General features: G+C 56.1%; 226 protein-coding genes, 2 tRNA genes and 2 pseudogenes (2 of these 230 cut by a window edge). 113 read left to right on the top strand and 117 right to left on the bottom strand.

All coding sequences use genetic code 11. The features are described from left to right. Positions 1 to 1,424: the 5' portion of a DUF4965 domain-containing protein gene (locus GC165_07915; protein MBI1332791.1), read on the bottom strand. Its footprint begins 1,126 nt before the window's first position; 1,424 of the gene's 2,550 nt are visible here — the first part of the coding sequence; the start codon lies at positions 1,422 to 1,424; the stop codon falls past the left edge of the window. Positions 1,425 to 1,514: 90 nt separating this feature from the next. Then, positions 1,515 to 1,859 (bottom strand): hypothetical protein, encoded by a 345-nt coding sequence (locus GC165_07920; protein ID MBI1332792.1) that lies wholly within the window; start codon positions 1,857 to 1,859, stop codon positions 1,515 to 1,517. 93 nt (positions 1,860 to 1,952) lie between these two features. On the opposite strand from GC165_07920, the gene GC165_07925 reads away from it, so the two are divergent. Continuing rightward, a complete protein-coding gene (locus GC165_07925; protein MBI1332793.1) occupies positions 1,953 to 2,789 on the top strand; it encodes a glycosyltransferase in 837 nt (278 codons plus the stop codon). Here the strand turns inward: GC165_07925 and GC165_07930 are convergent. The 7 genes from GC165_07930 to GC165_07960 form a co-directional block, all read right to left on the bottom strand. Beyond that, positions 2,737 to 3,228, bottom strand: a complete 492-nt coding sequence (locus GC165_07930; protein ID MBI1332794.1) for a hypothetical protein — start codon at positions 3,226 to 3,228, stop codon at positions 2,737 to 2,739. The two genes, GC165_07925 and GC165_07930, sit on opposite strands and share 53 nt — an antisense overlap. Then, the gene (locus tag GC165_07935; GenBank protein MBI1332795.1) at positions 3,228 to 3,911 is read right to left on the bottom strand and encodes a transglycosylase SLT domain-containing protein; all 684 of its coding nucleotides are present in this window, start codon (positions 3,909 to 3,911) and stop codon (positions 3,228 to 3,230) included. The genes GC165_07930 and GC165_07935 overlap by 1 nt, the downstream gene beginning before the upstream one ends. After that, positions 3,908 to 4,330 carry a hypothetical protein gene (locus tag GC165_07940; GenBank protein ID MBI1332796.1) on the bottom strand — a complete coding sequence of 141 codons (423 nt, stop codon included), beginning with the start codon at positions 4,328 to 4,330 and terminating at the stop codon, positions 3,908 to 3,910. Before GC165_07940 ends, GC165_07935 begins: the two co-directional genes overlap by 4 nt. Before the next feature lie 91 nt (positions 4,331 to 4,421). Beyond that, complete coding sequence (gene lnt, locus GC165_07945) at positions 4,422 to 5,816, bottom strand: apolipoprotein N-acyltransferase (GenBank protein ID MBI1332797.1); 1,395 nt, start codon at positions 5,814 to 5,816, stop codon at positions 4,422 to 4,424. Further along, the gene (locus tag GC165_07950; protein MBI1332798.1) at positions 5,803 to 6,441 is read right to left on the bottom strand and encodes a histidine phosphatase family protein; all 639 of its coding nucleotides are present in this window, start codon (positions 6,439 to 6,441) and stop codon (positions 5,803 to 5,805) included. Before GC165_07950 ends, lnt begins: the two co-directional genes overlap by 14 nt. Positions 6,442 to 6,460: 19 nt before the next feature. Next, the gene (locus GC165_07955; GenBank protein MBI1332799.1) at positions 6,461 to 7,366 is read right to left on the bottom strand and encodes a hypothetical protein; all 906 of its coding nucleotides are present in this window, start codon (positions 7,364 to 7,366) and stop codon (positions 6,461 to 6,463) included. A gap of 13 nt (positions 7,367 to 7,379) precedes the next feature. Further along, a complete protein-coding gene (locus tag GC165_07960; GenBank protein ID MBI1332800.1) occupies positions 7,380 to 8,315 on the bottom strand; it encodes a hypothetical protein in 936 nt (311 codons plus the stop codon). 76 nt (positions 8,316 to 8,391) lie between these two features. Here GC165_07960 and prpB point away from each other — a divergent pair, with 76 nt between their 5' ends. Continuing rightward, positions 8,392 to 9,270, top strand: a complete 879-nt coding sequence (gene prpB, locus GC165_07965) for a methylisocitrate lyase (GenBank protein ID MBI1332801.1) — start codon at positions 8,392 to 8,394, stop codon at positions 9,268 to 9,270. Between the two features lie 70 nt (positions 9,271 to 9,340). Next, a complete protein-coding gene (locus GC165_07970; protein MBI1332802.1) occupies positions 9,341 to 9,775 on the top strand; it encodes a hypothetical protein in 435 nt (144 codons plus the stop codon). Here the strand turns inward: GC165_07970 and GC165_07975 are convergent. The 8 genes from GC165_07975 to GC165_08010 form a co-directional block, all read right to left on the bottom strand. Then, complete coding sequence (locus tag GC165_07975; GenBank protein MBI1332803.1) at positions 9,772 to 11,451, bottom strand: amidase; 1,680 nt, start codon at positions 11,449 to 11,451, stop codon at positions 9,772 to 9,774. The genes GC165_07970 and GC165_07975 overlap by 4 nt on opposite strands. 84 nt (positions 11,452 to 11,535) lie before the next feature. Beyond that, positions 11,536 to 13,146 (bottom strand): family 20 glycosylhydrolase, encoded by a 1,611-nt coding sequence (locus tag GC165_07980; protein MBI1332804.1) that lies wholly within the window; start codon positions 13,144 to 13,146, stop codon positions 11,536 to 11,538. Positions 13,147 to 13,169: 23 nt separating this feature from the next. Beyond that, positions 13,170 to 14,036 carry a hypothetical protein gene (locus GC165_07985; GenBank protein ID MBI1332805.1) on the bottom strand — a complete coding sequence of 289 codons (867 nt, stop codon included), beginning with the start codon at positions 14,034 to 14,036 and terminating at the stop codon, positions 13,170 to 13,172. Between the two features lie 162 nt (positions 14,037 to 14,198). Beyond that, positions 14,199 to 15,344 (bottom strand): radical SAM family heme chaperone HemW, encoded by a 1,146-nt coding sequence (hemW, locus tag GC165_07990; GenBank protein ID MBI1332806.1) that lies wholly within the window; start codon positions 15,342 to 15,344, stop codon positions 14,199 to 14,201. A 114-nt stretch (positions 15,345 to 15,458) separates the two neighbouring features. Next, positions 15,459 to 16,361, bottom strand: coding sequence for a M28 family peptidase (locus GC165_07995; GenBank protein ID MBI1332807.1), 903 nt, complete (start codon positions 16,359 to 16,361; stop codon positions 15,459 to 15,461). Next, a complete protein-coding gene (locus GC165_08000; GenBank protein MBI1332808.1) occupies positions 16,337 to 16,930 on the bottom strand; it encodes a hypothetical protein in 594 nt (197 codons plus the stop codon). The genes GC165_07995 and GC165_08000 overlap by 25 nt, the downstream gene beginning before the upstream one ends. Positions 16,931 to 17,051: 121 nt before the next feature. Beyond that, positions 17,052 to 17,477 (bottom strand): 50S ribosomal protein L11, encoded by a 426-nt coding sequence (gene rplK, locus GC165_08005; GenBank protein ID MBI1332809.1) that lies wholly within the window; start codon positions 17,475 to 17,477, stop codon positions 17,052 to 17,054. Between the two features lie 110 nt (positions 17,478 to 17,587). Next, positions 17,588 to 18,106: a hypothetical protein gene (locus GC165_08010; GenBank protein ID MBI1332810.1), complete on the bottom strand. Its 519-nt coding sequence runs from the start codon at positions 18,104 to 18,106 to the stop codon at positions 17,588 to 17,590. Between the two features lie 164 nt (positions 18,107 to 18,270). Between GC165_08010 and GC165_08015 the strand changes: the two genes are divergently transcribed. Genes GC165_08015 through GC165_08025 form a run of 3 tightly spaced genes read left to right on the top strand, consistent with a single transcriptional unit; the run spans position 18,271 to position 19,992 of the window. Next, positions 18,271 to 19,074 carry a hypothetical protein gene (locus GC165_08015; GenBank protein ID MBI1332811.1) on the top strand — a complete coding sequence of 268 codons (804 nt, stop codon included), beginning with the start codon at positions 18,271 to 18,273 and terminating at the stop codon, positions 19,072 to 19,074. 15 nt (positions 19,075 to 19,089) lie between these two features. Beyond that, positions 19,090 to 19,299: a hypothetical protein gene (locus GC165_08020; GenBank protein MBI1332812.1), complete on the top strand. Its 210-nt coding sequence runs from the start codon at positions 19,090 to 19,092 to the stop codon at positions 19,297 to 19,299. 33 nt (positions 19,300 to 19,332) lie between these two features. Further along, positions 19,333 to 19,992: a hypothetical protein gene (locus GC165_08025; GenBank protein ID MBI1332813.1), complete on the top strand. Its 660-nt coding sequence runs from the start codon at positions 19,333 to 19,335 to the stop codon at positions 19,990 to 19,992. A gap of 245 nt (positions 19,993 to 20,237) precedes the next feature. Here GC165_08025 and GC165_08030 read toward each other — a convergent pair whose 3' ends face one another. The 3 genes from GC165_08030 to GC165_08040 are packed head-to-tail and all read right to left on the bottom strand — an operon-like array spanning position 20,238 to position 22,486. Continuing rightward, on the bottom strand, positions 20,238 to 20,672 hold the full coding sequence (locus GC165_08030; protein ID MBI1332814.1) for a carboxymuconolactone decarboxylase family protein: 435 nt from the start codon (positions 20,670 to 20,672) through the stop codon (positions 20,238 to 20,240). Positions 20,673 to 20,702: 30 nt separating this feature from the next. Beyond that, complete coding sequence (locus GC165_08035; protein ID MBI1332815.1) at positions 20,703 to 21,614, bottom strand: EamA family transporter; 912 nt, start codon at positions 21,612 to 21,614, stop codon at positions 20,703 to 20,705. Positions 21,615 to 21,646: 32 nt separating this feature from the next. Continuing rightward, positions 21,647 to 22,486: a peptidoglycan DD-metalloendopeptidase family protein gene (locus GC165_08040; GenBank protein MBI1332816.1), complete on the bottom strand. Its 840-nt coding sequence runs from the start codon at positions 22,484 to 22,486 to the stop codon at positions 21,647 to 21,649. A 273-nt stretch (positions 22,487 to 22,759) separates the two neighbouring features. On the opposite strand from GC165_08040, the gene GC165_08045 reads away from it, so the two are divergent. Together GC165_08045 and GC165_08050 are read left to right on the top strand one after the other, a co-directional pair. After that, positions 22,760 to 23,914, top strand: a complete 1,155-nt coding sequence (locus tag GC165_08045) for a citrate synthase (protein MBI1332817.1) — start codon at positions 22,760 to 22,762, stop codon at positions 23,912 to 23,914. Positions 23,915 to 23,970: 56 nt separating this feature from the next. Then, positions 23,971 to 24,351, top strand: coding sequence for a hypothetical protein (locus GC165_08050; GenBank protein MBI1332818.1), 381 nt, complete (start codon positions 23,971 to 23,973; stop codon positions 24,349 to 24,351). A 30-nt stretch (positions 24,352 to 24,381) separates the two neighbouring features. Here the strand turns inward: GC165_08050 and GC165_08055 are convergent, their stop codons facing one another. Further along, the gene (locus GC165_08055) at positions 24,382 to 26,052 is read right to left on the bottom strand and encodes a hypothetical protein (GenBank protein MBI1332819.1); all 1,671 of its coding nucleotides are present in this window, start codon (positions 26,050 to 26,052) and stop codon (positions 24,382 to 24,384) included. Between the two features lie 283 nt (positions 26,053 to 26,335). Here GC165_08055 and purD point away from each other — a divergent pair, with 283 nt between their 5' ends. Genes purD through GC165_08075 form a run of 4 tightly spaced genes read left to right on the top strand, consistent with a single transcriptional unit; the run spans position 26,336 to position 30,179 of the window. Next, positions 26,336 to 27,571, top strand: coding sequence for a phosphoribosylamine--glycine ligase (gene purD / locus GC165_08060; protein MBI1332820.1), 1,236 nt, complete (start codon positions 26,336 to 26,338; stop codon positions 27,569 to 27,571). Positions 27,572 to 27,579: 8 nt separating this feature from the next. Continuing rightward, positions 27,580 to 28,245, top strand: coding sequence for a hypothetical protein (locus GC165_08065; protein ID MBI1332821.1), 666 nt, complete (start codon positions 27,580 to 27,582; stop codon positions 28,243 to 28,245). After that, positions 28,242 to 29,768, top strand: coding sequence for a DUF814 domain-containing protein (locus GC165_08070; GenBank protein MBI1332822.1), 1,527 nt, complete (start codon positions 28,242 to 28,244; stop codon positions 29,766 to 29,768). The genes GC165_08065 and GC165_08070 overlap by 4 nt, the downstream gene beginning before the upstream one ends. Before the next feature lie 48 nt (positions 29,769 to 29,816). After that, complete coding sequence (locus GC165_08075) at positions 29,817 to 30,179, top strand: hypothetical protein (protein MBI1332823.1); 363 nt, start codon at positions 29,817 to 29,819, stop codon at positions 30,177 to 30,179. Here the strand turns inward: GC165_08075 and GC165_08080 are convergent. The 4 genes from GC165_08080 to GC165_08095 all read right to left on the bottom strand — a co-directional run bounded on the left by GC165_08080 (position 30,176) and on the right by GC165_08095 (position 35,289). Next, positions 30,176 to 30,802, bottom strand: a complete 627-nt coding sequence (locus GC165_08080; protein ID MBI1332824.1) for a hypothetical protein — start codon at positions 30,800 to 30,802, stop codon at positions 30,176 to 30,178. The two genes, GC165_08075 and GC165_08080, sit on opposite strands and share 4 nt — an antisense overlap. 84 nt (positions 30,803 to 30,886) lie before the next feature. Then, a complete protein-coding gene (locus tag GC165_08085) occupies positions 30,887 to 32,827 on the bottom strand; it encodes a hypothetical protein (protein MBI1332825.1) in 1,941 nt (646 codons plus the stop codon). Further along, on the bottom strand, positions 32,824 to 33,864 hold the full coding sequence (locus GC165_08090; protein MBI1332826.1) for a c-type cytochrome: 1,041 nt from the start codon (positions 33,862 to 33,864) through the stop codon (positions 32,824 to 32,826). The genes GC165_08085 and GC165_08090 overlap by 4 nt, the downstream gene beginning before the upstream one ends. 126 nt (positions 33,865 to 33,990) lie before the next feature. Then, positions 33,991 to 35,289, bottom strand: coding sequence for an adenylosuccinate lyase (locus GC165_08095; GenBank protein ID MBI1332827.1), 1,299 nt, complete (start codon positions 35,287 to 35,289; stop codon positions 33,991 to 33,993). A gap of 87 nt (positions 35,290 to 35,376) precedes the next feature. Here GC165_08095 and GC165_08100 point away from each other — a divergent pair, with 87 nt between their 5' ends. Next, positions 35,377 to 36,270 carry a hypothetical protein gene (locus tag GC165_08100; protein ID MBI1332828.1) on the top strand — a complete coding sequence of 298 codons (894 nt, stop codon included), beginning with the start codon at positions 35,377 to 35,379 and terminating at the stop codon, positions 36,268 to 36,270. A 6-nt stretch (positions 36,271 to 36,276) separates the two neighbouring features. Here GC165_08100 and GC165_08105 read toward each other — a convergent pair whose 3' ends face one another. After that, complete coding sequence (locus tag GC165_08105) at positions 36,277 to 37,146, bottom strand: hypothetical protein (GenBank protein MBI1332829.1); 870 nt, start codon at positions 37,144 to 37,146, stop codon at positions 36,277 to 36,279. A 106-nt stretch (positions 37,147 to 37,252) separates the two neighbouring features. Here GC165_08105 and trpB point away from each other — a divergent pair, with 106 nt between their 5' ends. Next, positions 37,253 to 38,434 carry a tryptophan synthase subunit beta gene (trpB, locus tag GC165_08110; GenBank protein ID MBI1332830.1) on the top strand — a complete coding sequence of 394 codons (1,182 nt, stop codon included), beginning with the start codon at positions 37,253 to 37,255 and terminating at the stop codon, positions 38,432 to 38,434. 1 nt (position 38,435) lies between these two features. Here the strand turns inward: trpB and GC165_08115 are convergent, their stop codons facing one another. Genes GC165_08115 through GC165_08125 form a run of 3 tightly spaced genes read right to left on the bottom strand, consistent with a single transcriptional unit; the run spans position 38,436 to position 40,909 of the window. Next, entirely contained in the window at positions 38,436 to 39,029 is a 594-nt protein-coding gene (locus tag GC165_08115; protein MBI1332831.1) for a hypothetical protein, read from the bottom strand. 58 nt (positions 39,030 to 39,087) lie between these two features. Further along, positions 39,088 to 40,692: a DUF2961 domain-containing protein gene (locus tag GC165_08120; GenBank protein MBI1332832.1), complete on the bottom strand. Its 1,605-nt coding sequence runs from the start codon at positions 40,690 to 40,692 to the stop codon at positions 39,088 to 39,090. A gap of 7 nt (positions 40,693 to 40,699) precedes the next feature. After that, positions 40,700 to 40,909 (bottom strand): hypothetical protein, encoded by a 210-nt coding sequence (locus GC165_08125; protein MBI1332833.1) that lies wholly within the window; start codon positions 40,907 to 40,909, stop codon positions 40,700 to 40,702. Between the two features lie 79 nt (positions 40,910 to 40,988). Between GC165_08125 and GC165_08130 the strand changes: the two genes are divergently transcribed. The 8 genes from GC165_08130 (at position 40,989) to GC165_08165 (ending at position 48,924) form a co-directional block, all read left to right on the top strand. Further along, positions 40,989 to 41,639 carry a helix-turn-helix domain-containing protein gene (locus GC165_08130; GenBank protein MBI1332834.1) on the top strand — a complete coding sequence of 217 codons (651 nt, stop codon included), beginning with the start codon at positions 40,989 to 40,991 and terminating at the stop codon, positions 41,637 to 41,639. A 47-nt stretch (positions 41,640 to 41,686) separates the two neighbouring features. Continuing rightward, on the top strand, positions 41,687 to 42,028 hold the full coding sequence (locus tag GC165_08135; GenBank protein ID MBI1332835.1) for a hypothetical protein: 342 nt from the start codon (positions 41,687 to 41,689) through the stop codon (positions 42,026 to 42,028). A gap of 82 nt (positions 42,029 to 42,110) precedes the next feature. Beyond that, positions 42,111 to 43,805 (top strand): hypothetical protein, encoded by a 1,695-nt coding sequence (locus GC165_08140; protein MBI1332836.1) that lies wholly within the window; start codon positions 42,111 to 42,113, stop codon positions 43,803 to 43,805. Positions 43,806 to 43,841: 36 nt separating this feature from the next. Continuing rightward, the gene (locus tag GC165_08145; protein ID MBI1332837.1) at positions 43,842 to 44,810 is read left to right on the top strand and encodes a phytanoyl-CoA dioxygenase family protein; all 969 of its coding nucleotides are present in this window, start codon (positions 43,842 to 43,844) and stop codon (positions 44,808 to 44,810) included. A 55-nt stretch (positions 44,811 to 44,865) separates the two neighbouring features. Continuing rightward, the gene (locus tag GC165_08150) at positions 44,866 to 45,462 is read left to right on the top strand and encodes a TetR family transcriptional regulator (GenBank protein MBI1332838.1); all 597 of its coding nucleotides are present in this window, start codon (positions 44,866 to 44,868) and stop codon (positions 45,460 to 45,462) included. Beyond that, a complete protein-coding gene (locus tag GC165_08155) occupies positions 45,459 to 46,901 on the top strand; it encodes an HlyD family efflux transporter periplasmic adaptor subunit (protein ID MBI1332839.1) in 1,443 nt (480 codons plus the stop codon). The genes GC165_08150 and GC165_08155 overlap by 4 nt, the downstream gene beginning before the upstream one ends. Further along, a complete protein-coding gene (locus tag GC165_08160) occupies positions 46,892 to 47,836 on the top strand; it encodes an ATP-binding cassette domain-containing protein (protein MBI1332840.1) in 945 nt (314 codons plus the stop codon). Before GC165_08155 ends, GC165_08160 begins: the two co-directional genes overlap by 10 nt. Further along, the gene (locus GC165_08165) at positions 47,833 to 48,924 is read left to right on the top strand and encodes an ABC transporter permease subunit (protein ID MBI1332841.1); all 1,092 of its coding nucleotides are present in this window, start codon (positions 47,833 to 47,835) and stop codon (positions 48,922 to 48,924) included. The genes GC165_08160 and GC165_08165 overlap by 4 nt, the downstream gene beginning before the upstream one ends. On the opposite strand, the gene GC165_08170 is transcribed toward GC165_08165, so the two are convergent. Then, entirely contained in the window at positions 48,921 to 49,358 is a 438-nt protein-coding gene (locus GC165_08170) for a hypothetical protein (protein ID MBI1332842.1), read from the bottom strand. The genes GC165_08165 and GC165_08170 overlap by 4 nt on opposite strands. 88 nt (positions 49,359 to 49,446) lie before the next feature. Between GC165_08170 and GC165_08175 the strand changes: the two genes are divergently transcribed. Then, positions 49,447 to 49,534 (top strand) — tRNA-Ser (locus GC165_08175). A 123-nt stretch (positions 49,535 to 49,657) separates the two neighbouring features. On the opposite strand, the gene GC165_08180 is transcribed toward GC165_08175, so the two are convergent. Both GC165_08180 and GC165_08185 read right to left on the bottom strand, forming a co-directional pair. Beyond that, positions 49,658 to 50,641 (bottom strand): aldo/keto reductase, encoded by a 984-nt coding sequence (locus tag GC165_08180; GenBank protein ID MBI1332843.1) that lies wholly within the window; start codon positions 50,639 to 50,641, stop codon positions 49,658 to 49,660. Positions 50,642 to 50,703: 62 nt separating this feature from the next. After that, positions 50,704 to 51,342, bottom strand: coding sequence for a hypothetical protein (locus GC165_08185; GenBank protein MBI1332844.1), 639 nt, complete (start codon positions 51,340 to 51,342; stop codon positions 50,704 to 50,706). A 68-nt stretch (positions 51,343 to 51,410) separates the two neighbouring features. Between GC165_08185 and GC165_08190 the strand changes: the two genes are divergently transcribed. Then, a tRNA-Arg gene (locus GC165_08190) sits at positions 51,411 to 51,486 on the top strand. Then, the gene (locus GC165_08195; protein ID MBI1332845.1) at positions 51,450 to 51,926 is read left to right on the top strand and encodes a MerC family mercury resistance protein; all 477 of its coding nucleotides are present in this window, start codon (positions 51,450 to 51,452) and stop codon (positions 51,924 to 51,926) included. The genes GC165_08190 and GC165_08195 overlap by 37 nt, the downstream gene beginning before the upstream one ends. 2 nt (positions 51,927 to 51,928) lie before the next feature. Here the strand turns inward: GC165_08195 and GC165_08200 are convergent, their stop codons facing one another. Together GC165_08200 and dusB are read right to left on the bottom strand one after the other, a co-directional pair. Next, a complete protein-coding gene (locus tag GC165_08200; protein ID MBI1332846.1) occupies positions 51,929 to 52,882 on the bottom strand; it encodes a proline dehydrogenase in 954 nt (317 codons plus the stop codon). Between the two features lie 79 nt (positions 52,883 to 52,961). Continuing rightward, on the bottom strand, positions 52,962 to 53,984 hold the full coding sequence (gene dusB / locus GC165_08205) for a tRNA dihydrouridine synthase DusB (GenBank protein MBI1332847.1): 1,023 nt from the start codon (positions 53,982 to 53,984) through the stop codon (positions 52,962 to 52,964). 83 nt (positions 53,985 to 54,067) lie between these two features. Between dusB and GC165_08210 the strand changes: the two genes are divergently transcribed. Next, a complete protein-coding gene (locus GC165_08210; protein ID MBI1332848.1) occupies positions 54,068 to 54,856 on the top strand; it encodes a PEP-CTERM sorting domain-containing protein in 789 nt (262 codons plus the stop codon). 38 nt (positions 54,857 to 54,894) lie between these two features. Here the strand turns inward: GC165_08210 and GC165_08215 are convergent, their stop codons facing one another. The 3 genes from GC165_08215 to GC165_08225 are packed head-to-tail and all read right to left on the bottom strand — an operon-like array spanning position 54,895 to position 57,015. After that, on the bottom strand, positions 54,895 to 55,431 hold the full coding sequence (locus GC165_08215; protein MBI1332849.1) for a phosphatase PAP2 family protein: 537 nt from the start codon (positions 55,429 to 55,431) through the stop codon (positions 54,895 to 54,897). Position 55,432: 1 nt separating this feature from the next. Then, positions 55,433 to 56,284: an HAD-IA family hydrolase gene (locus GC165_08220; protein ID MBI1332850.1), complete on the bottom strand. Its 852-nt coding sequence runs from the start codon at positions 56,282 to 56,284 to the stop codon at positions 55,433 to 55,435. Beyond that, entirely contained in the window at positions 56,221 to 57,015 is a 795-nt protein-coding gene (locus tag GC165_08225; GenBank protein MBI1332851.1) for a hypothetical protein, read from the bottom strand. The genes GC165_08220 and GC165_08225 overlap by 64 nt, the downstream gene beginning before the upstream one ends. A 46-nt stretch (positions 57,016 to 57,061) precedes the next feature. On the opposite strand from GC165_08225, the gene GC165_08230 reads away from it, so the two are divergent. Continuing rightward, positions 57,062 to 57,865, top strand: a complete 804-nt coding sequence (locus GC165_08230) for a hypothetical protein (protein ID MBI1332852.1) — start codon at positions 57,062 to 57,064, stop codon at positions 57,863 to 57,865. Here the strand turns inward: GC165_08230 and GC165_08235 are convergent, their stop codons facing one another. Genes GC165_08235 through GC165_08255 form a run of 5 tightly spaced genes read right to left on the bottom strand, consistent with a single transcriptional unit; the run spans position 57,866 to position 61,585 of the window. Further along, positions 57,866 to 58,279 (bottom strand): hypothetical protein, encoded by a 414-nt coding sequence (locus GC165_08235; protein ID MBI1332853.1) that lies wholly within the window; start codon positions 58,277 to 58,279, stop codon positions 57,866 to 57,868. A gap of 18 nt (positions 58,280 to 58,297) precedes the next feature. Further along, positions 58,298 to 58,933, bottom strand: coding sequence for a hypothetical protein (locus GC165_08240; GenBank protein MBI1332854.1), 636 nt, complete (start codon positions 58,931 to 58,933; stop codon positions 58,298 to 58,300). A 29-nt stretch (positions 58,934 to 58,962) separates the two neighbouring features. Then, positions 58,963 to 59,835 (bottom strand): hypothetical protein, encoded by an 873-nt coding sequence (locus tag GC165_08245; GenBank protein ID MBI1332855.1) that lies wholly within the window; start codon positions 59,833 to 59,835, stop codon positions 58,963 to 58,965. Then, positions 59,832 to 61,073 carry a histidine--tRNA ligase gene (locus GC165_08250; protein MBI1332856.1) on the bottom strand — a complete coding sequence of 414 codons (1,242 nt, stop codon included), beginning with the start codon at positions 61,071 to 61,073 and terminating at the stop codon, positions 59,832 to 59,834. Before GC165_08250 ends, GC165_08245 begins: the two co-directional genes overlap by 4 nt. 20 nt (positions 61,074 to 61,093) lie before the next feature. Further along, positions 61,094 to 61,585 carry a hypothetical protein gene (locus GC165_08255; protein ID MBI1332857.1) on the bottom strand — a complete coding sequence of 164 codons (492 nt, stop codon included), beginning with the start codon at positions 61,583 to 61,585 and terminating at the stop codon, positions 61,094 to 61,096. A 39-nt stretch (positions 61,586 to 61,624) separates the two neighbouring features. Between GC165_08255 and GC165_08260 the strand changes: the two genes are divergently transcribed. Both GC165_08260 and GC165_08265 read left to right on the top strand, forming a co-directional pair. Then, positions 61,625 to 63,466, top strand: a complete 1,842-nt coding sequence (locus GC165_08260; GenBank protein MBI1332858.1) for a hypothetical protein — start codon at positions 61,625 to 61,627, stop codon at positions 63,464 to 63,466. A gap of 24 nt (positions 63,467 to 63,490) precedes the next feature. Then, positions 63,491 to 64,471: a hypothetical protein gene (locus GC165_08265; protein MBI1332859.1), complete on the top strand. Its 981-nt coding sequence runs from the start codon at positions 63,491 to 63,493 to the stop codon at positions 64,469 to 64,471. Here the strand turns inward: GC165_08265 and GC165_08270 are convergent. Continuing rightward, the gene (locus GC165_08270; protein MBI1332860.1) at positions 64,468 to 66,996 is read right to left on the bottom strand and encodes an EAL domain-containing protein; all 2,529 of its coding nucleotides are present in this window, start codon (positions 66,994 to 66,996) and stop codon (positions 64,468 to 64,470) included. The genes GC165_08265 and GC165_08270 overlap by 4 nt on opposite strands. Positions 66,997 to 67,161: 165 nt before the next feature. Between GC165_08270 and flhA the strand changes: the two genes are divergently transcribed. Then, a complete protein-coding gene (gene flhA, locus GC165_08275; GenBank protein MBI1332861.1) occupies positions 67,162 to 69,255 on the top strand; it encodes a flagellar biosynthesis protein FlhA in 2,094 nt (697 codons plus the stop codon). On the opposite strand, the gene GC165_08280 is transcribed toward flhA, so the two are convergent. Next, positions 69,252 to 71,438 (bottom strand): hypothetical protein, encoded by a 2,187-nt coding sequence (locus GC165_08280; GenBank protein MBI1332862.1) that lies wholly within the window; start codon positions 71,436 to 71,438, stop codon positions 69,252 to 69,254. The two genes, flhA and GC165_08280, sit on opposite strands and share 4 nt — an antisense overlap. Positions 71,439 to 71,534: 96 nt before the next feature. Between GC165_08280 and hrcA the strand changes: the two genes are divergently transcribed. Continuing rightward, positions 71,535 to 72,554: a heat-inducible transcription repressor HrcA gene (gene hrcA, locus GC165_08285; GenBank protein ID MBI1332863.1), complete on the top strand. Its 1,020-nt coding sequence runs from the start codon at positions 71,535 to 71,537 to the stop codon at positions 72,552 to 72,554. 13 nt (positions 72,555 to 72,567) lie between these two features. On the opposite strand, the gene GC165_08290 is transcribed toward hrcA, so the two are convergent. After that, on the bottom strand, positions 72,568 to 75,378 hold the full coding sequence (locus GC165_08290) for a tetratricopeptide repeat protein (GenBank protein ID MBI1332864.1): 2,811 nt from the start codon (positions 75,376 to 75,378) through the stop codon (positions 72,568 to 72,570). 195 nt (positions 75,379 to 75,573) lie between these two features. On the opposite strand from GC165_08290, the gene GC165_08295 reads away from it, so the two are divergent. Further along, positions 75,574 to 76,149: a PEP-CTERM sorting domain-containing protein gene (locus GC165_08295; GenBank protein ID MBI1332865.1), complete on the top strand. Its 576-nt coding sequence runs from the start codon at positions 75,574 to 75,576 to the stop codon at positions 76,147 to 76,149. 51 nt (positions 76,150 to 76,200) lie between these two features. On the opposite strand, the gene GC165_08300 is transcribed toward GC165_08295, so the two are convergent. The 3 genes from GC165_08300 to GC165_08310 form a co-directional block, all read right to left on the bottom strand. Continuing rightward, the gene (locus tag GC165_08300; GenBank protein ID MBI1332866.1) at positions 76,201 to 77,031 is read right to left on the bottom strand and encodes a pirin family protein; all 831 of its coding nucleotides are present in this window, start codon (positions 77,029 to 77,031) and stop codon (positions 76,201 to 76,203) included. A gap of 80 nt (positions 77,032 to 77,111) precedes the next feature. Then, positions 77,112 to 79,256, bottom strand: coding sequence for a hypothetical protein (locus GC165_08305; GenBank protein MBI1332867.1), 2,145 nt, complete (start codon positions 79,254 to 79,256; stop codon positions 77,112 to 77,114). A gap of 48 nt (positions 79,257 to 79,304) precedes the next feature. Next, positions 79,305 to 80,342: a 3-deoxy-7-phosphoheptulonate synthase gene (locus GC165_08310; protein ID MBI1332868.1), complete on the bottom strand. Its 1,038-nt coding sequence runs from the start codon at positions 80,340 to 80,342 to the stop codon at positions 79,305 to 79,307. Between the two features lie 202 nt (positions 80,343 to 80,544). Between GC165_08310 and nrdR the strand changes: the two genes are divergently transcribed. Further along, positions 80,545 to 81,042 (top strand): transcriptional repressor NrdR, encoded by a 498-nt coding sequence (gene nrdR, locus GC165_08315; protein ID MBI1332869.1) that lies wholly within the window; start codon positions 80,545 to 80,547, stop codon positions 81,040 to 81,042. A gap of 21 nt (positions 81,043 to 81,063) precedes the next feature. After that, positions 81,064 to 84,981, top strand: coding sequence for an adenosylcobalamin-dependent ribonucleoside-diphosphate reductase (locus GC165_08320; protein MBI1332870.1), 3,918 nt, complete (start codon positions 81,064 to 81,066; stop codon positions 84,979 to 84,981). A 194-nt stretch (positions 84,982 to 85,175) separates the two neighbouring features. Here the strand turns inward: GC165_08320 and GC165_08325 are convergent, their stop codons facing one another. Continuing rightward, positions 85,176 to 85,697 carry a hypothetical protein gene (locus GC165_08325; protein MBI1332871.1) on the bottom strand — a complete coding sequence of 174 codons (522 nt, stop codon included), beginning with the start codon at positions 85,695 to 85,697 and terminating at the stop codon, positions 85,176 to 85,178. A 147-nt stretch (positions 85,698 to 85,844) separates the two neighbouring features. After that, positions 85,845 to 86,573, bottom strand: a complete 729-nt coding sequence (locus GC165_08330) for a hypothetical protein (protein ID MBI1332872.1) — start codon at positions 86,571 to 86,573, stop codon at positions 85,845 to 85,847. A 164-nt stretch (positions 86,574 to 86,737) separates the two neighbouring features. On the opposite strand from GC165_08330, the gene GC165_08335 reads away from it, so the two are divergent. Next, positions 86,738 to 86,977, top strand: a complete 240-nt coding sequence (locus GC165_08335; GenBank protein ID MBI1332873.1) for a hypothetical protein — start codon at positions 86,738 to 86,740, stop codon at positions 86,975 to 86,977. Between the two features lie 67 nt (positions 86,978 to 87,044). After that, positions 87,045 to 87,470, top strand: a complete 426-nt coding sequence (locus tag GC165_08340) for a hypothetical protein (protein ID MBI1332874.1) — start codon at positions 87,045 to 87,047, stop codon at positions 87,468 to 87,470. 5 nt (positions 87,471 to 87,475) lie between these two features. On the opposite strand, the gene GC165_08345 is transcribed toward GC165_08340, so the two are convergent. Continuing rightward, the gene (locus tag GC165_08345; protein MBI1332875.1) at positions 87,476 to 87,883 is read right to left on the bottom strand and encodes a hypothetical protein; all 408 of its coding nucleotides are present in this window, start codon (positions 87,881 to 87,883) and stop codon (positions 87,476 to 87,478) included. Between the two features lie 95 nt (positions 87,884 to 87,978). Here GC165_08345 and GC165_08350 point away from each other — a divergent pair, with 95 nt between their 5' ends. Beyond that, on the top strand, positions 87,979 to 88,350 hold the full coding sequence (locus GC165_08350; protein MBI1332876.1) for a hypothetical protein: 372 nt from the start codon (positions 87,979 to 87,981) through the stop codon (positions 88,348 to 88,350). Here GC165_08350 and GC165_08355 read toward each other — a convergent pair. Together GC165_08355 and GC165_08360 are read right to left on the bottom strand one after the other, a co-directional pair. Then, positions 88,319 to 88,801, bottom strand: a complete 483-nt coding sequence (locus GC165_08355; protein ID MBI1332877.1) for a hypothetical protein — start codon at positions 88,799 to 88,801, stop codon at positions 88,319 to 88,321. The genes GC165_08350 and GC165_08355 overlap by 32 nt on opposite strands. A gap of 131 nt (positions 88,802 to 88,932) precedes the next feature. Further along, positions 88,933 to 89,154 carry a (4Fe-4S)-binding protein gene (locus GC165_08360; protein MBI1332878.1) on the bottom strand — a complete coding sequence of 74 codons (222 nt, stop codon included), beginning with the start codon at positions 89,152 to 89,154 and terminating at the stop codon, positions 88,933 to 88,935. A 44-nt stretch (positions 89,155 to 89,198) separates the two neighbouring features. Here GC165_08360 and GC165_08365 point away from each other — a divergent pair, with 44 nt between their 5' ends. Further along, on the top strand, positions 89,199 to 89,450 hold the full coding sequence (locus tag GC165_08365) for a hypothetical protein (GenBank protein ID MBI1332879.1): 252 nt from the start codon (positions 89,199 to 89,201) through the stop codon (positions 89,448 to 89,450). Between the two features lie 168 nt (positions 89,451 to 89,618). Next, entirely contained in the window at positions 89,619 to 90,884 is a 1,266-nt protein-coding gene (locus GC165_08370; protein MBI1332880.1) for a PQQ-binding-like beta-propeller repeat protein, read from the top strand. A 37-nt stretch (positions 90,885 to 90,921) separates the two neighbouring features. On the opposite strand, the gene GC165_08375 is transcribed toward GC165_08370, so the two are convergent. The 4 genes from GC165_08375 to GC165_08390 are packed head-to-tail and all read right to left on the bottom strand — an operon-like array spanning position 90,922 to position 94,205. Then, the gene (locus tag GC165_08375; GenBank protein ID MBI1332881.1) at positions 90,922 to 91,383 is read right to left on the bottom strand and encodes a hypothetical protein; all 462 of its coding nucleotides are present in this window, start codon (positions 91,381 to 91,383) and stop codon (positions 90,922 to 90,924) included. After that, a complete protein-coding gene (locus GC165_08380; GenBank protein ID MBI1332882.1) occupies positions 91,373 to 93,217 on the bottom strand; it encodes a hypothetical protein in 1,845 nt (614 codons plus the stop codon). The genes GC165_08375 and GC165_08380 overlap by 11 nt, the downstream gene beginning before the upstream one ends. Further along, on the bottom strand, positions 93,214 to 93,765 hold the full coding sequence (locus GC165_08385; protein MBI1332883.1) for a hypothetical protein: 552 nt from the start codon (positions 93,763 to 93,765) through the stop codon (positions 93,214 to 93,216). Before GC165_08385 ends, GC165_08380 begins: the two co-directional genes overlap by 4 nt. Further along, positions 93,762 to 94,205: a hypothetical protein gene (locus GC165_08390; protein MBI1332884.1), complete on the bottom strand. Its 444-nt coding sequence runs from the start codon at positions 94,203 to 94,205 to the stop codon at positions 93,762 to 93,764. The genes GC165_08385 and GC165_08390 overlap by 4 nt, the downstream gene beginning before the upstream one ends. A 104-nt stretch (positions 94,206 to 94,309) precedes the next feature. Between GC165_08390 and GC165_08395 the strand changes: the two genes are divergently transcribed. The 5 genes from GC165_08395 to GC165_08415 all read left to right on the top strand — a co-directional run bounded on the left by GC165_08395 (position 94,310) and on the right by GC165_08415 (position 98,133). Beyond that, on the top strand, positions 94,310 to 94,798 hold the full coding sequence (locus GC165_08395) for a hypothetical protein (GenBank protein MBI1332885.1): 489 nt from the start codon (positions 94,310 to 94,312) through the stop codon (positions 94,796 to 94,798). Between the two features lie 112 nt (positions 94,799 to 94,910). Next, positions 94,911 to 95,546, top strand: coding sequence for a hypothetical protein (locus GC165_08400; GenBank protein ID MBI1332886.1), 636 nt, complete (start codon positions 94,911 to 94,913; stop codon positions 95,544 to 95,546). 427 nt (positions 95,547 to 95,973) lie between these two features. Next, on the top strand, positions 95,974 to 96,753 hold the full coding sequence (locus GC165_08405; GenBank protein ID MBI1332887.1) for a FliA/WhiG family RNA polymerase sigma factor: 780 nt from the start codon (positions 95,974 to 95,976) through the stop codon (positions 96,751 to 96,753). Positions 96,754 to 96,757: 4 nt separating this feature from the next. Then, complete coding sequence (locus GC165_08410) at positions 96,758 to 96,985, top strand: hypothetical protein (GenBank protein MBI1332888.1); 228 nt, start codon at positions 96,758 to 96,760, stop codon at positions 96,983 to 96,985. Between the two features lie 50 nt (positions 96,986 to 97,035). After that, positions 97,036 to 98,133, top strand: a complete 1,098-nt coding sequence (locus GC165_08415) for a hypothetical protein (protein ID MBI1332889.1) — start codon at positions 97,036 to 97,038, stop codon at positions 98,131 to 98,133. 117 nt (positions 98,134 to 98,250) lie between these two features. On the opposite strand, the gene GC165_08420 is transcribed toward GC165_08415, so the two are convergent. Then, entirely contained in the window at positions 98,251 to 98,553 is a 303-nt protein-coding gene (locus GC165_08420) for a hypothetical protein (protein MBI1332890.1), read from the bottom strand. Between the two features lie 183 nt (positions 98,554 to 98,736). On the opposite strand from GC165_08420, the gene GC165_08425 reads away from it, so the two are divergent. From GC165_08425 to GC165_08515, 19 genes are all read left to right on the top strand, one after another. After that, complete coding sequence (locus GC165_08425; protein MBI1332891.1) at positions 98,737 to 99,393, top strand: aquaporin; 657 nt, start codon at positions 98,737 to 98,739, stop codon at positions 99,391 to 99,393. Then, complete coding sequence (gene tsaE, locus GC165_08430; protein ID MBI1332892.1) at positions 99,390 to 99,800, top strand: tRNA (adenosine(37)-N6)-threonylcarbamoyltransferase complex ATPase subunit type 1 TsaE; 411 nt, start codon at positions 99,390 to 99,392, stop codon at positions 99,798 to 99,800. Before GC165_08425 ends, tsaE begins: the two co-directional genes overlap by 4 nt. After that, positions 99,797 to 100,780, top strand: a complete 984-nt coding sequence (locus GC165_08435) for a gfo/Idh/MocA family oxidoreductase (GenBank protein MBI1332893.1) — start codon at positions 99,797 to 99,799, stop codon at positions 100,778 to 100,780. Before tsaE ends, GC165_08435 begins: the two co-directional genes overlap by 4 nt. 63 nt (positions 100,781 to 100,843) lie before the next feature. After that, positions 100,844 to 102,103: a thioredoxin domain-containing protein gene (locus GC165_08440; GenBank protein ID MBI1332894.1), complete on the top strand. Its 1,260-nt coding sequence runs from the start codon at positions 100,844 to 100,846 to the stop codon at positions 102,101 to 102,103. Between the two features lie 41 nt (positions 102,104 to 102,144). Beyond that, positions 102,145 to 102,642 (top strand): hypothetical protein, encoded by a 498-nt coding sequence (locus GC165_08445; GenBank protein MBI1332895.1) that lies wholly within the window; start codon positions 102,145 to 102,147, stop codon positions 102,640 to 102,642. A 33-nt stretch (positions 102,643 to 102,675) separates the two neighbouring features. Then, positions 102,676 to 103,827 carry an FtsX-like permease family protein gene (locus GC165_08450; GenBank protein ID MBI1332896.1) on the top strand — a complete coding sequence of 384 codons (1,152 nt, stop codon included), beginning with the start codon at positions 102,676 to 102,678 and terminating at the stop codon, positions 103,825 to 103,827. Continuing rightward, on the top strand, positions 103,827 to 104,468 hold the full coding sequence (locus GC165_08455) for an ATP-binding cassette domain-containing protein (GenBank protein ID MBI1332897.1): 642 nt from the start codon (positions 103,827 to 103,829) through the stop codon (positions 104,466 to 104,468). Before GC165_08450 ends, GC165_08455 begins: the two co-directional genes overlap by 1 nt. 303 nt (positions 104,469 to 104,771) lie before the next feature. Continuing rightward, entirely contained in the window at positions 104,772 to 105,353 is a 582-nt protein-coding gene (gene speD / locus GC165_08460; GenBank protein ID MBI1332898.1) for an adenosylmethionine decarboxylase, read from the top strand. Between the two features lie 617 nt (positions 105,354 to 105,970). Further along, the gene (locus GC165_08465; protein MBI1332899.1) at positions 105,971 to 108,607 is read left to right on the top strand and encodes a hypothetical protein; all 2,637 of its coding nucleotides are present in this window, start codon (positions 105,971 to 105,973) and stop codon (positions 108,605 to 108,607) included. 126 nt (positions 108,608 to 108,733) lie between these two features. Beyond that, positions 108,734 to 109,603 carry a prepilin-type N-terminal cleavage/methylation domain-containing protein gene (locus GC165_08470; GenBank protein ID MBI1332900.1) on the top strand — a complete coding sequence of 290 codons (870 nt, stop codon included), beginning with the start codon at positions 108,734 to 108,736 and terminating at the stop codon, positions 109,601 to 109,603. 11 nt (positions 109,604 to 109,614) lie between these two features. Further along, positions 109,615 to 109,821, top strand: coding sequence for a hypothetical protein (locus tag GC165_08475; protein ID MBI1332901.1), 207 nt, complete (start codon positions 109,615 to 109,617; stop codon positions 109,819 to 109,821). 53 nt (positions 109,822 to 109,874) lie between these two features. Next, a complete protein-coding gene (locus GC165_08480; protein ID MBI1332902.1) occupies positions 109,875 to 110,981 on the top strand; it encodes a serine hydrolase in 1,107 nt (368 codons plus the stop codon). A 4-nt stretch (positions 110,982 to 110,985) separates the two neighbouring features. Beyond that, entirely contained in the window at positions 110,986 to 111,939 is a 954-nt protein-coding gene (locus tag GC165_08485; protein ID MBI1332903.1) for a spermidine synthase, read from the top strand. 123 nt (positions 111,940 to 112,062) lie between these two features. Next, positions 112,063 to 113,481 carry a hypothetical protein gene (locus GC165_08490; GenBank protein ID MBI1332904.1) on the top strand — a complete coding sequence of 473 codons (1,419 nt, stop codon included), beginning with the start codon at positions 112,063 to 112,065 and terminating at the stop codon, positions 113,479 to 113,481. A 12-nt stretch (positions 113,482 to 113,493) separates the two neighbouring features. Continuing rightward, positions 113,494 to 115,248 carry a hypothetical protein gene (locus GC165_08495; protein MBI1332905.1) on the top strand — a complete coding sequence of 585 codons (1,755 nt, stop codon included), beginning with the start codon at positions 113,494 to 113,496 and terminating at the stop codon, positions 115,246 to 115,248. Between the two features lie 21 nt (positions 115,249 to 115,269). Next, positions 115,270 to 115,803: a hypothetical protein gene (locus GC165_08500; GenBank protein MBI1332906.1), complete on the top strand. Its 534-nt coding sequence runs from the start codon at positions 115,270 to 115,272 to the stop codon at positions 115,801 to 115,803. A 9-nt stretch (positions 115,804 to 115,812) separates the two neighbouring features. Next, complete coding sequence (locus GC165_08505; protein ID MBI1332907.1) at positions 115,813 to 117,114, top strand: sugar dehydrogenase; 1,302 nt, start codon at positions 115,813 to 115,815, stop codon at positions 117,112 to 117,114. 16 nt (positions 117,115 to 117,130) lie between these two features. Continuing rightward, the gene (locus tag GC165_08510; GenBank protein ID MBI1332908.1) at positions 117,131 to 117,367 is read left to right on the top strand and encodes a hypothetical protein; all 237 of its coding nucleotides are present in this window, start codon (positions 117,131 to 117,133) and stop codon (positions 117,365 to 117,367) included. Next, a complete protein-coding gene (locus GC165_08515; protein MBI1332909.1) occupies positions 117,340 to 117,912 on the top strand; it encodes a GNAT family N-acetyltransferase in 573 nt (190 codons plus the stop codon). The genes GC165_08510 and GC165_08515 overlap by 28 nt, the downstream gene beginning before the upstream one ends. On the opposite strand, the gene GC165_08520 is transcribed toward GC165_08515, so the two are convergent. Further along, positions 117,909 to 118,403, bottom strand: coding sequence for a hypothetical protein (locus GC165_08520; GenBank protein ID MBI1332910.1), 495 nt, complete (start codon positions 118,401 to 118,403; stop codon positions 117,909 to 117,911). The two genes, GC165_08515 and GC165_08520, sit on opposite strands and share 4 nt — an antisense overlap. 37 nt (positions 118,404 to 118,440) lie before the next feature. Beyond that, positions 118,441 to 120,060 carry an MATE family efflux transporter gene (locus GC165_08525; protein ID MBI1332911.1) on the bottom strand — a complete coding sequence of 540 codons (1,620 nt, stop codon included), beginning with the start codon at positions 120,058 to 120,060 and terminating at the stop codon, positions 118,441 to 118,443. Here GC165_08525 and GC165_08530 point away from each other — a divergent pair. Together GC165_08530 and GC165_08535 are read left to right on the top strand one after the other, a co-directional pair. After that, entirely contained in the window at positions 119,855 to 120,391 is a 537-nt protein-coding gene (locus GC165_08530; protein ID MBI1332912.1) for a redoxin family protein, read from the top strand. The two genes, GC165_08525 and GC165_08530, sit on opposite strands and share 206 nt — an antisense overlap. A 2-nt stretch (positions 120,392 to 120,393) precedes the next feature. Beyond that, complete coding sequence (locus tag GC165_08535; protein ID MBI1332913.1) at positions 120,394 to 120,840, top strand: hypothetical protein; 447 nt, start codon at positions 120,394 to 120,396, stop codon at positions 120,838 to 120,840. Here the strand turns inward: GC165_08535 and GC165_08540 are convergent. From GC165_08540 to GC165_08585, 10 genes are all read right to left on the bottom strand, one after another. Beyond that, positions 120,830 to 121,678: a hypothetical protein gene (locus tag GC165_08540; protein ID MBI1332914.1), complete on the bottom strand. Its 849-nt coding sequence runs from the start codon at positions 121,676 to 121,678 to the stop codon at positions 120,830 to 120,832. The genes GC165_08535 and GC165_08540 overlap by 11 nt on opposite strands. A gap of 58 nt (positions 121,679 to 121,736) precedes the next feature. Continuing rightward, positions 121,737 to 122,501, bottom strand: coding sequence for a hypothetical protein (locus tag GC165_08545; GenBank protein ID MBI1332915.1), 765 nt, complete (start codon positions 122,499 to 122,501; stop codon positions 121,737 to 121,739). A gap of 248 nt (positions 122,502 to 122,749) precedes the next feature. Beyond that, positions 122,750 to 124,096, bottom strand: coding sequence for a FliI/YscN family ATPase (locus GC165_08550; protein ID MBI1332916.1), 1,347 nt, complete (start codon positions 124,094 to 124,096; stop codon positions 122,750 to 122,752). Beyond that, entirely contained in the window at positions 124,096 to 124,776 is a 681-nt protein-coding gene (locus GC165_08555; protein ID MBI1332917.1) for a hypothetical protein, read from the bottom strand. The genes GC165_08550 and GC165_08555 overlap by 1 nt, the downstream gene beginning before the upstream one ends. Next, complete coding sequence (fliG, locus tag GC165_08560) at positions 124,769 to 125,782, bottom strand: flagellar motor switch protein FliG (GenBank protein ID MBI1332918.1); 1,014 nt, start codon at positions 125,780 to 125,782, stop codon at positions 124,769 to 124,771. The genes GC165_08555 and fliG overlap by 8 nt, the downstream gene beginning before the upstream one ends. Next, complete coding sequence (locus GC165_08565) at positions 125,779 to 127,479, bottom strand: hypothetical protein (GenBank protein MBI1332919.1); 1,701 nt, start codon at positions 127,477 to 127,479, stop codon at positions 125,779 to 125,781. Before GC165_08565 ends, fliG begins: the two co-directional genes overlap by 4 nt. A 30-nt stretch (positions 127,480 to 127,509) precedes the next feature. After that, complete coding sequence (gene fliE, locus GC165_08570; protein ID MBI1332920.1) at positions 127,510 to 127,815, bottom strand: flagellar hook-basal body complex protein FliE; 306 nt, start codon at positions 127,813 to 127,815, stop codon at positions 127,510 to 127,512. 19 nt (positions 127,816 to 127,834) lie between these two features. Beyond that, positions 127,835 to 128,239 (bottom strand): flagellar basal body rod protein FlgC, encoded by a 405-nt coding sequence (gene flgC, locus GC165_08575; GenBank protein ID MBI1332921.1) that lies wholly within the window; start codon positions 128,237 to 128,239, stop codon positions 127,835 to 127,837. A gap of 3 nt (positions 128,240 to 128,242) precedes the next feature. After that, a complete protein-coding gene (flgB, locus tag GC165_08580) occupies positions 128,243 to 128,656 on the bottom strand; it encodes a flagellar basal body rod protein FlgB (GenBank protein MBI1332922.1) in 414 nt (137 codons plus the stop codon). A gap of 69 nt (positions 128,657 to 128,725) precedes the next feature. Further along, a complete protein-coding gene (locus tag GC165_08585; GenBank protein MBI1332923.1) occupies positions 128,726 to 129,538 on the bottom strand; it encodes a hypothetical protein in 813 nt (270 codons plus the stop codon). A gap of 89 nt (positions 129,539 to 129,627) precedes the next feature. On the opposite strand from GC165_08585, the gene GC165_08590 reads away from it, so the two are divergent. Further along, positions 129,628 to 130,218 carry a sigma-70 family RNA polymerase sigma factor gene (locus GC165_08590; GenBank protein MBI1332924.1) on the top strand — a complete coding sequence of 197 codons (591 nt, stop codon included), beginning with the start codon at positions 129,628 to 129,630 and terminating at the stop codon, positions 130,216 to 130,218. Positions 130,219 to 130,338: 120 nt separating this feature from the next. Here the strand turns inward: GC165_08590 and gyrA are convergent, their stop codons facing one another. The 4 genes from gyrA to GC165_08610 all read right to left on the bottom strand — a co-directional run bounded on the left by gyrA (position 130,339) and on the right by GC165_08610 (position 136,825). Then, the gene (gene gyrA / locus GC165_08595; protein ID MBI1332925.1) at positions 130,339 to 132,858 is read right to left on the bottom strand and encodes a DNA gyrase subunit A; all 2,520 of its coding nucleotides are present in this window, start codon (positions 132,856 to 132,858) and stop codon (positions 130,339 to 130,341) included. Positions 132,859 to 132,983: 125 nt separating this feature from the next. Then, a complete protein-coding gene (locus tag GC165_08600) occupies positions 132,984 to 133,937 on the bottom strand; it encodes a hypothetical protein (GenBank protein ID MBI1332926.1) in 954 nt (317 codons plus the stop codon). A 6-nt stretch (positions 133,938 to 133,943) separates the two neighbouring features. Then, the gene (gene sucC, locus GC165_08605) at positions 133,944 to 135,095 is read right to left on the bottom strand and encodes an ADP-forming succinate--CoA ligase subunit beta (protein MBI1332927.1); all 1,152 of its coding nucleotides are present in this window, start codon (positions 135,093 to 135,095) and stop codon (positions 133,944 to 133,946) included. 77 nt (positions 135,096 to 135,172) lie between these two features. Then, a complete protein-coding gene (locus GC165_08610; GenBank protein ID MBI1332928.1) occupies positions 135,173 to 136,825 on the bottom strand; it encodes a S8 family serine peptidase in 1,653 nt (550 codons plus the stop codon). Between the two features lie 221 nt (positions 136,826 to 137,046). Here GC165_08610 and GC165_08615 point away from each other — a divergent pair, with 221 nt between their 5' ends. From GC165_08615 to GC165_08660, 10 genes are all read left to right on the top strand, one after another. Continuing rightward, positions 137,047 to 137,958, top strand: coding sequence for an ATP-binding cassette domain-containing protein (locus GC165_08615; GenBank protein MBI1332929.1), 912 nt, complete (start codon positions 137,047 to 137,049; stop codon positions 137,956 to 137,958). Continuing rightward, entirely contained in the window at positions 137,955 to 138,731 is a 777-nt protein-coding gene (locus tag GC165_08620) for an ABC transporter permease subunit (protein MBI1332930.1), read from the top strand. Before GC165_08615 ends, GC165_08620 begins: the two co-directional genes overlap by 4 nt. Continuing rightward, the gene (locus GC165_08625) at positions 138,701 to 139,681 is read left to right on the top strand and encodes a hypothetical protein (protein MBI1332931.1); all 981 of its coding nucleotides are present in this window, start codon (positions 138,701 to 138,703) and stop codon (positions 139,679 to 139,681) included. Before GC165_08620 ends, GC165_08625 begins: the two co-directional genes overlap by 31 nt. 44 nt (positions 139,682 to 139,725) lie before the next feature. Beyond that, positions 139,726 to 142,068, top strand: a complete 2,343-nt coding sequence (locus tag GC165_08630; GenBank protein ID MBI1332932.1) for a CocE/NonD family hydrolase — start codon at positions 139,726 to 139,728, stop codon at positions 142,066 to 142,068. Between the two features lie 224 nt (positions 142,069 to 142,292). Further along, positions 142,293 to 143,180 (top strand): choice-of-anchor A family protein, encoded by an 888-nt coding sequence (locus tag GC165_08635; GenBank protein MBI1332933.1) that lies wholly within the window; start codon positions 142,293 to 142,295, stop codon positions 143,178 to 143,180. 625 nt (positions 143,181 to 143,805) lie between these two features. Further along, complete coding sequence (locus tag GC165_08640; GenBank protein ID MBI1332934.1) at positions 143,806 to 145,011, top strand: MFS transporter; 1,206 nt, start codon at positions 143,806 to 143,808, stop codon at positions 145,009 to 145,011. A gap of 90 nt (positions 145,012 to 145,101) precedes the next feature. After that, positions 145,102 to 146,265, top strand: coding sequence for a tetratricopeptide repeat protein (locus GC165_08645; protein ID MBI1332935.1), 1,164 nt, complete (start codon positions 145,102 to 145,104; stop codon positions 146,263 to 146,265). Beyond that, the gene (locus GC165_08650; GenBank protein ID MBI1332936.1) at positions 146,265 to 147,785 is read left to right on the top strand and encodes a hypothetical protein; all 1,521 of its coding nucleotides are present in this window, start codon (positions 146,265 to 146,267) and stop codon (positions 147,783 to 147,785) included. Before GC165_08645 ends, GC165_08650 begins: the two co-directional genes overlap by 1 nt. Further along, positions 147,757 to 148,386 (top strand): hypothetical protein, encoded by a 630-nt coding sequence (locus GC165_08655; GenBank protein MBI1332937.1) that lies wholly within the window; start codon positions 147,757 to 147,759, stop codon positions 148,384 to 148,386. Before GC165_08650 ends, GC165_08655 begins: the two co-directional genes overlap by 29 nt. Positions 148,387 to 148,496: 110 nt before the next feature. Further along, positions 148,497 to 149,156 carry a hypothetical protein gene (locus tag GC165_08660; GenBank protein MBI1332938.1) on the top strand — a complete coding sequence of 220 codons (660 nt, stop codon included), beginning with the start codon at positions 148,497 to 148,499 and terminating at the stop codon, positions 149,154 to 149,156. Positions 149,157 to 149,465: 309 nt separating this feature from the next. Here the strand turns inward: GC165_08660 and GC165_08665 are convergent, their stop codons facing one another. From GC165_08665 to GC165_08675, 3 genes are all read right to left on the bottom strand, one after another. Then, complete coding sequence (locus GC165_08665) at positions 149,466 to 150,467, bottom strand: hypothetical protein (protein MBI1332939.1); 1,002 nt, start codon at positions 150,465 to 150,467, stop codon at positions 149,466 to 149,468. A gap of 100 nt (positions 150,468 to 150,567) precedes the next feature. Next, positions 150,568 to 151,158, bottom strand: a complete 591-nt coding sequence (locus GC165_08670) for a hypothetical protein (GenBank protein MBI1332940.1) — start codon at positions 151,156 to 151,158, stop codon at positions 150,568 to 150,570. Between the two features lie 104 nt (positions 151,159 to 151,262). Then, complete coding sequence (locus tag GC165_08675) at positions 151,263 to 151,871, bottom strand: hypothetical protein (GenBank protein ID MBI1332941.1); 609 nt, start codon at positions 151,869 to 151,871, stop codon at positions 151,263 to 151,265. A 559-nt stretch (positions 151,872 to 152,430) separates the two neighbouring features. Between GC165_08675 and GC165_08680 the strand changes: the two genes are divergently transcribed. Then, positions 152,431 to 153,039: a hypothetical protein gene (locus GC165_08680; protein ID MBI1332942.1), complete on the top strand. Its 609-nt coding sequence runs from the start codon at positions 152,431 to 152,433 to the stop codon at positions 153,037 to 153,039. A 60-nt stretch (positions 153,040 to 153,099) separates the two neighbouring features. Here GC165_08680 and GC165_08685 read toward each other — a convergent pair whose 3' ends face one another. Both GC165_08685 and GC165_08690 read right to left on the bottom strand, forming a co-directional pair. Continuing rightward, positions 153,100 to 155,772, bottom strand: a complete 2,673-nt coding sequence (locus GC165_08685; protein MBI1332943.1) for a pyruvate, phosphate dikinase — start codon at positions 155,770 to 155,772, stop codon at positions 153,100 to 153,102. A gap of 303 nt (positions 155,773 to 156,075) precedes the next feature. Next, on the bottom strand, positions 156,076 to 157,233 hold the full coding sequence (locus tag GC165_08690) for a PDZ domain-containing protein (protein ID MBI1332944.1): 1,158 nt from the start codon (positions 157,231 to 157,233) through the stop codon (positions 156,076 to 156,078). 284 nt (positions 157,234 to 157,517) lie between these two features. Between GC165_08690 and GC165_08695 the strand changes: the two genes are divergently transcribed. The 3 genes and pseudogenes from GC165_08695 to GC165_08705 all read left to right on the top strand — a co-directional run bounded on the left by GC165_08695 (position 157,518) and on the right by GC165_08705 (position 160,377). Continuing rightward, positions 157,518 to 157,847: a hypothetical protein gene (locus GC165_08695; GenBank protein ID MBI1332945.1), complete on the top strand. Its 330-nt coding sequence runs from the start codon at positions 157,518 to 157,520 to the stop codon at positions 157,845 to 157,847. A gap of 57 nt (positions 157,848 to 157,904) precedes the next feature. Next, positions 157,905 to 158,597 (top strand): annotated as a pseudogene (locus GC165_08700) (hypothetical protein). 667 nt (positions 158,598 to 159,264) lie between these two features. Further along, entirely contained in the window at positions 159,265 to 160,377 is a 1,113-nt protein-coding gene (locus GC165_08705; protein MBI1332946.1) for a hypothetical protein, read from the top strand. Here GC165_08705 and GC165_08710 read toward each other — a convergent pair. From GC165_08710 to GC165_08730, 5 genes are all read right to left on the bottom strand, one after another. Continuing rightward, on the bottom strand, positions 160,365 to 161,240 hold the full coding sequence (locus GC165_08710; GenBank protein MBI1332947.1) for an A/G-specific adenine glycosylase: 876 nt from the start codon (positions 161,238 to 161,240) through the stop codon (positions 160,365 to 160,367). The genes GC165_08705 and GC165_08710 overlap by 13 nt on opposite strands. 99 nt (positions 161,241 to 161,339) lie before the next feature. Then, entirely contained in the window at positions 161,340 to 162,395 is a 1,056-nt protein-coding gene (locus tag GC165_08715; GenBank protein MBI1332948.1) for a glycosyltransferase, read from the bottom strand. Between the two features lie 504 nt (positions 162,396 to 162,899). Next, the gene (locus tag GC165_08720; GenBank protein MBI1332949.1) at positions 162,900 to 164,012 is read right to left on the bottom strand and encodes a serine hydrolase; all 1,113 of its coding nucleotides are present in this window, start codon (positions 164,010 to 164,012) and stop codon (positions 162,900 to 162,902) included. A gap of 26 nt (positions 164,013 to 164,038) precedes the next feature. After that, a complete protein-coding gene (locus tag GC165_08725) occupies positions 164,039 to 165,094 on the bottom strand; it encodes a helix-turn-helix domain-containing protein (GenBank protein ID MBI1332950.1) in 1,056 nt (351 codons plus the stop codon). Between the two features lie 38 nt (positions 165,095 to 165,132). Further along, the gene (locus GC165_08730) at positions 165,133 to 165,843 is read right to left on the bottom strand and encodes a polysaccharide deacetylase family protein (GenBank protein ID MBI1332951.1); all 711 of its coding nucleotides are present in this window, start codon (positions 165,841 to 165,843) and stop codon (positions 165,133 to 165,135) included. A 72-nt stretch (positions 165,844 to 165,915) separates the two neighbouring features. Here GC165_08730 and GC165_08735 point away from each other — a divergent pair, with 72 nt between their 5' ends. Further along, a complete protein-coding gene (locus tag GC165_08735; protein MBI1332952.1) occupies positions 165,916 to 166,452 on the top strand; it encodes a sigma-70 family RNA polymerase sigma factor in 537 nt (178 codons plus the stop codon). Between the two features lie 118 nt (positions 166,453 to 166,570). Beyond that, positions 166,571 to 167,263 (top strand): hypothetical protein, encoded by a 693-nt coding sequence (locus GC165_08740; protein MBI1332953.1) that lies wholly within the window; start codon positions 166,571 to 166,573, stop codon positions 167,261 to 167,263. 22 nt (positions 167,264 to 167,285) lie between these two features. Here the strand turns inward: GC165_08740 and GC165_08745 are convergent, their stop codons facing one another. Next, positions 167,286 to 167,477: a hypothetical protein gene (locus tag GC165_08745; protein MBI1332954.1), complete on the bottom strand. Its 192-nt coding sequence runs from the start codon at positions 167,475 to 167,477 to the stop codon at positions 167,286 to 167,288. 40 nt (positions 167,478 to 167,517) lie between these two features. On the opposite strand from GC165_08745, the gene GC165_08750 reads away from it, so the two are divergent. Both GC165_08750 and GC165_08755 read left to right on the top strand, forming a co-directional pair. Further along, on the top strand, positions 167,518 to 168,051 hold the full coding sequence (locus tag GC165_08750; protein ID MBI1332955.1) for a tRNA methyltransferase: 534 nt from the start codon (positions 167,518 to 167,520) through the stop codon (positions 168,049 to 168,051). 21 nt (positions 168,052 to 168,072) lie between these two features. Then, the gene (locus tag GC165_08755; protein ID MBI1332956.1) at positions 168,073 to 169,392 is read left to right on the top strand and encodes a serine hydrolase; all 1,320 of its coding nucleotides are present in this window, start codon (positions 168,073 to 168,075) and stop codon (positions 169,390 to 169,392) included. A 2-nt stretch (positions 169,393 to 169,394) separates the two neighbouring features. On the opposite strand, the gene GC165_08760 is transcribed toward GC165_08755, so the two are convergent. After that, positions 169,395 to 170,513 (bottom strand): hypothetical protein, encoded by a 1,119-nt coding sequence (locus GC165_08760; protein ID MBI1332957.1) that lies wholly within the window; start codon positions 170,511 to 170,513, stop codon positions 169,395 to 169,397. Between the two features lie 165 nt (positions 170,514 to 170,678). On the opposite strand from GC165_08760, the gene GC165_08765 reads away from it, so the two are divergent. Next, positions 170,679 to 171,887 carry a hypothetical protein gene (locus GC165_08765; GenBank protein ID MBI1332958.1) on the top strand — a complete coding sequence of 403 codons (1,209 nt, stop codon included), beginning with the start codon at positions 170,679 to 170,681 and terminating at the stop codon, positions 171,885 to 171,887. 653 nt (positions 171,888 to 172,540) lie between these two features. Here the strand turns inward: GC165_08765 and GC165_08770 are convergent. From GC165_08770 to GC165_08815, 10 genes are all read right to left on the bottom strand, one after another. Further along, positions 172,541 to 173,173, bottom strand: coding sequence for a hypothetical protein (locus GC165_08770; protein MBI1332959.1), 633 nt, complete (start codon positions 173,171 to 173,173; stop codon positions 172,541 to 172,543). Between the two features lie 55 nt (positions 173,174 to 173,228). Beyond that, positions 173,229 to 173,921 carry a PEP-CTERM sorting domain-containing protein gene (locus GC165_08775; protein MBI1332960.1) on the bottom strand — a complete coding sequence of 231 codons (693 nt, stop codon included), beginning with the start codon at positions 173,919 to 173,921 and terminating at the stop codon, positions 173,229 to 173,231. Between the two features lie 84 nt (positions 173,922 to 174,005). Then, the gene (locus tag GC165_08780; GenBank protein ID MBI1332961.1) at positions 174,006 to 174,293 is read right to left on the bottom strand and encodes a hypothetical protein; all 288 of its coding nucleotides are present in this window, start codon (positions 174,291 to 174,293) and stop codon (positions 174,006 to 174,008) included. Further along, positions 174,290 to 174,619, bottom strand: a complete 330-nt coding sequence (locus GC165_08785; GenBank protein MBI1332962.1) for a zinc-ribbon domain-containing protein — start codon at positions 174,617 to 174,619, stop codon at positions 174,290 to 174,292. The genes GC165_08780 and GC165_08785 overlap by 4 nt, the downstream gene beginning before the upstream one ends. 279 nt (positions 174,620 to 174,898) lie before the next feature. After that, a complete protein-coding gene (locus tag GC165_08790; protein MBI1332963.1) occupies positions 174,899 to 175,192 on the bottom strand; it encodes a hypothetical protein in 294 nt (97 codons plus the stop codon). Positions 175,193 to 175,388: 196 nt separating this feature from the next. Continuing rightward, complete coding sequence (locus GC165_08795) at positions 175,389 to 175,676, bottom strand: hypothetical protein (GenBank protein ID MBI1332964.1); 288 nt, start codon at positions 175,674 to 175,676, stop codon at positions 175,389 to 175,391. A gap of 7 nt (positions 175,677 to 175,683) precedes the next feature. Further along, a complete protein-coding gene (locus tag GC165_08800) occupies positions 175,684 to 175,953 on the bottom strand; it encodes a hypothetical protein (protein ID MBI1332965.1) in 270 nt (89 codons plus the stop codon). Then, positions 175,925 to 176,629: a hypothetical protein gene (locus GC165_08805; protein MBI1332966.1), complete on the bottom strand. Its 705-nt coding sequence runs from the start codon at positions 176,627 to 176,629 to the stop codon at positions 175,925 to 175,927. Before GC165_08805 ends, GC165_08800 begins: the two co-directional genes overlap by 29 nt. Then, the gene (locus GC165_08810) at positions 176,626 to 178,149 is read right to left on the bottom strand and encodes a radical SAM protein (protein MBI1332967.1); all 1,524 of its coding nucleotides are present in this window, start codon (positions 178,147 to 178,149) and stop codon (positions 176,626 to 176,628) included. Before GC165_08810 ends, GC165_08805 begins: the two co-directional genes overlap by 4 nt. An 84-nt stretch (positions 178,150 to 178,233) precedes the next feature. Beyond that, positions 178,234 to 179,091, bottom strand: coding sequence for a hypothetical protein (locus tag GC165_08815; GenBank protein ID MBI1332968.1), 858 nt, complete (start codon positions 179,089 to 179,091; stop codon positions 178,234 to 178,236). A 230-nt stretch (positions 179,092 to 179,321) separates the two neighbouring features. On the opposite strand from GC165_08815, the gene GC165_08820 reads away from it, so the two are divergent. Genes GC165_08820 through GC165_08830 form a run of 3 tightly spaced genes read left to right on the top strand, consistent with a single transcriptional unit; the run spans position 179,322 to position 182,428 of the window. Then, a complete protein-coding gene (locus GC165_08820; GenBank protein MBI1332969.1) occupies positions 179,322 to 181,229 on the top strand; it encodes a flotillin family protein in 1,908 nt (635 codons plus the stop codon). Then, the gene (locus GC165_08825; GenBank protein MBI1332970.1) at positions 181,210 to 181,848 is read left to right on the top strand and encodes a GNAT family N-acetyltransferase; all 639 of its coding nucleotides are present in this window, start codon (positions 181,210 to 181,212) and stop codon (positions 181,846 to 181,848) included. Before GC165_08820 ends, GC165_08825 begins: the two co-directional genes overlap by 20 nt. Before the next feature lies 1 nt (position 181,849). Beyond that, positions 181,850 to 182,428, top strand: coding sequence for a GNAT family N-acetyltransferase (locus GC165_08830; GenBank protein ID MBI1332971.1), 579 nt, complete (start codon positions 181,850 to 181,852; stop codon positions 182,426 to 182,428). A gap of 39 nt (positions 182,429 to 182,467) precedes the next feature. Here the strand turns inward: GC165_08830 and GC165_08835 are convergent, their stop codons facing one another. Continuing rightward, complete coding sequence (locus GC165_08835) at positions 182,468 to 182,950, bottom strand: DUF255 domain-containing protein (GenBank protein ID MBI1332972.1); 483 nt, start codon at positions 182,948 to 182,950, stop codon at positions 182,468 to 182,470. Between the two features lie 70 nt (positions 182,951 to 183,020). Here GC165_08835 and GC165_08840 point away from each other — a divergent pair, with 70 nt between their 5' ends. After that, on the top strand, positions 183,021 to 183,917 hold the full coding sequence (locus GC165_08840; GenBank protein ID MBI1332973.1) for a TIM barrel protein: 897 nt from the start codon (positions 183,021 to 183,023) through the stop codon (positions 183,915 to 183,917). A 5-nt stretch (positions 183,918 to 183,922) separates the two neighbouring features. Here the strand turns inward: GC165_08840 and GC165_08845 are convergent, their stop codons facing one another. The 4 genes from GC165_08845 to GC165_08860 all read right to left on the bottom strand — a co-directional run bounded on the left by GC165_08845 (position 183,923) and on the right by GC165_08860 (position 187,395). Next, on the bottom strand, positions 183,923 to 184,279 hold the full coding sequence (locus GC165_08845; protein MBI1332974.1) for a hypothetical protein: 357 nt from the start codon (positions 184,277 to 184,279) through the stop codon (positions 183,923 to 183,925). Between the two features lie 33 nt (positions 184,280 to 184,312). Further along, a complete protein-coding gene (locus tag GC165_08850) occupies positions 184,313 to 185,650 on the bottom strand; it encodes a family 16 glycosylhydrolase (GenBank protein MBI1332975.1) in 1,338 nt (445 codons plus the stop codon). A 95-nt stretch (positions 185,651 to 185,745) separates the two neighbouring features. After that, entirely contained in the window at positions 185,746 to 185,946 is a 201-nt protein-coding gene (locus GC165_08855; protein MBI1332976.1) for a hypothetical protein, read from the bottom strand. A gap of 162 nt (positions 185,947 to 186,108) precedes the next feature. Further along, positions 186,109 to 187,395: an NADP-dependent isocitrate dehydrogenase gene (locus tag GC165_08860; protein ID MBI1332977.1), complete on the bottom strand. Its 1,287-nt coding sequence runs from the start codon at positions 187,393 to 187,395 to the stop codon at positions 186,109 to 186,111. 93 nt (positions 187,396 to 187,488) lie between these two features. Between GC165_08860 and GC165_08865 the strand changes: the two genes are divergently transcribed. Then, positions 187,489 to 187,944, top strand: coding sequence for a hypothetical protein (locus GC165_08865; protein MBI1332978.1), 456 nt, complete (start codon positions 187,489 to 187,491; stop codon positions 187,942 to 187,944). After that, entirely contained in the window at positions 187,941 to 188,486 is a 546-nt protein-coding gene (locus GC165_08870) for a DUF3267 domain-containing protein (protein ID MBI1332979.1), read from the top strand. Before GC165_08865 ends, GC165_08870 begins: the two co-directional genes overlap by 4 nt. 156 nt (positions 188,487 to 188,642) lie before the next feature. Here GC165_08870 and GC165_08875 read toward each other — a convergent pair whose 3' ends face one another. Next, positions 188,643 to 189,794, bottom strand: a complete 1,152-nt coding sequence (locus tag GC165_08875) for a hypothetical protein (GenBank protein MBI1332980.1) — start codon at positions 189,792 to 189,794, stop codon at positions 188,643 to 188,645. 21 nt (positions 189,795 to 189,815) lie between these two features. Next, entirely contained in the window at positions 189,816 to 191,027 is a 1,212-nt protein-coding gene (gene ilvA, locus GC165_08880; protein MBI1332981.1) for a threonine ammonia-lyase, read from the bottom strand. A gap of 36 nt (positions 191,028 to 191,063) precedes the next feature. Here ilvA and GC165_08885 point away from each other — a divergent pair, with 36 nt between their 5' ends. From GC165_08885 to GC165_08920, 8 genes are all read left to right on the top strand, one after another. Continuing rightward, positions 191,064 to 193,472, top strand: a complete 2,409-nt coding sequence (locus tag GC165_08885) for a Bacterial alpha-L-rhamnosidase (GenBank protein MBI1332982.1) — start codon at positions 191,064 to 191,066, stop codon at positions 193,470 to 193,472. A gap of 413 nt (positions 193,473 to 193,885) precedes the next feature. Continuing rightward, on the top strand, positions 193,886 to 194,293 hold the full coding sequence (locus tag GC165_08890; GenBank protein ID MBI1332983.1) for a hypothetical protein: 408 nt from the start codon (positions 193,886 to 193,888) through the stop codon (positions 194,291 to 194,293). After that, the gene (locus GC165_08895; protein ID MBI1332984.1) at positions 194,290 to 194,850 is read left to right on the top strand and encodes a prepilin-type N-terminal cleavage/methylation domain-containing protein; all 561 of its coding nucleotides are present in this window, start codon (positions 194,290 to 194,292) and stop codon (positions 194,848 to 194,850) included. The genes GC165_08890 and GC165_08895 overlap by 4 nt, the downstream gene beginning before the upstream one ends. 62 nt (positions 194,851 to 194,912) lie before the next feature. Further along, on the top strand, positions 194,913 to 195,230 hold the full coding sequence (locus GC165_08900) for a hypothetical protein (protein MBI1332985.1): 318 nt from the start codon (positions 194,913 to 194,915) through the stop codon (positions 195,228 to 195,230). A 5-nt stretch (positions 195,231 to 195,235) separates the two neighbouring features. After that, positions 195,236 to 195,874, top strand: coding sequence for a hypothetical protein (locus GC165_08905; GenBank protein MBI1332986.1), 639 nt, complete (start codon positions 195,236 to 195,238; stop codon positions 195,872 to 195,874). A gap of 78 nt (positions 195,875 to 195,952) precedes the next feature. Continuing rightward, complete coding sequence (locus GC165_08910; protein MBI1332987.1) at positions 195,953 to 197,419, top strand: ATP-binding cassette domain-containing protein; 1,467 nt, start codon at positions 195,953 to 195,955, stop codon at positions 197,417 to 197,419. Next, the gene (locus GC165_08915; GenBank protein MBI1332988.1) at positions 197,416 to 198,381 is read left to right on the top strand and encodes a ribose ABC transporter permease; all 966 of its coding nucleotides are present in this window, start codon (positions 197,416 to 197,418) and stop codon (positions 198,379 to 198,381) included. The genes GC165_08910 and GC165_08915 overlap by 4 nt, the downstream gene beginning before the upstream one ends. 16 nt (positions 198,382 to 198,397) lie before the next feature. Continuing rightward, positions 198,398 to 199,423, top strand: a complete 1,026-nt coding sequence (locus GC165_08920; GenBank protein ID MBI1332989.1) for a substrate-binding domain-containing protein — start codon at positions 198,398 to 198,400, stop codon at positions 199,421 to 199,423. A 30-nt stretch (positions 199,424 to 199,453) separates the two neighbouring features. On the opposite strand, the gene GC165_08925 is transcribed toward GC165_08920, so the two are convergent. The 5 genes from GC165_08925 to GC165_08945 form a co-directional block, all read right to left on the bottom strand. Further along, positions 199,454 to 200,686: a hypothetical protein gene (locus GC165_08925; protein MBI1332990.1), complete on the bottom strand. Its 1,233-nt coding sequence runs from the start codon at positions 200,684 to 200,686 to the stop codon at positions 199,454 to 199,456. A 136-nt stretch (positions 200,687 to 200,822) separates the two neighbouring features. Continuing rightward, a complete protein-coding gene (locus GC165_08930) occupies positions 200,823 to 202,049 on the bottom strand; it encodes a hypothetical protein (protein ID MBI1332991.1) in 1,227 nt (408 codons plus the stop codon). A gap of 140 nt (positions 202,050 to 202,189) precedes the next feature. Then, positions 202,190 to 202,822, bottom strand: coding sequence for a hypothetical protein (locus GC165_08935; protein MBI1332992.1), 633 nt, complete (start codon positions 202,820 to 202,822; stop codon positions 202,190 to 202,192). Positions 202,823 to 202,851: 29 nt separating this feature from the next. Then, positions 202,852 to 203,286 (bottom strand): low molecular weight phosphotyrosine protein phosphatase, encoded by a 435-nt coding sequence (locus tag GC165_08940; GenBank protein ID MBI1332993.1) that lies wholly within the window; start codon positions 203,284 to 203,286, stop codon positions 202,852 to 202,854. An 85-nt stretch (positions 203,287 to 203,371) separates the two neighbouring features. Further along, on the bottom strand, positions 203,372 to 203,737 hold the full coding sequence (locus tag GC165_08945; GenBank protein ID MBI1332994.1) for a nuclear transport factor 2 family protein: 366 nt from the start codon (positions 203,735 to 203,737) through the stop codon (positions 203,372 to 203,374). A 145-nt stretch (positions 203,738 to 203,882) separates the two neighbouring features. Between GC165_08945 and GC165_08950 the strand changes: the two genes are divergently transcribed. Next, entirely contained in the window at positions 203,883 to 204,605 is a 723-nt protein-coding gene (locus GC165_08950) for an SDR family NAD(P)-dependent oxidoreductase (GenBank protein ID MBI1332995.1), read from the top strand. A gap of 89 nt (positions 204,606 to 204,694) precedes the next feature. Here the strand turns inward: GC165_08950 and GC165_08955 are convergent, their stop codons facing one another. Both GC165_08955 and hslU read right to left on the bottom strand, forming a co-directional pair. Further along, on the bottom strand, positions 204,695 to 206,038 hold the full coding sequence (locus tag GC165_08955) for a hypothetical protein (GenBank protein MBI1332996.1): 1,344 nt from the start codon (positions 206,036 to 206,038) through the stop codon (positions 204,695 to 204,697). A 2-nt stretch (positions 206,039 to 206,040) separates the two neighbouring features. Further along, positions 206,041 to 207,390 (bottom strand): ATP-dependent protease ATPase subunit HslU, encoded by a 1,350-nt coding sequence (gene hslU, locus GC165_08960; GenBank protein MBI1332997.1) that lies wholly within the window; start codon positions 207,388 to 207,390, stop codon positions 206,041 to 206,043. Between the two features lie 135 nt (positions 207,391 to 207,525). Between hslU and GC165_08965 the strand changes: the two genes are divergently transcribed. Both GC165_08965 and GC165_08970 read left to right on the top strand, forming a co-directional pair. Next, a complete protein-coding gene (locus GC165_08965) occupies positions 207,526 to 208,578 on the top strand; it encodes a hypothetical protein (GenBank protein ID MBI1332998.1) in 1,053 nt (350 codons plus the stop codon). 52 nt (positions 208,579 to 208,630) lie between these two features. Next, a complete protein-coding gene (locus GC165_08970) occupies positions 208,631 to 210,250 on the top strand; it encodes an aldehyde dehydrogenase family protein (protein ID MBI1332999.1) in 1,620 nt (539 codons plus the stop codon). A 138-nt stretch (positions 210,251 to 210,388) separates the two neighbouring features. Here GC165_08970 and GC165_08975 read toward each other — a convergent pair whose 3' ends face one another. From GC165_08975 to mutL, 4 genes are all read right to left on the bottom strand, one after another. Beyond that, positions 210,389 to 211,213 carry a hypothetical protein gene (locus GC165_08975; GenBank protein MBI1333000.1) on the bottom strand — a complete coding sequence of 275 codons (825 nt, stop codon included), beginning with the start codon at positions 211,211 to 211,213 and terminating at the stop codon, positions 210,389 to 210,391. A gap of 4 nt (positions 211,214 to 211,217) precedes the next feature. Beyond that, positions 211,218 to 211,694 carry a crossover junction endodeoxyribonuclease RuvC gene (gene ruvC / locus GC165_08980; GenBank protein MBI1333001.1) on the bottom strand — a complete coding sequence of 159 codons (477 nt, stop codon included), beginning with the start codon at positions 211,692 to 211,694 and terminating at the stop codon, positions 211,218 to 211,220. 174 nt (positions 211,695 to 211,868) lie between these two features. Beyond that, positions 211,869 to 212,744, bottom strand: a complete 876-nt coding sequence (locus GC165_08985) for a hypothetical protein (protein MBI1333002.1) — start codon at positions 212,742 to 212,744, stop codon at positions 211,869 to 211,871. Positions 212,745 to 212,836: 92 nt separating this feature from the next. Beyond that, positions 212,837 to 214,879 carry a DNA mismatch repair endonuclease MutL gene (mutL, locus tag GC165_08990; protein ID MBI1333003.1) on the bottom strand — a complete coding sequence of 681 codons (2,043 nt, stop codon included), beginning with the start codon at positions 214,877 to 214,879 and terminating at the stop codon, positions 212,837 to 212,839. On the opposite strand from mutL, the gene GC165_08995 reads away from it, so the two are divergent. Beyond that, positions 214,758 to 215,852 carry a redoxin family protein gene (locus GC165_08995; protein MBI1333004.1) on the top strand — a complete coding sequence of 365 codons (1,095 nt, stop codon included), beginning with the start codon at positions 214,758 to 214,760 and terminating at the stop codon, positions 215,850 to 215,852. The two genes, mutL and GC165_08995, sit on opposite strands and share 122 nt — an antisense overlap. A gap of 183 nt (positions 215,853 to 216,035) precedes the next feature. Continuing rightward, positions 216,036 to 216,893 (top strand): flagellar motor stator protein MotA, encoded by an 858-nt coding sequence (motA, locus tag GC165_09000; GenBank protein MBI1333005.1) that lies wholly within the window; start codon positions 216,036 to 216,038, stop codon positions 216,891 to 216,893. Between the two features lie 44 nt (positions 216,894 to 216,937). Here motA and GC165_09005 read toward each other — a convergent pair. Further along, positions 216,938 to 217,315, bottom strand: a pseudogene (locus tag GC165_09005) (four helix bundle protein). A gap of 49 nt (positions 217,316 to 217,364) precedes the next feature. Here GC165_09005 and GC165_09010 point away from each other — a divergent pair. The 4 genes from GC165_09010 (at position 217,365) to GC165_09025 (ending at position 220,441) form a co-directional block, all read left to right on the top strand. Continuing rightward, entirely contained in the window at positions 217,365 to 218,255 is an 891-nt protein-coding gene (locus tag GC165_09010) for an OmpA family protein (GenBank protein MBI1333006.1), read from the top strand. 51 nt (positions 218,256 to 218,306) lie between these two features. Then, positions 218,307 to 218,603, top strand: a complete 297-nt coding sequence (locus GC165_09015; GenBank protein ID MBI1333007.1) for a hypothetical protein — start codon at positions 218,307 to 218,309, stop codon at positions 218,601 to 218,603. Positions 218,604 to 218,625: 22 nt separating this feature from the next. After that, positions 218,626 to 219,621 (top strand): PEP-CTERM sorting domain-containing protein, encoded by a 996-nt coding sequence (locus GC165_09020; protein MBI1333008.1) that lies wholly within the window; start codon positions 218,626 to 218,628, stop codon positions 219,619 to 219,621. 85 nt (positions 219,622 to 219,706) lie between these two features. After that, positions 219,707 to 220,441: a hypothetical protein gene (locus tag GC165_09025; GenBank protein MBI1333009.1), complete on the top strand. Its 735-nt coding sequence runs from the start codon at positions 219,707 to 219,709 to the stop codon at positions 220,439 to 220,441. Here GC165_09025 and GC165_09030 read toward each other — a convergent pair. Then, a complete protein-coding gene (locus tag GC165_09030; protein ID MBI1333010.1) occupies positions 220,438 to 221,715 on the bottom strand; it encodes a helix-turn-helix domain-containing protein in 1,278 nt (425 codons plus the stop codon). The genes GC165_09025 and GC165_09030 overlap by 4 nt on opposite strands. A 159-nt stretch (positions 221,716 to 221,874) precedes the next feature. On the opposite strand from GC165_09030, the gene GC165_09035 reads away from it, so the two are divergent. The 5 genes from GC165_09035 (at position 221,875) to GC165_09055 (ending at position 226,011) form a co-directional block, all read left to right on the top strand. Then, positions 221,875 to 222,453, top strand: a complete 579-nt coding sequence (locus GC165_09035) for a hypothetical protein (protein MBI1333011.1) — start codon at positions 221,875 to 221,877, stop codon at positions 222,451 to 222,453. A 93-nt stretch (positions 222,454 to 222,546) separates the two neighbouring features. Further along, positions 222,547 to 224,004, top strand: coding sequence for a hypothetical protein (locus GC165_09040; GenBank protein ID MBI1333012.1), 1,458 nt, complete (start codon positions 222,547 to 222,549; stop codon positions 224,002 to 224,004). Beyond that, on the top strand, positions 223,950 to 224,708 hold the full coding sequence (locus GC165_09045; protein ID MBI1333013.1) for a gamma-glutamyl-gamma-aminobutyrate hydrolase family protein: 759 nt from the start codon (positions 223,950 to 223,952) through the stop codon (positions 224,706 to 224,708). Before GC165_09040 ends, GC165_09045 begins: the two co-directional genes overlap by 55 nt. Then, positions 224,705 to 225,133: a hypothetical protein gene (locus tag GC165_09050; GenBank protein MBI1333014.1), complete on the top strand. Its 429-nt coding sequence runs from the start codon at positions 224,705 to 224,707 to the stop codon at positions 225,131 to 225,133. Before GC165_09045 ends, GC165_09050 begins: the two co-directional genes overlap by 4 nt. Then, positions 225,130 to 226,011 carry a hydroxymethylglutaryl-CoA lyase gene (locus GC165_09055; GenBank protein ID MBI1333015.1) on the top strand — a complete coding sequence of 294 codons (882 nt, stop codon included), beginning with the start codon at positions 225,130 to 225,132 and terminating at the stop codon, positions 226,009 to 226,011. The genes GC165_09050 and GC165_09055 overlap by 4 nt, the downstream gene beginning before the upstream one ends. 845 nt (positions 226,012 to 226,856) lie before the next feature. On the opposite strand, the gene GC165_09060 is transcribed toward GC165_09055, so the two are convergent. Beyond that, on the bottom strand, positions 226,857 to 227,207 hold the end of the coding sequence (locus tag GC165_09060; GenBank protein MBI1333016.1) for a glycosyltransferase. The gene runs 837 nt beyond the window's last position; only the last 351 of its 1,188 coding nucleotides appear in the window; its start codon lies off the right edge, out of view; the stop codon is at positions 226,857 to 226,859.

Genomic DNA, 227,207 nt, shown 5'->3' on the forward strand with positions numbered 1-227,207 from the left:
TACTTTTCGAGGTACGTCGCCCACTGCGTCAACTGGGGCCAGTAGAGGTTGGCGAACGACGGCGAACGCTCGATTTGAGCGATGGCATCCGTCATGAGGATCATGTTCGCGCTTTCCTCAACCGGCATACCTTCGCCGCCGTCATCGCGCCCGGTGACCTGCGGGTAGGTGCCGAGATCGTGTGGGGCGTTGGGGAATTTCCAGTGTGGCGAGCCTGCATACATGAAGTTCGAGACCAGCGACGCCTTCATGAGGGTCGGGCTAAGAAGGAGCCAGATCGGGGCCATCGGGTAGATGACGTCGACGGTGGCGATGTCGCCGTTGCTGGTGTTCTCCTTGGTGAAATAAAGCGGCTGCTTGTTGGCGTCGGCAGCGAGGCCGTTGGCGGCTACGCATTCGCGGTAGGAGAGGGCAAGGATCTTCGCGTACTTGTCGCCTCCAGCTTGTTCGGCGTCGGCTACGAGGTCAGAGTCGAACTTTTGACATCGGGCTCGGAGCGTGTCGTAATCCTTCTCCGCGGTCTTAAAGAGGTCGGCGGGCTCAGCGCCATTGCGTCGCCAGAAGGGGCGAAGCTTTTTGCCGTAATACTCGATGGCGTAGATTTCGTCGTAGCCGATCATCATGTGGCGACTGACGGTCTGCTTTCCGACCGAGCCTAGCGAGAAGGCGAAGCCGACCGCGGGTTGATCGTCGTCGGCCGAGCGTGGCATTCGCGAATCGAGGTTGCCGGAGAGCGTTCCGGTGTTGGTGAAGTCCGATTCCAATGACTGGTTGGCACCGATGGCCGACTTGGCTTGCGAGGTCTTGGCCACTCCATACAGATAGCCCCAATCGATGCGGGCGTCGTCTCCGGCGGGCCGGAGGTAAGTTTGGTCGGCGGCCCCGATGCGGAGGGCGGTCAGGTCGCCCATCGACTCGCGCTTCCATTCGATTTTGCGGTTGGGCTCGTTGACGGTCAGCAATCCGCTCGAACTCTCGAAGACCTGAACGTCGTGCTTTTGGCCATCGTTGGAGGTCACATCCCAGGTGAGATAGGTGACGGGTCGTGCGAAGACATCGAGGTCGTCGGGCAGGGAAGGTGTGAGGAAACTCATCACGACCGTGACCTTAGAATTCTCAAATACGTAAGTCGTGCGGGTGGGGAAGACCTTAAGATTGGTTTGGGGAAGGACTTGGGTGACGGATGCGCTTTTACCGAGGATGCGATAGGTGACGCCGTCGACTCGGATCAAGGAAACCAGGGGGTGGGGACGATGCGTCCAGTGTCGAGTGACGTCGTCGGTGGCGTTATCGGCTTCCGACCAAACGCTCAGGTAGGGGTCGCTGGTGAGGAGCGGAACTGCGGGCGGGCGTAGTGACTCTCGTGCCTGTTGACCCGTCGAGAAGTGGGGCATCGAGGCGAGCAAAAGGGGTACGAGCGACATGTCGGCAGTATATCAGCCCGTGCTTTTGGACATTAATTCTTGAGCATATTCTGGACATATGAACGCCGTCAGAAACGGCTATATGTCCAATCAGTACGACTTGCGATCGCCGAGAAGGGTCTGAATGTAGGCGATCTGGCCGGTGTGCCAAGTGGTGTTCCAGTACTGGTATAGGATCAGGTCTTTGTAAGTGGTTTCGTAGCCCCAGGGTTCGAGGACGGATTCTTCGAGCCTCTCGGTGGGGAAGGTTCGGATCGCCTTTAGCAACAGGTCGAGGTTAAATTCCAGCACGCGTTCGCACTCGGCCAGAGTGGTCCATTCCGCCTTTTCCTTCCTCATCTTTTTGAAGTAAGCCTCGGTTCCGGCACCCGCGACTTCCTCGCCTCGGAACAGCTTCGCCATGTCGCGTGGCTCCTGGGCTATTTCTTGCAACATACTCAGAACGGAACGCGAATCGGGACTAGGTTCCCAGGTGATTCGGTCCTCCGGTATCGCTTTTGCATATCTCAGAAACGTTTCGGTCGCGGAATGCGTTATATCCGCTACATGAGTCTGGAAATACATGATCAAGACGTTACCCGGCGGTACAGTAGGAGGATAGTTACACACACCGACGTTTCGATCATTATTCCTGCCCTCAATGAAGAGGCAACCATTAAGGCCGTCGTCGATCGATGCCTGGAATTGCCGCTCGAAGTCCAAGTCATTGTGGTGAACGACGGGTCGGGTGATCGGACCCTCGAAATTCTTCAAACCTACGGCGATCGCATTACGCTCTTAACGAATCCCGCGCCATCAGGCAAGGGGCACGCGATCGTGCAAGCCCTGCCTTATGCCCAAGGTGTGGCGACGATCGTGCAAGACGCCGATCTGGAATACTCGCCAGAACAGATTCCCAGCCTCGTTCAGCCGATCCTCGATGGCGCTGCAAACGTGGTGTACGGAACGCGGTTTGCCCACGGCTTCGCCAAAGACATGGCGTTGCCGAACAAGGTCGTCAATATTCTCTTGGCGTGGTCGGTTCGCATTCTCTTTGCTAAGAAGATCACCGATGAGGCGACCTGCTACAAGGCGTTTCGCACGAGCCTGCTCCAGAGCTTTAACCTGCAATGCGTTCGATTCGAATTTTGCCCCGAGGTAACCGCCAAGGCCCTGCGGAGTAAAGAGAAGATCATGGAACTGCCAATCGACTATGTTCCGCGGTCGAAGGATGCGGGCAAAAAGATTCGATGGTACGACGCACCGGAGGCGTTTTGGACGCTATTTCGTTACCGATTTTGGCGACCGAGCGCGCCGTCCGCGAAGGCGGCGATTACTGAGCCTCAATCGGAACCAGAGACGCCACCCGTTTCAATTCCTGACTGACTTTCGAAGCCTGATCGGGCTTCATCAGTACTAGAAGCTGAGCCACCTTTTCCGAGTCCATCTCGTTGAGAACGAGGGCCAAATCAGAGGGTTTCCACTTCTCGGTGACCTTGAGGAGTCCATCGGCGGGCATTTCGTTCCAGACTTCGGCGAGTTTCTGAGCGCCCTTCTTGTCGACGACTTTGGTGGTTGGCGCGGGTTCTTCGGGCGGTGGGGCCTCTTCCTTCTTGGGTTCGACCTTTGGCGCGGGCGCGTCTTCAGTTTTGGCCGCGGGGGCCAGTGGCGGAATCGGCTTCTTCTTCGGCGTAATACCGGGAATGTTGATTTTGCCGGTGAAGGCGAGGCCAGCGACGGCTCCGGCGGCAATGAGAAGCAATAAGACGACTAGGCCGATGATCAGCCCGATCTTGCTCTTCTTTTTGCCCGCCTTGCCTGCCATTATCGCTTACCAAGTTGCGTCATGATTCGATTGACGTAATTCTGAGTTTCGGGGATATTCGGAATTCCTTTAGCCTGATCGACCCGAGTTGGCCCCGCATTGTAGGCAGCGAGCGCCATTTCCGTATTGCCGTTGTATCGCTTCATCATTTGACTGAGGTACTTGGCCCCGCCGGTCAAATTCTCGTAGGGATTGAAAGGATCGACGACCCCGAGCGTCTTTGCCGTATCCGGCATCAACTGCATCAGGCCCATCGCGCCTGTCTTGGAAACTTCGTCCTGGTTATAGTCGCTTTCGGCTTCGACCACGGCTTTGAGGAGCGACTGATCGATGTTCTGCTCGCGGGCAACCTGGGCGATGAGTCCCTGGACATGCATCTTGTCTGCCTGCGGGTGGCTGGCCAAGTTGGCGATCGGTCCCCCACTGATGTTGAAGCCGCCGTCCATCGGACTAGCCGGGGGGAGGGGGCCAAGCTTCTCGTCTCCGGTGGAGCCGTTCATGCTGATGTTGCCGACGAGAGGGGCTGGGGTGCCATCTCCATCGATCTTTCGTTGTGTCTCGCGATCGAGTTGGTTTTGAAATTCCTGCCGTCGGCCGGCGGTCATGCGGGCTCTGATTTCATCCATTCGTGAGCGAATGGCATCGGGGCCCTTGGGTTGAAAATCGATTTCGGGAAAACTCATGCGGCTTTACGTTGCTGGACGGTCCACTCATCGAGGGCCGCCTGCTCAATGCGGTTCTGTTTGTACATCCATGCTTCGTATGCTTTGTCTCGGAGCTTTTCCAAAACTCCCTTGTCCTGTTTCTTCGTCATCCACTCGTCGCGAGCCTGCTCTTCTTCCTCCATCAACTGATGGATGAGGAGCTTGAGGGCGCGCTCGTGGTCGTCGAGTTTCTGGACTCTGATTTCGAGTTCTTGGCGAGCATTGAGGTCGTCGGCTCCGGCTGAGAGAAGGAAGCGGCGGTCGTCTTCGAGTTGGAATAGCTCATTTTCGGCCTCCATTCGGGCTACATATTTGGCCAAAAAGTTATCTTTGGCCCAGCCTTCCTCGAGGTCTCGGTATTCCAGTACCCTTTGTAGACGAAACGCAAAATTGCTCACAAGTTTTGTATCGGAAGCCTGAGAGTCTTCTTTAGGTTTTTTTTCGGTGAACCGTGAACCGTGAACCGTGAACCGCGAACCGCTTGGGCAATTATAAGTCGTAGATTAGCAGTTTGCGTTCGCCCTCGGGGATTTGGGCTCGGATTTGCCCGTGGGGATCGATGACCATCGTTCGGCCAAGACTGCCCACGCGAGTGATCCACTTTCCGGTTTCGACGGCTCGCCAACGGGCGGCGATGACCAGGCGCGGAATGGCGTTGGTGCCGATGTACCAATCGTCGAGCGACATGACGGCCAAAAAGCTCGCATCGAGGTTTTGAAATTCCTTGGCGGAACCGGGGAAGAGAGCTTCAAAGCAGATGAGCGGGCCGACCGTGATGCCCTTTTTGACCTCGAGCGTATGGCGCTCGCTTCCGGCGGCCAGATCGCCGGTCGGAAGTTGGAATCCGGCAGGGTAGGGAATGATGCCACGGAAGGGAACGTACTCGCCGAAAACCACGAGTCGCTTTTTGTCAGTGTAGCGGAAACCGTGACCGTCCCATAAGTAGGCACCCTGATAGCGTGGGCCGGTTCCGTGCTGAGTTCCGAATAGCACTTCCAGGTTCGGATACAGCGAGAACGGCGTCTCGGGGGTGGTGCGGAAGGAGGCGATCCCCTCGGGAAGGATGAGAAGGTCGGCTTGTTGGGCCATCGCCTGTTGGCTGAGGTCATCGACGGCCTCTCGCACTCGACTTGCTTCGGTATGTTGGTCACCATAGGCGAGGTCGGTGCCGAGTTGGCCAAGGGCCACGCGGAGGCCAAGTTTCTGCTCGGACTTTGGCGTGCCCAGGTTGGCAAGAAGCACGGCGGCGGCGAAGCAACAGGCGAAGATGATCAGGGGACGGCGGAGTCGGGCGAAGTCGGCGCGGAGTGATCGGATGAAGTCGAAACGAACGATCGTGAGGAATGAGTTGACGGCCAAGACCAGGAACATCGCGTACGAGGCCGTTTGGAGGCTCTTGGCCAGCACGGAGTAGGCAATGAGTGGTTCGCCGATTGGGCAGAACGGAAACTCTAGTTCAGGGATGTTCATCCGTGCCAGTTCGGTGACGGTTAGTAGAATGGCGAACGCAAGCGAGGACTGTAAGAAACCGATTCGGGCTCTCAGGACGCACGCAAGGCCATAGAAGGTGCCCCAGACGGTGCCGACGACGATGATGACAAAGATGCTAACGAGAAGCGAATTGGTCCAACGGCCAACGAACTGGGCGAGCCAGTAGGTGTTCATCAGCGCGTAGAAATAGCCGAACGTCAGGCCAGCCACGAACGGCCGCTTGGAGTATTCGCGGAGCCAGTAGAGGAACGGCGCATAACAGAAAAACGCCAGCCAGGCCGTCCATGGTGAGCCGTACCAAAACAGGTGGATGAAGCTGAGGCCGAAGCCGAGAGCGAGGATGCGCAGGCTCCGTGTTCGGTCAAGAGTTGGGACTTCCTTATCGGCTTCCATCGGCAACCCCGCTCACCACGTCGATGCCTGCCAGGTGTGATACGTCGTTGTAGCGGATCAGACGCAGACCTCCGTCGGGTCGAGGTTCGAGCTCGTTGATGCAAGCGTTGCTGAACCGGAAAGCGTTGGAAAGCGAGACATCTCCACTTAAGAACATCGCCAGAAGGAGCGAACAAGTTCCCCCGTGGGCGACGATTGCGGTGTCGATCTTGCGCTTTTGGACGTCATCGACAACCGACTTGACTCGGTTCCAGACGTCGACGAACGATTCGCCACCGGGAGGCGTGATCTCGTTTCGCGTGACGCCTTTGAAGTCGGCCTCGAAGCCGAAGCGGATGCCGATCTCGGCGAACGGCTGTCCCTCCCACTCACCAAATCCGCGCTCGCGGAGTTCGGGCAGAATCTCGACGGGAACCTTGGTGTTTCGGGCGATTTCGTCGGCGGTTTGAGAAGCTCGCTGAAGGTCAGAGGTCAGAAGACGCCGAATTGGCAAGTCGAGAAAAGCCTTGCCTGTGCGGATCGCCTGTTCGCGCCCAGTGGCGTCGAGAGGGATGTCGGTGTGGCCCTGCGCCCGCTTTTGAACATTCCAGTCGGTCTGCCCGTGGCGAACCAGAAAAAGGCGCATCTGTTTAGTGTACTCGGCTTCAGATTTGCCACGGCTTGAGTTCGCCGTGCTCGTTGCCTTGGGCGTCGATGCGGAGCGAGCCGATGCGGAGGACCGGAACTGGGACAGGAGGAATCGCGGTGCATCGAACGAACGCCTTCATCTTATCGAAATCGATGCGCTCGAGCATGCCGAAGCCGAAGTCCTCGCCACCTTTTTTGGCGAACGAACAGAGGGCGCCTTCGTAGAGGTCGGGGGCGGCGAGATGGACGCGGGAGGTGTGGGTAAAGTCCATCGCCCGCGAAATCTTCCACTCTTCGAATTCGTTTTCGGCAACGACGAACAAGGAGCTTCCGATGACCTCGACGTAGGCTTCTTCGAGGTTGAGCTTCGTGCGCTGTTGATGCGACAGCGTGTACCCACTGCCGAGGCGGCTACCTTCTAGACTGCATTCGGCGAGGTCGACGACATGGGCTTCGGATCTTTCCAAAAGGTCGAGCCAGCGGGCCTTTCGTTGAGCGATCTGCACAAGGTTGGGAAAGGATTTGTCGAGGCCGACGAGGACCTGGCCGTTCGGAATGGCGTCGCGAAGCGGCTCGGGGATCAGGACTTCATCGGGCTGAACGTGGTGGAGGACCAGTTGGAGAGTTTGGCGGAGGAGCGGCGTGACGCGATAGACGAAAAGCTGGATGAGCAGGTCTCGATCGGAGTGGGTGAGGGCTTCGACGAGGGCGGCGAACAGCACATGCGGCGCGCGGGTGGCATCGAGCGAGCCGTAGAAGCGTTGATAGGCGGGCTTGTCTCCTCGGAACAGCGAGACGAGCCCCGGTTGGGCAAAGGCGGCGTCGCTGGGGTCGAGACAGAGGAAGTCTCTATCCCCCCGATTTTCCTTGACCCACGTGCGCCAAGAAACGCTCGGATGGCCTACCAGCACCGTGCGTTTCATCTGAACGATTGTACTAGAGACCTTTGACCGGTTCCATTGCTATGTGACCGAGATAGGCGGCGATGTTCGAGGATCGAATCACGCTGATTTCGGTCCAGTACTTCAGGTCCTTATTGGCCGAGAGGTCGATATTGTACTCGGGAGTGTCGGCATCATCTGCACTGGTTTTGGTAGCCTTAGCTGAACTCGCGTAGTTTCGATTTTTGAGCTTCGGCTGGTCCTGTTCGATGCTCGTCCAATCCATCAGCGGGCGGAGGCTGAATCCGCCGATGTTGGGAATGCCGATCTGCTGTATGTCGAGGTGGGTGCGCTTGTCCTTCTCGTCGACGGAAGATTCGCCGACCTTATAGGTGACGCCTTCGACGGTGGCCGTCGTGCCTGGCTTGGCCGAGAAACTGCCCACATAGTCGATCACTCGAATATTGAGGCGGATGTTGGCGAACCTGCCGACCGGCTTTCCGATCAGTTGGATGGTGCGAAGTGTGTTGTTGACGACATAGGCTTGGGATCGCTTGGAGGTGCCGAGACTGAACTGCACGAGCGGCTTGTCGGACGTGCTCGATGGCGTATCACGCACAAGCGTGCCCTCCATCACCATTGCGACATCGCCCACTTCGAGAGTGTCGAGCAGCTTAGAATTGGCGGGAATGTCGTCGGCGGTGGTGGGTTTGCCGTTGGGGAGCCAAGCCGTGCATTGGCCCGACGCCTCTTTGCGAATGAGCTCGACGACCTGAATGCTCCCGGGGTTCTTGACCACGGCTTCGTACGCCTTATCGGAGACGCCGAAGTCGTTGAGGAGAAACAGACCATACGGGTCCGATCCAGATGACTCAAGAATCTGATCCTTCCGGTCCAGCGGCGACTGCGATGCCGGCACGATCTGGATCGGGATGGAGTCCGACTTGGTGGCATGAAGCGCAAAGGCGGCAAACACGGCGCACGTGAGCATGATACACATGGTACTACGATTTGTTGGGGTTGTGGTTCGTCGCGGATGCCAGGTTCACCAAAGGTATTATCCAGCTATGATTCAGCCTCCTCTTCGTTCGCCCGGACAAGCACTTCGGGACCAAATGAAGGAAGGAATCGTGGTCATGCCGGGGGCGTTTTCGGCGCTGACGGCACTAGCCGCGTACAAGCAGGGCGCGAAGGCGGTCTACCTGAGCGGAGGCGCTATTACCAACAATTTGTTAGGGGTTCCCGATATTGCGCTGACAACCCTGAATGAGATGTCGGGCGTGGCGGCGCAGGCTTGCCAGGTCGCGCCGGTGCCGATCATTTGCGATGCCGACACGGGGTTCGGGGAGACGTGGAACACGGTTCGAACCGTCATCGAAATGGAGCGAGCCGGACTGGCGGGCATCCATCTGGAGGACCAGGTGAGCCCCAAGCGGTGCGGGCACCTGGAAGGGAAGGAGGTGGTCCCCACCGACCATATGGAAACCAAGATTCGCGCGGCGGTTTCGGCCAAGCGCGACCCATCGTTTGTGATCATCGCGCGGACCGACGCCCGTGGGGTCGAGGGCATCGACGCGGCGATCGACCGGGCGAAAGCTTATGTGCAGGCGGGCGCCGATGCGATCTTTCCTGAGGGGCTTATTTCGGAAGCCGAGTTTGAAGCGTTTCGAAAGGGAGTCGAGGTTCCGTTGCTGGCGAATATGACCGAATTCGGCAAGACGCCATTAATTACCGCTTCCCGGTTTGGGGAATTGGGATACCAGATGGTGATCTTCCCGGTAACGGCTTTGCGGGTGATGCTGAAGGCGGTCGAAGAGTTTTACGCAGAACTGTTGGAGACCGGGACTCAGGCCGGATGGATGGACAAGATGCGCACCCGAGCCCAGTTGTACGAGACGATCGACTACGGCGACTACACGGCGCAGGATGCCGAGTGGAAGCACTGATCTTTTGAGCTAACTCACCGAGTTTGCTCGTTAACCTATTTTACGCCAATCGCCGTACAATAGTGTCAGGATGCGCAGGACCGAAAAGGCCGCTAAGTGGGTGATTCGAGCGCTTTTGGGTTCGCCACTTTTCCTCATTTTTGGGGCCTTTGGCTTTCTTGCCATCGATGGTGGACATCCTCTTTACTTGGTCCTAATTCTCGCCGCGGTGGTAGCAGTTTGCTTGGTCTTGCACCATGCGGAGGTGAACTACGGCATTGGCTGGCCCAGCCTTGTGCGCATTTTGCAGTCGGCTCTCGTTCTCTTTGTTGCCTACTCTGTTTGCCTCTTGCTCTTTCTGGGTTGGCGTGGCTTTGGGAGCCCAGAATATATAGATTGGGCAATCTATCTATTCAAGTTTCTTATGCCGATCCTTGCCTTGATTTTGCCCTCCCTCCTCTTCTTTGCCCCCGGTAAGAGTCTGTTTGGACGGTGGGCGCGTCCTGGCGAGTACGACGGAGACTAAGCCAGTTGCGACAAATCGGGTCGCTTGCGGTACACGCTCGTCGATTGCTGGATCATGTTTGCGACGGAGAGGATCGTGCCTTCGTCGTACAGGCGTCCGATGAGCGAGATGCCGGTCGGTCGGCCCTGATTGTCGAGACCCATCGGGACAAATAGCTGAGGGTGGCCGGTGAGGTTGGTCGTGACAAGGACGTCACCGGCGCGCTCTGGTCCGATGACGAGATCGAAGTCGCCAAACTCCTCCTCGAAGCGTTGCATCAGCTTAGTGCGGGCGCGCATAGCCTGGATGTAGTCCACGCCACTGAGCATCGATGACGCGCGGAAGATCGGTGGCCAAAGGGAGCCTTTCATCGAGTCCACGCGTCCATCGCGAGTGATCTCGTCGAATGCGGCGGCGGCCTCGATGGAAAGGACTTCGCTGACGCCATCCGTCGGAGGCGAGAATTTGACCGGGCTCAATTTCGCCCCAAATCCACGCAAGATTTCGCCCGCAACGCCGATTTCTTTGGACACGTCGTCCGAATCAAATCCTTCGGAGGTGACGACGCCAATCTTGAGGCGGCGGAAGTCAGCGGATGGCCGATAGGAAAACGGATAGTCCACGGACATCGGGTCACGGTGATCGGCGCCATGAATCGCGGCGAGCACGAGGGCACAGTCCTCGGCGGTGCGGCAAAGCGTGCCGACCTTGTCCATCGTCCAACTGAGGGCCATCGCACCCCAGCGACTTGTTCGTCCAAAGGTCGGACGCAGACCGGTGACACGGCACCGCTGGGAAGGCGAGATGACCGAGCCAAGCGTTTCGGTGCCAATCGAGAAGGCGAAGAGTCCGGCGGCGGTGCCCGCGGCCGAACCCGCGGATGAGCCAGACGATCCCTGCTTGGGATTCCAGGGGTTGAGGGTCTGACCGCCAAACCAGATGTCGCCGTAAGCCAATGCGCCGAGGCTGGTTTTAGCGACGAGGATCGCACCTGCAGCGGTCAGCTTTTCGACGACCGCGCTATTGTAGGTCAGGATCTGGTTTCGATACGGTTCTGCGCCCCAGGTCGTCGGATATTCCTTGGCGGCAAAGAGGTCCTTCAGGCCGTAGGGAATGCCGTGCAAAGGTCCGCGATACTTGCCCTTGGCGATTTCGGCGTCGGCATCGATGGCTTGCTGGCGGGCCAAGTCTTCGGTGAGGGTGATGACGTTGTGGAGCAGCGGCCCGTACCGCTTGAGGCGGGTCAGATAGACCTCGGTGAGTTCGGTTGATTTGAGCTTTTTGTTGCGAATCAGGTTGCTGAGTTCGACGACCGTCATGAAGGCGAGGTCTTCATCGCTGGAAGGTCGGGTTTCGCTTTTGGGCTTGGTGGTGCGGATGTCGCTTCGGTAGCCCGCCTTTGGTTTCTTGCCTTGGGGAACGAAGTTAAAGGCGGGAGCAACATCGTTGCTGAGTCCGGCCTTGCGAATCTTGTCGAGCCCTTCGCGCGAGCCTGCAAGCGTGCGCAGAACAACTTTGCGCTGGTCGTCGGTCAGGGTGATTCCAGCCAGTTTTTCCGCGCCCTTAATGTCATCAATGGTGTACGTGGCCCGGTCGGCATTCTGCGCCAGTACCTGAAACGGCGCAAAGGCCGCCACCAGCGACCCTGTCAGAAAATGCTTGCGAGAAATACCGGCATCGAACCCCATGGGGACCATTCTACTACCCAGTCAGGAGTTGGCAGTTTGGAGTTGCCAGAATTTGATTCCACACTGCCAACTATTGATCAACCGAACCGAGAACTACTCGTTCGCCCAAGAATTGATGAGCCACCAGTTGGCTTGGTCGTGAGGCATGAACTTGGGATGGGTTAGGGTCTCGAACGACGGCATATAGCCCAGGGAACCATCGCCGTAATGCTTGATGCGGAGAATGACTTCTTCGACGTGTCGGCGGGCGGCACGGCACCTGTACACATCGGCCATCGATCCGCACGAATTGATGTGGTTTGCCGAAGCGACCTTTTCCAAATCCTCGAAGATCTGGCGGCACGGCGAAAGGTGCGTGATGGCTTCGCCAGGTTTGCGGTCGGCATAGGCTTGATGGGCGAGTTCGGCGTAATGGACGAACTCAACCGACTTGCGGATGAGTTGGCAGACGCCGCGCTGGTCGGCTGAGGAGGCGAACGGTAGAGCGCGCTCGGAAAGCTCTAGAGCAGCTTTGCCCTTTGGGCCGTAGAGGTCGTCTCGATTTCGCAGCCAAAGCAGGAACGGGTTTCCGTAGAGGAAAAGGCGGCACTTGATGGACGAGCGGATGCCGGAAAAGCCCCAGATGCCCCCGAGGGCGGGCAGTTCGCACCCGATGAGGCGGGCCCACTCTTCGTGGTTTTCGCCATGTGTGAGGTATTGCCGAACAAAGCCGTCGGCCTCGATGATGGAAGCGTATTCCTGTATCGATTCCGCTAAGGTGGCATCTGGATTCACCTGCGCTTGGTCCTGGCCAGCAACGGCGTTCGCGAGGATATGACCGCTGGCTTCGATGGCGGGCAAGATGGTGTTGTAGTTGCCGAACAGTCCGCACTCCCACGTGGTGACGCAAACGCCTTCGGCATCCAGCCGAGCAGCGGCTTCGGCGTGCTCGCGAACGTTTCGCTCGCTCTGGGGAAGGTGGCACCAGATGGAATTATAAGTGTGGAGCGTGGGGCTGAAAACGGTGCGGAAGCCTTTGTCGCGGAAAAGCTTCGAGGTGTGTTCCGGCGAGGAGAAGTACTGCCAGTCGAAGATCATGGTCTCTTTTGGCAGGCAATCGAGCGCTTCGGGGTGGTCGAAGAACATGTCGCCCCACACTGCGGGTGTGCGACCAAGGCTGGAGACGTACTCTGCCAATGGTCCGAAATGGCGACCGTAGAGCTCGGCCTTCCCGTCCTTGATGCCGGACTTCTCATACTCCTCAACGCGAGCGAGGGAGTTTTGGCCCCGACCCAATTGTTGGGTTTCGTCGCCGCCGATATGGACGATTTCGGAATTGAAAACCTCTACCGTATCGTCGATTAGCTTACGACACAGGGACAGAAATTCTTCGTTGGTTGGGTCGGCTTGCATGCCCTTGAACCGCTCGCAAGCAAAGCGCTGACCTTCCTCGGTGTAAAGGAACCCTTCGAAGTGGCCAAGGAGGTTGATGAACGGAATAATCTGGAGATCAGGGAATTCGGATTGAAGGTCGCGAATGGTTTCGGGTCGAAGCGATTCCTTACCTGCGGCCCAGGGAGCCGATGGGTAAGCGAACCGGTGCTCTAGGTAGAGTCCGAGGGCGTTGTAACCGTTCTCGACGGAAAGCTTGCAAAGTTTGTGGAGGTAGGCGTGAGTGGGAGCTTGCTCGCGGGCAAGGTCGTAGGTCCACATGCGAAGGCGCATAGGGAAATAGGGTACCGCCGCGGCTAGCGAAAAGTGATGACCGCTTCGCCTTTGGTTTCGGCCGCGAGCAAATGCGACTTGAGCCAGCGCATCTGCCGCTGATCGTCTTTGGTGTACGCGTCAAAAAAGGCGAGGGTTGATTCCTGAACGATTCGGACGTGCAATGAGTTCGGACGACCGGCTCCTGGCCAACTGAAGTCGCCGGTTATTCCCCCGAAATTGTGGCTGGCGTCCTGAATCCACACCAGAAATTTGTCGCCAGCGGGCGACAGTTTGAACGGCTCCTGGCGGGCTTCGGGGTGGGCTTTGACCTCTTCGGTGTCAACCGGTGTGAAGTCTTTGGTGCCGCCAATGACCATCAAGGGACGGTGGAAGCTCTTCCAATCTTGGGCATCGCGCCCGCCCGCACCCTGGGGGGAGATACTGCAAAATGCCGTTGGAATCGGAGAGGAGAGGTTCTTCTTTTGCACCAGCATTCCCCCGAGCATTTGGGTGGTGTGGGCACCGAACGAGTGCCCGGCTTGGACGATGCGTTTGGCATCCAGCCTTCCGTTCAGTTCGGGAATCCACTTCTTGATTCCTCGGCAAACCTCGTATATGAATTCGCAGTCTCGCACCCGGGAGCGATAGTCGGGCATTTGGCGCTTCATCGGCGGAATGGGGCGCACGCCGGGCGGCAGGTTGTGGAACGAGTCGCGGTGACGGGGTTGGAAGACCGCATAGCCGTGGTCGGCCCAATAGTCGACCAGGGGGCTCATCGAGTCTTCGCTTCCGATGATATCGTGAGAGAGGACAATGATGGGAAGGTGGGTACCTTCGCGCGGGAACGTGACTCGCACAGCGACCGAGCGATCCTGCTTGGGATCACGCCATACGTACGACTTTTGCACCAGATTATTTGCCTGTAGCAAGAGCAAAGGCAGGGCAACCACACCCTACTTACGTGTGAGCCCCTTCGATTGTTCAAACTATTTCTGCTTTGAACTATCTTTATTCTCGTTTCATTCTCTGCTGAAATCTGGCTATGCCATATCAGTAAAAGAATCCGGGTCCTACAAATCTATCAGTTCCAGCGCAACTTCACTACAAAAATGTCGGCCTTCGGACGAAAGTTGGACGCGGTCATGGTCGGCAACGATCCAACCGAGGTTGAGCAATTTGGGCAAGCGTGCGTCGTCAACCTCAGTGATCGAGATGCCCTCGTTGAGTCGAAGACCGAGCATGACCTTCTCGATCTTGCGGGTTTCGGGGCTGAGGTCTTCAGACTCGAAGAAGATCGGCTGTCCATTCTCGACCGCCTCGCAGTAGCGGTCGGGGTGCTTGAGGTTGGTGTATCGGCGCGAAACTCCGTCGAGCGTGATGCAACCGACGGCGCCGGGTCCGTAGCCCGCGTAGTCCTCGCCGTACCAGTAGCAGAGGTTATGGCGGCACTCTCGTCCGGGTTTGGCAAAGTTCGAGATTTCATACTGCATGAGCCCGACTTCTTGGGTGCGCCGAAGGCATTCCTCATACATCTCGCGCTGGATTTCGTCGTCGGGCAAGTCTAGTTCGCCACGAAGGTTCTTCTTGTAGAAGGCGGTGTTAGGCTCGATAGTGAGGCAGTAAAGGCTTAAGTGATCGGGCTGGAGGGACAAGGCTTTGTCGAGGTTGCGATCCCATCCGATTCGACTTTGGGATGGGAGGGCAAACATCATGTCCAGGTTGAGATTATCGAACCCGGCGGAGCGGGCGGCTTGGACGGCGCGTTCGATTTCGCTCGCTTTGTGGATGCGGTCGAGACGGATGAGATCGTCGTCGAGAAAGCTTTGTGCGCCAAGCGAGAGGCGGTTGAAGCCAGCGGCGACCATGGCCTCGAATTTTTCGGCATCGACGGTGCCGGGGTTTGCCTCGCTGGTGATTTCGCATCCGTCGATGGGCGGATGCACCTCGCGTACAGCATCGAGGATGCGGATGAGCTGGCTCGACGAAAGGAATGTCGGGGTTCCGCCGCCGAAGAAGATGGTCTTGGCTGGAGTGCCGCGAAGAGGCGACCGCTGGATCTCGGCAACGATTGAGGCGACGGTTCGCTCGACGATGGGGCCATCCATCGCGTAGCTGTTGAAGTCGCAGTATCCACACTTGCTGGGGCAAAACGGGGTGTGGATGTAGACGGCGAGGGGCGTTATGAGTTGGGGGGCGGCAGTTTGCAGTTGACAGATAGTTTACTAGTTAGGGCGGGAAGCAGAAGAAGCGAGAGAAGAGGAAGAAGAGCGAACGCTAGTACGGTCTTCTTCCGAGACTTGTCACTTCGAAAAGCAGGCCCGTTGTATCTGCTAGTTCGGCTTCCACGGATCAGGTTGGTGGACCCACGAATTGAGGAACTTGCCAACTTTGCCCAGGGATTCGGCGCTGCACTTGTCCGGCGTGTCGCGGAGCGTGTGCCACGGGTCATAGGTGAAATCGATAAAGTCTACAGTCGGGATTCCGGCATCCAGGAATGACAAGTGGTCGTCGTAGATCTCGCCCTGCTGTTCCATCGGGAAAGTCTTGGACATGCCGATGTCCTTCGCATGTCGATACAGCGCGAGAGTGAGCTTGCGGGCGCGGTTGTAGCTGTTCGGCTCGACCGGAATCTGGAGGTCGGCGTCGCCGATCATGTCGATCAGGATTCCGTAGTCGGGCTTGTGCTTCGGCAAGTGCTGAGCGAAGTAGGTCGCGCCGAGGAACATCTCGTCGAGACCGGGGCCGAGGTCCTCGCCATCGACGAAGAGGTAGCAGATACCAAGTGACTTGGGCACATCGTGGGTGTGTCGCATCAACTCCAGCAGGACGGCGGTGCCCGAAGCACCATCGTTCGCGCCGGGGATCGGCTTTGCGCGGTTGGCTTCCTCAATCTCTTGGTCGGCGGTTGGACGAGTGTCCCAGTGGGTGAGGAGGACGACGCGCGTAGTAGCGTTCTCCCAGTTTTGGTAGCCGATCACGTTCCACATTTGGCGGCGAGAATTGTCGCGTGACCATACGTGGCCAAACGGCTGAAGCTCCGCGGAATCGCAATCCTTCTTGACTTCATCGAGGATTATATCGCGGCACTTGACGTGTGCGGAGGTGTTGGGCACTCGGGGGCCGAGGTCACATTGTTTCGTGAGCCACTTCCATGCGGCGGCTTGGTCGAAGGTAGTTTTGGGTTCCTGGCGGCCTAGGAGAAGAGCGGCTAAAGCGATTGATGTGAAAGCCATCTTAATGTAGAAGTTTGGACGCTTTTACCCTTAAGAAGTTTCTCAATCGAGGGGGAAATTACTTTTTCCGGCTTTGTGAAGTTCCACACAGAGTAGTAACAAAGTCCTCCTCTAGCCAAGCTGGCCGGCATAGAGACGGTGTACGTTTTGGCGGGATCGAGATTGGTCCCGGCGACGTTCGCGCTTAAGATTTTGGGCCGGCTGGCTCTGGCGGTTTGGAAGGTGACTTCGGTCCCGCTGAGGAACAGCATGTCTGGCGAAGACTCGGGATAGAACGAAATGCTTTTCTCAAATGCTTCGTTCAATTGCTTGCCGGTGAGGGTGACGAGCCACAACTCGTCGGTGGGAAATTGGAAGGAGGAGGCTAGGTCCTTGGTGTCCTTGGAGACCGAGAGGAAGCCGGATGCCACGAAGGCGATGTCTGCGCCGGAGGCGGAGCGGAAGATATCGGCGATCGATTGGCCGACCTGGGTTTCTTGGGCGGACGGGCCGTTGGCGGACGCAACCTGAGCCATCGCACTGACTGCGATTAAAATTCCGGTACCGAGGGATATGAATTTCGTAACCATCGAAGCGACCCAACCTTACGTTTCTTGGTTTATTTTTCTTATCGGCGAAGTTCGGGAAAAATAAAGAGATCAGGATGCTCGTCCACCCTGATCTCCTCCTTGAGGACTATATTATAAGCGATTATTCTTCGATTCGTACGCCCATCGAGCGTGCAGAGCCTGCGATAATTCGCATCGCCATTTCCTCGTCGTCGGTATTGAGGTCAGCCATTTTGGCCTTTGCGACCTCGCGAAGCTTATCCTTGGTGAGGACGCCAGCCTTGTCCGTTTTTGGGTTAGCTGCACCGGTGGTGATACCAGCGGCTCGCTTGATAAGGTCGGTAGCCAGAGGCTGCTTGACGACAAAGCTGTAAGATCGGTCCTCAAAAACGGTGATTTCAACCGGAAGGACGAAGCCCATCTGAGGGGCCGTCATTTCGTTGAACTTCTTGAGGAATTCCATCATGTTGATGCCGGCCTGACCAAGTGCAGGACCGACAGGGGGCGAGGGCGTGCCCTTGCCCGCTGGAATATTGAGTTTGATGTTTCCAGTGACTTTCTTTGGCATGGTTGTTAATCTCCAGTCAAATTCTTTTCACCCATGCACGAGAGGGAAGCATCGTTTGGGCGTAAACGAACAGTATACCTTGGCGAATTGCCCGGATTCGAGGGTGCAGATCAGGGCTTATCGAGGCCAAAAGGCATGTTTTTGACGCGGTTAATTTCTTGGAGCGGAAGCGCGCTGACGTGAAAGTCCATGAAAGCGACGTCTCGCCGGTCGCCGGCCAAGGGGATTGGCGAGATAAAGAGCCAAGTGTTGGCGGGATCTTGGAGCTTTTGCAGGGTGACACTCGAGACATTGTTGTTCCACTCCAATTCGCTCGATAAGTTGAAGAGCTTGTCTCCACTGAAGTACCCCTTGATCTTCTCGGTGACCTCGGTCGAGGTGGAGAATGGCGGCATCCGGTCGTTGGTGTCCGAAAGGTAGAGCGAGACGGCTTGGGCGATCAGCTTCGCGTCAGATTCGGACCGCATAGTGTCGACCTCGTGTCGAGCCTTGGAGAAGACGGGGATGAGCAAGGCGCCGATGCCGCAACCGCACAGCGCGAGGGTGCCGAATACGATGACGAACCATACGCCGATGGGAAGCTGTTTCCGGTCTTTCGGGGAATTCTGGGGGGGCGGCAGTTCGCTCACAGTCAATTAATGAATATGACAGAAACCCGGTGCGTCTTAGAGTCTGGCAGGTGCTGCACAGACTCAGTCAAAGGGACTTTTCGCAAAAATTTGTAAAAAGGGCCGAAATTTTGTAAGTTATTGAGAGGAACCCTTCGTCTACACCAAGTAGAGTGAGCGACCGCATGAAGTTCACGCCGCAGTTCATCCAGCCGGAAAAGGAACCGGTCGTCGATACCATCGACGGAAAGTTCGTGTCTCCCACGGACGAAGACGCGGCCGCGCGTGAGTTCTTCCCTGAAATGGTTCACGACTACCGGCAGACGGCCAAGCTGACGTACCCGCGAATCTTGGACAAAGAGGGCCACGAGTACTACGAAGACATCATTGCGACCTTCAACAAGAAGACGGATCGCGAGCCGTCGGCCGTGGTCGAGATGGAGCAAACGCTTCGGGCGCGATACGGACGCCATTTCCCAGCCGAAAACTTCAGCCTGATTGGACGATATCTGCGCAACGAGCCGTTGGACGCCCTCATCGCCGAGCGCGAAAAGCTAATCGAAGACTTTTCGATGTTCATCGCCGGCGAGCAACTGCCGAACATCTGCCCGTTGGACCGTCTTTTCCGACCTGGCGAGGCCAATTTCAGCCTTTCGATCTTCTGGTTCAACCTCGCCGAGTTGTATGGTTACGACCATAACGCGGAGAAGGGCCTTGAGGCCATCGGCCAGGCAATCCAAGAATTCACCGAATACGCCCAGCACCAATATCCCTATCAGGACGAACCGATGCGAGAATCGGACGTCATCATGCTGATTTCGCGGTTGGTGACTCGGGCAAGCTACCTCGACATGATGGGCGAGCCGAAAGCCGCCGACGAGTCGTTGGCTCACGCTGAGTCTATCGACCCAAAGATTTACGCCGAAGTTCTCGGCAGGCTGTCTAAACAGCCACATCTCGAAGCGTTCATCGAACGTATTCGTCAATAACACAGAAGGAAAACCATGAGAAAAATTGCATCGACTCTCTTCCTCAGCATCGCCTTTGCGATCGCCGTCATGGCGATGCCGGGCAAAGCTCAAACCTCGACCCATAACGGTCCAGTTATGCTCGCCGATTCCGAAGGACACGGCGGCGGACGCGCGGACTCGGAAGGGCACGGCGGCGGAACGGGACATCACCGGGTCGACCAGACCACGGTCTATTCAGCATAACGAACCAGAAGACGTTACGAAGAGGAGGCTTGTATGGACCAACTAACTAACTTTGATTTCGAGAGGATGATCGAAAAGGCGAAGAGTGGAGATATCGATGCTCTCTACTCCCTATTCGCCAAGGCTCACGTGGCCGCCCTCGCGATCGCGGTGAGCGTGGTGAAGAACCGCACCGAGGCCGAGGACGTCATTCAGGACGCCTTCCACAAGATTCTTCGAAATATCGACAGCGCCTCGACCATTTGGCCTAAGTTCCGAAGCTGGATGCTAATGATCGTGAAGAATGAAGCGATAGACCATTCGCGCAAGTTGAAGAGACTCGTTCCGATCGAAGAATGGGTTGAGATTCCGGACGGTGAACAGGCTCGACAAGAAGAGACCGACCGAGTTGACGAACAGGCCTTTGAACTGGTTCAACAGTACCGCTCGAAGCTGATGCCCCGCCTAAAGAGACAGCAGCCCATCATCCTGAGGGAGATCGCGGTGCGAGTGGACAAGGGCGTCGAATTCAAGGAAGCCTGCAACAGCGTTTCCAGACTGGTGGTCAACAACCGCAAGTCCTGCCTCTCGCCTGGCGCAGTGCAAGCCGAGTGGTTCCGGGTCTTCCGAATGCTGAAGCAGATTCTGGAGGAGGACAAGGTCCGACTCGAAGCCGCCAAGCCGCTGATGATCCTGATCGGTAAAGGACTCTAGTCCGTCTTCAGTGAAAAATCGCCTCAGCCATTTTGGTTGAGGCAATTTTTGTGGCCGAATAACGGAGTTTTTGCCACAGGTAGAGAAGGACGATCAGGGCTACGGCTACTGCTACTGCCATGATGTTCTCCCACGCCATTGCTTCACTTAGGCTAAAGTCTCTCCGGAGCATTGGCCGGCCGCACTTCGGGCAGGTTTTGGCGGGTTCGCCGCGGTAGTCGCAATATCGGCACGATGCCTTGCGGTCACTCCCGATAGATCGGCTTGAGGTCGAATCCTACTCCGATCCGGTTCCACGCGTTCATGGTCGCGACCACGAGCGTAATAGCGACGATTTCCTCTTCTGAGAAATATTTGGTCAGGTTCTCGTAAGCCTCAGCAGTGTCGTATCGGTCAGCGAGGCCGGTCAGCACTTCCGCCCATGCCAACGCTGCGCATTCGTCGTCGCTGAACAGTTCCGATTCTTCCCAAACTGGCAGACAGTCCAATCTTTGTTGGCTCTCGCCCGCTTCCCTCGATTCGTTTGCATGCTTGTCCACGCAGTATGCGCACCCATTGATTTGGGAGACGCGAAGCTCCAGCAAAGCTCGAAGGGAAGTATCGATAGCGTCGAGATGCTTACCAACCGAGGCCAGGCCCCGGATGGCATCTGGATTGATGGCGCGATAGTCGGCACGCATAGAATGATTCTACGGGATTAAGCGAATCATTTAGCCAGCCGGACCGGGAGGATCGAGACTTGGCTCTAGATGCGCCTTCTCACCAAGGAATCCTAACACCAGAGCGGCCAAAATAACGACGGCACCGATGACCGTATTTTGTGAAGGAATCTTGTGATCGACGGCCCAACTGAGCAGGGTGGCGATCGGCGGTTGAACCGCTATCGCGACCACTAACAAGGTCAACGGGGAAGTCTCGACGATGCGATACCAAATCGTGAAGGTCACGATTCCTGAGATCAGGATCAGGTAGAGCATCGGATAGAAGGTGCCGAATGAAAAGGCGGGCACGGTAAGCGGCAGGGAAGAGCCGAGAACTGCGGCGGCTAGCCAAAATGCGGCGGCACCGCCCCACATCTGACCTACGAGGACGGAAACGCCGGAGGTGCGACGCGAAATCCGCGCGGCGATGATCCCCATAAAGCACTCGATGATGACTCCCGAGCCGAACATCAGGTTGCCCTTCGTGTGCCCTAGCATGTCGGGAATCTTGAACCCGACAGCCACGATATAGGCGCCCACAAATGAGAGCAAAATGGCCGACCATCGTCGTGGCGACATTGCCTCGTCCTTCAACAGAAAGAACGACATGATAGCGGTCCAAAGCGGCGAGGTGGTGAGGAGCACGGTGCCTTCGACCTCGCTGGTCAGTCCCATCGAAGAGTAATACAGCAGGTGCGCCGGGCCAAAAAATAGAAAGCCGATCAGCAGTGACTTTGCCCAGTCCCTTTTCGGCATCGATTTGTATCCGCTGAACCGGCGAAAGTCGGGCGACAGAAGCAGAGCTGAAAGTAGGAGCGCAAGGGAGAGCCATCGCACGCAGCCGATGCCGAGCGGTGAGAAGCCGGTCTCACGAGCACGACCAATCATCAGGTTGACGGGCGCCCAGAGGACGTGCAGCACCAAAACGATGTCTAGTATTCGGCGAGAGTCCTTCAATTATCCGGTTGGACTATTTTGGTGACGACGGTTTGGTCGCCTTCTCGGCGAAAGTAGATCGACGCCGGTCGATCGGTGGGCCAAGAATCGACGTCGATTTGATCGACAAGGTCCTGGGGAAACTTGAACGTGACGAAGCTGGGGGACTTGGTGGTGATCACTCGTCCATTATCGTACTGCTTCGCGGTCAGCATTCCGTAGAAGGAGCCGGTCAAATGCACCCAATTTCGCTTGCAGACCTCGTAGCGTTCCTGCCCGCTTTCGGGAGCAGCTTCCAAGTTGCGGATGATACGAACCGGCCAGGCGGTTTTCATCGCGGCTTTGAGGGATGGATAAGGGTTGCGAATGCCTTTGGGCGAGAATAACTCGAAGTGCAGATGCGGGCCGGTGGCATCGCCCGAGTCGCCGACGTATCCGATCAGTTGTCCCGATTGGACGTGGTCGCCGAATCGCAAGTTCGGTGCAAACATAAAGTCGAAGTTATCTTTGCCGTCGTTGGTGCCGGGCGTATCGTCGTTAAGGTGGGTTCCCAGGACCTTCCATCCATCGGAGCCATAAATCCAAAACGTGTGAACTTTGAAACCGACCACGCCGGAAATGGGTGCGACGATCGGCGTCATTTTTCGGGCACGGATGTCGATGGCGGTGTGGTGGAAGCCGCTTCGCTGAGTGTTGTAATCGTCGTTGTATGAACACGATCCGATCAGCGGAAAGACCATCGGCAGGTGTACCCGTGCGAGCGGAAGATTGTGGTTCACGAACGGCGCGACGGGAGGCGGAAATTTTCCGTAAGCGGCCCACGTTTGGGCAGTAGCAAAGATAAAAGCGCCAATCATCCATCTCCTCCTTGAGTGGTTTGCTCAGGTGGGTTGATCCCCGCTTCCGCGAATCGAAAGCGGACCTCTTTTTAGAGCAAACCCCACTTTGAGCGGTTCGGTCGCAGGAATCGACCGAATACTCGTATTATCGGCTTCGAAACGAGCCGCCCTTATGATTTTACGACACTTTCATGCACGCGTGTTCCCTTGTTTGGACCCTTAAAGAAAGCTTCTCCCAAACCCTCGAGGCGATGGTGGGTAGACTGGGGTCTCATCGAGAGTGAATTTGGAATGAGTGACAGTGTTGCCGACAAATATCCTAACTACAGCCCGGGCCTAGAAGGCGTCATCGCCGGCATTAGCAGCATCTCCGATATCGATAGCGACCGAAGCAGTCTTCAGTACCGCGGATACGATGTCCACGACCTCGCGGAGAAGGGAAGTTATGAGGAAGTCGCTTTCCTGTTGCTGTACAAGAAGCTGCCGACCCAGGCCGAGCTCGATGGATTCAAGGGAGTGTTGGCCGCTGAGCGAGAGATTCCCGAATACATCTACGATATTCTCGCCAAGCTTCCCAAGAACACCCACCCCATGGACATGGTTCGCACCGCCTACTCGGCGCTTGCACCATCCGATCCGGACTACACCAAGCCGTCTACCGACCACGAAGCCAATGTCCGCAAGGCGGTTCGCATCATTGCAAAGGCTTCGACAATCGTGGGCAATGGCCACCGAATTCGTCAGGGTTTGAGCCCGCTGAAGCCGAATGCTTCGCACGGCATCGCCGAAAACTTTCTCCACCTGTTCAGCGGCGAGACCCCAGTTCCGAAGACGGTTGAAGTCATGGACGCATCGCTCTGTCTTTACGCCGAACACGGTTTCAACGCTTCGACGTTTGCCAATCGAGTCACCGTTTCGACGCTGAGCGACCTGTATTCCGGCGTCGTGACTGGCATCGGTACTCTCCGAGGTCCGCTGCATGGCGGCGCGAACGAGGAAGCCATGCACATGATTCTCGAAATTGGTGAGCCAAGCAAGGCTCAAGCTTGGATCGATGACGCTATCGCCAACAAGAAAAAGATTATGGGCTTTGGCCACCGCGAGTACAAGAATGGCGACAGCCGCGCATTCTACATGTCGAAGGTTGCCAAGGAACTCGGCGTCGAGAAGGGGAACACCAAGTTCAGCGAGATCGCCGATATTTTGGAAACGACGATGCGCGAGAAGAAGGGAATCTTCCCGAATGTGGACTTCCCTTCGGCTTACGCTTACTACCTTTTGGGGATTCCGATCGACCTTTATACGCCGCTCTTCGTGGTAGCACGGCTGGCCGGATACACGTCCCACGCGATCGAACAGCTCGATGGCAATCGCCTCATCCGTCCGAAGTGCATCTACGACGGCGCGAAGAATCTCGAGTACGTTCCTATTAGTCAGCGACAATAACAATGAGTCGATGCGGCGCGGGTCTGGTTCCTTCAAAATCACCAAACCCGCGCTGGATGCTAGCCATCGTGGGCCTCTCTTTGGTCGGGTGCCGGCCTACCTACTCAGTTCGAGATATTCACGGCGCATGGACCGGCGATAAGCAGGCTCCAGGCTACGATTCCATGCTCATCTTTGCAACCGACGGAACCTACTCCCTCAGTTACCACCAAGATAAAGATAACTATCGCTACATGGGCACTTTTCAGGTGAAGGGCGATCAGATTCAGCTTCAACAGCAACGCGTAGTGCATGGCAAAGACGACCATCAGGAGGCCAAATCCTGGTCCAGCCAGCTTGTCTGGCTATCGGACGACCATATCGAGCTTTACACAGACGGGCATTCGGAAAAGTACACCCGCTTCGTGCCCAAAAACGGCAAGAGCCCCACACTGTGAGGCTCTGTCGGTATGGTTGGGATGGTAGGTTTAGGATCGTCCCCAAAGAGCTTTGACTTCGCTGAGAGTCAATCGGTAGTCGCTCCACGGGAAGTATCCGTTCACGTTGTTGCTGTCGTCGGTGTATACGCCGGTCTCGGTTCGCGGATCAGTATAGTATCCGCCCCACCAGTAGATTCGTCCGAGGTGCGAAGACAAGGTGCCGGCCATGTCCTGGTTGTACAGTTCGGTTCGGATTGCGGCGAGGATGCTCTCTCGGCTAGCCGGAAGCTGGGTGAGCGGAGTGAGGTAGCCACCCTGCATCATGTAGCTGCGGGAAAAGCTTCGGAGCTGATCCATGGTCATGCCTTGGTAGTTCGGCAGGGAACCGTTTTCAAGAGTCGCCGTTGGATCGAGTTTGATTCCACCGCTTTGAGCTCCAGTGAAGTAACACTCCGTGACGTCGACGATGTTACTGTTGCCCGGCATCTGGAGGTTGGCCACCAACTCCACCTGCTTATTCAATTCGGCAACCCATCGCTTGGCGTATTCTTGAGGGGTTTCCCATCGGCCCATGGAGGCGTTGATCGGGCTGCTGGTCAACTGATCGTCAGCGTTAGGGCTGCTGTAGGGGTTGAGGGCCGTGAATCGCCAGCGATAGATGGGCGAGTTAAAGTGCAACGCTCGTCGACCGCAGTAGGTCGGCCAGTTCTTGCCCTGCATCTCTTTCGAATAGGATGAGATTTCGTTGAGAGCCGGCGCCAAGTTGCCGCCCCATTGGATGTTGCGAAGCTGTCCCTTGACGTAGTTGATGTGGTAGCTGTCTACGTTCTCCGAGAACATAGAGAAGGCGGGCATCGTGATCGGGTTGGTCCCGAAGGTGTCCGGCACACCGTAATTCGTCTTATATGACTTATAAGGTTGGTAGTCGATGCCAGCCATAGTGGCTTCGAGGACCGAACCAACGCCTTGCCATGAGCCAACGGCTCCGTCGATCGAACCGCCCGGGTGTCCACCAGCGGGTTCATTGCCCATCTGGAAGCCCATTCGAGCCACGAAATTCTCGGTCATGTCTCCTGTGCCGGTTCGAGCTCGAACCACCGTGGCCGCGTAGTCGTTGACGTCGTATACGAAGTTCTGAACGTGGTTGCGCAGATATGGATAGTACTGTGTGTAGGGTCGCCACCAGTCTCGCTTGGCTGGGTCTCCAGTTTGGATCGGCGTGCTCAACGTGCTTCCCCATGGATTGACGGTGATGTTGCTCCAGGAGTCGGCAGTGGCATTGGAAGGAGCGACGCCCGGAGTCACGTTCCACAGCAGATTGAGTCCGTTGCTGAGGTCCGTCCCACGGAACATAATTCGGCTGATGATTGCGCTGTAGTCTCTTGCGGCATTTCCGTGCCCCTTCGGATTGAAGGGATCGGGGAATCGGTTACTCAAGTTGGCAGTCACACGAACCCATGTATTCTTCGGCAGAAGGTCGGTCATCTCATACAAATCGGTCCACAAATGGTTTGCCGGGTCGCTCCATGTTCGTCCGGTCGTTACCTGAGCCACGCCGGTTCCAGTCATGACTGCGGTGGAGTTGTTCCAGCGGGCGCTGGCCTTGCCATCGTTGAACACGAAGTTCTTGTAGTCCGATGATGTCTGATAACCAAAGAGGTCGGGTGCCGGAGCATTGAATCCGAACCGTTGCGCATACCACGCTTCCGTTTGTGCCATTGCGACCCCACTGATTAAGAGCATCGCCGCTGCCGAGAGAGACTTCATGCCTGGGAAATGCCTTATCCCCGCAAACAACGAATCAAGAAGATTGCTAGGTCTGGCCTCTGGGGTTCCAAAACCGCTCCTTTTACGGGGTTCGTTGGCACAAGGGCTACGATTTGAGCCTGAGTCCTGGTGTTTCCTTTGTGTGGAAAACTTAAACACCTTGTGAGGTTTCCAGCTTAAATACTGTACAAAGCACCCCGGTTTTTTTGCGAATTCTGATCGGTAAACTGTTTTCGTGCGAATACTCGTAATCGGCAGCGGCGGACGGGAACATGCTCTTGCTTGGAAGCTAGCCGAAGAAGCCGAAGTGATCTGCGCCCCCGGGAATGCCGGTATCACCGAGGACGTAGAGTGTGCGAACGTCTCGACCATGGATTTCGCGTCGATCCTTGGGCTGGTGAGAGACCGCGCCGTCGACCTGGTGGTTGTCGGTCCAGAAGATCCCCTCGTGATGGGGCTAGCCGATGCCCTGCGAGACCAAGGGATTCCCACTTTTGGGCCTGGTCGAGCGGCAGCCCAGTTGGAGGGGTCGAAGGCATTTTCCAAAGCAATGATGATGCGCGCCGGAGTTCCGACGGCGGGCTACCAAACCTTTATCGATGGGACGGCGGCAAAAGAGTATTGCCGGCGGATGTTCGGCGAGGAGCGGCAAGTGGCACTGAAGGCCAGCGGTAACGCCCTGGGCAAAGGCGTCATCGTTTGTTCCATGCTAGAACAGGCACTGGAGGGTGTCGATCAATTGCGAGCCCTGGGCGAGGCGGGTCGAACGCTGGTCATCGAAGAACGTCTGATCGGTCGCGAGTTTAGTTTGCTGACGCTGGTTTCGGACGACGGCATCCACAGCCTGCCGATCGCCCAAGACTACAAGCGCGTGTTTGACGGCGACGAAGGGTCGAATACAGGCGGAATGGGCTCATACTCGCCGCTCGATTGGGTTGAGCCAGGGCTGGTCGAGCAGGTTGAGAAGGAAGTGGTTTTGCCCGTGGTGAAAGCTCTCCAGGAAGACAAAATTTCGTATCGTGGCGTGCTGTTCAGCGGTTTGATGGTGACAGCGGACGGTCCAAAGTGCATTGAATACAATGTGCGTTTTGGCGACCCGGAAACGCAAACCGTTTTGCGGCGTCTTGGGCCAGGATTATCCGAAGCTCTTTTTGCCTGCGCCCAGGGCGCGCCGATTCCGGCGATACCGGTCTTGCCAGACAAAGCCATCACCGTAGTCTTGGCTAGCGGTGGATATCCGGGTGAATACGCGAAGGGCAAACCAATCGAGATTGGCAAACTTGATCCGGCAGTCAAGGTTTTTCATGCAGGTACGGCGAAGAAGGATGGCCAACTGGTGACCAATGGAGGGCGTGTGCTAGGAGTTTCGGCTGTGGGGGCCACGGCCGAAGTGGCTCGGAGCCTGGCATACGAAGCCATCGGAAAAATATCCTTCGATGGAATGCACTTCCGAAAGGATATTGGAGCGTAGAAGGAATCATGCTTAACCCCTATGACTGGCAGGAGGCGATGAACAATCGCGTTTCCTACATCGTTAATCGCATCGAAAAGGGAGCGCCGGTCCTCGCCGTCAGCCTGGAAGCGGGCATCCTGCTCTTCACATATCGACGACAAAGCCCGAAGATTTTTGAAATCTACGATCGATTGGGCTTCGCCGGTTTGGGGCAGCAGTCGGATATCGAGTCGATCCGTGTGATGGCGGTTGAATTCGCCCATCGAGAGGGCTTCTCGCGCAGTGAGCAGGATGTGACTGTTCAACGCGTGGTGACGGCGGTGAGCGGGCCGGTTAAGAAGTCTTTCGCCGATTTCTCCTATTCGCCAACGCTTGCTATGTCGCTTTTTGCCGAACTTGGTTCGACTCCCGAACTAGATTCGTTTTACGTCGTCGACTTTGACGGCGACTACCATCTGCACAAACACTCGGTGGTGCTGAGTGGACGAAACCAACTAAAGAAGGCACTGCATGAACAGGTTCCCGTCAAAACAACAGTTGAAAAAGCGATCCCGAAGCTCCAGGAACTGTGGGGAGAAATTGCCAGCTTCGACGGTGAAGAGGAAGTCATTTTGGATGGAATGACGCCAGAGGTGCTGTTGATGGAGAGGAATTCGCTTCGGGAAAACGTTTTTCGAGAAATCCAGGTTTGAAGCGAATTCAGTTTGAGGCGATCACTCTTGCGGCAGTCTGTACGGACCTAGCAAAATGTCTGGGTTCCAAAGTTCAGGCCGTTCGACAGCCGAACGAAAATGAGATTGTCATCGAACTGTATGGAAGGGGTGAAGTTCGTCACCTGTTGATCTGTGGACACCCGGAGTTCTTTCGCGTCCATTTTGTTTCCCGTCGCCCCACCACCCTGCCATCTCCGCCGCAGTTCTGCACGGCATTGCGGACGAATCTCGTGGGTCTGCATTTAGAGTCGGTGACGATGGTGAAGAGTGACCGACTGCTTTGCCTCGACTTCGAGGGTTGGAAGTTGTACGCAGAACTCATGGGCAAGCACTCCAACGTCATCTTAGTCAACGAAAATAATACGGTGCTGGGAGCCATGAAGTGGGTGGGACGATCGAAGTCCAAACGTCCAATTCAGCCACAACAGAAGTATGAACTTCCGCCTGTACTTCGCGATCGGCCAGACCTGAGCGAATTCGCCGGACCTCCCACGGGAGTTGAGCCGCGCCAAGTGGTTGCGGAACCTTCTGCATGGAAACCAGGATTGTCCATGTCGGCCGGTGCCTACCCATTCGATCTCTCTGCTACCTATTCGGACTGGGTTCCGGCTGAGTCCATCAGTCGAGCCCTGGAAGATTTCTACCTAGTCGAGGTTCAGCGGCAGGAGATCGAAAGCAAGCGGAGTTGGCTTTCGTCGCAGGTCGAACGCGTTTTACTGGCTCGTGAGGTTGCGCTTGCTAGTCTGTTGGAGGCGAGAGAAGCGGGCGGCAAGGCGGCCAAATGGCAGCGTTACGGAGAACTATTGCTCGCCTACGCGGGCATGGTCGGAGAAGGATCGGAGACGACCGATCTCTTCGATTACGACGGTTCCCCACTGACCATCAAGCTCGATCCTGGACTCGACGCTAAAGACAACGCGCTTCGCTATTTCGAAAAGGCGAAGAAGGCAAAAGGGCGGCAAGGCTTGGTGAGCGAGCAAATCGAGCGAATCGAGGCGAGCGCAGCGGCTTTGCGGAAGACATTGGCTGAGATTGAAGAGGCTCATTCAGTCCAAATCCTTGAAGGAATCGAGGAGGAGGTGCGGAAGAATCGGTGGCTCCACGAACAACCGGTTGCAAAGGGCGGTACCGCCGAACGCCCCTATGAGGGGCACAAAATCCGTGAAATCCTGGGCCCAAGCAACTACCGAATCCTGTATGGTGATACCGCCGAAGCGAACGACTACCTGACTCTGAGGGTAGCCAAGAGCAATGACTATTGGCTCCACGTTCGGGGTCACACCTCGGCACATGTGGTAATCCAAACCCACAACCAGCCCGACAAGGTGGGTAGGGAAGTCCTTTTGGCGGCGGCCAAGATCGCAGTTCAGCACTCGAACCAAAAGCACGCGGGCTACGTTCCGGTGGACTATACGCTCAAGAAATATGTACGGAAACTGAAGGGTGCGCCGAAGGGCACGGCGCTTTATGTCAACGAGAAAACCCTTCATGTCGAAGGTTAGCGGAACCTTTTTGGAAGTATTATCCTATGGGCTCTCGCCGAGAAGCATATGAAATCCAAGACCATTCGATTTGTTGCCGCCGCCGCTTTGTTCGCCACGCTTGTCGCTTGCGGCGAAGGGCTATTGGGAACCTCTTTCACGCCGGCTATCGCGAGCCTTAATCCGACTTCCGGTGCGGTGGGAAGTTCGGTCTCCATTTTTGGAACGTTCCTCAGTACGGAAGAGCATGTGCCCTACAATGTGACTTTCAACGGCACGGCCGTGACGAGCGCAACCTATGTCAATGACACGGAAATCACGGTCGTGGTACCGACCGGCGCAACGACCGGTCCAGTTGTAGTTACGAATCCGAACGGCACGAATCCGCTGGCCTCAAACTCGATCACTTTCACGGTGACGACTTCGAACTAAACTCGCTCAACGTGAAAGCGGTCGGCATCGAGTCCTCTTAGCATCACATCGATCTCTGCGGCGTTTTCGATCGTGTGATCAAGCCAACGTTCGAGGTCGGCGGTTTGCATGATCGAAGGCATCCATGGCTTGTAGCGAAGGATCAATGGGTTGGGATACGTGGTGACAATCGCACACGAAGCGATCTCCGACCCGTTTGGGTCGATCCAATCATCCCAGATTCCGGCGAAGTAGAAGAGCGGCATGGACGGCACAGTGAAACGGTACTTTGCCCGTGTACTGACACCGAGGTATTGCGGATCAAGAGGATCGACTCCCACCGAATCCACTTCGTCGCGCCACTCGAAGAACGCCGTTGCGGGGAGCAGGCAACGACGCCGCCAGATGGACGTTTTGAATGCGCTCTGGTCAAACAGTCGCTCCCTTCGGGCGTGTAGCATGGAGCCGCCAAAATCTTCTTTGGCCCAGCTCGGCGTGAGTCCCCAACGCAGCAACTTCATTTCGCCGTGTTGGCAAATGGCGGGGACGAAGGTCGTGGGTGCGATTTCGTCGCCGAGGAAGCTCTTCTCCATTTCCTCGAAGATCGGTTTGCCCGATCCCTTCAGCGTGTATCGCGTGGGCACCCCACTAGGATACTGGGTACTTGGCCACAAACAAGAAAGTCCCCTTGATCGGCATTTGCGACCAAGGGGACCTTTTTTGTGAACCTATGCAGCGAGACGCACGGGCGGCTCTTGCTCTGTTGCGTTCGACGAAACGTGGGTGAGTTCCGACGCCTGTTGAAGCAGGCTCTCGGCGGCCTCTGAAATGAGGACCGTGACGTGGTTCTGATCCGCGACCTTGGTGAGAACGTCGGCGGCCTGTTGGCTCAGATCGCTGGACGCAAGGCTTAATGTTCGGCTCGCGGCAATGGCTCGCTCGGCCGAATCGCGAATCTGCTCGGTTGAGGCACCGAGCGAAGCAACGGACATACCGACGGCTTCGACCTGGCTCCGCACCGAACTTGCTTCGTTGGCTACCACTTCGGCTGACTTCTGAATGGTGACCAAGGCTTCCGATGCCTGGAGGCTCTCGCTTTCCGTTGCCGAAGCCTCAGCCTGCGCAACCTCGATCGCCTCTATGGCGACAGAAACCTCTTGGTTAATTGCCTTGACCAGGACCGAAATCTCACGACTGGAAGCCGAAGACGACTCGGCAAGCTTGCGAACCTCGTCTGCGACGACAGAGAATCCTCGTCCGTGTTCACCGGCTCGGGCGGCTTCGATGGCGGCGTTAAGCGCCAAAAGATTGGTCTGAGCCGCGATATTCTCGATCATATCGGTGATCTTGTCGATCGACTCGCTCTTCTTGCCCAGTTCCAGCACACGCTCAGCGGTGTCTTGAACCTGCTCTCGCAGAGCTGCAAGGCGCTTGATGGCGCGTTCCAATGTTTCGGAACCCGTTTCGGACTGCTTTTGAGCGATCTCGGCCGCCGCGTCTAGCTGTCGAGCCGACTCGCTAAGGCTGTCAAGCGCCGTGGCGGCAAGTCCAGACTCAACCTGGCCTTGCTCGGCTTGCTTAATCTGCTCTTCGCTAACTGCAGAGACGAGCATAGAGGCTTCATTGGAAGATTCGGAAACTTCTCGAACACGCTCGATGCTGGATGCAATCGAGTCGGAAAGTTCCTTTGATGCTCCGGCCGACTGGTGCAGGCTTTGGCCGGTGGCAGTCAGAAGGTGGGCACCCTGGTTGAGCTCGCGATTGATTCGCTGAGATTCTTCGAGGGCAAGTTCCTGCTCGATGGCGGCTTCTTCCAACTCGGCTTGTCGCTCGGCTCGGCGCTGTTCCATTTCTTTCTGCGCGAGTTTAGTCGCGGAGACGGACTTTCGCCATTTGAATCCAATCCAGATTCCGAACAGGATGGTCAGGAAGGTAAGGGCGGAAAGGCCCTTTCCATAAACCGCAGCGGCGTCTTTCGCCTGTTTGTCGGCTGTGCCGGTGTCCTTGTCCAATTTGCCGAGGATCGAAGGCACGTCGAGGTTGCGTTCGGACTTAAAGACGCCATCAAGCTCAGTTCGGGCTTGCAAGGCAGTTCGCGAGTGCATGACGATTAGTCGGATCGGGCTAAATGCGTCATCTTTCGTCGACATGACCTTTGCCTTTAGGCTCGGCATCAGCTTTTCGGCTTGAGCCTTGGCTACGTCGAGTCCGTTTGCCGAATAGTTCAGGATCGCAATGACCATCGATCGCGCTTCGGGATCGTTGGTATCGTTGCCGATGATCGGTAAATACTCCAACGAGTTGCGCAGGACCGAATTCTGCTGCTTGAAATCGTCGAGATTGTTGGCTCGCGGGTCAAGGATATTGCCATAGGCTTCGGCATCCTTGGACAGTTCGGGACTGAACTTGGTCTGAGCTTTGATTTTCTGAGCGGTTGCCTTGATGTCGTTGAACGTGGCAACGATCGGATCGTAGTTGGTGACCAATCCAAATCGGGCCGCCAACATTTCGCGTTGGAGCTTGGTTTCGAGGTTTTCGGCGTGCTTAATCGATTCGCCGATGGCGCGATAGTCAGCCTCGTGCGAGGGCTTAGCATGCTGGTAGGTGAGAGCGATGAGTCCAACGCCGCCAGCGATAGCGACGCCGATCAAAATCGGTTTGAGGTTCATTTCGCGGTCTCCGGCTGCTCTCCGGTGAGAGACTTCAGGAATTCGACGATGTCGCCAACGTCGTTCTTGTCCATCACCCGGCCAAGCTGGTAGTAGCCCATAAGCTGTACGGCCATGTCGAGCGAATCGACTGAGCCGTCATGAAAGTAAGGATGCGTGAGTTCGACATTGCGGAGCGTGGGTACCCGGAAAACGCCTTTGTCCTTTTCTCGCTTGGTGACGGCGAATCGGCCGGCATCGGCGTCCGTGATATCTTTGCGGGCGGCAAAGTAGTCGTCCATTTCGCCAAGCTTGGCAAACATGTTTCCGCCTACGTTTTCGCCTTGATGACACGATGAGCAGCCGATCTTCTTGAAGGTTTCGTAGCCGCGAATCGCTGCTGGGCTAAGGGCGGTCTTATCTCCCTTCAGGTATCGGTCGAAGGGGGCGTTAAGTGTCGTTAAGGATCGCTCGAAGTTTGCAATCGCAGTGCGAACCGCGTCCTCGGTGATGCCAGTCCCAAATGCCTTCTTGAACTCGTCCACCATGGCGGGGTCGCTGTTCAACTTGCCGATGATCTCCTTCCAATTGGAACCCATCTCCTTCGGGTGGTGTGTGGGACCGTTGACCTGAGCCTCAAGGCTAGGGGCGCGGCCATCCCAGAACTGGATGAAATTGTGGCCTGAATTGAGCACGGTCGGGGCATTGATACCTCCGATCGCACCATTGATGCCGGTTGAGTGCGACTTCTGGTCGCAACCTCCTGTGGAAAGGCCGTGGCAGGACGCACACGCAACGGTGTTGTCCTTCGAAAGACGCTTATCAAGAAATAGCTTTTTACCGAGCTCAACCTGATCTTTGTTGAGACCCTTAATTTCGCTGATCGGACGAATTGGCTGATCGCCAAAATCCTCATCGGAAGCCTGTGTTGTCGCCGTCGACACGCTTGGAACGGTGGAATCGAGGACGATTCCGCACCCAAAACATGCGAGCGCGACAATGAAGACTGCTCCCGACCGGACCGTCCGAGCAGACACATGTGACTTGTGAAAACTCATAGAACCGATACCCCTGGTCATTCGCGGATGACCACTATTCGTTATCGGAACCGACGAAAGTACTTCTTAGTAATTTCTAACACTATCCCAAATAAATGGGACAGACTGTTCGGAAATATAAGCGGCTTAGGTTGCGGCGGTGCGGACAGCTTCCAACGTGTACGCCGCGTTCCGAAGGTGATGGTCCAGTGAAAAGACATGCTCGATCTCTTCAGCGGATAGGTTGGCTTTCACGTCTTCATCATCGATGACTGACTGCTTGAAGTCATGGCCTTCCCATGCCTTTGCCGCATTGCGCTGAGCCACTTTATACGCCGCTGCACGGCTGAGACCCTTTCCTACTAGCGCAACCATCAGGTGCTCACTGAAGACGAGATCGCCCATCTTTCGCAGATTGGCGCTCATGGTATCCGGGAAGACGACGAGCCCGCTTAGAATTCGGGTGAGGCGGTTGAGCATGAAATCGGCCAGGTGGCAGGAATCGGGGAAGATGATGCGCTCCAAAGACGAGTTGGTGAGGTCTCGCTCGTGCCAAGTGGCCACGCTTTCTAGCATCGCATGGGCGTTGCCACGAAGCAGGCGCGCTAGGCCGCACACCGTCTCGCTGTTCCAAGGATTGCGCTTGTGGGGCATCGCGCTGCTGCCGGTCTGACCAGCGGCAAAGGCCTCTTGGACTTCTAGTATCTCGGTTCGCTGGAGGTTTCGAAGCTCGGTCGCGATTCGCTCCAATCCGGCCCCCATAAGGGCGAGCGTGTTGAGGAAATTGGCGTGCTTATCGCGGTTGATGATCTGGGTGGACGCCGGTTCAGGAAGCAAGTCCAGCTTCTCAAGGACGGACTTCTCCATCGGAGGATCGACGACGGCATGGATGCCCACCGCGCCGCTGATCTTTCCGTAACGTAGCTCTTCGCGGCAGGTTTTCAGGCGGCCGATGTTGCGGTCGAGCTCAGCCATCCAGTTCGAAACCTTGAACCCAAAAGTGATTGGCTCGGCGTGAATGCCGTGGGTTCGGCCAATTTCGGGCGTGGAAATGTGCTTTTCGGCGAGTTGATTGAGCACATCGCGAAGCTCGTGAGCCGAGGAGATGAGCACATCGCACGAGTCGCGGAGCATCATGCCAAGGGCGGTGTCGATCACGTCGTAGCTCGTGACGCCGTAGTGAATCCACCGTCCAGCAGGTCCAACGTTCTCTTCCAAACATCGAACGAAGGCCACGAGATCGTGTCGGGTTTCCTTCTCCAACTCGTCGCATCGGTCGAGTGTGAACGTCGATTTCGAGCAGATTTCTCCTAGGTCGGCTTCAGGAATGACCCCGGCCTCACCCCAACCCAGGCAGATGGCGATCTCGACCTGTTTCCACTGTTCGTACTTGGCTTGTCGCGACCAAATTTGGTCCATTGCGGCGGTGGAATACCGGTCAATCATCGTCCCCTATAGGGTACCAGAGGCCCCCGGCTTTTCATCGTTGACGGCGTTGTCGTGCTAAAGTGTGGGTAGGAGCGTGGTTTCGCATTGAGGAACATTGTTCTGCCGCTTGGGGCGATCATTATGGTCGGAGCCGTGTGTAGCGGCTTCTTCATGAGTGTGCGTAACGGCTCGGATAAAGATTCTGGCGGGACCTTGAGCCGCCGCATGGGACTCGGAACCGGCACCTGGCCGCCCTCTTATCCGGCGCTGATGTCCGATGGTACTTCACTTTCGATCGATGGCGTCCAAGCCCTCACAGTGGGTGAACAAGAGCGCAATAAGACCGGCATCGGACTCTATTCGATCTCGCGAGCCGACAAGAAAGACACGCTTTCTTTTGCGGTCGACGGCAACACAGTGACCCACACGGCTTACTCCATCCACGAGGTCACGTGGTGCCAGGCAAAGACTGCTTACTTCTTTGTCCAGAGCGAAAAGGATTCTGACGGCGGCGAGAAAGCGGCAATTTGGCAATGGAATCGAGAGAAAGGATTTCAGCAGATTTCGAAGCCGCACGGACCGCTGACCGATCTGACGGTTTCGCTCGACGGTGCGGTGGTCATGGCGCGAGCCGAGGGCGAAAGCTATATGGGCATGGCGATGTCCGAAGACTTTCTCCTGGTTTCGACGCGGAGCCGCCATGAGAAAGTCGTGACCTATCCCGATCAGAGCACGGGCGCGACGCCGCTATCCATGGACGAAGTGCTGATCGACGGGCACAACAAATACGGCAATCAGACTTACAGATGGAACCTTGGCGATGACGTCAAGCCGCTGGTTCATGATGCCAGTATTGTGAGCGTGGCGACAGCGGCAGGGAGGCTGTTTGGCATCCACAAGAAGGCGAAGGGATTCGAGATAGTGGAGATGAACGACAAGATGGACGGCTGGACCAACGTCTACAGTCTGCCAAAGAGCCTCGAGCCCAAGGCAAACTAAAGGGACCTAAATCGGCGGAGCTGGAGTCGTCTCCGGGACCAAGTCGTGATCCATCGGCTGCATGTGGTAGCCGCTGTCGCCAGTATGGTACTGCCACCAACTGTGGAGGTGGGCCGATTGTCCCTGCTTGGCCGCGGTGGCCGGAAACCACAGGTTCAGCACGGCATGCTGGCCGTGATCCACTCGAACTCCAGGTGGGACCTTATCGGCCTCGGTTTGGTTGAGCCAGGTCCGCTCGATGTCGAAATTAAGTGAATTGAATTTACTGGTGTTGTAGAAGGTGTATTGCACGATCCAGCCATCGGGAGCTGGGTATAGATCCACCGTATAGCGGTAAGACGTGCCACCCAACGAAGACATCAACAAGAATAGCGCTAGCCAGACTGCGCAAAAGATTCCGGCAGCTAGCAACTGCATTTTGGAACGAGCGCCTGAGGACGTGGTTCCCGTGGGCTCGACCGGCTTCCCTAAGTGATGGAAAATCTCGGCGCGAAGATCGTCCCATCCGGCAAAGTTGTCTCCCAGGATCATCGACTTGTCTTTAGCCTTCAGGGAATACCGATTGTAAGTTCCGCCACGGCCTGACGTCCTCCCGAGGAATACTAGATCTTCGACATCGCTCCAGGCGATTCCAACATTTAGTTTGCCGAAAGCAGTGAACTGCCTAACGCCTTGCTCACTTGTCTCCACGCGGGACAAATAGGTTATGACACAGAGGCCGATGCCACAAATCGCCATCCACGCGACGATCAGGGGCGAAATCGACTGGCTCGAACTAAAGGTTTTCGGAAATAGGGCGAGCAGGATACCGAGGATCACAAAGAGTCCTCCGAGCAGATAGCCGGTAGGTGACCCTGTTCGATACACCCGCTTCATAAGCTCCATTCTACGCTGAAGAGAGACATGTTGCCCTCGCACTCCTTCTGGTTCTCGGTCAGCAATTTCGCGAAACCAATAGCCACCTAGTAACATAGAAGAGACTATGATTCTTCGCCCCGATTCGCGCGGACGGTTCGGCAGCTTCGGCGGGCGCTATGTGCCCGAAACCCTGATGCCAGCCCTCGAACAGCTTGAGAAAGAGTTCGATGCCGCTTGGGCGGACGAGTCTTTCCGCGCCGAGTACATGCGGCTATTGACTGAATATGTCGGTCGCCCTTCAGCTCTGACGGAGGCGCGCAACCTCAGCGAAGACACCGGTTTCCACGTGACCATCAAGCGGGAAGACCTCAACCACACTGGCGCCCACAAGATCAACAACGCGATCGGCCAAGCTCTCTTGGCGGTTAGAATGGGCAAAAAACGCATCATCGCCGAGACCGGAGCTGGTCAGCATGGCGTCGCCTCGGCGACCGCCTGCGCTCTGCTCGGTTTGCAGTGCGAGGTGTACATGGGCGAGGAAGACATCAAGCGTCAGGAATTAAATGTCTTTCGCATGAAGCTGTTGGGTGCCAAGGTGCATTCGGTTTCGAGTGGCACCAAGACACTGAAGGATGCGCTGAACGAAGCGATGCGGGACTGGGTCACGAACGTCGAGTCGACCCACTATATCATCGGCACGGCGGCCGGGCCGCACCCCTATCCGTACATGGTTCGTGAGTTCCATCGGGTTATCGGCGAGGAGGCCCGTTCTCAGTATGTGGAGCGATACGGGGTAACACCTGACGCGATCATTGCGTGCGTGGGCGGTGGAAGCAACGCCATCGGGTTCTTCGTCGGCTTTTATGGAGATGACAATGTTCGCATGATTGGCGTCGAAGCCGGTGGACACGGCCTATCCAGCGGCGAGCACGCCGCGCCTCTGACCGCTGGTTCACCCGGCGTGCTTCATGGCAGCTATAGCTACCTAATGCAGGACGAAAATGGTCAGGTTATTGGCACGCACTCTGTGTCGGCGGGCTTGGACTACCCCGGCGTTGGGGCCGAACACTCGTACCTGAAGGATTTGGGCCGAGCCGAATACGTTGCGGTGACGGATGACGAAGCTCTCGACGCGCTTCAGTGGTGCGCAAGACGAGAGGGCCTGATTCCGGCGCTGGAGAGCGCACATGCGTTCGCGGCGCTGAAGATTCCCGGTCTGATCAAACCCGGCTCGCGGGTGATCGTGAACATGAGCGGCCGGGGCGACAAAGACATGGTCACCGTCGCCAACATCCTGAAGCTGTAGTCTAGGGCTTGTTTTTGGCTTCGTTTGAAGCGGGAGTTGCCGGAGCGACGCCGACCTTCTGCGACAAAAAGTCGGCGATCGACTGAAAGCCGGACTTCTTGGCATATTCCAGCAGTTTGGCTTCGTAGGTTTTGCCGATCGCTTCGTTTGCCGAAACGAGCTTATTGACCCTCGCCTCAATTTCCGCCGATTGGCTCTTTTGGTACTGGGCCATGCCGTCCAAAACCTGACCCTCGTTGTCGTGCTCCTGGGTTCGCCACTCGACCATCAGGTTTTGAAACTCTTTGAATTTGTCCGGCGGCTGGATCGCCTTGAGAGAATCCACATACTGGCTCTTCTTGTCGTATAGGTCTCGCATGGCCTTCAGCAGTTCGTCGGCTCCGCCGCTTTGGCCGATCTTTTGGATTTCAGCTTGCCCCTTCGATTCGATGTCTTCGTACTGCTTGGAAAGCTGCTCCATTTTCTGCAAGTACTGCTCGTCGTTCAACTGCTTAATATCGGTGATCTGGGTTCCGGCCTTGCACCCGGCGGCGATGATCAGTAGGCCGACGCATCGGTAGATCGTCTGTCGGACGGTCGGATTATCGATATTCAAAGGGCGGCCTCTCCATTCATCTCTTTCAGGATAGATTCTTTTCGACGCGAATTGAAAGTCATCCTTTTCCCCCTCGGATGGCATCAGACATCTTTTGCAGTTCGGGAATGTTCATGATCGGCTTCGCGGCGGCGCTTGGATTGGGTGGACGATTGTGAGTTGCCCCCGGACGAGCGTAGAAGAAAGTCACGGCCGAATAGCCGAGAAGATTCCACTTCTCTCGCATATCCACGCCGAAGCTGGACTCCATGTCGAAGCGGAGACGCGAGTTGAAAGGAATGGCATCGAGGCTCCGCTCACGGGTGAGCACGTTGTATCCGAGGGTGTGCCCATCCAACCCCCCGACCTTCACATTGTTGAGGAATGGATGCCAGAAATGATCGTCCAGGGTTGGCAGCACGCCGCCGGCCCAGCCGTAATAGTCTTCGGTTCCAGTTCCAAAGAGGGTGGGAAAGCCTTTATCGTAGGCGTCATCCACATACACCTTTTCGTCCCCTTCACCCCACCACGAATCCTTGCGAATATTCAGCACCGTGAAGGCATCGCCAACGTAAACGCCCTTGCCGTGGATATCGACGAAGTTCCAATCCTGAAAAGGAGTCCCAGGGACGATGTCGTCGGGCCGCCATCGAGCGCAAAAGTGCATGCTCGAATCGTTCCATGTCCACTTCTTGGTCTTCCATTCGACGCCGACACTCTGAGGTTCTTTTCCGAAGTTGTAGATCCGCAGGGTTGCCGACTTGTGATAGGGCATCACCCAGTCGGCCTCCATGATCGTGCCCATGCCGACTCCACGGTTCATGGTTCCAAGTGGGTTGAACGCATCCGCTGAACAGAAAAAGTCGCCGAGAGGGCACCATACCGTTTCCTCTCCATCGAACGAGATGGATAGCACGAGTGGCCGCTGGCCCCTTGCGTCGAATGGGTTCCGAAAATCGAGCGAGTGAATGTCAAAGCCCAAATGACTGATCGCATTGGAGCCCGCTGGAAGGTCAATCTGCTTGAATTGCCCTGCTGCGATGGGGTTGCCTCCGTCAATACTTCTGACCGAAGAGATCGAATAGATGTGCTTATCCGCAAATTTGAGGCGGTCGTAAGACTTTGGCGGGACAAATGACTCGACCTTGGTTCCCGGCGGATACGCTCGGTAGCTGACGATGTTGTAGAACGGCTTGTCCGTCATCGTCACCTTCACACTTTTGGCGAAAGGGATCGGAAGATAGCAATCGCCTGCGCGGGCGGTGGGTTGGGCGAAGGGACGGGGAATACTTCCTTTGCCCTGGACCAACTTGATGAATGACTCATCGATGACCGGCTTCGTGTTGCCATCCAGGTAGATGCGCACGTTCGGTCCCACGTGGTTGTTGAAGTCGTAGTAGAAGAACGGGGTCCACATCTTGGTGATGCACCCCGGACCCTGGCGCTCCATCACGACATATTCGTCGCCCTCCTTGCGGATGTAGCCAGTTCCGTCGCTGTCAGCAAACCAGCCCGGTTCGCCCCTTTTCACCGAAGCGCGGTTGTAGCTTGACGCCTGCAGGCTCTCGTACGGCGGGTTGGGAAAGCGGGCCAGACGGTCGCGATCGACCATCTCGGCGAGCAGACTCTGAAGCGTGATCGTCGGAGCCCCGAGGGCGGTGAAGGCGAACAGAAGTCCTATCACGACTCCATTATTTCACGTTCCCGTTATCTCCTTCCGATCCGTTGAGCATCTGGCAGAGAGACTGAGCTTCGGACATGCTCAGACCATCGATCCAGGTCGAGAATTGATCGTCCTGGTCGATGATCCGGTAGCCGCAAAACACGCTGTAGGCAACGTAGAACCGCATCTGTTTGAGAGTACGGGCGGCAGGAGGTCGGTGGCGGGCGCGTGATGACATATCAGATTTCTGATTATAACATTTTTGTTACAAATGTGTTACCTTGAAAACAAAATTGTGTATCCTATGATTTGTAGGAATGAATTCGCGACCAACTGCCGGTGAACTGAAAGCGATCCGCAAGCGCCTGCATCTCACGCAGGAGGAGCTGGCGGTGCGGCTGGGCATTTCGCGAAATCGTTGGTCGCGGTACGAGTACGGCCATAGTCGTATTCCGCTCGATTTGGCCGAAAAGCTAGCGGCTCTTCATAGTGAAGAGCAGACCACGCCTAGCGATATGACCCATGCGTCCCTTCTCTTCGGATTTATGTCCCAAGTGCCGGTGGTCGGGCGAGCCTCGGCTGGGGTGGGTGAGACCAACGTCGATTCTGACCTCGAACCAGTATGGGTTCCACAATCGCTCGCTCGCCTAGGTGGAATCGGATTTCGCATCGACGGTGACTCGATGATGCCCGCCCTTCAACCGGGCGATGTGGCTGTCTTTCGGGCCAGTAGTACGCCCAGGCGTGGCTTTACCTTTCTTGTCCGCAATCCAAGCCACGAATTTCGGTGCAAGAACCTCGAATGGCGTAACAACGAATGGACGTTGGTATCCCTCAACCAGTCGTATCCCGACGAGGGGCTTGGCGCGTCCCAGGTCCTCGGTATCCTCGTGGGGTGGTATCGGTCGGTTGGCACCTACGAGAAGCTCGAAGCCGACCCGCACGGATTAAGACTTGAACCTTTTTAGGGCCAAACGCCACCAAAAGGCCCATTACATTCGTACACTGTAATGTTATGGCTTTCGGATTTCCTGCGCGATACGAGTCCACATTCTCCAACGTTCCGCCAGGAACAGACATCCGGCGAGCCGTCGGAAGCGCCCTTGCCAAGATGGGCTGGAAGCCGACGAGCGAAGGCAACGGCTACCGTGCCTCGACCACCTTTAGCATGGCCTCCTGGGGTGAGAGAATCACGGTTCAGTTCCTTCCAGGCGACCGATCGTTCAAGATCCGTAGCCAGTGCTCGTTCTTTTTGGCTGTGCTTGATTGGGGCAAGAACCAGAAGAACGTCGAGAAATTCTTGGACGAGCTTCCCCGGCATTACATCTCCCTCCCGGCTACGGCTTCGTTGGCGTAACGGAACCAAATCTTTCCACATCGCCGTTACCTAGTTGACGGTTCTCCGTCCTATAGATGAGCTTCCCAAGCTCGGGTTGGTTATGACTTCGCTTCTCGTACTCTTGTCTGGCCTGCAAGGGCAAACCGCTTCGATTACGAATTCGACCCTTCTCGCGTCGCCGCTTTTGGCTGCCGTTTCCTACCTCGAAACCGGTGAACTCAGCGCTAAGGTCGTGATCGTCGATGAACTGAAGCAGGTTCCCGTCGCCTTTACCGACTTCTCGGTCATCGGTCCTGATCCAGGAACGATCCGCGCCGTCCGGACGGACGGCAATGGTGAGATCGATGTGAAACTCGAACCCGGCCTCTACGCTTTCGAATCCAGGGATCCGATCGACTTCAAGGGACAGAAATACACGTGGTCTACGTCGTTCGAAATCTCGGCCAATGAGCGAACCAAACTGACCCTCACTCACACCGATGCAATCATCGAAAAGCCGAAGGTCGAACCCAAACCGAAGGTCGATAAGTCGACCGCCGAGACGAAACTCTACCAGCGCTACCGCAGTTCGGTGGTGACGGTCGAATGCGACAGCGGAAGCGGATCGGGATTCGTTATCGACGCCGACCGAGGGTTGATCATGACGACCTACCACGTGGCCGGTGGCAGTAGCTTTCTTAGTGTCCGCTTCTCTCGCCAAAACCATTACGAAGCCCGCTTCGTGGCCGCCGACCCGAGTGCCGACGTCGCGATTATTCGCGTGAACCCGGAGGTTCTCAACTATATTCCCGCCGTTCCGTTAGTCCAGGGCCGACATGTCGGCATCGAAGGCCAGCGCATCGTGGCGATGGGGAGTCCGGTGTTCCAACAAACTACCATCACGCAGGGCATCATCTCGAAGGTCGAGGACGACGCGTTGCTTTCGGATGTGAAGCTAAGCCGAGGTAACTCAGGTGGGCCGATCCTCAATTTGGAAGGTGAAGCCATTGGCGTGGCGACCTACGGCGATGCGGCGAAGCCGGGCGATGCGGGCGTGTCGGGAATCGTCTCTATCCGCAAAGCCGACCATCTGCTGAGCACGATTCAGAACCTTACGTCCGCGACACTTCCGCCAGCCGACAAGCTACCGGATAACTCTCCGGTGACCATCCCAGCCGACATGTTGGAGCGGATATCGCAGTCGATCAAGGGCGGAGAGCCTTTCCTCAAGTCGCCGAAGAACTTTAGGACCTACATCAAGACTCCGTTCGACGCCAACCTGAACGCGGTGCGATACAAGAATTTCCTCAAACAAAAGATTGCGCGACGATATGGCGGTAAGGTTCCTGCCGACCAGGACTTAGAGATGGGGCCGTTGTACTTTTGGAACAAGTACGTTGGCAATCAGTTCGAGCCGGTCGTGTCGATCGAGGTGATTCCGTGGCCGCAGGAAACGAGCGCGAGCTTTCTGACGCGGGTGGCGGCGTTCGCCCTCGGTACCCACTCGAAGACGCAAAAGGAGATGCGGGATGACTTCACCAAGATGGTTCTGTATCGCAACGGCGTCGAAGTCACACCCATTCTGCGCAAGCGCATCCGCGATACGGAGATTTACGATACGCAGGACATGGTCATGCGCGACACGGCTCTTTCCGGCTTTTACACATACCAGCCGCAGGTGTTTACACCCGGCTCAAAGCTGGAACTGCACGTTTGGAAGAACGCGGACAAGAAGCCGACGGTCATCCGAATTCCCAGTAGCTACCAGGACCGAATCTGGAATCAATTCCGGGATTGGTCGAGATTGGGTGGCTAGTCGCCCACCTTCGGCTATAGTAGAAAAGTACCGATGATGACGTCGCCGAGCCTGAATTCCCTGGCCGAAGCAAAGCAACTCCCCGCCTGGAGTTCTTGGAAAGATGGCACTCCCGCCGGATACTTTGGCTTGGAAGACGCCGACAGCGCGGCCACCTTCTTTCGCGAAAACGGCTTTGTGGTGATCGAGGGTGGATTTTCGCCCTCCGAAATCGAAGCTTTGCGCGAAGAGGCGACGAGCATCTGCCGCGGGGATCGCGGCGAAGTTCGCGGCATGCCTCCGCTGACTGGCGACGAAACCGACGAAGAAATTCTGCGCCAAGTCCTTTGTATCCACTTTCCACACAAGATCAGTGACCTCATGTTTGAGACGCTGAAGGCGAAGGCATTTGTAGAGGTATTAACAAGAATTATTGGTCCAAACGTCAAGTGCATGCAATCGATGCTCTTCATCAAGGCCGCAGGGAAACCCGGACAAGCGTGGCACCAAGATGAGGTGTACATTCCCACTCGCGACCGAACCTTGACCGGCGGTTGGATTGCGATGGACGATGCGACCGTGGAGAATGGGTGCCTGTGGGTGATCCCCGGCTCGCACCAGACGGGCACGATGTACTTCCAGGAGTGGCATGGGGACGACCGCTTCGACTGCTCGCACGAGGCGCAGGGCTTTCCCTATACCAATGACGACGCGGTCCCGGTCGAAGTGAAGGCGGGCTCGGTCGTGTTCTTCAACGGCTACCTCCTCCATCGATCCTTGCCGAATTACGCGTCGACCGGGTTCCGCCGGAGCCTGGTGAACCACTACATGAGTGCCGAATCACTGTTGCCGTGGCACTGGGGCGGCGAGATGGATGGGCCTGTTTCCCAACTCGATAGCCGCGACATTGTGATGATCGCAGGCGAGGACCCGTACCGCTTCCGAGGCTATAAGAACATCCACGGCGTGCACATCCGACCCGATGGTCAGGGCGGGTGCGGGAGCTATCAGTACAACAAGAAATAGCCGATTGGCCTAGTCTTCCGATCCTGATTGTGATATAGTTTGAACAAGTGTTCAAATGATTGAACAATCGGTCAATAAGTCGGCCCGTCGAACCAATGACCCGGTTGCGACGAGGGCGAAGATACTGGAGACGAGCATTCGGCTCTTTAACGAGTATGGGTACCACTCGGTGTCGTTTGCGCAGATCGCGAAAGCGACGGGATTCCCCAAGAGCTTGGTGGCGTACCACTTCGGCACGAAGGAGGAGCTTTGGGGGGCGGTGACGGCGCACATGATGAAGCCTGCGGCTGAGGCAATGGATCTCTTTCTCGCCGGAAAGCTGACGGTCGGCGAACTGCTGACCATGCGTTTGCAGATGCTGGCGGCTTCTCCTCAGCGCGCAAGATTCGTCGCCTGGACCAGTCTTTCCAACATCGATATTCCACTGCCTCTTCGCGAACGCCGGGACCTCATGCGCAAGCGCATCGTAGACATCGACGCCGAAACGGTCCGGCGATGCCTGATGGCGCTCGCCCTGATGGATGGCTGGTTCCTCAATCGTTCCAGCTACGCCCTCTTGATTGGGGAAGAGGCTGTCGACTCGGTCACGACCGAAAGGTTAAAGATTGAGATCGAAAAATTGATCGGATTGCCATTGGAGTCTGAAGCATGAAGAAATTTGCTCCGCTTATCATCATCGCCGTCGTGACCATCGGCGGGTACTTCATCGACCAAAGCCGTCGAGCGCGCGACAGTCAGGTTTCTGGCTTTTTTGAAACCCAGCCAATTAGGGTGGCTTCGCGAGTCGGCGGACGAGTGGCGAAGATTCTGGTGAAGGAAGGGGATGAGGCGAAGACGGGCCAAACCTTGATCGAGTTAGAAGCCGACCCTAACGTGGCCAGTAAAGACGCCCTGGCCGCCAACGCTCAGCAACTGGAGGAGCAGTACCAGAAGATCGCGGCGGGGAGCCGACCAGAAGAGATCGAGCGACAGGCGGCGGCGGTGGACCAGGCGAGAGCGGCGCTGGAGAAGCTTAAGAACGGCGCGCTGCCTGAGGAAAAGCAGCAGGCGAGAGACCGAGCGGCGCAAGCCAAGAGCCAATACGACAAGGCTCTGCATGGCAGTCGTCCCGAAGAGGTTCGGCAGGCGCGGGCCGTCATGAATCAGGCTCTGGCCAAGTACCAGCAGGCCCAGCGTGGACTGACACAAGAGGAACGAGCCCAGCTTCAGGCGAGACTCGACGCGGCCAGAACGGCGGAGAGCCTTGCGAAGAAGGAACTCGATCGGTACACGAAACTCCAATCGGAGGGGGCAGCTTCGGTGCAGGTTTTGCAGGCCAAGCAAGCGGCACACGATCAGGCGGTTAGCCAGCGTCGGGATGCGGAAGAGGCGGTGCGGCGTGCCAATCTAGGCACTCCGAAAGAGGAGCTTGAGCAAGCGCATCAGGCCTATCTGCAAGCCAAGGCGCAGTTCGACATGGTGCAAGCCGGGCCGAGGGCCGAGGACATCGCGGCAGCCAAGAAGGAATATGACGCGGCGCAGTCGCAACTGGACCTGGTCCTCCGAGGAGCAAGAGTCGAGGACATCGCGGCGGCCAAGGCAAGACTGGATGCCGAGTCGGCGACGCTGGCTCTGCTGAAGGCGGGTAACCGGAAGGAAGACATCGCGGCGGCAAAGGCGGCTTGGCAAGCGGCTCAAGCTCAGTTGGTCAGTAGCGAGGCGGTTGTGGGCGAGCGGAAGATCATCGCACCGAAAGGCGGATTGATCGAGCGAATCGACATTGCCGACGGCGATTTGGTCGCGGCGGGAGCTCCGGTCGTTGAGATGAGTGACCCCGACGACATCTGGATCCGCGTGTACCTGCCCGAAGCTCAATTGGCCAAAGTCAAAGTTGGCGACGATGCAACGCTCTTGATCGATGGCATCGCCGATCCGCTTGAAGCGACAGTGGACGCCATCTCGCACCAAGGCGAGTTCACACCCGCCAATCTTCAGACTCCAAACGAGCGTGGCAAGCAGGTCTTTGGTATTCGTCTTCGGCTGAAGAAAGCCGATCCACGAGTGCGAGCCGGCATGTACGCCACCGCGAAAAGGATCGGGCAATGGCCATAGAAACGGTCGTCAAGACCGATAAACTCACCCGAAAGTTTGGTGACTTTACCGCCGTCGACGAGGTCAGTATCGAGGTCACGAAGGGAAGCATTTTTGGCTTCCTCGGCCCGAACGGAAGCGGCAAAACCACCCTCATCCGTATGCTGTGCGGGGTTTTGGAACCGACCTCTGGCGATGCAACCGTCAATGGCTTCGACGTGCTGACCCAACCCGAGGAAGTCAAGCGCTCGATCGGCTACATGAGCCAGTCGTTCAGCCTCTACCGCGACCTTGACGTGGAAGAAAACCTCGAATTCTTCGGCGGAATTTATGGCCTCGACCGTAAGCGGTTGGCCAAAAGAAAGCAGGAGGTCATCGACTTGACCGGGCTGGGGCCATACAAAGACCGTCCAAGCGGACAGCTTTCGGGCGGCTGGAAGCAACGCCTCGCCCTTGCGGCGGCATTAATCCATGAGCCTCAGCTTGTCTTCCTCGACGAACCGACGGCGGGCATCGACCCGGTCGCACGGCGGTCTCTGTGGGACCTGCTCTTCGTTCTCGCCAGCCAAGGGATCACCTTCTTTGTAACCACCCACTACATGGATGAAGCGGAGCGATGCGGGCAGATCGGCTACATCTACCTTAGCCGCCTGATGGTGATGGGGAGCCCCGAGGAACTGAAAGTCCTGCCTGCGGTAACTCCAAAAGGAACGCGAAGAATCTCGATCTCAGTGGACCATGCTCCGCAGGCGATGGTGGCTTTGCGATCGATGCCGGGAATTCTGGATTCGACGTTGGTGGAAGCAGAAATCCATGTCGTCCTGAAAGAGGATGTGCCGGATTCGGCCGTGAAGAAGTGCATCGAAGCCGCCGGGTTCGCTGTCAAGCAGATTCGGCCCGTCGAGCCCTCACTTGAAGACGTTTTCGTCACCTTAACAAGGAGCCTTTCCTCGTGAAGAAGCCGGGGGCATTCTATGGACTGAAGAGCATCGTGGTCAAGGAATGGATGCATCTCAAGCGTGATCGAACGACTCTGGTTATCGCCCTGCTCATGCCGATGCTCCAGCTCACCATTTTTGGTTATGCGATCGATTTCGACGTACGCCATATTCCTACCGCCGTGGTTGATCTCGACCGAAGTCGCGAGTCACGAACCTATCTGTCAAAACTAGCGGCGACCGGCTATCTCGACATCGTGAGCCGACCAAATTCGGCGGATCAGGCGGCGGACATGGTTCGAGCTGGCGACGTAAAAGTTGTCGTCACTATTCTGTCGGGCTTCAGCCGGGAGACTTTGGCGGGCCGACCCGGACCAGTGGGAGTGATGGTCGATGGTTCCGACAGTCAGGTGGCTATTCGGGCGCGATCGGCGTTCATGTCAGGTTCTCCTGCGGCGACGAGTGGTGTCGATCCACGATTGACGGTTTTGTATAATCCCACGAGCCGAACCGCAACATTTATGATCCCAGGGTTGATGGCGGTCATCCTTCAAATGGTCAGCGTCACTCTGACCGCGTTTAGCATTGTGCGCGAGAAGGAAAACGGAACGCTCGAACAACTGATGGTCACTCCGGTCAGCCGTCTTGGGCTGATGGTAGGGAAGATTCTGCCCTATCTGGGCTTGGCCATGGTCGAGCTTGGAGTGGTGCTCGTGGCGGCGAACATCGTCTTCGATGTGCCGTCAAAGGGGAGCCTGATCGCTCTCACGGTCATGACGCTGCCGTTTGTTTTTGCGTCGCTGGCCATCGGCCTCCTCATCAGCACCGTGAGCAAGACCCAGGCCCAAGCCCTTCAGCTTGTCCAGCTCACTCTGCTCCCGAGCATTTTGTTGTCGGGCTACGTCGCACCCCGAGACACGATGCCGGGTTGGCTCTACTTCGTCAGCGCGTTCTTTCCCGCCACCCACTATGTGCAAATCACGCGGGGAATCATGGTTCGCGGTGCGTACTTCATGGACCTTCTGACGCCCTTTTTCGCCCTGATTTTGTTGGCGATGGTGCTGGTGCTGATCTCGGCCCGGCAGTTCCGAAAGAGCCTGAACTAGAAGAAGTCACGCAACCCGTGGGTTTGTTGCCACACCAATACGTCCACGCCCATTCGGGCGACGTCTTCCTTATACCGGCCCATCTTCGCATATTCGAGATAGGTGACGATCCACAGCGGCCAAAGGCAGAAAAGCCCGACCCAAAACGTGATGACGCAGAGCTTTCGAGATTCGGCAAACCGCCTCGCCAATTCGTTGAGGTCTGGGGTGGGCATATATCCAGGTCCCATTCTCGGTTGCGGCTGAGTGTAGAACGCCTGGGTAGGGTTCGGCATTGGCGTCGGCTGCTGCGGGGGCATTGACGGTTGTTGGCTGAAAGTCTGCCGAAATTGGTGGCCGCACCCTGGACAGGCAACGGCGTTCAGCTCGTTCTGCCGACGGCATTCGGGACAAACTTTGTAGCCTTGCGGCTGAAACCCCCCACCAGGATTCATTGGGTCAGTTTAGCATCGGAATGGATCAAATTCAATCCCGCTCGAATAAAGGCACTCGGGCCGATTCGAGTATCATTTACGTTGCACTGGAGAGATGGCAGAGTGGTCGATTGCACCTGTCTTGAAAACAGGCAAACCGCAAGGTTTCAGGAGTTCGAATCTCCTTCTCTCCTCCATTAAATTCAAAATGCCACCTTCTTGGTTGTATTTAAGGTTGTAAGGGTAAAAATCACGGCTAGCGAACCCTTTCTCGTGGCCTTCCGCCTCCCGAACGACCATCCGGGAGGCGATATTGAAAATTACCAGGCGTAGTGCTCAGGCGAGGTCTTGAACGCCGGGAAGATCGCGTCGATCTTCTCGTTCAACTCGGACGTGATCTCGATTTCGAGCGCTCGGAGAGAACCGTCGAGTTGTTCGATGGTTCGCGGACCGATGATCGGCGCCGTGACGAACGACTTCGAGAGGGTCCAAGCCAGGGCGACATCCGCCGGCTTCTCGCCGATCGATTCGCACAGGTCCTCCCACTTGGTCAGGGCGTCGCGATGCTTTTCGATGGTGGCTTTGGCGTGGTCGTTGTGTCGTCGAGCTCCGTCGGTGGTCTTGATGACGCCGCCCAGGATTCCTCCGGCCAGCGGTGACCACGGAATGACGCCCACACCATAGGCTTCGGCGGCGGGACCGACTTCCATCTCGATTTCGCGCTGAAGGAGCGAGTACTTCGACTGCTCGGTGACGAGACCGAGGGTGTTGCGCTTGGCGGCAGCTTCATTCGCCTGGACGATGTGCCATCCCGCAAAGTTGGACGAGCCGACATACAGAATCTTGCCCTGAGTCTTGAGTATTTCAAAGGCTTCCCAAATCTCTTCCCACGGCGCAGCGCGGTAGATGTGGTGCATCTGGTAGACGTCGATGTAGTCCGTCTTCATGCGCTTCAGCGAGCCTTCGCAAGCTCGGCGGATATGCAGGGCCGTCACCCGATTGGTGTTGGGCCAGTCCGTCAGTTCGTCCTTGCCCATGTCGCCGTAGAGCTTGGTGGCGATGACCACGCGCTCGCGGCGGTTGCCGCCCTGGGCGAACCAGTCACCGATGATCTGCTCAGTGATGCCCTCGCCGCGTTGCCAACCGTAGACGTCGGCGGTGTCGAAGAAATTGATGCGGTGCTCGAGCGCTCGATCCATGATGGCAAAGCTCTCTTCCTTGGTGGCATGAGGGCCAAAGTTCATGGTGCCGAGGCAGAGTCGAGAAACCTGAAGGCCGGTTCGGCCGAGGGAGGCGTACTTCATGGGTGTGTTCTACCCGTTCTACGAGCCAAAGGGCAAAATGATTCGATTAAGATGAGCCGGTCTCAGGTCTTACGCTTGACGGTGAACTTGACCTTGAACTGTCCTTGAGCGATATATCCCTCCGAAGACTTCAGCGAGAAATCCTTGGTCGAGTAAACGCTCGTCACCTTCATCGTTCCGCTGGGGTCGCTCATCGGGGTCAATGTCAAATTCCAATCCACTGTGACCGTGCCGGCCTTCTCGTCGGAACTGGTTAATCGCCCGGTTCCGTCGAACACGATGTCTTTCTTCTCGTTCTGCCAATGCACTTTTACAACCTGATCCTTGGCGATGTCCTCGCTGGTGGTCATTCCTGCCGCGCCGAGGAAGATGAAGAACTCCTCGCCGTTGGTGATCGTGGCTTTGTCAGGCATCCCGCTTTTGCCAACCGGCGTCGTTAGCGTTGGCAGGCCATCGGTCGGCGGATTGCCGTTGGCGGTCATGGTTAAGGCTTTGTAGAGTACGGTCGCGCCCGACTCGGTGACTTCCTGAACCGTCGTTTCGATGTCGGATGCGAACGACCCGCCCGAGTTGGGAAGTTCGAGTTCGCAATGGTAGCTAGCGACATCTTTCGCGGTGTACTTTCGCTGGAACTTCCAGCCGTCGAGAGAGGGCGAAGGTTGGGCCGCAAGGGCGGCGAGAATGAAAGGGGCAAAAACCATGTGGACGCCTTTGACCCATTATATGCGAAGTCGGAGGGCCGTGCAGTTCGGTATAATACTTTCTTCACGCGCTCGTAGCTCAGTGGATAGAGCATCAGCTTGCGGAGCTGGGGGTCGGAGGTTCGAGTCCTCTCGAGCGCGCCAAATTTTCTACCTATTTTGTACCCTCTACGGGTATAAAGTATATATTGAAAACGAATTCCCTCGATCCTGATCGGTTGGGAACGATAGCGAGCACAATCTGCGCTATCCATTGCGCGATTACCGGCATCGCAGTTAGCGTCCTGTCCATAATTGGCTTTACCATGCTCCAGTCGCCTTACTTGGAGTGGGGCTTTTTGGGCATGGCGTTAGTCTTCGGTTGCTGGGCGGCGTGGCGAGGCTTTGCGAAGCACCATTCTTGGATGCCAGTCTTCATTTTCTTGGTAGGGTTTGTTCTGCTGGGTGGCTCGCACTTGGTCGTCGCCCATCGAGCGGATGGCACGCCAAGCGGCTACGCCGAGCTATTTTCGGTGCTCGGTGGTGTTTGCCTCGTAAGTTTCCACTACATCAACCGCCTGCACATGAAGTCGTGCGAGCGATAACATTACTTCTTCAGTAGGTTCTTCAAAATGAAGAAGGCATTCGCTGGTCGTTCGGCCAGGCGGCGTGTAAAGTACGGGTACCACTGGTCGCCATAGGGAACATAGATACGCACGTTGTAGCCCTCAGCCACGAGGCTGGACTGCAGATCTCGGCGGATGCCGAGAAGCATCTGGAATTCGAAGCCCGACTTGTCGATATTGTTCGATTCGACGTACTGCTTGAGCTCTAAGATGATCTTTTCATCCTGAGTGGCAATAGCAGGATAGGTGCCCTTGTCGAGGAATCGCTTGGCCTGGGCTACATATTGTTCGTCGACTTTCGCCTTGTCTTGGTAGGCCACTGCCGCTGGCTCCAGGTACGCGCCCTTCACCAATCGGGTGCGAATCTTTTTCTCGATCATAAGATCGACGTCGTCGTCATTGCGATGCAGATAGCTCTGGAGAACGGTGCCGGTGTTGGGCAACTCCTGGTGCACGCGAGTGACGATGTCCACCGTTCGCTCGGTATAGTCCGACGACTCCATGTCGATACGGACAAAGTTGTCCAGCTCAACTGCTCGCTCCACCACCTTTCGGTAGTTGGCCTCGGCAAAGTCGCTGCCCTGATCGAGTCCACATTGCGTGAGTTTGATCGAAATGTTCATCGGCTCTGTGCCGGAGTGGTTGGTGCGCCACGCGCGAACCTTGTCCGACTGGTCGATGCGGTCGAGCATCTGGGCGTACATTTGGCAGGATGCCAACGCTTCCGACTCCGAATGGGCGTTCTCTCCCAGGTAGTCGAGCGTAATCCTAGGGCCGGCCGAGAGAATCTGCTCCGTCTCGGTGATGGCTTGTTCGAGGGTATCTCCGGCGATGAAACGGCTGACGAGAGGACGGAAAAGAAACGACTTCTTAACCAGAGACTCGACCGGCTTGAGGCTAGAGGTCTTGAGAACGAAATTTCGAGCAAGCGACATCGCGTGCGGAGAGTTTACTTTTTTGAGAGCGCCCTTTGGGAGGGAGATTCCCCCATCCCGATAACAATGCCAGCGAGCATTAGGCGGGAACGGCTTGTAGGCCTTCGAAGATTCGGATAAGGTCCTCGACTTTATTCGCTTGGTAAAGCTCCGACCGGATTTGTGCGGCCCCCGGAATGCCCTTGATGTACATCGGCAATTGCCCGCGCAACGAGCGAATCGCTCGCCCCTCATTCAGCAAGAAATCAGGATGCTCTTTGGCCTCTTCATAGCTCGAAAGCTCGCATTCGTAGGCAACCTGCAGGCGAGCGTGGAGCAGCGCCGTGTCGATTCGCTCTTGGAGCGTCGGCTCTTTCGGCTCCGGTAGGCCTTGCATCGCCGCGGAAATCTTGCCGAGCGCCCATGGATTTGAGATCGCCGCACGGCCCACCATGACGCCGTCGCATCCGGTCTCGCGCATCATCGTGAGTGCGTCTTCCGCCGTTTTGACATCGCCATTGCCGACGAGCGGCACCGAAACCGACTCGCGAAGGCGCTTGATCAGGTCCCAGTCAGCTTGGCCATCGAACCCCTGCTTGGCAAAACGAGCATGAAGCGTCAGCATCTGGGCGCCGGCATCCTGAAACCGACGGGCAAGATCGGGCGCGGCAAATAGGGAATAGTCCCACCCGGCGCGGACCTTGACTGTCACCGGTACCTTCACGGCCTGCACAACGGCCTTCACGATCGACTCGGCGGTGTCGGGGTCCTTCAGGAGTGCGGCTCCTGAGCCGGTTTTGCAAACCTTCGGCACCCAACATCCCATGTTGATGTCCACCAAGTCGGCTCCCATATCCTCGGCAATACGGGCGGTATCGGCCATGACGTCGGGCTCCGCCCCGAAAATCTGGATGCCCAGCGGACGTTCGTCGGGGTGGATCTGCATCTTCTTGAACGTTTTCACCGCCCCGTAGCGGATGGCCATCGCGCTTACGAACTCGGTGAAAACCAGTCCCGGATTGCCGATTCGCTTGGCGATGATGCGCATCGGCAGGGAAGTGACGTCCTCCATCGGCGCTAGGATGAGCGGCGGATCGATCTTGATGGAGCCTACGGAGAACACCCTAATAGGATACTTGGACTATTTGCAAAAGCCGGTGATCATTGACAGGTACAGGTCCATTACGAAAGGACTATAATGCCCGTATGCGTTTGCTTACTGTTCTCGGCGGTGTTCTATTGCCGCTTTCCGTGTTGGCGGTTGTCCCCGGTACCTCGTCGGATACCAACACTTCAGATTTTCAGTCCGTTGGCCGAATCGGTGGCGCTTCTGGTGTGCTCGTCGGCGCTGACCTCGTTCTGACAGCCAAACATGTTGGCTCGGGGGCGTTTACGCTTCCTGGCTACGGCACGTTCAATGTCATCGCTAACTCGACGGTAAACGATCCGAATGCGGACTTGACTCTTTTTCGAATCGACACCGGGGGCATGTCGCTTCCGTACACGACGATCGACGTGAGCGCGATGAATTTTGGCGACGCGGTTACGATGGTTGGCTACGGCAGTTCTGGCATGACCAATGGCGCAGGCACTGGGTACGACATCAACCTCAGCAGTGGAATCCGCCGCAAAGCCGTCGGCAACTACGAGTTCACGGATTACATCGATGAGCCGGGCTACCAGGCCGGATACTCGTTAATCGCGCCGCTTCGCCACGATGGGCAGGCCGCATTGGCTGGTGGCGACTCTGGCGGCGGTTGGTTCCGCAATGGTTATCTTGTTGGCACCAACGCGTTCATCGGCACGTACGGAAACTGGAGCAATTACATCTTCAGCACCAGCAACACCGACTTCTTTGTGTCGGGTGCGATTTCTCTGTCGGACAACGTGCAGTTCCTGCGTGACAATAACGTCACGTTTGTTCCCGAGCCTGCTTCGTTCGCCGCGATGGCGCTCGGTTTGGCTGGCTTGGCGATTCGCCGCAAGCGAGCCTAAGGTCGATTCATGAAAAAGGGGCCAACATGGCCCCTTTTTCATGCCTTCTTGGAAGGACCGCCCTTGGTGACCAGATCAATAATGATGGTCGCCAAACAGCCGCCGATGATGCCTGCACAGATGCCACCGGCGACATCGGTTGGCCAGTGCACCCCGCGATAAATTCGGCTAAGTCCAACCCCAAACGCCCAAACATAGGCGAGAATAACACCCCACCACCTGCCTTGCCGACTGGCGAGAATGGCGAGGGCGGTTGCCACGGCAAAGGCCGTGGCTGTATGCGCCGACGGAAAAGACGAATGGTAGATCGGCTCCTGCACGACGGCGAACGGCAGGTTGCTTGGCCTTTCGCGAGGCATCAATCCTTTGAAGGTGTGAGCGATAGCCGTCCCGCCGAGGATCGCCGCCAGGCCCATCGAAAAGGCATAGATTCGCGCCTCCTTCTTCAATAAAAGCACGATCGCGACAATGGCGACGCAGGAACCGAGTCCCGAGTAGCTGAGGGCGGCGAAGAAAACGTCGCACAAGGGGTTCCGCCATCCGAGATTGATTGAGCGGAAGAGGTCGAGATCCACGCTAACCTTCCAGAAGGGGCAGAAGCTCGGTCAGTTCGGAGATGATCAGATTGGGCATCGGGCCTTCGGTTGGAATCGCTTCCGGTTTGCCGGTTTTCGAGCTCGGAGGAACATCCGAATCGCGGCGGATCCACGCCGTCGCCCAGCCATAGTCGATAGCCGGTTTGATATCGTGTCCGAAGGAGTTGCCCACCATCAGGAGTTGGTCCGGCGTGCAGTCCACCGCCTTGGCCGCCAACTCAAAGACGTTGCGATGGGGCTTGCCGAGACGCATTTCTCCTTCGATGAAAATGTTCGAGAAATATGGCCGAATCCCTAACGTATCGATCTCCATGTTTTGAATGTCGGCTGGCCCATTGGTGATCAGGCCGAGGGGATATTTGCCATATAGGTGGTCGATGATGACATAGCTGTCTTCAAACAAATGAAGGTTTCGATCGCGTTCGATCATGTAGGCCTGGCTGAGAGATTTGGCCAATTCCATGTCATCGACTCCTATCGAAAGCAACGTCAATTGCATCTGATGAGTTCGCGTCACCGTGCCAGACGTCAAATATTCGTGATAGAGCTTGGTCTGCTCCTTCAGTTCGGGGCTGAATTGCCGAAAGGTCTCGCCCCACGCGAGCACCATTTCTTCCGGCGATTTACCCGGAACTGGATTCTGCTCAAAAGCGGACTTCAGGCCGGCTTTGCTGGCATTCCAGTAACCGCATAGGGTGTCGTCGAGATCGAAGTAAACCGCTTTGACTTGAGAAAATCGATCCTTGAGCGCCTGATCCACTTCCTTTATTATGGCTTGAATCGGTCGAGGGCTGGAGTCGTTCCGTTCTTTGCGAAGGCACCGACCAGCCATCCAGCTTGCGGATGCAGGGCCGAGCGGGTGACGGTACCGACCTTATTACCATCGGTATCGACGAGGTCTGATCCCTTCGCCATCTCCTCCAGCGATTGATAAACCGCCCACGTTTTGTTGGTGTGGCCCCGGCTGTGAATGCGGTGATTGACCTCCTGGCCCGTATAGCAACCCTTCGTGTAGCTCATCACCATTTGCTCGAATTTGGGACCCATTTCGGCCGGAAAGTTGGACTCATCGATGTCGAGCCCCCAAAGCGGCAGGCTCGCCTCTAGCGACGCGAGTTCCAAAACTTCGAGGCTCATCGTGCGGCCCTGGCAAGGACCGACCACATCGTGCCCTGGCCAAAGGGTGCGTTTGGCCGGAAGACCTTTTCCGCCGAGGAGTACGTGAAAGAGCGGTTCATCCAGAACTCTAGCGGTGCAGTCTTCGAGGATGACCATCTGCTCGACTCGTTGGAGGATTGCTGGTACGCAAGGGGCGGGGACGATCATCCAACCTTTGCCGTCTACAAGATGCAAGTCGCCGGTAGCCAAGATTTGGCCGGTTGGTTTGCACAGACAAAAGGAGATAGGGCGATTTTCGGCTAACTCCCGCATATCGTTAGTGATCTGCCCTTGGAGCCATTCGCGCCATTCGGTCCCGTCGAACTCGACGAGCGCGCAGTTCTCCAGCCTAAAGACTCCCCCCTCATGACGAAGCAGTTCATAATCGGAGGAGGTCTGGTTCATACCAAGACGGTTCTACGTCGAAACAGAACGAGGCGTTGGTGAGCACATGGCAAATCCCTGGCTTTTGGGCGGAATCGCGGTCCTTTTTGGGATCGGAGCCTCAATGGTGCGTGAGTTCGAGGGAGCGGCGGCACGGGAGATCGCGGGCAAATTGGAAGGCGACCATAAAAAGGTCTCGCTTCATGTGACCTACCCCGGTTTACTGAGCCCGGCGCTAGGCGAAGTTGGCACGGCTACGATTCGTGCCTCACAATTCCGATGTGAAGGGCTGCCACTGTTCACAGAGCCGACGAGGAGCCGCAAGGGGTCGATCAAGCATCTGCAGTTGGATTTATCCGACTTCTACCTGCGCGACCTTCGGTGCAACCGGTTTACTGCCGACATTCCCGGATGCCGGTTCGACTTTGCCTTGGCCGCCTCGCAGAAAAAGATCCGACTTAGTAAAAGTGGTTTAGGGATTGGAACAGTGGAGCTTTTGGTGGAGGACCTCGCTCCGTACATCCTCAAGAAGTATCGCGAGATCAAGGCGGTCGAAGTCTCGACGGACGGAAAATGGGTGAGGGTGAAAGGTTCAGGTGACTTCCTCGTTCTCAAAGCTGACTTTGACGTGAAGGCGCACTTGACGACGAACGGGGGTCAGCTATTGCTCAGTGACGCAATCATTCGGATCGACAATAAGTCGACTGATGCGGATAGTGAAGCCGCTCTCATGAACACACTTAACCCTGTGATCGACTTTGCGAAAGACCTTGACCTTTACGACGCGGTGTTTGCCCGAAAGGTTGAAATTCAGGGCAATAAGATTCTAGTGACCGGCGACGTAAAAATTCCCGACTTGCCCAAGGAATAGCTACTCGATTTCGAGTGACCCAAAGCGCTTTTCGGTGGAATCCGACTTTGCGGACAGCAAACTGAACGCCTTTTCGATTCTTTTTCGCTCGCGGTCGGCGACTTCCTTTTTACTGGGCTCTTTCTGGGAAAAATCGTCTACATGACTTAGTAGCAGTTGATACTGAGTCTTTAGCTGAGCGTAGGAAGCGTTGCTAGAAATACCCAAGACTGTCACCGCTTCGGCCTCGGTCATTGCGGCGATTTGGTCGGTTGCCACCTGTTGCTCGGATTTCTTGAGCGTAATACCTTCTTCTAAGGCTTGGTCGAGTTCTTTGACTGCCTTTTCCTCGACTGATTCTTTGCCGAAAACAGCGTCGTGGGCCTTCGTTGCGTAGGCTCTTCCCAGGTTAATGACTCGATCCAACTCGGACATGAATATCTCTAAATTACCCTACGTATGCAAAACGTCCTGGGCTTCCAAAACCGAGGACTGAATCGCGTCGAGCGCTCCCAGCGACGAACGAAGATCGGACGCCCGGTCCGTGGCGTTAGCGGATGCATTGCTGACGGCCAACTTGGCCTTCAACTCACTTAGTGAAGCCTTAGTGACTTCGATTTCGTTTTCAATTTTCTTGATGATCGTCCGAGCCTTTTGATATTCCTGGAGCTCACCTTGCTTGGACTCCATCGCTTTTGCATAGCTCAGCTTTTCTTGAGGCGACTCTGCCTCATCGTGAAGTCGCTGTAAGCGGTCCATCTCGGACTGAATATTTGCATGACTATCGATCGCCTTGCGTAGGCCGTCGCGGGTTTGCAAAGCCAGCACCACGCGCTCGTGGGTTGCATCGAGTTCATCGTTAACGGAACTAGACATCGCGTGTACGGCGGGATCATCGGACGCCGTCACGATATTTCTAATCTCCCGGCGGAGCGAACGGATCGGACGGTAGAACGCCTGTGAGTCGAAGGACAGGGTAGGGAAGTCATCTTGACTGTTCGCTTCCCGAACGGATTTCGACGACGTGACGAACGCAACAACCAGGCCGATCATGAGGATAAGCATTACCACCAGGAGGAGCATTACCATGAGTGTCCTTATCAGTGTACGTTCCGGGCTCAGAATCGGACATGCAAAAAGATGGAAAAGTCGCGGAAATTTCGATCGGTGAGCCGGTAGGTTCCTTCCAGTTGGATTCCTTTTGCTGCGTTGTACACGCATCCTAATCGAGTAAAGGTTTCTCGGTCACCAAATACCTTCGAAACACCTGCAAAGGCAGAGTGCCGATGCCCCAGATCATAGGTGACCAAGAAGTCGCCGGCTTCCTTGTCTTTTGATGTTCCTTCGGGCTGCCGAAGTACAATGGCTTCTGTTCGGTATACGAACTTTTGAGAGCGGCGATAGATGTCAACGCCAACCGCCTGTTTCCAGCCGTTACCGAGTCCCTCGGGTTTCTGCAGGGACTGGGTGAGCGCCATCGACGAACTATTGACGCCCCAATGTCGGCCAACGGCGAAACTAAGTCCGAGCCCTCGGCCACCAATTCGTCCGACGACGCCATACTGCCGACCGTTTCCACCGTCAGCGATGGCGATCGCTAACGGAACGCCGCCAAGCGCGAGGTTAGAATCGATCCGCGCCGCCTGGACGGACTGGTGGAAGAACGCTCCCCCGCCAAAAGGGACATATTGCTTTCCTACTCTCCAAGATCCCGGATCCTCGACGTAGTATTCGTCGAAGGCGTCGTCGTCCGGGTCGTTCTTAATGGGTTGAACGCGCTCGGCAAAGACTACCCGCAGGCCGACGGGAAGGTACGTTTGGAGGGTGATGACCGAATGCCGCCCCAGCGGTGTATAGGTTCGACCGCCTAGCGAATATTCCTTCGACGAAGCCATTCCTAGGCTCAGGTCCCCTCGGATTCGCACGTCGGGAGCCTGAGCCAAGGCGACGGAGGTGGTCAGACAGGCGAATCCGAGAGCGAGCGACTTCACAGTAATCCTAGGACGTTTTCGACCGGCACTTCGGTTTGCTCGCCGGTCTCCATGTTCTTTAACGACACCGTTCTCTTTGCAAGTTCCGAATCGCCGATGATCGCGCAGAAGCGCGATTGGGAAGAATCGGCCTGCCGCATCTGGGATTTCATGCTTCGACTGTCGAGGTCAAGCAAAACGGTTTTGCCATTTGAACGCAGGTTTCGCGTCAGTTCACGGACCATACTGCTAGCTTCATTCGTAGCTCGAACTACGAAGATGTCCGGCTTGTTGATCGGCACCTGAACTTGCTTTTCTTGAACCGCGAGAATAACACGCTCAACACCAATTCCGAATCCAACGCAGGGCGTCTGCGGACCGCCGATTTCCTTCACGAGATTGTCATAACGACCACCCCCAAAGATCGAAAGACCCGGCAGATATTGAGAGACAAACTCGAACACCGTCTCTGTGTAGTAGTCCAGTCCGCGAACCGTCCCCGGAGAGACTTCGTAGGGAACTTCGGCTTCGTCGAGAAGCTGTTTCAGCGCTTCGAACCGCTCTCGGGAATCTGGCTCCAGGAATTCCAGGATTGGCCGTAGACCTTCCAGAGCCTTCTGCTGATCGGGATCCTTGGAGTCCAACATTCCCAAGGGATTCTTCCGAATTCGTTCGGAGACCTCCGTTGAAGCGTCTTTCAGATAACCATCAACGAACTCCAAAATATGTTCGGAAAATTTGCTTCGACACTCGGTCCGACCAATAGAGTTAATGTAAATCGGTTCGTTTCCCAAACCAATGGCGCAAAGGAATCGATAGGCGAGCTCGAGGATTTCCGCATCGGCTTCCGCACTATTTGCGCCGAGGAGTTCGGCTCCAAACTGGTGCAGTTCACGCAGGCGTCCTTTTTGGCTTCGGTTGTACCGGTAGCAGGGGGTCAAATAGTAAAAACGTGCGTGCGTTCCTTGCGGACAAAGGTTGTGTTCGACGACTGCTCGCATGACCGGAGCGGTGCCCTCGGGCTTCAGGGCAACATCCCGGCCACCCTTGTCTTGAAACTCGTACATCTCCTTCGAAACGATGTCGCTTTGCTCGCCGGCGGTGCGCTTGAACAACGCCACGTCCTCGAAGACTGGTGTCCGAATTTCTCCGTAGCCGAAATGATGGGCAAGCTCTCGATAGATCGACTCGAGCCACTGCCAGGTAACGGCCTGGCCGGGCAAAACGTCTTCGGTTCCGCGAGGAGCTTGAATTCGCATAGAACCTTTATTGTGACATCTCAGAGCTTGGGGCCAACCGCGCCGAGAATGCGGAGGAGGCAGTACACGGCAACAATGATGGGAAGACCCGAACCGAACCGAATGCCTTCAGTCCCATAGAGCACGACAAAGACAGCAGATGGGAGGCTGAGGAGGAAGTGAAGCCAGATCGCCCACTTCCGGCCCTGGCAGGTCGCGATGGCGAAGAAGAAGGTGAATATGAAATAGGCGACCGCCAAGACAATAAGAGCTATACCAGTCGGTTGCGTCATGGTGTCGATCGTATGGCGAACCGACGGATCGGAGACCTTTTTGTACATCTCCTTCTTGATGTCGGGCGCAAGGCCGTAAACGATGGCACCGAGCAGGGCAACGGCAGCAGTCGAGCAACATCCCCCGAAAACTTGCCAGATGCCAAGGATGATGTCGCCGGCGAAGGCGCGATTGCCGGAGCTTCGCCGAGAAACTGATCTGGAACTCGACCTCCTCCGCTTCGCCTTCTTTTTCGCCACATAGAAAATACGGGCAAGAGGTACCTATCGGATCGGGAATTGCCTGAAAATCCGTTCGTTCCTTTACCAATGTCAAAACCGGGTTCTCCTCTCGTCGGAGCTAAGAAACAGGCCGCAAAACAATCCAGGTTTGGATTCGTTCTCCATTTAGTGGTGTTGATTGGTACATTGGTGGCGGGATTAGCCGTGGCGAATCCGATGCAGGAGCTTTCTCCACAAGATGTCTTTGACCGCATGGAGAGGAACGCAAAGATCGCGCCAACCATTGCAAAGTATCTACCTGGTTGGTCTGCCTTCGTCCAACAAACCAAGTTGTACGTCGAGGCACATCGAGCGGAATTCTTCGACTTTGTCTCCAATGAGGAGAAGGAAATCGAGGCCGGAAAAGTTGGTCCGGCCAAACCCGTCAAGCCTCAACAGAAAGCTGGAATACCACAGAATCCCTTCTCTGCAAATGGATACCCCGCTGCGCTAAGTTCTACCAATTTTGTAAGAGCGATCGCTTTGGCGGGACAAGATGATTGCCCTGAAGACGGCCAAGTTCCGTTTCCTTCCTGTCCTGGCGAGCGAACAACCACAAAGGAACCGAGACTTTCGCCATTGACCCGGCTCTGCGCCCATGAACATCTGGGCCTTTTTGATGGGCAAATTGCGCTGGTTGCCAAGGCAATCGCTCTGTTGATTTCGGGAAAGCCCTCCGTTGTGGCCCACCCTTTCATGATGACTTTGAGCAAGATATCACCGGACGAGAAACTCGCATGGGCACAATGGGCGAATCCATTCAGTTGGAGGTCCTCGTCGTCAAGTGGATTGTCATTCAACCTAATTGAAGCCTTGCAGAAGATTGACGAAGTTGTCGCAAGCGAACCAAAGTTGAAAGCCAAGCTTGATGAAGTCATCCGTATCCAAAAGGAGAGTGACGAAAAACGGAAACCTGGAAAAGGTTACGACCTTCACTATGCGCATCGTGCTCCGTTAGGCAACCAAATCATCGTTGCTGAAGCCCCCTTCGATCAAGGTGTTCTGGTTGGCTACTGCGATGGCGATGAAACACAGCGCAACCTCTTTAGGAAGTATTTTCCATGGAAGGCGGGGCAGATAGATCGACTGCTTTCAGCCGGAACGCTCATGGTGAAGCACGTTGAGTCTTTGGCAAATTCCTCGAGCGAGATTGAGTCTTATGTGCCAGGTTATGGAGCTCTTGTCAGGTCTGTTCTTGGGCAAGTGCAAGCAGATCAAGTCGAATTTAACAGCTATGTGTCGAGAATTCAGAGCGGCCTCATACACTTCCACGTGAAGGGGAATCCAAGTAGTGAACTAGGGCTTGTACGCTCTTACAATCATTACTTTCGAGCGCCAAGGTCGTGGGCTGGGCACTGGTTTCCGCTGGCAATGCTTTTGGCAAACCTTGATCTTCCTGAGATCGACTTTTACACCATCCCAACATGGAAAGAGGCCTTCCTGTATCCCGACTCCACGATCGATTTGATCATCATGGCGAGAATGTTGTTCGAAATCCGCGACTATGGAACAAAGCTGACGGACGTCGAAAAAAAGGAATCACTGACTAACTTCCTTCAATACTTTCGCGATCTGATGAGAGGACAAGAGACGGATCCAGAAGGAACGGCAGACAGGGTGATTCAGTTCATTCGCAGCGCCGAGGAATTCGCCTCCAAATGTCCACGCGTTCTTCGCGACAAGGCGACGAAGAGGCCAGCTGCACTTCAGGTGGTTACAAAGATTTGGATTAATCCTCCCTTGGCCAAGGTTCTCCGAAAGCGATATCTATCTGGGGACAAGGCCAACCGTAAACTTCTGACCAACTACTTCACCCGCAAGGAATTCGATCCCGGAAAGCCCTATCCCGGTATCGGTTAGCTAGGTCTACAGTAAACTCCGGCCATGCAGTATCGCGAGCTCGGCAAGACCGGCGTGAAAGTTTCCGAAGTGAGTTTGGGTTGTTGGACGATGGGTGGCCTCAACTGGGTCAATGGCAATCCGAACGGATGGGCAAACGTCGATGAAGACGAGATCACGGTTGCCATCAAGAAGGGTATCGATGCCGGCGTCAACCATTTCGACAACGCCGATGTCTACGGCAACGGCCGCGCCGAGCGTATGCTCCGACGCGTCCTCGACAAGCTCGGCGTTCCCAGCCACGACTTTGTCATCGCGACCAAAGTCGGCCACTTTCCCGGAACCGCTGAGAATGCCTACGAAGCCCTCCATGTGCGCCATCAGTGCGAGCAGTCGCTAAAGAACCTAAATCGCGAATACATCGATGTGTACTACTTCCACCACGGTTACTTTGGTGAATCGGACATGTACTTGGATGACGCCGTCGCCATGATGAACAAGCTGGTGGAGGAAGGGAAGGTCCGGATCAAGGGGCAATCTGCCTACAGTGCTGACGACTTTGAGCGAGTGACGCCAAAGGTCCAGCCCGCCGTTTTGCAAAGCTGGGCGCATGCCATGGACGACCAGTTTGTCCGCCCAGGCTCACGAGTGAGCGAACTGATGAAGAAGCACGACATGACGTTCGTGGCGTTCAGCCCGCTAGCCCAGGGGCTTCTTCTCGACAAGTTCGACCCAAAGAATCCTCCGCAGTTCGACGAAGGCGACCACCGCCGTGGAAGCAAGAATTTCAGCTCTGAGCGACTGGAGGCCCTCAAGCCGAAGATGGCAAAGCTGAAGGAGCGATTTGGCGACTCGATCGAAGACCTCAGCGCCGTTGCCCAGCGGTACATCCTCAACATGCCGAACGTGGCGTGCACGATCCCGGGCTTCCGAAACGAGCGGCAGGTCGTGTGCAACCTCTCGGCGGATGGCCGCGAGCTTAGTCAGGCGGATATGGACTTCATCCGAGAAACGCTGGACGCTTAAGCGGCCTTCTGGGCCTCGCCAACGGCGCGTGCAACCAGGTCTTCGAACGGCAACGGCCGAGCAAAGTAGAAGCCCTGGCTGTACTCCACGCCAAGGTTGGCGAGGAATACGTATTGGGCTTCGCTCTCGATGCCTTCTGCCACAATCTGCAGGTTCAACGCACGGGCAAGCCGGACGATGGTGCCTAGCACCTCTTCTTGCTTGCGGTCGACGCCGATGCCATCCACAAACTTCTTATCGATCTTGAGGCAGTTGAACGGCAGGCTGGCCAAGGTCGCGAGCGACGAGTAGCCGGTTCCAAAGTCATCGATGGCGAGCGAGAAGCCACGCTCCTGAAGCTGAGTCAGCATCGAGACGCACTCGCCCGAGTCGTGCATGATCGACGATTCGGTGATCTCGATCAGCATGTTCTTCTGGCTGATGCCCCACTTGTCGAGGGCCGAATGGAAAACGTTCAGGGTCGACTGGTTCTTGAGTTGCCGCAGCGACATGTTGAGGCTGATCACGATCTTCGAATCTCTCGTTTGCTGGGCGAAACTTGCGATGGCGCGGGCGGCCTCATCGATGACGAAGTTTCCAAGGTCGTTGATGAAGTCGGACTCTTCGGCGATCGGGATAAACGTTCCTGGCGATACCGGACCGAATCGACTGGAGTTCCAGCGAAGCAGTGCTTCTGCCTTAACCAGCTTCTTCGTCTTGTTGCAGTAGATCGGCTGGAACATCAGATAGAATTCGCGGTCGATCAGTGCCTGGCGCATCGCCGTTTCGAGTTCCACTCGCATCTTGGCCTTGAAGCTCATCTCCGGCTTGTAAGCCACCGGGTAGTTGGTGAGGTTCTTTCGGGCATTCTCGAGGGCGAGGTTGATCTTTCGAAGTAGGGTGGCGGCATTGTCACCATCAACCGAACTGACAAAGCCCATGCGACAAACCTTCGCGATTTCGACGCCGTCGATGTAGGTTGGCTTCTGGCAGATTTCGTCCACCCTTCCAACCAGCCAAGACATCGTCGAATCCTCGGGCACGATCACAACAAAGTCGTCTCCCGCAAGGTGGCCCACAATTCCGTTCGTGCCTACGCCTTCGCTCAACTGCTGGCCGAATTCGTGCAGGAGCTTGTCGGCCACTTCGGCGCCCCACGACTCGTTCACGTTTCGGAAATTGCCAATCTCGATGCCGATCACGCTGATCTGATGACTCTTTTCAAGCAGTTCATTCATGACGTCGTGGATTCGGGTTCGGTTGATCAGCCCAGTGATGGTGTCATAGTAGGCCAGCCGACGAATCTCATCGTTGCGCCGCTTCGGCTCGGTGACGTCGCGTACAAATCCGTGGATCGACACGCTGCCATCTGGCTCATAGTCAAAATCTAATTGCTCTTCGAACCAAAGCTCTTCTGTATCAGTATTGAGTCGATACTCGCTGGTGAGCGAAGAGAGTTTGCCGTCGAATGCGAAGCCGAGGAGTTTCTCCCAAACCAATCGGTCCTCAGGATTTCGCCGTTTGTCCCAAGCTTGCTCGAAAGACACGCCGTCCTTAGCCAAGTCGTTGGCAAGCCAATCGAAGTGCGGTTCGTATTTCAGGCCAGCTTTCCAGATCATGCCTTCATTCGTCTTCCACGCTTTTCCGTTCCAGACCAAACATCCGGCGTTCGAAAGGGTGCTGATGAGCGAACCGCTGATTTCCTCGCTGGCATTCATGGCCTCGAGCAGTTCGGCTTCGGTCTTCGAGAGCTTCTTCCTCTGCTCGATCATTTCGGCCGTCAGCACGAGGTTATCGCGATGCGAAGCCCACAGGAAGGCGACCGAGAACAGGGCAAGCAAGACGGCCACGATTGCGGTGGCGTAGATTCCATACTCTAGTGCGCCAAACAGGGCATCTCGGTCGGCCTGAAATCCGCCAAACTGCATGTCGACAGCCAAAATGGCTTTGACCTTTCCGTCCTTGCCAACCAGGGGTCGGTACCCGGTAACGTACATGCCCATTGGGCCAGTTTTTGTCACCCGTTCGACGGTCGGAACGACCTTCTTGTTGGACTTGAATAGCTCCGCCGGATGCGTCTTTAAAATCTGATTGACGTCTTGCGTCGGTTGGAGCGGCACTGACTTACGATATTGGGTCGCATCCACCAAGTAGTAGGCGCTGTTCCCTCGAATTTCCAGCGTGTAAGCCCGCAAGGCGTTGGGATAGCTGTGCAGGAAGTTCTTGATCGTCTTTTGGGTCGATAGATACGCTTTTGACTTCTTCGATCCTGCCTTTGCGATTTCCTGCTGGGCGTCAGCGTCGAGGATGCGGGCGAGATAGGCAGATGCGTTGCGAACGTGCTCGACGCGGGTGTCGAACACTTGGTCGAGCGACTTCCGGTACATGATGTACGTGGAAATACTGCCGCCGACAAAGGAAACCAAAAGCACGAAAATCGCGACATTGAAGACCTGGCGACCCGAGGCGTCGTTCCGCCACAGGCTGAAGCCTTTCTTTTTCCCGTATGTGAATCGCTTTTGTTTCTTGCGCCAAGGTGCCTGCATAACCCTGAAGAAGCGGCGTTCCCAAACCGGCTTCCACAGACTCTTGTTCCACAGTCCAGCCCTGTTTATTGGGTACAAAGCACTCCTTAGCCGACTTTTGGGAGGAACCCGAGGAAATTGCCGGATTTGGCCTGAAGTTCTAGAGGTTTGGTGCCAAACATTCCAATGAGCGCTCTTTGCGTCTCTGGGTTTATGCAAACGTTCGCCAAGATTCTTAAGCACACCGACGTCCTCCTCGGAGTCGGCCTCCTCTTGGTGGTTTCGATGCTCATTTTGCCGCTCCCACACTGGGCGGTGGACCTTGGTCTTGTCATGGCGATCGGGTCGTCGGTCATGATCCTTTTGACCTCAGTCAACGTCTCCGATCCGCTTCAATTTTCCGTCTTCCCGTCGATGCTTGTCATCACGACGCTGTTCCGACTGGCGCTCAGTATCGCCGCCACCAAACTCATTCTTGGCACCGGTCAGGCTGGCCATGTCATCGAGACGTTCGGTAACTTCGTCATGGGTGGCGACTTCGTGGTCGGCTTTGTCGCGTTCCTTATCTTGGTCGTCGTCCAGTTCGTCGTCATCACGAACGGTGCCGGACGCGTGTCAGAAGTCGTCGCGCGGTTCACCTTGGATGCGATGCCAGGTAAGCAGATGGCGATCGACGCCGATCTCGCCGCGGGCCTCATCGACGAAGAAATGGCCAAAGAGCGCCGCAAAAAGATCAAGCAGGAAGCGGACTTCTACGGTGCGATGGACGGTGCCTCGAAGTTCGTGAAGGGCGATGCTATCGCCTCGATCCTCATCATCATTATCAACATCATCGGCGGCTTCGCGGTCGGCTTCTTCAAGGGCCAAAGCGATCCGTTGACGATCCTCAAAACGTATTCGCTACTCAGCGTGGGCGAAGGTCTGACCTCGCAGTTGCCCGCACTGCTCATCAGCTCTGCTAGCGGTCTTTTGGTCACTCGTGCCGGCCAGGATCGAACGATGGCGGGCGAAGTCGCTTCTCAGATTTTCAACCAGCCCAAGGCGCTCTTGGTTGGATCTGGCTCCATCGCGGCATTTGGTTTAGTGCCTGGCTTCCCGGCGACTCTGTTCTTCGGTGCCGGTGCCATCATGTTCGGTTTGTACCGCTTTGCCATCAGCAATCCAGGCGTCTCAAAGATGTTTGATCCCGCTCCCGAGAAGCCGAAGCAGGAAGCGGCTCCCGCTCCGGCACCGACTGGACCGGAAGCGGTTCTGCCTTTGCTGGCCGTCGATCCCATCGAGATCGAAATAGGTTACGGCCTGACCAAACTGGCTGACCCCAAGGTCGGTGGTGACCTGTCCGATCGGATTGCCTCGACCCGACGTCAGATCGCGACCGAACTCGGTTTCGTCATGCCGACGGTACGCATCCGCGACTCCATCCAGCTCACCAATACGGAGTACATCATCAAGATTCGTGGCGAGGAAGTCGCCCGTGCCGAGATGATGCCCGACCGCATGCTGGCCGTCAACAGCGGTGACGCAGTGGATTCGATTCCTGGTATCAAGACTATCGACCCCGTCTTCAAGATGGAAGCGCTGTGGATTTCGTCGGACCAGCAGGAACTAGCCGAGCGCGTCGGCTACACCGTCATCGAGCCGTCGGCGGTCATCTCGACCCACCTTTCCGAACTCGTCAAGGGCCACGCACCGGAACTGCTCAGCCGCCAAGACGTCCAGACCCTCATCGACGAAGTCCGAAAGACCAACGATGCGGCCGTCAACGAGATCATTCCCGATGTCGTCAGCCTTTCCGATGTCCAGAAGGTCCTTCAGCACCTGCTCCGCGAGCGCATTCCGATTCGCGACATGGTGACCATCGTCGAAACCCTTGCCGATTTCGCCGGTCGAACCAAGGATGTCGAGCAGTTGGGAGAAATCGTCCGATCCGCCATTGCGCGCACCGTCACCCGCCAGTATTTGGATTTCGAAGACAAGCTCCGCTGTATCACGCTGGAGCCGCCGCTTGAGCGAGAACTCGCCGACAAGGTGAGCCTGACTTCGGCCGGAACCGCCATGGTGCTCGACCCCATGACCCAGACCAAGCTGGTTCAGCAACTGAAGACCGAGTACGACCGCCTCACCATGCAGGGCTACCAGCCGGTGCTGTTGTGCGGAGCCCAACTCCGACTCTCCATGCGCCGATTCCTCGACCGACACCTGCCCAACCTTGCGGTCCTGGCGTACAGCGAGATTTCCGCCAAGGCCGACGTCGAATTTGTTGGTCAGGTTGCGGCTTAGTTGGCTTCCAACAGCACGTAAAGTGCGTTTTCCGGGAAGCCGATTCGAATGCCGTCCGACGATGGCGTGACATCCAACTTCCCGCTGGGAACCAGGTTGGAATCCAACACCGAACCCTTCACCAGGTTCTTGTTTTTGATAGCGAGAACGAGGTTGGCCTTCTCGCACACCCACGGTGCGTGTCCGATGTCCGTGATCTCAAAGCCGGGGACCTCCTTTCCGCCATCGAGCTTGATAGTCGTCGGACGTTCTTTCCATCCGCTCGGGCGAGCCTCGGTGTTGAACTGCACCAGCACCTTCTTTGAAGTTGCGATCGGCTGGTTGTCCAGCGAGACGACCACCAGGGAACCAAACGACGATTGCATCACGGCGGTCATGCTTGAGGTTTGAACTCGGATCGCGCCCGGACCCTTGGCCACGAAGCCTTGCGCCATCGGAGCATCGAGCTTACAGACTCCCTTGCCGTAGTCGAAGGTCAGTTCGCCGGTATTGGAGGTGACGGTCTTATTGGCCTTATCCCAGCCTTTTGTCGAGGCGTACGATTCGCCTTTGCCTCCATAGTTCACCTGCACCGGACCGATGAAGTACGCCATCGGGTCGACGCCGGTTTTGATGTTCGAGGACGGGGCGATATCGCCCGAGTCTCGATTCGGATCGTAGCCCGACTCCTCCGAGATGATCGGCACGTTTCGGTTCCAAATGTCCTGCAGTTGGCGATTCTCGATGACGGCGGGTTTCCCGCGCTGAATCAGTCCTTTGCGGTACATGTAGGCGGTGGCAGGGAAGGCGCCGAGGACGTCGGGCGAGCCAAAGAACCACTTCATTTGCCCTTCGTTGTAGCCGTTCGCACTTTGCGGCGGAGTCCATTGCTCATCGCCGGTAGCGAACCAGCAGTAAGCATCGACCCCATTGAGTGATGAATAGGCCGAGACAAGGAAGGGAGCCTCCACCATATTGCGGCACGGCATCACCCACATGCTCTCGGTGACCACCATCGGTCGTCCCACGGTTTGCTTGATGTTCAACGGAAATTCCTTCGGATCGTCCAGGATCGACGTCGACGCGTATTTGTCTCCGCGGTCGACTGACCATCCTTCGTTCGGTCCTTTGTGGATGCCACCTGTGTAGCGATTGACGGCGTCAACCTCGTTGGCCGTGTAGCTCCATCGCTCGGCGTCGTTGAGTCGAACCGTGTCCGCCGTGCGCCAATTCCCAGCGTTCACCAGCGCTTTACATCCGAGGGTATCGCGCAAATACTTCTCGATGTCGGCGTTGAAATCATACATGGTTTTGCTCATGAACTCTAACTGATCGGCAAGTCTCGCCTCGACGCCTCCGGTCCGATGCTGGGTCATCTCCCAGATGTTCATGAGGTCGTAATGACCAGTCGCATCTGCTGGTTGGCTCGCCCCCTGCCAGGCGCGACGGATCGCGGCGTCGTTGCCATATTTCTTCATGAGGAATTGGTTGAAGAGCCGGATCAGATTGTCTCGTTGCCGACCTTTGATGTTATTGAAGGTCCAAAACAGGAGTGAGTCTTCATTCTGAATCTCGAAGATGGCCATGGCCGGATCCTTCGCCAAAGAAATCCCAGTGTACGGATTCTTCGGTTCGAGTAGCTTTCGAAGCCAAATCTTGTACGCATTGCGCATCGTGGGGTCGAAGAAGAGGAGCCCATCTGCACCCTGCGCGCCACCCGGAACACCCCAGCTCTCGGGAATCTTGGTCGGCACCATCCAGTAAGGTGAGACCACCGAGTACACGCCTGCCTTCTTCATCGCCGCGACGCCGCGCCACACCCAATCGATCTCGCTCTGATTGACGTCGTCGATTCGCTGCTTGTCTGTTGGCGCGATCTGGGCATGGAACCGAACGAGGTTGATCCCCCGCTTGGCCATGAAGTTCGCATGCGTCTTGAGGTCCGGTTCTTGCTGGGTCCAGCGTGGCCGGGCATGCCAAGGCTTTTCTCGGCCGACGACGGTATCCATCGCCCAAAATCGAATCGGCTCCCCATCGCCTCGCACAAAATCGCCGTTCTTATCGACCGAGATGTAGCCATGCTCGCCCGCCTCTTTCTCGTTGAGCGACCGCATGTCGAGCACTGCCGATGGACTGAACGTATCCGGCCTCGGATTGAATTCAAACCCGTTCGACTGGAAAAAGAGCAGGGCGGCGATGACCATAGGCACATTATAGAGGGGGCATCGCCGGTGGGCAAGATGAGCCAATGACGGACAAGCGAGCAAACTCGTAAACATCGTCGTAAAATAGAAGTGTCCATGCACGAACTCGATCCGAGAAAACAGCGGCTTCTGCGCGCCATCGTGATCGAATATGTGACCGGTGCGGAGCCGATTGCCTCCGAAATGCTCGTTCAGAAATACGATCTCGGCGTCAAGTCGGCGACCGTTCGCAACGAGCTTGCCGAGATGTCGGAACTGGGATATCTTGAACAGCCCCACACATCTGCAGGGCGAATCCCCAGCGACTCCGGCTATCGCTTCTATGTTGACCGACTGATCGTCGAGAAGGTCATCGACGAGGGGCAGCAGAGGGTTCTCCGCGACGCGACCGAAGACACCGAAGCCTTGCAGGACCTCCTTCGCGATACGGTCAAGGTCCTCAGTCGCGCTACCGCTCAACTCGGCGTCGCGACGACCACCAAAGACTCAAGCGTGACGGTGAGGACCGCCATCGTGTCCGCCCTTGGGCCGACTCAGGCACTTCTCGTGGTCGCTCTCAGCAATGGGCACATCGAGAACCGCATGATCGAGTGTCCGAAGAATTTGACTCTCGAAGACATCGGCGCGACCAACGAAGCTCTGCGGCTCCAGATCGTCGGCAACGACCTGAAGACCCTGACGAAGTCCAAGCCGCTTCCGGTCGAGAGCCCTGTCATCGAGAAGCTTCTCGCCTTGGTCTGGACTCAGCTTCGGGCGATGGCCAAACAACTGACGCGCGGCAAACTGATCACCGAAGGCGAAGAATTCCTCTTCTCCAAACCCGAATTTCAGCGCGACGCCACCGCGCTGGCCGAGCTTTTCCGCCAGCTAGACGAAACCGACGTCCTGTACGACGCCGTCTCGCCCAAGACCGACGTGGTCACGATCGGTAAGGAGAACCGCTCTGAGCAGCTCCACCGCTTCAGCGTTGTCCGCAAAGGCTACTACATCGGCGATCAAGAGGTCGGCGTAGTCGCAATCGTCGGACCTACAAGAATGGATTACGACGGTAGTATCCCGCTCGTCAATTTCACCGCCGATGCCTTAAGCCGTAGCCTCACCCGATTCTTCGGGTGAGGCTACGTGCAAGCTAACGAATCCAAGTGCCTTCTTCGGGGCCATAGGCCGACTGAAGAATCGTTTGGATCGGCTCAAACTTGGCGATTTGACTGCCGGGAGTGGTGCGGTTGCTGAAGGATGTCAGTACCTGGTTCATTTCGACAAAACCTTGACGTGTGGCGGCCTGTGAGGCCCTGAGTGGATACACCGATTCAGTGGACGGCACCCTTGGCGTAGTCTTTTGAAAAGCCAAGTAAATCTGAGCAAAGTCGCTCACGGGCATGCTGTTTGAATAACCGTAACCATGTCGCTGTCGAGGGTCCAGTCGGATAAGATTCAACATGATCCTTTGCCCCTCGGCCGAACTCACACCTGCGCCATCGGCCACGACCGAGTACTGTTTCCAAGCGTTGAGATAGTCGGGATCAAGCTCCACCGCCTTTTTGAAGTACTGGGCCGCTTCGGGATAGCGGTCCTCTTCCATTCGCAGATAACCCAATAGATACTGAGACTGTGGCTTGGTCGGATTCTTCTTCGCCGCCTCGGTCAGCACCGTCTCGGCCACGCCTTCGGCGGGACCAGTTGTGAAGACACCTTCACAGCCAAAGCAGTGAGTCTCGACCCGGCCAAAGCTATCCGGCATCAGTTCGAACGCCTTTCGGAAATGCTCGATCGCCTCGGCCGTCTTTCCTTCGTTGGCCAGGTTGACCGCCATTCGCGACTGAATGCAGTAGGCATCGGAAAAGATTTTTAGCGAGTCGCTGTACATCGAAATCGCTTCCTTCATCAATCCCGCCTGCAGGAAGTCGTCGCCTCGCTCGCTCAGCCGGATCGCATCGACGACCGACTTATACGTCTTGCTTCCTTCCGCGTCGCCCTTCTTGGCCAATACTTCGGATAGCACTTTGTAGCCTAACATGCGCTTGCCATGTCCCATATCTCCGTCGGAGGGATCGATTGAAATAGCCTCTCGAGCGGTTTTCTCGGCGTCGTACAGTTTGCCTTGACGCTCAAAAATGATTGCTTTCCAAATGAGTGGCCGTTCTTCAAACATGTCACTTGCAAACATCTGGTCGAGTTGGCTGAGGGCGTCTTCTGGCTTTAGATTGTCAACTAATAACTGGTAGGCGTCGTCGTCTTTATTGTTCTGGTCAAGCTGAACTTGAACGAGTTTCATGCCCGTATCGACTTTGCCGAGCCTGATAAATGACTTCGCGATGACATCGAGAAGAGGTGTCTCCGACTCATCGTTGGAGTATCCATACCCGTTGTAGGAATCGGCAAATTGGCGCAAATCGGGAACTCCCCATTCTGGAGACTGGTCGAGCAAGTCGACAACATCTTGATCACGCCCGACTTTGGCGTAGAGGCGGATGAGGTCGCGATTGAGCATCCCCGCACCCTGGTAGTAACGATCAGGTCCCCCCGCAACAGCTAATTGTTCTGCTTCGCCGTACTTTCCTTGGTCGATGAGCCAGCGCATCGCGACTTCGGGCTCGTCCTTCTTGGTCACTTTTAGTCCGGCATCAGAAAGATCCTTGCGATTCATCAGGTCGCCCAGAACCAGGGCTTTTGAACCCGGAATCTTTCCCGCCTTGACTCCATTGAGGACAACGTTCGCGACATCCTCCGACGTCCCGGAGACGCTGACGGCCTGGATCAGGAGGTACGGCACGGAGCCTGAGCGCCCTCCGCCATCCTCTTCGGACGACGCCTTTGCCATGGCGTTTTCGAGGATCGGAACCATTTCCTTGGCTCGATTGGCGCTAAAGGCGGCCGGACCATAGTAGGACCATAGGTCGAGCTTCGGGTTCTGAGTCAGAGCCTTTTCGAAGAAACCCACGGCGATCTTTGCGATCTTTGGCGAGGCAAGCATCGTGGCGATCTTTGCGGTTGAGTTGTAGCCGATTATCGTCAAAATGGAAGCCTCTTTGAGATACGGGTCTCCCTGGCCGACCATGATTTTCGAGAAAATGAACAGGGCGCGAGCGGCAACCTTGGTTGGCCCCGTACTCTTGGGAAACCACTTGTTGAAGAGGGGATAGAGGTCGGCATCCTCCAGGTCCTGGATTAGTTCGCAATGGTGGGTGGGGAAGGTCGAGCCGCTTTGGCGGCACAGAGCAATTGCTATCTTTCGGTCGGTTTCGCTCGAAAACTCGATGGGCAGCTTGACCATCTTGAGGGCATCGAGGATCATGGCTTTGGCTTTGTCCTTCCCAAAGTTGCGGGTTAAGTCGGGAATCAATGCCATGCTTCCCTGCACCTCAGACGACCCCTGAGCCTTTGCGCTTTCGGCATTGCCAAGGCTGATGGTGTGATAGATCGCCTTCTTCATGAGCGCTTCATCGCGCCATATAGACGCGAACTGAAGCACAATGTCCCAATCGCTTCTCTTCGAGGTGGGTGAGTCGGCGATGGCGTCGATGATCGCTCTTTGCTTGGTCTTATCCTGGTTCAGGACTGCGGCAACAAGTCGAAATTCTTTCTTGGCCTTCTTGGCATCAAGTTCAGCGGCAATCGATGGCCAACTGGTCGGTGGCGGCAAATAGGTCATCGCATACTGCGAAGCGTAATTGCCGTAGCCGTTGAGTTGCGGATTGTTCGCAGTCCCCAGCAAATCCGCCCACCGTCGCCCAGCTTCTTGTGGGCTCAGCTTTGGCAGGTCGTTCGAAAAGTCGACAAATGCTTGAAGAGCCCCCAACTCTGGATTCTTCGAACTCGCCATTTGACGACGAACGACCTCCTTTGCTCCCATCAGGTCTTGGGCATCGGCTACGGCGCCCGCAATAACGATTATCGAGAGCGCCAGCGCTCTCGTGCTCTTTGAGCCGAATATTCTCATACTAAAACCCCAGTACTTCTACAGTATAAGACTGAATTTGGTCGGTGTTTAAAAGGTGTGAGATCGTTCTGCTACTGAATGGACCTAGTACTTTTGATAGTTCTATGGCTGCAAGACTATTATTGGATTGTTGGAAAGCTGTAAGATTCTTGTGTTTCGTGCGCCGCGTGGGCACGAACATCTTTGGGGCTAAAAATGAAAGCATTCTATATGCTGCTAGTCGTGGGTGCCGCTGTTAGCGCGCACGCACAAGTTATCGACACTTACCCTTTCTGGGACGGAAGCATCACCGCTGGATGGACCGCGATCGGACAATCGTTCGACGCTCCGGGATCCACTCTGACCGACTACCAATTTGCGATCGAAGGCAACGCCAACGGCGGAACCCTTAACGTCTCGGTATTCAATTGGATTGCGGGCACAGGACCCACGGGTGCTTCCCTCTATTCCACCTCGGTTGCTTGGCCGACCTCCACTGGAGACGTCGTCCTGAGTGGTCTCAACATTCCGATGACGGTCGGCGGCCATTACGGCGTTGTGGTTGACCTGAGCGGATCGACGAGCCAATCGGTCCATTATATGGGCAACACGACGGGTAACCCTTCCGGAAACGGATACTGGAGCGGAGACGATGGAGCCACCTGGAATGACTTCCCGGGCCTGAGCACTGAGTTCAAAGCGACCTTCTCCTCGGTTCCCGAACCGGCTTCGATGGCCGTTCTCGGATTGGGTGCGCTTGCGCTTCTGCGCCGCCGACGCCAAACCAACTAATTCGTCCTCGACCAAAACGAGGGACTTCATGAAAATGAAGTCCCTTTTTGTTTACCGAGCGAACGTGCCCGCGTGGATCATTTCCAGCGTTTCGTCGATGTCATCGACGGAATTCATCACGAACGAGCGGTACTGCAGGATCGGCTCGTCGAGTGGCACCGCCGAAACAAAGAAGAGCCGCGCGCCGTTCGGACCGGCTTGGATCACGACCTTTTCGCCACTGCTAAACACGACGACTTTCGGAGCCGATGCGGCCTTTCCGTCCGTCGTGACCGAACCGCGGATGACATAGGCAAGGGTGGCTGCATTGACCTCGGTCGGAATTTCAAACTCGGTATTAGGCTCCAACTGGACGTCCAAAATCGTCGGCTTGGCCGCGATTCCGTCAAACATTCCGCTTGTGTTGGCATAGCTTCCGGCGACGATTCGAACCGTTTTTCCGCCCTCAACGATCTGGGGAACCGAGGCGGCTGGTCCGCCGTGGTAGGCGGGCGGAATGCGCTTCTGGTCGCGAGGAAGACTAAACCAAAGCTGAAGCATTTCGGCACCCTCGTTCCCTGGCTTCATCATCTCTTCGTGGTAGATGCCGTTGCCTGCCGTCATCCACTGGGTGCCACCCGGGCCGACAATGCCCTCATTACCAATACTATCCTTGTGACCGACCTCCCCTGTGATCACATAGCTGACGGTCTCGATGCCGCGGTGGGGATGGCGAGGAAAGCCGACGACATCCGACTCTGGTCCGATGCTGGCATGATCGAGAAGCATGATGGGATCGAGAATCGCCATCCGCTCCCCACCGATGACTCGGTTGATCGTCACCCCTTTGGCCTCATCGATGGACGTTGGAGAGAAGAGAATAGCGGCTCGGCGTTGGCTCATACGGTGAATATACGCTGACGATCGTTAAGCAAGATGTATGGCCGCATACAACTTGGAAAAAGGCTCTGGAACGTAGGTAGCTATCCCGCCCCGTCGGCCAAGGATAATTCTTTGTTCACCAAAGTGAGCGCGTCATTTAGAGCATTCACCGGACCCTGTGCTTCCTTGGGGTCGATATTGGCACTATTCATGTTCGCAAGCATCGATTCGAAACTGGCCTTGAACTTCTTCAGTTGATCGACTGAAATGAGGCCCGCATTTCTCTCGATCAGTTCTCTTGTGGCTGGGGAAAGTTCTCGATACCCATATAACCGCGAATCTGGAAATTGGCTCGGTTCCAGAAAGTCGGCTGCGTACCAGTGGGTCGGCGAAAAGTAGAACCGAAGCGTCCATCGCCTCTGGTGACCGATTTGGAATAGGTCGCTACGATAAATCTCACTACCAGACCGCACACAACTGTTGCGTTGGTCCACGACTTCAGGACGATCGGTGACTCCGATTTCGATTTTGGCCCGATCCGTCTTCGCCGGATCGCACGTTCCGCAGACGACGTCATCGCTCGTGATCAGGCCGATTCCAGGTGCGCCGTAGATTCCGTTTTTCAACTCAAATGTGGGATCGTCCTCTGACCAGAGGTCTGGTGAAGATCCTCCAACTGACTTCCAATCGGGCGGCGAAAGAAGATATCTCTTGGCCATTTCCAACTGGGCTGGTGTTAGGGAACGGTAGGAGAGGATCTCTCCATTCATCAACTTGGAAAGTTGCACTTCCGTCAGGGATGCGAACAAGTGCCGGACGCACGGCTCTTCGGGCAATTTGCAGTGGCTTCCCGTGGAGGAATATCCGTAGAATCGGTCGACAATGGTCTTGGAAAGAGCATCTGCATCGTAACCTAACTGACCACAAGTGAGCCCAACATAGGTGCGCATATCAAATGTGCTCGTGGCTGGCCCAATCAGCTTGCGGTCGCACTTCGATTGCCAATGCTCGGTGTAGTTGTAGGGATACAATTCAAGCCAGTCTTGAGACGAGCAATGAGCCCAAGTCATATCATCCGGATCCAAGTAGGACTTAAATCCGTAACTGGACTTTTGTGTCACCATGGCCCAGTCTGGAACGCAAGCAACAATATTCTTGTGAAGCTGTTGTCCCAGGGATGCAAGCAATTCCTGGTTGCCCAGCGCAAGTCCATCGTGGAGGAACGATCGATGCACGAGGTCATCCAGGCACTTCGGATCGTCGGTGAATCGTCCACTTCCCCAAAAGGCAACTAAAGTGGCGGACGGAGGAGGCACAACCAGCTTCTTGCTCCAGCTTGGAATCTCCAACTCGCTGTCATCGTCTTCAAGACTTAATTCGAGGCCAGTGCTTCCAATATCGTGCCCATCCCGATCGTAGGCGTTCAGATCCACGTAGCGCTCACCGTAGGTCTTGTAAACGATCGTCATGGTGACCACATAGGGTTCAGGGTCTGCTCTTTCGGATTCAGTGTAGGATTGGTAGCTCAGGGTTGTCTCATCCAGCAAGTTTTTGAGGCATTTGCCGTTTGGCCCCTCGACCGGCATCGATGCTAATTCGGATTTCCAAAGTCGGTTTTCCGACTCCAGCTTGCTGGCAATCATGGGATCCAGCCCTCGCTGGCTTGCCGTCGGGCAAGTAGAAAAGACAATCCGTTCGTCCGGTTGTAGCTGGGCAAGAGTGGCCGCGTCGAGATGACTGAGACCGCGCGAAAGGGCCCGCTCAAGAGGCTTCCACGACCTCATCTCTGTCGACTGACCCAAGTCAACCGATCGCAAATAGGCGCGGCCACCGCTTCGAACGAACTTTGCGTCATAGGTCTCTGGGAAGTCGCGAGTCGCGCTGTCTAGTTGGTGCCGGTAGGTTTGGGTGAGTTTCCCAAATTCTTGATCCTCTTCTTTCTTACGCATCTCATTGGTGCGAATAAGAGCCCAGGCGTGATCGCGACTTTCGTGCCATTCGCCCTTCGTCACCGATGCGATCTTGTCCATGATCTCTCGAATGGGGCGACTCTCAGCATGGACGAAAAGTATCTCGTCGCCAACTGGCCCGACTGCGTTCATGGGAATGCCGGTCACCGCGGAGAGTCTATCGACGACGAGAGTAGCCCGAGAGACCGGCGCATCGAGGGTGATCTGGCGCGCTAAGTCCTGTTGGCCCAGAGCTAGCCGGGCAAAACCCACCAACGCGACAAGACTCACCGCCATGCTATCCGCATTATAACGTGAGAGCGACGTGCAGGTGATTTGAGAAAGCTACCGAACCGCCGAAGCCAGCTTCTCCAGCAACGCGACCGTATCCTCAAACGAGGTACAGGCGTCCGTCACGCTCTGCCCATAGATCATGTGGTCCGAGATGTCCTGCCGTCCTTCGACGAGGTGGCTCTCGATCATCACGCCCATGATCCCATGGTCCGGCGACGCCAGTTGCTCGCAGATGCTCTCCACGACCTTGCCCTGGTTACGGTGGTCCTTGTTGCTGTTTCCGTGGCTCGCGTCGATCATAACCTTCGCCGGAAGGTCGTGCTTGTTCAGAAGCTTCACCGCGTTCTGCACATGCTCCTTCGAGAAGTTCGGCCCGGTTTGGGTTCCGCCGCGCAGGATCACATGGCAATCTTCATTGCCGCGCGTTTGAAACAGCGACGACACGCCCTGCTTGGTGATCGAAGGGAACCAATGCGACTGCTTCGCCGCCATGACCGCCTCGACCGCACGCTGGACGTTGCCCTCGGTGGTGTTTTTGAATCCGACCGGCATCGACACGCCGCTGGCGAGTTCACGATGGACTTGGCTCTCTGTGGTTCGCGCACCGATGGCCACCCACGCGGTGATGTCGGCGACGTGCTGAGGAATCTGAAGGTCGAGGAACTCGGAGCCGGTCGGCAGGCCCATCTCGTTGATGTCGAGCAGGAGCTTTCGCGCCGCTCGCAGGCCCTTATTAATATGGTACGACTCGTTCAGGTCGGGGTCGTTGATATAGCCCTTCCAGCCAACCGTCGTTCGCGGCTTCTCAAAGTAGGCGCGAACGACCATGACCAACTTGTCCGAAAGCTTTTCGGCAACCGGTGCCAGGCGCGACGCATACTCGAAAACGCTCGCTGGGTCGTGGACGCTACACGGACCGACGACCACCACCAATCGGTTATCCCCACCGTGCAAAACCTCGACGATCGACTGGCGCGCCTTATCCACCGTTTCGGAAACCTCGTCGGAGACCGGCAGTTCTTCGTGCAGGATCGCCGGCGGGATCATGGGTCTCGCGTCAGTTATTCGTAAGTCGTCCGTAGGTCGCATAGGGGTGTCGGCGGACGTCTTTGTTCGCCTCCCTAGTATATCTAGTTCAAGATTCGGGCCGAAGCAAAACGAGACGAATAACGTGGGGAAAACGATGCGCAAAAAATGTGACAAAACGTTGGCGAAAAAAACTCTTCCCATCTAGGGGTAGTGGTGACATAATGGTAGGGCCCCTATATCTAGTGGTTGAAGAGTTGCCCCCATGCACTGCCCTTTTTGCGGAAACGATGATTTGAAGGTCCTGGATTCTCGTCCGGGAGCCGATGGCGAGTCGATCCGGCGTAGAAGGGAATGTGCCGGTTGCGCCAAGCGCTTCACCACCTGGGAGCGGTTCGAGAGGGCTCGCCTGTTCGTCATCAAACGCGACGGCAGTCGGTGCGATTTCAACCGCGAAAAAGTGTTCGATTCCATGCGACTCGCCTGCGGCAAGCGCCCGGTCTCAGTTGAGACAATGCGACAGGCGGCCATCCGCATCGAAGACGAACTCTATCGCAAATTCGAGGACGAGGTCAGTACGAAGGAAATCGGGTCGTGTGTCATGCGCGAACTCGCGACGATCGACACGGTTGCCTACGTCCGGTTCGCATCGGTCTATCGAGAATTCGAAACCGTTGCCGACTTCGCCGAAATGATCGAGCGAGTGCAGACCGAAGAGGCGCTCTCGCCGTTCAAACACCTTCAAAAAGAACTTATATCATAGGAGAACTCAGGAAGAGAAATCATGAAAATTCGACGCTACTTTACGCAATCTGGTAAGGACCCATACGCCGGTATCGACTTCGAGCCGCGCAAGAGCGAAATCCGCAACCCGGACGGTTCAACCGTTTTCCTTATGGAGAACGTCATGGTCCCGTCGCCGTGGAGCCAAGTCGCCACCGACATCCTCGCCCAGAAGTATTTTCGTAAAGCCGGACTGACACCAGGGAAGGTATATGGCGTCGAATACAGTCCGATGAACGAGTCGTCCATCAACCCGGCCGAGGCTCGCGAGACCGACTCGCGCCAGGTCTTCCACCGCCTCGCCGGCTGCTGGCGGCACTGGGGCGAGGAGTATGGCTACTTCGACTCCAAAGAGGATGCCCAAGCGTTCTATGACGAGCTTGTGCACATGCTGGCCCGGCAGATCGCCGCGCCCAACTCGCCGCAGTGGTTCAACACCGGCCTGCACTTCGCCTACGGCATCACCGGGACCCCGCAGGGCCACTACTATGTGGACCCCAAGACGACCCAGCTTTCGCTTTCCAAGAACGCCTACGAGCGCCCGCAACCCCACGCGTGCTTCATCCTAAGTGTGCGAGACGACCTGGTCAACGAAGGCGGCATCATGGACCTGTGGACCCGCGAGGCCCGCATCTTCAAGTACGGTTCCGGCGTCGGCACCAACTTCTCTCAGATTCGCGGCGAGAACGAAAAGCTCAGCGGCGGCGGCAAATCCAGCGGTCTCATGAGCTTCCTTCGCGTTGGCGACCGATCGGCGGGCGCCATCAAGTCCGGCGGCACCACTCGCCGTGCGGCCAAGATGGTTTGTCTTGACATCGACCACCCGGATATCGAAGAGTTCATCCACTGGAAGGTCAAGGAGGAACAGAAAGTCGCCTCTCTCGTGACTGGCTCCAAGCTCAACCAGCGGCACATCAACGCCATCATGAAGGCGTGTTATGTGGACGGCGTCGTCAACGCCAATCCGCGAACCAACTCCGCCCTCTGGACGGCTGTCGCCGAAGCCAAGCTCGACGAAATCCCGACGAACTACATCCAGCGCGCCATCCAGTTTGCCGAGCAAGGCTACACCAGCATCGAGTTCCCGACCTACGACACCGGTTACGAATCCGAAGCATATATGACGGTTTCGGGTCAGAACTCTAACAATTCGATCCGCGTTTCCAACGAATTCTTCCAAGCCGTCGAGGCCGATTCCGACTGGAACCTCACCACCCGGACCACCAAGAAGGTCGCCAAGACCCTATCGGCCAAGGACCTGTGGGAGGACCTCTGCGAGGCCGCATGGAACTGCGCCGACCCCGGACTCCAGTACGACAGCACCATCAACGAGTGGCACACCTGCCCAGCCCACGGGCGCATCAACGCCAGCAATCCGTGCTCGGAATACATGTTCCTGGACGACACCGCGTGCAACCTGGCATCGATCAACCTCGCCACGCTGTACGATCGCGAGACCGGAATTTTCGACGTCGAAGGCTATGTCCATGCCATCAACGTCTGGACTGTGGTCCTGGAAATCTCGGTGCTGATGGCCCAGTTCCCCAGCAAGGAGATCGCCCAGCTCAGCTACGACTTCCGCACCCTCGGCCTCGGCTATGCAAACCTTGGCGCATTGCTCATGCAGATGGGCATCCCCTACGACAGCAAGGACGGCTTTGCCATCGCTGGCGCGCTGACCTCTATCCTCGGCGGCGAAAGCTACGCTACCAGCGCCGAGATGGCCAAACAGCACGGCCCGTTCCCCAAGTTCCACCCGAACCGGGACCACATGCTCCGCGTCATCCGCAACCACCGACGCGCCGCCTACGACGCACCGACCGAAGAGTACGAAGAGCTTTCGATCCTGCCTGTCGGCATCGACCAGCAGGTCTGCCCGTCGCTGTTGCTGAAGGCGGCTCACAAGGCGTGGGACCGTGCCGTCGAGATCGGCGAACGAAACGGTTTCCGCAACGCTCAGGTGACCGTCCTTGCCCCCACCGGCACCATCGGCCTCATCATGGACTGCGACACTACCGGCATCGAGCCCGACTTCGCCTTGGTGAAGTTCAAGAAGCTCTCCGGCGGTGGCTACTTCAAGATCATCAACCAGAGCATTCCGCCAGCGCTGAAGAAGCTCGGCTACTCGCAAGAGCAGATCGAAGACATCGTCGGCTACGCTACCGGCTACAAAACGCTGAAAAACGCGCCGTCGATCAACCACGAAACGCTGAAGGCAAAGGGCTTTACCGACGAGGTCCTGACTCAGTTGGAGAAGGGGCTGGAGTCGGCTTTCGAACTCAAGTTCGTTTTCAATAAGTTCAATCTTGGTGAAGAATTCTGTACCAAAACGCTCGGAATCTCCGAAGAGGATCTGAACGATTGGACGTTCGACATGCTCGCCTATCTTGGCTTCACTCGTGACCAGATTGAAGCCGCCAACGAGTACGTGTGCGGCTCGATGACGATCGAAGGCGCTCCGCACCTTAAGGAAGAGCACCTGCCAATCTTTGACTGCGCCAACAAGTGCGGCAAGAAAGGCAAGCGGTTCATCTCCGCCGAAGGACACATCCGCATGATGGCGGCGGCCCAGCCGTTCCTCTCGGGTGCGATCTCCAAGACGATTAACCTTCCGGCCGAAGCGCGAGTGCAGGACGTGCATGACGCTTACTGGCTTTCGTGGAAGCTCGGCCTCAAAGCCAACGCGCTGTACCGAGACGGCTCGAAGCTCAGCCAACCGCTGAACTCGTCGACCAGCGACTCCGCCGCCGCAATTCTGGAAGCAACCCTGGATGGGGACCAAATCGGTGAGCATCGCGAACTGGTGGGTGCCTCGGCTAGCGGACCGACGAAGGATGCTTCTCCGGATGGAGAAGCCGGTGAGCTTGCGAACCGGATGAGGGGAACCGATCTCATCGGTCAGGACCTCTCCCAACACGAACAAATCGAAAAGATCGCCACGAAACTGGTCTACCGCTACATCAGCAAGCGACGCCTGATGCCTGGCCGACGCCGAGGCTACACCCAAAAGGCCCGAGTTGGCGGTCACAAGGTCTATCTGCGAACTGGTGAATTCGAAGACGGGACCCTGGGCGAAATCTTTGTCGACATGCACCGGGAAGGAGCCGCCTTCCGGTCGTTGATGAACTGCTTCGCCATCGCCGTCTCGCTCGGCCTGCAGTACGGCGTCCCGCTCGAAGAGTTCGTCGAGGCGTTCGTCTTCACCCGCTTCGAGCCGAACGGCATGGTCAGCGGCCACGACAACATCAAGATGTCCACCTCGGTCATCGACTACATCTTCCGCGAACTCGCGATGTCGTACCTCGGCCGCAACGAGCTGGTCCAGGTGAAGCCGGAAGACCTGCGCAACGACACCGTTGGCCAGCCGACCGACTACCCGGACTACGACGATGAAGAGGAAATCGCTGAACTGGAGGACTCCGAAATCCCGCCGGGATTCGCGGCCTCCGACCACTCCTCGCGTGGCTACCTCGCCAACCGCGACCAGAGCCCGCTCCCTTTTGACGGCAACCCAGAGGCCCTGGGCTCACCGACCGAATCGCTCACCCGCAACCAGCAGGGAACCGAGCCGAAGTTCGAAGAGCGAATGGTCAGTGGCCACGGTGCGAACGGCGTCGGCCTGTTCGAGGTGTCCGACAATGCCCCCACAATCGTGAAGAAGGCTTATCTCGCGGGCGAAGCTCCGGCTGTATCTAGCCCCTCCCCTAATGGGGAGGTGTCCGGCGGCATAGTCGCAGGACGGAGGGGTGAGGTTGCGAAAGCAACACCTAAACTTTCCGAAGTCTCCGAGAAGATCCGAATGGCCCGCCTGCAAGGCTACGAAGGCGACCCCTGCGGTAACTGCGGCGCGTTCACGCTGGTGAGGAACGGCGTGTGCCTGAAGTGCCAGAGTTGCGGAGAAACCAGCGGCTGTAGCTAGTATTCAGAGTTCGCGAACACTGGTTTAGAGGAAAGACTCGGGTGGCACGTATAGATGCATCCGAGTCTTTGCTTTCAGTGGAGTTCCTTTCCATCTATGCGTGCAATTGTCCAACATGGACAGAGGTGTCTCTCACTTTTTGAAGACAAAGACTCTACTACCTCTGTCCATGCCACCCACAAACATCTCAAACCTCAGAAAGCTTCCAAATCCGATAAGTGAATACAAGGAATCGCACCAACCTTGCCTGTTTCGCACCAATTCGCGGACGACCACCGATAGTCCAATGCTTCCTCGACTAATTCTGCCTGAACCGGATTTTGATGGATATAGTTGACCACAAACCGGCGCGTTCGGTCTCTTGAGACATTTCTGTCATAGCCTCCTCCAGTCTCCCAAAGATAGGTGTCGATCCAGCCATTGTTTCGAGCCTTGGCCGAGACACCTTGCTTAATGGACTTCAAGAACTCAGAGATGTCGTATTCGTCTTCCAAAGGATGCACCAACAAGTGCACATGGTCGGGCATCAGCGCGTACGCCAAGATGGCATAGTTGTAGGTTCGAATCTCGCGAGCGACCGTTCCTGCAAAGAGCCGACAAATCCGATTATCCAATAGGTAGGGTCTTCGATCGAGAGTCGAAAAGGTTAGGTAGTGGCTGTCATCAGGTCGGTTGTAGACTTTTCGAGTCTTGTACTTGATCGGCCCCTGGCCCATCGATAGGTTTTACCTCTCTTCCAATGCCTGACGATCCAATCACGTAAGCCTCGGGTGGCACGTATAGATGCATCCGAGTCTTTGCTTTCGGTGGAGTTCTTTTCCATCTTTGCGTGCAATGGGCCAAATCGCATGATCTGAAATGTCCTAATTTGCGCCTAGCCGCGTCCGAAGCTCAGACATATCGAGAACCTCGACGCTCCCTCGACCACTTTCGTATATCGTATTGATCCTCAGCACACTGTGATTTCGAACCTCCTCGGGAATGCCCACCAGCGTATGGTTGATGTGCGAACCATTGGTGCCGTCGTACCGGGACAGATTCTTCTGAACGCCATAGGCAAACGCCGATGGACCTTTGACTTCGACTCCCAAAAGGTCTTTGACCGAAAAGCGTCCGAGGTCTAAGAAGACTGGTTTTCGTGCGTACCGCCACGAAGGACGCATGTGCTTCCACTTGAACGCAAATATCTGGGGCGCCATCCGCTTCATGAGGAATAGTCGATCGGCAAACAGCTCCGCATTGACGACCCAAACCATGTTGCCGTAAAATCGTTCCCGTTCCAGGATTTCGGCCGGTGAAATGCTGGAATTTTGGAGTTCGACGACCAATCCGCTTTCATTTTGGATATCGGCCCGATGCGGCCCCATCGGCACCTCCACAAAGCATGGGTCGAAGATCGTCTTCCACGCTCGGTGCCACTCCGTCTCCGGCTCCGTCCAGGAGTCGCAGTCCAAGTCCGCCACATGCGCCCAATGGTGAATCTTGATCCGTCCGCAACGGGCGAGCACGGGCTCAAGGCAAATGGGGCAGAAGGCTTCCACATCCTTCACCGCCTCGATCTTCTCCCCATCTCGCGTGACCGCGTACTGCACGGATTCAGATTACACGAGAAGGATTGGCCCTGTGTCTTTAGCCGTTTTGCTTCTCACGCTTGAGGTTGCGAACGAGTCAGGCCCGCCTGATTGAGAAGTCTCTGTATGAACTTGATCCGTGACCAGAAATCGGTTGTCGCAAGTCCTATAATTGACAATAGCGAATGAAACAGAAGCAGTCCCGGGCCTCGAGGTTTTTCAAGAGCATGGCGTGCTCCCTCACGGAGGCGTGGCTCTTGCCGATGATGCTGATTCCGCTGTTCAAAATCGGAAGTCCTATGGCTCAAGGTTTGGTCGCTGGGACTATTTGCGTTAGCCTCTTAGCTCTGCATGTACTTTTTGAGTACGTCTTGCTTTGGCCCGACGGCCCGAAGACGACGAAGCCCGCTAACGAAAACGTCTAAGAACGTTGTCGGCATATTCAATCCTTACTCGGGCTCAAACTTCTTCCATAAATTGTTCAGAACGAATATGAAACCCTACGCCGATCTGACGGAGAGTACGGTTATATTCACCTTGATCGGAGTGTTCTTGGCGGCCGAGTTGCTGATCGACACCACCGTTCTTTCGATCTCGTCGCTCACTTATGGCACGATTTACGTGTTCATTCTCGATGGCGCAAAGATCGCGACAGCGGCCTGGGTGCTGGTGAGCTCGCGAAAGTTCGAATTGGACCGGACCGGGCCAGGATTGGCTTTGCTCCTTACGTCCATTGCCAACTTTATGTGCCTGACTCCGCTCATGATGGGCGATTATTTCGGTCCCGGCAACGACGCTCATCGAACGCTCTTGGCCATCGAAACCCTGCACATGGGTCTCACATTGATCGCCTCTTCAGTCACGGGAATTCTGGGGCTAACGTTGTTGCTCTCGCCCCACCCATCCGAGCGCAAATAGCCAATTCACATTGGCGAAGACACCGCACGATATTGGATGTCGCCATAATGCCAGAAAGCGAATGCTCCGTTTTCAATATGGAGGGTCGGCTCAAAGCTAGTTGTTGCAAACTGTTGGGCGGCTTCTTGTGGATCATTTACGTTCGAAAAGGTCAATAAGAATCTTTGCACCGTGATGTCGCCATAATGCCTTGCATCGCTAGCATCCATTCTTTCGACCATCTGATCGATTGTATCGACCCGAAAAACCCGTATGTCGCGATCAAATGCATGCGTGTGAATCATAAATGTATCGACGGGACCGATCCACGCCTGAATCGTGTCTGCATCCGACAAGCCTTTGGCTTCATAGGCGACTTCGTCCTTATAGCTGCTACAAGTCGATAGAATTCGGATGAGTAAGGTCCCTGTCATAGTCGTCGAATGTTTTACCAGCAGTAGCCGAGGCACGCCTCTTCAATGCCGTTAGTAACATTGATTTAAGTATTGCCTTATAATGCCGTAAAGCTATGGCCAATCAACCGTTGTCCGTCGAGCCTCCACCAACCGCCCAGGGCGTTTGGATCGGCTACGAGCGAAATGGTAAGCGGGTCGGTTGGCGATTCACCCGCACCAAGCGACCGCATCGAATCCTTTTGTACGAGTTCGGTCTTGCTCTCGTGGTCCTCGCGATTTTCTATACGCTTCTCTCGCGGCCAGGAGTCGCCTACACCGGACCTTATCCCGCCGAAGCGGAAGCATACTCCTGGGTTAAATCCGTCCAACACTTCATGATTGTTGGACCGCCTTTCTTCGTCGGGCTCCTCTGCATGTTCGTCGCCCGATGTCGGCAATGGAAGGCACGCCGCGCTACCAACCGTGCAAAACTTTCTTCACCTTAAACCAGTTAATCGACGTATCCGTACCCGGGCCATTCTTGACTAGAATACACGACCAGGGCCCTGGTGAAGGCCCGGTAGTGCTCGGCTTTGGCTTCATCAGTTTGGACCCACCCAAAGTTCGGTTGACTCCGAACTCATGGTGGTTGCACACCACGACCGACACATTCCCCTTATTGAACTCGTACCAGGGCTTGGCCGAGGGGTCTTCGACAAATCCTTCCGGACCCAACTCCGCTCGCACCTTGGCCGCCAAGTCCTTGGTTTCCCCCGGCCCCATCGAATAATACGCCCACTTGTCCTTGCCATCCTGCCACATGTCCACCGGGTGGTCGACCGTTACAAAGCTGTAGGATTTTGGCGCGGGAGTCAGCGACTTCCATCCCGCCAACACCAGCGTGAGGATGACGATGCCGACAAGAACCTGCATGGGTGTGAGCTTCGTGCGCTTCATGAGTTGAGTTTATTGTACGAAGAAACAGATACGATTACGAACGAATCTAGCGCTAGGTAACAAATATCAAACCGAAGTGATCCATTCGACGAAGACGATCCGCTTCCTCGTCGGAAGGAACTCGGAAGACGCTAGCGCTTCCGAGTAAACGACAGCGCCCCGGACGGGCACTTCTCAATCTGGGCAACGATCTCATCCGACGTCGCCCCTTCCATGTCGATCCACGGATGGCGTTGCAGATCGAACACCGTGGATAGTCCACGCACGCAGTTTCCGCAATGCACACACTTGGCGCTACGCCAATGCACTGTCAGATCATCCGACTCGTAATCCCGCTCAACGTGGCGATCCATGAAGGAATTTTGGCCGATGGCGGAAGCCATAATGATAGAAAAGTATGTCCAGCACGAAGAACCCCTACACCAGCGACCGTGTCGGTCGCAGCGTCACCGCCAATTTCGTCATTGTGCTGGGAGTTCTCTTCGGGCTTTGTGGTGGCGGGGGCTCGCTGTTTGGCGGGCTTGGCGGGTCAGAGAAGTTTATCGGCTTAGTCGTGTCGCTGGTCCTCTGTCTGGCTTGCGTTGGCTATGGCGTACGCACCCTCCGCACTTTGGCTCGCGAGAAGCGGGAATCCGAAGAATCTCAGTAAGGGACCACGAGTACCCTGGTCCGTTATCTCGGGCCACTCATTCCGTTTACTTTGGAACGGAAGGTCCCAGTGTTTTGATAATTTTCATTAACGTGGGATAAGACTTGAGATTCTCTTGTACCATGATTTAGGTACTAAGCAAATTTGCGAGGTGCCAGGTTGATTCTCATGAAGAAACTCACTCTTATTTCAATTTCGGCTGTAGCAATCACCGGCATGAGCGTTGCCGCTATGCGGTTTCTTCCCGGAAACGTGACCCCTTGGCGGGCCTTCCACGCCTTTGCCGAGCGAAACGGTATCGGCGCAAATACGCTTGCGAGCTACAACACCAGCTCAATTGGCAGCATTGGTACGACTTATGGGTCACCTGTGCTGACGTCGGGTCCATCGGCAAATTTCAGCTATGGGTATCGCGGTGCACTCGTGGTTTGCAACACGTCGGGTGATGTCTGCTGTCTGCCGATCTCCGGCGGTGGCACCCAAAGCTGGACCTACACGACTGGGGGTGCCATTTACGGTACGCCGTGGATTGGCAATCTCCTCGACCTAGACGATGTTTTTGTCGGGTCGGACGACAATTATTTTTATCGGATCAGTAACGACCCCAATTCCACGAATCAGGGTTCGGTCAAAGCAGCCTATCAGACCGGTGGGGCAATTCGGTCTTCGCCGTGTGGAGACGAATCGCCGGCCTCGGCCCCGGGGGGTCCCAATGATGGCTACATTTACTTTGGTTGCGACGACTACAAGATTTATAGCCTGCGCGCCCAAACCCCGACCAATGGTGATGGCCTTTCCTTCGAATGGAGCTACACAACGGGTGGAGTCGTAGAATCCTCGCCGACCTTTGACAGTGTTAACGTCTACGTTGGATCGGACGACGGGTACATGTATGCCATTCGGCGAAAGGACAACGGCTCGCTCTGGTCGAAAGGTGATCTTTGCTTCCGCTATCAAACCGGCGATGCAATCCGTTCGACGCCGTGCATCTACGGAGGAAAGATTTTCTTTGGTTCGCGAGACGACTATATCTACGCCATCGATGTCACTACCCAGTCGCTCAGTTGGAGCTACCAGACGGGGGGAAATGTTGATTCGTCGCCCGCGGTCTCGAAGAGCGGCTCAAACATCTACGTTGGGTCTGATGATGGGTATCTGTACTGTATCTCGACCGGTGGAACTTACCAGTGGAGTCTCAACCTCGGATCGCCAATCAAGTCGTCGCCAGCGGTTGCGAACGACGGCACGATCTTCGTCGGCACTGACTCGGACGGCGTGTACCACGTTTCAACCAGCGGTTCGGTTCTCCACCATTTCAGCAGTGGTGTGAACGTGTATCCCTCGGTTGCGATCGGCAAGACCGATGCTACTTCTGGTGCTACGGGGCGAGCCTTCTACGTCACGACGGCTGGCAACATCTACGACATCAAGTAGGTGGCCAAGATTCCTTCGGACAACTGTCCGAAGGAATCTACCGCGTCTGGTTCATCCCAGGAGGCAAAGGCATTCGTTGCAGAAAGAACCGAATTCCCGCCGCAATCAACAGGCCGACAAGCAGGAAGATGCCGCCCACCAGCACGACGCTAGGACCATGCTTCTCTGGTGCGACGACTGCCGTTCCGGCTACCCCGAACTCGTCTTTCACGAGCCGCTCAGACTGATCGCCGACCGCTTTTGTTGCGCCATTGTCCATTTGCATCGCGCCACCCGACTTGTCGCCGGATGAAGCAACTGGATCGCCATTCTCGTCCAAAACCGAGGGGTCATCACCGACCGGTGCCACGGCTCCGTTGAACTTCATCTCTTGGGTTACCTGCGCCTGCGTTTGCTCAGGTCGCTTCAGATGCCATTCTTTGGCTCGGTTGATATCCTGCCCAAAACCAAGGGCCGAACCGGCGCAAAAAGCGACGAGAAATAGAATTCTAAAGCGCATACTTCACCCCTTTGCTTTGCCAAGTTCCGAAGACCAACGCCGGGCTTCGCGGCAGCACGATATCGATCAGCGGCTTCTGCGTGGATGACCGCTCTTTAATCCTCGGATCGTAGTTGCGGTACGACGGGCCACTAAAGTGCGAGTGAGCGCTGTCTTTGCAGATAACCGATCCGTTCAGGATGACGCCGTTTCCGCCCTTGCCCAACTCGCCGCCACTCAGGTTGTTTGTATATACGATGGCGTCAACTTGGTTGACATCCTCCGCGACCTTCTTGAGCGCGGCATCGCCCAGCACGCTCTTGTACCGCATCGTGCCGGTGTAATCGACCGACGTGGCATCGTAGGCTGGAATCGTATTGCCGTTGTCGTCAAGCCGCGGCTTTGTAAATGGTGGCGTCATGTACTTTAGCGTGTTAGCGTTGAACTGAGAGGGATCACCGAAGATCACCGAACCTCGTGCGGCAAGACCCAATACATCCGCCTGCTCGTTCTGGTCGTCGATATCGGTCGGAGACGTCCCGCGAAAGTCCGGCGGCGTGGTATAGCGGAGCGATCCGACCACATGGACATTCCGCCCGGTATAGATCGTGCCTTGGCCCGAAACGTAGCCTTTGATAACCGCATCCTGGCTGATCGTCACGGGACCATGAATCTTGATCGGGTGCGCAGAAGTTCCGACCATGATAGCCGAGCCGACTACGTTCCCGTTGGTCGTGATCCTTTGATAGGCGTTCGTGGTCGAATTCCAAACGTCGATGTAGGCTCCCTGGTTGTAGTTCGGATTGGCGGTCCCGTCCAGATAACTTGCCTTGTCGTCCTTGTAGGTGGAACTCAGCGTTTGATACGACGAAATATCGCTGAGGTCGGGCATGACCGTCTCCTGGGCCGACTCGGCATCCAACAAAGTCGTCGACAGCGGATCGCCGATTTTCTCCAGGCTCCAAGCCTTCGAGCCATTCTTATCCTTTAGGACTGCCCCGTCAACTTCACCAGAAACGACGCTGGCGTCGGAGTCGAAGATGATGTCCTTCCAAAGCTGATACTGCGGACTGTTGCGCGTACCGTGCTTGAGCGGATCATAAGCCTGACGCCATCGCGCCTCGTTGTCGGCGGTTGCTTTCTTGTTGGCCTGGTTCGTTTCGTAGGTCGTCGAGGACCATTTGACGGGGATTCCCGAAATGAGCCCTGTGACTCCCGAGTCGAGCTTAGCGTTCGGACATGCCACCAGCGAGCCATTGTTGGTAAACGTGCCGCTCAGCATCGTATGGTCACCATTCGACTTGATGTCGCCGTTGATGATCAGTGTCTGAGGCGAAAATCCGGTGGCGTAGCCGTAGTTGTTGGTGAACTTCACGTAGTCGAAAACTGAACTGCGCATCAGCTTGAATTCAACTTTTACGTCAACGACCTTTACGGGCTCGTCGCTGTCCAACACACCATTCGAATTCGTATCGAGCCACCCGAGCGTGCGAACCGTTACATCGCGAGTATAAGTGTCGGTTCCTGGCTGAGCGCAATGGATGATCGCGGCGGTGTAGCGTCCAACGCCGTCGATCGCATCTGAAACGGCACCTTTTGGCACGACGGCCGAGGCTGACCCGCACACGGTGTCTAGGTTGCTAAACGACTGAGTCGTCTTAAAAGTCTTCCAAAAGCCTTTGAGGCAATCCTGTGCGCCAGCATCGCAAAGGTGCGACATCGCGTTGTCCTGTCCGCGCCGTCGCGCGTCCCGCAGTTCCTTGGTCGAGGCATCGACGTAGCTCAGAGCGGCGATCGCAATGAGCGACGCCAGAGCCATCGTGATAATGTAGGCGCTTCCGCATCGCGTTCTCATTGTTTCTTCCTCGGGATGTTGCGCAGATAGACGGTCTCGGAAACACAGGACGAGCGCTTGTTATTGACTTGGCCGTCCTTTTGGGTGGCCAGCGTGATCTCAACTCGGCGAGTCAAGACCGTGCCATCGCCACGAAAGGGAAGGAAGGCTTGCTTGGTCAGTGGATCAGCGAGTACTACGTTGGTGGCGATGGGTCGTGGGACTCCGCCCACGACGTTGTCCAGCTCGCCGCCACTGATAATGTACGAGCGGTTAATATTGTCTGAAACGGCCGGGCTGACATAGCTTCCGCTAAGGTCTTTTTTCGGCATCTGGTAGCTGACCGACATCCCATCTTTGGCGACCTTTACAGAAATGGCCTCCTGGAGATCTTTAGAAATCTTGGCAACGGCCACCTGGCTCGAGGCCATGGCGTCCATGTCGCCTCGCCCCTTGGCCCAGGAACCCATGCCCGAAAAATAGATGAAGGTCGCGACTGCGATGGCCCCGACCGAGATTGACGCCGCCACGAGAGCCTCGATGAGCGAAATGCCGCGACGCCGCCTCATAGATCGGCCACCACGGTTCCCAGATCGAACGACCGCGTTTGGGATCGTTCTAGCCACTCCACATGGACCGTGACACGCTTGCTATCCATAGTCACGTCCTGGATTCGAACAGTGGCTTTGCCGTTCGGCAGTTTGCTCGAAATCAATTCGTTTGCGCCAAACGAAACGTTGGTACAGGGGTACGTATCGGTGCCGGCAACAGGCGTCTTACTGTCGATCAGCCCTGCGGTCTTTAGGTCGTCGGCGTTGAGTTTGGCAAAGCCACGGTACTGGAGTTCTTCGATCTGCCGCGTCGCATAGTTGACGGCAAAGTTGTAATACTTGGCTTTAGTTTTGCTGGCGGTGCTGGCGGGCATGGATACGACCGCGATCGCTGCCGCGCAGCCGACAAACATGATTGAGAACAACGTCTCGATGAGCGTAAAGCCCGACTTCCCCATGACCAACTTTTCCCCAACGGACTTGATCCCACACTTTTGCTGGGTCCCACCCGGTGAAAGTGCGAGGTTTAGGCTCGAATCTTGAACCGATATACTGAAAGACGATGTCGCCAGAAGCCCGTTTGAAACGAATTCGCCTCCTCGTCGTTGGCTTCATTATTGGGCTCGCCCTCTCGGGAATCACGGCGTTCCCCCTCACGTGGGAGCTGGACGTCCTCGTTCGAAATTTCGGGCAGGGCGACACCGGCACGGCCATCTGGCTGCGCACTGTTCAAGCTGCCCTACACGAAAACGACGTCAAATATCCGTTCATCGCGTACGGAACGGATTGGCTGGCTTTCGGGCATTTGGTCATCGCGACAGCGTTCTTTGGACCGCTTAAAGACCCTGTCCGAAACAAATGGATTATCGATTGGGGGATCATCGCATGCCTCGCGGTTCCGTTTTTGGCCCTCATCGCGGGACCTATACGAGGAATCCCGGTTACGTGGCGACTTATCGACTGCTCGTTTGGCGTAGTGGGCATCGTCCCGCTGCTTATCGTTCGAAAGGATATACAGATTCTCGAAGTGGCCGCCGAGCCAGGATCATAAATACAAACTATGGGATTCTCATAGACTAGTTGTTAGGGCAAATAAAGAGAGATACCGAAGCCATTCTGGGAACAATGGATTCCCGAAATCGTCCAGAAAATCAAGGTGTCTCATGGGAATCCTGCTGGCTAGCTTGGCATTGGCTCACACGCGATCGACGGCCCTCGATTACGACTTTTCGTCCACGTGCGATGCTCCCACCTACATGATGCTGCTCAGCAGCTTGGCGGACGATCCCGATCGGGTCGAGTACGCGGGCAAATCGGGCCCGACTGCCTCAGGCAACCCCGGCAGCTTCTGGACCATGAAAGGCGTTTGGACCAAGAGCAAGGTCAATCTCCTTGGCGGCATGGGCGACCCGTGGGGCTTCACACTCCCATCCGACGCTCATATCGATTCGATCGACTTCACCACCGACATCCGAGTCGAGAACTCTCACCGCCCGGCGATCATCCTTATCCTGCAGAATGGCAAGACTTACTATGGGGAAGTAAAGGCGGCGCAGCACCACGAGAATGCCTGGCAAACCGTGACTCGCACCTTCCGCGACAAGGACTTTACGCAGCTTCCCAACTACGGCGAAAAACCGCCTCTCCACCTTGGCCATCCCGACTTCGGCCATGGTTCATCGATGCAGTTCCTGGTCGGATTCCGGCAAGACGGCGTGCAGTCATCGGCTGGAAACGAGAAGATCGATTACGACAATATCCACATACATGTCGCGGTCAACTCAGAACAAGCTCATTAACTAGCTCTCAAAAGGTTGGCCTAAACGCCGACAATAGTCGGTAGGGAAGTGAATTTCAGTCATTACTTCAGCTTTTTTCCCTACAAAACCTGACATTAATGCCAGGTTTGCCCTAAAGAGAATGTGGAAACCTGGTCAATATTACAGTGAGCGTGTAGTCTCATGGAGTGGTCTTGAATGCCAAAACTGATTGGATGTGTCGCCGGCCTAGTGGCGCTCGCAGCCGGGATTTTTGGCAATGTCGAACCAGCCCTGTGTCTACAACGCGGCTTTATAGCCTTGATCATTGGGTGGTGCTTGGGAGCAATTTTGCAAGCTCTCGGTGGAAATCCGGTACAACTACAGTTGGTGCAGTCGGAGATCAGGGAACCATCGAATGAGGGAGACAAAGCTGACGCTGCTTAAGAATTGAACCAGGATTAAAAAAATGCCACTCAGCGCAGACCAGCTTCAGAAAGCGTGGAAGGACTTCAAGGTCTTTAAGGACCCCGATGCCCGCGCCGAAATCATCAACCATTTTTCGTATCTCGTAAAGATCACAGCCGGTCGTCTCGTGACCAGTCTGCCTGGTGGCTTGGACAGGGAAGACCTCGTCGGCTCTGGCGTCATCGGTCTCATCAAAGCGGTCGATCAATTCGATCCCACTCGAGATGTTAAGTTTGAGACGTATGCGATCGCCCTTATCCGCGGCGCAATCCTCGAAATGCTTCGCGACGAGGACTGGGTGCCCCGCTCGATCCGCGAGAAGCTGAAGGCGCTTGATCGCACCATGATGTCGCTCGAAACCGAGCTTGGCCGACCCGCCACCGACCACGAAATCGCCGAGACGATGCAGGTTTCGAAGGAAGAGGTCAGCGAACTGATGGTTCGCATGGGTCGCACCAACATCTACAGCCTTGACGACATTCTCGGAACCAGCGACGGCGAAGAGCATGTCTCGTTCCTCGAACTTTTAGCCGACGATGACAGCAACACGTCGGGCGAAGTCGAAGGCAAAGAGATTCGACGAATCCTCACTTCTGGCGTCGACAATCTCCCAGAGCGAGAGCGGCTCGTTATTGCGCTTTACTACTTCGAAGGTCTGACTTTCAAAGAAATCGGACGCGTCTTGGGCGTTAGCGAGAGCCGAGTGTATCAGCTCCACACCCAAGCCATGAATCGCCTCCGCAACCACATGCGGGGAGAAGGCGGGATTCACATTCGGTGATGCCGTGGGCGAAGTCGAACGCGTTAACGCCAGCTATGGAGCTTCTTTTGGAAGCTATGGCCGACGCATAAACGAAGCCGCCCACCGTCAACCGAAGAAAGACGATCACCATCAGGAGCATCATCCCAAGGATGACGCCCTCGAACTTCATGAAGATGGCACCGAGGAAGCCAAACCTCGCGTTCACCAAATTCAACCTGAATCCGACGAACATCTCGATTTGTCGGCATAAGGTCCCTTCTTTGGCACGAATCCTGTATCCTCCTTGTTCTATCTAACGGAATGTCTGATGTTCGCCCGACGGGTACCATGAGCATAGGTATTTTTACTAGGAGAATGGATTCTTTAATGCACAAATCTCTGATCTCGACAATTTCGATTCTCGGTCTAGCTTTTGCCCTCGTGGGATGTAAAGGCGGCAGTTCCAGCGGTGAAAACATGGCGATCGTCAACGGCGTGCCAATTTCTAAGGATGAGTACATCTCGCACCTGGAACGAAAGGTTCAGGTGTTGGTCCAAAGTCAGCAAGGTCCAGTCCAGGCCACCGTTGCCCAACCGCTGAACTTCCAGGCGCTGAACGACCTCGTCAACCAGAAATTGCTCCTCCAAATGGCCAAGAAGGAAAACGTCCTTCCGACCGACGAGGACATCAACAAGGAACTGGAGTTCCAGTCCACCAAGCGATCCGACTTTGTTTCATCTCTGACGGCTCAGGGAATGACCCTTTCTGAAATCAAGAACGAGCTGATGATCTCGCTCTGCCGACACAACCTGCTCAGCAAGGGAATCCACATCAGCGACGCGCAGGTCGACGCCTATATCAAGGACAACCCCAAGCAGTTCGAGACTCCTCCGATGGTCGATCTGACGTGGATCACCCTGAAGAACGCCGACGACAAGCCCAAGGTCGATGCCGACCTCAAATCCGGCCAAACCTTTAGCGTCGTTTCCAAGCAGTACTCCACCCAGACCTCACCGCAGTACCCAACCCGCGACTACACTCGATTCCCGGATCGTCTGAAGCAGGTCGTTGATAAGCTCAACGAGAACGGCACCAGTGAATGGCTGCAAGATGGCGCGACTTGGGTTAAGTTCCACGTCGAGAAGAAGACTCCGGCCGGCAAGATTGAAGTTAAGCCGTGGATGAAGACCGAAATTCAGCGAAGCTTGGCCGAGCAGAAAGGCGCCGCTGCGGTCGACCTCGACAAGCGACTCCTCGACATGCGCAAGCAGGCCGAAATCAATATCACGAAGCCAGGCCTGAAGGAGCGATTTGACCAGCTCTCGCGAACCCTGAAGGAAGCCGATATGAAGAACGGCACCGGCAGTGCAAACAAGGGCGAAGCTCCCGCCGACAACAACGCCGAAGCCAAGAACTAAGGCGAACAAAGAATCCAAACCATTAGCCCCCGACACCGGGGGCTTTTTTCATGCCTTCATAAAGACAAAGCGGCCATCCTGTTCAGGATGACCGCTTGCCTGCGTGACTGGATTACCTTAGGCTGCCACGTTGGTTCCCACGAGGCTCGTGATTAAGAGCCGGACATGCTCGCTCGAGAACTCTTCTGTCTTCAGATACGGCATCATTGCCGCTTCGAGACCCTCGAAATTCGGCGAAAGCCAGCAACCGAGAGGTTCCTTGTTTGAGTCGAGCTTGGTGAGCGTGAGCCGAAGTTGGCCCTGCTCGGGAAATCGGAGTCCGTAATGGACGAGATCGGGGATGGAAGTATATACGCCGTTAACGGAAGAAGTGCCGTCTGAATAGACCTGCTCACTTACCCAGTAGAGTCTTCGAAACATCGTTGTTTTCTGCTCCTAGTGGCATCTGCGCCGAACGGAAGTATACGCGATTCGGATCATCAAAATGCCTAGCCTAAGTTTTCGGACGCCGAATAACTGTCATTGTTGCCAGTATATGAACGTTCATATAGATTTTCGGCACGAAGGCGGCAATATAGAGGCCTATTTCGTCCTTTTATCATCATGAACAAAAAGGCACTCATCGCTGAGTTTATTGGCCCGTTCGCTCTCTGTTATGGAGGAATCCTTTCAATTCACAATTCAGGGGGGAATCTTGTCGTCCCCGCTCTTTGTCATGGTCTTATCATCGCCGTTTTTGTCACTGCCTTTGCTGCCATCAGTGGCGGGCACCTTAATCCTGCCGTTACCTGCGCCTTCATCGCGACCGGCAAGATCAAAATGACCGACGGCATTGCCTACATCGTGTCTCAATGCATTGGGGCCGTGTGCGGTTCACTCGCCGTCCTGGGCTCAGGGCTTGGCAAAGACGTGGTTTCGGGCGGGACTCCCGTTCTTGCGCCCAACCTGACCATGGTGAACGGTATCGTGCTCGAAGCCATCGCGACATTCTTCTTTCTACTGGTCATCTTTGGCACCGCCGTTGACAAGCGCGCACCGAAGATGGGCGGTCTTCTGATCGGGCTGACTATTTCCCTCGACATCCTCGCCATCGGTCCGCTGACTGGCGGCGCGATGAATCCGTCGCGCTGGCTCGGCCCCGCTTTGGTAACGCAGGAGAATCTCGGCAATGTCGTCATCTATTTCGTCGGTCCAATCCTCGGCGCCGTGCTGGGGGCGGTGCTTTACGATAAGGTTCTGGCCCCACAATCAACTGAATGACGGAAATTTTCGTCGGATCTGAAAGAGAAATGCTCGAGCTAGGCGAACGCCTAGCTCGAATGTTTGTGGAAGCCGATCTGGTTCTCTTCGAGGGAGAACTTGGGGCAGGCAAGACGACGCTGATTCGAGGCATCCTGCACGGATTGGGGTGGAAGGATGCGGTGCGCTCACCCACCTACAATCTCTTCTCGGTTTACGACACGGTGCCGCCGGTCCTGCACGCTGATCTGTATCGCGTGGCCAATACTGCGGGAACCGGCATCGAGGACTATCTCGAATCGCATGTATGCCTGGTGGAGTGGCCAAAGGCGCTGGAGGGCGTCGTTGATCTGGACGACGCGAAGCGGATTTCCATCGTCTTCGAGGGCGACGGGCGACGGGTCCGACTGAGTAACATCAATCTATGAGTCTTCGCATCGGGTTGGTGAGCGCCGCCCACGTCCACACGCCGAGCTATGCGCACCAGTTTGCCAACCACGAGCGAACGACGGTCAGCGGCGTCTGGGACGACGATGCGGCGCGAGGAAAGAAGTTTGCCGCCGATCGCGGACTTCGATTTTTCGCCAAGTTGGAAGACCTGCTCGACGAATGCGATGCCGTGGCGATTTCGAGCGAGAACAACAAGCACGCCACCCACATTCAGGCGTGCGCTAACGCCAAGAAACCGATTATCTGCGAAAAGCCGGTTGTCGCGAAACGCGAGGAGTTCGACGTCGTTCGGCGGGCGGTCAGTGACAATGGCGTCAAATTCATGACCGCTTTCCCATGCCGTTTCTCGCCGGCTTACCAAGCTCTGCGGGCGCGCGTTCAGAGCGGCGAAGTGGGAGAGATCCGCGCCATCAACGCTACCAACCGAGGTACCTGCCCAGGACGTTGGTTCACGGATCCGTCGCTGAGCGGCGGCGGTGCGATGATCGACCACGTTGTCCATGTGGCCGATCTTCTGCGCGACCTCCTTGGTCAGGAGCCGAGTTCGGTCTACGCTCAGATCGGGAATAACATGTACGGCCAGGTGTGGGACGACACCGCGATGGTCTCGCTTGAGTACCCGAGCGGCGTTTTTGCCACCCTGGATTCGTCCTGGTCTCGCCCGCCGTCGTTTAAGACTTGGGGCGACGTGACGATGAAGATCGTGGGCGACGACGGGGTGCTCAACCTCGATATGTTCGGGCAGGGAATCGACCTTTATCGCAATGACGCCAAGGTCAGCCACGGCCTCGCCGGTTATGGGAGCGACCTGGACGGCGCGATGGTGGAAGCGTTCATCCGAAGCGTTCTCGACGACGAGCCGATCGCCGTCACCCTGGAGGACGGGCTGGCGGCTGTGTCGGTTTCCCTGCGGGCCTACGAGGCGACGAAGCGAAAGGAAACCGTTGGCGTTTCCTAACTTCGTTAGGTCTGGGCACTATGAATTGATTTCCGCCCGTCTCGCGTAGGAAACAATTCAGATATGGCGATCAAGATTCCTGTTGCTCACGACTTTATTTGCCCCTGGTGTTGGGTCGCCATCGAGCAGATTCGGAAGCTCCGACAGGAATTCGACATCGAGATCGAATGGCGCGGTTACGAGCTACTGCCAGAGTGGATGGAGGATTTGCCATCTGAGTCCAAAACCGAGCCACCCAACAAGCCGCCGCTTCTGTCCCGCTTTCGCTTTCTCCTTGCCGCTGATGGCCTAGAACTGCCGTTGGTGCCCAAGCCGCCGAAGATGCGGTCGTTCAATGCCCATCAGGCGGCTGAATACGCCAAGACCGAGGGCGTGCAGGATGCCTTCATCGAACGCCTGTACGACGCCTTCTGGAAGGAAGGGCGTGAGATCAACCGGCCGCGCGTGATATTGCAACTAGCGGAGGGCATCATCAAGGACTTGGATGCGCTGGCTAATGCGATCGAAACCAAGCAGTTCAAGGCGAACATCGTCGATTTCGACGACGATGCGCATGCGAACGGCGTCTACAACGTCCCGACCTTTTACATTGGCGAACAACGCCTTGCCGAACAGCCTTATTCGGTCCTGAGAAAGGCCATCGCCGAGCTGGCGGGCGAGGAGCCGGTGACGAGCGTCTACGCGGACATCCGCTACGAGAACCCTCATCAGAACCGCCCCTACACCTTCATCAACATGGTGACGACCATCGATGGCAAGATCATCACCGGTGAGCGGAACGAGCCGGTGGGCGACCTTGGAACCAAGACCGACCACTTCCTGATGCACCGCCTGGAGCGCAAGGCCGACTCAATCCTGATGGGAGCCAACAGTCTGCGGGCTACCGGCGGAAACTGGGACCCCAAGACCCCCAAACGAGTCGTGGTGACGGGGAGCGGCAATGTGCCGTGGGACTCGCAGTTCCTCACCAAAGGTGAGCCATTCGTGCTGACGTCTGGCCATGCCAAGATCGATGATCGTCCTGGTGTGACCATCATCCGGGCGGGCGAAGAGCAGATCGATTGGGTCGACGCCCTGCGCCAGTTGAAGGAGCATGGCATCGAGGTTCTCAACGTCCTCGGCGGCAGTGAGATCAACGCCCAACTGCTGGAGCTTGAACTCATCGACGAGCTTTTCCTCACTCTTGCTCCCAAGATTAAGCTGGGTGACGACACCCCAACCTATGCCGGCGGCACGCCGCTCCCGAGGGAGAGGGTGCAAAAGTACACGCTGGTTAGTTGCCAGCCGATCGGCAACGAGGTCTTTCTCCGCTACCGGAAATAAAGTCGCGACACCTGCAACCGCGTATAATCGTCAATTAGATCATGAGGATTTTCGGATATGCTGTTGCGGCCGTCTTGGGCTTGACGGTCGGCGTCAACATGGGGCAACAATTGGAGCCCAAGCAGGGAGCGCCAGCCGATAAGCTCACCGCCCTGACCCTTCGCAACATGGCCCAGGGCCTCGGCTATGAAGTCAAAGTTTTGAATGAAACCGAGGGCAAAGAAAAGTACGAGATCAAGACGAAGACGGCGAACCTCGATGTGCCAATTGGATTGGAGATCAGCCCTAGCACCAACTACATATGGCTGACCGTGTTTCTGGGCGAGAATAATCCGAGCAAGAAGCATGAGGACTTGTTAAAGGAAAACGCCAATCTGCAGCCCACATTCTTTTATATAACGTCGAAAAACAATCTGATGGCGGCCGAGGCGATCGACAACCGAGACGTCTCGTCGGCGATTCTGAAGCGATGCCTGGAAAAGCTTTCGGCCGATATCGACAAGACGTCGAAGGTCTGGGGCGACTCGGGCGCGAAATAGGTTCGGCGGAATTCGCGTAGTAGCATTGTATCGATGATCCGCATCACCCGTCCGTTGGCGCCGATGACCTTTCTGCGCCGCAATACGGGGAAAACGGTCCCCCTGCTTGCGGTCATCTCGCTGGCGGTGATGCTGGTCCAGAGCATCATCGCCCTCATCAACTCGATCCCGCTAAGCATCCGCACGATCTATCGCTATACGGATACGTTCCTGGGCGTGTCGCCTCGGCTCGATCCGACCTTGACGCCGGTCTTTGTCAAGGAACTGACGACCAATCCGCCGGTTCCGATCGATCGCGTCATCCTTTGCCGAGGTAGCGGAGCTCAGGTTAAGAGCATCGTTGGCAAGTGGCCGTTCGCGGTGATGGGTTTCGATTCTGACGACCTGGACTACTATCTTAAGCGCCAACATGTTCAGGGCATCGAGGGGCGGAAGCCAATCGACGGCAAGCCGGAGATGATGGTGAGTGAGCCGGTCGCCAAGAACCTTGGGGCTCACCTTGGGAGCATCATTCTGAAGCCGGACGACTCCGACAACTTTTCTCGCCAACCCGTGAAGCTCGTCGGCATACTGAAGACCGACCGCTGGCTGATGGTCTCCAATAAGAAGTATTTCGCCGATACTCAGCCGATTCCCATCGACTTCGCGCTTATCTTTACCAAGGACCCCGCCCAGCAGAAGACCTACGACCAGTGGGCGGTGAAGAAGATGAAAGGGAAGTTTGCCCAGCTCTTTGCCTATCACGAAATTGAGAAACAAAGCCAGGAAATGTTTGAGGTTTTGTACAGCATTATTGACGCAGTCATTGGCATATTGGTCCTCGTCATCTCGATCATGATGGGCATGCTGATGAACATCTACCAGACCCAGCGCCTGGTGGAGTTCGGCCTGCTCCAGGCCATCGGATTGACTAAACGGCAGCTATTTTGGCGCGTCTTGTCGGAGTCGGTTATCGTCATCATGGGAGGGTGGGTTCTCGGCCTCATCGTGAGTCGAGTCCTCCTAATGGTCCTTAAGCACCAACTGATGGACCCTCACGCGTTCGCCCTCGACGTCTCGGATCCGATGGCCCTCGGTTACACCATTCCCGTTCCGTTCGCCATCCTCATCATCGCTCTCGCGACGATCTGGCTCCGTTTCCGAAAGTTCGATCCGGTGGCGGTCGTCGAAAGGAGGATCGTCTGATGATCGCCGCCGAAGGCGTCTCGCTGATCTACCACGACCACGACCGGGAGGTATTTGCCTGTCGAGACATCGATCTTGCTATCCAACCGAGCGAGTTTGTGGGGATCCTTGGACCTAGTGGCTCGGGGAAAAGTTCGCTCCTTTATTTGCTGAGCGGCCTCAAGAATCCGACCCGGGGAACCGTTACTTTTAGTGGTCAAGACCTCCAGGCGATGGACGACGACGAGCGCGCCTATCTCCGGCTTCGGAAGTTTGGATTCGTGTTCCAGCAACCCTATCTCCTGGGGTACCTGACCGCCCTCGAAAACGTACTCACCACCGCGCCGAAATCGATCGACCGAGCCCGGGGCCTTCTGAGGGACCTAGGACTCGAAGAGAAGATGAACCGCTTCCCTCATGAGCTAAGCGGAGGCGAAAGGCAGCGGGTTTGCGTGGCCCGAGCGCTCATCAATGAACCCGAGGTTATCTTTGCCGATGAACCGACGGCAGCCCTCGACCATCACAACGGTGAACTCGTCGTTCAGATGCTCGACCGGCACCGCCAGGGCGGCTCGCTGGTGATGGTGACCCACGACCCGGCGATGCTCAACGGATCGGATCGGGTGCTCGTAATTAATGACGGAACAATTACGAGAAACTAAGTTGTTGAGTTGACAGAGGCCCCCGACGTGGTATATTTTTGAATTGCGTCACACGGGTAACCGAGTGGCTTCTGTGGAGTCAAATCCACAAAAGGCGAAAACTTAGACGAAGAGATGAGACTGACGGATGGCAACCGGGGAGGCTCAACGAGGTGCTAGAACCAATCGCACAAGGTCGCTCGATTCAAATCGTCCCAATCTCGTCTGGTTTTCCGCGCAAGAGCAATCTTGTGTCTGCGCACGGTCAAGAAAAAGAGGAAAGTGTGATTGTCGAACCTACCGATCATTTTCGTTAGCAGTCTAATGACTGCCGCTCTCGCTGCTGATCCCGAGAAGCTCGGCTTCATGGGATGGCTTCGCCGTCTTGTGGAAGGCAAGCCTAAATTTGAGCCGATGCAGGTGTCCGCACCGCCGCGCATCATCAACGAAGAAGGCTGGACCATGATCCAGTGCGACGACGAAGAGGCCTTCAACGAGTGGCTGGATAAGGACACTGAAGGACTTCCGTTCCGCTTAGGCGAAGAACCGTCGCTGGGCTCCCATTTGCTGATCGAGCTGTTCGGCTGCAATGGCGCGACGCTTGAGAAGGACGACACCGTTGGCGAGGCCATGGTCGACGCCGCGCGCGTCTCCGAGGCGACCATCGTCGCCGAATGCTTCAAGGAATTCAAGCCGTACGGCGTCAGCGGCGCGGTGATCATCCAGGAGTCGCACTACACCATCCACACGTGGCCAGAGCATGGCTACGCGGCTGTGGACCTGTTCTACTGCGGCGGCACCGTCAAGGTCCGACGCGCGGTCGAACTCCTGAAAGAGCGATTCCAGCCCGAGCGAATCAAGTTCCTCGTCGTGCGACGCGGAACCCGAAGCGAAGTCGAGCGCTAAGCGAACTCGAACCGCGAAGCCCCTTCAAGCGACTTGAAGGGGCTTTTTTGTTGCGCGGCGGTGACTGCTCTTCGCGAGAATTTGGTCTTAGCTTGTGAATTGGGCCCGCACGCTTGGACGGTTCAAAACAACGAGTGACATAATCCCTAGGATCAAGCCCAGAGGTTGAAAGAGCAGGAATAGGATGGACACTCCGAAACAAAGCGACCACCTTCGTCGCTGATCCATCGATCGGGCCGTAGAAAAGCTTAGGGTTGCTAGGGCGATTGAGCAAAGAATGAACAGAATTCCAAATCCTAGCGCAAACGCACTCGTTGCCAGTGGAGGGCCGGAAAAGCCTGGATCAGCCGTGCCCGCCGAAAGTCGTGCCGATTCTGCTTGAAGGCTCATAAGCCAAGGAAAAAGTAGAAAGCTAAGGGCTCCGATCAGAATTCCCAAGGCATACAAAGTGCCAATTACTTTGAATCCAATCGCCAAGCTTCGTAGATTGGCAGAATCCTGGTTGACTGCGGGAAGTGACATGTTCACTAATTGTACGACTTGGCGAGCATTAAGGTTTGGTCATTAATGATTTGCCCATGCAGGTGAAGACCACCCCGAGGCATTAATCTATTCCCGTGCTGAGTTTGCTCGCCGCCATCTCGTTGGCTCAAGGCCCCTACTTCGAAGCCCCCGCCGGCTCCCGCTTTGCCAAAATCGTCTACGGTGGCGAGACGGTTCTGCCCAACGGACGCTTGCTGACTCCGATGGGGCGGCGCATGTACACCCAGGAAAACCTTTGGCGGGTCGAACTCTCGCCCGACGAAAAGACGGCGGTCGGTATCCACGACAGCGGCCTCAGCATTCTGGACCTCACGCAAGAAAAGCCAAAGCAGAAGATCGTCGGCTACAAGGATGGATCGATCTGCGGCTGCTTCACCAAGGACGGAACCAAATTTGTGATGGGCGGTGGCGAGTCGGGTGACGTGGTGGTTTACGATCCAAAGACCTGGGAGATCACAAAGCGGATCTCTATCAAGGATGAGAAGCACGATGTGCCCTTCATCGTCGATCTCGCCATTACCAAGAACGGAAAAGTCGTTTATGCGCTCGATATCGCCTATCAGCGGGTCGTCACCATCGACCTCGAAAAGGGAACCGTTACCAGCGACGCGAAGGCTGGTCGCCAGCCGTATGCGATTGTCCTGAGCCCCGACGAGCAGCATCTTTACATCGCCAATATCGGTCTCTTTGACTATTCGCTGGTTGGAAAGCCGAAAGACGGGGAAGGCAATCCGAGGGGACTCAAGTTCCCGCCGTTCGGCTTTCCGAGCAAGGAGTCCGAAAAGGGGGTCCACACCGAAGGTCAAGACGTCGACGGGCTAGGTAGTCCGCAAGTTCCCGATGCACAATCCATTTGGCGTTACGACCTGGGAAATTCAAGGAAGCCAGTGGCCGATAAGAAGGTCAAGACTGGCATTCTCATCCACGCTCAGGCCGATCGAGGAAAGTCGGTCGGCGGAAGCGCTCCGAACGCGCTCACATTTGCTGGGTCTAAGCTGTTAGTCACGAATGCTAATAATGATACGCTTCAGGTCTTCGATCAGTCGTGTCGTTTGCTACGAACGGTCAAGTTTACGCCCCAGCCTTTGCTGAAGCAGTACCGAGGCGTGATGCCGACCGGCATTGCCTACAGCCCTTCCAAAAAGCAGATTTACGTCTGCGCCACCGGGCTCAACGCGGTGGCGGTAATTGACGCCAAAACGTTTGCCGTCGCCGGCTACCTCCCGGCCGGCGACTGGCCGATTGCCGTCACCCCGTCGGAAAAGCGCGGCACTTTGCTGGTCGCTAGCAGTTACGGTGTTGGCATCGGGCCCCGAGGTCCGAAGGAATTTCGTCAGCCGGACGATGAGCGGTTCGCCATGCCGCTCCCTGGTCCTGTGATGGAGGACTTCCTGCCCGGGCTCGTTACCGAATTCAAAGTGCCGACCGCTTTTGCCGCCCCGACCCAGACCGTTCTTCGCAACAACGGATTGATGCCAATTCGCCGCAAACCGGCCTTTCCGAAGGAGATCACGCATGTCGTTTTCATCACCAAGGAGAACCACACGTTCGATGGCATCTTTGGCGAGCTTAAGGGGGCGAATGGCGAACCAGACTACGCCGAGCATGGGCTCCATGGTTGGCTAAATCGCAAGAAGGGCGACGAAACCTACCAAGTGATGCCCAACCATATCAAACTTGCCGAGCAATTTGGCGTCTCCGATAACTTCTACATGGAGGTCGGCGCGTCCGGTGCGGGACACCGCTGGCTGGTGGGCGACTACGCTAGTCTATGGACTTCGCGCATCTACTATTCGGGTTGGAACTTCAAAGCCGAAAACGATGCGAAAGGCCGTTTAATCAGTTTCGGATCGAACGGAAGTCAAATTCCCGAGGACTACTTAGAGAACGGATCGATGTGGGAGCACTTGGGTCGAAACAATATTAGCTTTCGCAACTACGGCGAGGGGTTTGAGTTTGCCGATACCGACGAGGGTGAGCCATTTTCACGATCCGGGGCGGCCGAAAAAGTGAATTTCCCCATGCCGAAAGTTCTCTTCGACAACACTTGCCGAGAGTTTCCAATCTTCAACATGAATATCCCTGACATCGCTCGCGTGGATTGGTTCAAGGAGGACATCGACAAGACATACCGGCAGAAAGGGAAGCCGTTGCCTCAATTCCTTAACGTCGCGCTTTGCAACGACCATGGCACGCGACCCAAGCCAGAGTTTGGCTATCCTTATTCGAGCAGCTTCCTCGCCGATAACGACCTCGCCCTTGGCGAGATCGTCGAGTACCTCTCGCACACGCCAGAGTGGAAGCACATGGCGATTTTCGTTACCCAGGACGATGCTGGCGGCGACTATGACCATGTGGATCGACAGCGAAGCTATGTTCTCTGCATCAGTCCCTACGCCAAGCACAGTTACGTCTCGCATGTTCATGGGAGCATCATGAGCATCATCAAGTCGATCTACTCGATCTTCAACCTGGGACCGAACAATATGTTCGACGCCGTGGCTACGCCCCTCGACGACATGTTTACCGATAAGCCCGACTTCACGCCGTATACCCACGTCGACTCTGACCGGCGCATTTTTAAGCCGGAAGCAACCCTCGATCCTGACGACCCCGAGTTCAAGAAACGGCGCTCGATGCCTAGCGAAAAGATGGACAGCAAGGAGTGGTTCGAGTGGCTTGATCGCCAACGGAAGAACAGAAGCGGTTAAGGCCAAGCTTTGACGACAGACTTAGGCATATAGTTCGAGTCTTAACAATATTAACAACAGAAGGATAACGCAAAACTAACGGAGTTTTAATACGGCATCAGTAACATGATGCCTTGGAGGAACCAAATGCGAAAAGCATTTACACTAATTGAGCTACTTGTAGTTATTGCAATTATCGCCATCCTTGCTGCGATCCTATTCCCGGTTTTTGCCCAGGCAAAGGCTGCGGCTAAAAAGACTGCGTGCCTTAGCAACGCCAAGAATATTGGTACTGCGTCTATGCTGTACTCGTCCGACAACGACGACCTTTTCCCCTCGGTCTACGACGGCGGCGATGGTGTCAACCATGGCGGCGACCCGATCGCCACGATGCAGCCTTACATCAAGAATATGCAGATCTGGATTGGCTATCGCCCGAACTTCGATAAGGCGACGAACAACTCGGACGGCACTTATAGCTACAACCGGAACGACTTCGGCTACAACTGGGGCTACGAAATCCGCGGCGCTGAGGCCATGCTGAATGAAGAGCGATGCACTGACGGAGGCCTCGTTCAGGGTTGCGGCGGTCGCGGCGGCCGACGCTACAATACCGGAAAGTCCAACTCGCAGATGGCCAACCCCGCCAAGCTGTTCGCATTTGGCAACTCGTACGATACGCCTCGCCAAACGATGGGCGGCATCGACTGGTTCTTCGATAGCTACCCGGGTGGCGCTCGAAACAACGACATTTACTTCACCGGTAATATCGTTTCTTCCTTCGCCGATGGCCACGCAAAGAGCGTTGCTTATAAGGGTGGGTATATCGGCGGAGCCTCCGGCACTTGGATCGCTTCTCCAAAGAATTTCGATGACCGAGTAAATGGTTACTGTGCCGATCCAGACGCGCTGATTAACCCGTTCCCGCGAGATGGATTCCCGCTTGGAAAAGGTTGGTTGTGCCGCGACTTCCTGGCCTACCCAGAAGCGGCGGGAGTCGTTTGGTGGCCAAACTAAGCCTGGCATTGATGATCGTTGCTTCCGCCCTCCTCATCGGGTGCGGAAGCAACGAACCTTCTCCCGAGCCAACGGCGGCCGAGAAGCAGACCATTTCCCAGTCGACTACCACTTGGACTCCTGGCAAGATCGACGCCTTTAAGAAGGCCCACGAACGCGCCCGCTCGGGTGCAGACAACGACGGACCGCCCACTTCGAGCGGCCAAAAGTCGAAGTAATCGAACATCCCCATCCGGCATCTGGATGGGGATATCGACGGTAAATTAGAGTCGTGAGCGCGCTACTTCTTTGCTTGCTGGCTTCGTTGCAGACTGGCCCAGGTCCAACCATTTCTAAGGACAAGCGCACCTCACCCGAAGAAATCGGTCGATTTTCATGGGGTGACGCCTCTATTCCCATTCAGGGCGAGGGGCAGGACTTTGCCGCACCCTACGACAAGATCATGACCAATTATCTGCGGAAAGTTGGTGCGCCCGGCGGTGCGCTGGTGGTGTATTACCGAGGAAAGCAAGTCTATTCGAAGGGGTTTGGCTACGCGGATGTCGACACACAAAGTCCCTTCGAACCCAGCATGGCGAGCCGCATCTCCAGCGTCTCCAAATTCCTGACCCAAAGCGCCATTAAAATCCTCATCGAAGACGGTCGCCTCGACAAGGACGAAAAGATCATGCCGATCCTCAAAAAGGGCGGGATTGTTCCCCTGACCCAACCCGACCCGCGGCTAAAAGACGTTACGATTCAACAACTACTCGACCATAAGTCGGGGCTTGAAGCCGGCCTCAATATCGGCGACTATACGTCTGCCGACACCATCAAACAGATGGGCCTGACCCAGCCCCTCGACACCAAGCAGGTCCTAGGTGTCATCCTCAGCCGAAAGCTCGAAGCCGACCCCGGCAAGACTGAGATCTATTCCAACTGCGGCTACGCCTTGTTGGGGCAGATCATTGAAATCGTCTCCGGCCAGTCGTATGAGACGTTTGTGAAGGAAAATGTCATCGCTCCGGTCGTCAAGCCGGACCATTGGTTCGTCACGACCGCCAGCCGGACGGACAAGCGTCCGACCGAGCCGGACTACTATTCGACCCGCTCCTTGGCCACCTGGGACGCCTTCCATTGGAACATCTTTCAGGGCGCCGGTGGCTGGGTTGTCCCTACTAACGAGCTGGCCGACTTTTTCCAGCGCGTGTTCCCGGGCGAAGGGTGGGACTACACGCTTTTCGGCAGCTACATCGGCGCCGTCACCGTCATGAAGGTCCATGAAAACAGCCTGACTTACGCCGCGTCCGTCAACTATCGTCGGGGCAACGGGCCCAACGACAACGAAGTTCTCTACAACATGCTGGAGGAGGCCACCAAGAGCCTAACCCTGCCATGAATCTATGTCACAATATCCGAGGTTAAAAATGTCCAGCGACGCAACAGGAATTTTCATCAACGAGACCCACACTTCGGCCGCCATTTGGCAGTACCGAGTCGAGCGAATGATCCTCGAGGGAAAGACGCAGTACCAGACCTACCAAATCTGCGACATCCCGCGCTTCGGCAAGTCCCTGTTCCTGGACTACAACATCCAAACGTCCATTCTGGACGAGTACGTTTTTCATGAGTGTATGAGCCAGCCGGCCATGACGCTTCACCCCAACCCCAAGTCCGTCGTTGTTTGTGGCGGTGGCGAGGGCGCGACCCTGCGCGAGGCGCTGAAGCACAACACGGTCGAGAAGGCCATCATGGTCGATATCGACGAAGAATTGGTCGATATGGTGAAGGAGCACATGCCGGAGTGGCATCAGGGCGCGTTCGAGGACCCTCGCACCACCCTCCTCCACACCGACGCACGGCAATGGCTGGTTGACCACAAGGGCGCAGGATTCGACGTGATCCTGAGCGACCTGCCCAACCCCCATGAGGATGGCCCGGGCCAATTCCTGTTTACGAAGGAATATTTCCAAATCGCGGCCGACGCGATGAGCGAGGATGGCGTGTTCGCCATGCAGGCGGGCTCGGCCAACGAGAACTACCCCGAATGCATGGTCTCCTGCATTGAGACGCTGGAGAGTATGAAAGACGTTTTCCCCTATGTATACGGCTATTACGGTATCGTGTCCACCTTCTTCCAGCCGTGGGGCTTCGTGCTCGCGTCGAAGAAGCACGACCCAATGGCCCTGACGGTTGCCGAGATCGAAGATCGCTTTGCCAAGCGCGGCGTCAAGAATCGTTACTACACCGGTCGCTTCCACCACGCCTGCTTCACCTTGCCGGAATATCTGGTTGAAGCTCAGAAGACCAGCGGTCGAATCCTCACCGATGCCGAGCCGTTTGTTTGGACGGCATAACCCCAGGAAATTAGGGACTTCTTAAAAAGTCGTTATATCGAAATACTTCCACCTTTTATCAAAAGGTGGTATGGTTAGCCGTTGACGGCTGACAATCGTGGTCGTCGACCATTGGTTGTTGAAATGAAACAGTGGGGAAGATACTCTTGGAGTCTCTTTGTTATAAGCGCCGGGCTCTTAGTCGCCAGTTGTAACAATTCGGATGCGACGTCGAGCGCGGTTCTGACGACCAATGCGCCGCCCCCCACGGCCACTGGCCCGATCGTTCCCAAACTTTCCGGCAACGTACCGACCGAAGTGACCGGTGCGAGCCCGACCAAGACGCCGGAAGAAAACCGACCATTCTTTGACCAGTTCAGTTGGCAGTCTTTTATCGCCCTCTGCTGGCCGACCAATACCTCGAAGCGTGGCGTTCCGGCCAATCCGAACGACCCGGCGATGCTCCTGACAATGAAGAACACGACCCCGATCGTGTGGGTTAGCTATAAGAATCAGTGGGACCTTTTCGCCCAGGGTAATAACCGTCCAAGTCCGTGGAACTCCTTTGACGACCCTATCAACCCGTGCCCGTCTGCCCATTCCATGACCCACGTCTTCGGTTTGGCGAAGGGCGCGACACTTCCCAACGGCAAGGGCCTAACCGGCGACATCGACGAGGCTTTCTCGGTGCCCCTGGTCGATCAGCAGAAGAACTACGCGCTGTACGAGATTCGCTATAACCAGCCTCAGTACGACTTTATTCGGGGCAGCGACTCCGATCCAACAACTTGGATTTACCTGAAGAAGAACCTGATGACCCAGGAAATGAAGGGCGGCGGGACCGTGACGATGCCCATCAGCAATACGACGACTCCCGGAGCGATGCTGATCAAAGCGGCATGGAAGGTGATCACCGCCGTCGATGATCCTAGCCGCTATTACATCATCGACGAGCCGGTCTTCGATCCGGTTTCTGGCAAGTGCATCAAGATGAAGCTCGGCCTGGTCGGCCTGCATATCGCGCAAAAGGTCGATGGCTTCTCCGAGTGGATTTGGTCGTCGTTCGAGCAGGTGGACAACGTTCCCGGTGCGCCGAACGCCCGCGCCCCGTACTCGTTCAACAACGGAACGAGTACGCCAAAGACTGATCGCGGCTATGCCAACAAGCCGACTGGCACTGGCGCTTTGCCGGTCTCCCAACGCGTTCCTGTCCAGGTCACTCGGTTCAACCCGATCCCCACCACGCCGAAGGGTCTCAGCACCGTCGATCTCAACGCTCTTTACCAAAAGGCGGTCGGCAATGCTTGGCTGAAATACTACGAACTGGTCATCACCCAATGGCCAACCGACGATACCAGCTTCAAGTTGTATGGCTCTGGCGGAGGCATTTACCCCAAGGATTGTGGGGTCGCATTCCCCGTCGATGGTTGCGCCAACACGTCGATGGAGACCTACTTCCAGAGCAAGCTCGACGCTTCTACCTTCGGAAACTCCTGCATGAGTTGCCACTACCAGGCACCGGGCACCGACTTTAGCTGGTCACTCCAGAACCGATCTCACTAATCAAGAATCACCATGTCTTCCGCTCCCTCGCCTCCGGCCCCGCAGAATTGGTTCATGTATCACGGCGGATACGATCATGCCGGCTACATTCCGCCCACGAGCACCAGCCTCAGCAGCTCCAACGTCAACTCCAGCACCTTTGGGCTCCTGAATTCGATCAACGTCTCGGGGCCGATCCTTTCGGTGCCCGCCGTCGTGGACGGATTCATTTACGTTGGAGTGGCCAATAGCCACAAAGCGCCTGGCTCAATCGGTGGCTCCATCCTAAAGATCAATATTCTGACGGGCGAGCAGATGGCCTCGTTCACCTGGCCCATCGAGATCGACGAACGCGACGCTCACGGCTTTACGGGCATGGGTTGTACGCCGACCGTCATCAACAATTTCGTCTACTTCGTGGGCTTCAATGCCAAGTTGTATTGCCTCAATCAACTCGATCTTTCGCTGGTTTGGGTGACGGACCTACGCAATGCCGATCCGACGCATAACCAACCGATCACGAATACCGCGGGCACGCCGGACAATCCGGTTGCCGCCGGCTGGTCTAGCCCGCTGGTGGTGACTCTCAATATCAGTGGGGTCCAAACTCCCTGCGTGATACTTGGCATTGGGGAGGGTGAAAATCCATACCTTTACAGCTTCATTTACTGCCTGAATGCCAAGACCGGAAACGTCATTTGGATCTACTGCACCTGTCAATTCATCACCGGTAAGCCGAATCCGGTTAATCAGCTTCCGGCGAGCGTGGTGACCGGCACTCCGCCCGCTCCCTTCACGGTCTTCAATGGGACCGAGGTGACGCGCGGTTGCTCAGTTTGGTCCGCCATCGCTTACGATCCCACCACTGGGTATTTGTATGCCACCACCGGTCAGCCAGCCTCGCCGACAAACCCGAATATCGACCAGGGTTTGCCATCGGTCGGCTGGTCGTCGGGCATCATGGCGCTTAATGCCGCGAATGGCAACTTCGTCGCCTTTTCCCAGATGCCCTCATCGACGGCCTATCGTCCGACGGATTTGGACGTTGACATCGGCTCAGCGCCGACCCTCTACACATTGCCAAGCGGACAACGAGTCGTGGCCGTCGGGTGTAAGAACGGCGGATTCATGGTCTGCGACGCCAAGACGCTCAAGGTCCTCAACGTCACTTCGCTCTTGCCAAGGATGGCGAACGGCGACCAAATCCCGAGGATCGACCCTCACCCACCAGTGAGCGAGCAAAACACAGTCGCTCCGCTTGTGCCGAACAACGTCTCTAACCAGAATTGGGGCGAAAACTACTTCGGGCCGTTCAACACCGCCGCTGTGCATCCGCCTAGCGGAACTCTCTTCATAGGTATTGGCGGCCCGAATTACCATCTTCAAGGTCCTGGCATCGACAGCGAAACGACCCCGTTCATGAAAGTGATTGACTGGGCCACGCTCAAAGATAAGTGGGCGCTGGACTCGCAAGATCCGCCCCACTATGCGAACGTGGGCGCGACGATGTACCAAAACCCGGGTGAAAGCGGTCTCAGTTCGCCCGCGGTGGTCAACGACGTCGTGTTCGTCACTACGTCTTGGGTTTCGATCTACGCGTATAAGGTTTCCGACGGGACGCCGTTGTGGTCCGACCAGATTGGCCAGCAAACCGGCGGCCTAAATGGTGGCTACGGCTACTGCCTCGGCCCCGCCATTTGGGGGAACTATGTCGTCGCTGGAGCGCTGATCCTTGGTTCGAATACGTCTCCTGGAGGAGTTCTCAATATCTATGGTCTACTATCGTAATCTCGGTTGGAGGGACGCGGCATGCTGAGCGTCTTCCTTTTCGGCATCCTCACTGGGCTCGATAACTTTCAGTTGTCCTCGGCCCTCGGGCTATCCGGCATTCCCTGGCGTCGGAAATGGCTCGTCGTGAGCATCTTTGCCTTTTTCGAAATGGTCATGCCCGTCGTCGGTGTTCTCTTGGGCAATGGAATGAAGTTGGCTGTAGACAAAGTCGCGCCGTGGCTTGCCGCCAGTTTGCTCTTGGTCGTTGGACTGAGTCTCTTGGTACGTTCGCTTCGAAACAAGCGCGAGATGGACTTCCTTTCAAAAGGCTGGCTCGTGGTGCCGCTTGCGTTTCTGATGAGCCTGGATAACCTGGCCGCAGGTGTTGGCTTGGGTGCGAATGCCGCATCGGTCGTCATGTCGGCGTTAGCAATGGGCCTTAGCGCCGTGTCGCTCTGCATCCTTGGATTGTTCGTGGGCGACAAGGTCCGACGCTTTGTCCCGACTCGAATCGAAATGGTAACTGGGTGCTGGCTGATCGGTCTGGCTATCTGCAAAATCGTCCTCGAATAGCTTCTCGCCATGAACTCCCCAACCGTCCAAAAAGTCTCCAAATCGGTCGTCGCTGAGAGGCTCTCGTTTCCCACCAGCCTGTGCTTCGACCCGGATGGGAATGCGTGGGTAGCGGAATCCGGCCTGCCTTGGGATGGCGCGCCCATCGGAGGCCGGGTGTCGCGAATCCACCCAAATGGTGTGTGTGAGGTCATCGCCTCCGACCTGCGCCACCCGGTCAACGGGCTCTGCTGGCTGGATGGCGCGTTGATCGTATCGGAAGGGGGCTACCCTGGGCGGATCAGCCGTCTGACGCCCGAAGGCGAGCGAACCACGATCCTCGATAACCTGCCTGGCCTGGGGAACTATCACACGAACATGGTCGCGCCTGGGCCGGATGGAAAGCTCTACTTCAGTCAGGGGGCGCTCACGAACCTCGGCGTCATCGGACTCGATGCGTATCAGTTGGGATGGCTGGGGCATTTGCCGCACAACTGCGATGTTCCGGGCCTGGACGTGACGCTCGTCGGTCAAGGTTTCGAGACCCCCGATCCGCTTTCCTCGGTGCCCGACGCCCGAACCCAGACCGGCGCTTTTTCGCCCTTTGGAAGCAAGCACGAGCCGGGAGCTCGCCTTTCGGCCAGCCTGCCATGCACCGCCGCGATCATGCGATGCAACCCCGATGGAAGCGAATTGGAGTTGGTCGCGTGGGGCGTTCGTAACGCCTACGGACTTGGATTTCTGCCCGATGGACGGCTGATCGCCACAGACCAGGGTTCAGATGACCGCGGCAGTCGCTCGATCGGACATGCGCCAGAACTACTTTTCGAAATCAAAGAGGGTGCTTGGTATGGTTGGCCGGACTTCGTCGGCGGCGTGCCAGTAACCGACCCTCAATTCAAACCGACGCGGGGAGCCGATCTGGAATTCGTCCTCGCCAACCACGACGAATTGCCCTCGCCCGAAGCGCCGCTAATGCGTCTACCGGTCAACTCGGCCGCGACAAAGTTCGACCGAATCCCTTCGACCGACCCGTCCTACCCAGGACAGTTGCTCATCTGCCTCTTCGGTGACGAGAAGCCGATGACGGCGCCCGCCGGATTCCGGGTTGGCCGCAACATCTCCCGAATAGACCCGAGCGATTGGTCGCTTCATCCGTTGCCCGATCTCGAACTCTCCCGCCCGATCGATGTTCGCGTGAACCCGGTCGATGGAAGCATCTGGATTGTGGATTTTGGCGAATTCGAAATGGTCCCGCGCGGCGTCGATGCCCGAAGTGGCTCCGGCAAGGTTTGGCGCGTCGAGCCAGATGAACTCTTTTCTTCAACTTAGAACAAGGTCAACCAGCATGAGTGTTTCCTTCCAAAACGACATTTTGCCTTTCCTCTACCCATGGCGGGAGCAGATGATGTGGCGTCTCGACCTCACCAGCTATCAGGATGTGAAGATGAACGCACCGGCGATATGGGAGCAGATCGACCCCGCTAACGGCCCTGCGCAGATGCCGCCACCGCCGCTCCAGCCGCTCACGCCGGACGAGGTGTCGTTGTTCCAGCAGTGGATGAATTCCGGCTTTCCTCCCTAGTCGATCCCGCGATTCGTTGTGACACAATTTCGAGTATTGTGGTCATTCGAAAATTGGTTCCTGGCGATGCGAGAGCGTATCGTGAAGTGCGCTTGAATGCCCTGAAAAATGACCCAGGAAACTATGGCTCTACCTATGAGGAAGAGTCTAAAAGGGATAAGTTGGCCTTTGAAACTTATATTGAAACGCAATGCCCCGACCACGTGGTATTTGGTGCGTTCCAAGGTAGCGATTTAGTTGGTATTACGTCTTGGTTTCGCGATGAGCGCTCGCGGCTACGGCATCGAGGAAAAATCACGCAGGTGTACCTCGCATCAGAATTCCGAGGGCGGGGGTTTTCAAAGCTTCTCGTCGGGGCGACGATTGAAGACGCTTTCTCCAATCTGGAGATTGAATTACTGACCTTAGAAGTCGTTACGACCAATCTCCCGGCGGTTCGTCTCTATGAAAGCCTTGGATTCAAAACATACGGAGTCTTTGAAAGGTATTTCAAAACTGGTGCAGAGTATCTTGACCAAAGATTCATGGTTCTGGCGAGGCCCTAAGCCAGCTCGACTTCCTTATTGCATCGCGCCGCCAACTCTTCGATGATCAGATGGTACGGCGTCTCCAGTCCGTTGCGCTCCCAGCCAATCGGGACCTTCAGCGGCCCCGACACGATGTAAGCGAAGGGCTTGATCGTAAACGTCCCTTTATCCAAAATCAACTGAGCCTTGTCGCCCTTCAGCGTGATCTTCTTTACCGACGAGTAGGGAACCGCCTTGATCGACGTTCCTGACACGATGTCCATGCGGTCGTCGAGCAACACAAACTCGCTCGCGTTGGCCCGAATATGCGCCATCTCGGCGTAGGCGCTTCGCCCTAAATTGAATACAGCGCTCGCCGCATTTTTCACCGTCTCCGAGATGCCCTGCATGTCCACGGACTGCGGCTCGGTCGCCGCACGGCCACTCGCCTTGGCGTCCGACTTGAGTCGTCCCGCCTCGGTCTGAAACCATCTGATTGCTTCGCCTGGCTTGTACCGCACGATTTCCACTGGACTATTTTACGGAATCCTCCAAATGGCGGTTGCATTACACCCGCACGGTTTTCCATTTGCCGATTTTCCAGGCTACAGCGGCAAAGATGCCTTGCACGCCCTGGGTCCCGGCCATCGCCATCCAGGCTCCGTGCGCGCCCAGGCTGAATCCGATCGGCAACGCCAATCCAAACACCACTGCCGCACCGGCCGGCAACGCTAACACGAGGGCCAGCGGCACGCGCATGAACCATAGCGCGACCACGCCGATCCACAGAGGCCGCTTGGTGTCACCCGCACCCTGCATTCCCCCGATCAGCACCATGGCTAGGCAGAACAGCGGCTCGGTCAGGCACAAGAGCCGTACCAACTGCACGATCTCGTGCACCACCGCGTCCTTATGTCCTGCCAGGGCGGGGGCAAAGCTCGGCACCAACATGTACACCGGCACCGCGATGACCACAGTCGAGAGGAGCGACACAACGGCCGCGAGCCACCCGATATGCTCGGCCCTTTCGGGCCGTTTTGCGCCGAGGTTTTGCCCTACGAGAGCGCTCGTGGCCGCGCTGAGGCCAAACGCCTGCGCAAACATCAGCGATTCGATGGCGAAGCCAGTTCCCATGGCCGCGATCGCCGCTTCGTGGTCGGGAACGCTACTCAAGATTAAGGTAAATGCCGTCAGCGACGCAGTTCGGAGCCCGGCCTGAACCGCCGACGGAACTGCGATTTTCAGAATCCTAGAGACCCAAATCCTTTGCGGGAATTTCAGCGAAAACCTCACCGCCAAATTCGTCGAGCGGACATGCCATATGTACAACCCTGCCGCGATCCATGCGCTGGTCGAAAGTGCGAGTCCCGCTCCCAACAGGCCGAGGTTCAGACCAGGAATCCACCCCCGTGGCGGGAAAATGAAGATGAAATTCAGGGTGATGTGGAGCAAAATCTGAATCCCAGAAAGCACCATCGGGCTCTTGGTATCGCCGATGCTTCGCAGGCAAGCCGCGATCACTTGGATCACGCAAATCGCGGGAACGCCGAGCGAATAAGCGCGAAGGAACTGCACCAGATACTTGATGTCCTCAACGTCCTTGTCGTTGAAGACCGTGTGCGCCGCTACCGGCGCAAGCAGGAAAGAAAGGATTCCCAGCACGATTCCGCCGTAGATCGAGACTTGGAGCGCCTGTTGCGATCCCGCCCGAAATTCGTGCTCATGTTTTGCCCCGAACGCCCGCGCCACGATGGCGCCTGCACCAATGGAAATTGCGATGGCGAGGGAAAAAAGGAGGAAGATGAAGCTCATCGAAGCGCCATGCCCGCTCATCGCGGCCTCTGGCAAACTGCCGATGAACGAGCGGTCTAATAAACCGTTCACAACCTGAAGCAGATTCAGCGCGACCACCGGCCAAGCCATCTGCCACAGCTCGGAAACGAGCGAAATATCTGGCTCCGATATCTCGGCCGCAGAGTCCATGAACCATAAAGCTACCTCGAAAACCACCAAAATGGCGGTACAACTAAGATATATGAAAACGCGGGTTGCAATCTTAGCCGCTCTTGCCGGTGTCGTGCTGGTTGCGTGTAAGGGCAACACCAACGACCCGATCGACTTCATCGTTAAGCCGATCAAACCGGGCGGCGACATCAAGATCTCCACCGAGGACAAAGGCAAGCCCATGGTGGTCTATATGTGGGCGACTTGGTGCGGCCCCTGCAAGCAGTTTGCCCCCATTCTGAACGGAATCGCCGACAAGTATCGGCCAAAGGGAATCGAGTTTCTTGCCATCTCTCCCGAAACCCAAAAGGTTGTCGAGCAATCTGAACTCCTAGAACCGCACCGTATGACGGTCGCCATCGACGCCTATGGTTCCGCCACTCAGGTCCTCCAAGCAAACGCCTTGCCCACCATCGTGATCTTGGACAAAGAGCACCGACCGGTTTGGGCAAGCCAGGGCTACAACAGCGGGACCGAGGACGAGATCATCGCGGCCCTCGATAACCTGCAGTAGGCATGCTCTGGCGCAAGCACTACGAAACCCGCATTTTGCGGGACCTTCCGTGCCCCGTTACCCAACTTGTCGCCCTCGACGGCGACTCGAAAATCTACGAATCCGAAGTCTGGATCGGGGGTATCGGCTTTACCGCTCTCGCCGAGCAGGAAGTTTGGTGGCGACTCTTTCAATCCGACTTTCCTAACGACGAACGGGTGCGACGGGTCTTCGTGGTCGAAAGCGCCGATGCGAGGACCGTAGAAACAGCCCTCAGCCTGATCCCGCCGAGTCAAACGAGTCGAACCCTTCTTGCACTGGATCTCAATCAGGCCTGGCAGAGGGCACTCGAAACCGACCAGGGTTTCACCGCCTTGATCGAAGGTGGTCGAATCCCCTTAGCCATGACCGGACCGCCCACCGAAGACGCATGGGAGCTATTCCACGATGAGTGGAAACTTAGAACTTGATGGTTCTCGGACTTGCCAAAACCTTGGATCGGGCCGGTGGCACAAATGTAAAATCGGTGCTGGTCTTGGTATAGCTGAGAGGGAAGCCGTTCGAATCCTTCGCCAGGGTCAGATAGGTATCCAGTACCCGCGTCGACGTGCCAATCTTGTCTTCTTTATGGATTTGGACCGAATTCAGGGTCCAAGTCAAGCCCGTATCGTACGTCTCGGTGTTGAACTGAACAAATCGCGAGTTGTCCGGCAATTTCTGCCAAATCAGGTTCGTGATGTGGGTCGGATCGTTGGCGTCGATGACCTGCTGGCCGGTAAACGAGAGTCCGCCAAGCCAGTCCTTCACTCGGGCTGCGCCGGTGATGCTCGCCTGATCCATCAGGGCCATCAGGTTCTGCGGAGTCCCCATCGCCGTCTCTTTGAAAAGGTTGATGAAACCGCCCCGGTAGTTGACCACGTTCGGGCCGGATTCGACATTGTAGGCGTTGACGCTGTAGGCGTTACCAATCGGGTCGTACGACCACACCTTAACGCCGTCAGCGACGGTTCGCTGGATCAACGTCGCTCCCTCATACACCGTCAGTTCGGCTTTAATCGACTCGTCGGTTGGGTTGGCATCATCGAAAAGCTTCAGCCAGCCAGTGTAGTTGGTGGTCCGCGAGCCGATGCTCTGCGTCGTATCTAGCCGCAAGCAGTAGGAATAAGCCGACGGGTAGGAAGAGTCGATCACGCGAAGATTGCCGAACGCGTTAGTGAGCGTGACCCGACAGTCGTTGTCCGTGAGGGTGGTTTGCCCCATCGCGGCTCCCCCGAGCGCGATGGTCAGAATCGTCAGAACTGATCGCACGCCTAATTGGACCCCCGAAGTCCCGCCAATGTTTCCGCGACTAGGACTTTTGCCATGCCTAGCCGAACACCATGTTCCCGCCGAAGTGTCCCGCCGCTAGCACCAGTAAGCCCGAAACCAGGATCAAAGGCAGATACGAAGGTTTCTCCCGCTGGGTGTACGCCCCGATGCCAACCAAGATGCTTCCCGATGCCAAGAGGACGTGGATGAGCAGATCGCCGTGAAGCAGGTCGTAGCCCAATCGTAGCCATGCCGCGACGCCGGTTGCGATCGCGGCTGTCGAGCAGATCAGGCCAATGGCCAAGTTGATGACCGAGGCAGCGTGGTATCCCGACTCGGGTTTGCGCCGGGCAAAGACCTCCAGCACCGCCGCGATCGCCAGCAGGGCGATAGGGAAGTGGACCAGCGCCGGATGGAACGAATGCTTGGGAATGAGTTCGCTCTTCTCGGCCCCACCTGGTTGACTGCCGCCGGTCGATGGCGCGGAATTGGTGGCTCTTGCCGCCGGTTTCGAGTTCGGATCGCCCGGCAAGGTACCCGCGTTGATTTCGTCGATGTTCGACACGCCGTCGCCGTCGGAGTCCTGCTGTTCCAGCGGCTTCATCACCTCTTTGGTCAGCATTCCATCTTGGGTTTGGTCGAGGGCGTCCTTCACCGCTTTGCCAAAAGCGTTCCGCTTTGGCGGCTTGGTGTGGCACTCTTCGCAGGTTGTGGCAGGCTTGTTGTAGATCGCCTTAAACTCTTTGAGAATATCTGGGGTCGCAAAGGCGGAAACGCCGAGACACGCTAGGACCAGCACGAAGACAGCTCGCAGATTTCTCATTTTCGTCACGAGTTTTACCTGAACGTCCCCCTTGAAGCGGGATTCGCTCAGAATTACCCACTTTTACGAGTGTCATAAAAGCAAAAGTGCCCCGTTTTTGGGGGCACTCTCCAAACCCATCGGGCCCTTAACAAGGTTCCGTATGGTCAATTGAATAATTAAAGTATGTTGCGAGGTTTTCCTTTCGGAACACTGTGATGTTACAACGGCTTTGTGCCGTTTGCGATTTGCGGGGCCCTGAACTGGGATTATTGCGGGCCGGAATCCGGCGTAATTGCCTGCAATACGCCCGTTTGAGCGTCGGGCAGACTCGTAAACTCGGCCTTATCCTGTCGTAAGAACCCGTTGATCGAGTCGATTCGGTCAATTGCCCGGTCGCTGATCGCCTTCGAACCCTTCTTGTAGGCACCGATCGAAACTAGGTCTTCGACGTCGTTGTACGCGGCCATCAATTCGCGCAGTTCGTTCGCCTTCAGCATCTGCTCGGGCGAAACCACAAAAGGCATGGTTCGGCTTAGACTCTGCAGAATGTCAATCGGAGGATAGTGGCCTCTGCTCGTCAGCCGTCGGTTCAAAACCAGGTGGCCGTCCAAGATACCACGCGCCGCGTCGGCGATCGGGTCGTTGGTATCGTCGCCTTCGACCAAAACCGTATAGAGAGCCGTGATCGCGCCCTTCGGTCCCATGCCTGCGCGCTCCATCAGTCTCGGAAGCAGAGCAAATACGCTCGGCGTGTAGCCCTTTGTGCTCGGTGGCTCGCCGACGGCAAGCCCAAGCTCGCGTTGGGCCATCGCAAATCGAGTAACACTGTCCATCATCAGTAGGACCGATTTGCCCATGTCCCGAAATCCTTCGGCAATCGCAGTCGCGGTAAACGCCGCCTTGATGCGCATCAGCGCCGGCGTGTCGCCGGTGGCACAAACGATGACGCTCTTCTTGAGGCCCTCGGGCCCTAAATCGTTCTCGATGAACTCGCGCACTTCACGGCCTCGTTCACCAACCAGACAGATCACGTTGACATCCGCTTCCGCATTCCGGGCAATCATGCCCAGCAGGGTGCTCTTACCCACGCCGGAGCCGGCGAAGATGCCCATTCGCTGACCCTCACAAAGGGTGATCAAGCCGTCGATCGCCCGAACGCCAGTCTCCATCGGGCGCGAGATCATGCGTCGGTCCAACGCGTTCGGCGGATTCGCCATCGTCGGATATTGTTGTTCGCACATCGGAGCGGGCTTACCGTCGAGGGGTTGTCCCAGGCCATCCAAAATACGTCCAAGCAGGTTCATTCCGATGGGGACGCTCAAGAATTCGCCGGTGCCATGTACCAGGTCGCCCGCCCGAATTCCGTCGAGGTCGCCCAGCGGCATCAATAGGGTTCGCGGGCCGCGGAAGCCAACGACTTCGACCGGCACCTCGCGCATGTTCCCGTCGCTGTCGCGAGTCGACACAAAACACAAGTGACCAATGCTCGCCACCGGACCGCTGGATTCAACCACCAGGCCGACGACCTGCTCCACGCGGCCGTAAAGTCGAAACTTCGGCGCATTTTGCATCGCCGTTCGCAGCCGTTCAAATTTTGGTTCAGCGAGGGTCATTAGGCCGCCTGGTCAAACTCTTCTTGGATGAGGCTCAGACGCGTATCGACGGTTGCGTCGATGATGCCCGCCTCGGTCTCGACCATTACACCGCTCATAATCGTGTGGTCCTGCACAATCTCGATCCCCTTCAGGTCACGCGAAAGCATCGCCAACTCGTCGCGGTGGCTTTCAAACAGCGCGTAGTCGCTCGGATTGATCAAGATTCTTGCTTGCTTTGCGTGCGTTACCAGTTGAAGAACGTCTTTACAGATCGAAAGCGCAACCATGTGGTTGGTCTCGAGTTCCGTCGCGAGAATTCGTCGCACGACTTCCATCGACATGTGAGTCAGCGTTTCCTCGGCCTGGGCAAACCAGCCCTCGATCGCCTTGTCGAGGTCTGCCCGCAGGTGCTCCCAATCCTCGAAGAACTGAGCCGCTTCCTTGTTGCGCTGGCTCCGCGCATCGCTAAGGGCCATCTCCAATCCGGCCTTCCGCCCTTCGGCGATGCCGGTCCTCATTCCGTTGTCCATTCCGGCCTTGTAGCCATCCTGGTACGCCTTTTCCTTGATGAGGCCGATCTGGTCGGTCAGGCGCTGAGGCTTGTTCTGCACTCCTTTGAGGGTCGGAATTTCACCGAAAAGAAGCTTGCCTTGGAGCGTCTCGGCCGTCTTTGCCGCTTTGGCGTCGACCCTAGACAAGCATCTCCTCCTCGCCACCTCGGCTGAGGACGATCTCGCCCGATTCTTCCAGTCGACGGATGATGGCCACGATCTTTTGCTGGGCCTCTTCCACCGCCTTCAGTCGAACCGGCCCCATAAACTCCATGTCCTCCTTCAACATCGCCATTGCGCGTTCGGACATGTTTGTGTAGATCTTGTTTTGAACTTCGACCTTGACACCCTTCAGCGCAACGCCCAGTTCCTTCATATCGACTTCGCGCAGGATCGCTTGGATGGCGCGGTCGTCGAGCAGGATGATGTCTTCGAAGATGAACATCATTCCCTTGATCGTGTCCGCCAGTTCCGGCTCGTTGTCCTCCAAGTGCTCGATGATCAGCTTTTCCGTCGTCCGGTCGCATCGGTTCAAAAGATCGACCAGCGCCTTCGGGCCACCCGCCTGGGTCAACTCTTGCGAGAGAACCGACGAAATCTTCTTCTCCAAAATCGCCTCGACTTTCTTGATGACTTCCGGAGGCGTCTGCTCCATCATTGCGATTCTCGCCGCGACGTCCGCGCGGAGGTCGCCTTCCAATTTGCCGAGGATCATCGCCGCGCTGGAGATCGGCATATAGGAAAGGATGAGGGCGATCGTCTGCGGATGCTCGTCCTGGATAAAGCTAAGAACCTGTTGTGGGTCGGCCTTTTTGAGGAACTCGAATGGCACGATCTGCATCGCCGTTAAAATCTTGCTGAGGATTTCGTTCGCTCGGTCCGAACCGAACGCCGATTCCAAAACTGCACGTGCGTTGCCGACGCCACCTTCGGCGATGTACTCCTGCGCGATCGCCAGTTCGTAGAATTCGTCGATGATCTGCTCGCGGACTTCAGGGAACACCTTGTCCAAACGCGCGACTTCCAGCGCCAGCGTCTCAATGTCCGAGTCGCTGAGGTGCTTGACGATTTCTCCCGAAGTCTCCGGGCCGAGCACCATCATGAGGACGGCGGCTTTTGTCTTATTCGGCAATTCTTTTTGCTTGGGTGTCATCGCGTTGGGGTCTCCGCAAGCCAGGTCTTAATGAGCATGGCAGTCGGCTCGGGTCGATCCTTGGCCATTTGCTTGATGGCGGCCAAGTGAACCGATTTCTTCTCTCGAATCTTTTCGACCTCGACGATCTCGCCGTTGTCGCGGTAGATCACGCCGTCTTCGGTCATTTGCGCCAATTCCTCTTCGCTGAAGCGGGCAATGTGCTTGTTCAGCGAGTCGCCGTGCGATGCGTCTGCGGCTGCATCGTGCGAGCTAACCATCGCATATTGCTGGGGAACCTGGCCGTTCACAAGCGGAACCTGGACCATTTGGCCGTCCGGCATTGCAAGCGTGGTGTACGAAGGCTTGCCAATCTTGCTGATCTGTTTGACCACCATGATTCCGACGATCAGCAGGGCAAAGATGGGAAGCATCGACATGATCTGCTGGAGTCGAGCCGAACTGGCGGCCTCGCCCTGAGCCTGCATCACCTGGTTCTTTGCCGAGTTGTCGAAGGAGGTTGCCGTGACGCTAGCCACGAAGCTCTTCTTGTCCTTGTTGGCGATCTCGGCATTGATGTAATCCTTCAGGGACTGGAGTCGGCCCGCATCGGCAAACGGCTTGTCTTTGCCGCTGTCGGCCAAGATGTTGATGGTCATGGACTTGATGACGCCAACGGCGGGATTGCTCTCCGTTTCGGTCAGGGTCGAGTTCGGCGCCAACTCTTGTACGCTGTTCTCATAGTGGTCCTTGTCTCCACCTGAAGTCCCCGCTGGTTGTTGCGTCAAGTTAGCAGCCGCTCCTGCGGCGACGGGCGCACCGCCGCCCTGACCGTTCATCTTTTCGGTCATGGACTTGGTGGCCGCGCCTTTCTTGAATTCCTGCGAAGTCGTCTTCACATGCTTCTGGTCCATGTCGACCTCGCACGTGACGCTGACGCTGGTAGATCCGGTTCCAAATACCGCGTCGAGTTTGCTCTGGAGTCGGGTCTCTTCCTTTCGGGCTAAAGACTGCTCCATGTCGAGCTTGCTGGTAGCCATGGTATCGCTACCGTCCAATTCGTTACCGTTATAAAGGGCTTGGGATCGTTCGTCGAGAACCACGACATGCTTCAAATCGAGTCCGTCAACCGAGTTTGCAACCAGCATGGCGATTCCTTTGGCCGATTCGTGGGAAATGGAACCATTGCCTGAGGTAACGAGGTTGATGGCGGCGGTGGGCGGTCGCTGCTGCTCGGCAAAGGGCGATGGGTCGCCGAGCGTAATATGAACCTGGGCCATCCGAACGCCGGGATTAGTTTCGATCGAAGCGGAAAGTTCACCTTCGGCGATTGCTTTCAACCGCTGTCGCTCGACCGCAGGCGTGGTGGTGAGGTTCATGTCACCGAGGTTTTCGACTCCGAGGTGAGCGCCTTTAGGAATCTTGCCACTCGAAGCGAGTTGCATGCGCAGCTCGTTGACCCTGTCGGCAGGGACCTCGACCTGACCGGGCAGATCGTACTTGACCGGAACGCCGCGCGTCTGTAGCTCGGCTACGATTTGCCCCTGGCTGGCGTCGTCCAGACCGCCGTAGAGCAAGGCGTACCGAGGCCGCGAGGCCACGGAGTAGATCCCGACGAGCAGCAGCAACGTAACTGCGATGCCGCCCAGCGTCGTGTATCGTTGGGCCGGACTGCTGTCCGCCCACCAATTCTTTATTCGTTCGATGATTCCGCCCATGGTTTTAGTCCCGAGGGGCAGAAGCTAGGACTAGATTTGCATTCTCGAAAGCTCCTGATACGCCTCAAGCAGCTTGTTTCGCACCGCAAGGGTGAGCTGCATAGACGTGGAAGCTTTTTCCATTGCAATCATGACGTCGTGAACTTCTACCGGTCGTCGACCCGTCATAAAGTCCGTTTGAATCTCAGAAGCTTTATTCTGAGAGTTGTTTACTTCCTTCATGACGTCCATCAACATTTCGGCGAAATCGCCTTTTTTACCAGCGGACTGAGTCGCAGTACCAAGCTGACCCTGTTCAAGGGCTTGCTGAACCGCTGGATTGATAGAAATGTTCATCTACTTTGTTAGGTTTCGGCTAGATCTTGCCGATCTGGAGGGCGGAATTGATCATTCCTTTCGCCGTGTTGAAAGCGGCGATGTTTGCCTCGTATGCGCGGCTTGCACCGATCATGTCCACCATTTCCATCGTGGGGTCCACGTTGGTCATCGTGACTTCGCCGGTTGCGGGATCGTGGAACGGGCTGGACCAGTCCACCTTCTTCAGGCAGGGGCGATCCATATCCTGGATAACGGACGTGATCTTCACGCCCTGATCCGTCGAATCGAGGACGACTTCGCGCCGCCGATAGCCGTCTTGGCCCGGTCGGGCGACGGTGTTGGCGTTTGCGATGTTGCCAGAAATCACGTCCATGCGGAACCGCTCGGCGGCAAGACCGCTAGAGCTGTACTGCAAGGCGTTGGCGAGGGATCCAATTCTCATCTATTAATGTCCTTCTCGAATCACGTTCTTCAAGCCGGAGAAATACCGACTCGTCAGCTCGGTGAGCGTGTTGTATCGGGTCTCGGTGTTGGCAATCGACATGACTTCGTACTCCATATCGACGTTATTGCCGTCGGTGCGGAGAGAAGACTTTTCGCTGCGCATTCCCGCGATGCTTCGATTTGCGACGAGCTGGTCGAAGTTGTCCATGCTGTCTTCCAGCATGATGTTGAAATCGCAGTCTTGGCGCTTGTAGCCGGGCGTGTTGACGTTGGCCAGATTCTTCATCAAGAGCGACTGGCGCTCGGATGTGCGATCCAGCGACCGATTTAAGCGGTCGGAAGTCGGCCCAAATAGATTATCCAAATAAGACACGGTCGTTTTCCTACGATCCGCGCATCCTTGTGCTGGCTCGATCCGATCCTTGGACCGAGAGGCGTTCGACGCCTACCTTGGTTATCGGAGCAAATTTGAAAAAATGGAGCGTTAGCCGCCGTTCAGTACCGACGGCGCGACTTTGCGGTCGAACCCAAAGAAGCGATTAGCCGCGATGTGCTTGGGGTTGGACGTCAGGAAGAACGCATAGTTGTTGTCGTCCACCTTCGCCATCTCTTCACCGTATCGCGACGCGTACTGAGCCTTCAGTCGGCGCGCGACCTCGCTCAGTTCCTCCGTCTTATCGTCGCGAGTCTGCGTATTCTCGACGGCGGCCAGGCGAACCTTTTGCGACTCGCTCAGTTTGCCGATGCCACGGTTGAGAACCTTGAACGGTCGGCGCAGGTAGGAACCGGCAGTAAAAAGCGTTTCGAAGTTGCCGAATCGAACGATATTGATGAGCTCGAGCGCACGAATCGCATCTTCATTTGCTTGGGGATTGCCCTTCTCGACCTCATGCTCGGCCAGTTCGGAAAGTCGGTTGGCCAACGATGCACAGGAGTTGAAGATGTCGCCCTTCGGACCTTCGATCAGTGACTCGCCGCAGTAGCCGGGATAGATTTGCTGGAGTCGACCGGATTTTGATCCCTCCACCCAACTTTCGGCAAGGTGACGAATTACAGCGTCGTCGGTATTGAGGTGTTCGACCGCGGACTTTGTCTCGCCCACGATCTCCGTATAGGCGTCAGCCCTCGCATCGATCTTTTCATCGATGACGACCGGAAAGAAAGAGTCATGGCAGCGGATGCTGTCGACGGCACCAACCGTTCCTCCAAATACTATAACCAGGACTCCCGCTTTGGGCAGGAGCGCGAATACACCCCGCATAAATACAATCATCGGCACGCGTTTGCCGGGTTCCATAGGGTTTTTACAAATAGGGGAAAAGTCCCGGTAATTTTCAGAAAATCTAAAAGACGCTTTAAGTTTTCTGATATAATGATTGCAGGGTAATGAAGATTACTCAAGGGAAATACGGAGAATCCGAAATGAATACATATTGTCAGAGCTGGGAGTCCAACCTTGTCGAAGAAATTCGAAAAGGAGACGAGGTCGCCTTCGATCTCTTCATGGACACATACCGACCGATGCTAACGGGCCTCGCTCTGCGCAAGCTGCATAACACCGAGGACGCCAATGATGTTGTCCAAGAGACGTTCGTCAAAGCGTTTCGAAGCCTGAAAGACTTCGACACCACTCGACCGCTGCGGCCCTGGCTCACACGAATCTGCCTTAACTGCATCGTGGATCTTGCCCGACAGCGCCGAACCAATATCGAATCGATCGAAAACGTGGAGTACTCGCTCTCCGATGGAGGAGCAGCGTCAGAATCCGCGGACGGAGCGCTCATTCGCGGCCAGGTGATGGAAGCGATCAAGCGATTGCCGTGGCGATACCGACAGATCATCATGATGCGACACTTCGACCATCTCGACGTAAGCGAGATTGCGACGCAGTTGCACAAGCCGGAAGGCACGATCAAGAGCTGGCTGTTCCGAGCGAGAGCCATGCTCCAGCGCGACCTTTCGCCGATCTTCGGCTAATCGCCGATCTAGACGTCGAAGTGCCCCCAAGTACTTGGGGGCACTTAAATTTTTTTGGGTTAGAAAAATGAGAACGCCCGCTTTTAAAAGCGGGCGTTCTTGTTTTCGAAAGGCGAGAGCCTATTCTTCCGAATCTGCCGAATCGGTTTCGACTTCCGGCGCATCCAAATCGTCGCCTTCGCCGTCGTCCGTACCCTTCACTATTCGTGCGATCGACGCCACTGCGTCTCCGCCAGACAAGTTGACGAGCTTCACACCTTGTGCCACGCGACCCGTCGCTCGGATTTCCTTGATCCGCATGCGGATGCCCTTGCCCTTGGTCGTCATGAGGAGGAGTTTGTCGTCTTCTTCGACTACTTCGGCGCCGACCACCAAGCCGGTCTTTTCCGTGCAGTTCATGGTCAAAATGCCCGAGCCGCCCCGGCTCTGCACGCGGTACTCGTCGAGCTTCGTGCGCTTGCCGTAGCCGTTTTCGGATACGACCAGCAGAGAAAGCTCGTCGTCCACCACCGCCGCCGTCACGACTTGGTCGTCCGGGTTGCCTTCCTTGAACTGGATGGCCCGCACACCGCCTGCTGCTCGGCTTCGCGAGGTCGCCTGAGTCTCGCTGAAGCGGATCGACTGACCCTCTCGCGTGACCAGAATCACGTCGTCCTTGCCCTTGGTGCGGAGCGCCCAACCGAGTTCGTCGCCCTCTTCGATGTCGAAGGCGATGAGGCCGTTGTTGCGGATGTTGGCAAACGCGGAAAGCGGCGTTCGCTTGATCTCCGCACTGTCCTTGGCGCCGGTACCCCGCGTGATCATCGTCAAGAAGCCTTCGCTGTTGAGGTCCTTCACGCTGACCGTCGCCGTGACGCGCTCGCCGCCAACGATGTTGATGTAGTTGATGACCGGCATGCCCTTGGCGTAGCGGCCAGTTTCGGGAATCTCGTAGCCCTTCAGCTTGTACACGCGGCCCCGGTCGGTAAAGAACAGGATCGTGTGATGCGTGCTCACCTGGAACAGGTGCGCTGGCTCGTCGTCTGCCTTCAGGGTGTTGTTCACGCCCTTGCCGCCGCGCTTCTGCTGTCGATAGGCGTCGATGCTCACGCGCTTGATGTAGCCGTCTCGCGAAATCGAGATGATCGCTTCCTCGTCGGGGATCAGGTCTTCTTCGGTAAATTCGCCCGCTTCGCGCTGTTGGATTCTGGTTCGTCGCTCGTCGCCGTGCTTGTCGCGCAGCACCGTAATTTCGTCCTTCAGAACCTCGCGCTTGCGGTCCTCGTTGTTCAGGATGTCCAGCAAGTCCTGCGTCTTGCGCAGAGCCGCCTTGTAAGTCTCTTCCAACTCCTGCTGAGCAAGCTGAGTCAACTGGCGAAGGGGCATGTTCAAAATTGCGTTGGCCTGCAGAGCCGACATATCGAACTCGCGCACCAACTCGGCTCGCGCCACACCGGCGTCGGGAGATCGTCGGATCAAGGCGATGACCTCGTCCAGGAACCGTCGGGCAATCTGGAAGCCTTCCGAAAGGTGAACTTCTTCCAGCGCTCGATAGAGTTCGTAACGGGTGCGTCGCTCAATGACCTCGCGTCGATGCTTCAGATACTGGTCGAGCATCAACAGCAACGGTGCCGTACGCGGCGCGCCTTCCACCAGCGACAGCATGATGACGCCGAACGACGTTCGCAGGTTCGTGTGCTTCAGCAGGTAGTTCAGCGCCTTGTTCGGGTTGACGTCGCGTCGAACCTCGATCTCGATGCGCATGCCGCGCTTGTCCGAGTAGTCCTGAACGTTGAGAATGCCGTCAAACTTGCGCTCCTTGGCCACCCGCGCAATGCTCTCGATCAGCGTTCGCTTGTTGACCTGGTACGGAATCTCCGTCACGACGATCACGGACTTGCCCGCATCGCCCGGCTCGATCATCGTCTTGGCTTGCATTACGATCGATCCGCGGCCGGTCTCATAAGCCTGGCGGATGCCCTTCGTGCCCATGATGATGCCGTAAGTGGGGAAGTCGGGACCCGGAAGGTACTCCATCACCTCTTCCAGCGAGGAGGTGGGGTTGTCGATGCGGTATAACGCCGCGTTGCAAACTTCGGTCAGGTTGTGGGGCGGCAGGTTCGTGGCCATACCGACCGCGATGCCCTGCGAGCCGTTGCAAAGCAGGTTCGGGAACTTACCGGGCAGAACCGTCGGTTCGTTGTCCGACTGCAGGTAGTTCAGCATGAAGTCGACCGTCTCACGGTCGAGGTCTTCCAGAAGCTCCATCGCCACCGGCGTCAGTCGGCATTCCGTATATCGCATGGCCGCCGCGCCGTCGCCGTCGATCGAACCAAAGTTCCCCTGTCCGTCGATCAGCGGATATCGCAGAGCCCACGGCTGAGCCATTCGAACCATCGTGGGATACACGACTTCGTTACCGTGCGGGTGGTAGTTCGCCGTCGTCTCGCCCGTCACCTTCGCACACTTCGTATGCGGGTTGCTCGGCGTGAGGTTCAGCCCTCGCATTGCGAACAAAATTCGACGCTGAACGGGCTTTAATCCGTCACGAACGTCCGGCAATGCGCGGGAGATAATGACGGACATTGCGTAGTTGACGTAACTACGACCCAGTTCCTCATCGACGTTAACAATGGAAAGGTTCGGATTGTCTTCTGCCACGGGTGGAATTCCAGACGTTTAAGCGGACCTTTTAGCCTCACTTGAACCTAGATAGGATACCCGTTTGACTCTGAAGAATGCTGGGAAACGGGGCGACCCACACGAATAGTCCAAGATCAAAAGAACTAGCTCAATAGCATCTTCCGCAGGCCATCGGCACGTTTGCCGTCGGCGTGCTCCTCAGTCTCGATTGAAAGCAGATTGACCGTCGCCAAAGCGCGATCCAGCTTGTCTACGCCGCCCGGAAAGCCCGGCAAGCCCGCGCTCGCCGCCCACCGGAGCGAACCCAACACCCGAAACGCATCCAGAAGCGAAATCTTGGGTGAACCGGTCAAAAACTGCAAAGCCTGCCGAGCCTTGTCTTCCAAGACCGTCTGTCCCAATTCCCGCCGCGCCTTTCGCTCGCGCTCGATCAGGTACTCGCAAGTCCCTACGAACTTCGCCAGCGAAGCGCTTGTCGTCGAAACCTGGGCGTAAGCCCCGACTGGACGCGACCCCTCGCCATATAGACCCCGAATCGTGATGCCATCGTCCACCAGCGCTTGCAGAATTTCCGGCAGTTTATTGTCGTAGCCCAGGGCCACCAGGTGGAGCATCACCGAATGCCGGGTCCCCCGTCCGGTATTGAACAAACTGCTCGCAAGGTAGCCGAAGTCCTTTCGAAAGGCGAACCGCAAATGCTCCGAAAGCTCGTGCAGAAAGCTCGATAACTTCCGCGCCATCTGATCCGAGCAGAACCCCGCACCGATCACTTGGACTCGAAGATGATCCTCTTCGTTGATCATTACGCTAAGGCCCTCATCCTTTGAGATGGTTACCGCCCGGCCCGGAAGCGTCCAGTGGTAGTTGGTCGAAATCAGCCGCTTCGCCACCAACTGCTCGCGCTCGCGGAGCGTCATGCTCTTGTAGATTTCCGCCGTCGGCTCGACCTGCTGAACTGCACCAATCACCTCGTTCATGATCTCCAACAGTTCGTTGGTGGAGCAGAGATGAGGAAACTTCCGACCATCCAGATTGCGCATCGCTCTCGCCCGTGTCGAGATCGCGACATCGCTCAGTTCGGTTGTGGTCGGCATCATGGCTGCTTAAGCGTAAGCGAGTTCAACGATTTTCTTTGCGGCTTCTTCAACCGTCGCCGCCGGAATGATTCGCGAACCCTCGAGAATCTTTCGGCCTTCCTCGACGGCGGTGCCTTCGATGCGCGCCACAACGGGAATCTTCACGTCCAACTGGTCAAATGCTTCCAGCACACCCTTCGCGACTTCGTCTACGCGGGTGATGCCGCCAAAGATGTTGATCAGCAGGCCCTTCACGTTCGGGTCCATCATGATCAGCTCGACACAGCTCTTCACACGCTCGGCCTTTGCACCACCGCCTACGTCCAAGAAGTTTGCCGGCTTACCGCCCGCCGCATTCACTTCGTCCAGCGACTGCATGGTCAGGCCCGCGCCGTTGGCCATGATGCCAACTTCGCCGCCGAGATTCACATAGGCGATGCCTCGCCGCATGGCTTCGGCCTCGATGGGATCGTCCGCCGAATCCGAGGAAGTCTCTTCGTACTCCTTCTTTCGGAACAGCGCATTCTCGTCGATGGAAACCTTCGCATCTGCCGCGATCAGCTTGCCGTCCGGCGTGAGTGCGACCGGGTTGATTTCGATCAGGTCGGCGTCTTCTTCGATGTAAGCCTTCACCAGCTTCTTGATCATCGAAACCATCTGTCCTGCAGCTTCCTTGGGAATGTTCGCCTGCTTCACGGCATCGCGAATCTCAAAATCGCAAAGGCCCCATGCCGGATCTACGACCAGCTTGATGATCGCTTCCGGCTTCTCTTCCGCAACCTGCTCGATCTCCATCCCGCCTTCCTTCGAAATCATCACGATGTTCTTCTGAAGGTTTCGATCCAGCAGAACGGAAAGGTAGTACTCCTGGGCGATGTCGATGGTCTTACCGACCAAGATCTTCTCGACGATCATGCCCGCCGGGTTCTGGATACTCACCAGCCGTTTGCCGATGAGCTCCTTCGCAAAGGTCGCCGCGTCGTTCGCATTTTCGAACAGTTTCACGCCTCCGGCCTTACCACGCCCGCCCATCAGAACCTGAGCCTTGACGACGACATGGCCTCCCAGCTTCTCGGCGATCGCTCGGGCCCCTTCCGGGTTGTCGGTGACTTCGCCTTCGGGAACAGGAACGCCGTATTTGGCGAGAAGGTCTTTGGATTGGTACTCGTGAAGCTTCATCAGCTAGCAAAAAGGGTACCCAAAAACAAAGCCCCTCGCGGTGACGCAAGGGGCTTTGTTTTGCCGGTCAGAGCCGACTAGATCGAGGACTTGCTGGTGCCCGAAACGTTCAGTTGGTCGATGGACAGGGTGTACGCCTGCGTTCCCATTCGAACCGATAGGACATTTCGAACCATGATGCGAATCATGTTGCTGCCGTTGAGGTAGTGCGGAAGCGCGCTCAACGGAATCGAGAAGCTCGATGCCTTCAGTTGTGAGGACATCGACATCGAACCGAACTGATCCCACGAACCGGTCGAGTTGTTGTACAAGAAGACGAGGGCGCTGGAGCGGTCCGCCGACTTGGCCGAAATGTTGATCGTGGCCGTCAAGAGGTCCGCCGCATCGGGAGCAACGTAAACGTAGGTGTCTACGCCCGCGGTCGCGCCGAGACGATTTCGGCTCACCGACTTGACGTTGTACATCATGCCGTCCACCGACTTGACCGCCGCACCGGCCGCTGCCAGCGAGCCATAGCTGCCAAGCTGAGTACCTTCAGAGACGCCTCCGACCACTGCAACCTGGGCCGAAACCGGCGTTCCGTCGTAGGGAAGTGGCTGGCTGACCTGCTGGATGCAGCTATACGCGTTGACTCGGCCATGGATGACGAAGTCGCCGACGTAGTCGCAGGTCGAGAAGATGATATCGCGTACTTCCTGGTTCGTCAGCGACGGATTTCGACCGATCATCAGACCGGCGACGCTAGCCGCAAACGGACAGGCCATCGAGGTACCGCTCTCATACACATAGTCGGTCGAGCTGCCAAAGAACGTCGAAAGAATGTTTTCGCCTGGTGCCGCGATGTGAACCCAGTCGCCATAGGTCGAGAAGTCAGCTCGCTGGTCGGCAGAGTTAGTCGCCGCGACGGCGATGACGTTATCCAGAGCCGCCGGATAGTGCTTCACCGTGTCGCCGTTATTGCCCGCCGCGGCAAAAAGGATGACTCCTTTGCCCCATGCGTAGTTGACCGCGTCCTGCTCCACCTGACTTGGGGCGCTGGAACCGTAAGACATCGAAATGACTCGGGCTCCCTTGTTGGCCGCGTCGATCATGGCGCTTGCCGAGGTCGAAGCGTACGCGTTCGGGAAAATCTTCATGTGGAGAAGCTGGCCATTGAAGCACACGCTCGCCACACCTTTGCCGTTGTCTGTCGCCGCGACTGCGATACCCGAAGTGTGAGTGCCGTGGCCGCTGCCCGTATCGTCGGTGACATCGCCGTCATTATCCGACCAGTCGTAGCATCCGGGAGCGATCCGACCAACGAATTCTTCGTGGTCCAAGCGAACGCCCGTGTCGATGACGCACATGATCGTCGAGCTACTGCCCTTCGAAATGTCCCATGCCGCTCGGGCTTGAACTCGGTCCATGCCGTATTGCTCGCCGAGGCGCGGATCATTCGGAACATAGTCCAACTGGCGGAGCGGGTTGCGCTCTGCATAAACGACGTTGTGGTCGGCTCGGAAAACCTGGATCGCTCTTTCCGGCGTCATGCCCGAAACGCGAATTCGTTCCACTTTGATTTCCTTCATCGTGGAGACGGTGGTTCCTCCCGTCACGATCTTCCTCATCAGAGGAACGCCGCCCGTCTTGTATTTCACAAGGATTTCATTGGGGGCGTACTGGGTGCCCGATGCGTAGCCGCATACGGGTAGAGCCGCCAAAATGAGTGCAATCGTACGTAGTTTCACCATTGGCTAGATAAGACCTCGCCCCAACTATACATCAAAATTGAATCTAAGCGGACCAAAACGGACCAGAAAATGCCAAACCTGGCTGGATTTTAGGGGGATCCGGTTCATCTTCGAACCGGAAAAGATAATCTCAAAAAGAGGTCATCCCATCGCCTTTATACCCTCATCTTTGGCCGAATTCCTCTAAAGAAAAAACCTGAAGTGCCGAATCAGATATTGGAATGCAGTCTGCGATTGCGGTTGATGGGTTGTTCGTCCAGTATCGAACGAAACGGGGTGAAATGGTAGATGCCGTCAAGGACCTGACTTTTCAGGTTCAAGAAGGCGAGATTGTGGGATTCCTGGGCCCGAACGGAGCCGGGAAGTCTTCGACCCTCAAAGTCTTAATGGGATTTGTCACGCCCAAAAGTGGCCGTGCGACGATTTTCGGCGAACAGGCGGGAACGCCCGACTCGCGAAAGAACATCGGATACCTCCCCGAGGTCGCGATGTACTATCCCTTTCTCACTCCGCTCGAAACCCTCACCATGTACGGTGAACTCCAAGGCCTCGGCGGACCGTCCCTCAACAAAGAGATTTTAGAATTACTGGAGATGCTGGGCATCGCCGGCGCGGCGAAAAAGCTGAATCGAAGCATGAGCAAAGGCATGCTCCAGCGTGTGGGTATTGCCCAAGCGCTCCTTGGCAAGCCTCGATTGCTCGTCCTCGATGAAGTCACCAGCGGCCTGGACCCTGTCGGTCGTAAGGAGCTTCGCAACCTCCTCATCCAACGCCAAAAGGAAGGCGCAACCCTCTTTTTCAGTAGTCACGAACTCGCCGAAGTCGACATGCTCTGCGATCGCATCCTTCTCATCAACAAAGGTGAATTCGTCGAAGAGCGAATCGTGTCCCAACTAAAGGACGAACTCCGCAATTTCGCTCTGGTCTTCCAAGGTGCAACCTCGATGGTCGGCCTAAGCCAAGATATTCAGGAGCGAGGCAATGAAACCTTCGAAGCCAAATTCCACACCAAACCCGACTTGATCAAGGCGATCGAGAGGGTCCAACTAGGCGGCGGAGAAATCCTCGATGTCGTCTCCCAAGAGGGTTCCCTCGAAGAGTACTTCGTTGAGAAAGTGCAGGTGGCGGCATGAATTTCGCCTGCTATCGAGCCCTCGCCCGCTCGGTCATCCTCGAATCTTTGCGTCGCAAAGACCTTTGGGTGGTGGCCATTCTCGGTTTCCTCATCATTCTCGCCGCCGGTACCCTCGGCTTCTTTGGTTTCGACGGCCTCGAAATCTTCGCCAAGGACCTCGCGGTAACCGTCCTCGGACTCTTTTCGACGATCATCGCCGTGCTCACGTCCTGCCGTCTGATCCCCGACGAAGTCAAAAACCGAACGCTTTATCCGCTGCTCTCGCGCCCCATCAGCCGCTTTGACCTCTTGGTCGGCAAGCTCATCGGTGCGGTGATCGTGACCTGGATCTCCTTCTTCATTCTGTGCCTCCTTACGTCGGTCGCCCTGTCGATCTTCCATGTGCAGTTCACCGCCATCATGCTCCAGTACGTCTTCGCCAAGATGCTGGGCCTCATGGTCGTTTGCGCGTTTTCGATGGCGCTCAGCGTCTATCTGACCCCGAGCGCCGCCGCAACCATGGCGTTCATTCTCGCCTTTGGTTCGCCGATGCTCACCCGTGGACTCACGATGTCGGCGGGTACCGTCAGCCCGGCCACCAAATCGCTTTACGCCGTCATCACCAGCGTCATGCCCCAAGTTCAGCTTTTCGATCTCGGTGGCCGCACCGTCTATCCGAACTGGACCACCGTTCCGATGTGGGTGCTGGCCTTCTTGCTCGGTTATGGCCTCTTCTACTCGTTCGCCATGCTCGGCATCGGGTGGCTGAAGTTCAGGAAGCAGGCGGTCTAACCATGAAGGCCTGGATCATCGCGGGTTCCATGGCGGGAGCCGTGGCGTTTGGAACCCAAACCAACCAAATTCGCTCGATCGTCAATCCGTCGGTGCGCGCCACCGGCCTCGAAGTGCAGGACAGCCACGCCGCCGCCTCGCTCCTCGGCCAGTTTCGAACCAACATTTCCTCCTTCCTCTACGTTCGTACCGACCTCTATCTGCATGGTGGCGTCGAGATGCGGCCCCTGACCAATGCGGAAGAAAAGGAAGGGAAGAAGGGCGTCGGCCACGCCGCCGACGAAACCGAACAGATTGCCGATGACGATCATATCGTCACCGTCATTCCGTCGGCAAAGGAAGACTTTCGGGGCATTCTCGGCGACATCGAACGTGCCACCGCCAGCTATAAGGATATGACGGGTCACCACCACCAGTCACCAGGTCAAACCCTCCCACTCTTTCGGGTCATGACGTGGCTCGATCCTCAGTTTGTCGATGGCTGGACCACCGCTGGCTATATTATCCTGTGGGATAAGAAGCCGGGTTGCGTCGAGAAATCGCTGGCTTTTCTTGAGTCAGGACTAGAGGAAAATCCCAACAGCGTCGATATCCTCGGGCAGATCGCCTATTGCTACCTTCGCGAAATTAAAGAGATCGGCTACGAGGGCCGTAACTACAAGCAAGCGTTGCCTTACCTCGAAAAGGCCCGCAAGATCGGCCTCGAAAACCGCGAGACCCTTTCGGATACGGAAAAGGAAGCCCTCGAAGAGAATTACCGACGCCTCTCGGTCTGTTATCGCGAACTCGGCGATTACCAAAAGATGGCTGAAGTCGCCGCCGAAGGTCTCCAGATGTTCGGGCAGGACGGTTCGCTCCGGCTCCACTTTAACGAGGCGCAGGCACTGATGAAGGGCAAGAAGGTTGATAAGTCCGCCCTCAATCTTCCTGATCCCGAAGTTGGGAAGTAACTCACCGCATCCTTCGCCTTCGCTAGACCGTATGCTAAGGCAATATGCTGCTGGCTTCGTCGTTCGTCTTTGCTTGGGTCGCCCAAGCCCAGTCCGTCGATACCGACATTTATTTTGCCGACGCCAAGGCGGGTTCGAACCACTACGAAGTCCATGCCGATCACTCGATCGATTCGACTTCGTCGCTGACCCTGCAAGGGCTCTTCATCGAGTCCCATCTGAAAATCAGCTTCGACAAAGATAAGCCAGTCACGCTCGACTTCCAGGAGTCGATGAAGCAGGGCGATAAGGTCCTGCGCTCCGGCAAGGAAATTGTCAAAGACGGCAAAGCGAGCGTTAGCACCAATACCGACACCGAACCCCGTCAGGTCGATGTCGAGCTAAGTTGGCCGATGTTTGCCAACTTCCATCCTCAAGTCAGCCAGGACCTCTTCAAGTCCATCAAGTGGGACCAGCGCGTCAAGCAGAAAATCTCCGGCTTCATCGTCGAAGCCCTTCGGCCGTTCGACCTTGAAATCACCCCCACCGATACGTCGAAAATCGTCACCGCAGACGGTACGGTCGTCGTAAAGAAGGCCGATGTCGCGATCGGCACCACCAAGCTGATCATGGCTTTCACCGACAAGGGCGACTATATCGGCATGGACGTCCCGTCCCAAAAGCTGCGCATGGTGCGTCGAGGCTACGAAGCCGCCTTTGCCGATCCGCTCGCGAAATTCACCGAACTCAGCCCTGCTAAATACGAGCCCAAGTCCGTCGTCATCGACATACCCATGCGTGATGGTGTCGTCACCAAAGCAACCGCCATCGAGCCGACCGAAGCAGGGAAGTACCCGGTCATCCTGTCGCGAACCCCCTACAACCGAAAGATGTCCCTCGACGAAGGCTCCCACTACGCCAAGCGTGGCTATATCTATATCGTGCAGGACGTCCGCGGAACTGGCGAAAGTAAAGGCAAGTTTGACCCGATGGTGAACGAATGCAAAGACGGCTACGATACCATCGACTGGATCAGCAAGCAGGACTGGTGCGATGGCAATATCGGCATGATCGGTGCAAGCTACGGCGGTTTTGTTCAGTGGGCGGCTGCTGTTGAACAGCATCCTGCTCTCAAGTGCATCGTTCCCCAGGTCTCGCCGCCGTCCAGCGCCATGTGGAACCTGCCGTACGAGAACGGTGTCTTTACCCTCCTTTCCGATCTCTGGTGGCTCCGTCTGGTCGATAATCCCGAAGGGCAGAATCTCCTGGGTGCCATGTCCGACATCACCAACATGAAGGCGCTCGAAACCTTGCCGCTCGACAAAGCTGACGACAAGCTGCTGGGCTTCAACTCGCCGATCTTCAGTACCTGGCTCCAGCGCGATACCTCGACCAAATGGTCTGGGTGGAATTTTGACAACCTGATGCCCAAGGTCACCATCCCGGCCCTCCACATCTCGGGCTGGTACGATGGCGATGAAATCGGCACGCAGCGCAACTGGCGCTTCGTAGTCGATGGCGGTAACAAAAACCAATGGCTGATCTATGGCCCGTGGACCCACTTCTTCAACACCACCAGCAAGCTCGGCGACATGGACTTCGGCCCCGATGCCATCATCGAACTCGACTCGCTCTACCTCCGCTGGTTCGATACCTGGCTCAAGCACAAGGACGTCAGTCTGAATAAAGTTCCGAGGGTGCGCTACTTCGTTACGAATGAAAATAAGTGGCGAACGTCGAGCGCTTGGCCCCCCGCCGAGTCGAAGCCCGAAACGCTGGCTTTCCAATTCGGCAAGGTCAACACGGGACCTAAATCCGAAGCGAAGCTCGTTACTAAGGTCAAAAAGACGACGATGGCAAACTCGACCTACGATCCCGCCAAGGACAAAATCAAGATCGAATCCTTGGAGGTGAACCCAACGGGCGGCGACGTCTACATCAAAGATTCCAAAATTACGAAAGACCAAATCTTCCTCCGCAGCGAGCCCTTCAAGGAAGACCGGGTCATCACCGGACCCGCGACCGTCGAATTTGACTTCAAGTCCTCCGCACCCGACACCAGCTTCTTCGCCATCGCCTTTGATGATGACCCTGCCAAAGGAAATTTCTTCGTCTTCCGACCGGGCAAAATCAAAGCGTCCTATATCGGTGGCCTGGACAAACAGCGCTTCCTAACTCCCGGCAAGGTCTATCACGCCAAACTCCAGCTCTGGGACGGCGCAAACCTGTTCCGCAAGGGGCATCGCCTCACGGTCATGATCCTTCAATCCGAGTTCCCCGGCGTAGCCCGGAACCTCGGTACAAAGGAACCCATCGCGACCGGAACCAAGATGTCCGTTCAAAAGAACGTCATTATCTCCGATGCGAAACATCCAGCTTTTATCCGCTTCTATTCCGCTAAAGCGTGAAAGAATGACGATAAAGAGAGGACGACGAAGGACAATTTCGTGGTTGGACCCTGGCATTATTGCCAGTTTCAGGTACGAAAGTGGCGTTTCTTAACATCGAACCCTTAGACTGGAAGTGGGCCGATTATTTTGGTTTAGACATCCTTTCTCCTCCCATTTGGAGGAATCGGCCCGCTTAATTACTTTCGAACAAGGGCGATCGAGAGTTGGAGGATATCTCTGTTATGAAATTGATCACTACTTTGGCTATTGGGGCACTTTCGGCCTCCTTTGCTTTCGCAAATCCGGTATTTCTCGATGCATCGGACTACAACGTCTTCGTGCGCGAAGGCTTCTCTGGTCAAAACTCGGACGTTCAGGGCCGAGTCGCGGTCGGAGGCACATTCAACGTCCAGAACTACAGCATCGGTTCTGGTCTCTCCGCCTTCAATGGCGTCTCGCTGATGTCGGGCGGTGACTTTACCTACAACAACGGTCAGGTCTTCCACGGCAACGTCACCACGAGCGATACCACGCCGACCACGCCGGGCATGAACGTTGTCGAGGGCTCGCTTTACAGCAATACGGCTCCGACGATCGTGATCCCCGAACTCATGACCGAACTGGTTGCCCGCTCCGGATACATCGGTTCGCAGGCCGCGACCGGTACCACGGACTACAGCTTTGGCTCGCTGACACTGTCCGGTGGCTCGGGCGACACTCGCTACTTCGACGTCACGGCCTCTCAACTCGCGTCCACGACAAACTTTGTGATCAACGCTCCGTCGAACGCCACCGTCGTCGTGAATGTGAACGGTGCCAATGCCTCGTTCCAAAACGCGGGCTACAGTCTCACCGGCGGCATCGACGCCAGCCACGTGTTGCTAAACTTCTGGAACGCGACTAGCCTCTCGATGTCGGGTGTCGGCGTCTCGGGTAGCGTTTTCGCTCCCCAGGCCGATGTCACGTTCAACAACGGGCAGCTCAACGGTCAATTGGTCGCTCATAGCTTCAATGGCACCGGCGAAATGCACATCGCTGATTTCACCGGAATCGTGCCGGTTCCCGAGCCCGCCGCACTCAGCGTCGTCGCCGTTGGACTCATCGGCCTCTTCCTTCGCCGACGAAAGTAGTCTTTCGCCGACCTGGACTCTGTGCCCCGCTCAGCCGAGCGGGGCATTTTTGTGTTTCTTATCGCTCCCTTAGCGTCTCGTTCACGCCCCGTTAACCAAGCCCTGGTTCAATGACAAACGGAAACGGATATCCCTCCTTTTGCCAACGCCATCACCCTTTATTGCCATCACTTATCCTGCAATGCCCCGTCGCTCATCCGACGGGGCATTTTTTTCACTGGGAGCCGCGAGCGTCTCGCTGTTTTGTTGGATTAGACGACCACGCGTCCAGATTGCAGGATTGGATATGGCCCTAATCGGCGGCAATACCAATAGTTGTAACGCCCTCCTCCCTGCCTTATTCCAATTTGAAGGCTGACCACGGAGTGGTCACAGACAATAGCCGGGTGGTCGGAGCGAGGTACGAGCGTAGACCCCGGACGATCTGGTTTCCGCAACAGTCCGAGGAGCGAAGTCGAAGACCCCGGCGAGCAGCGCGAGGGAAATGGAGCAAAGCGGAATCGGGGCGACCCCGCCATTATGGCGGCAACTTACGACGGACCTTATCTTCAGGAGAAGTGCGCGATGGTGACCAGGCAAAAGTCCCCAACGCATTTTTAACCCAAATAAGGGTTCAATTACTTCTGTGCGCCCCCGCTCGACCGACCTAGCCCTGCTAGCTGCCGTCTTCCTAGACATGGTCGGGTTCACCATGCTCATTCCCGACATCCAGCTTCGGGCTGAAGCCATGCTCGGCGGAATCGCCTTCAAGGGCCCCATTATCGGTGCGCTTCTCCAATCCACGTTCATCGTTCAGCTTTTCGCGTCCCCTCGTTGGGGACGTTGGGCCGACTCGACCGGACGTCGAAAAGTCTTCGTCTTCTGCCAGTGGATATCCTCCCTCGCGATGCTCGTCTATGGGGCAGCCGGGTCCGTTGCCCTCCTCTTCCTTAGTCGAATCCTCGCCGGATTCGGCGGGGCGAACGTCTCGGTCGCCCAAGCCATGGCCGCCGTCGCCGCCGGCGACAACCGCAAAAAGATCCTCGGCTGGGTCAGCGCCACTCTCTCCGCCGGAATGATCTTTGGCCCGGCGGTCGGCGGGTTTGCCGCCGAAAAGTTCGGCTCCCACGCCATCGGCTATGTCGGCGCCATTATTTCTTTCGCCGGTGGGCTTGTCGTCCTCCTCTTCGTCCCTAAAGACCAAGGAAGTCATGAGGAACAGGAGCCTTCAAACCCCATCTTCGACCTCTCGATCTTCCGTTCCTATCCCCGCCTCTTGCCGTTTTTCTGGATCGCCGTCACCGCCTCGTTTGCCCTTGCCACGCTCGAAGGCACCTTCGGGCGACTCATCCACGCCATGCTTGGCTACGGTCAAAAGGAGTTCGGCCTCATCTTTAGCTATGAAGCCATCCTCGGCATCTTTGTCTCTGTCGTAGCCCTCAACTGGCTTGCCAAGAGGATGTGCGACACGACCCTCCTTCGCACCGGCTACGTCGTGCAAGGGATCGGCCTCGGACTCAATCCGCTTGCCGGTTACCTCAGCCAGTACGCCTCGGGAATGGTCTGGCTTCTGGTTGCGTCCACCCTCTACTCATTCGGCTCCGGTGTCGTTGGTCCAACCCTCAGCACCCTCGCCAGCAACACCGTCCCCGAGAAGATTCAGGGCGAGCTTTTCGGCACGATGCAGTCGGCCCGCACCGTTGGCTTCATCGTCGGACCCATCTTGGGCGGCTTCCTCTTCGATATTTGGCATCCCGGTCCGTACGTCTTTGCCGCGATCGTTTGCTTGGTCGTCGCCATCGCGCTTCCCGCCATTTGCGCCTGCCATGGCCGCCCGGTTACTGCCGAGTGAGCAAGCCAATTACCAGGTCATATTCCCGAAATCTTGCTGTAAACTGAATGCAGGAGTTCCCGTTTCCGTTAGGGGGAGACACACAGACTTATGGTTGCATGTCCCAAGTGCGTGACAAATAACACGCTCGATAGCACGTTTTGCAAAAAGTGCGGCGCAATTCTGCCGGTGGCCGTCATCGAGGAAGAGCAGGAAAAGCTGAAGGAAATCGTCGGCAAAGGAATGGAGAGCTATCAGGCCGGAAACTTGGACGAAGCGCTGTCCATCGCCGATCACTCCATTCTCACGAATCCGAGCTACGGCGAAGCCTACGCCCTGAAGGGCCTGATCCACGAGCGACGCGGCGAATACGCTGAAGCGCTTGACTCCTACGAGACCGTCGTAGCCCTCAACCCCGACTCCACCATCGACAAGATCAAGCTGAACCAGCTTCGAAACGCGTTCGCCCAGCGCCAAGCGGGCGAGCCTAAAGTCGATAAGAAAGGTGCGCTGGCCATCGCGGCATCCGCCACCCTCTTCTTCATCGCCATCGGCTTCATCGCCAACGGCATTATCCAGAATTCGAATACCACCAAGCAGGCCCAGGCGACCAACCAACCGGTTCAGAATCAGCCGCTAACGAACGCGGCGAACCAGACCAACGTGCAGCCGAACCAATCGACGGCGAATCAGCCGCTGACCAATCCACAGCAGAACCAGCAGCGTGGACCTCAGCCCGGCGACGTGCCCAACCTTGGCAATCCGGACAACAATCCAACTGCGGACCGCAACCCGCATATGACCACCCGCTTCAAGCCGGATCGCAATAGCGGTTTTGACGATGGCGGCGTAACGCCGATCATCATCGACAATCCGAATGGCAGCGGCCTTCCGACTGCCGATGGAGAGATCGGTGGACCGGCTACTAGGCCGAAGAACCCTGACCCAGGCATTGACCCGAAACCAGATCCAGTCAACGCTTCAAACAAGACGACCCCAGAACCGCCCAAGGAAGCACCAGGCACCTACGACATCTCGGTCTCGACAAAGGCTGGCGCAGGCGGCGGGTCGACTGCCAAATCGAGCTCGGGTCGAAGCTACTACCAACAGGCCACTACCTTTGCCCGATCCGGCAAAACCGCCCAGGCGCGAGAGGCCTATCAGCGGGCGATCGACGCCTACCAAAAGGATATCAACAGTGGCACTGGCGATAAGGAAGCCGCCCAAGCAGGCATCAACACCTGCAAGCAGGCTCTGAAAAACCTGAAAGATTAATGCGAATCGTCCTCACGTTTGGGCTCCTCTTCGGAGCGGCAATGGCGCGCGCCCAAGCTCCCCTCTGTTTGGTGGGCCAGCCGCCCGCAGTCAATGGATCGGCGATTCTCGACCTCGCCAACCCGATGGCGAACGAGATCGACGCCGTCGGTCAGCTTCACTGCTTAACCTATTCGGTTGAGGACCCGACCATTCGTGATGCTTTCCTTGCTGGCAAGATCACCAAGCCCGAAAAGTTCTATAAGCTGGACGACCTTCTCTCGGCCGCTCGCACGCTCAACGTTCCCTACGTCATCTGGATCGAAGGTCAAAACTCGTCCATGAAGGTCGGTAACGCGAGCCAAAAAGTGCTGTCTTGCCACGCAACGCTGTACCGTGGCGGACGAAAGATTTGGGACGAAACCGACAGCCAGTCGGTTTCGATTTCCGGCGATACCGTGACCGACGCCACTATCCGGGCCTGCGCCAGTTCGCTTACTGTCAAGATGCAAAACGGGCCGCTAAAGGGCTTCGATAAGTTTCCCAAGGGAACGGTCCCGACCGACAACATCGGCAAGGGCCAAGCGCCCATCATTCCCGAGTCGAGCGATGATGACCCGATCCTCAACGATTGGACCGTCATCAAAGAGAGCGTCAAGAACCTCATCTCCGACGGCAAACTCACCGCCGCCGAAATGCTCCTTCGTGACGCCGTTGACGCTGCGCCAAACGACGTCGAACGTCGAAAAGCCCTCATTGACTTTTTGCAAGGTCACCAGCAGGTCGATGCCGCCGTCAAGGCGACCGTCGATGCCGCCGAAGCCCTTGGCGATCCTTCGATGATGGCTCAAGCCGCCAAGATTCTCATAGAAAGCGGCCAGGTTGACCGCGCCAGCGAGATCATCAAGGACTCTATCGCGAGCGATCCCAACAACGCCGCCATGCAGATCATGGAGGCCGAATTGAGGATGCGGGCTGCCATGCCCGACCAGGCGATCACCCACCTCGAAGCTGCTCTCAAGGTCAAACCAACTGTCGAAGGCTATTACCTCCGTGCTATCTGCCGCGCCCTCCTCGGTTCCGAGGACGGCGTCCGCCTCGATCTCGAAAGGGTCGTCAAAGACGACGCGCGTATGCAGATCGACCAGTATGGTCGAATGGCCGCAATTTTGGATTCAGCGTGGACCTACGAAGCCCCGGACTTACGCACTCTAGCCCAAAAGACTGAACTCAAACCCAAGGCTGAAGAGGTCGCCGACGGCATCGACGCCCAGGAAAGAATGGCCAGAGCTTGCATCGCTTTGCTCGGTGAAACGTGCCCCAATCCCACGTTTGAAAAATCCCACGGTATCCGCCTTTTGGCACTGAATTTGCTCATCCAGTCCCTTACAGAACTCCGCCATTACATCTCGTCGGGAGACAAACAGTCCCTCAACGACGCGAATTTCGACATCGGAGAAACCGTTCGAAATCTCGCAGACGCAAAGGCTCAGTTCGAAAAGGAAAGCAAGGATGCAGCAACTTCTCCTCCTCCTCGGTAGCTTCGCGGTCGTCTTCTTCGCCGGATTCTACGCGTCGAAGATCTTCATCGGATCCAAATTCTCTTTCCGCAATCGGAAGTGGAAGCCGGTCGAAAATGCCCGAACAAAGATGAAGACCGGCTCCGCCCTGTACCGATGCCGTCTGCTCTCGTACAACGACACGGAGTGGGTTTTCTCTGCACCGATCCAGCGAGATGTCCACGTCCCCGTTCCCATCGGCGCCGATGTTACCTGCGAGGTCGTTGCCGAAGGTGGACTCCTCATTTTTCAGTCCCAGGTCATCGCCCGCCGGGCCGACCAAAAGGTGATTGTCGTTGCCGCGCCGATGAACGCCAGCCTCGAAGAGCGCCGTCAAGCCGACCGCCGTGACGATGTCCCGATGGAAGTTGTGGTTGGTGGCAAGAGCGGTTCGGTGATGGATCTTTCCCCCGGTGGTGCCCGAGTGCGAATCAAGGGATTCGAGCGAGAAGGCAACATTGTCCGCATCGATCTCCCGTCTGGCGAGTCTCGCGGCGCTACCGTCGTCGATTCTCAAAACGATGGACTGGGAAGCACGATTCGACTCCGATTCGACGAGCAGATCACCATTCCTTCCGAATAAACTGGGCAATCCGAACAAAGTCCCACCGACGGACGCATCCTTGCGGTGGGGCGTAGAAACGGAAAGATGGCCGGATCGTCAGATTCGGTGTTTTGTAAAAGGAGAGAAATATGAAGTTGCTGAGTTCGATCGTAATTTCGAGTCTGGCGTTGGCCGGAATCGCCAACGCCCAACAGGAAGTCCCCACTGCGAAGCAGGAACGAAACAGCCTTGGAGTCCTCGGAAAACTGGTTCGCACCAACCCCGAAGGCAATTATAAATTTGACGGCGCAACGACGTTCAGCCACAACGGAACCCGTGGCTATGTCACCCATTTCGCGCGCTTGCTTTCGTCTAAGCCGGGCGATGTCGCTTTGTACGAAGACGTCATGATGCAGGGCATCAAGTCGTGGGAAGATTTGAACCGGAGCAAAGGGTTTGTCGGGGACATCGCTGGGGCCTTCGCCCACTTCACGGTGATCAATCTGGGCATTGCCAAGCACACCGATTATAAGGATTACCTGGAACCCAACCTGGTGAGCCAGTACCGCAAGTCCCTTGCCTCGCGCGAACTTGGAACCATGTCCAACGCCAAGAAACAGAGCATTTACGACTATTTGCTCGCCGAGTCCGTTTACGCCCAAACTCTCGCCTCGATTGGTCGGGACATGGACGCGGCGAAGGCAGCCAAATTGCTCGGCGATGCTACAACCGGCCACCTTACGGCCACTTTCGGAACCAACCCATCCAACCTATCGATTTCCGAAACCGGCCTCCGCATTTCGATGTAAAGGCTCTGTGAGCGCCCTTCAAAAATGGGTGCCGATGATCCTTTCTCCAAATTCTCCGTAAGGAAATTTTTGGAGAAAGGAAAATCCGCTAGAGGGGCTGCAAAGCTCAAGTTTGCCAGCCGTATTTCCCTCTGGGAAGGTGGGCTTCCAGCCCACCAGGCGAAGCTGGGATTTACCAGCACTCTTGCTCGCGGGAAACCAATGGCCCTTCCTCCCGAGGGAGGAAGGGTGCAGGGATGGAGGGGAATGAGGAAATCGCGGTGACTCGTAGCCCGCGTGGCGTAGAAGGCTGACTAACGACGGAAAGCGCTACTGGTTCGGGTGCGACTTCGACCACTCGTCGTAAGCCGCAATACCTTCCTTCCAAGGTCCTAACTCGTCACGCGGATGAAAATCACCAGCCATAAACGACTTCACGTTTTGCCACACGATGATGTTGTTCTCTTTGTTGTGACCCTTGTCTTCCAGACCCTTGAGGAGAATCGGGATCGCCTCGGGTTTCCGTTGCCACGCTACCATCCGATAGCCCTGAATCCGAACCATCGGGTCCGAATTCTTCGCTAAAATCAGCCCATCTTCCAGGAGCTTGGGGGCATCGACTCCCACCAAAACCGAACTCACGTCGATCAAAGTTTGGGATGAGTGGGACTTCAGCTTTGGTTCGACGAACGGGATTGCCTTTGCTCCAAATCTTGACATCGCCTGAACAACATGATCGTCACCACCGATCTCGATGGGCACCGGACCTCGCGTCCAGTCCCCAAGGAAGGGAGCTAGTGCCGGCAGCGCTTCGGGTGCATGAAGGTAGCCAAGCGATAGCCCCGCCTGGAGGCGGACCATCTTTTGGGGGTCCTTGACCATCGATACGAGGAGGGGCCTCGCGTTGGGCACACCCCAGCGCAGAGCCTTTGCCACGACCGCTCGCACGAGAGGAGACCGGTCCGATCGCATCGAGATAAGGAGCGGATTTCGTTTGTTGGGTCCTCTTCCGACGATGATCTGGCCCAGAATCGTTGCCGCCATCACCCGCAGGTCTTCGGCCTTTTCCTTGGCCGCCAAGGGCAGGAGGTCCGAATAACTGCCCGGACTGCGATGCACCGCCGCCAAAATCCGCGACCGCACGCTCCCATTGGCATGCCGGTAGTCATAGATCACCCTTGGCATGTTCTTCCAGGCGATCGTACTGAGGGTCTCAATTTCCAACGGGTCTTTCGCCAAGCGCCGAACCACCGCGTCGATATCCTGGTCGACTACTTTCTGCTCCGGCTGTTGCAGAACGGCCGCCGTAGCCATCATCGCCCAGATTCCCATATTGTCAGTAACGATACAGGTAGCAGAGCGGTTCCGACCAGCAGAAGTTCAATTTTTGAACGGCAAATCGAAACTTAACTGCCGGTTGAGGAGCGATTGGCTACCAACGTTGAGCCCAAACTGGCGTTGGTATTCCTTCAAAGTACTCAAAGGAAAACTCAAGGATTACCGCCTCATCACCACCACCGTCGCGGACAACGATCTTTTTTCCAATGCCAATTAGGCTTCGTTCATGAACAAAATCGTAGGCTTCATAACTGGTTAGACTGGTCAAAGCCGAATCTCTGTTAATGGTAAGCGGGCAGTCCGGGCAAATGAAATCGTCGATAGTTGGCGACCCAGCTGCCTGGACAACAATGGTATGTTCGCTCGAAAAGTTGATCCCCGTCATTGACTCGGCGTCCGTGGGAAAGAATGCAAGAGCCGTAAAGTAGGGCGGCCTAGCGATGCAAGCGTAGCGCTGTGGTCGCTTATGAACTTCTCCCTGCGAACAGTACGCAGGTCGATAATAATTGAAAGCTATATAGCTGAAGTAGCGCCCGTCGTCGGAAATATCCTGAAGCGTAGCGTCCCCCTTAAGAAACTGTCCAGGCATGATTGCGTTCGTCTCAATGTCCCAAAAGAACAGTCGGCTCAGACCCTTCTTCATCACCACTGATACCACTCCGATCGGAGCATTCTTGGCGATCACCAAGGACGTTCGAAGAGGGGTTGGTACCTGTGAAGCCAAGAGGGCTCACAGTCTACCGATTCAAAAGTTGCTCCGTAGTCTTGAGATAGATTAGATCCGGCAAACTACTTTTGAACCACGAGAAACCGCTCATCGTGACTGGTTTGTCGCTGAGTCCACACGGTGTGATAATCCGCCTCGACGACGATTCCATCCGAAGCATCGATCGTAATCCTATCTAGCTCATGAATGTCCATCACGTAGTGGTCATTCACGGGCCAAGCAAATCCCTTTAGTTTCTTATCCACCTTCCGTTCGACATCGACCAAGGTCCGCCTTCCCACTCGGCGAATATCCAACACCCGAAAGTGATAGTCCACCGTTTGATGGTCTTCGGTTTCAATCATTTCTCCGTTCGGCACATAGCTTTGGCCAGCGACAGTGACGATCCAACTGGAGATTTTGACCAATGGTATGGAGGGATAGTTCATTCCCATAAAGTCAATGCGATTCAACGGGTCATCGTAAAGCCCAGCAAATCCGCTGTTCGGTTCACCGGCTACCTTGACATTGAGGTCTCCAACTCGCTTGCCGTTTGCCAGATACTTGGCCCCAAAGACGACGTCCTGGAGTGGATCAGTCGCTGGTGATGTGCTCTCAAAAGTTTGAGTGGATCGATTGCCGCCGCTTCGTCCATGGAGGGTGAATCCTGACTTATTCTTCCCAAATCTCAAGGATGTGACGGTTTTTGTTGTGGTCGTCTCAGTACGCAAGGGTTTGTCCGAGTCGTTGACGCTTGAGTGGGGCGCCGCAAAAGACTCTCTTGTGCTCTTGATCTCAAATGTGTATACATGGGAAAGATTTGGTTTGAAGCTGATCCTGACATTTTGAATGCCCACAAGACAAAGAACGGATAGGATCATTGTCAAGTACAAGACATTCTTGGGCTCAAAGAGTTCCAAGTCGCAATGGCTCACCAGGTATTTGCCCAGTTGGGGGAGGCAATAGAGATAAAGGGTTCTCGCAAGAATTCGGCGAGGAGCTTTTGCTCTCGAGGTGAAAATGTGTCGGTTGAAAGGTCCCACCTATAAGTCCGACTCAAGCGAGAATTGAATGCAGCAATAACGACTCCGACCGGCCCGTTCTTTGAAAATGTCACGGTGGTGTTCTTCCCAGAGTCGACTTGAGTCATCTCAAATTGCTGAGATCAGGGGCTTTAGGACCCTGCCCGCAGACACCCAATTGAAGAGCGAGCGAACTGAAGGAGTTAAACTTCGAACACTGCTGACTAAAATGGCACAGGAATCCCTCCGAGAGCTTCTCGAATTCTATCGAGATCATGTTCATCAAGTTCGTCAGGACTGGTACCTTGCGTGCTCGCGATGGGCGGACAAACTTGGGCACGGAGCATTGGATGAGGCGAGGAAGAGAGCGTCAGACGATATCGCTCAACTGCATCCCGAATACCTTCGAAAAGCCGATCTTTTAGACTCCAAGACGCCAAATTTACTGGAGCTTCGCAACGGTGCTCCAAGAGATATTGATCGAGCCCTCGACCTCTGCGAAATCGACATCGTGGCTTTTCGAATCGGCTACAAAAAGGCCGCAATCTACCAAATCCTGAAGACGCTTGACCTTTCCGAATCGCAGAAGAGGCGAATTCAAATGTTGGGGATTTCCTATGTGACTTGGCCGGGTCAGAGGCGAGAAATGCGGGAACTCGGGAGATTGCTCATCGTCGTAGCAGACCAAGAATTTGTCCTTAGACTTGTAGACATCTCCGAGAATCCATTGGATTTGAACCAGCGAAGAAAGGCCGACATCCTGCTCTATAAAATACTGAATTCAAGAACGGACTTGAGGAACCGTTTTGAGCTTCCCAAACTGCCAAAGAGATACTAAAAAAGCCCCGGTCTTTAGACCGAGGCTGTTTCTAGAAGCTAGTAGCTCGAAGCTAATTGCTTACTTGTCGCGCTCGGCGCCGCCCTTGGACGCCATAATCGCCGCCTGAGCCGCCGCCAATCGAGCGATTGGCACGCGGAACGGCGAACACGAAACGTAGTTCAGACCGATCTTGTTGCAGAACGCAATCGATCGAGGCTCGCCACCGTGCTCGCCACAGATGCCGAGCTTCAGTTTCGGCTTGACACTTCGGCCCTTCTCAACTGCGATTTCCATGAGCATGCCGACGCCAGTCTGGTCAATCGACTCGAATGGATCGCCCGGCAGAATCTTGTTCGCCACGTACGGCTTCAGGAACTTGTCGGAGTCGTCTCGCGAGAAACCAAAGGTCATCTGCGTGAGGTCGTTGGTACCGAAGCTGAAGAAGCTCGTTTCGGCGGCAATTTCGTCAGCCGTGAGCGCACCTCGCGGGACTTCGATCATCGTGCCGAACTCGTACGGAATCTCGATCCCCTGTTCAGCAACAACCTTCTTCGCGGTTGCTTCCAGTCGGTCGCGGACGAACTTGAGTTCGTTAACATGGCCGACGAGCGGAATCATGATTTCCGGCTTAGCTTGGCCGCCAGACTTGATAACCTTGGCTGCACCTTCGAGAATTGCACGGGTCTGCATTTCCACGATTTGCGGGAACACGATCGAGAGTCGGCAGCCGCGGAGGCCCATCATCGGGTTGATCTCGTGCATCGACTCAACCGTCTTGAGGAGCTCTTCTTTGGCGGGATCAGACTCGCCCTTCGAGCGGCTAACGGCCACTTCTTCGATCAACGTGTTGAGGGAAGGAAGGAACTCGTGAAGCGGCGGGTCGATCAATCGGATCGTCGCCGGTAGACCCTTGAGAGCCGTAAAGATTCCGACGAAGTCCTCGCGTTGGAAGACGAGAAGTTCGTCGAGAGCGGCTTGTCGCTCGGCATCGTCATCCGAAAGAATCATTCGCTGAACGACCGGTCGTCGCTCACCCTCAAAGAACATGTGCTCGGTTCGGCAGAGGCCGATTCCTTCGGCGCCAAACTTGATGGCAAGCTCGGTGTCGTCAGGCGTGTCCGCATTGGTGCGAATTCCAAGGGTTCGAGCTTCGTCAGCCCAGCCAAGGAACGTACCAAACTCGCCGGTCATTTGCGGTTCTTCAACCGGAACGCCACCTTCGATAACTTCACCCAAAGTTCCGTTTAGGGAGATGAGATCGCCTTCCTTAATGACTCCACCCGCATAAGTGAATTGCTTACCGTGGCCATCGACCGAGATATCCGAACAACCTGCGACCGTCGGGATACCGAAGCCGCGTGCAACGAGAGCGGCGTGAGAGGTCATTCCACCCTTTTCGGTCAGAACGCCTTGCGCGGCCAACATACCCTTGAGGTCATCCGGCGAGGTTTCGGCTCGGACAAGAATCACGTTTTGGTTCTTTCCACCCTTTCCAAGTTCGGCTGCCTTTTCGGAATCGAAGATTGCGATACCGGTCGCAGCACCAGGTCCAGCAGGAAGGCCCTTAGCAATCGTTTTGTACTTGGTGCCCGGAGCGATAACCGGAAGCAGGCAGTGGTTCAGGAGCTCAGGATCGACTCGAAGAAGAGCCTGATCCGTCGTGATGAGACCTTCGTTCACCTGGTCAACCGCAATCTTAATGGCGGCTTGTCCGGTTCGCTTACCATTTCGGCATTGCAGGATAAACAGTTTGCCGTGTTCGATGGTGAACTCGATGTCCTGCATGTCCTTGTAGTGCGCTTCCAGTTTCTTACAGGTGTCATCGAACTCCTTGTAGATTGCCGGGTTCTGCTGTTCAAGTTCGGAAATCGGGACCGGAGTTCGCACACCAGCAACGACGTCCTCACCCTGAGCGTTCATCAGGTACTCGCCAAAAACGTGGTTTTCGCCCGTCGAGGCGTTTCGCGTGAAGGCCACGCCAGTTCCGCAGTCGTCGCCTCGGTTACCAAAGACCATCGACTGAACGTTGACGGCGGTTCCAATCTCATCAGGAATCTTCTCGCGTCGTCGGTAAACGATCGCGCGGTCGTTATTCCAAGATCGGAAAACGGCTTCGATGGCCGCCTTCAGCTGATCGACCGGATCTTGCGGGAATTCTTTCCCAGTCTGAGCAATCACGTGAGCCTTGTATCTTTCGCAAAGATCCTTCAGGCCAGCGGCATCGACCTCAAGGTCCTCCGTGACGCCAAGTTCCTTCTTCAGGTGAGCAAAGATGTGCTCGAAGTCATGCTTGGAAATGTTGTCAAATTTGTCGGAGAAAGCAACGTCCGACAGCATCATGATGAAGCGGCGGTAGCTGTCGTAAACAAATCGCGGATCAACGACTTTGACGAGGTCTTCGACGATGGCATCGTTCAGGCCGAGGTTGAGAACCGTGTCCATCATTCCTGGCATCGAGAACTTTGCACCAGATCGGACAGAAAGAAGCAGCGGGTTATTGGGGTCGCCAAACTTCTTGCCCAGGGCGCTTTCAACGTGCGCAAGGGCGGTCATAACTTCGTCAAGAAGACCGTCGGGGAGCTTTTGTCCTCCCTCGTTGTAAGCGGTACAGACTTCGGTAGTGATGGTAAAGCCGGGAGGGACAGGGAGGCCGATGTTGGTCATTTCGGCGAGGTTCGCACCCTTTCCGCCGAGAAGGTCACGCATGGTAGCGTTACCCTCATGAAACAGCCAAACGCGTTTGTTGCTCATAAGGTGAATGTTTTTCTCCGTAATGTTCACAACCAGGCGACGTCGTTGGCGTCTGGACAGATCAATTTCGAAACGACAGTTTACCCGTGAGAACTATAACGATAGCTCCCTTATCCTTGCCTTAACCACCGGCCGGTCAGACGTCGTCGATATGGTCAAAGTCATGCTGGCAAATCCAACATACTTTGTCGAACGAGGTTCGCGAAAATTGATGCTACGCACTCCAAGATGCCAATTTGGCTAGAGAAGCCGGTGAGCAAGCTTGTGAGCGAACCGGGTGAGTCGCAAAACAGAAGCAGACTCTTACTTCACCATGTCTTCCAACGTGAACGTAAAGTCCATCACCTGCCCGCCGCGATCGACCTTCACCGTCACTTTGGAGCCCGCCGCTTGACGCAGGTCCAGCGTAAACACGAGAGGCTCGACCTCCGACGACTTCTTTCCATTGATCTCCAAGACCACGTCGCCCGTCTTCACCCCCGCCTTGCCGCCCGGAGCATCGGCGACTACTCCAACGACGGTCTCTTTGCCGTCTACCGAATCGATTCGCAGACCGGATCGGTCCACCACCAGCGGAGAGTCGAACGCTTTCGATTTCCCAAAGAACGCCTTGCCCGCCTCGTAGTCCAGGGTCATTCGCAGTCGACGAAGATGCTCCGCCCCCACGTTGGCCAGAATCTCAGGGTCGGCAAACGCCTCGACACCGCTCGCGTCCAAGGTGATCTGCCCCTTCGGCATCGAGACGCCCGAAACGTCGAACCCGGGCGAAATCGCCACGTATCCCTTCACTTCGCCGCCGACGCCCTTGCCAACTACCCGCTCGCTCGAGGTTGGCCAGTTCTTCACCAGGTTCTCCTTCGTCACCAGCCACTTGTAAACATTGGTCGTGCCGTTGTTGCCGGTGTCGATCACCATCCAACCCTGCTCACCGGCAATGCGTCCCTGCACCGTCGGATGATTGGCCCGAACCTTCATGTCACCCGACACCTCGTCCTTCGCCGGCTTGTACGAGCCGCTTTTTCGAACGGTCAAAGTGTTCGCGTCGTAGTCAAACGTCGTCGCGAAATGCTTCAAGAACGAGTAGCCAACCAGTCCGTCACAGTGGAGAACTTCAGGAAGCGTCAGCACGACCGCTGCCTCGCCTTTCACCACCGCGTCGCCGACCTGAAATTCCTTCACCGTTACGATCTTCGCTGGGGTCTTGTTCGCTCCGGCGCCGCCCGCCTGGGTGTCGAATCCGCCTTCGATGCCCGCCGCCTTGGCCGCATCCCAGGTCAACACGTTCAGTCCCGCGCCGGTATCGACAATCAGATGCATCGGCTTTCCGTTGACGGTGGCGGTGACGCGCAGATAGTTACCCATTCGCTCTGCGGGAATCACAACCTGGTCTTTGCCCGACAGCGACACCTGAACCTGGGGTGGGGCAAATGCCAAAAGCGCAAAAAGAGAAGCTGGAATCATTTCGCTAGCATACGCGAGATTCCGGCCACAGGTTCCAGTCGAAAAAGACACAGGAACGGTATGGCTAAGGGACGAATACTTTCAATTAAGGCTAAATAATCTCTGTCCAGCCAAGGGCTGAAAGCCCGTTGTAGCCTAGCCCGGGTCGTAGTCTCGAGGAGACGAAGGCCCGGGTAGGCAATCGAGACAAAAACAGTCCAAGGAGTCCCGAGAATCGGGATGACCCGGCGCTTAGCGCCGCCTTTCAGCAAGCGAATAACGCGCGCAACCAGTAAAATAACCCCATGCTGACTTGGGAAAACACCGACCAATTCGGAAATCTCAAGGTCGCCCAATCCAAGGCGACAAGCCTCGACGATCTCGACCCCGATCTGCGCGACCTCGTCCAGGCGGTCCTCACCGATCATCCCGATAACCCAACGTTCAGCGTCGACGTCGCCTACGCCGAAATTGCCGCCCCGCGCGGCGACCAGGTGTCGCACATTCTTAATCTGCCATTCGTTTCGCAGTTGCTCACGTCTGGAGTAGCCAAAAACGATCTCCAACAAGCGATCATCGACAAACTCAAAGACACCGTCGGCGACAAGGCAACCGTCATCGGCCCATGGGACTGAGATATTCGATTGGAAGCAGGTTTGCGTCCGCCACCCCATTCCGGCTAAAGTAACGCTATGCTCTGTTTGCTGGCCGCCGCCGCAATGCCGACCGCGTGGGTCATTCCCAATCCGCACGTCCTGGTTTTCACCAAGACCACCGGCTTCCGGCATGACAACATTCCGTCTGCCATTGCCGCGATCAAGAAGATGGGCCAGGAGCACGATTTCCAGGTTGACGCCACCGAAGACGCTTCCGTATTCAACGACGAAAATCTCAAAAAGTACGACCTCGTCTGCTTCGCCTCCACCACCGGCGACATTCTCGACGACAACCAGCAAAAAGCCCTCGAACGCTTTGTCGAAGGAGGAAAAGGCTGGATGGGAATCCACTCTGCCTCCGACACGGAATACGACTGGCCGTGGTACGGCCAACTCGTGGGAGCCTACTTCCGCACTCACCCGCCCGGAGGCCAGCACGTCTTCGTCCAAATCGAGAACCGCGGCAACCCCAGCACCAACGAGATGCCCCGTTTCTGGGTTCGTCCCGACGAGTGGTACGAGTGGCGAGAAAATCCGCGCGGAAAGGTCATCGTCCTGGCTTCTCTCGACGAAAGTTTCTATAAGCCAAACCCCCAGGATCACCCGATCGCCTGGTGCCACTGGCAAGGAAAGGGGAGGGCTTGGTACACCGAGATGGGCCACTTCAAAGAAGCGTACGAAGAACCGACTTACTTGAAGCACCTCTATGGTGGCCTCATGTGGGCCGCCCAAGGGAGCCGACGCCTAACCGGATCGGAAGACGTCGTTTTCAAGGGTGAAGACAACCCCGACAAGCAGTTCAAGGCCATCTCGACCGGAAACTACACCTTGCTTAGCTTGGTTTCCACCAAGTCTTTCGGCGACTGCCATCTGCACATCGAATTCAAAGCTGGAAAAGGCGCTAGCGCCGGGCTCCAACTTCAAGGGCGCTATGAACTCGAAGTCAAAGACTCAGTCGGTGCGGCCTGGAACCATATGGCGGCAACCGATTGTGGAAGCATCCTCCCATCCCAGGGCACATCAGGTGCACCCGCGTCCACCAACGCCTACGACGGCACGGATAATTGGAACTCTTACGACATCGTGTTTCGCGCCCCCCGCTTCCGCGATGGCCATAAGGTCGAAAACGCCCGCTTTGTCGAAGTTCGCCTCAATGGCGTCGTGGTCCAAAAGAACCAAGAGGTCTCGGGCTCGACCGAGAAGGCTCTCTATACCAATGAGTCCGGCCAAGGGCCTTTCGTCATTCACTTCGGTGGCGGCCAGGTCGACTTCCGTGACGTTTGGATGAAGAAGCTATCGCTCTAGAAACAACTGACCCCCCAAGACGTCCTATAAGAATATGATTCCGCTTACTTTAGCCTTTGTTCTCGCGAGTCCAGACCCGGCCACAAAATCCATGAGTGACCTGGCAAAAACTGTATCGACTCTATCCAAGCGCTCTGCGATCGCGATCTTTCCCACCTACGCCGCGGTCCCGATTCCCGAAGACGCCAAAGAGGTTGACGATATCGTCGATCCGATCAAAAAGCAGGGTTACAATGCGCTCATCTCCGATGTTGCCGTCGTGTATCAGCAAGGCATCCCTCAGTCGCACTGGGGCATCCTGCGCGGCCTGGTCGATGCCCCCGCGGCCGACAAATCGACTTTCAAACCCGTCACGATTCCTGCTTCGGCTGTGAAGGACAACACGATCACCTTCGAGACCAAAGACGACGAGATCGTCAAAATTGGCACCCTGATGAGCTTGGACATGCCACGCCGGATTATGGTCTCGCCCTACTTCAACTTCAATAACTCGAACGACTTTCCCCTAGCGCTCTCGGCGAAGGACATGAACGGTGGCGATTTCGCCCGTGCCTTGGCGAAAGGCCTGGGTGGCAAACTCCAGATCGACAGTAAGACCTACACCATCGCCTTCGATGCCGCCAGCTTCCGAACCAACGTCAGCAAGCTGATCACCAAGGCCATCGATGGTGTGAAGTCTGGCAAGCATCCGTCTCAAGGAGGCGGTGAGTACAACGGAGGCTCTTACCAGGATTATCAGCAGTATCAGGAAGCCAGCCAACCCGCCCAGTCGAACACCAAAGAAGGTCTGACGGCGGCGCTTAATCTCCTCGGTCAAACCATCAATCAGATGAGCGATCAACTGCTAGAGCAGACTTTCGCCTATCGTGGGACCTCGACCCGACTGAACCTGGCCACATTCACGAATCTGCAGAATCCTGCAATCCAGTACCTGCGAGCCGCTAGCTCAGTGGCGACCAACAATGAAGCGGGCGCCGACGTTCACCGTGGCCAGCAACCCGGTCAAAACGCCCTTGACCTCAATAATGTCATCCGCCGGGTCGACCCGAGAAGTCCAGGTCATCTGATCATCACAACCGATTTCCGACTCTCCCTGGAACTGAACATGGCCCAGAACAACCGCCGACAACGCGGAGCCGGACAATTTAATGGTCCGCCTCAGTCGGCCAACGAAGAGACCACCGTCACGATTCAGATCTTGTAATAAAGATTCAACGCCTTTCGATGGGGCGCCGGTAGCGGCGTCTCATTGAGTTCTTCTCGGCTGAGCCATGTTAGCCCATCGACGAACTCTTCGACGCGAAAAAAGCTGACCAAGGCCGTAATCTGGTGGTTAGTCACCGTATAGCGAATCTCGCCCAAACTCTCCTTCCAACTCGCGTCCCCGAGGTTTGGAAAAGTAGAGGATAATGGCAATAGACTCATACCTTTCCACCAAGCCAGATGGTGCTCGGCCTGGACGCCGATCTTCTCTCCCCACACGGCAATAAAGATTTCTTCCTCGTACCGAACTGTCTTTGGCTTGGTCTTCGGAACAGGAAATTCTCCCGTGCGATTGGTCTGGTACGCCACGCATTCACGCGAGATCGGGCATTGGTGGCAAAGTGGTTGGGCTGGTCGGCAAACGGTCGCGCCAAGCTCCATCACCGCCTGGTTCCATTCCCCGGGTTCGGCCCGATAGAGATGTCTTTCCGCCCACTCCCACGCTCGTGACTTCAACTGAGATCCGTTGTTCGGGTCGCATGTCAGGCGAGCAAAGACACGTTCCACATTTCCGTCCACCACCGCGCAAGTCTCGCCATAGCAAATGCTGGAAATGGCGGATGCCGTGTACGCCCCGACACCCGGAATTGCCAGCCATTCCGCCTTGCCAGAAGGGAATCCATGCTCGACTACGTACCGTGCTCCCTCCTGGAGCATCCGGCACCGACGGTAGTAACCCAAGCCCTGCCAGAACGAAAGCGCCTGCTGCTCGGCAGCCTCGGCCAGTGCGTAAACGTCGGGAAACCTTGCCATCCATCGCTCGTAGTAGGGAAGCGCCGTGGCGATCTGTGTCTGCTGAAGCATGACCTCGCTGACCCAAATCGCGTAGGGGTCTCGAGTGCGCCGCCAAGGCAGGTCGCGCTTGTTTCGCTGGTACCAGTCGAGCAGTTCGTGTTGGATGGATTATTGTAGCCGCAGGAGCCGACGATACACGTCGTTCGTGTTTCGGTACATGCTCTCCACGCTGAAGGTCGCCTTCGCCCGTTGCCGAGCATTACGCGAGTAAGCCTCGCGGTCGCCGGTAGCGATTCGAATCGCCTCCCGCGCCATCGCTTCCGCATCGTTGGGCGGGACCAAGGCTCCGACCTCCGACGTAATGACCTCCGGCAATCCGCCCACGTTGGTCGAGACCACCGGCAGACCAACCGCCAGCGCCTCCGCAACCGAAATTCCCATCGCTTCCTTCAGGCTGGGGAATAAGAACATATCCATCGCCGAAAGTGGCTCAAAAACGTTGCTGTGGTACCCAAGGAATCGCACGCGATCTCCCAGTCCCAGACTCTCGGTCAGGGCCCGATATTCGTTGGCCGAATCCCCGTCTCCAACCAAAAGGTAGATCGAATTTGGGATCGATTTCTGGATGAGATCAAACGCGCGGATCGACGTCTCAATACCCTTTTGCGGAGTCAGCCGGGCCACGGTTCCAAAGACCGTTGCATCGAGCGGCACATCAAAAGTCGCCCTCGCTTCCTCTTTGCTGGGCAGGTCCTTGGGCAGGTCCACGCCGTTATAAACCGCAGTAATTCGGTCGGCTCGCACACCCTGCTGGATCAGGTGCTGACGCACACCTTCGGAGACTCCGATGAGGTGATCGGCGAAGACGAAGCTCAGCTTCCCGCTCATCCCGTGGACGGTGGCAACGCTTGGAATTCGTGCAAGTTTTGCGGCAAAACATCCATTGATCGAAGATGTCGAAAGATGCGCATGAACGACATCGATCTTCTCCTGTCGAAAGTATCGCGCCATTCGCAGGCAGGCAAAGGGGTCCAACTTGGCTCGCACACGGAATGGCCGGTTCTTCCAACCAAGGCGGTTCAGGTCCTCGATGAACGGCTTACCCTCGAAGGGGACAAACTGAACCTCATGGCCCGCCTCTCGCTGGGCTTTGGCCAAAGTTAGCATGCTGTGGACCGCGCCGTACACGTTGTTCGTTGCGCTCGTCACATGAACAATTCTCACGTGATTTCTTCCACCACAAATATTCTACTTACCCAGCCATTCCCAGTACTATCGTCTCCGATCAGACCTTTCTTCCACGGCTCGATTCCGAAGGATGGTACTCCTTGCATCAAGGGATGTAACTGGCTTTCTCCAAATTCTCCGACAGGAAACTTGGAGAGAGTGTCGTTCTGTGCGGAATCTAACGGAACGACGAGAGAGGGAAATCCGCTAGAGGAGCCTAGGATGAACTTCCAGTTAAGTTCGGTGTGGAGAGGACACTCTATACGATAGAGCCTGATTCGCAGACCCTGGGAAGGTGGGCATCTTGCCCACCAAACTAAACGAGATCGCGTGACTTCAGGCACACCATACGCGAACCGAAGCCGAAGATTCAGGCTCTAGAAGAGTCCAACTGTGGCACTGGTAAAAGTCCAAGCTGGGATTTGCCGGCGCTCTCATCAAACAATGGCTTGAGCCAATTCTCAAATACATGAGGAGCTAACAGGTCGGGATCTAAGGAACTCATTCGTAAACCAATAGCCGAGAATCGATCGCCTGCAATACCCGCGCGGCAAATACAGACAAGTGCGGATGATCTTTCGACATCCTCCGATTGCTCAAAAGCACGATTCCAATCCGTTCTTCCGGGCAGAAAGCAATGTAACTGCTAAACCCCGGCAAGTTTCCATCCTGAAAAATGAACCGCTGCCCTTTGTTCGAAAAGACCTGCCAGTTTAGCCCAACGTAAAACGTGTCGTTGGCAGACCACTGGGTCGTTCCAGCCTTGCGATGGGCCAGCCGAACAGCAGCGGAGGATTCAGCGAGATTCCACTTCAGGTAGCGAAGCATGTCCTGGCACGAAGCCTGAAGCGACCCCGCAGCAGCAAGCTCCCTGGGAATTGCAGGCAGAAAGTCTTCCGTACGACAGTGAGCCCTTGGCACAAGGGCGGAATCACGCTGGAGAACCCCTGTCCTGGTCATCCCCAGGGGTTCGGTAATTCGGTCCTTCACTAGAACCAAGTAGGATTTCCCATAGACCTTCTCTAGAATAAGGCCCATCAGTTGGGCCCCCGCATTGGAGTAGCTGAACTTCGTCCCTGGCTTTCGATCAAGGGTAACTTTCTTCAAATCGGCAAAGAAGTCTTGCCGGGAATAGCCGTCGAATAAGCTCTGCTCTCGCCTAGCACCGGCCGCATAGTCCGCGGTCGGATCTCGATCTGGTTCGAAACTAAGTGGCAAATTCTGGGGCAGCGCCGAGGTGTGATTGAGCAACTCCCAAAGACGTATGGGTTCTCTATCAAACTGCAGATTGGCGTAGTCGCCAGGGAGATACTTGCGAACATCGTCGTCCAGCTTGACCTTCTTTTCGAGAACGGCTTGTGCGAGAAGAAGTCCTGTGAAAGTCTTCGTGATCGAAGCGATAGGATAAGGTGTTCGTCCGGTCGCACTTGTTTTTTTGTTTAAGATCAGCGCTCCAAAATTGTATTGATAAGTATGACCGCGAAGGCATATGCCGACCGACAAACCAATGGTATTCCCGTCGTCCAGACTCCGATGAAATTCCTTGTGAACAATCTGCCAGATGTCAGGTTTGCCGAGAAGAGCGCTCATGGCGAGACTAGCCAAAATCATCATTCCTAAAGCATAAAGTCCTCGCAAACTCAAGCGATAGGACGATATTGCAAAGCCACATAAGCGCCAGGTGTCAACCCGATGTGATTCGAAAAGAGACGCCCCATATGGGCCTGATCGAAGAATCCACACTCGACTGCGGTCTCCCCAATTGCTGTCCCTTCCCGCAAAAGTTCTTTAGCCCGGTCGAGACGATACAGAACTTGGTATTCGTGGGGCGAGAGACCAAAAACGGAGCGAAAGGTTCTGAGAACTCCGAAGCGACTAAGGCCCACGTGATGTCCCATCGTTTCAAGATCGATCGTCTCGAACCAGCGTTCATCGATGTACTTGCGCACGGCCTCTGCCAGTGGTCGCTTCGATAGGTGAGGATGAACCTCTGAATCAGACGTCCACGGATATCCTTTCATGGTGTGCCACTGACGTTCACGTACAACCGAATGATTGACGCCGCTAACCGAGCCCAGAAGCGGCCAGTCATTCGGCCCTACCGGCACCCGGAGGACTGGATGAATGGGCTTTGACGCCACGATAGTCCTGTGTTCAAAGTCGTCAGGCAAGTCCGACCGACGAAAAACGTAAACGCTTCCTTTCGTCCAGGGTGCGCTTGGCAAAGCCTGATAGTCGAGACCAAAATAGAATCGGTTGGGAGTCGTTCCCCCTTGGTCGGACATTGCAATCGTCGATTGCCCACCGCGTCCAAGTTGACTGAGCTTCGCTACGTCGAGGATAGCTCGGTAAATTGCCTCAGCACTAGTCGAAAAGGCGAAGTGCCGACGCTCAGTCCATCCACGAAGGTTGGCCGACAATTTGACGGTTGGCAGGAAATCGATGGCACATGAGTCGTTGGCTCCGAACAGAACACAGCCCTCATAGCAAACCAGATACTCCAGAAACACCCATTTGGGCAGGTCGCAAAATTCAGCATGCGGCACCGCGCCCTTGGACCGCTCGAACAGGTGACGGCATTTGGCTAGGAGCGACGTACTCCACACGGGCCGAGCATACAGATTCAAACTTTCGCGATCAAAATCGTGTTCGACCTCACCAGGCTCAAATACACGAAACGGAACTGGTTGCAACATCGTTGACTACCGAATCGGAAATCAAAAGGTTCCGACCGCTACCGCCCGAAACGAAACGCCCGCCACAGCTTATAGATAAAAACCGGAAGCGAAGTGTCGTTCCGAATCGCGATCCGCTTCAAGAGAAGCGGGTCCTCGCTCCCATCGTTCAATCCCTTCTCGCAGCTTGTCGCAAATTTGTAACCCGCCTCGCGCGCCCAGGCGACGCTCGACTCGTTATAGCCCCCATATGGGTAGCAGAATGTGTCGATAGAAAGTCCCAAGTCCAACTCCAGCAAGCGTCGACTCCCCACAATCTCGTCTTCCTGCTCTTGCCCCGATATCTCTGTTAGTCGCCGATGCCGACGCGTGTGCGAACCAAACTCGACTCCTTGCCCAGCCAGTTTCCGAATCGAGTCGGCTGACATCAGCGGATATCCGACGTCGCCGATTGCGACGTCCCATCCGTTGTCCTTGCCGATGAAGTCCGAAACCAAAAACACCGTTCCATTCATGCCGAACTTCTGCATCAGCGGAAATGCTGCGTCCTCAAAGTCCTGAAAGCCGTCGTCGAATGTCAGAACAATCGGTTGAGAAGGCATGGAAACCGAAAAAAGGGAATCCAAGCGGATGGTCTGATAACCCTTGCGAGACAAATAACGCAGGTGCTTTTCGAACAACGCTGGCGGAACGAACGTGCCCGGGTAGATCGATTTCGAATTGACCGGCGAAATCTTATGATAGGTTAAGATGGGAACCTTCGCGGCCACAAGAAATAGTGTATTCGATTTACATCCGCCAACTTTTCGCCGCCCTCGACACACTCACTCTTTCAAACAGCGATGAACAGTCCCCGATCGTCACCGTTCCAATTTGAGGAGCTCTTTGCCGAGTACGGCACGACGCTTTACCGGTTCTGTTATCGCCTCACCGGTAACCGGACCGAGGCAGAGGACCTGACCCAGGATGTCTTCGTTGTCGCCCTACGGGATGCGCATCGCTTTCGAGGCGAGGCTAACGTCCGCACGTGGCTGTACCAAATTGCCGTCTACCAAGCTCGCTCGTGGCGGGCCAAACGACGACGGGAACAGACGATCAGACGGGAGCAGGTCGCCCGACCCGACACGGCTGAAGAGCGGTTGGATATCGAGCAAGCGATCAATGCCTTGCCCGCCAAACTCCGACACGCTTTCCTCCTCGTTAAGGTCGAAGGTTTTACTTCCCAGGAAGCGGCCGAAATCCTCGGCTTGCCCGACGGAACCGTCAAGTTCCATGTGTACGAAGCCATCAAGCGAATGAAAGCCCAACTCGAATCCGGCGCCTATCCCGCCACCAAGGCTCAAACCGAAACCGAGCCGGGAGTCAACCATGCAGTGTGAACAAATCCAAATCGAAATGAGCTCCGCCAAAACCCTATCCCCATCCGTGAAACAACACATCGAGACCTGCACCGACTGTCAAGAATTCAGTCGATTCAATCAAGAAATAGCACAAAAAATGCAACAGATCAACATTCCGAATCCGTCCGCCGAACTCTTTGATCGCATCCGTTCTGCCCGTCCAAATCGACGCCTGACCCTACGCGCTTCGACCAAATTGGTAGCTGGCTTTGCCGCCGCAACCGCCCTCACGGTTGCGGCCTTTACCCTCTCCGGCGGCTCGGCCGAAGCCGCTTATCGGCAGATGGCAAACAGCCTGACCCGTGCCAAAACGGTTCATTTTTCGCTCTTTTCCAAGGACGCCAAGAAGGTCTACGAACTGTGGTGGCGACCCGGTGCATGGCGCGAATCCGCCGCACCCGATCTCGGTGGCGAGCGACTCAAACTCACCGCCAATGGTGGAGTCGAGTTCTATCGCTACCAAGACGGCGCGGTCCAGAAGATGAAGGAAATGGCTCCTCAGCCCACCGAATTCACGCTCGAAGCCATCGCTGATCGCCTCATGGACCCGCCCGCCAAGTTCGAATCGCAAGTGGTCGACGCTCAGACTGAAACCATCACCGCTACGAACAAAGGTGGCTGGAGCCGGATCATCTTCCGGGTTGACCGAGTAACTCACATGCCGCTTCACGGCCAGCATCAGAGCCTTGGAAATGGAGTCTGGACTAACGACGGGTCGTTCGATTTCGAGTTCGATAAACCAATCTCGGACGACAAATTCGATCCGAAATCCCTCGTCCCTCGACCATAAACAGGGCCCCGAAAGGGGCCAATCAACTTGGCCGATTCGTAGATTCGGGGTGATCCTCGCGGTACTGCTTCCGCGCCGCCGAATCCTTATCCATGATCCGCTTCGCGTATAGCGACCCCACGACCATAAGCGCCACAAACAAAAAGATCAGCGCACTGACCAGCAGGTAGCCGAGGAATTTGTTTTGGAAGATGACGTCGTAGCCACGAACCATGTGTTGAGTGTACTATCACTCTGGATTTAAGGCGGCGGCGTTGAAACAGATTCGTACAAAAGTGGGTATCCGAAAGGTCTTCAAGGAATTCGCCGACCAGCGCAACCCCATTCAACTCGCGATCCTCATGCAGGATTGGTCGGATGCCTACAATGTCGGCGGGATGTTTCGAGTCGCCGACGCTTGCGGAGTCTCCGAGCTCATCATGACCGGCAAAACGCCCGTCGTCGGCGATTCACCTCAAATCGCCGTCACCTCGATGGGAGCCCATCGCCGCATGCCCTGGCGGCACTTCGACCGTCATGACGACGCCTGCGCTGCCCTCAAAGCCGAAGGATATTCGCTGGTCGCGATCGAAGTGGCGGAGGGCGCTTGCCACTACATGCACTACGAATATCCCTCCAAGTGCTGTCTGGTCCTTGGCAACGAAGGCGCCGGGGTCTACGGAAACGTGATGAAGCAGTGTGATGGGGCCGTTTTTATACCCATGGCTGGCAAGGGGCGGTCCATGAACGTCCACGTCGCCGGAGCGATCGTTGCGTTCGAGGCGATTTTGCGAACCCCCGAACCTTAGAAAGTAAGTAATCTTTCTTGGATGCGATCGCAAGGGCAAACTCAAATAGTTGAACACGCTACCGCCCTATTGCGACGATTGGTGAAACACGATGGCCCTGGAGTTGCCGTTCTGATCAGATGCGGTAGCGAAGTGCTTTTTCGAGAATCGTATGGTCGAGCCGATATTGAACTCGACGTTCCGTTGTCGCCGAATCACGTTTTTCGAATCGCCTCCATCACCAAGATGATGACGGCAGCAGAGATTCTCAAGTTGAGCGAGGAAGGCAAGCTAACACTTGACGATCATGCAGACAAGTACCTTCCGGAGATTCCAGTGGCAAAATTCGTGACCGTTCGTGAGTTGCTTTCGCATACGGCTGGGATTTCTGATCAACCCACATTCGTCTCGCCTGACTTTGGAAAGAATGACCGCACGACGGAGGAGCTTCTCAAGGACATTGCTCTGCGGCCATCGGACTTTGACCCCGGAACCCGATGGTCCTACTCCAACGCGGGCTACGTTCTGCTGGGAGCGATTATTGAAAGGGTGACCGGAGCATCATGGAAGGACGCTTTTCACGAAGACATTTTTCTGCCGCTCGGTATGGCAAGAACCGGATGTTTTGGTAACGAGGTTATCATTCCAGGGCGGGTCCGGGGGTACACGACCGAGACACCGGATCGTTCTCCAAAGAATGCCGAGGAGTTTAGCCTTTCGGTTCCCATGGCATCGGGGGGCCTGCTCTCGACCCTCGACGACTTAGCCATTTGGGCCCAATCGTTGGCTTCGGGGAAGTTGATCAGCCTAGAGAGTTTCCGGCAAATGATCGAGCCGACAAAGACCTTACCGGGAATGCCAACGCGGCATGGGTATGGCTTCGGCACCATCCTGACTCGAGTGCGTGGCGAGTCAGCGATCGGTCATACGGGACAAATCCCAGGCTACACTTCGTGCCTAACCCACTTTCCAAGCCTTGATGTTACGGTTGTCGTCCTCAGCAATGACCACTACTTCGACGCCCGAGGAGCGGGGCGACGCTTTTCGGCTATTGCTCTCGGGCAACCCTATACCGAACCGGAGTTGTCAACGTGGAGCAAAGTCGAAGTGGAATCTGTTTTGGGCACGTATCAGGTGGATACGGAAACCACATGGACCCTATCGCAAGAAGACGGAAGACTCTTTTGTCAGCGGTCAAATCGAAATCGGGTCCCGATCCAATCTTGCGTCAATAGTGAACTCCATCTAGCTTTCGAACTAGACTTTTGGGTTCCGGTCAAAAATTCTGAAGGTGAGGTCGTCGGCATGAATCATTTCGAAGACGGAGAGGCACCGCCGCGATTTGTTTCAAGGATCGAATAGGCTTACTTCAGACGAACCAGGATAACGGCTTTGCCGCTCATATCGCCTGACAATCGAGTCGCCGCAACCGCTCTTGTCTCAAAGTCGATCGCTTCATTGATCTGCTTGACTGGCTGAGCATCTTCGAGGAACTGAACTAAGAGGTCCTTCCGTCGATCCTGAAGCTTACTAAGCCGAGTCGAAAATGCCGACTGGAGTTCCGATTGCCGATCGGTCGCCGGACCGTTGTAAACGCTGTCGATCGACGCGCCGCCTAGGGCTTCGATTCTCTTCTGAGCTTCCGCGAACTTCGCTGCCGGAACGATCACTAGCACGCCCTGAGCTTCGACGGTTGAGTCGAGTTTCATGTGCGTAAAGGTCCGCGCGGTTCCGCCAAGGGAGGACGCGATGCCGCTAATCTGCTCCTGTCCCTTCACGGGCTCAGGACCGTTCATCGAAATCGAAAGGTAGTGCTCGTTACCTGTGGCCGTGGGCTTCGCATTGGCGTCGGGCTGACCACCCGGAACCGGATCTGAAGGCAAATCGATTGCGTCGTGCCTACCGACCTCTGGCAATGGCCCGATGTCGCCCGGATCGAGCGGGACGATGTGTCCGCCAATCGATGGTGGAGCCGGTGAGAAATTCGGTTTTGCGTTCGTAGCCGGCGCGGTCGAAGCCACGACGGTGGATCGCTCGATGACCTTCGCCTGCGTTTCCTTTGGCGGAAGTGGGAGACCTTTATCGAGCGGTTGCCACGGGTCGAAATCGTTCAAGTTGTCAATGGCATGAAAAGTCGCATCGACCGACTTGGGTGCTTCCGTGGGGGTTGTGGGCGAGCTGTTCGCCACCACCGGTGCTGGTTGAGGCACTACTTTGGTCTCAGTCTTGGGTGACGACGTTGCTATTCGTCCTGCGAGTGCGCCGCCGATCAGGCAGATGGCCGCAATGAAAGCTCGGTTCTTATAGACCGGAATCTCTGGTTCAACTGACTTGGCGGGTTTTCCTTGTTGTGCCATCACGGAATCGAACGCACTAGGCTCGGCTTCGACGATATCCACCGGTTCCTGGGCATCGCCCTCGACGACCTGCAAGATCGGCTCAGACGCCTCATGCTCGTGGCTAATTTCGCGATCAGATTCCATCAGACGTATTGTCCCCTTCATTTTATCGGGAAAAACCGCGCAGTTCTCCAACTCTTTCCGGTTCGATAACCTTGGAGCCTATAGGTGAGGACCAGTCTAACACCTGTAGAGTTCCCAAGACGGCATTGGACCCAATTTGACAAAGAGAACGGAACCAGTGGTACCATGACGGTGCGCGAGGGGCGCACCCGGATCCGCGGAAAGGGCAGAGTCCACCCATCGAAAACGTGCTTCAAATACAAACCGAAGCGCCGCCAGTTTGCGGATCACTGGCTACGGCACCGAGGTTATATGACAAATCAAGCAGATCCGCACCCCTATTTGGTGCAGCTTCGCAAGCAGGCGAAGGAACTCAAATCGTCCCGTGGTTTAGCCAAGCTAACCGACGCTCAATTCGAACTTGCGAAGTCACTCGGCCATCCCAGTTGGCCGAAGCTCGTTCGATCCATCCAGCAAAAGGACCTCCAGGCGTCCATTCGTGATGGCGACCAAGCTCGCTTCGAACGAATCCTCGATGCGACCCCACGACTAGCGACTGCGCCGTTCGATGACGGCGGGACGCCGCTCATCATGGCCATCGAGTTCGATGACCCCAATATGATTTCGATCATCAAGAGTAAGGGCGCATCGATGAAGGATCATTACGAGGGATCGGCTCATTCGCCGCTCTCGTGGGCCCTCACGTACGGTTCGATGCATGCGGCGGTTCGCCTCGTCGAACTGGGCGAGATACCCGACCTATTTTGCGCCGGAGGTTTGGGGAGCGTCGATCTACTGAGCCGATTCTGGCCCAATGGTGAACTCATTCCCAACGCCAGCCGAACAGGCTCGTCGCGCTACGATGCGGAAGGGAAACGATTGCCTTGCCCACCACCCGATCCCAAAGATCAAGTGTCCGACGCCCTCTATCTCGCCTGTCGATGCGGTCGGCTCGACGCTTCCCGATGGCTTTTGGACCATGGCGCTGACCCCAACTGGTCTGCCTTTGCGGGAGGAACACCGCTCCATTGGGCGGAATTTTCGAACGCGCCCGGCTTGCCCGAACTGCTGGTCTCAAAGGGTGGGGATGAATCACGGATAGACCCTACTTTTCTGGCGACGCCGCACGTTTTTGGCTTTTTCGTCCTGATCGGCTGGGGCTTCCCGGCATGGCGGATCAAGGTTCGGCTGGATCAAGAACCGACGCTTGCCAATGCTCGCGGTGGACACGGAACCGCCCTACATGTGGCGATCTTCAACGATCGAAAGGACGTGGTCGAACTCCTCTTGGCGGCTGGAGCCGACAAAGAGGCTTTGAATGCCGAAGGAAAAACTCCATACGAACAAGCGCAGATTCTGGGTAAGACCGACTTGGCGGAGTTGGTACATCCTTAAGCTGTAGTTCGGCGAATCGCTAGCAATCTCGAATAATGGTCTCAGACTCCCCGGAAACACATTTGGAACCCGGGGACACCCCTTGCCGTTCATTTTCATATCGAAGACCGCTCTTCTCAGTTTCATGTCCGGTATCGAAAATGGCCCTGGAGGGCCCTACTGATAGTCCTTGTTCTTTGCGCAGGGTGCCATCGCGGCTGTTCGGAGCTTTCAGCGTGGGACGGTATCGAAGATATTTTCTATGACCTTGGTGAAAGCGATCCAGAAAGGAGCTTTAACCTCCTTCATGCCGAATGGACGTCGGCGCATCCGATTCTTTTTCCCAACACACATAGTATGCGAACACAGCGGACTCTAAGCGGGTGTTGTCTATTGCTTCGCTTCTATGATCGCTTGTCGGGAAGCGATCGAAACCAGATAGTGGACGAATCCCGCGCAGAAGTGAATGACGATGACTACGTCACTGAGTTGAAAGCACTTATGCGTATCAAGATTCAAATTCAATCCAAGGGTGCTTTATCGCTTACATCTAAACAGAAGAAGCTTTGGGATGAGGAAAGCATCCATTTTGGGAACAAACAGTAAAGGCACATCAGCTGATGTGCCTTTACTGTAAAGAACCTCATTGGGAAACTGGAAGTTAAACAGTTGGATTAGTCGCTCAGCGTCGCTTTCCACTGGTCGTTCAGTTCATCGAGCGTGCTGCCGGTGTAGTCCTTCCAAAGGCTTTCCTTATAGAAGTCATCGTGCAGAGCCTTGTTCAGTTGAACCACGATGTCCTTGTCCTTGTTGCGAACGACCCAATCCAGGAACGCGCCCGTGGTTCGGTAGCTGGCGCGAGCATCGGCTTTGGACTTTTTCACAATCGGTCGCTTATTGACCGGCTCAAACGCAAACCAGCGGACATAGTCGGCGATACCCTCGACGAGCCAGACCGGATCGTATTTGGGATAGTGCTGGGCCACGTGGCAAAGCTCGTGGACGACGAGACCGGTGTCGTCGGGGTGCTGAGAGGCGTACTTGGCGGCGACGTGGATCGTCAGACCGTCCGCATAAGCAACGCCGTCGGCGTTGAAGTCGATGATGATTTTGACGTCAGCGAGGCTGCTTCGCGGGATGCCGAGCACATCGGCAGTCTTCGGATACTCCTTCTTGGCAAGCGCTTCAGCGTCTTTGGTGAACTTAGCCAGGTTTTCGAGTTGCTTCGTGTCGAAGTCGATCTTAGGGCCGTCGGTCTTCGGACCCTGCAGAGCCAGCGCACAGATGAGAGTGAGGCCAGGGAGCATAACCGGAGTATATCAACTCCACTCCCTGGCCCGCCATTAGCTCACCGTAGGAAAGTTACTTCTTCCGCCGTCGAGCCAGCGCCAGGACGCCAATGCCCAGAACCGCCAGCGAGGCCGGCTCCGGAACCGGAGCGAACGTGGAATAGAGGCCGCTGATCTCGGTTTGTCCAACGTTCGTCAGGTCGTACTCGGCGACGCGGGCGTAAGACGTTGCGTCGGTATCCAGGTAGAAGAACTTCGACGAGGTGCGAGGATCGAGACCACCACCACCGGCATCGTCGAGGAAGTTGAAGTTGACGAATCCTCCCGGAGTATTGAAGAGGAGAGCCTTGGTCGGACTCGTGTCCCCAAGGCTGGTCGGATCCCAATCACCATCGTAAGTCGAGGTGATGAAATTGCCGAGCCGAAGGTCGGAGATTTTCCCCGCCGAGTTGGCATCGTTAAACACTCGCCAAGCGAAGAAGTACGTGCCGTCGGCCTTCAGAACCACCCGATTCTGAACTTGACCAGAAACCGTGCCGCCGTACGCCGAGAACGAGAAGGGAACCAGGTCGTCTTCGACGACGGTTCCGCCAGGTGTCTGGGTTCCAGGAAGTGGCGTCCATACGCCAGGTGTGAGAATGACAGCGTTTGCCGAAGCAGCCGCGACGAGCACGAGGCCCGCCAATAACATGCGATTTGTTTTCATGTGTTTGTCCCCAAATGTATTTGAAGCGGAGGCGGTCAATCGACCGACCAATCCAGGCATTATTATCCACAGGAAGTCCTTGTAAATCTGCAGGGGAATCGCTTATGCAGGTCCTTAGTCCGTCGTACTTTTGGCCGACAAGGGCTATGGATGAAGCCAAGTCCAGCCCGGAAGCAGGTTTGGATTGAGCTTCATCACGACCCAAAACGTCAGCACCAAGATCCAGAACCCGGCGGCAATAAGTGGGTAGCGAAGGTAGCACTTCGTGTCTCGCTTGCCCCGAACATAACCCACGATGAACAGGGTGGCAGATAAGAGCGCGGCCAGCGGCAAGGCGAATTTGCCGGCGATCAATGAGAACGTGGCGATCTTGCAATAGGCGAAGGCAAGTCGTCCGGCCTTATCCTTCGTGGCTTCTTGTTCAGTACTCATTGCTTCCTCATGTAGGCAACGTTTAGAACGTACAGAACGATGCCGACCAGGATGGACGCTGGGCAGCCAAGTGAGGCAACCAGAAACCAGACATTCGAGGCCGTCGTTGGAGAATCTAGAGAGAAGTTCAGCCAGCAACCGCCGAAAGCGACAAGGGGCAAAATCAGGATGAACATCGCAATGATCCAGGGCGAGAACCGATGGGAAGACACCTTTCCATACGGATGTCTTTCGTTGATCAGCGACGCTCCGCAATAGGGGCACCATTGTGCGCCGTGCAGAATCGGCTTCGAGCAATGGGGACATTTCTGTTCGGGAATAGACATATCAAGGTGGTCCGGTGAGAAAGTGAATCAGGCTAAGAACGGCAGTACAGACGCCGCCAAAGAAGGCGATGGAAAGAAGGTTGGGGGATTCTAATGAGAGGTACCCCGTAGCGCCGGTGAAGAGGAAGCAGGCGGTGACGACCCAGCCCGATACCAACGGCTTAGTGCGAGGGACGGGTTTCTTTCGTCGAGTGCGACAATGCGGGCAGTAATCACGGCCTATCAGGATTGGGTGCTCGCAGGTTGGACACGGCTCCATGAGTTGATCGACACCTTCCTTCACTTTTTCTGCCTTGGCATAAAAGCCAGAATGAGGAACACAACGAGGCCAACGGCGGGCAACGTTAGGTAAATCCATCCGTTCGGATTAGTGATGGCGATCGGGCAAGCACCGCAGCATTCCAGAGGACACATCAGCAAAGCGAGAAGAATCCAGAGGAACTGGAAGTTTGATTTGGGCTTCGCATCGGGCGGTTTTGCCGCCCACCCACAGCTCGCACAGTAGTCGTTCCCAGACGGGATCTCTTTGCCGCAGTTCGGGCAAGGAACGGTGTTCGGCTTGTGCTGACTCATCCCCACACCTTCATTAAGAATATGATCAGAATCGCTCCGAGAGCAATGGAGAAGATCATCGCTAGGGCGGTCGGAGCCACGGCGTCATTGGGCAATTTAGAACCACAAGCCGGATAGCATCTGGCTCCTTTTGAGATGATATCTCGGCAGTCGGGGCACCTCATGATCTCGACCAATGGCGGTGCCTTTGGTTGGATCATTTAGGCTTTCTCTTCCAAAACGCTAAACCAACTAGGAGCACAAACAGGATCCCAGTCACCGACCAAATTCGCCAGGGTTTCCCGAAAAGGAACAGTCCCAACAAAAAGCCAATCGCGAGGATAAAGAGGCTAAGAATGCCCAAAATCGCTTGTCGGATTTTGAATGCCTGTTCACGTTTGCGTTCCTCAGAAGCCCAGCCGCAATATGGGCAGTAGTCGTTCCCGGCGGGAATATCTTGGCCACAGTTCGGGCAAGGAACGGTATTCGGCTTTTGCTGGCTCATGATTGTTCTACGGTTTTGCCTGAGTCGGAGCCGGTGGCTGTCCGTTCGACGTCATGGCGTTGTTAATGTAGAGGAATGCAAAGCACCCTCCACAGCAAATGAATGGCAAAACGAGGAGGACGATCAGCACGATCGCCCAAATCGGCATTCTTCGCGAGCCCTTCGCGCTGTTGTAGCCAGGTGCTCCGGCACCACAGCGGGAGCAGTATCCGCCTCCATTGGGAAGCTGGGCTCCGCAGTTGGGGCAGTTATGAGTGATTGGTGGCTCGTTGTTCATGGCTGGCCTCCTTTGCATAAAGATATACACCCAGGGCAAGAATGGCTAGGCATCCTTTTTGGGCGAGCGACAAGCCGACGTGCGGCTCGACAGGTTGACGAAAGAATTCGATAATGAATCGACCAAGCGACCACAGCACCAAATAAATGGGGAAGATCGGTGCACGGTCGCGCAGTTTCCAGACTACGGCGAAGATCGCTAGGGCCGCTACAGCCATGTAGATCTGGGTCGGATGCCGAAGCGCTCCGTGCTGGTAGATCGCCCACGGCAAATCGCACTCTTTCCCAAAGCAACAACCATTGAAGTAGCATCCGATGCGGCCGAAGAATTCTCCCGCCGGGAGCGCGAGAGCCCACAGCGGCCCGGTCGAGGTGCGAATCCCCATCCGGCGTTTGGCGACCTCGACCGCCAGCCAGCCGCCAACGACTCCGCCCAGGATTGTGCGTCCGCCCGAGGTCGGATCGAACGTGCCAACCAGGTTGGCCCCTTCGACCAAACGTTCGATGAGCCTGGCAATCAGAACGCCTCCAATGGCCCCAAAAAGAAGGATTCGGGTCATCCCTTCGGTAGCGAGATTTCGGCGTCGGGCTTCGAGCCAATACACGATGACACCGACCACGAACCCGAGACCCGTAAACGCCGGTCCAACAAGGCTTTGCGGGTCGAGAAGATTCATAGGACTCTCAGCGTCGACACCCGATCGGGGAAGTCTTGGGCGTCGGCAAAGAGCCACCGCCAGCAGAACGAATACCGACGCGGATCCTCCTCGAAGGTGCCCACGTGGACGCAACACTGGCGAATCCGCGCTTCATGGAACGTGTGCGCATCCATGAACATTTTGACCGTCACGCGGAACGTTCGCATCGCCATCCGTTCAAGGAGTCTATCTTCGCCGCCGAAGGCTTTCCAAATTCCACCCATCAGGTCGGTCAGGCCGGGCACGCAATCGCACATCCGAAACAGGTCGCTAGCTACCTGAAGCGACGATGCCCGTTGCTGTTCGCTGAGCAGACGCTGAAGCGTGCCGTCCTGAATCATGAGGCGAAGCGAGTCTCGCACGTTCTCGAAGGAGATGGAATTGCTTGCCAAGTGAACCCATTTCTTCAGCTCGTCTCGACCAACGAGCGACACCAGGGAGTTCCATTCGCCCTTCTCGTTCTGCACAAAGTAGGCGATGTCGCAACAGTCCTTGTGCGAGCAGGGAAGCGGAATGAAGTCGGTCGCCCGATCCAGAGCTCGGAGCACACCGGTCGGCGTCGTCCGCTTCATCGGGTCGATGCCGCTGTTCCGCCCCGAACCGAACACAGGCTGGATTGCCAACCCGGAGCAGTAGGGCGTATTCAGACCAAGCTCCAGCAAGGCTTGCATTTCGCTCTCATTAACGCCTCGTTTGACCGTCGCTACCAGAGTCGTAAAGATTCGTTCTTGGTTCAAGAGTTCGAGGGTCTTTCGCTTTTCGTCGGCAAGCGCCTCGCCGCGGAGGTCCAGATAGACCCGATCGGAGAGCCCGTCGAACTGGAGATACACCTCGACGCGGTCGCGATGCGATGCCAGGAAGCGAAGAAACGCCTTGTCTTTCAGGATTCGCCGTCCGTTGGTGTTAACCAGAATTCGGGTGATCTTGCGTTCTAGAAGCTCTTCGACTAAGGTTTCGAAATCGCGTCGTAGGGTTGGCTCGCCGCCACTGAGCATCACCACGCTCAGCTTTCCACCTTCCCGCTCGATAACCGTATCGACGGTATGAAGAAGCTCGCTGAGGGTCGGTTTTTCCTCGGCTAACGCGGGTGTTCCAGGCTCCAGTGCGGTGGCGTAACAAGTAGGGCACTTGTAGTTGCAATGCTCGGTTAGGTTCAAAAGCAGGATGCACGAATGCTGTCCGTGCCCGGCGGGCAACCCGTCTCGATAACCGGCAGGGAATCCCCGAAAGTTGTCGGCCCGGTCTGGAACCACCGACAGCGTCGGTGTCTGCCACCCGGCGCGCGACCGCCAGAGGTTGGCGTCTTCCTCGTACAGGCTCTCCGTTTCACCATGTTCTCGGCAGAACCGCCGCATCCAAATAGAACCCGAATGCGAAACGAGCATGGCGTCGACGAACACGTCGGGATCATCCGAGCGGACGCCGCCACGAGCGAGGCAATGCGGGCACACAGATCGCGTGTATTCCTCGATTGTGTAAGGGCGGGAAGCGACGGCCATCTGTAAGCATGTTAACCCGGACGAAGGCGAGCGAAATCCAAAGAGAGCAAGAACACGGTCTCAATTTTCTTGGACCGCATTGGGTTAGTGCGGTAAATGCTCATCGTATTCCACGACTTTATCGCCTCGAAAATCCACCTCGCAGAAGTATGGCCAGTCCCAGTTATTTTCCTTTAGGATTTCTGCCAATGGCTTCTTCTCAATCGGCCATCCGTACACCCAGGCCACATCGAGATGGGTCATTCCTGGCACCGGATGCCAAAGATTCTTCTTCAGCCACTTTTGCGCCGATGCCGGAGGAGGCGTCAGCGAGAAAACCTGCTCTAGCTTCCATTCTCCAACGTAGACGGCAAAAGGCGGACCGTAGTGCGATGCGACGGATTGCGATGAAAAACTTAGCTGTCTGAGTTTGTCGGAATCCTGAAAAACAACGAGGATGGGAAAGTCTGCCCCGTAGTTCTTGGCTTCACGGAACCCAGAGTCCACAAGGTTGCCGTGTTGGGAATGATGCTCGCCGACCTCAATGTCTTGCTTGGCGAGTTGGTAAATGCCCGTGATCACGATCGGCTGGCCAGCAAAGAGAGTTAGATCGCGAGAATTCGACTGACCCAGTCCCTCCGAAAGCAGAGTCTGCCTTCCATAGGCCCAAACCGTCTTGCCCGCATAACGTTGCCAAAGGGCTCGCTGGTGAGCATCGTTGATCACTGGAATCAGTCCGTCGCGTCGGTAGATGTTGGTCGATGTGGTGTGAACTGCTAGCTTTCCATCGAGCAAAAAGTCGGTTCGGCTCTCTGGGTTTTGCTGGACAAACGTCAGTTCGTGAAACATGACTTTCAGTCGATCCACAACCTGGCCGCTGTCGTCGACAAACCAGGTCGAACTGGGCATGGCAATAAAGGTTTGCGCAGTCGTGCTCGAAAGGGCCACAAAGATTGCCAGCATATGGTGAGAAACAGTTCGGACCAACGATCAGTGCCAAATCTGCTAGATGTTGGCGACCAGCTAGCTCCAACCCTGGCGATTCTCGCAACCCCGGCGATATTCCATAAGTACTTATTATCGTGGATGCAAGAAGCAGACACACCCTCAATGCAATGGTGCATGAAGTGGAGTCCAAGGGCTTCTTGCACTGAAGCATGTTTTACCTACAACTGAATAATCCGTCGGATCAGATGATCCGATTTTGGTGGGTGCTCATTCCCATCCTCTGCGTCGTGTTCTTCAAACCGATCCTCCGCCTCTTCCTGGGAATGGTTATCGTTCCCGAAAACCGAATCGGTTTGGTCACGAAGAAATTCGTCATCTTCGGCGCACACCGCCAGTTGCCGGACGGACGCATTCTTGCGACTCATGGCGAAGCTGGAATCCAGGCCGAAACCCTAGCCCCTGGCCTTTACTGGACCATGTGGCCGTGGCAATACGCCGTCACCATGGCGCCGTTTACGGTCGTGCCGGAAGGCAAGGTCGGCCTCGTGCTGTCCAACGACGGTTTCGAACTCCCGGCGGGCAACATCTTGGCCCGCAAGGTCGAGTGCGACAACTTCCAGGACGCCGTGGCGTTCTTGCATAACCAAGGTCAAAAGGGCCGACAGACGCACGTGCTGACCTCCGGTACTTACCGAATCAACACGCTGGCGTTTGCCATCAGCCTGACTGACATCACGATCATCCATGAGAACATGGTGGGCATTGTCACCGCGCTCGACGGCAAGCCGATCAAGCAGGGACAGATCGCGGGTGAGACGGTGGAAGGTCATAACAACTTCCAGAACGTCGACCGATTCCTGGAGAATGGCGGCAACCGAGGTCTGCAACCGCAGGTCATCCTGGCCGGTAGCTACTTCATCAATCCGTGGGCGATCCAGATCGAGGAGACCCCGATGACGGAGGTGCCGATCGGCCATGTGGGCGTCGTCATTTCGTTCATCGGCGAGGACGGCAAGGACCTGACCGGCGAGTCGTTCAAGCACGGCAACATCGTGTCGATGGGCTACCGAGGCGTCTGGATGGAGCCGTTGGGACCGGGTAAATACCCGATCAACAAGTACACCATGAAGGTGGAGCTGGTGCCGACGACCAACCTGGTGCTGAACTGGGCCAACGCCCGGTCCGAAGCGCACGCGCTGGATAAGAACCTCTGCACAATCACGGTTCGTAGTAAGGACGGATTCCCGTTCAACCTCGACGTGTCGCAGATCATTCACATTCCGGCGACCGAGGCTCCGAAGGTCATCGCCCGTTTTGGCAGTATGACGAACCTGGTTTCGCAGGTGCTGGAGCCGACGATCGGCAACTACTTCCGCAATAGCGCGCAGGATAGCGACGTCATCAGCTTCCTCAGCACCCGAAAGGAGCGCCAGGCTTCGGCCAAGGAGCATATCAAGGAAGTGCTGGACGAGTACAACGTGAACGCGGTTGATACGCTGATCGGCGACATCGTTCCGCCCGAAGCGCTGATGAAGACGCTGACGGATCGAAAGATCGCCGAAGAGGCTGAGAAGACGTACGAAACCCAGCGCATGGCGCAGGAGAAGCGACAAACCCTCGAAAAGGAAACCGCGATTGCCGACATGCAGGGCGAGATCGTCAAGGCTCAGCAGAGCGTTGAAATCGCCCAGCGAACCGCCGATGCGACGGTCAAGAAGGCCGAAGGTGACGCCGCAAGCCTGAAACTGCAAGTGAACGCCGAAGCCGAAGCGACCAAGATGCGCGCTAGCGCCGAGGCGGAAGCCACCAAGGCCAAGGGTGCGGCTCAGGCCGAATTCACCAAGCTGAACGCGGTCGCCGACGCCGAGCGCATCGCCAAGACCGGTGTGGCCGAGGCCGAGAAGATCATGGCGATCGGTAAGTCGCAGGCGGAATCCTACGAACTCCAGGTCAAGGCCATGGGTGAAGAGAACTTCACCCGGTTCAAGATCACCGAGGAGATCGCCAAGGGCAACATCAAGATCATTCCGGACCTGATCGTGAGCGGAAATGGAAGCTCGAGTGACGGAAGCCTGAGTGGCCTGATGGGACTCCAGCTCTTGCAGATGCTGAAGGAGAAAGAAGCCGTTGGCGGTGGCAACAAGGCCAAGTAGCGGCACGATTCCCGGCTCAGAAATGGGCCGGGAACCGGTCTCCCTGCTATCATGGATTATGGGACCGATCCTCAAAACCGAAAGGCTGGTGTTGCGACCGTTGTGTCGCGACGACGGGCCGCGAATCCAGGCGGTTTTTCCCAACATTGAGGTCACCCGCTATCTCGCCGCCGCCGTCCCTTGGCCCTATCCCGAGACCGGCGCGGAAGACTTTTTGAATTTCGTTCTGCCCGAGGTGGAAGCAGGCAAACGGTTCCTCTGGGCCATCACCGAAAAGGACGGAAACGGCGAGCTGATCGGCCTCATCGACCTCGCGCTCGAAGGGCCGTTCCATCGCGGTTTTTGGCTGATTCCCGAACACCATCGCAAGGGATACATGACCGAGGCCGTGGCCGCCGTCAACGACTTTGCGTTCGAAGTTGTGGGCCTGCCAAAGCTACGCCTCAGCAACGCCGAACCCAACATCGGATCGAGCAAACTGAAATCGAACTCGGGGGCCGAAAGGGTGGAAGTCATCGAGGACGTCGCGTTCGTGGGCGGACGGTTCCGGGAGGAAGTGTGGGAACTCACGGCTGACCAGTGGCGTCGAAATCGCATCCGATTCTTGAACCGAAACTGACATGAGCCAGATACCGACCCTCGAAACCGAACGACTGATTCTGCGCCCTTTGCGTCGCGAGGATGCCCCGCGCATCCAAGAGCTGTTCCCGGATTTCGAGGTCGTTCGATACCTGTATTCGTTTGTTCCGTGGCCGTATCCCGACAACGGAGCCAATGAATTCCTCGATATGTGCCTGCCGCAGATCGAAAGGGGTGAGCGGATCATCTGGGCGATGACGCTTCGCGAGGCGGCCGACGACCTGCTGATCGGCGTGGTTTACATGAATCCCGGTGGGCCGCACCATCGGTCCTTTTGGCTTGCGCCACGATACCACCGACTCGGGCTGATGACGGAAGCGGTCGCCGCCTTCAACGACTACTTCTTCGATGTCCTGGGCAACCCGGTGATCCGAAGCGGTAACGCCGTTCCCAACCTCGGTTCTCGGCGGATCAAGGAGAAGACCGGGGCGAAGTTAGTTGATGTAAAGCCCGACGCATCGTTCGTCGAAGGGGTTTTTGACGAGGAGATTTGGGAGTTAACGGCTGAGGATTGGCGGGCGAATCGGACGCGATTTGTGGCCAAAAGAGAAGGGGCTTGACCATCGTCAAGCCTCTTCAAACCGAATCCTGAAGCCTATTTAGATCGCCCAGGTCTTGAGGAACCTCATGACCTTCGCCGGATCGTGATGGTCGCCGTTTTCGAGCAGTCCCGTGTTCTGCGAGTGCAGAAGTTTGCCGTTCTTCTCCAGCACAAAGATGTGCGGGTATCCGGGAATCTTCGGGTATTGCGAAAGCAGTTCCTTGTTCTCGTTTTCCTTGCTGAAGTTCACCTTCACTACGATGTAGTGCTCTTTCAACTCGCTGGCGATGTCCTGATTCGACTTGAAAAGGTTATCCAGCAGGTGGCACCACGGGCACCAGTTTCCGCCCACGTCCAGCAGGATTCGCTTGTTCTGCTTCATCGCCAGCTTGACGGCATCGGAGATGTCCTTGGCGCTGTTGCGGCTCGGATCGAAAATCTTCTCCGACATGTCGATCGGCTTGGCTTCGGTTTGGGCGAGGGCGCTCGCACCGGCCATCGTCATGGCCGCGAGGATGAAAACAAGGGAGAAACGCTTCATGATCCTATGTTACTATTCGAACGCGCCGGAGGTCTGCCGCGGTTTCGGAATTCTCGGCTAAACTAGCCGAATGTCCGCCCACGACCCTTCGAAGCTGAATCGTCGCGACTTCCTTGTCGGAACGATGGCCGCCGGTGCCACCCTTGCCGCTGGACGCGTAGCCGCCCTCGAGCCCGACAAGCCGTGGTTCCAAATTTCCTTGGCCGAATGGTCCCTTCACCGATCCATCTCCGGCGGGCAGATGACCAATCTCGATTTTCCGAAGGTCGCGCGCCGAACCTACGGCATCGATGCCGTCGAGTACGTGAACCAGTTTTGGAAGGACAAAGCCACCGACGACAAATACCTCGCCGAGTTGAAAAGCATCTGTGAGGGCGAGGGGGTCAAGAGCGTCCTCATCATGTGCGACGGCGAGGGCTCGATGGGCGACCCGGACGCCGCCGCCCGGTACAAAACCGTCGAAAACCATTACCGCTGGCTTTGGGCCGCGAAGTACCTGGGTTGCCATAGTATCCGCGTGAACGCCTACTCGAAGGGCACGCCCGAGGAGCAAGCAAAGCTCTGTGCCGATGGCCTCGCCCAGCTTGGACAATACGCGGCGACGCTGAAGTTGGGTGTCATCGTCGAGAATCACGGCGGCATCAGCAGTCATGGCGATTGGCTTGCGGGCGTGATGCGAAAGGTGGGAATGAAGAACGTCGGCACCTTGCCTGACCTCGGCAATTTCTACGAGTACGACCGCTACCAAGGGGTCACCGACATGATGCCGTTCGCAAAAGGCGTGAGCGCGAAGTCACACGACTTCGATGCGCAAGGGAACGAGACCGGAATCGACTACAAACGAATGCTGGACATCATCAAAAAGGCTGGATATCGCGGTCGGCTTGGCATCGAATACGAAGGAGACCGCATGAGCGAGCCGGACGGGATTCGCGCCACCAAAGCTTTGCTGGAACGCCTTCGTTAGGCGTCCTACTGGACGGTAATGTCGATGGTCTTGAGGTGCGTGTGTTCGGCGTCTTCGACGAAGCCCGCTTCCACATGGTAGGTGCCGGGCGTCGAGGGAGCGGTGTAGTAAGCGCGGTTCGGATAGAGCGGATTGACGTTGAGATAGCCTCCGTCGGCGCCTTCGACCAGCCGGAAGCTGTACGAATCGACATGATAGCCTTGCGAGACAACCTGAATTTCAAACGATCCTCCGGTTGCGACCGCCGCGAATTCGGGCCGAACCGAAAAGTCGGCCTTGAGGTTAACGCCAGGCACGGCGACGCCTCCGCACGCCAGCGCAGTTGTGGCCAAGCCAACCCAGCAAAGGCTCCGAACCGTCATATCCTTCCAACAGTGTAGACGCAAAACGGCGGTCTAACGGAAGAAGCGGATCGAAAGGAGGTTGCCAATTGAGCCGGTGGCCCCGTTCTTGTCCATGCGGACCTTCAGCGTGTGCTTGCCTGCATAGAGCCGTGCGTCGCCAAGCGAGATCGTCTTCCAAGTCGTCCATCCGCCGGTTTTGGACACCACCACCGAGTCGCCGATCGGTTGACCGTCGACTTCCAAGTGGAACTCGCCGCCGTCGCCCTCGCTGGCTACCGTCGCTTCGATCTTGAAGGTCCCGCCCTGTTCGACGTTGAGGTCGTAGGCCAGCCACTCGCCCGCCTTGGTCCAACCGACATTGTCCTTTGGCGTGGTCCCCGAAGCGCCAATATCGACTCCTTCGCGTGGGCGATAAGCTCCGCCCTGATTCTCGGGATCGGCGTCATGGTAGCCCTTGCCTTCGCCACCAAGATTGAAGTCGATGGCGTTGATGGTCCCGGGAATCTTGAAGGGTCCTGGCCATTCGTATTTGGGTCCGTGCGCCTTTCGATAGTCGTCACGCTGGCGAATGCCCGCCTCGTCAACCTTCAGGTTTTCGTCCTTGTAGGCCCGAATGTAGTCGATCACGAATCGCTGAGGAAACTTGGTGCTGGCGTCGGGATAACCTGGCCATCCGCCGCCAACTGCGAGGTTAAGAATGATGAAGAAGGGGTGGTCATAGGCCCAGTCATTGACGCCAATGTCGTTGGGCGTCACCTTGGCAAATTGCTTTCCGTCGAACGTGAAACGAATCTCCTCCGGCTCCCATTCCATGCCGTACACGTGGAAATCTTGGTCGAGGGGGAGCTTGGTGTCGAGCGAGTTGGAGACTCCGCCGCCACCCGAGTAACCCGGGCCGTGGATAGTGCCGTGGGTCAGGCTCGTCTGGTGGCCCAGGTATTCCATGATGTCGATTTCGCCGCATCGCGGCCACCCGACCGACCCGGAATTGTCTCCGAGCATCCAAAAGGCGGGCCACATGCCCTTGCCGACCGGCATCTTCATCCTCGCCTCGAACTTGCCGTACTTTTGGGTGAAGGATGCGTTCGTCTTTAGCCTTGCCGAACTGTAGTCGCGCTGGATGCCGTCGTCACCTTTGGTCGGCTCCTTGCGGGCTTCGATCACCAAGTTGCCGTCGCCGTCGAGGAAGGCATTCTTGTTGCCGTCCGTGTAGCTTTGCCATTCGCCGTTGCCGTATCCGCCGCCCCCGAGATCACGCGACCAGACTTTTGGGTCGGGTGCCTGCCCTTTTGGACCATCGAATTCTTGGTCGAAGGTCAGCGTCCACTTGGGCGCGATTTTGGCTTCGAGGTGGGGCAGAAAGGCGGAGAGCAAGAGGGAAGTCAACATCGGCTTTCACCGAACTTGCGAAACGTTTCGCAAGTTCAAAATCTATCTTATCTCATCCGATGTTCGAGTTTGCGAAACGTTTCGCACATTGGGGGCTACATGCCCCATTTTCGATGCGGGCGATCGAGGTCTAAACGGTTGTTCGGGCTGTCGCTCTTCGGTGCATCCGGATACTTCACTCGGATGCGCTGCCGATCGATCATGTCGGAAAGATATGCTTCGACCGACATTTGCTCCTTTTGAGACTGCTCCAGCAGGAAGCGAAAGTCTTCTTCGATGAGTTCAATCGATGGCATGATTCATTGTAGCGTTTGGCAACTCTTTTCACGTTTAGCCGAGAAGGGACTCCCTTGCAATTCATGGACTCCATTGCGACTATACGTGCCACCCCAAAACTAAAGAATCCCCAGTGTAAATATCTGGGGATTCTTTGTCAACTGCCGACTGCTAACTGCAGACTACATATGCGAAATGATCGCATCGCCGAATTCGGAGCATTTCAGCTTCGTTGCGCCTTCCATCAATCGGTGGAAGTCGTACGTGACCGTCTTCGCCCCGATGGCGCCTTCGACGCCCTTGACGATCAGGTCGGCAACTTCGGTCCAGCCGAGGTAGCGGAACATCATTTCGCCGCTCAGGATGACTGACGATGGGTTCACTACGTCCTGGTTCGCGTACTTCGGTGCGGTTCCGTGGGTAGCTTCGAAGATCGCGTGACCGCTGATGTAGTTGATATTCGCGCCTGGAGCGATGCCAATTCCACCGACCTGGGCCGCAAGCGCGTCCGACAGGTAGTCGCCATTCAGGTTCAGGGTCGCGATGACGTCAAAGTCGGTCGGGCGAGTCAGAACCTGCTGGAGAGCGATGTCGGCAATGGCATCCTTGATGACAATTCCCGCACCCGGCTTACCCTCTGGAATCTGGCACCAGGGGCCGCCGTCGATCTCGACCGCGCCGAACAGGTCTTTCGCGAGTTGGTAGCCCCAATCACGGAACGCGCCTTCGGTGAACTTCATAATGTTGCCCTTGTGGACTAGCGTCACGCTCTTTCGATTGTTGTCGATGGCAAACTGGATAGCGCTGTAGATCAGGCGCTGAGAGCCCTGCTTGGAAACCGGCTTGATGCCGACGCCGACGAGAACATCGGAATCCGGTCCATCATGAACGGCCTTCTTCCAAGCTTTCGTCTTCTCTTCGGTGCCAAATCGAATCTTGCCGAAAGCCTTGGGGAACGTGTGTTCGATGAACTGAAGTATCTTTGCTGAATCGTCGGACCCGGCAGGGAATTCGATGCCGGCGTAGATGTCCTCGGTGTTCTCGCGGAAGATGACCATGTCCACATCCTGCGGCTTCTTGACCGGGCTTGGAACTCCGGTAAACCAGCGAACCGGGCGAAGGCAGACGTAGAGGTCGAGAATCTGTCGAAGGGCAACGTTGAGCGAGGTGATACCTCCGCCGACCGGAGTCGTGAGCGGACCCTTGATACCGATCAGGTATTTCTTGAAATCTTCGAGCGTCTCGTCCGGGAGCCAACTGCCGGTGGCGTTGAATGCCTTCTCGCCGGCCAGGACTTCTTTCCATTCGACCTTCTTGGACCCGCCGTACGCTTTTGCGACGGCCGCATCGAAAACTCGGACGCTGGCGGCCCAGATATCGGGGCCGGTACCATCGCCTTCAATAAAAGGAATGATCGGATCGTTAGGGACGTTCAGACCGTTATCGGTCATCGTAATCGCGGTTGCCATTAGGCGACATTTTACCGAGATTTGACGCTGAGACGCCGATTGGTACCCTTGCGAGTGGCAATTTAACGTTACTTGCGTCTACAGTATTCCGAAGTGAACGTTCCGCCCGTTATTCCGCCTTCGGCAACGGCGCCACCATCGACACCTCCTCTTGTTCCATTAGAAAAGATTCCGTATCCGCCTTACGTGCTCGTCTTGGCCGCGCTAACGGCTATTGCGTTTGTCATTGGGCTGGTCCGTTTACCCGGCTCGATCAAGTCGGGTATCGACCTCGAAATGGCTTCGCACTACCTCGAAATCAACCAGCCGAAGCGCGCGGCCGAACTCCTGAAGCCGCTTGTGATGCGGTACCCGGAAGCGAAAGACGCTCGCGTCAACCTTGCGAAAGCTTACATTCTTAGCGGCCAGCTCAAGGAAGGGGTGATGGAGTTGAACTACTTCGAAGGTCAGCAGGTCGACGAAGACTTCGGTCACAAGCTCGACGAGGTTGCGGGGCTTCTCGATGAAAAGATAAAGGCGCTCCCAGAAGAAAAAGGAGCGACGAATTGATCATTCCAGGCTTTTTGATTTCTTGGCTCACTTTTCCGGGCGTGATCGTCCACGAACTCGCCCACGCCATTTTCTGCCGACTTTACGGCGTAGCCATCTACGAGGTCAAGTTCTTCCGCTTTGCGGTTGGGTTGCGTCAGCCCGTCGGTTATGTTATCCATGAGGGAGCGAAGAAGGCCAGCCAGAACCTGATGATCAGCATCGGGCCGTTCTTTGTAAACACGATCATCGGCGGCATCATTGGGGCTCCGGCCGCCATTCCCGTCTTCAAACTTGGTAGTTTTGACCCGCTCGATCTTCTGCTGATCTGGCTCGGCGTCTCGATTGCGATGCACGCCTTTCCCAGCACCGGCGATGCGGCGTCGATCCGCAAGGCTCTGAAGCACCCAGATACTCCGACTGCGACGAAGATTTGGGCGACGCCGATCGTTGGGCTGATCTACCTAGGCGCGCTAGGTTCGATGTTTTGGCTCGACGTGCTTTATGGAGTTGCGGTGGTGGGTCTCATCCCGCTCGGAATCGTCTATCTGTTCTCGCACTAGATGCCGTCGTAGGCGTGCTTGCGACGCCACGGGCGGCCGTCGACGAGGAGTCCCAGGACAGTTGGGGCCGGTTTGTTACACAAGAGTTCGATGCGAAGATGACGGGCGAAATCGTAGGAAGCTGTATGGAGAAAGTCTTGATGCGTACTAAAGATATTAATCTCCCTGTTCTCCTTCTTTTTGAAGTTGGGCGGACCGTTGTTCAATGAACTTTCTCTCTTTCTCCTCAGCAATCCTCATGAGCTCACCAAGTCTCTCTCTTATTAGATCAATTGATGTTAAGTCCTTACGACCTTCTTTTGTGTTGGTTTGCTTAAAGTTGCTTCGAACGAGTGAACGTATCTCCTCATTGCTGAAGGTTTCGACTTTGAACCCACTACCATTGCTTGGCCTGAACGTTCGCGAAATGTTTTGTAGTTCCGCTTTGAATTGATTTCCTGAAAGAAATAAGGTTCCGTCAAGTACTCCGGTTTCTGCCATCCGTTTGTGAAACCGGTCATTCGAAACAAAGATGTGGGTAAAAGGACAGTATTCAAGGTAATTCAAATCCAGGACGTGGGTTGGTTGAGATGAACTGTGCTTGCTTCTAACTAATATCAAGTAGCTGAGGTGTAATTTCAAAACGAAATAGGCATATGGGCTAAGGATCCTGATCGAATAACCAGCGTGGTCAGCGAACCTTTCTAAGATGACGGATACTTGCTCACGATTACCTCCAGCGATTGTCAAAAGATATGCGAGCCAAGTACTCTTAAGTGATGGCTTATTTGCATACTGCTCTGCTACACCATGAATCTTTCTCTTATCCTTTACGAACTCTATTATGATCCGTTCTTTACGAACAAGCTCTTCTAGGGCGAGAGCTTGTTCGTCCTGGAACGTAATCCTCCACAGTTTGGATAGTTCTTGCTCAGATTTTAGAAACTGGCCCTGTTCCCAGTACAGTAAGGCAAGCTCGATAGGGTGTCCACCAACAAAGTCGCCTCTAACACCATCTTCGTCGTAGTAGGTTTGCTGATGATCTACGACTGGACGCCTGCTTCCACTATAGTCCCGTCCCATTAGGGAGTTTAGGATCAGGCCCCTTGATTCTGCGTTATAGATGCCATGCAGTGATTGAAGTTTTTCACAAAGACTACCCATTGAGATAGTCTTTTCACCTCCCAGCTTATCAAGGTCTGCAAGGATTTCGGCTGGTAGTATAGGGCAGACAATGGGGCTGAAGCAACAGCTACAAACAAAAACCTCGTCTTTCGAAAGCATTTGGAATGCCGATTTGTCGAGCACCACAAACAGACCGTTGAACATTTGACTACGTTATTAGGATATTCAATACAATTCGCACGGCATTCCAAGTTCTTCAATGTGCGAAATTAGCGCGTCGGCGTGTTCCTTATCTCGGGTCTCGGCCACGCATGAGATCGTGACTCGGCTGAAGTTGGGTTTGCCAAACGTTCGCTCGTGACTGATCTGCTTCACGCTCGCCTTCATCTCGGCGATGGCGTGCGTTAGCTTCTCAAGGCCGCCTGGACGGTCCGAAATCTCGCACCGAAAACGCACCAAACGCCAGTCGCACCGCAGGCCGTAGTTGATGACTCGGCCGAGCACGGACGGGTCGATGTTGCCGCCACAAAGAACCAGCACGACCTTCTTACCCTTCAGATCGTCGAGCTTGCCGGCGATCATCGCCGCAAGTGGCGCGGCGCCTGCACCCTCTACAACGCCCTTTTCAACTTCGACGGCGCGCAGAATCGCGAGGGCAATATCCCGCTCGGTCACCGTCACCACGCGGTCGATGTGCTGGCGTGCCAACTCGAAGGCGTTCGAGCCGACACACGGAACGGCCAGACCGTCACCCAGTGTGTCTTCCATCTCGATAAGGATTGGCTGTCCGTACTGCACGGCTGCGGAATAGGAAGCGGCGTATTCCGGCTCGACACCGATGACCTGGACCTCGGGCTTTCGCGTCTTGACTGCCAAAGACAGACCGGCGATGAGTCCTGCACCGCCGATCGGTAAGACGATAGCGTCGACATCCGGGATTTGGTCGAGGATTTCCAGACCCAACGTTCCGGCTCCGGCGATGACGTCGATCCCGTCGAAGCCGTGTACATAGGTCATGCCGTCGCGTTCGACATACTCGTCGGCCCTTTGCTTAGCCTCGGCGATGTTGTTGCCAAAAAGCTCGACTTGCGCGCCAAATTGTCGACACCGCTCTTGCTTCACCATCGGGGCGGTGACGGGCATTACCACCCGAATCGGGATGCCCAACTGTTGGCCGTGGAAGGCGATTGCCAGAGCGTGATTACCGGCCGATGCAGCCACCGCGCCCCGCTTTCGCTGGTCGTCGCTCAGGAGCATCAGCGCATTGCGTCCGCCTCGCTCCTTGAACGAACCCGTCTCCTGTAGGTACTCCATTTTGTTATAGATTTCGCATCCAAACATCGAACTAAGAATGCGAGAATGGCGACACGGAGTGACGGTGATTCCCGGAAAGATCCGCTCCTTTGCGGCAAGAATTTCCTCGAAAGTTGGCCTCATGGCAATTCGTAAGAGTTTACAGGTTAAGCTAGCGGAATGTCGCAGGTAACCCGGGTCGTCTTGTCGGAAGACCCTTTTTCTGCCAGCCGGACCGATTCGCCGTGGAATCGCGGGCGACTCGATGCCAAGTTCATCGCCCACCCTGCCTCGGCGAACCGCCCATTCTTTGCGATTTACACACTCGCTCTCGACCTGAAGGAGGACTTGAAGACTCGGATCCACGTCACCGCCGATGAACGGTACCAACTCTTCCTCGATGGCGATCTCGTGGCGCGTGGGAGCGAGCGCGGCGACAATGAGCATTGGTTTTACGAGAGCTATGACCTGGACCTGTCGGCTGGTGACCACCATCTTTCGGCCCTCGTGTGGTCCCTTGGAAACGATCATGCGCCTCTCGCGCAGGCAATGGTTGAGCACGGCTTTCTCTGTGTGGCCGACGACACAAACCTCAAGGCACAGTTGACCACCGGTCATGCCGCCTGGAAATGTGCTGAGGTCAAAGGGATCGAGATTGTGCCGCATTCGACGACTTATGGGGTTGGCGACCGCTTTCGATTCCTGGGCGGCCAGTTCTCGCTTTCGGCCTTGGAGGGCCGCGGCGAGCTTGTCGAACCGACGAAGTCCGAGACTCCGACACTTCCTGAAGCTGTCGATCTAAACCCCATCCGAATTCTTCGTCCGGCCTCGCTTCCGGCGATGTTCTATCGCGACTGGAAGACCTTCAAGATTCGCCACATAGGCTACTGCGAAAGCGCCGATACCGCCAGCGTCACGATCAAGAAGGAGAACGATTCTCCCAGTCAGTACCCGCGATGGCAAGATCTTCTTGATGGAAAGGACCTTACGATTCCACCGAACCAGAAGGTTCGATGCATCGTCGATCTGGATAACTATGCGTGCGCATATTGGTATTTAACGACATCAGGAGGACAGGGCTCCAAGGTTCGGATTCATTTCCAGGAAGCACTGATCAAGAACTTTGACGATGGCGATCGCGGCAATCGAGACGAGGTTGAGGGCGGCCATTTTGTGATGATGTGGTCACGCGCGCTCGGGTTCGGCGACGAGATCGTGCCCGGTGGCGGCAAAGAAGAGAAGTATTCGACGTTCTGGTGGGTGTCCGGCCGCTACATGGAGATCTATGTGGAGACCGGCGACCATCCGCTGATTCTGTCCGGCTTCCGCTTGGAAGAGACTCACTACCCGGTGATCCCGCCAACTCCGCCGTTCCATTGTTCGGATGAGAAGCTGAATAAGATCGTGGACATCTGCATTCGGACCCTGCAGATGGATGCGCATGAGACCTTCTTCGACTGCCCCTATTACGAACAGCTTCAGTACGTCGGCGACTCTCGCATTGAGTCGATGATCATGATGGCGATGACCGACGACGGGCGACTTTCGGCGAAGGCCACCGACCTCTATCGCTGGTCGATCGGCTACCGCGGCATGACGCAGTCTCGATACCCAAGCCGCAACCGCCAGTACATCCCGCCGTTCTCGATCTGGTGGGTTCTGATGGTCCACGACCAGCACGTTTGGCGGGGTGACCAGGCTCTGCTTCGTCAACTCCTACCGAGCGTACGCACGATCCTTTCCTTTTTTGAGCAATACATCGACCGGGACTCGCATTCACCCACCTTCGGGCTGATGCAGTCGCCCGACCAATGGAATTTCGTTGACTGGATTTCGGCTTGGAAAGACGGCGTGCCGCCCGGTGGTCTGCACGGATACAGCATTGTGATCAATCTCCAATTGGTGCTGGCCCTAGAGTCCGCTGTTGAGATCGAAACGGTCTACGGACACAATAATTCCCAGCGTCCTTTGATGGGATGGCTGCAGCAGCTTCGGCAGGCGGTGAAGAAACACCTGAACTCGGAGGGCCTTTTGCTGGATTCCCCGAGCGAAAAGACGGTTTCGGAGCAGCAGCATGCCTTGGCGCTGCTCAGCACCGACAAGGAACTCCAGGCAATCGGTGAGCGATGGTACGCCAAGGACAGGGAAGGAAGTGCCGCGACTTATTATTTCCAGCACTACCGGCACGAGGCGTTTGCCCGTTTGGGGCGATTCGACCGACTTCTGGACAATATTCGCAGCCAGTGGGGTGGCATGATCGACAAGGGATTGCGGACCACCATTGAAATGCCGGACCCGGGACGGTCCGACTGCCACGCTTGGTCAGCCCACCCGGTGCTTCATCTTCAGACAAAGATTCTTGGCCTCAGACCCATAGAAGCTCATCAGTATGAATTCCATCCTCACTTGGTCGATTTGAGTTGGGCGGAAGGATACATTTCGACCGGTAAGGGCCCGATTCATGCAAGAGTCGAAAAGGTGGGTAAGACTTGGAAGGCGAGCTTGGTGATCCCGGATGGCGTCACTGTGTCGGTTCCTGAAGTGCGCGGCTTAATTGTAGGACCAAAGACGGTAACCATCGAGCCGTAAGGTCTTCAATTGAACCAATCGGCTAGACGGGGTCGTAATTAGGGTGATCAAAGTGTAAAATGTCGCCCATAAGAATTTTATTAGTACCCCACGAATGCGTGACAGCATATCTGCGAGGAAACCCCACCTATTTTGGGATATCCGAACTGGCGGCATTCCCGGCCTCTCGCAATCTGCTTGGGAATACGATTTGGGCAACTTTGTCCAAGAAAAGCTTCTTCCTAAGGGGTCTTGGCAAACAAGGACGTTGGTCGTCTTTGCAATGTTCTCGGTCATCGGTGGCCAGTTTTCAATGGGATAAATACGGGGTTATCGTTCAGTCAATTGATAGCGATTTTCCAAAATGGATTAAAGATAAAAGAAATGTGCAAGATTGCAAGGCTTTGGCATGGACTTTGTTCTGCCGTCTGTGTATGAAAATTTGCACGGCCCTCGCGTGGCTTCTCTCGGGTACGGCTGCGGTTCTGTCGATGGGTGCCATCGTTCAGACGAAAGACCGTCCGAGCGATGACTATCTCGTATCGCAGGCAAAGGCGGCCGAAAATCGGGCGCCGAAGATCGACTATCCGACGACCGATGTGCGCGGGCGAAAGATCCCTCAATTCGACATGCTGATCGTCATGACCGGATGTAAGTCGTGCTCCGATTTTCGTATCAAGGCGAAAACGTTCATGGATTCGCATCCCGAATGGGCTTTTCTGGTTGTAACGCCCGACATGGTGGACATGGACGGCTTTCTCAAAACTGATAACTACTATGTTGTTGAAATGAAGGCGGGCACCAAGCTGGCAGAACTTGCTTCTGGAGTGTATCAGCGATGAGAAAGAACGGCTTTACATTGGTTGAGATTCTGAGCGTGATCGCTATTCTCGCGATCCTCTCCGCGATCTTGTTTCCCGTGATGGCAAAAGCTAGTGGCGAGGCAAAAGCGAAGGCAGCCGGTCAAAATCTTCGCGGTTTTTGGCAAGGGCTAATGTTGTATCAGAGCGACAACGACCCCAAGGTCGAGTACGGCGAGGCCCAAGAGATGGGACTTCCGTCGAGCGAAACCTTTATGAATTTCGTCAACGGCTACACACACGACTATCACAACAGTTGGCGCACTAAGACACAGTTTTTCCCGTGCGGGCTGGATCAAGATGGACCGCTCCGCTCTGTTGGCTTAATCTACGGTCCGTGGGACTACAACTGGGTGCCCGACGTTGAGAAGCTTCAAGGAGACACCATGGTCATGGCCGACAAGAACTGCAACCCGACGGGGACTCGCCTGTTCTGTCAGTTTTGCATGAAGCGATCGATCGGCATCACCCTTGCCGGAACCATCAAGGATCGATCTAACGATAAGTGGATCGTTACTAACCAAAAGTTCTACCAATAACCCAAGTTTCGGAAGTTGCCTTCCGGGAGTGATTCATGAAAAGAAACACGAAATTATTCATCGTGAGCTTGCTTGCGTGCACGCTCATCTCATCAAATGCTTACAGTGGTAGCACGGGAACATCCGGCGGGGACGGTAAAGTGTCGGTGTGCATATCCTGCGACGAAATTCCGATTCCTAATCTGTTCTGCCCAATTGTTAGTAGCGAAAACAAACTTTGCGGCACCGAGAATTGGATCGTCAATGGAAGCCAAGACTGTCGCCGAATCATTAAGACGACCGTTTGGTGCGAAACCGGCGGCACCCAGGTTTACACACACACGGAATGGGCCGGAACGGATACTTGGTGCAACGGAGATAACCTCGATTGCCAACACTAGGGACAATGAAGCATCGACAAACAATTTTGGTCAGCATCGCGGCTATGATGGTCGCGGGCTACTGGTACCACCAATCCCGTCAGGATACGATTCGGACGGCCTCCGACAAGTTCGGACGGGCCGTCTTGGCCGCCGACACGGATGCGCTCTGGAACTTTTTGCCGCAGGAGGATCGCAAGTTCTACGGATTCGACAAACAGCGATTTGGCTCCTTCTGGTCTCAGGCAATTGCTCCAGGCTTCAAGCGGTTCGACTGCTATCGCATTTCCACAGGCGATTCGAATGGCTTGGAGGTCGAATTTTGGGATTCCCGCCAGAAAGAGTACGCTAATCCAAATTGGAACCGGGCGAGGCTTCTTGTCTCTGGACAGTTGGGAGATTACTTCTCGCCCTACCTGGTGGCGTGTTCAATTTCTAATGTGTCAGTTCAGGATCCAACGGAAATCAGAACTGACCAGTATGTTCGTTTCATCAAGTTGGACCATTGGCTAACTTCTCATCGAGGCCTCCTGGAGGGCATGGGAGTTGCAAAGATTTGTCGTGGTCCGGGTTTCGACAAAGGGCAAACCATAGACCAACTTCTCGCTGACTATCGACTTGCTCAAGTCGAGCTCAAAAAACGGGTCGCCGTCGCAAGCCTCTAGCTTAGGCGGGGACCCTTTCCAATTTTTTACAGACCGTTCCTTGAGTTTGAGTCAGATTCAACGGTAAGGTATCCCACAATGCTGAAAACCGTCGGTCTGACAAAGGCGTATGAAGCCACGGTCGCCCTTGATGCTTTCGATTTCGAGGTTCATGCCGGAGAGGTAGTCGGCGTTATTGGCGAAAATGGGGCGGGCAAAAGCACGCTGATGAAGCTCCTGTCGGGCATTATCCAGCCCACCGCCGGGCACATTGAAGTCGACGAAAAACCAGTGCGGATGAAGGACACCACCCACGCTTCTCGCCTGGGAATTCAGATCGTCCATCAGGAGCTAAACCTGATTCCAACCCTCAGCGCCGAGGATAATCTTTTCCTCGGAGCCGAAAAAGGAAGCGCCCTGGTCGATCGGAACGCAACTCGTCGGGAAGCGGTCAGCTTGCTTGATCGGGTTGGGGCGAAGTTCGCGCCGACGACCCTTTGCGAAGACCTGTCTATTGCCGAGCAGCAGCTCGTCGAGATCGCCAAAGCCCTGTCAAAGAAAGCGCGCCTTCTCATCCTCGACGAGCCCACAGCGGTTTTGAGCGATGTCGAATCGCGGATGCTCTTTGACATTGTCGCAAAGCTGCGAGCCGACGGCGTCGCCATCCTCTATGTTTCCCACCGCCTTCCCGAAATCCTCGAAATCTGCTCGCGGATCGTGGTCCTTCGCGATGGCCAAAAAGTCGCCGATCAGGATCCAACTGGTCTCTCCGAAAGCGATCTTGCGAACCTGATGGTGGGGCGAAAACTCGAAGACGTCTTTCCGGACAAAGCCCCGATCCAAGACGAGATGGTCCTCGAAGTCGAAAGCTTTTCGGTGCCCGGTTACGCAAAAGGAGTTTCGTTCTCGGTCAAGGCGGGAGAAATTCTTGGCTTCGCTGGGCTCATCGGATCGGGACGGACGGAAACTTGCGAGGGAGTTGTCGGAGTTCGAAGCGGACGGGGGAAAGTCTCCGTTCGTGGCAAAACGCTCCCCAGTCTCTCGATAACGGCCACCAAAAAGGCGGGCCTTGTCTACGTCTCGGAGGACCGGAAAGGGAAGGGCCTGGTGGTGAGCATGTCTATCGAAGAAAACATGGCCCTCGCCAACCTCAATTCCCTTAACTCGACCAAGAAGAGGCTTGCGAATGCTGCGAAGTGGATTGGCGACCTAAAAATTAAAGTGCCCGACGCCAGCCTACCCATGACATCGCTCTCCGGGGGGAATCAACAAAAATGTTCCGTGGCCAAGTGGCTTGAAACCGATCCAGCCGTCATCATTCTCGACGAACCGACCCGTGGTATCGACGTTGGGTCGAAGGCCGAAATGTACCGGCTGATTGCCTCGTTGGCCGAATCGGGCCTAGCCTGCATCGTCATCTCTAGCGAGATGCCAGAATTGATCGGCTTGGCTCACCGAGTCGCCGTGTTTCGAGAGGGAAGAATAGTGGGCGAACTGGTGGGTGAAGATATTAGCGAAGCCAAGATCATGGCATTGGCGGCAGGTGTGGAAGGAGAAGCAGCGTGAAGAAATTTATACAACAATATGGGGCTCTAATTGCACTGATCGTGCTGATCATCTTCAACACGATTTGGCAGGGTCACGACTTCTACGCCGCTGAAAACATCCGAAATATCCTCGCCCAAAACTCGGCTAAGGGCATGATCGCTATCGGGATGACCCTTGTTATCATTGCTGGCGGAATCGATCTCTCGGTCGGCAGCATGGTTGGCCTGCTGAGCGTCCTTATCTTGCTGGGCCTCAATAAATGGAACAGCATGCCCGCTGCTTACGGCATTGCCATCTTCGGTGGGATCCTTATCGGTTTCTTCAATGGCCTCCTGGTTTCGCTGGGGCGCATCGCGCCTTTCGTGGCCACACTGGCAGGGCTCGGTGCCTTTCGCTCACTAGCGATGGCTATCACCAATGCGGGGCAGGTCACGACCACCAATCCAAACTTTGAGAACATCGCAAATGGTGGATTTCCCCTTCCGGGACTCCACACTGTCTCCGGCGATCCGTTGGTTATCTACTGGCCGATTCTCGTCTTCTTTGGACTGGGGGCCATTGCTGCTTTCATTCTCAACCGCTCAGTATTTGGCCGACGCCTCATCGCGACCGGCGCTAACGAGCAAGCTTCCGAGTATTCGGGCATCAAAACCAATTCGGTCAAGCTGGCCAGCTACTCGCTCCTTGGTCTGATGACGGGCATTGCCGCCCTCTGCCTTACCGCCCGCTACAACTCGGCCTCGTCCGCCACCCAGGGCCTCTACTATGAACTCGACGCCATCGCCGCCGTGGTGATTGGGGGAACAAGCCTCTCCGGTGGACGAGGGCGAATCGGAACCACCGTCATCGGCGTCCTGATCCTTGGTTTAGTCGATAACATGCTCACCACCAAAGGCATCGACTCTAACTGGCAGGGCTGTGTAAAAGGTGTTATCATCCTACTTGCTGTACTGTTGCAGCGCAACAGCTCACGAAAGTAAAACCAAGAGCAAATCAATGAAGACAAAATCGCTATTGAAATACGGCCTCGTCGCGATGGCCGCCCTCATGATGGTCGCGTGCGACAACAGTTCCGGCGGCACCAATTCCGATGCTTCCTCCAGTTCGGCATCGTCGTCAAATACGAACACCGCTACGAAGAAGTTCAAGATCGGCGTTTCGATTCCCGCCGCCGATCATGGCTGGACGGCTGGCGTTAAGTATTGGGCCGACGAGGAAGCCAAGAAGCATCCAGAAATCGACTTCGACATTCAAACCGCCGATTCACCCGATAAGCAGATCTCTCAGCTCGAAGCGATGGCCACCAAGAAGATTGACGCCCTCGTTATTCTCGCTACCGAAAGCGCCCCGGTGACGCCTGCGGCCAAGAAGCTGAAGGATCAGGGCATCTTCATTGTCAACGTAGACCGCGGTTTCACGGACGCGTCCATCGCCGACATCTTCCTTGCCGGCGATAACAAGAAGTTCGGTACGATGTCGGCTGAGTTCATGGCCGACAAGTTGAAGGGCAAAGGCAACATTCTGGTCCTCGAGGGAATCCCCTGCACTGTCAATACGGACCGAGTGGATGCCGCCAAAGCCGTCTTCGCTAAGTATCCGGGAATCAAGATTCTCGCGAGCCAGTCGGGAATGTGGAACCAGCAGAAGGCCTACGACGTGATGCAGACGATGCTCACGGCCAATAAGCAGGTTGACGCCATCTGGGCCCAAGACGACGACATGGCGCTTGGTGCCGAGCGAGCCCTCAAGCAGGCCGGACGCGATAAGGGAGTTTGGATGCTCGGAGGAGCGGGAATGAAGGACATCGTCAAGCGAGTAAAGGACAACGATCCGATGTTCCCAGCCGATGTCACCTATCCACCTTCCATGATCGCCGATGGTATCAAGGCCGCAGTCGAAACGCTAGAAAGCAAGTCGAAGGATGAGCTGAAGAACTTCAAGCACGAAGACCGCGAAATCAAGATCGATTTGGTCACGCCAGCTAACGCGTCGGACTTCTACTTCGAGAATTCGGTCTACTAGGGCCGAATCGAAACCTTCAAGCCGGACGAGTTACTCGCCCGGCTTGCTTTTGTCTTTGGCCATCGCGTCGGCGATGACCGTTCCCAGAATCTGCTTGATGGGCAACAAGGTCTCGATCAGCTTTCGGTTGGTCTGGTGTTCCTTCGAGTACGAGAAATCGACGAAATAGGCTCGCCCGGCTTCTTCGCTCGTAAAGCTGATTCCCACTGTCGATCGCACTCCGGCTTCTTCGTATACCGCCTTCTCCATCGACGCGGCCTTAGGGAAGTCCTTCATCGTGTCCATGATCCAGAAGTCCCGTTCTCCAACCTGCTTTCGCAGCCAAGGGAAGAAGGAAAGGGGAATTGGCTGGTAGTTGCCAACCAGAATCTCTTCGCCCGTCTTTTGCCAAGCGTAATCGATGTTGAAGGTTCCTTTCTGCAGGTCGATTTCTCCGATCATCGAACGATCGGCTCCGAGGAATGTAGCAACGGCTTCCAGCGTCCGAATGATCTCCCTCGGCTGCTGCTTGGGATTCGCCTTCATGTGCTCGATGGCGCGATTGGTCAACAGTTCGCTCAGTTGCGACTTGGCCCGAAGCTCGTTCTTGTCCTTGACGATGCTCGTGACATCCTTGTAGAGAATGAGGTTTCCAACCGGATTTCCTTTCACGGTTAGCGTGCAGAAAGTTCGTTCGAGAATCTTGCCGTCTGTCATCACCAATTGATCGACGGTCCTTTCTGCACCTGCCCCACCGAGGGTCCGCAGTCGGTTGATCGTCGTATAGTCGGTGCTGATCGTCCGATTGCGCGAGTTGGCCAGGAAGTACTCAAGGTCGGTGCCGATGATCTCTTTCGGGGTCAATTCGCATCCCGCCAGGTAACAAAGCTGTTCGTTGACGTAGGTAACCTTAAATCCGTTGCTCGTGAACAAGACGCCGACATCGAGCAGATTCATCAGCGAATTTAGATGGGCGGTGGCCACTTGCTGCTGCTGTTCGGCCACACTCTTTTCGCGGAGCTCCTTCTTGAGGGTTCGTCGCTCGGTGTCAACCTTGTCGATCTGGAATTCGAACCGTTGGCGCAAAAATGTGGCAACGACCTCCGTGCGACTGGACGAATTATATTTGACCATAATCCGCTTCCAGTAGGTCGAAACGGTATCCGTACTGATGCCCAGGAGTTGAGCAATCGTTTTGTCGGTCTTACCGTCGGCGGCAAGCCAGATCACTTGGTGTTCCCTGGACATGCCTTCGAATTCGAATTGAGAGATATTATCGATCATAGCAACAAATGAGTAGGTGGGGTGGTTTAAATATTAAGACGGTTGCGGACCTCGGTCCTTTGCACGATAAAACGTTACCACTCCAGGAGGCCCACCCGGAACTGGTAATAGCCCCAGGAATTTCGATGTCGCGATTTTACCGTGAACCTCGCAGAGTTTCCAGAGCTTTCGCGATCACCGGGTCTGGTTCGTTGTCTTTGCGAACAGCCGTGACCTCGACGTCTGGCTGAATGGGGTTCGCTTCAAGGCGGACACCCTTAATGGTGACGTAGTCAGAGACTGGGATTTGGATGCTGAATCCTTCGGTCAATTTGGTAAAGACGGAACTCAATACCGCACCTGCCGACCGAGTGCCGATGACTTTGGCATCAACATTCTCCTTGAGTGCGGCGGTGCAGATTTCGCTGGCGCTTGCCGATCCGCGATTAATCAGAACGGCGATCTTTCCTTTGAAGGGATCCACTTTGCCCTTTCTCGTTTTTGCCTTCCTTGGAGCCCACCCGGCCATCGCTTCCGGTGTGGTTGCCCCGTCCGGTTTGGCCTTCGTATACTCTTCGACGACGCGACGAGACAGAAACGTTCCGTAGTCTGTATTTTCTGGCAATAAGAGCGAAAGAAAGTGATTGAGGTTGTTCACCGCGCCGCCGCCGTTGGACCGTAGATCGATGATCAGATACTTCGCTTTCTTATTCGCTTCGGCGATCAAACTGTCGATGTTGTCGCGGTCGTAGCCAAATGAGAAAGTGGCCAGGCGGAGTACGGCTGCGTCATCGCCTTCCCAGGTCAGCGTCTCTTTGCGGACGGTGGAAAACTCTTTCAGCTCCAGGCTCACCTGCTTAACCGATCCGTCCGGCTTCTCAACTTCGATATCAAATTTAGCACCCTTCTGGCCGTCCCCGATGCTGGCGCTCGTCGGCTTTTCGCCGTTGACTTTCAGAATAAGGTCTTTCTCTTCGATGCCGGCTTCCTTGGCCGGGCTACCGTCAATTACGCGTCGAACACGAAGGCCCTTCTCTTCGACCGTGCCCAAAAAGCCGGTTCCCGTCGTCGTGGTCTTGCCCCGCTGGGTCGTCGCCCGCGGAGTCTGCAAGCGGCAGTGGCTGATGCCGAATTCCCGCAGAGCCTGGTTTACGGTGCGGGTAAACGAGTTCACGTCTTCGTCTTTGGCAATCTCGTCCTTTTTCTGATCGATGAACTCGGTCCACTTAGAAAAGTCGACGCCAGGCACGAAAGCCCGGGTACTCAGTGTCTCCTGGATGGACTTGAGGACGTTGTCTTTCTGCTCGGCCGTCAGGCTCTGAGCAAAGGAGGCGGTTGCGACGAACGCCGCGACCAGCAGCGGCAAAACTCGTCTCATGAACATAATGGTTACTTTAGCGAATTTCGCAAAAAATGTGGGGTTTTTCCCGCACGATTTCGTCCGGTGTCCCAAACATTTCCGTCAGACTTCCGAACAGTCGGAAGTCCAGGAAAAACAGGTGAAGCAACCTAAGGTTAGCTTTGTCAGTAGCGGCCGGTAGCTTCTTCCATCTGTTGGCCCATGTACAGTCGGATTCGCGTCGTATCGCCGGACTTCCCGGCCAAGAAGAGTCTTTCCAGTTTCGAATGGCCCTGGATTAAGGCTCCTCGATGCTGACCAATCTGCTCCTTATTCTCCTCACCCACTGTGTCCGAACTAGAAATCGCCTCGTCGAGCTCCTTCAGTTGGGACTCGAACGATTTCATCTTGTACGTCGGCATCGATTTGTTTACGATGCAGTCAGAAATGATCTGCTCCACATCCGGGCTGATCGAGGCGTCGAAGGTTCGCCAAATCGTCCCGCCGCCGCTTAGCACCTCGCCGACCCGGTGGGCGTTGGATGCAAAGTCGATCGTTTCTTTTCGGGCGCTGCTTAACCACTCTTGGCGACTTCGCGAAAGTCGCTTCATCGCCCGGTCGTTGAGATTTCGAAGGGCGATGCCATACTTCTCATCGGCATCGCACATGTCGCGGGTGCTCAGTCCAACCTTCGAACCGTAGAGGTCCGACCACTTCTTGCGGCCCATCGCCACAATCTGCTCCGGGGTCTTGCCCAGGTAGTTGGCTCGATTCCACTGAATCGCGAAATATCCGACGACGAACGGTACGATCGACATGCGTTACAAAATTAAAACGCCGATCTCACCTATTTCGTTCGGGTTATTTCGTGCATGCGCGAGAGCTTCACCAAAACTTCATCGGTCGCTCGATCCAAAAGCTGGTAAACCTGCTCGAAATCCTTTTGATCGCCGTAATACGGATCGGGTACGAACTCACCCTTCGTCGCCGCGTCCCAGTCGAGGATCAGGGAGACCTTTTCGGCCTTCCCATCGGGCCATCGTCGCAAGTCAGACAAATTCATGTCGTCCATTGCGAAGAGGTGGTCGAACTCCTCAAAATCTTGGCTCCGCACTTGCCGTGCTCGACTGTATTGATGAATCCCGTGATCGCGAAGGGTGCGTATCGTGCGGTGGTCGGGATTGTCTCCAACGTGCCAGTTGCCTGTTCCCGCCGAATCGATCCGAAAATGGTGGTCCAGCCCAGCCGTCTGCACCTTGTGGCGAAAGACCGACTCCGCCATTGGGCTCCGGCAGATGTTGCCCAGGCAGACGAACAGAACGGAAACTTGGGGCACCGAATAGTTTAGCCGATGCCCCAATCACGTCCTACATCATCGACGGGTCGTAGTAGAACTTCTCCCAAACGATCTTGCCGTCCTTCACTTGGTACAGCGCAATCTCGCTCATCTTGAAGTTCTGGCCGCCCTCTTTGGTCGTCAGGTCATAGGTCAGGTGAACGGCGAACTTGTCGTCGTTCGGGTACGGACCCATAATCTCGACGCCGTTGTTCGTGAACTGGCTGTTGAACCATTCTGCCTTGCCCTTACAAGCTTCCACACCTTTGCTTTCGCGCATCTCTCCGCCTGCTTCGATGCTCACGATATCGGGAGCATAAAGCTCCGACATGGCCGTCGATTCTTGACCGGCTTTGATAAGTTCGACGAGGCGATTGGCGACATCCATAGTTGTCATATCGCATAGGATAGCCAAACTCCCGAAGGTTTTCCTTTTGCTGGGCGAAATTTAATGAGCCATAGGCCGGTTTTGGTACGTTCGTTCCAGCGTTTTTTGTTCAAGCCGGTTTCGCTCATTGGTTACGAAGCGTAGAACACTGGGTATGTCGAACAATGCGCTCATTTCGGGAGCGAACAAGGGAATTGGAATCGAAACCGCTCGCCAGCTTGGAAAGCTTGGTTACAAAGTCTATCTTGGCGCTCGGGACATTGTCAAAGGAGAAGCCGCCGAGGCTGAGCTCAAAGCCGAGGGCCTGAATGTCGAATTCGTCCTGCTCGACATGTCGGCTCCATCCACCTTCCAGACGGTTTACAATCACATCGAAAGCCTTGACGGCCATCTCGACGTATTGGTCAACAACGCAGGCGTGATCCTCGACTTCGGAGTGACTCCCTCAGAACTCCCCATCGAAAAACTCAAAGAGACCTTCGACGTCAACTTTTTTGCCCAGGTCGAACTTACTCAACTCCTGCTTCCACTCATCAAGAAATCTCTGGCGGGGCGCATCGTCAACGTAAGCTCGATCCTTGGCTCGTTGACCCTCAATAGCGACCCCACCAGCGCCTTGGGCGACTGGCGCTCGCTTGGCTATAACTCGTCCAAGGCCGCGCTTAACGCCTTTACGACTCTCCTCGCCTTCGAACTCCGCAACACCAAGATCAAAGTCAACTCTGCTCATCCGGGATGGGTCAAGACTGACCTCGGCGGTCCGAACGCCCTTTTAGATCTAGAAGACGGAGCGAAGACGAGCGTCTGGCTCGCGACGTTGCCGGACGATGGACCAACCGGCGGCTTTTACCATTTGCAGGCTAAGTTACCCTGGTAATTAGTTCGTCATGCGAACTTAAATAATTCGTAGAACGAACTAAATTTGGAATCGTCATGATCACTATGTTGCTTACGCTGGTTGGAAGCTTACGACCGGCCGTACCGATTCAACACCGTCGCCAACATGTCGCACGGCTCCGGCTTCGTCAGGTCGGGCACCCGCGTCGGATCGAACCGGTAGTAAAGGCACCGAATCAAAAGCCCCTCATATTTCGCCAAGTCTTCTGGCTTGGTCACATTGGCCGCTTCGGCGATTGCCTGCAGAGCCGGTCCAACCGATCCGATGTTCCCGGTATTCACCTTGCGGTCCAGAAACACGGCTTTCCCGGCCTCCGACTTCACAAAATCGGACAGGGGGCGAATCACTTTCTGCCCACCCAGGGTGAACACCACTTTGTCGTTCATCGGCCAATAGATCGTCTTGGCCGCGCGCAACTGTAAGAGGCGGAACGGACGGTACATGCCTGCTCGCTGAAAAGCTGCGATGAGCCGCTTATCCGAAATCACTTGCGTATTGGCATCAGGGCCAACCTTCTCAGTACCGGTCTCTAGGTCCAGCGCCACGATCTTCTCTTCCGGCGTCACGTCGATCCCAAACCGGTGGAAGTCCTGCTCAAAATCTGCCGGGCTTTCCTGCTTGTACTCCAGCATCGCCTGACCCAGAGACCCGCCTCCTTCCTTCAGTGACGCGAATTGAATAAAGCCCACCGAGATGAATCCCGTATCGTAGGTGTTGATCGCGTCGAAACCTCCTTCAAGAATCGAAACCGACTTGAAAACCTTTGAATCCGAGTCGTCGTACCCGGCATCGTGCAGGATCGATGTCAATTCATCTGGCGGAATCTGCTTGATCTCCGTCCCCTCTGAATTCACTCCGTTGTCGAACCGGAAATACGCGTACCGTGGGCGCATGTTGACGTTGTCCGAATAGTTAAGCGTCATGTCGTCGAACTTCACCGCGATGGAATTCGGACGGACGTTCGCCGCAAACGCTGGTGGCATGCCAAACTTCGTTACAAAAGTGTCGCTGGGCGGCATGGGTTCGACCACTTCAGTCGGATACTTCGGCGCGCGACGCTCCTGCTTCGCATTCAAAACTTCGGCTGCGCAGGTTGCCAAGTATCGGTCGCGCGCCACCCGTGCGTCAATCCATTTCTCCCACTGCGCCTCTTCGGGCGAGTTCGGCGCGGGAATTTGACCTGGTGGCGTCTTGCCTCGCCCGCGCAGATGGTTGTAGTCCCAAAGCCACTTGGAGCCCTGCGTCGTCAGGCGAACAACGTATTTGCTCGAAGGCGCAACGCTATAGCGCCCCGGCTCGTTCCACCACTTCAGAATCTGGTCCTTTTCGGCATCGGTCCAATACCCAGCCTGCCCAAGCGAAAGGGCGGCCATACCGAAAAGGAGAAGGGAAGCCGTCAGGGGCTTTTGCATCGCTACACCATTAATTTCGCTTTTTCAAGGTTGGCGACAAAGTCTTCCAGCTTTTCGCGGACCAGCGGCCCAGTGTAGGTCACCTGCTTCGGTGCCTTTTCTGGGGCATCGAACAGGACCTCGTGCAAAAGCAGTTCCATCATTGTCTGCAACCTTCGCGCACCTATATTGTCGGCGGTTTTGTTCACTTGTTCAGCCAGCCGTGCGATTTCGTCGATCGCGTCGGGACTAAAGTCAACGTTCACACCCTCCACCTTCAGCAGGCTCTGATACTGACGAATCAGCGCGTTCTTCGGCTCGGTCAAAATCTTGCGGAAATCTGTACTGGTCAGCGGCTCTAGCTCAACCCGGATCGGCAGACGTCCCTGCAATTCGGGAATCAGGTCGCTCGGCTTCGAAATATGGAAGGCGCCGGCCGCCACGAAGAGAATGTGTTCCGTCTTCACGGGGCCAAATTTCGTCTGCACGGTCGAGCCTTCGATGATCGGCAGAAGGTCTCGCTGGACGCCCTCTCGGCTGACGTCTGGACCGCTTCCGCCGCTTTTGCCGGCTACCTTATCAATTTCGTCGATGAAGATGATGCCGGTCTGCTCGGCGCGATGGACGGCCTCACGATGAACGCTATGTCGGTCGATCAGCTTGCCCGCTTCCTCTTCGATCAGGATGCTCATGGCTTCGCCGACCGTAGCTTTGCGCATCACGCGTTTGTTGCCGAAGGGGTTGGTGAGCTGGTTCATGTCGAAGCCCATCTCCTCCATGCCGCCCGGCGTGAAAACCTGCATAAACGGGTTCGAGGGTTCCTCGACATCGAACTCGATCATTTCGTCGCGGTGCTGGCCCGCTAGAATTTCCTCCCGTAGTTGCTCTTTGCGGGCATCTTGTTCTGCTGCCCGCTTCTCCCAATCGATCATCTCGTCTTCGTCGGGATAGAAGCTGTTGGTGACCCGTTCTGAGTCGAGCAAGTCGACAACTCGGTCGACTGCATATCGATGCGCGTCTTCCTGTACGACCGCAGTGCGCTCCTTCTCAACCAGTCGAACCGCGGTCGAAACCAATTCGCGAACCATCGATTCGACATCGCGGCCCACATAGCCAACCTCGGTGAACTTGGTCGCTTCGACCTTCACAAACGGTGCGCGGGCCAACTGGGCCAGGCGTCGGGCAATTTCCGTCTTGCCCACACCGGTCGGACCAATCATCAAGATGTTCTTTGGTTGAACGTCGTCCCTCTCTTGTTCGGGCAGTTGTTGTCGTCGGTATCGGTTTCGGAGAGCAACGGCGACCGCCCGCTTGGCGGCAGTCTGCCCGATGATGTACTTATCGAGTTCATCGACGATTTGACGCGGTGTCAAATCCTCGACGGGAGGAACATTCACAACATTGATTATGGCCTGAATTCGAATCTGGAGCGAATTCGAACAAGAGTGGGAAACATCTTAACAATGTTAAAGAGATGTTGTTAATAATTCGGTACGCTGGTTGACGCAATGATGAGGGGATTGCTGATCCTGCCAGTGCTTGGTCTGGCCGGACTTGCCTACTGTTTCGACAATTCGACACCGACGACAAAACTGGAAACCAACAAGGGGTGGTTTAGCGGCTACTTCCAGGTCCAGTATTTCGCCACCGACCGATCGGGCGCTCAATCGGGAGCGTTCAAAGTCCGACGAGAAAAGTTGGCGTACAACTACCTTGCCGATGAGCGAACGATGGGCCGATTCAGCGTGGAATTCGCGTCCGGCTCCAATGAATCGACCGCTCAGGTCCGCGAAGGATACATCCAGTATCGTCCGAATACGTTCGAGACAAAATCTGGCCCCGCCTTTACGATTGGCGCACAAGACACGCCGATTGGTTACGAGGTGAAATACTCGTCGTCTAACCGGAAGTGGCCCGAGCAGTCGGCTTACGAAAAGGCCTACTTCGACGGGGAGAGCGGGAAGGGCCTGCTGTACCAAAACGGCAACGAGGACAACTATTGGTACGTCGGACTTTGGGATTCTCTGACCGTCAACGATAAGGAGCAGGCCAACTCGTCCACCGCCGGAGAGGTAGGAACTATTGCAGGTATCCGCGCCAAGTCCGGTCCGTGGGAAGGTGGAATTTCTGGCCTGAATGGCAAGCGGCCTGCCTACTCGTCGGGAAGCACCAACCTGGCGTCCACGGATCGACGGTTCGGGTACCTCGACCTTCGCTATCACCCTGCGGGTTCGCGACTCGACGTTCGAAGCGAGTACATGGTCGGCAAGGACCGCGTGCCGTTAGCAGCAGTCGCCGCTGGGACCCCGACGACCGGTGCCCATGTGAATGTCGACTATATGCTGAACGACTCCGACACGTTTGTCGCTCGGTATGAAACCTTCGACCGAGACAAGGACACGCCCGGAACCACGCAGACGTTGTACGGTGCCGCATACGTCCGCGACGTAAGCAAGTACCTCCGGCTAACACTGGCGACCGACTGGAACAAGAATCCGAACAACCCGGCGGGCCAAACTTCGTACCGAACGTTTACATTCCGCGTTCAGTTCAAGTTTTAGTCCCCATGCGGATGGTTGCGGGGCCGCCATCGTACAAACTATTGGAGTACATATGGCTACCGCAACCATTTCCGTGACCGATCCCCTCAACTGGCAGTCCGACGGCCGACCCGTGCCCGAGGTCTCCAAAGGGAACAGATATCTGATCGGTGGCGAAATTCGCGAATGGTCAGGGCAGACCAACGAAGTTCAATCCTGCCTCTTTTTCAACTGGAACGATGGTATCGTTCGACCCAAACTCGGCTATGCGCCTGTCCTCGACGCCAACGAGGCGCTCGATGCGCTAAAAGCCGCTACTGCTGCCTGGGACAACGGCCAGGGCAAATGGCCAACCATGACGGTCGCCGCCCGAATCGAAGCCGTCGAAGGCTTCGTCCAGCGCATGAAGGCTGTGCGCGAAGAAGTCGTCGAGCTCATCATGTGGGAGATCGGCAAAAACCTCCCGGACGCGCAAAAAGAATTCGATCGAACCGTTCAATACATCGAAGACACCATCCAGGCGCTGAAGGATCTCGACCGCAAAAACTCTGGCTTTAGCGTGGAGAAAGGCTTCCTCGCCCAGATTCGTCGGTCACCGTTTGGTCCAACTTTGTGCATGGGACCTTATAACTATCCGCTCAATGAGACCTTCACGACCCTCTTGCCCGCCATCATCATGGGCAACCCGGTCATCTCCAAACTCCCTCGTTTCGGACAGCTTCTCAACACTCCTTTGCTCGAAGCGTTCCGGGATTCGTTCCCGTCCGGCGTTGTTAACATCATCAATGGTCGAGGCACCGAGATCATCCCACCGATCCTTCAGCAGGGCGGCATTGAGCTTCTTGCATTCATCGGCGGGTCCAAGACGGCCGATCAGCTTAAGACGTACCACCCGAAGCCGCACCGTCTGAAGTCGATCCTCTCGCTAGACGCCAAGAACCTGGCCGTCATTCTGCCGGATGCGGACATGAAGGTCACGATTCCGCAGCTCATCGCCGGAACGCTGGGCTTCAACGGCCAGCGATGCACTGCGCTCAAGATTCTCTTCGTCCACAAGTCGCGCGTCGATGAACTGATCGAACAACTGAGCCAAGCCGTCGATGACCTCCAAGCTGGCCTGCCGTGGCGCAAAGGTGTGGCCCTCACGCCACTCGCTGACCTGAAAGCCACAACATGGCTTCGCGAACTCATTGACGAAGCCGTCTCGATGGGTGCCAAGGTCGTCAACCCAGGCGGTGGGGAAGTCATCGAGAACTTCATGAAACCCGCGATCGTCTATCCGGTAACCCCCGAGATGCGCCTTCACGAGGTCGAGCAGTTCGGGCCGATCATCCCAATCCGCGCTTACGAGGACATTTCCGAAGTGATGGACTACGCGGTTGAAACACAATTCGGCCAGCAGGTCTCGCTCTTTGGCTACGACCCCAAGGTTCTTGGCCCGCTGATCGACGCGATGGTGAATCAGGTCTCCCGCGTGAACCTCAATGTGCAGTGCCAGCGTGGCCCCGACACCTTCCCGTTCACCGGTCGAAAGGCGTCGGCTGAGGGGACGCTCTCGGTCGCCGATGCGCTCAAGCGCTTCTCGATCCGAACCCTCGTCGCTACCGACTACTCAGAGGCGAATCGCGACCTGATCAACTCGATCATCGCCGCGCGAAGCAGTAACTTCCTGACGACGGACTTTCTGTTCTAAGGCTAGATTGGAGATTATGCCGGACCACAAAACGTTGGTCCGGCTAGTTCTTATCAGATGTCGCAATGGTTTCGAACCTAAAGGGATACCTCTCCGAAGAGGTCGGTGACGTACGAACCGGGTCAGGGGTTCGAGGGCTCAGTCGCCGCTCGCAACAAACTCTAGCTCTTCCGCCAACCTTCGCGCATGTGTCATATGCGCTTCTGGAGTCTCGCCCGCATAGCTCCAAACATGCCACTTGCCCTTGTCGTACCGTCGCAAAAGCCGCTGGCCATAGATCGTCGACGCCGGACAATCCCCAAAGCGAACATCCTGCATGACCCCGCCCGTCGCTTCCACTAAGGCCCGGGCGACCTCCCATGTTCCCGCGTAGGGCGGTGTAATCTGCGAGGTCGTCATGATCACGGACGTCTTCCCGGCGATCGCCCGCTCGGCTAGCGGCTTCCAGCAAAGCACATCTGCCGGGTCGGGCTTCCGGGCCGTACTCTTGGGATCGAGTCCACCATACATCGAGTCGCCCAAGATTACGGTGCGTAAGTGTCCGAGTACATACGGGTCAGCCACCAGGGCTCGCACTGCTCCATAACCCGCCGAAAAGCTTGAAAAGTTGAGGTCGGAAACCTTTGCGCCCACCGATGATTCGACCGCCTGGACCCAACGCGAGAACACCTTCTTGCCCAAAAACGGCTTTTCGTACACGCTGGACCCCTGCCCCAAATTGAACACGAGGAGTAGGTCATGGTTTTGCCCACGCTGATACTCGGATACCACGTACCACGCCGCCGAGTGAAAATGGGTCCAAAGGTGATTCTTCCGCCTTGGCTTCCATCCATCGGGCACGAAGAGGGTCGCCGTGGTTCCGTCGACCGTAATGTCTTGGGTCTTGCCTCCGGTGATCGCCACTGGCGGACCCAGCACCCGCTCCTTCATGACGACCGGATCCTGCGCAGCGAGCCACACCATGAGCCTATTTTGGCATGGTCGCCCGGAATGAATGGCAGATAGCGATGGCCAAAGCGTCGGCCACATCGTCCGGTTTCGGGTCTTCCTTCAAGGCTAATAATCGCCGAACCATGAAAGTGATTTGCTTCTTATCCGCATTGCCGTTTCCGACAACCGCTTGCTTCACTTCGGGCGGTGAGTACTCCGACCATTGCATTCCTGTGTCTGCGGCCGCCAAAAGAACCGTTCCCAGCGCCTTTGCGACGTCCATTCCCGTCGTCACATTCTTTGTAAACAGCAGCCGTTCGGTCGCCATCGCGTCGGGATGATGCTTCTCGATCAGTTCTAAGACGCCATCGTGAATCATTTTCAATCGCTCGGGCAAGGCGATCTTAGGCGTCTTGATCAGCCCGTAGTCGATGCATTCGATCTTCGACCCAACCCGCCGCACCACGCCGAATCCGACGCGCTCTAGGCCAGGGTCAATTCCGAGTGTTAGCATATGTCATTCGTTGCCTCAGCCATTTCGTGGCTCGACAGCCCCAGTTCGGCAATTCTGCCTTTCATTGAACCCTACTGCACAAGTAGGAAAGCGCCCTCAATAGACCGATTTGGCCGGACGTCAAAGCAGTTGTGGGGCAAACCAATGTTTGCCCCACAATTCCTTAACAAGTGCCTAGCGAGCCCAGCTGGCGTCGACTTCCGTTGCCGTATCGGTGGTCACGCGGGCGGCACCAGTTCCGTCAAGGTTCACCGTGTACAGCTTGTCATCGTTAGCGTCCGTGTAGATGATTTTCGTGCCATCATAGGAAAAATCCGGATATCGTCCATCGATCACGTGGGTCGAGCCCGTTCCGTTGGCGTTCATGACGTAGATTCCGCTGTTCAACGTGTAAAGGATCTTGCTCCCGTTGGGCGACCACTGGGCGTAGAATTCGTCACCAGCCGTGGTTCCCAGTGAAGTCTGATTGGTTCCGTCCGCATTCATGACGAAAATGTCCTCGCTACCATCCCTTGTGCTGATGAAGAGGATTTTGGTGCCATCTGGAGACCAACGCGCATGGGTGTTGTCTCCCGATGTCGTGAGTCTCACGATATTCGATCCATCCACATTCATGGAGTAAATGTCATCAGCAATCGTGCCCGGGTTTGCCAGGTCGCTGTCAAATGCAATCTTTGCACCGTTTGGCGAAATGCTCGGATAGAAGCCGTAAGCGGTTCCCAAATCAAAATACTGATTGTTGGTTCCGTCCGAATTGATGATGGCAATTCTATGGGGCGCAGAACTGATTTCGGCGTAAACAACCTTGCTTCCATCGTGCGACCAGGCCGGACGTTCAGCACCGCCGGTGAAGGTCAGCCGAAGTCGATCGGTACCATCAGGATTCATCGTGTAAATGTCTTCGCTTGGACCTTCGGCACGCGTGTACACGATCTTCGCTGCCGTTCCGCTGGTCGCGCCGCCGCCACCGCCACAAGCCGCAATTGTCAAAACAAGACTACCGAACGCAAGCATTTGCCCCCATCGAGGGCGATTCTCTTTCTTAACCATAAAAAAGACCCCACCGCACTTCAATGTGAAAAGCGGTTTCGGAATTATACAGGACCAAGCAACTTTGCTGGACAATATGGTAGGTAAATTCCCTAAATCCGCTTAAAGAGCCGCAAAAGGTCGTCGTGCGTTAGGGTCGCCGTGATCGGACGGCCATGCGGGCAGTGATAAGGGTTCTCGGTCGTCGCCAAATCGATCATCAGTTTCTCCATCTCGGCATGGCTCAGCACGTCGCCCGACTTCACCGCCATCTTGCACGAAGACATGATCCAAATCTGCTCTCGCGTTGGCACCAACTTACGAGTCACTGAAGACTCGACCATCTCGTCGATGAGGTCCTTCAGGTGCTTGATCGGGTCTTTGCTCCGAAGCGCTGCCGGCACAGCGCGAACCACATAAGCGTCCCCACCGAACGATTCGAGATCGAAGCCCACCGATCGAATCTCATCCAACTTTTCTTCCAGCAAGAGCGCCGCCCGACGATCCAAATGCAGCGTCTGCGGCATCAAAAGGTTCTGTTTCTCGATCAGTGAGGATCGCTTCAATCCACAAAGATATTCATAGAGAATGCGCTCATGCGCCACATGTTGGTCCACGATCACCAGTCCGTGCCGCGTTTCCGCGATGATAAATGTCTTCATCGCTTGCCCGATGATCCTTAGATCGTCGAGCAACTGAATATAGGGCATCGCTTCCTGCGCAAGCGCTGGGTTTGCCGCCAGGTTGCTCGGCACAAACTGGTCGAAGTCGATCTTCGGTTGCGCTAGCTCGGGAGCCGTAACCGCCGCCTGTCCGCCCAGTGGCGACTGCGCAAAGAAGGAAAGTTCGGAAGACGAAGCAAATGGTGGCGCTTGGACCTGCCTCAGGGCTTGGTTGGCGAGGGCAATTTGCGCCGCACTCGGCATCATTCCGTGGGCTAGCAAGGCCTCTCGGATGCAAACTCGCAGTCCTTCGAATGCCGCTCCCTCATGTTGGAACTTCACCTCGCTCTTCGTAGGCGACACATTGACGTCGATCCGCGAAGGCTCGATTTCGATGTTCAGCGCCACGAGCGGGAACCGCCGCTCCGGCGTCAAATCCCGGAAAGCCTGATCCAACGCTACCGTCAGCGTCCGGCTCTTCATCGGCCGCCCGTTCACATATAGATACTGCAAGTTTCGCGTCGGCTTAGTGATATGCGGCGGCGACACAAAACCCTGAATCCGAATCCCACCGAGCACCGCGTCGACCGGGACCAGCGACCGCGCAGTATCGCGACCCCACACGTCGGAAATCGCCTCCAACTGCTCGCCGCTCCCACTCGTTTGGATCACCTTCTGCCCGTTATGCGTGAGGTAGAAAGCGACTCCCGGATTGGCGATGGCGTATTTCATCACGAAGTCCACGGCTTGCCCCACCTCCGTGGTGTCGCTCTTCAAAAACTTGAGCCGCGCCGGCGTATTGTAGAACAGGTCCTCTACCCGAATTTCGGTCCCTTGCGGACCAGCGACGGCGGTATCCGGCAGGACGTCGCCACCCTCGACACGAACAACGGTCCGCATGCCGTCCTCGATCGCCGTCGATATCGTCATTCGCGACACTGAGCCAATCGACGGAATCGCTTCTCCCCGAAAACCGAGTGACCGAACCTCAATCAGGTCGTCCAATCCGCGAATTTTCGAGGTCGCATGGCGCAACAGGCACATGCGCGCCTCCTCCGAGGTCATTCCGCATCCGTTGTCGCTGACCCGGATCAGATCTCGACCGGCCCCGACTAACTCGATCTCGATGCGTGTTGCCCCCGCATCCAACGAGTTCTCCACCAACTCCTTGACCACCGCCGCCGGGCGCTCCACAACTTCGCCCGCCGCGATTTGGTTGATCGTGTTCGGATCGAGGAGCTGAATTCGAGAAGGAGACAGGGAAGGAATAACCATTATTGTGAAGGACTGTTTCCTCGCCGACGGCAGGAAAACAATAAAACAGACGATTCCCGACACGAATCCATCGCAAAATTCCGTATGATAGGGAATCATGCGTATCCGGACCGCATTAGCAATTCTTTCCGCCGCAGCGATTTCATCTTTCGCCGCCGCGCAGTCGTCCCTCCCACCTGCTCTCCACGTTGGAGACGATGCTCCGAAGCTCCCCATCATCGGAGTCGTAAAGGGCAACCACACTCCCGATTCCCTCACTGGAAAGACCACGGTGGTCGAGTTCTGGGCCACTTGGTGCGGCCCCTGCATCGCTTCGATGCCCCACCTAAGCGACCTCGCCGACCACTACAAAGGCAAGGTGGACTTCTACAGCGTCAACACGTGGGACTACAATGGCAAAACCCCGGGCGAAAAGGAAGAGGTCGAAAGCCACAAGACCCGCGTCAACGATTGGGTCACCAAAAACACGGCCAAGATGCGATACAACATCGTCCTCGATGACCAAAAGGACACGATTTCCACTTCTTGGATGTTCGCCGCTGGTCGATATGGCATCCCCTGCGCCTTCATCATCAACGACGAAGGCAAAATCGCCTGGGTCGGTCACCCCATGCAGATGGAGAAGCCGCTCGAAGAGATCTCGGCTCACACGTGGGACATCAAGGCGTTTATGGCGACCGCTAACCCCGAGATCGACAAGGCCCGCGAGGACCGGCAGGTTCAACTGAATATTTCTGCCGCTGTGAAGGCCAACGACAAGGCAACCCTCGATTCGATCATCAACGAGTCGAAGACGAAGGATAACACCATTTCGATGGTCATCAGCATGTCGTCGCGGTCCAACCCGACGCTCGCGCTCGATTACGTGAAGCAGTACTTCGGCAAGGAAGGCGAAACGGGAACCCCTCAGTGGGCTCAAACCTTCATGATGCTCGCAATGAGCGTCAAGGAGGATGCCGACAAGGCTGCTCTCGCCAAATTCTCCGAGACCAACGCCAACGCAGCAAAGCCGGCTACCGCCGCCTTGATCTACACCTACCACGCACGAGTTCTCAACTCGACGGGCGATAAGGCCGCCGCGATGGTTTGGATCGACAAAGCCAAGGCCGCCGTCGATACCTTCGAGCCGAGCAACCAAAAAGACGCGATCAAGACCTTTATCGATTCGACCGCCAAGTCGTTCAAGTCGTAACTCGCGACGAAAGACACAAGCCTTCCCGCTTCTCGTTGAGAGACTTGGGGAGGCTTTTTGTTGACGCAGGTGCTGACACGACGGTGGAAAACTATCGGCCCCAAAACCCAGAACCCGGTAAATTTACCACCTGTCATTTTCTACTGCTTATGGAACAGAAGACCCGAGGGTACTTGGGTCTAAATGTTTACGATCATTGGAGTCGTCATTGTTCTTGTTGCGGTTATTGTGGGCTACATCATGCACCACGGCAACATTGGCGTGCTCATCCAGATCAACGAAATCATCATCCTGGTCGGTGCCGGTTTCGGTTCACTGATGGCTGGCCATGGGATGGCTGGCGTCCAGGGTGCGATCAAGGGCACCCTCGGCATCTTGAAGCCGGACCCCTATACGAAGCAGGCCTTTACCGACCTGCTGAAGATGATGTACCAACTCTTCAATGTCGCACGAAAAGAGGGGTTGCTCGGCCTCGAAAAGCACATCGAAGATCCGTCGAAATCCGATATTCTCGGTAAGTACCCGACATTCATCAATAACCATCACGCATCCGACTTCTTCTGTGACACCCTCAAAGTCATCCTGTCGGGTTCGGTGGGGCCGCATGACCTCAGCGAAATGATGGAGCTCGACCTCGAAGTCGCCCATCACGCTGCGATGCTTCCGTCCCAGGCCATCCAGACGACCTCGGACGCTATGCCTGGCTTCGGAATCGTTGCCGCGGTTCTCGGCGTTATCATCACGATGGGCAAGATCGGTGGCGAAGCCGCCGCCATCGGCGAGTCGGTCGCTGCCGCTCTGGTCGGAACGTTCATGGGAATCTTGATCGCGTACGGCATCCTGTCTCCTCTGTCTAAGGCGATGGAGCTTCGACTGGCTAGCGAAGGCGCCTATATGAACTGCATCCGCCATGCGCTTTTCAGCTTCGCCCGCGGCGAAGCCCCGATCACCTGTGTCGAATTCGCTCGTCGAAACATCGACCCAGCCGTCCGCCCCGGCTTCACCGAAATGGAGAACGCTGTGAAGGAAAAAGCGGCGTGATAAAGAGCCTCAAGCCTCAAGCCTCTAGCCTTAAGCGGTTGGAGCTAGGTAGCTGGCTTCAGCTTCGAAATGAGGCTGGAGATCATTTTGTTCAATTCCTGCAACCGATCGATGAAAGTCGAAATCTCATCGACATAACCGAGGTCGAAGGCAATAATGAGCAGAGTTTCGAGTTCCTGCGCGGAACCAAGGCTAATGAAAAGAAAGCGGCAAAACTCGGAGTCAGAACTTCGACCGTGCCCCTAAGCAATATTGGTGGGAACGGAAACTGCGGCTCGCTGAATTTGAGAAATAAGGCCGAAGGGCTCCTCGGCAGGAAACGTCTGGCAAAGTCGGTAAAGATCGACGCACAGAACTTTGCTCTTTTCCCAAATCTGCAGATCTCGAAAGTTCGATTTTCTCGTACTGCGCTTGTCGGATATTACTCGCAGTTAGGTGCTTGCGGCTTGCGGCTTGCGGCTGGAGGCTGTCATGGCTAACGACGCAATCATCATCAAGAAGAAAAAAGTCGCCGGGCACGGCGGCCACCACGGCGGCTCATGGAAAGTCGCTTACGCGGACTTCGTTACGGCAATGATGGCGTTCTTCATGGTCCTTTGGATCATGGGACTCTCGGACGAAACCAAAGCGTCGATCCAAGGCTACTTTAACGACCCCGCCGGGTTCATGAAGAATCCGCCGGTAAGCCGCGTTGTGATTCCGCGCCCTGGCAAGTCGTTTGCAAGTCCGAAGCAGCAACGTGCATCGGGCAGCGGTACCGGTCAATACGAGGGAACGAGCCCGACGGAAGAAGAAGAGAGCAAAGCCGTTGCCAACGAGGTGAAGCAGAAGCTTTACGGTCTGCCTGACATTGACCACGTGATCATCACCGAGACATCCGAGGGAATCCAAATCGAATTCCTCGAAGACGTCACCAGCGTCTTTTTCGAGTCGGGAAGCGCCATCATCAGCCCCCTCGGCACCAAGATCATCAAGAAGATCACCCCAATTGTGAAGGACACTGGGCGCTTCATCGTGCTGGAAGGTCACACGGATAGAAAACCATACGCGGGCAAGGATTACACCAACTGGGAACTGAGCTCGGATCGTGCTAATGCCTTCCGAAAGGCTCTCAACGCTGATGGGATTCCGACCAACCGATTTAAGGAAGTTCGCGCATTGGCGGATACGAAGCTGAAGTTCCCCGGCAATCCGTTCGCCGCTGGCAATCGCCGCGTAACGCTTTTGCTTCCATGGGGCAAGCTCGCTGCCAAGGCCAACGTACACAAACTGCGAAATGAGTCCATCCGAAGTTCGATCGGATTCGGGGGCGACAAGCCGTTCAACATCATGGCTCCGACCGTGCACGAACCGCATTTATAGTCGCTCCTTTTCAACCGCGTGCCGCGTCTGGATTGAGGAAGGAAACTTTCGATGGCAGAACTTTGCGGAAATCTGTGGGAACATAACCTCGCGCGAGTTGTCATTGTGGACGTCACGGATGACTACCGGCTCATGCAGCCGCCCCTCCCCAGCGACTTTTACCCAGTCCTGAAGGAGACCTACATGCCCAAGTACAAGCTGATCGACCGGTTGCCTGCAACCGAGTTGGTCAGCGGTTACTTGTACGACTGGCATGAGTCACCCGAAAACGACCACGATGTATGGTACGTGGGGGTTGTGCTCGAAGAGCTGGCGAACGAACTCTTAGCGAATACTATTCACGCCTAAGTGTTATTACTAGCTGGTATACATGCCTGCAAATTACGCAGTAATGCGTGGTTTTACCGGTAATTTATCTGGTTTTCTGATAGAAATTAACGCAAATTGCCTAGCTGAAGGAATTACGGGTTTACAATTCACTTCGTTTGAGGGAACGATGAAGAACCCAACTAAAATTACTTCTATTCTAGGCTTGCTTGGTAGCGTTGCCGCTGCCCATGCGCAAACGGTCTACAGCAATAACTACGCTCCTGGTGACTACTTCACCAATGCCGGTAGCTCGGCGGCCAACCAGGTCGTCAATGGCGTCCAAGGTGGCGGACCCGAACAGGTCACGTACCGCGAAACCAAGAACAACGGAACGGTCGGTATCAACACGAACCTGCCCCGAAGCGGCAACGGTTCGGCTTGGTTCAGCACGGTCGGAACGGCGAACGGCAAGTCCGAGATCGCACTGAGCACCGGCTTCTCCGCCGCCGGAGACTCCACCGGAGTGCTCGGTCAATTCGATGACATGACCGCTTTCGGAGCCGACTTATACACGCAGTCGTCGCCCGATAGCGGCAACCAGTCGCCGATCCTCCGCCTTGAGCTCTACAGCCCGACGGACGGTGGCGGACGATACGGTCAACTCGTCTTCGATACGGCCTGGACACCCAGCCACTACGGAACGTTCGACTACAACCAGTGGAACACCGTCGATCTGCTGACCAACGCCGGCAGTATGTGGATGCGCGCCACCAGCGGCATCAACACAGCATACGACCCAGGTACGGGAGACAACCACGAGCGAACGCTCGCCGACTGGATGACCGTCCTTGGTGGCAAAAACTACAGCGTGATCAGCGTTAACGCCGGTATTGGTACATTCAACGGGTCATTCGAAGGCGCGATGGATAACCTGTCGATCGGCTTCAACGGTGACAATCACGTCTACAATTTCGAAGCGGTTCCCGAACCGGCTTCGGTATGCGCCCTCGGCTTGGGAGCCCTGGCTCTGCTTCGACGCAAGCGAACCAGGAAATAAGCTGACAATTCAATAAACCAAATAAAGAAACCACGCGGGCCGCTTCGTCAGGAGCGGCCCTTAACATTTTCGTCACAATAAGGCGATGGAACTCCGCGTCATGACCTTCAACATCCGTAACGGCCTTGCCGAGGATGGTCCGAACGGCTGGGAGTTTCGCAAACACAAAACCGCCGAAACCATTCGCCAAGCATCCCCCGACGTCTTTGGTCTTCAAGAAGTCTTTGACTTTCAACTCGACTATTTGGTGGACCAGCTTTCCGAATACGAGTGCTACTCGGTCGGGAGAGACGACGGCCAAACCGCAGGTGAGCACTGTTCGATTCTGTGGAGAAAAGGTGTCTTCCATCGAGCGGATGCAGGCACTTTTTGGTTTTCCGACGAACCCGAAGCGCCCGGATCGATGACCTGGGGAAACCAGATCACGCGCATCTGTTCATGGGTCGATTTTGCCGAGGGATTCCGATTTCTCAATGTCCACCTCGACCATGCCCACGCCGAATCACGACGCAAAAGCGTCGATCTCCTACTGAATCGTCTGCCCACAACTCCGTGGATACTGGTCGGTGACTTCAACGCCGAACCCGAATGGCCAGAAATGAAGGCGCTGTCAAATTCGTCAAAGGTCGAGCTTGTGACGGCGACCAACAAAATCGGTACCTTCCATAATTTTGGCGGAGGCATTGGTGGCGAAAGGATCGATCACATCGTCTTGCCAGCAGGTACCAACTATCGTGATACCCAGGTGATCGTCTCGGAAACAGGGATCCCTTTTCCGAGCGACCATTACCCTGTTGTTAGTACCGTCAAGATCAGCTAAGAAAGACACCGCTCTCCAAGGTCGATCCCCGAGATGCGGCGGAGGTGTGCCTCCATGGTCGAGAATGCAAACTCCAAGTGGTGGGTGCGAGCCGTATCGGCAAGTTCTCGGTATTCGCGTGACAGATCGCTTCGAGACAGTTTGGATACGGCTGCCAGGTCGTATGTCCGCGAAAGCAGCTCGATAAGCGGACGGCCGCTCCGGCTCGCGGAATGATGGTCGAGAACATCCGCATACTCCCGCGAGCGTAGCCCAAACATCTTATGATAGCTATCCACGACATCCTGCCAATAGGCAGACTCAAACTGACCGCATTGTCCGTCGTCAACATGTGTGAAGGTTCGGTTTCGAACGTCAACCAGCAGTTGATGGGCCCCTTCGTACTGGCCGCTCTCCAAAAGGTAGCCCGAACGCACGAGTGAAGGAAAGGGAAGACTGTGATCGGGAATCCGCCGCTCGGCTGACAACGCCAGCCGCCGAAGGGACTGCCGGTCTTGCAGTGGGTTGGTACGCCTTGTCAAAAAGACACGTGCCGCAATCCAGTAGCAGTACCCCGAGGTTAAGTCGAATCCGATTTCACCACCGATGCGAATGCCATTTGATGCGAGTTGAAGGACTTCGGTGTTGCGACCCCGCACCAAGGACCAGTAGGACCGAGAAGCATAAATCCAAGCCAGTATCCGTTTGGCATCGCGGCTGGAGAGGGCCAGCTGCTCGGCTCGGTGCGTCAGTTCGATGCCCCACAGCTCACCGTATTCAACTGGTTGAGTCGTGCATGACCGCCAGTATTGGTCATAGCTTGCAAAGCACCCCGCAACATCAAGCTGCCGAATTTCGGCGCGAAGGGTTGCTAGCTGATCGTGAAGTGGCTCGCGAGCCGTCAAGAGCTTTCTCATCGACTCCATCTGGGCTATCGACGGCAATGCCACACCAGACTCCCATTTGGAAATGGTGCTTTGCTGAACTCCCATCTCTTCGGCGAGCCGAGCCTGCGAGAATCCATGGGATTGTCGAAGGGTGCGGATCGCTACGCCGTTCCATGCACGCCGATCAAACAAGGCATGCTCCGTGAGGAATGATTCGATCCCGGTCGGGCCCATCTCCAGGGAATTCAGAAACTCACGAAGAACGCGACTTGAGGGGCGAGTTGTGTCTTTCTCCCAGCGTAACAAGGTGGCATGATCGATTCCCGCCGTCCGAGCCTGTTGACGCACACTCCGACCGAGGCTCAAACGAGCCGACCGGAGAGCTTCGCCAAGCGATTCGCTGGACATCGAAATATCATACAAGAGGAAGTTGGGTTCCTTGATTGGGGATTTCGCCAAACCTGGTGCAAGTTGGGAATATCGTCCTCCATTTGAGTTGCCACGAATTCTATAGCGGAAACTGACGTCGAGGCGTGGCGACGCGATCGCCGCCGTTGACTAATGAAAGTGAATCGAATTGTTTTGAGTGGTGGGGTGATCCTTGCCGCTTCCATGGCTTCTGCAACCGACTTGAATTTTTCTGGATCGGCTGACGATGCGTTTGTCGCGTACGTCAGCACGAATCCAAATGTGACCGGCACCTCATTCGTGAGTGGAAGCAGTTGGGGAGTGACCTACACCGGCAACTTCACGCTAACTCCAGGAACCACGAACTATCTGCACATCGACGCCTTCGATGTAGCTGGAGCACCTTCGATGTTGATCGCCCAACTGGGACTGAGCGACAGCTCGTTTTGGTTCGATGACATGACCCAGTCGGCTCTAAGTGGAGATTCCAATTGGTCGGCTAGCCTGGTCGGTTTTGGGGGCGCGACAACGCCGATTATCGATGAAGGCGTGAATGGGACGAGTCCATGGGGTTCTCGTCCCAACATCGATCCCAACGCCCACTTTGTTTGGACCGACGGGAATGTTTCAGATCACCGCTACTTCACCGTGCAGATCAATACCGTCCCCGAACCTGCGGAATTGACCGTCCTTGGCCTGGGAATTCTTCCGTTTTTGAGACTGCGGAAAGGCTGCTAAACGCCGTTTCGCTTCCGGTTCGCCGGGATGTGGGGGAGGGGGACCAATTGACGGGGTAAGGGATATGTCAAACTTATCTCACGAGACCCAAAGATGCCGATCGTATCCGTCAATATCCCCCAAATTGGAGAAGGGCTACACGAAGCCCGTGTCGTCGCGTTGCTGAAGCAGCCTGGCGATAAGGTTCGACGCGATGAGCCGATCTACCAAATGGAGACGGACAAAGCGGTGATGGACGTCGAATCTCCGGTCGAAGGAACCCTCGTTTCCTGGTCGGCAAAAGTCGACGATATCGTGCCAATTGGTGCCGAAATTGCGAAGTTCGAAACGGGAGGCGACGCCCCAGAAGTGACTGCGGCACCCGTTCAACCCGCTCAATCTGGCGTCGCCTCGCTTTTCGTTCCGCAGATTGGAGAGGGGCTTCAAGAAGCCCGCATCGTAGCCTTTCTAAAGAATCCAGGTGACGATGTGAAGCGAGACGAGCCCATCTACCAGATGGAGACCGACAAGGCCGTCATGGACGTCGAATCTCCTTACGCCGGCAAGCTCGTGGAGTGGACTGCGAAGGTCGACGATGTCGTCGCCATCGGTGCGGAAGTCGGCCGAATGGAAGTCGGCGAAGGGGTGGCCGTTGCCGCCGCACCTGCTCACGGTGCTTCTGCACCGGTTCAGACCCGAACTCAGCGAACGGTTCAGGCTCCAGCGGGTGGCGTTAAACTCCAGGGCATTCCGCCTCGCTCGCGAGCCTATGCAAAGGAGAAGGGTATCGCGCCCGAAGCGCTCGTGACGATTCCGTTTGCTGGCTCCAAGATCATGCCGGCTGATATCGACGCCTTCCTTGCGGGTGGTGCGACAAGCCAGGTCTCCTCGAGCGGACTCAAATACACCGAAAAGGCTCTGCCTGGCAAGCAACGGGTGCTCAATAGTCGCATGGTTCGCTCTAATTCGTTGGTCGTGCCTGGAACGATGACCGTCGTCGCGAAATGGAGTCCGATCGAAGATGAAAGGGCCCGACTCAAGGCCAGCGGAAGCAATTTCCAGCCGAGCGCCTTCACCATGTTTTCCTTTGCCGTGACGAAGGCAATGAGCGAGTACCCTGCATTTCGCAGCTCGCTGGCGGGCGACGACAAGCTTCGCACCTACGATAACGTCTCCCTTGGAATCGCCGTGTCACTACCGGGTGACGAACTAGTCATCGCCGTAGTCGACGGAGCCGATGCGCTCGGATGGAAGGAGTTCGCATCCGCTATGCGTGAGCGAATTGACCTCGCACGGTCCGGCAAAGACCAGGCTCATGAAGCGGTCACCGTTTCGCTCACCAATATGCAGGCATTCGGTCTGCGAGACGCAATTCCGGTCGTCGTGGCTCCTAGCATGGCGACGATCTTCCTTGGAGAAACGTTCCGCGACATTGACGAAGCCGGCCGACTTCAAAAAGTCGTCAATATAACGATGACGTTCGATCATCGCCTGGCTAACGGCGTTGGCGCCGCTGAATTCTTGAACAAAGTGAAAGAGTACGTAGAAAACATCTCCGAGGTCCTCAAGTGAAGCCGCTCATCGGCATCACGATCGAGGCCGAATTCGACGCCGCCAATGACCGATCCAATGGCAAGCTGATCCTGAACTGGAACTATGCCGATCAGGTTGCCGAGGCGGGCGGTAACCCGATCCTCATCACGCCGATGACGGATTTGGAGTGGGCGGCGAAGGCCATCGACGGTTGGTTGATCCCGGGTGGGGCGGACATGGACGCATCTCACTTCGGCGAAGAGAATCATCCCAAGGTCGAGCCGATGAATCCCAAGCGATGGGAAATGGAGAACACAATGTACGGGCTCGTCGATCCTGAAATGCCTGTGCTGGGAATCTGCTTTGGGTGCCAATTCATCAACGTCAAGCGTGGCGGAAGCCTGATTCAGCACCTTCCCGATGTCGTTAGCCACGAAGAGCACAGCGGAGGGACGATGCAAGCCTATGAACTGGTTGGTGCCTCGAAGCTCTCAAGTTTTGCGGGAACGGCCAGGGTGGAAGGGAAGAGCTACCACCACCAGGCGATTAACCGAGTTGGAGGTGGACTTGAGGTCGTGGCCAAGCACGATGACGGAACCATTGAGGCGGTCGAAGACCCAAGCAAATCGTTCTTCGTCGGTGTTCAGTGGCATCCGGAACGAACGCCCGACGACTTCGCCACCCAAAATCTGTTCCGCGCGTTTGTTCGAGCCGCCGAGGCGTATTCTAGAACGAAGCCATGAGATATTTCCTGAACGGGGAGCCGGTCGAATTTGAGGAGAACTTCGAGGTCTCCCAGTTGCCCGACCGCCTTCAAGTTCGGACCACTCAAGGCTCCTTTTCTGCGCTTGCCGTTCGAGACGGCGACGCCATCCTCGTCTCCTACCGTGGCAACCAATTTCGCCTTGAAACCCGCGTTGCTCGATCTCAAGCATCGGGTGGGGCTAAAAGCGGCGAGTACCGAGCGCCCATGCCTGGCCAAATCGTCGATGTCCTCGTCGAGGTCGGTGCGAGTGTTGCCAAAGGGCAAAAGATACTGGTGTTAGAGGCCATGAAGACCCAGCAACCGTTCGTTTCACCCTTCGATGGCGTTCTGACCAAGCTGTCGGCGGTGAAGGGTGCCCAGGTCGCCAGCGATGAGCTTTTGGCCGTCGTCGAACCAAAATGAGCGATATCCGGATCATCGAAGTTTCGCCACGGGACGGACTGCAGAACGAAAAGGTCGTGGTACCCACCGAACAGAAAGCCGAACTGGTACGGAATCTCCTCGGCGCGGGACTCACTGAAATCGAAGTAAGCAGTTTCGTTTCGCCAAAGTGGGTTCCTCAACTGGGCGACATCGAAGACCTGTGGCCGATGCTTCCGCCAAGTGGAATCTATTCGGCTCTGGTGCCAAATGAGCGAGGGTTGGAGCGAGCGAAGGCGCTTGGCGTTGAGCGAATCGCTCTCTTTACGGCCGCCAGCGATGCCTTCACTCAGAAGAACATCAACATGACCGTCGATGAGTCTCTGGAGGTCTTTGCGAGGATTCGGCAAGAGTTCAAAGGCTTTGTTCGCGGCTACGTGAGCACGATCTTCGAGTGTCCTTATGCTGGGCTTATCGAACCCAAAAAGGTTCGTGAGGTGGTCGATCGATTGTTCGAAATCGGAGTCGATGAAGTCTCGCTCGGCGATACCATCGGCGTCGGGGTTCCTCACGAAGTTCAAAAGTTAGCGGATGAACTCAACGGAGTTCCCAAAGAGAAGGTGGTTTGGCACTTCCACGACACGCGCGGAACGGCGATCGCCAATGTGGCGGCCACACTCGATCTCGGCTACACGTCCTTTGATTCCAGCGCGGCTGGCCTCGGCGGATGCCCTTATGCAAAGGGCGCGGGCGGAAACCTTGCTACTGAGGATTTGGTGTACTTTGCGGAGCGTTCTGGCCTGAAGACTGGGGTTGATTGGCAGAGGTTGGCGCAGGCAACCCTGCCGGTGCTGAAGACGTTGCAGAAGGCTCCGACGGCAAAGGCTCAGTTGGCGGCGCTGGCTTCCTTGTCGCACTAAAGATCAGGCCGCCGATGACGAGTAGGGTAAGCACGATCGTCGACGCCTTTTCATCCTTGCTGAGGTTGAATTCGCGGCGGTTGACGAGCAAGGTCACCAAGCCGATGGGTACGAGGGCTGGTAACGCCCACCCGGTCGCCAAGACGAGAATCATGTAGCCGATTAGAACCGGGATCATGATCTTCATCGTCTCTTTGGGGCGCATGCCGAACCGATACATCGCCAGAAAAAAGGCTCCGAGAAAGACCAAATCTGCTGGCCCGACCAGGGCGGCCGTGGCGGGCGATGCGTTGGAGACGTTGTGATGCTGCGAGGTGGCCCTTGGAATCGCCATGCCTGCTTGCTGAAGTAAGCCGGGGTGGCTTTTCATGAGCTTTTGAGTGACGCCGACCGGCGTGAGAACGAGAAAAATATCGAACCCAACGAGGAAGATCGCGACGGGGATGAGGATGTTCTTCTCGCGTAGCAGACTGGAAATAAGCGCACCAAGACCGATACACCAAATCATCAGCCCGGTTTGGGCGATTGCGAGGAACAGGATGGACGTGAACCCCTTTCCACCAAAAATGTTGTTGGCCAGCGAGATGGCGGCGACCTGAAGAAAGACGCCAACCAGGAGGATGAGAATCGCGAGTTGAGGGTTAGGCTTCTCGGACATTGCCCGATAGATCGCGAAGATCGTTCCCAGGAAGACGCCGATGAGGAGAAGGAAGTTGAGGAAGGGAAGGATGGCGTTTGGGAACGGAATGAACGGGAGCGCCATGCGAAGCGCCGCGAGTAGCGCGACGATGATGGCGAAGTCACGGTAGCCAGTGCCCCGGCTCTCGGGGCCCGCGCTTTCGGGCCTAGGATATAAGGCTTCTTGGCTCAGATTCATGGCGTGCCCTTCCTTGGTCAATTGCTAAGTTGTACACCTCGAGGACTCGGTTACACATCGCTTCGGTCGTATTGAGTTTAGCGGTTCGCTCGGCTCCAGCGCAAAGGCGTGTGTAGAGTTCATCGCTTTCCAAAACACTCAACACGGATTCGGCAAGACTTGCTTCATCATTTTTGGTCGCAAAACCGTTTTCGCCAGGAACAATCGCTTCGGAGGCACCGCCTCCGTCCACGACTACGGCGGGAATGCCGTACTGCATGGCTTCGTTAAGAACGAGACCTTGCGTCTCGGTCACGCTGGCAAAAGTGAACAAGTCGGC

The sequence above is a fragment of the Armatimonadota bacterium genome (genome assembly GCA_016125185.1).
Classification (GTDB): Bacteria; Armatimonadota; Fimbriimonadia; order Fimbriimonadales; family Fimbriimonadaceae; genus Fimbriimonas.

Excerpts from the sequence above, each read along its gene's own strand:
- GC165_07920 (MBI1332792.1), bottom strand. The coding sequence starts at position 1,859 with ATGTTGCAAGAAATAGCCCAGGAGCCACGCGACATGGCGAAGCTGTTC.
- GC165_07925 (MBI1332793.1), top strand. The coding sequence starts at position 1,953 with ATGCGTTATATCCGCTACATGAGTCTGGAAATACATGATCAAGACGTT.
- GC165_07930 (MBI1332794.1), bottom strand. The coding sequence starts at position 3,228 with ATGGCAGGCAAGGCGGGCAAAAAGAAGAGCAAGATCGGGCTGATCATC.
- GC165_07935 (MBI1332795.1), bottom strand. The coding sequence starts at position 3,911 with ATGAGTTTTCCCGAAATCGATTTTCAACCCAAGGGCCCCGATGCCATT.
- lnt (MBI1332797.1), bottom strand. The coding sequence starts at position 5,816 with ATGGAAGCCGATAAGGAAGTCCCAACTCTTGACCGAACACGGAGCCTG.
- GC165_07950 (MBI1332798.1), bottom strand. The coding sequence starts at position 6,441 with ATGCGCCTTTTTCTGGTTCGCCACGGGCAGACCGACTGGAATGTTCAA.
- GC165_07955 (MBI1332799.1), bottom strand. The coding sequence starts at position 7,366 with ATGAAACGCACGGTGCTGGTAGGCCATCCGAGCGTTTCTTGGCGCACG.
- GC165_07960 (MBI1332800.1), bottom strand. The coding sequence starts at position 8,315 with ATGCTCACGTGCGCCGTGTTTGCCGCCTTTGCGCTTCATGCCACCAAG.
- prpB (MBI1332801.1), top strand. The coding sequence starts at position 8,392 with ATGATTCAGCCTCCTCTTCGTTCGCCCGGACAAGCACTTCGGGACCAA.
- GC165_07970 (MBI1332802.1), top strand. The coding sequence starts at position 9,341 with ATGCGCAGGACCGAAAAGGCCGCTAAGTGGGTGATTCGAGCGCTTTTG.
- GC165_07975 (MBI1332803.1), bottom strand. The coding sequence starts at position 11,451 with ATGGTCCCCATGGGGTTCGATGCCGGTATTTCTCGCAAGCATTTTCTG.
- GC165_07980 (MBI1332804.1), bottom strand. The coding sequence starts at position 13,146 with ATGCGCCTTCGCATGTGGACCTACGACCTTGCCCGCGAGCAAGCTCCC.
- GC165_07995 (MBI1332807.1), bottom strand. The coding sequence starts at position 16,361 with ATGGCTTTCACATCAATCGCTTTAGCCGCTCTTCTCCTAGGCCGCCAG.
- GC165_08000 (MBI1332808.1), bottom strand. The coding sequence starts at position 16,930 with ATGGTTACGAAATTCATATCCCTCGGTACCGGAATTTTAATCGCAGTC.
- rplK (MBI1332809.1), bottom strand. The coding sequence starts at position 17,477 with ATGCCAAAGAAAGTCACTGGAAACATCAAACTCAATATTCCAGCGGGC.
- GC165_08015 (MBI1332811.1), top strand. The coding sequence starts at position 18,271 with ATGAAGTTCACGCCGCAGTTCATCCAGCCGGAAAAGGAACCGGTCGTC.
- GC165_08020 (MBI1332812.1), top strand. The coding sequence starts at position 19,090 with ATGAGAAAAATTGCATCGACTCTCTTCCTCAGCATCGCCTTTGCGATC.
- GC165_08025 (MBI1332813.1), top strand. The coding sequence starts at position 19,333 with ATGGACCAACTAACTAACTTTGATTTCGAGAGGATGATCGAAAAGGCG.
- GC165_08030 (MBI1332814.1), bottom strand. The coding sequence starts at position 20,672 with ATGCGTGCCGACTATCGCGCCATCAATCCAGATGCCATCCGGGGCCTG.
- GC165_08040 (MBI1332816.1), bottom strand. The coding sequence starts at position 22,486 with ATGATTGGCGCTTTTATCTTTGCTACTGCCCAAACGTGGGCCGCTTAC.
- GC165_08045 (MBI1332817.1), top strand. The coding sequence starts at position 22,760 with ATGAGTGACAGTGTTGCCGACAAATATCCTAACTACAGCCCGGGCCTA.
- GC165_08050 (MBI1332818.1), top strand. The coding sequence starts at position 23,971 with ATGCTAGCCATCGTGGGCCTCTCTTTGGTCGGGTGCCGGCCTACCTAC.
- GC165_08055 (MBI1332819.1), bottom strand. The coding sequence starts at position 26,052 with ATGGCACAAACGGAAGCGTGGTATGCGCAACGGTTCGGATTCAATGCT.
- GC165_08065 (MBI1332821.1), top strand. The coding sequence starts at position 27,580 with ATGCTTAACCCCTATGACTGGCAGGAGGCGATGAACAATCGCGTTTCC.
- GC165_08075 (MBI1332823.1), top strand. The coding sequence starts at position 29,817 with ATGAAATCCAAGACCATTCGATTTGTTGCCGCCGCCGCTTTGTTCGCC.
- GC165_08085 (MBI1332825.1), bottom strand. The coding sequence starts at position 32,827 with ATGAACCTCAAACCGATTTTGATCGGCGTCGCTATCGCTGGCGGCGTT.
- GC165_08090 (MBI1332826.1), bottom strand. The coding sequence starts at position 33,864 with ATGAGTTTTCACAAGTCACATGTGTCTGCTCGGACGGTCCGGTCGGGA.
- GC165_08095 (MBI1332827.1), bottom strand. The coding sequence starts at position 35,289 with ATGATTGACCGGTATTCCACCGCCGCAATGGACCAAATTTGGTCGCGA.
- GC165_08105 (MBI1332829.1), bottom strand. The coding sequence starts at position 37,146 with ATGAAGCGGGTGTATCGAACAGGGTCACCTACCGGCTATCTGCTCGGA.
- trpB (MBI1332830.1), top strand. The coding sequence starts at position 37,253 with ATGATTCTTCGCCCCGATTCGCGCGGACGGTTCGGCAGCTTCGGCGGG.
- GC165_08125 (MBI1332833.1), bottom strand. The coding sequence starts at position 40,909 with ATGTCATCACGCGCCCGCCACCGACCTCCTGCCGCCCGTACTCTCAAA.
- GC165_08130 (MBI1332834.1), top strand. The coding sequence starts at position 40,989 with ATGAATTCGCGACCAACTGCCGGTGAACTGAAAGCGATCCGCAAGCGC.
- GC165_08135 (MBI1332835.1), top strand. The coding sequence starts at position 41,687 with ATGGCTTTCGGATTTCCTGCGCGATACGAGTCCACATTCTCCAACGTT.
- GC165_08140 (MBI1332836.1), top strand. The coding sequence starts at position 42,111 with ATGACTTCGCTTCTCGTACTCTTGTCTGGCCTGCAAGGGCAAACCGCT.
- GC165_08145 (MBI1332837.1), top strand. The coding sequence starts at position 43,842 with ATGACGTCGCCGAGCCTGAATTCCCTGGCCGAAGCAAAGCAACTCCCC.
- GC165_08150 (MBI1332838.1), top strand. The coding sequence starts at position 44,866 with ATGATTGAACAATCGGTCAATAAGTCGGCCCGTCGAACCAATGACCCG.
- GC165_08155 (MBI1332839.1), top strand. The coding sequence starts at position 45,459 with ATGAAGAAATTTGCTCCGCTTATCATCATCGCCGTCGTGACCATCGGC.
- GC165_08160 (MBI1332840.1), top strand. The coding sequence starts at position 46,892 with ATGGCCATAGAAACGGTCGTCAAGACCGATAAACTCACCCGAAAGTTT.
- GC165_08170 (MBI1332842.1), bottom strand. The coding sequence starts at position 49,358 with ATGAATCCTGGTGGGGGGTTTCAGCCGCAAGGCTACAAAGTTTGTCCC.
- GC165_08180 (MBI1332843.1), bottom strand. The coding sequence starts at position 50,641 with ATGAAGTACGCCTCCCTCGGCCGAACCGGCCTTCAGGTTTCTCGACTC.
- GC165_08185 (MBI1332844.1), bottom strand. The coding sequence starts at position 51,342 with ATGGTTTTTGCCCCTTTCATTCTCGCCGCCCTTGCGGCCCAACCTTCG.
- GC165_08200 (MBI1332846.1), bottom strand. The coding sequence starts at position 52,882 with ATGTCGCTTGCTCGAAATTTCGTTCTCAAGACCTCTAGCCTCAAGCCG.
- GC165_08210 (MBI1332848.1), top strand. The coding sequence starts at position 54,068 with ATGCGTTTGCTTACTGTTCTCGGCGGTGTTCTATTGCCGCTTTCCGTG.
- GC165_08220 (MBI1332850.1), bottom strand. The coding sequence starts at position 56,284 with ATGGCTGGTCGGTGCCTTCGCAAAGAACGGAACGACTCCAGCCCTCGA.
- GC165_08225 (MBI1332851.1), bottom strand. The coding sequence starts at position 57,015 with ATGAACCAGACCTCCTCCGATTATGAACTGCTTCGTCATGAGGGGGGA.
- GC165_08230 (MBI1332852.1), top strand. The coding sequence starts at position 57,062 with ATGGCAAATCCCTGGCTTTTGGGCGGAATCGCGGTCCTTTTTGGGATC.
- GC165_08235 (MBI1332853.1), bottom strand. The coding sequence starts at position 58,279 with ATGTCCGAGTTGGATCGAGTCATTAACCTGGGAAGAGCCTACGCAACG.
- GC165_08240 (MBI1332854.1), bottom strand. The coding sequence starts at position 58,933 with ATGGTAATGCTCCTCCTGGTGGTAATGCTTATCCTCATGATCGGCCTG.
- GC165_08250 (MBI1332856.1), bottom strand. The coding sequence starts at position 61,073 with ATGCGAATTCAAGCTCCTCGCGGAACCGAAGACGTTTTGCCCGGCCAG.
- GC165_08265 (MBI1332859.1), top strand. The coding sequence starts at position 63,491 with ATGCAGTATCGCGAGCTCGGCAAGACCGGCGTGAAAGTTTCCGAAGTG.
- GC165_08270 (MBI1332860.1), bottom strand. The coding sequence starts at position 66,996 with ATGCAGGCACCTTGGCGCAAGAAACAAAAGCGATTCACATACGGGAAA.
- flhA (MBI1332861.1), top strand. The coding sequence starts at position 67,162 with ATGAGCGCTCTTTGCGTCTCTGGGTTTATGCAAACGTTCGCCAAGATT.
- GC165_08280 (MBI1332862.1), bottom strand. The coding sequence starts at position 71,438 with ATGGTCATCGCCGCCCTGCTCTTTTTCCAGTCGAACGGGTTTGAATTC.
- hrcA (MBI1332863.1), top strand. The coding sequence starts at position 71,535 with ATGCACGAACTCGATCCGAGAAAACAGCGGCTTCTGCGCGCCATCGTG.
- GC165_08290 (MBI1332864.1), bottom strand. The coding sequence starts at position 75,378 with ATGAGAATATTCGGCTCAAAGAGCACGAGAGCGCTGGCGCTCTCGATA.
- GC165_08295 (MBI1332865.1), top strand. The coding sequence starts at position 75,574 with ATGAAAGCATTCTATATGCTGCTAGTCGTGGGTGCCGCTGTTAGCGCG.
- GC165_08300 (MBI1332866.1), bottom strand. The coding sequence starts at position 77,031 with ATGAGCCAACGCCGAGCCGCTATTCTCTTCTCTCCAACGTCCATCGAT.
- GC165_08305 (MBI1332867.1), bottom strand. The coding sequence starts at position 79,256 with ATGGCGGTGAGTCTTGTCGCGTTGGTGGGTTTTGCCCGGCTAGCTCTG.
- GC165_08310 (MBI1332868.1), bottom strand. The coding sequence starts at position 80,342 with ATGCGACCTACGGACGACTTACGAATAACTGACGCGAGACCCATGATC.
- nrdR (MBI1332869.1), top strand. The coding sequence starts at position 80,545 with ATGCACTGCCCTTTTTGCGGAAACGATGATTTGAAGGTCCTGGATTCT.
- GC165_08320 (MBI1332870.1), top strand. The coding sequence starts at position 81,064 with ATGAAAATTCGACGCTACTTTACGCAATCTGGTAAGGACCCATACGCC.
- GC165_08325 (MBI1332871.1), bottom strand. The coding sequence starts at position 85,697 with ATGGGCCAGGGGCCGATCAAGTACAAGACTCGAAAAGTCTACAACCGA.
- GC165_08335 (MBI1332873.1), top strand. The coding sequence starts at position 86,738 with ATGAAACAGAAGCAGTCCCGGGCCTCGAGGTTTTTCAAGAGCATGGCG.
- GC165_08340 (MBI1332874.1), top strand. The coding sequence starts at position 87,045 with ATGAAACCCTACGCCGATCTGACGGAGAGTACGGTTATATTCACCTTG.
- GC165_08345 (MBI1332875.1), bottom strand. The coding sequence starts at position 87,883 with ATGACAGGGACCTTACTCATCCGAATTCTATCGACTTGTAGCAGCTAT.
- GC165_08350 (MBI1332876.1), top strand. The coding sequence starts at position 87,979 with ATGGCCAATCAACCGTTGTCCGTCGAGCCTCCACCAACCGCCCAGGGC.
- GC165_08355 (MBI1332877.1), bottom strand. The coding sequence starts at position 88,801 with ATGAAGCGCACGAAGCTCACACCCATGCAGGTTCTTGTCGGCATCGTC.
- GC165_08360 (MBI1332878.1), bottom strand. The coding sequence starts at position 89,154 with ATGGATCGCCACGTTGAGCGGGATTACGAGTCGGATGATCTGACAGTG.
- GC165_08365 (MBI1332879.1), top strand. The coding sequence starts at position 89,199 with ATGTCCAGCACGAAGAACCCCTACACCAGCGACCGTGTCGGTCGCAGC.
- GC165_08370 (MBI1332880.1), top strand. The coding sequence starts at position 89,619 with ATGAAGAAACTCACTCTTATTTCAATTTCGGCTGTAGCAATCACCGGC.
- GC165_08375 (MBI1332881.1), bottom strand. The coding sequence starts at position 91,383 with ATGCGCTTTAGAATTCTATTTCTCGTCGCTTTTTGCGCCGGTTCGGCC.
- GC165_08380 (MBI1332882.1), bottom strand. The coding sequence starts at position 93,217 with ATGAGAACGCGATGCGGAAGCGCCTACATTATCACGATGGCTCTGGCG.
- GC165_08385 (MBI1332883.1), bottom strand. The coding sequence starts at position 93,765 with ATGAGGCGGCGTCGCGGCATTTCGCTCATCGAGGCTCTCGTGGCGGCG.
- GC165_08390 (MBI1332884.1), bottom strand. The coding sequence starts at position 94,205 with ATGGGGAAGTCGGGCTTTACGCTCATCGAGACGTTGTTCTCAATCATG.
- GC165_08395 (MBI1332885.1), top strand. The coding sequence starts at position 94,310 with ATGTCGCCAGAAGCCCGTTTGAAACGAATTCGCCTCCTCGTCGTTGGC.
- GC165_08400 (MBI1332886.1), top strand. The coding sequence starts at position 94,911 with ATGGGAATCCTGCTGGCTAGCTTGGCATTGGCTCACACGCGATCGACG.
- GC165_08405 (MBI1332887.1), top strand. The coding sequence starts at position 95,974 with ATGCCACTCAGCGCAGACCAGCTTCAGAAAGCGTGGAAGGACTTCAAG.
- GC165_08415 (MBI1332889.1), top strand. The coding sequence starts at position 97,036 with ATGTCTGATGTTCGCCCGACGGGTACCATGAGCATAGGTATTTTTACT.
- GC165_08420 (MBI1332890.1), bottom strand. The coding sequence starts at position 98,553 with ATGTTTCGAAGACTCTACTGGGTAAGTGAGCAGGTCTATTCAGACGGC.
- GC165_08425 (MBI1332891.1), top strand. The coding sequence starts at position 98,737 with ATGAACAAAAAGGCACTCATCGCTGAGTTTATTGGCCCGTTCGCTCTC.
- tsaE (MBI1332892.1), top strand. The coding sequence starts at position 99,390 with ATGACGGAAATTTTCGTCGGATCTGAAAGAGAAATGCTCGAGCTAGGC.
- GC165_08435 (MBI1332893.1), top strand. The coding sequence starts at position 99,797 with ATGAGTCTTCGCATCGGGTTGGTGAGCGCCGCCCACGTCCACACGCCG.
- GC165_08440 (MBI1332894.1), top strand. The coding sequence starts at position 100,844 with ATGGCGATCAAGATTCCTGTTGCTCACGACTTTATTTGCCCCTGGTGT.
- GC165_08445 (MBI1332895.1), top strand. The coding sequence starts at position 102,145 with ATGAGGATTTTCGGATATGCTGTTGCGGCCGTCTTGGGCTTGACGGTC.
- GC165_08450 (MBI1332896.1), top strand. The coding sequence starts at position 102,676 with ATGATCCGCATCACCCGTCCGTTGGCGCCGATGACCTTTCTGCGCCGC.
- GC165_08455 (MBI1332897.1), top strand. The coding sequence starts at position 103,827 with ATGATCGCCGCCGAAGGCGTCTCGCTGATCTACCACGACCACGACCGG.
- speD (MBI1332898.1), top strand. The coding sequence starts at position 104,772 with ATGACTGCCGCTCTCGCTGCTGATCCCGAGAAGCTCGGCTTCATGGGA.
- GC165_08470 (MBI1332900.1), top strand. The coding sequence starts at position 108,734 with ATGCGAAAAGCATTTACACTAATTGAGCTACTTGTAGTTATTGCAATT.
- GC165_08475 (MBI1332901.1), top strand. The coding sequence starts at position 109,615 with ATGATCGTTGCTTCCGCCCTCCTCATCGGGTGCGGAAGCAACGAACCT.
- GC165_08485 (MBI1332903.1), top strand. The coding sequence starts at position 110,986 with ATGTCACAATATCCGAGGTTAAAAATGTCCAGCGACGCAACAGGAATT.
- GC165_08490 (MBI1332904.1), top strand. The coding sequence starts at position 112,063 with ATGAAACAGTGGGGAAGATACTCTTGGAGTCTCTTTGTTATAAGCGCC.
- GC165_08495 (MBI1332905.1), top strand. The coding sequence starts at position 113,494 with ATGTCTTCCGCTCCCTCGCCTCCGGCCCCGCAGAATTGGTTCATGTAT.
- GC165_08500 (MBI1332906.1), top strand. The coding sequence starts at position 115,270 with ATGCTGAGCGTCTTCCTTTTCGGCATCCTCACTGGGCTCGATAACTTT.
- GC165_08505 (MBI1332907.1), top strand. The coding sequence starts at position 115,813 with ATGAACTCCCCAACCGTCCAAAAAGTCTCCAAATCGGTCGTCGCTGAG.
- GC165_08510 (MBI1332908.1), top strand. The coding sequence starts at position 117,131 with ATGAGTGTTTCCTTCCAAAACGACATTTTGCCTTTCCTCTACCCATGG.
- GC165_08530 (MBI1332912.1), top strand. The coding sequence starts at position 119,855 with ATGAACCATAAAGCTACCTCGAAAACCACCAAAATGGCGGTACAACTA.
- GC165_08525 (MBI1332911.1), bottom strand. The coding sequence starts at position 120,060 with ATGGGCTTGCCTTTGTCCTCGGTGGAGATCTTGATGTCGCCGCCCGGT.
- GC165_08535 (MBI1332913.1), top strand. The coding sequence starts at position 120,394 with ATGCTCTGGCGCAAGCACTACGAAACCCGCATTTTGCGGGACCTTCCG.
- GC165_08545 (MBI1332915.1), bottom strand. The coding sequence starts at position 122,501 with ATGAGAAATCTGCGAGCTGTCTTCGTGCTGGTCCTAGCGTGTCTCGGC.
- GC165_08550 (MBI1332916.1), bottom strand. The coding sequence starts at position 124,096 with ATGACCCTCGCTGAACCAAAATTTGAACGGCTGCGAACGGCGATGCAA.
- fliG (MBI1332918.1), bottom strand. The coding sequence starts at position 125,782 with ATGACACCCAAGCAAAAAGAATTGCCGAATAAGACAAAAGCCGCCGTC.
- GC165_08565 (MBI1332919.1), bottom strand. The coding sequence starts at position 127,479 with ATGGGCGGAATCATCGAACGAATAAAGAATTGGTGGGCGGACAGCAGT.
- fliE (MBI1332920.1), bottom strand. The coding sequence starts at position 127,815 with ATGAACATTTCTATCAATCCAGCGGTTCAGCAAGCCCTTGAACAGGGT.
- flgC (MBI1332921.1), bottom strand. The coding sequence starts at position 128,239 with ATGAGAATTGGATCCCTCGCCAACGCCTTGCAGTACAGCTCTAGCGGT.
- GC165_08585 (MBI1332923.1), bottom strand. The coding sequence starts at position 129,538 with ATGGAACCCGGCAAACGCGTGCCGATGATTGTATTTATGCGGGGTGTA.
- GC165_08590 (MBI1332924.1), top strand. The coding sequence starts at position 129,628 with ATGAAGATTACTCAAGGGAAATACGGAGAATCCGAAATGAATACATAT.
- GC165_08600 (MBI1332926.1), bottom strand. The coding sequence starts at position 133,937 with ATGATGCCGACCACAACCGAACTGAGCGATGTCGCGATCTCGACACGG.
- sucC (MBI1332927.1), bottom strand. The coding sequence starts at position 135,095 with ATGAAGCTTCACGAGTACCAATCCAAAGACCTTCTCGCCAAATACGGC.
- GC165_08610 (MBI1332928.1), bottom strand. The coding sequence starts at position 136,825 with ATGGTGAAACTACGTACGATTGCACTCATTTTGGCGGCTCTACCCGTA.
- GC165_08615 (MBI1332929.1), top strand. The coding sequence starts at position 137,047 with ATGCAGTCTGCGATTGCGGTTGATGGGTTGTTCGTCCAGTATCGAACG.
- GC165_08620 (MBI1332930.1), top strand. The coding sequence starts at position 137,955 with ATGAATTTCGCCTGCTATCGAGCCCTCGCCCGCTCGGTCATCCTCGAA.
- GC165_08630 (MBI1332932.1), top strand. The coding sequence starts at position 139,726 with ATGCTGCTGGCTTCGTCGTTCGTCTTTGCTTGGGTCGCCCAAGCCCAG.
- GC165_08635 (MBI1332933.1), top strand. The coding sequence starts at position 142,293 with ATGAAATTGATCACTACTTTGGCTATTGGGGCACTTTCGGCCTCCTTT.
- GC165_08645 (MBI1332935.1), top strand. The coding sequence starts at position 145,102 with ATGGTTGCATGTCCCAAGTGCGTGACAAATAACACGCTCGATAGCACG.
- GC165_08650 (MBI1332936.1), top strand. The coding sequence starts at position 146,265 with ATGCGAATCGTCCTCACGTTTGGGCTCCTCTTCGGAGCGGCAATGGCG.
- GC165_08655 (MBI1332937.1), top strand. The coding sequence starts at position 147,757 with ATGCAGCAACTTCTCCTCCTCCTCGGTAGCTTCGCGGTCGTCTTCTTC.
- GC165_08660 (MBI1332938.1), top strand. The coding sequence starts at position 148,497 with ATGAAGTTGCTGAGTTCGATCGTAATTTCGAGTCTGGCGTTGGCCGGA.
- GC165_08665 (MBI1332939.1), bottom strand. The coding sequence starts at position 150,467 with ATGGGAATCTGGGCGATGATGGCTACGGCGGCCGTTCTGCAACAGCCG.
- GC165_08680 (MBI1332942.1), top strand. The coding sequence starts at position 152,431 with ATGGCACAGGAATCCCTCCGAGAGCTTCTCGAATTCTATCGAGATCAT.
- GC165_08685 (MBI1332943.1), bottom strand. The coding sequence starts at position 155,772 with ATGAGCAACAAACGCGTTTGGCTGTTTCATGAGGGTAACGCTACCATG.
- GC165_08690 (MBI1332944.1), bottom strand. The coding sequence starts at position 157,233 with ATGATTCCAGCTTCTCTTTTTGCGCTTTTGGCATTTGCCCCACCCCAG.
- GC165_08695 (MBI1332945.1), top strand. The coding sequence starts at position 157,518 with ATGCTGACTTGGGAAAACACCGACCAATTCGGAAATCTCAAGGTCGCC.
- GC165_08705 (MBI1332946.1), top strand. The coding sequence starts at position 159,265 with ATGAGTGACCTGGCAAAAACTGTATCGACTCTATCCAAGCGCTCTGCG.
- GC165_08710 (MBI1332947.1), bottom strand. The coding sequence starts at position 161,240 with ATGCTTCAGCAGACACAGATCGCCACGGCGCTTCCCTACTACGAGCGA.
- GC165_08720 (MBI1332949.1), bottom strand. The coding sequence starts at position 164,012 with ATGATGATTTTGGCTAGTCTCGCCATGAGCGCTCTTCTCGGCAAACCT.
- GC165_08725 (MBI1332950.1), bottom strand. The coding sequence starts at position 165,094 with ATGTTGCAACCAGTTCCGTTTCGTGTATTTGAGCCTGGTGAGGTCGAA.
- GC165_08735 (MBI1332952.1), top strand. The coding sequence starts at position 165,916 with ATGAACAGTCCCCGATCGTCACCGTTCCAATTTGAGGAGCTCTTTGCC.
- GC165_08740 (MBI1332953.1), top strand. The coding sequence starts at position 166,571 with ATGCAACAGATCAACATTCCGAATCCGTCCGCCGAACTCTTTGATCGC.
- GC165_08745 (MBI1332954.1), bottom strand. The coding sequence starts at position 167,477 with ATGGTTCGTGGCTACGACGTCATCTTCCAAAACAAATTCCTCGGCTAC.
- GC165_08755 (MBI1332956.1), top strand. The coding sequence starts at position 168,073 with ATGCGATCGCAAGGGCAAACTCAAATAGTTGAACACGCTACCGCCCTA.
- GC165_08760 (MBI1332957.1), bottom strand. The coding sequence starts at position 170,513 with ATGGAATCTGATCGCGAAATTAGCCACGAGCATGAGGCGTCTGAGCCG.
- GC165_08765 (MBI1332958.1), top strand. The coding sequence starts at position 170,679 with ATGACGGTGCGCGAGGGGCGCACCCGGATCCGCGGAAAGGGCAGAGTC.
- GC165_08770 (MBI1332959.1), bottom strand. The coding sequence starts at position 173,173 with ATGCTCCCTGGCCTCACTCTCATCTGTGCGCTGGCTCTGCAGGGTCCG.
- GC165_08775 (MBI1332960.1), bottom strand. The coding sequence starts at position 173,921 with ATGCCTGGATTGGTCGGTCGATTGACCGCCTCCGCTTCAAATACATTT.
- GC165_08780 (MBI1332961.1), bottom strand. The coding sequence starts at position 174,293 with ATGAGTACTGAACAAGAAGCCACGAAGGATAAGGCCGGACGACTTGCC.
- GC165_08785 (MBI1332962.1), bottom strand. The coding sequence starts at position 174,619 with ATGTCTATTCCCGAACAGAAATGTCCCCATTGCTCGAAGCCGATTCTG.
- GC165_08790 (MBI1332963.1), bottom strand. The coding sequence starts at position 175,192 with ATGAGTCAGCACAAGCCGAACACCGTTCCTTGCCCGAACTGCGGCAAA.
- GC165_08795 (MBI1332964.1), bottom strand. The coding sequence starts at position 175,676 with ATGAGCCAGCAAAAGCCGAATACCGTTCCTTGCCCGAACTGTGGCCAA.
- GC165_08800 (MBI1332965.1), bottom strand. The coding sequence starts at position 175,953 with ATGAACAACGAGCCACCAATCACTCATAACTGCCCCAACTGCGGAGCC.
- GC165_08805 (MBI1332966.1), bottom strand. The coding sequence starts at position 176,629 with ATGAATCTTCTCGACCCGCAAAGCCTTGTTGGACCGGCGTTTACGGGT.
- GC165_08810 (MBI1332967.1), bottom strand. The coding sequence starts at position 178,149 with ATGGCCGTCGCTTCCCGCCCTTACACAATCGAGGAATACACGCGATCT.
- GC165_08815 (MBI1332968.1), bottom strand. The coding sequence starts at position 179,091 with ATGCTGGCAATCTTTGTGGCCCTTTCGAGCACGACTGCGCAAACCTTT.
- GC165_08820 (MBI1332969.1), top strand. The coding sequence starts at position 179,322 with ATGATCCGATTTTGGTGGGTGCTCATTCCCATCCTCTGCGTCGTGTTC.
- GC165_08830 (MBI1332971.1), top strand. The coding sequence starts at position 181,850 with ATGAGCCAGATACCGACCCTCGAAACCGAACGACTGATTCTGCGCCCT.
- GC165_08835 (MBI1332972.1), bottom strand. The coding sequence starts at position 182,950 with ATGAAGCGTTTCTCCCTTGTTTTCATCCTCGCGGCCATGACGATGGCC.
- GC165_08840 (MBI1332973.1), top strand. The coding sequence starts at position 183,021 with ATGTCCGCCCACGACCCTTCGAAGCTGAATCGTCGCGACTTCCTTGTC.
- GC165_08845 (MBI1332974.1), bottom strand. The coding sequence starts at position 184,279 with ATGACGGTTCGGAGCCTTTGCTGGGTTGGCTTGGCCACAACTGCGCTG.
- GC165_08850 (MBI1332975.1), bottom strand. The coding sequence starts at position 185,650 with ATGTTGACTTCCCTCTTGCTCTCCGCCTTTCTGCCCCACCTCGAAGCC.
- GC165_08855 (MBI1332976.1), bottom strand. The coding sequence starts at position 185,946 with ATGCCATCGATTGAACTCATCGAAGAAGACTTTCGCTTCCTGCTGGAG.
- GC165_08860 (MBI1332977.1), bottom strand. The coding sequence starts at position 187,395 with ATGGCAACCGCGATTACGATGACCGATAACGGTCTGAACGTCCCTAAC.
- GC165_08875 (MBI1332980.1), bottom strand. The coding sequence starts at position 189,794 with ATGTTCAACGGTCTGTTTGTGGTGCTCGACAAATCGGCATTCCAAATG.
- ilvA (MBI1332981.1), bottom strand. The coding sequence starts at position 191,027 with ATGAGGCCAACTTTCGAGGAAATTCTTGCCGCAAAGGAGCGGATCTTT.
- GC165_08885 (MBI1332982.1), top strand. The coding sequence starts at position 191,064 with ATGTCGCAGGTAACCCGGGTCGTCTTGTCGGAAGACCCTTTTTCTGCC.
- GC165_08890 (MBI1332983.1), top strand. The coding sequence starts at position 193,886 with ATGAAAATTTGCACGGCCCTCGCGTGGCTTCTCTCGGGTACGGCTGCG.
- GC165_08895 (MBI1332984.1), top strand. The coding sequence starts at position 194,290 with ATGAGAAAGAACGGCTTTACATTGGTTGAGATTCTGAGCGTGATCGCT.
- GC165_08905 (MBI1332986.1), top strand. The coding sequence starts at position 195,236 with ATGAAGCATCGACAAACAATTTTGGTCAGCATCGCGGCTATGATGGTC.
- GC165_08910 (MBI1332987.1), top strand. The coding sequence starts at position 195,953 with ATGCTGAAAACCGTCGGTCTGACAAAGGCGTATGAAGCCACGGTCGCC.
- GC165_08920 (MBI1332989.1), top strand. The coding sequence starts at position 198,398 with ATGAAGACAAAATCGCTATTGAAATACGGCCTCGTCGCGATGGCCGCC.
- GC165_08925 (MBI1332990.1), bottom strand. The coding sequence starts at position 200,686 with ATGATCGATAATATCTCTCAATTCGAATTCGAAGGCATGTCCAGGGAA.
- GC165_08930 (MBI1332991.1), bottom strand. The coding sequence starts at position 202,049 with ATGTTCATGAGACGAGTTTTGCCGCTGCTGGTCGCGGCGTTCGTCGCA.
- GC165_08935 (MBI1332992.1), bottom strand. The coding sequence starts at position 202,822 with ATGTCGATCGTACCGTTCGTCGTCGGATATTTCGCGATTCAGTGGAAT.
- GC165_08940 (MBI1332993.1), bottom strand. The coding sequence starts at position 203,286 with ATGGCGGAGTCGGTCTTTCGCCACAAGGTGCAGACGGCTGGGCTGGAC.
- GC165_08945 (MBI1332994.1), bottom strand. The coding sequence starts at position 203,737 with ATGACAACTATGGATGTCGCCAATCGCCTCGTCGAACTTATCAAAGCC.
- GC165_08950 (MBI1332995.1), top strand. The coding sequence starts at position 203,883 with ATGTCGAACAATGCGCTCATTTCGGGAGCGAACAAGGGAATTGGAATC.
- GC165_08955 (MBI1332996.1), bottom strand. The coding sequence starts at position 206,038 with ATGCAAAAGCCCCTGACGGCTTCCCTTCTCCTTTTCGGTATGGCCGCC.
- GC165_08965 (MBI1332998.1), top strand. The coding sequence starts at position 207,526 with ATGATGAGGGGATTGCTGATCCTGCCAGTGCTTGGTCTGGCCGGACTT.
- GC165_08970 (MBI1332999.1), top strand. The coding sequence starts at position 208,631 with ATGGCTACCGCAACCATTTCCGTGACCGATCCCCTCAACTGGCAGTCC.
- GC165_08975 (MBI1333000.1), bottom strand. The coding sequence starts at position 211,213 with ATGGTGTGGCTCGCTGCGCAGGATCCGGTCGTCATGAAGGAGCGGGTG.
- ruvC (MBI1333001.1), bottom strand. The coding sequence starts at position 211,694 with ATGCTAACACTCGGAATTGACCCTGGCCTAGAGCGCGTCGGATTCGGC.
- GC165_08985 (MBI1333002.1), bottom strand. The coding sequence starts at position 212,744 with ATGGTTAAGAAAGAGAATCGCCCTCGATGGGGGCAAATGCTTGCGTTC.
- GC165_08995 (MBI1333004.1), top strand. The coding sequence starts at position 214,758 with ATGCGTATCCGGACCGCATTAGCAATTCTTTCCGCCGCAGCGATTTCA.
- mutL (MBI1333003.1), bottom strand. The coding sequence starts at position 214,879 with ATGATGGGGAGCTTCGGAGCATCGTCTCCAACGTGGAGAGCAGGTGGG.
- motA (MBI1333005.1), top strand. The coding sequence starts at position 216,036 with ATGTTTACGATCATTGGAGTCGTCATTGTTCTTGTTGCGGTTATTGTG.
- GC165_09010 (MBI1333006.1), top strand. The coding sequence starts at position 217,365 with ATGGCTAACGACGCAATCATCATCAAGAAGAAAAAAGTCGCCGGGCAC.
- GC165_09015 (MBI1333007.1), top strand. The coding sequence starts at position 218,307 with ATGGCAGAACTTTGCGGAAATCTGTGGGAACATAACCTCGCGCGAGTT.
- GC165_09020 (MBI1333008.1), top strand. The coding sequence starts at position 218,626 with ATGCCTGCAAATTACGCAGTAATGCGTGGTTTTACCGGTAATTTATCT.
- GC165_09025 (MBI1333009.1), top strand. The coding sequence starts at position 219,707 with ATGGAACTCCGCGTCATGACCTTCAACATCCGTAACGGCCTTGCCGAG.
- GC165_09030 (MBI1333010.1), bottom strand. The coding sequence starts at position 221,715 with ATGTCCAGCGAATCGCTTGGCGAAGCTCTCCGGTCGGCTCGTTTGAGC.
- GC165_09040 (MBI1333012.1), top strand. The coding sequence starts at position 222,547 with ATGCCGATCGTATCCGTCAATATCCCCCAAATTGGAGAAGGGCTACAC.
- GC165_09050 (MBI1333014.1), top strand. The coding sequence starts at position 224,705 with ATGAGATATTTCCTGAACGGGGAGCCGGTCGAATTTGAGGAGAACTTC.
- GC165_09055 (MBI1333015.1), top strand. The coding sequence starts at position 225,130 with ATGAGCGATATCCGGATCATCGAAGTTTCGCCACGGGACGGACTGCAG.